The organism is Bacillus sp. AK031, from assembly GCF_053903065.1.
Map to the genome: position 1 here is coordinate 3498752 of NZ_CP096424.1, position 230686 is coordinate 3729437.

225 protein-coding genes and 2 riboswitches (1 of these 227 only partly in view) are annotated in these 230686 nt (G+C 43.6%); of the genes, 74 read left to right on the forward strand and 151 right to left on the reverse strand.

The genetic code is table 11. The annotated features are described in order from the left end of the window. Window positions 1–606, forward strand: partial view of an MDR family MFS transporter gene (locus tag M1E09_RS17915; RefSeq protein ID WP_456272177.1) — the 3' end only. Its footprint begins 624 nt before the window's first position; 606 of the gene's 1230 nt are visible here — the last part of the coding sequence; its start codon lies beyond the left edge, outside the window; it ends in the stop codon at window positions 604–606. Window positions 607–627: 21 nt separating this feature from the next. After that, window positions 628–1068, forward strand: a complete 441-nt coding sequence (locus tag M1E09_RS17920; RefSeq protein ID WP_456272178.1) for a GNAT family N-acetyltransferase — start codon at window positions 628–630, stop codon at window positions 1066–1068. Window positions 1069–1096: 28 nt separating this feature from the next. Here the strand turns inward: M1E09_RS17920 and M1E09_RS17925 are convergent, their stop codons facing one another. After that, window positions 1097–1288, reverse strand: coding sequence for a hypothetical protein (locus M1E09_RS17925; protein ID WP_456272179.1), 192 nt, complete (start codon window positions 1286–1288; stop codon window positions 1097–1099). Window positions 1289–1452: 164 nt separating this feature from the next. Between M1E09_RS17925 and M1E09_RS17930 the strand changes: the two genes are divergently transcribed. Further along, window positions 1453–2490: a hypothetical protein gene (locus M1E09_RS17930; protein ID WP_456272180.1), complete on the forward strand. Its 1038-nt coding sequence runs from the start codon at window positions 1453–1455 to the stop codon at window positions 2488–2490. Between the two features lie 317 nt (window positions 2491–2807). Here M1E09_RS17930 and M1E09_RS17935 read toward each other — a convergent pair whose 3' ends face one another. Beyond that, window positions 2808–3779, reverse strand: a complete 972-nt coding sequence (locus M1E09_RS17935) for an NERD domain-containing protein (RefSeq protein ID WP_456272181.1) — start codon at window positions 3777–3779, stop codon at window positions 2808–2810. 316 nt (window positions 3780–4095) lie between these two features. Next, complete coding sequence (locus M1E09_RS17940; RefSeq protein ID WP_456272182.1) at window positions 4096–6285, reverse strand: DNA topoisomerase III; 2190 nt, start codon at window positions 6283–6285, stop codon at window positions 4096–4098. A 184-nt stretch (window positions 6286–6469) separates the two neighbouring features. On the opposite strand from M1E09_RS17940, the gene M1E09_RS17945 reads away from it, so the two are divergent. Genes M1E09_RS17945 through M1E09_RS17965 form a run of 5 tightly spaced genes read left to right on the forward strand, consistent with a single transcriptional unit; the run spans window position 6470 to window position 10745 of the window. After that, a complete protein-coding gene (locus M1E09_RS17945; RefSeq protein WP_456272183.1) occupies window positions 6470–7258 on the forward strand; it encodes an ABC transporter ATP-binding protein in 789 nt (262 codons plus the stop codon). Next, complete coding sequence (locus M1E09_RS17950) at window positions 7242–7997, forward strand: ABC transporter permease (RefSeq protein ID WP_456272184.1); 756 nt, start codon at window positions 7242–7244, stop codon at window positions 7995–7997. The genes M1E09_RS17945 and M1E09_RS17950 overlap by 17 nt, the downstream gene beginning before the upstream one ends. A gap of 28 nt (window positions 7998–8025) precedes the next feature. Beyond that, window positions 8026–9027 (forward strand): aliphatic sulfonate ABC transporter substrate-binding protein, encoded by a 1002-nt coding sequence (locus M1E09_RS17955; RefSeq protein WP_456272185.1) that lies wholly within the window; start codon window positions 8026–8028, stop codon window positions 9025–9027. Between the two features lie 54 nt (window positions 9028–9081). Continuing rightward, window positions 9082–9669 (forward strand): SCO family protein, encoded by a 588-nt coding sequence (locus tag M1E09_RS17960; RefSeq protein ID WP_456272186.1) that lies wholly within the window; start codon window positions 9082–9084, stop codon window positions 9667–9669. A gap of 59 nt (window positions 9670–9728) precedes the next feature. Continuing rightward, window positions 9729–10745: a YeiH family protein gene (locus M1E09_RS17965; RefSeq protein ID WP_456272187.1), complete on the forward strand. Its 1017-nt coding sequence runs from the start codon at window positions 9729–9731 to the stop codon at window positions 10743–10745. Window positions 10746–11485: 740 nt separating this feature from the next. Here the strand turns inward: M1E09_RS17965 and M1E09_RS17970 are convergent. From M1E09_RS17970 to M1E09_RS17995, 6 genes are all read right to left on the reverse strand, one after another. Then, window positions 11486–11767 (reverse strand): hypothetical protein, encoded by a 282-nt coding sequence (locus M1E09_RS17970; protein WP_456272188.1) that lies wholly within the window; start codon window positions 11765–11767, stop codon window positions 11486–11488. Between the two features lie 155 nt (window positions 11768–11922). Beyond that, a complete protein-coding gene (locus M1E09_RS17975) occupies window positions 11923–13293 on the reverse strand; it encodes a sensor histidine kinase (RefSeq protein ID WP_456272189.1) in 1371 nt (456 codons plus the stop codon). 29 nt (window positions 13294–13322) lie between these two features. Then, window positions 13323–14006: a response regulator transcription factor gene (locus tag M1E09_RS17980; RefSeq protein ID WP_456272190.1), complete on the reverse strand. Its 684-nt coding sequence runs from the start codon at window positions 14004–14006 to the stop codon at window positions 13323–13325. Further along, on the reverse strand, window positions 13999–14973 hold the full coding sequence (locus M1E09_RS17985; protein ID WP_456272191.1) for a hypothetical protein: 975 nt from the start codon (window positions 14971–14973) through the stop codon (window positions 13999–14001). Before M1E09_RS17985 ends, M1E09_RS17980 begins: the two co-directional genes overlap by 8 nt. Window positions 14974–15011: 38 nt before the next feature. Then, entirely contained in the window at window positions 15012–15434 is a 423-nt protein-coding gene (locus M1E09_RS17990) for a FixH family protein (RefSeq protein ID WP_456272192.1), read from the reverse strand. A 721-nt stretch (window positions 15435–16155) separates the two neighbouring features. Beyond that, window positions 16156–16686 (reverse strand): superoxide dismutase family protein, encoded by a 531-nt coding sequence (locus M1E09_RS17995; RefSeq protein ID WP_456272193.1) that lies wholly within the window; start codon window positions 16684–16686, stop codon window positions 16156–16158. A 125-nt stretch (window positions 16687–16811) separates the two neighbouring features. Between M1E09_RS17995 and M1E09_RS18000 the strand changes: the two genes are divergently transcribed. The 5 genes from M1E09_RS18000 to M1E09_RS18020 all read left to right on the forward strand — a co-directional run bounded on the left by M1E09_RS18000 (window position 16812) and on the right by M1E09_RS18020 (window position 19071). Continuing rightward, entirely contained in the window at window positions 16812–16985 is a 174-nt protein-coding gene (locus tag M1E09_RS18000; RefSeq protein WP_456272194.1) for a hypothetical protein, read from the forward strand. A 1-nt stretch (window position 16986) separates the two neighbouring features. Next, window positions 16987–17181 carry a YwbE family protein gene (locus tag M1E09_RS18005; protein WP_456272195.1) on the forward strand — a complete coding sequence of 65 codons (195 nt, stop codon included), beginning with the start codon at window positions 16987–16989 and terminating at the stop codon, window positions 17179–17181. A 134-nt stretch (window positions 17182–17315) separates the two neighbouring features. Next, the gene (locus tag M1E09_RS18010; protein WP_456272196.1) at window positions 17316–17738 is read left to right on the forward strand and encodes a pyridoxamine 5'-phosphate oxidase family protein; all 423 of its coding nucleotides are present in this window, start codon (window positions 17316–17318) and stop codon (window positions 17736–17738) included. Window positions 17739–18023: 285 nt separating this feature from the next. Continuing rightward, a complete protein-coding gene (locus M1E09_RS18015; RefSeq protein ID WP_456272197.1) occupies window positions 18024–18503 on the forward strand; it encodes a DUF6241 domain-containing protein in 480 nt (159 codons plus the stop codon). Window positions 18504–18567: 64 nt separating this feature from the next. Then, on the forward strand, window positions 18568–19071 hold the full coding sequence (locus M1E09_RS18020; RefSeq protein WP_456272198.1) for a GNAT family N-acetyltransferase: 504 nt from the start codon (window positions 18568–18570) through the stop codon (window positions 19069–19071). Window positions 19072–19105: 34 nt separating this feature from the next. Here M1E09_RS18020 and M1E09_RS18025 read toward each other — a convergent pair whose 3' ends face one another. Both M1E09_RS18025 and M1E09_RS18030 read right to left on the reverse strand, forming a co-directional pair. Then, window positions 19106–19822 carry a YebC/PmpR family DNA-binding transcriptional regulator gene (locus M1E09_RS18025; RefSeq protein ID WP_456272199.1) on the reverse strand — a complete coding sequence of 239 codons (717 nt, stop codon included), beginning with the start codon at window positions 19820–19822 and terminating at the stop codon, window positions 19106–19108. 78 nt (window positions 19823–19900) lie between these two features. Next, window positions 19901–20410, reverse strand: a complete 510-nt coding sequence (locus tag M1E09_RS18030) for a 2'-5' RNA ligase family protein (RefSeq protein WP_456272200.1) — start codon at window positions 20408–20410, stop codon at window positions 19901–19903. Window positions 20411–21028: 618 nt separating this feature from the next. Between M1E09_RS18030 and M1E09_RS18035 the strand changes: the two genes are divergently transcribed. Next, window positions 21029–21991, forward strand: coding sequence for a S8 family peptidase (locus M1E09_RS18035; RefSeq protein WP_456272201.1), 963 nt, complete (start codon window positions 21029–21031; stop codon window positions 21989–21991). A gap of 97 nt (window positions 21992–22088) precedes the next feature. On the opposite strand, the gene M1E09_RS18040 is transcribed toward M1E09_RS18035, so the two are convergent. Then, on the reverse strand, window positions 22089–22334 hold the full coding sequence (locus M1E09_RS18040; protein WP_456272202.1) for a YkuS family protein: 246 nt from the start codon (window positions 22332–22334) through the stop codon (window positions 22089–22091). Between the two features lie 58 nt (window positions 22335–22392). Beyond that, window positions 22393–22551: a hypothetical protein gene (locus M1E09_RS18045; RefSeq protein WP_456272203.1), complete on the reverse strand. Its 159-nt coding sequence runs from the start codon at window positions 22549–22551 to the stop codon at window positions 22393–22395. A gap of 171 nt (window positions 22552–22722) precedes the next feature. On the opposite strand from M1E09_RS18045, the gene M1E09_RS18050 reads away from it, so the two are divergent. Further along, entirely contained in the window at window positions 22723–23157 is a 435-nt protein-coding gene (locus M1E09_RS18050) for a ferritin-like domain-containing protein (RefSeq protein ID WP_456272204.1), read from the forward strand. A gap of 277 nt (window positions 23158–23434) precedes the next feature. On the opposite strand, the gene M1E09_RS18055 is transcribed toward M1E09_RS18050, so the two are convergent. Continuing rightward, window positions 23435–25711 (reverse strand): helicase C-terminal domain-containing protein, encoded by a 2277-nt coding sequence (locus tag M1E09_RS18055; RefSeq protein WP_456272205.1) that lies wholly within the window; start codon window positions 25709–25711, stop codon window positions 23435–23437. Window positions 25712–25855: 144 nt separating this feature from the next. Further along, entirely contained in the window at window positions 25856–27052 is a 1197-nt protein-coding gene (locus M1E09_RS18060; protein WP_456275030.1) for a class I SAM-dependent rRNA methyltransferase, read from the reverse strand. A gap of 175 nt (window positions 27053–27227) precedes the next feature. Here M1E09_RS18060 and M1E09_RS18065 point away from each other — a divergent pair, with 175 nt between their 5' ends. Next, a complete protein-coding gene (locus M1E09_RS18065) occupies window positions 27228–27845 on the forward strand; it encodes a YczE/YyaS/YitT family protein (RefSeq protein ID WP_456272206.1) in 618 nt (205 codons plus the stop codon). Between the two features lie 83 nt (window positions 27846–27928). After that, window positions 27929–28792, forward strand: coding sequence for a DMT family transporter (locus tag M1E09_RS18070; protein WP_456272207.1), 864 nt, complete (start codon window positions 27929–27931; stop codon window positions 28790–28792). A 199-nt stretch (window positions 28793–28991) separates the two neighbouring features. Here M1E09_RS18070 and M1E09_RS18075 read toward each other — a convergent pair whose 3' ends face one another. From M1E09_RS18075 to M1E09_RS18090, 4 genes are all read right to left on the reverse strand, one after another. Next, window positions 28992–30335, reverse strand: coding sequence for an ATP-binding protein (locus tag M1E09_RS18075; RefSeq protein ID WP_456272208.1), 1344 nt, complete (start codon window positions 30333–30335; stop codon window positions 28992–28994). Between the two features lie 121 nt (window positions 30336–30456). Next, window positions 30457–31911, reverse strand: a complete 1455-nt coding sequence (locus tag M1E09_RS18080; RefSeq protein ID WP_456272209.1) for an alanine/glycine:cation symporter family protein — start codon at window positions 31909–31911, stop codon at window positions 30457–30459. 98 nt (window positions 31912–32009) lie between these two features. After that, on the reverse strand, window positions 32010–32252 hold the full coding sequence (locus M1E09_RS18085) for a hypothetical protein (protein ID WP_456272210.1): 243 nt from the start codon (window positions 32250–32252) through the stop codon (window positions 32010–32012). 41 nt (window positions 32253–32293) lie between these two features. Next, window positions 32294–33043, reverse strand: a complete 750-nt coding sequence (locus M1E09_RS18090) for a general stress protein (protein WP_456272211.1) — start codon at window positions 33041–33043, stop codon at window positions 32294–32296. A 195-nt stretch (window positions 33044–33238) separates the two neighbouring features. Here M1E09_RS18090 and M1E09_RS18095 point away from each other — a divergent pair, with 195 nt between their 5' ends. Further along, entirely contained in the window at window positions 33239–33967 is a 729-nt protein-coding gene (locus M1E09_RS18095; RefSeq protein WP_456272212.1) for a YqcI/YcgG family protein, read from the forward strand. Window positions 33968–34200: 233 nt separating this feature from the next. Further along, the gene (locus tag M1E09_RS18100) at window positions 34201–34668 is read left to right on the forward strand and encodes a hypothetical protein (protein WP_456272213.1); all 468 of its coding nucleotides are present in this window, start codon (window positions 34201–34203) and stop codon (window positions 34666–34668) included. A 29-nt stretch (window positions 34669–34697) separates the two neighbouring features. Here the strand turns inward: M1E09_RS18100 and M1E09_RS18105 are convergent, their stop codons facing one another. The 3 genes from M1E09_RS18105 to M1E09_RS18115 form a co-directional block, all read right to left on the reverse strand. Next, complete coding sequence (locus M1E09_RS18105; protein WP_456272214.1) at window positions 34698–35276, reverse strand: TetR/AcrR family transcriptional regulator; 579 nt, start codon at window positions 35274–35276, stop codon at window positions 34698–34700. 26 nt (window positions 35277–35302) lie between these two features. Beyond that, window positions 35303–36007 carry an MBL fold metallo-hydrolase gene (locus tag M1E09_RS18110; RefSeq protein WP_456272215.1) on the reverse strand — a complete coding sequence of 235 codons (705 nt, stop codon included), beginning with the start codon at window positions 36005–36007 and terminating at the stop codon, window positions 35303–35305. An 83-nt stretch (window positions 36008–36090) separates the two neighbouring features. Continuing rightward, window positions 36091–36645, reverse strand: coding sequence for a GNAT family N-acetyltransferase (locus tag M1E09_RS18115; protein WP_456272216.1), 555 nt, complete (start codon window positions 36643–36645; stop codon window positions 36091–36093). A 141-nt stretch (window positions 36646–36786) separates the two neighbouring features. Between M1E09_RS18115 and M1E09_RS18120 the strand changes: the two genes are divergently transcribed. Next, on the forward strand, window positions 36787–38121 hold the full coding sequence (locus tag M1E09_RS18120; protein WP_456272217.1) for an MFS transporter: 1335 nt from the start codon (window positions 36787–36789) through the stop codon (window positions 38119–38121). Between the two features lie 38 nt (window positions 38122–38159). Here M1E09_RS18120 and M1E09_RS18125 read toward each other — a convergent pair whose 3' ends face one another. From M1E09_RS18125 to M1E09_RS18140, 4 genes are all read right to left on the reverse strand, one after another. Beyond that, a complete protein-coding gene (locus M1E09_RS18125) occupies window positions 38160–39944 on the reverse strand; it encodes an ABC transporter ATP-binding protein (RefSeq protein ID WP_456272218.1) in 1785 nt (594 codons plus the stop codon). Further along, window positions 39925–41667 (reverse strand): ABC transporter ATP-binding protein, encoded by a 1743-nt coding sequence (locus tag M1E09_RS18130; protein ID WP_456272219.1) that lies wholly within the window; start codon window positions 41665–41667, stop codon window positions 39925–39927. Before M1E09_RS18130 ends, M1E09_RS18125 begins: the two co-directional genes overlap by 20 nt. Window positions 41668–42126: 459 nt before the next feature. Next, window positions 42127–42852, reverse strand: coding sequence for a hypothetical protein (locus M1E09_RS18135; protein WP_456272220.1), 726 nt, complete (start codon window positions 42850–42852; stop codon window positions 42127–42129). 57 nt (window positions 42853–42909) lie between these two features. After that, window positions 42910–43863 (reverse strand): nuclease-related domain-containing protein, encoded by a 954-nt coding sequence (locus M1E09_RS18140; protein ID WP_456272221.1) that lies wholly within the window; start codon window positions 43861–43863, stop codon window positions 42910–42912. A 339-nt stretch (window positions 43864–44202) separates the two neighbouring features. On the opposite strand from M1E09_RS18140, the gene M1E09_RS18145 reads away from it, so the two are divergent. Next, window positions 44203–45465, forward strand: coding sequence for an erythromycin esterase family protein (locus M1E09_RS18145; RefSeq protein WP_456272222.1), 1263 nt, complete (start codon window positions 44203–44205; stop codon window positions 45463–45465). A 72-nt stretch (window positions 45466–45537) separates the two neighbouring features. On the opposite strand, the gene M1E09_RS18150 is transcribed toward M1E09_RS18145, so the two are convergent. From M1E09_RS18150 to M1E09_RS18200, 11 genes are all read right to left on the reverse strand, one after another. Next, entirely contained in the window at window positions 45538–46944 is a 1407-nt protein-coding gene (locus tag M1E09_RS18150) for a sensor histidine kinase (protein WP_456272223.1), read from the reverse strand. Further along, window positions 46934–47635 (reverse strand): winged helix-turn-helix domain-containing protein, encoded by a 702-nt coding sequence (locus tag M1E09_RS18155; protein ID WP_456272224.1) that lies wholly within the window; start codon window positions 47633–47635, stop codon window positions 46934–46936. The genes M1E09_RS18150 and M1E09_RS18155 overlap by 11 nt, the downstream gene beginning before the upstream one ends. A 559-nt stretch (window positions 47636–48194) precedes the next feature. Beyond that, the gene (locus tag M1E09_RS18160; RefSeq protein WP_456272225.1) at window positions 48195–48977 is read right to left on the reverse strand and encodes a hypothetical protein; all 783 of its coding nucleotides are present in this window, start codon (window positions 48975–48977) and stop codon (window positions 48195–48197) included. 141 nt (window positions 48978–49118) lie between these two features. Next, complete coding sequence (locus tag M1E09_RS18165; RefSeq protein WP_456272226.1) at window positions 49119–50003, reverse strand: foldase protein PrsA; 885 nt, start codon at window positions 50001–50003, stop codon at window positions 49119–49121. A gap of 99 nt (window positions 50004–50102) precedes the next feature. Continuing rightward, window positions 50103–51368, reverse strand: coding sequence for a S1C family serine protease (locus M1E09_RS18170; protein WP_456272227.1), 1266 nt, complete (start codon window positions 51366–51368; stop codon window positions 50103–50105). A gap of 516 nt (window positions 51369–51884) precedes the next feature. Beyond that, the gene (locus M1E09_RS18175; protein ID WP_456275059.1) at window positions 51885–52439 is read right to left on the reverse strand and encodes a hypothetical protein; all 555 of its coding nucleotides are present in this window, start codon (window positions 52437–52439) and stop codon (window positions 51885–51887) included. Continuing rightward, window positions 52429–53073, reverse strand: coding sequence for an NUDIX hydrolase (locus tag M1E09_RS18180; protein ID WP_456272228.1), 645 nt, complete (start codon window positions 53071–53073; stop codon window positions 52429–52431). Before M1E09_RS18180 ends, M1E09_RS18175 begins: the two co-directional genes overlap by 11 nt. A gap of 24 nt (window positions 53074–53097) precedes the next feature. After that, a complete protein-coding gene (locus M1E09_RS18185; RefSeq protein ID WP_456272229.1) occupies window positions 53098–53544 on the reverse strand; it encodes a threonine/serine exporter family protein in 447 nt (148 codons plus the stop codon). A 48-nt stretch (window positions 53545–53592) separates the two neighbouring features. Further along, window positions 53593–54354, reverse strand: a complete 762-nt coding sequence (locus tag M1E09_RS18190; protein ID WP_456272230.1) for a threonine/serine exporter family protein — start codon at window positions 54352–54354, stop codon at window positions 53593–53595. Between the two features lie 226 nt (window positions 54355–54580). Next, window positions 54581–54853 (reverse strand): hypothetical protein, encoded by a 273-nt coding sequence (locus M1E09_RS18195; protein ID WP_456272231.1) that lies wholly within the window; start codon window positions 54851–54853, stop codon window positions 54581–54583. Beyond that, entirely contained in the window at window positions 54853–55356 is a 504-nt protein-coding gene (locus M1E09_RS18200) for a carbohydrate ABC transporter permease (RefSeq protein WP_456272232.1), read from the reverse strand. The genes M1E09_RS18195 and M1E09_RS18200 overlap by 1 nt, the downstream gene beginning before the upstream one ends. A 696-nt stretch (window positions 55357–56052) precedes the next feature. Here M1E09_RS18200 and M1E09_RS18205 point away from each other — a divergent pair. Then, window positions 56053–56820: a CAP domain-containing protein gene (locus M1E09_RS18205; protein WP_456272233.1), complete on the forward strand. Its 768-nt coding sequence runs from the start codon at window positions 56053–56055 to the stop codon at window positions 56818–56820. 71 nt (window positions 56821–56891) lie between these two features. On the opposite strand, the gene M1E09_RS18210 is transcribed toward M1E09_RS18205, so the two are convergent. The 6 genes from M1E09_RS18210 to M1E09_RS18235 form a co-directional block, all read right to left on the reverse strand. Continuing rightward, window positions 56892–57470, reverse strand: a complete 579-nt coding sequence (locus tag M1E09_RS18210; protein WP_456272234.1) for a general stress protein — start codon at window positions 57468–57470, stop codon at window positions 56892–56894. A 158-nt stretch (window positions 57471–57628) separates the two neighbouring features. Then, on the reverse strand, window positions 57629–58858 hold the full coding sequence (locus tag M1E09_RS18215; protein WP_456272235.1) for an aminopeptidase: 1230 nt from the start codon (window positions 58856–58858) through the stop codon (window positions 57629–57631). Between the two features lie 176 nt (window positions 58859–59034). Next, on the reverse strand, window positions 59035–60234 hold the full coding sequence (locus M1E09_RS18220; protein WP_456272236.1) for an MFS transporter: 1200 nt from the start codon (window positions 60232–60234) through the stop codon (window positions 59035–59037). Between the two features lie 218 nt (window positions 60235–60452). Continuing rightward, window positions 60453–62093 carry a hypothetical protein gene (locus M1E09_RS18225; RefSeq protein ID WP_456272237.1) on the reverse strand — a complete coding sequence of 547 codons (1641 nt, stop codon included), beginning with the start codon at window positions 62091–62093 and terminating at the stop codon, window positions 60453–60455. A gap of 2 nt (window positions 62094–62095) precedes the next feature. Then, a complete protein-coding gene (locus M1E09_RS18230; protein WP_456272238.1) occupies window positions 62096–62887 on the reverse strand; it encodes an ABC transporter ATP-binding protein in 792 nt (263 codons plus the stop codon). Window positions 62888–63483: 596 nt separating this feature from the next. Beyond that, window positions 63484–63735, reverse strand: a complete 252-nt coding sequence (locus tag M1E09_RS18235; RefSeq protein ID WP_456272239.1) for a sigma-G-dependent sporulation-specific acid-soluble spore protein CsgA — start codon at window positions 63733–63735, stop codon at window positions 63484–63486. Window positions 63736–63949: 214 nt separating this feature from the next. On the opposite strand from M1E09_RS18235, the gene M1E09_RS18240 reads away from it, so the two are divergent. Together M1E09_RS18240 and M1E09_RS18245 are read left to right on the forward strand one after the other, a co-directional pair. Then, the gene (locus M1E09_RS18240) at window positions 63950–64123 is read left to right on the forward strand and encodes a hypothetical protein (RefSeq protein WP_456272240.1); all 174 of its coding nucleotides are present in this window, start codon (window positions 63950–63952) and stop codon (window positions 64121–64123) included. A 91-nt stretch (window positions 64124–64214) separates the two neighbouring features. Continuing rightward, complete coding sequence (locus M1E09_RS18245) at window positions 64215–64940, forward strand: DUF421 domain-containing protein (protein ID WP_456272241.1); 726 nt, start codon at window positions 64215–64217, stop codon at window positions 64938–64940. A gap of 68 nt (window positions 64941–65008) precedes the next feature. On the opposite strand, the gene M1E09_RS18250 is transcribed toward M1E09_RS18245, so the two are convergent. Continuing rightward, complete coding sequence (locus M1E09_RS18250; protein WP_456272242.1) at window positions 65009–65908, reverse strand: mechanosensitive ion channel family protein; 900 nt, start codon at window positions 65906–65908, stop codon at window positions 65009–65011. Between the two features lie 169 nt (window positions 65909–66077). Between M1E09_RS18250 and M1E09_RS18255 the strand changes: the two genes are divergently transcribed. The 4 genes from M1E09_RS18255 (at window position 66078) to M1E09_RS18270 (ending at window position 71486) form a co-directional block, all read left to right on the forward strand. After that, entirely contained in the window at window positions 66078–67817 is a 1740-nt protein-coding gene (locus M1E09_RS18255) for a LytS/YhcK type 5TM receptor domain-containing protein (protein ID WP_456272243.1), read from the forward strand. Beyond that, window positions 67814–68545, forward strand: a complete 732-nt coding sequence (locus tag M1E09_RS18260) for a LytR/AlgR family response regulator transcription factor (protein WP_456272244.1) — start codon at window positions 67814–67816, stop codon at window positions 68543–68545. The genes M1E09_RS18255 and M1E09_RS18260 overlap by 4 nt, the downstream gene beginning before the upstream one ends. Before the next feature lie 271 nt (window positions 68546–68816). Then, entirely contained in the window at window positions 68817–70268 is a 1452-nt protein-coding gene (locus M1E09_RS18265) for a carbon starvation CstA family protein (protein ID WP_456272245.1), read from the forward strand. 300 nt (window positions 70269–70568) lie between these two features. Next, window positions 70569–71486 (forward strand): ketopantoate reductase family protein, encoded by a 918-nt coding sequence (locus tag M1E09_RS18270; protein ID WP_456272246.1) that lies wholly within the window; start codon window positions 70569–70571, stop codon window positions 71484–71486. A 66-nt stretch (window positions 71487–71552) separates the two neighbouring features. On the opposite strand, the gene M1E09_RS18275 is transcribed toward M1E09_RS18270, so the two are convergent. Together M1E09_RS18275 and M1E09_RS18280 are read right to left on the reverse strand one after the other, a co-directional pair. Continuing rightward, on the reverse strand, window positions 71553–72695 hold the full coding sequence (locus M1E09_RS18275) for a glycerate kinase family protein (protein ID WP_456272247.1): 1143 nt from the start codon (window positions 72693–72695) through the stop codon (window positions 71553–71555). Window positions 72696–72715: 20 nt separating this feature from the next. Next, window positions 72716–73174: an NUDIX hydrolase gene (locus M1E09_RS18280; RefSeq protein ID WP_456275031.1), complete on the reverse strand. Its 459-nt coding sequence runs from the start codon at window positions 73172–73174 to the stop codon at window positions 72716–72718. Between the two features lie 190 nt (window positions 73175–73364). Between M1E09_RS18280 and M1E09_RS18285 the strand changes: the two genes are divergently transcribed. Further along, on the forward strand, window positions 73365–73724 hold the full coding sequence (locus tag M1E09_RS18285; RefSeq protein ID WP_456272248.1) for a hydrolase: 360 nt from the start codon (window positions 73365–73367) through the stop codon (window positions 73722–73724). Between the two features lie 208 nt (window positions 73725–73932). Continuing rightward, a complete protein-coding gene (locus tag M1E09_RS18290) occupies window positions 73933–75186 on the forward strand; it encodes an ATP-binding protein (RefSeq protein ID WP_456272249.1) in 1254 nt (417 codons plus the stop codon). Between the two features lie 153 nt (window positions 75187–75339). Here M1E09_RS18290 and M1E09_RS18295 read toward each other — a convergent pair whose 3' ends face one another. From M1E09_RS18295 to M1E09_RS18310, 4 genes are all read right to left on the reverse strand, one after another. Further along, window positions 75340–76272, reverse strand: coding sequence for a manganese-dependent inorganic pyrophosphatase (locus tag M1E09_RS18295; RefSeq protein WP_456272250.1), 933 nt, complete (start codon window positions 76270–76272; stop codon window positions 75340–75342). A gap of 114 nt (window positions 76273–76386) precedes the next feature. Continuing rightward, window positions 76387–76617, reverse strand: coding sequence for an excisionase family DNA-binding protein (locus M1E09_RS18300; RefSeq protein WP_456272251.1), 231 nt, complete (start codon window positions 76615–76617; stop codon window positions 76387–76389). Between the two features lie 143 nt (window positions 76618–76760). Further along, window positions 76761–77108, reverse strand: coding sequence for a CHY zinc finger protein (locus M1E09_RS18305; protein ID WP_456272252.1), 348 nt, complete (start codon window positions 77106–77108; stop codon window positions 76761–76763). Beyond that, window positions 77098–77436: an Mpo1-like protein gene (locus tag M1E09_RS18310; RefSeq protein ID WP_456272253.1), complete on the reverse strand. Its 339-nt coding sequence runs from the start codon at window positions 77434–77436 to the stop codon at window positions 77098–77100. Before M1E09_RS18310 ends, M1E09_RS18305 begins: the two co-directional genes overlap by 11 nt. Window positions 77437–77579: 143 nt before the next feature. On the opposite strand from M1E09_RS18310, the gene M1E09_RS18315 reads away from it, so the two are divergent. Further along, window positions 77580–77792: a hypothetical protein gene (locus M1E09_RS18315; protein WP_456272254.1), complete on the forward strand. Its 213-nt coding sequence runs from the start codon at window positions 77580–77582 to the stop codon at window positions 77790–77792. 60 nt (window positions 77793–77852) lie between these two features. Beyond that, window positions 77853–77987 carry a hypothetical protein gene (locus M1E09_RS18320; protein WP_456272255.1) on the forward strand — a complete coding sequence of 45 codons (135 nt, stop codon included), beginning with the start codon at window positions 77853–77855 and terminating at the stop codon, window positions 77985–77987. A 19-nt stretch (window positions 77988–78006) separates the two neighbouring features. On the opposite strand, the gene M1E09_RS18325 is transcribed toward M1E09_RS18320, so the two are convergent. The 4 genes from M1E09_RS18325 to M1E09_RS18340 all read right to left on the reverse strand — a co-directional run bounded on the left by M1E09_RS18325 (window position 78007) and on the right by M1E09_RS18340 (window position 84076). After that, a complete protein-coding gene (locus M1E09_RS18325) occupies window positions 78007–80703 on the reverse strand; it encodes a tetratricopeptide repeat protein (RefSeq protein WP_456272256.1) in 2697 nt (898 codons plus the stop codon). Window positions 80704–81152: 449 nt separating this feature from the next. Then, window positions 81153–81752 (reverse strand): response regulator, encoded by a 600-nt coding sequence (locus M1E09_RS18330; RefSeq protein ID WP_456272257.1) that lies wholly within the window; start codon window positions 81750–81752, stop codon window positions 81153–81155. Continuing rightward, a complete protein-coding gene (locus M1E09_RS18335; RefSeq protein ID WP_456272258.1) occupies window positions 81749–82885 on the reverse strand; it encodes a histidine kinase in 1137 nt (378 codons plus the stop codon). Before M1E09_RS18335 ends, M1E09_RS18330 begins: the two co-directional genes overlap by 4 nt. Before the next feature lie 168 nt (window positions 82886–83053). Next, window positions 83054–84076 (reverse strand): fatty acid desaturase, encoded by a 1023-nt coding sequence (locus M1E09_RS18340; protein ID WP_456272259.1) that lies wholly within the window; start codon window positions 84074–84076, stop codon window positions 83054–83056. A gap of 404 nt (window positions 84077–84480) precedes the next feature. Here M1E09_RS18340 and M1E09_RS18345 point away from each other — a divergent pair, with 404 nt between their 5' ends. Continuing rightward, window positions 84481–85899 carry an NAD-dependent succinate-semialdehyde dehydrogenase gene (locus M1E09_RS18345; RefSeq protein WP_456272260.1) on the forward strand — a complete coding sequence of 473 codons (1419 nt, stop codon included), beginning with the start codon at window positions 84481–84483 and terminating at the stop codon, window positions 85897–85899. Window positions 85900–86009: 110 nt separating this feature from the next. Here the strand turns inward: M1E09_RS18345 and M1E09_RS18350 are convergent, their stop codons facing one another. The 3 genes from M1E09_RS18350 to M1E09_RS18360 all read right to left on the reverse strand — a co-directional run bounded on the left by M1E09_RS18350 (window position 86010) and on the right by M1E09_RS18360 (window position 88762). Beyond that, window positions 86010–86954: a sensor domain-containing diguanylate cyclase gene (locus tag M1E09_RS18350; protein ID WP_456272261.1), complete on the reverse strand. Its 945-nt coding sequence runs from the start codon at window positions 86952–86954 to the stop codon at window positions 86010–86012. A gap of 15 nt (window positions 86955–86969) precedes the next feature. Then, the gene (locus tag M1E09_RS18355; RefSeq protein ID WP_456272262.1) at window positions 86970–87731 is read right to left on the reverse strand and encodes an EAL domain-containing protein; all 762 of its coding nucleotides are present in this window, start codon (window positions 87729–87731) and stop codon (window positions 86970–86972) included. Between the two features lie 123 nt (window positions 87732–87854). After that, window positions 87855–87939: riboswitch (cyclic di-GMP riboswitch) on the reverse strand. 82 nt (window positions 87940–88021) lie between these two features. Next, complete coding sequence (locus M1E09_RS18360; RefSeq protein WP_456272263.1) at window positions 88022–88762, reverse strand: DUF2161 domain-containing phosphodiesterase; 741 nt, start codon at window positions 88760–88762, stop codon at window positions 88022–88024. 283 nt (window positions 88763–89045) lie between these two features. Here M1E09_RS18360 and M1E09_RS18365 point away from each other — a divergent pair, with 283 nt between their 5' ends. Then, a complete protein-coding gene (locus M1E09_RS18365; protein WP_456272264.1) occupies window positions 89046–89210 on the forward strand; it encodes a hypothetical protein in 165 nt (54 codons plus the stop codon). 54 nt (window positions 89211–89264) lie between these two features. On the opposite strand, the gene M1E09_RS18370 is transcribed toward M1E09_RS18365, so the two are convergent. From M1E09_RS18370 to M1E09_RS18410, 9 genes are all read right to left on the reverse strand, one after another. Then, window positions 89265–89999, reverse strand: coding sequence for a toast rack family protein (locus tag M1E09_RS18370; RefSeq protein WP_456272265.1), 735 nt, complete (start codon window positions 89997–89999; stop codon window positions 89265–89267). Window positions 90000–90735: 736 nt separating this feature from the next. Further along, window positions 90736–91827: a threonine aldolase family protein gene (locus tag M1E09_RS18375; RefSeq protein ID WP_456272266.1), complete on the reverse strand. Its 1092-nt coding sequence runs from the start codon at window positions 91825–91827 to the stop codon at window positions 90736–90738. 86 nt (window positions 91828–91913) lie between these two features. Further along, a complete protein-coding gene (locus M1E09_RS18380) occupies window positions 91914–92855 on the reverse strand; it encodes an alpha/beta hydrolase (RefSeq protein ID WP_456272267.1) in 942 nt (313 codons plus the stop codon). A gap of 174 nt (window positions 92856–93029) precedes the next feature. Beyond that, a complete protein-coding gene (locus M1E09_RS18385; RefSeq protein WP_456272268.1) occupies window positions 93030–93635 on the reverse strand; it encodes an SAM-dependent methyltransferase in 606 nt (201 codons plus the stop codon). 218 nt (window positions 93636–93853) lie between these two features. Then, complete coding sequence (locus M1E09_RS18390) at window positions 93854–94834, reverse strand: sortase domain-containing protein (RefSeq protein ID WP_456272269.1); 981 nt, start codon at window positions 94832–94834, stop codon at window positions 93854–93856. Window positions 94835–94898: 64 nt separating this feature from the next. Next, the gene (locus tag M1E09_RS18395) at window positions 94899–96251 is read right to left on the reverse strand and encodes a copper amine oxidase (RefSeq protein ID WP_456272270.1); all 1353 of its coding nucleotides are present in this window, start codon (window positions 96249–96251) and stop codon (window positions 94899–94901) included. Window positions 96252–96809: 558 nt separating this feature from the next. Next, window positions 96810–97526: an anti-sigma factor gene (locus tag M1E09_RS18400; RefSeq protein WP_456272271.1), complete on the reverse strand. Its 717-nt coding sequence runs from the start codon at window positions 97524–97526 to the stop codon at window positions 96810–96812. After that, entirely contained in the window at window positions 97523–98089 is a 567-nt protein-coding gene (locus tag M1E09_RS18405) for an RNA polymerase sigma factor (RefSeq protein WP_456272272.1), read from the reverse strand. Before M1E09_RS18405 ends, M1E09_RS18400 begins: the two co-directional genes overlap by 4 nt. A 181-nt stretch (window positions 98090–98270) precedes the next feature. Next, window positions 98271–99338: a C45 family autoproteolytic acyltransferase/hydolase gene (locus M1E09_RS18410; RefSeq protein ID WP_456272273.1), complete on the reverse strand. Its 1068-nt coding sequence runs from the start codon at window positions 99336–99338 to the stop codon at window positions 98271–98273. Window positions 99339–99551: 213 nt separating this feature from the next. On the opposite strand from M1E09_RS18410, the gene M1E09_RS18415 reads away from it, so the two are divergent. Continuing rightward, a complete protein-coding gene (locus tag M1E09_RS18415; protein ID WP_456272274.1) occupies window positions 99552–100172 on the forward strand; it encodes a hypothetical protein in 621 nt (206 codons plus the stop codon). Between the two features lie 50 nt (window positions 100173–100222). On the opposite strand, the gene M1E09_RS18420 is transcribed toward M1E09_RS18415, so the two are convergent. The 8 genes from M1E09_RS18420 to M1E09_RS18455 all read right to left on the reverse strand — a co-directional run bounded on the left by M1E09_RS18420 (window position 100223) and on the right by M1E09_RS18455 (window position 106913). After that, the gene (locus M1E09_RS18420) at window positions 100223–101077 is read right to left on the reverse strand and encodes an AraC family transcriptional regulator (RefSeq protein ID WP_456272275.1); all 855 of its coding nucleotides are present in this window, start codon (window positions 101075–101077) and stop codon (window positions 100223–100225) included. Window positions 101078–101166: 89 nt separating this feature from the next. Continuing rightward, window positions 101167–102393: an MFS transporter gene (locus tag M1E09_RS18425; RefSeq protein ID WP_456272276.1), complete on the reverse strand. Its 1227-nt coding sequence runs from the start codon at window positions 102391–102393 to the stop codon at window positions 101167–101169. Window positions 102394–102508: 115 nt separating this feature from the next. Continuing rightward, window positions 102509–102664, reverse strand: a complete 156-nt coding sequence (locus M1E09_RS18430) for a hypothetical protein (RefSeq protein ID WP_456272277.1) — start codon at window positions 102662–102664, stop codon at window positions 102509–102511. A gap of 120 nt (window positions 102665–102784) precedes the next feature. Next, the gene (locus M1E09_RS18435) at window positions 102785–103039 is read right to left on the reverse strand and encodes a hypothetical protein (protein ID WP_456272278.1); all 255 of its coding nucleotides are present in this window, start codon (window positions 103037–103039) and stop codon (window positions 102785–102787) included. Then, a complete protein-coding gene (locus M1E09_RS18440; protein ID WP_456272279.1) occupies window positions 103036–103650 on the reverse strand; it encodes a hypothetical protein in 615 nt (204 codons plus the stop codon). Before M1E09_RS18440 ends, M1E09_RS18435 begins: the two co-directional genes overlap by 4 nt. 96 nt (window positions 103651–103746) lie before the next feature. Beyond that, entirely contained in the window at window positions 103747–103896 is a 150-nt protein-coding gene (locus tag M1E09_RS18445) for a hypothetical protein (RefSeq protein ID WP_456272280.1), read from the reverse strand. A 142-nt stretch (window positions 103897–104038) separates the two neighbouring features. Then, the gene (locus M1E09_RS18450) at window positions 104039–104800 is read right to left on the reverse strand and encodes a nucleotidyltransferase domain-containing protein (protein ID WP_456272281.1); all 762 of its coding nucleotides are present in this window, start codon (window positions 104798–104800) and stop codon (window positions 104039–104041) included. Window positions 104801–105257: 457 nt separating this feature from the next. Further along, window positions 105258–106913 (reverse strand): catalase, encoded by a 1656-nt coding sequence (locus tag M1E09_RS18455; protein ID WP_456272282.1) that lies wholly within the window; start codon window positions 106911–106913, stop codon window positions 105258–105260. Between the two features lie 157 nt (window positions 106914–107070). On the opposite strand from M1E09_RS18455, the gene M1E09_RS18460 reads away from it, so the two are divergent. The 3 genes from M1E09_RS18460 to M1E09_RS18470 are packed head-to-tail and all read left to right on the forward strand — an operon-like array spanning window position 107071 to window position 110700. After that, complete coding sequence (locus M1E09_RS18460) at window positions 107071–108483, forward strand: spore germination protein (RefSeq protein WP_456272283.1); 1413 nt, start codon at window positions 107071–107073, stop codon at window positions 108481–108483. Between the two features lie 31 nt (window positions 108484–108514). Next, window positions 108515–109609, forward strand: coding sequence for a GerAB/ArcD/ProY family transporter (locus M1E09_RS18465; protein ID WP_456272284.1), 1095 nt, complete (start codon window positions 108515–108517; stop codon window positions 109607–109609). After that, window positions 109606–110700, forward strand: a complete 1095-nt coding sequence (locus M1E09_RS18470) for a Ger(x)C family spore germination protein (RefSeq protein WP_456272285.1) — start codon at window positions 109606–109608, stop codon at window positions 110698–110700. The genes M1E09_RS18465 and M1E09_RS18470 overlap by 4 nt, the downstream gene beginning before the upstream one ends. Before the next feature lie 162 nt (window positions 110701–110862). On the opposite strand, the gene M1E09_RS18475 is transcribed toward M1E09_RS18470, so the two are convergent. After that, window positions 110863–112062 carry an MFS transporter gene (locus M1E09_RS18475; RefSeq protein ID WP_456272286.1) on the reverse strand — a complete coding sequence of 400 codons (1200 nt, stop codon included), beginning with the start codon at window positions 112060–112062 and terminating at the stop codon, window positions 110863–110865. Window positions 112063–112078: 16 nt separating this feature from the next. Continuing rightward, a complete protein-coding gene (locus M1E09_RS18480) occupies window positions 112079–112432 on the reverse strand; it encodes a MarR family winged helix-turn-helix transcriptional regulator (RefSeq protein WP_456272287.1) in 354 nt (117 codons plus the stop codon). Window positions 112433–112789: 357 nt separating this feature from the next. On the opposite strand from M1E09_RS18480, the gene M1E09_RS18485 reads away from it, so the two are divergent. Together M1E09_RS18485 and M1E09_RS18490 are read left to right on the forward strand one after the other, a co-directional pair. Beyond that, entirely contained in the window at window positions 112790–113017 is a 228-nt protein-coding gene (locus tag M1E09_RS18485) for a hypothetical protein (RefSeq protein WP_456272288.1), read from the forward strand. 54 nt (window positions 113018–113071) lie between these two features. Continuing rightward, window positions 113072–113212, forward strand: coding sequence for a hypothetical protein (locus M1E09_RS18490; RefSeq protein WP_456272289.1), 141 nt, complete (start codon window positions 113072–113074; stop codon window positions 113210–113212). A gap of 625 nt (window positions 113213–113837) precedes the next feature. On the opposite strand, the gene yfkAB is transcribed toward M1E09_RS18490, so the two are convergent. Further along, window positions 113838–114965 (reverse strand): radical SAM/CxCxxxxC motif protein YfkAB, encoded by a 1128-nt coding sequence (gene yfkAB, locus M1E09_RS18495; RefSeq protein WP_456272290.1) that lies wholly within the window; start codon window positions 114963–114965, stop codon window positions 113838–113840. Window positions 114966–115336: 371 nt separating this feature from the next. Here yfkAB and M1E09_RS18500 point away from each other — a divergent pair, with 371 nt between their 5' ends. Next, window positions 115337–115837, forward strand: a complete 501-nt coding sequence (locus M1E09_RS18500; protein ID WP_456272291.1) for a phosphatase PAP2 family protein — start codon at window positions 115337–115339, stop codon at window positions 115835–115837. A 97-nt stretch (window positions 115838–115934) separates the two neighbouring features. After that, window positions 115935–116441: a CBO0543 family protein gene (locus M1E09_RS18505; protein WP_456272292.1), complete on the forward strand. Its 507-nt coding sequence runs from the start codon at window positions 115935–115937 to the stop codon at window positions 116439–116441. Between the two features lie 610 nt (window positions 116442–117051). Here M1E09_RS18505 and M1E09_RS18510 read toward each other — a convergent pair. Next, on the reverse strand, window positions 117052–118185 hold the full coding sequence (locus M1E09_RS18510; RefSeq protein WP_456272293.1) for a zinc-dependent alcohol dehydrogenase: 1134 nt from the start codon (window positions 118183–118185) through the stop codon (window positions 117052–117054). Window positions 118186–119494: 1309 nt separating this feature from the next. Here M1E09_RS18510 and M1E09_RS18515 point away from each other — a divergent pair. Beyond that, window positions 119495–120016, forward strand: a complete 522-nt coding sequence (locus tag M1E09_RS18515) for a DoxX family protein (RefSeq protein ID WP_456272294.1) — start codon at window positions 119495–119497, stop codon at window positions 120014–120016. Between the two features lie 117 nt (window positions 120017–120133). Here M1E09_RS18515 and rpmG read toward each other — a convergent pair whose 3' ends face one another. The 5 genes from rpmG to M1E09_RS18540 form a co-directional block, all read right to left on the reverse strand. Next, window positions 120134–120283: a 50S ribosomal protein L33 gene (gene rpmG, locus M1E09_RS18520; protein WP_016203575.1), complete on the reverse strand. Its 150-nt coding sequence runs from the start codon at window positions 120281–120283 to the stop codon at window positions 120134–120136. Window positions 120284–120471: 188 nt separating this feature from the next. Next, window positions 120472–120741, reverse strand: a complete 270-nt coding sequence (gene rpsN, locus M1E09_RS18525; RefSeq protein WP_456272295.1) for a 30S ribosomal protein S14 — start codon at window positions 120739–120741, stop codon at window positions 120472–120474. A 53-nt stretch (window positions 120742–120794) separates the two neighbouring features. Then, entirely contained in the window at window positions 120795–121151 is a 357-nt protein-coding gene (locus M1E09_RS18530) for a hypothetical protein (RefSeq protein ID WP_456272296.1), read from the reverse strand. 25 nt (window positions 121152–121176) lie between these two features. Further along, window positions 121177–121431 (reverse strand): type B 50S ribosomal protein L31, encoded by a 255-nt coding sequence (locus tag M1E09_RS18535; protein ID WP_456272297.1) that lies wholly within the window; start codon window positions 121429–121431, stop codon window positions 121177–121179. A 174-nt stretch (window positions 121432–121605) separates the two neighbouring features. Next, entirely contained in the window at window positions 121606–122634 is a 1029-nt protein-coding gene (locus M1E09_RS18540) for a DUF2332 domain-containing protein (RefSeq protein ID WP_456272298.1), read from the reverse strand. A 134-nt stretch (window positions 122635–122768) separates the two neighbouring features. Here M1E09_RS18540 and M1E09_RS18545 point away from each other — a divergent pair, with 134 nt between their 5' ends. Together M1E09_RS18545 and M1E09_RS18550 are read left to right on the forward strand one after the other, a co-directional pair. Further along, window positions 122769–123749 carry a DUF4003 family protein gene (locus M1E09_RS18545; RefSeq protein ID WP_456272299.1) on the forward strand — a complete coding sequence of 327 codons (981 nt, stop codon included), beginning with the start codon at window positions 122769–122771 and terminating at the stop codon, window positions 123747–123749. Window positions 123750–123751: 2 nt separating this feature from the next. Continuing rightward, window positions 123752–123892 (forward strand): hypothetical protein, encoded by a 141-nt coding sequence (locus tag M1E09_RS18550; protein WP_456272300.1) that lies wholly within the window; start codon window positions 123752–123754, stop codon window positions 123890–123892. 777 nt (window positions 123893–124669) lie between these two features. Here the strand turns inward: M1E09_RS18550 and M1E09_RS18555 are convergent. From M1E09_RS18555 to M1E09_RS18570, 4 genes are all read right to left on the reverse strand, one after another. Then, on the reverse strand, window positions 124670–125071 hold the full coding sequence (locus tag M1E09_RS18555; protein ID WP_456272301.1) for a DUF4181 domain-containing protein: 402 nt from the start codon (window positions 125069–125071) through the stop codon (window positions 124670–124672). Further along, the gene (locus M1E09_RS18560) at window positions 125071–126474 is read right to left on the reverse strand and encodes a YcdB/YcdC domain-containing protein (protein WP_456272302.1); all 1404 of its coding nucleotides are present in this window, start codon (window positions 126472–126474) and stop codon (window positions 125071–125073) included. The genes M1E09_RS18555 and M1E09_RS18560 overlap by 1 nt, the downstream gene beginning before the upstream one ends. A 111-nt stretch (window positions 126475–126585) precedes the next feature. Continuing rightward, a complete protein-coding gene (locus tag M1E09_RS18565) occupies window positions 126586–127992 on the reverse strand; it encodes a DHA2 family efflux MFS transporter permease subunit (protein WP_456275032.1) in 1407 nt (468 codons plus the stop codon). A 183-nt stretch (window positions 127993–128175) separates the two neighbouring features. Then, a complete protein-coding gene (locus M1E09_RS18570) occupies window positions 128176–128439 on the reverse strand; it encodes a hypothetical protein (protein ID WP_456272303.1) in 264 nt (87 codons plus the stop codon). A gap of 158 nt (window positions 128440–128597) precedes the next feature. On the opposite strand from M1E09_RS18570, the gene M1E09_RS18575 reads away from it, so the two are divergent. After that, window positions 128598–130046, forward strand: coding sequence for an MDR family MFS transporter (locus tag M1E09_RS18575; protein ID WP_456272304.1), 1449 nt, complete (start codon window positions 128598–128600; stop codon window positions 130044–130046). A gap of 105 nt (window positions 130047–130151) precedes the next feature. On the opposite strand, the gene M1E09_RS18580 is transcribed toward M1E09_RS18575, so the two are convergent. Beyond that, window positions 130152–130835: a hypothetical protein gene (locus M1E09_RS18580; protein WP_456272305.1), complete on the reverse strand. Its 684-nt coding sequence runs from the start codon at window positions 130833–130835 to the stop codon at window positions 130152–130154. A gap of 411 nt (window positions 130836–131246) precedes the next feature. Here M1E09_RS18580 and M1E09_RS18585 point away from each other — a divergent pair, with 411 nt between their 5' ends. Further along, window positions 131247–132296: an NAD(P)/FAD-dependent oxidoreductase gene (locus M1E09_RS18585; RefSeq protein WP_456272306.1), complete on the forward strand. Its 1050-nt coding sequence runs from the start codon at window positions 131247–131249 to the stop codon at window positions 132294–132296. Between the two features lie 109 nt (window positions 132297–132405). Here M1E09_RS18585 and M1E09_RS18590 read toward each other — a convergent pair whose 3' ends face one another. The 4 genes from M1E09_RS18590 to M1E09_RS18605 form a co-directional block, all read right to left on the reverse strand. Beyond that, window positions 132406–133443, reverse strand: coding sequence for a ribonucleotide-diphosphate reductase subunit beta (locus M1E09_RS18590; protein ID WP_456272307.1), 1038 nt, complete (start codon window positions 133441–133443; stop codon window positions 132406–132408). An 18-nt stretch (window positions 133444–133461) separates the two neighbouring features. Then, on the reverse strand, window positions 133462–135693 hold the full coding sequence (locus tag M1E09_RS18595) for a ribonucleoside-diphosphate reductase subunit alpha (RefSeq protein WP_456272308.1): 2232 nt from the start codon (window positions 135691–135693) through the stop codon (window positions 133462–133464). Window positions 135694–135715: 22 nt separating this feature from the next. Next, on the reverse strand, window positions 135716–136183 hold the full coding sequence (locus M1E09_RS18600) for an acyl-CoA thioesterase (RefSeq protein WP_456272309.1): 468 nt from the start codon (window positions 136181–136183) through the stop codon (window positions 135716–135718). Between the two features lie 159 nt (window positions 136184–136342). Further along, window positions 136343–136526: riboswitch (cobalamin riboswitch) on the reverse strand. Window positions 136527–136824: 298 nt separating this feature from the next. After that, the gene (locus tag M1E09_RS18605; protein WP_456272310.1) at window positions 136825–137781 is read right to left on the reverse strand and encodes a calcium/sodium antiporter; all 957 of its coding nucleotides are present in this window, start codon (window positions 137779–137781) and stop codon (window positions 136825–136827) included. Between the two features lie 435 nt (window positions 137782–138216). Here M1E09_RS18605 and M1E09_RS18610 point away from each other — a divergent pair, with 435 nt between their 5' ends. Further along, a complete protein-coding gene (locus tag M1E09_RS18610; protein ID WP_456272311.1) occupies window positions 138217–139161 on the forward strand; it encodes an isopenicillin N synthase family dioxygenase in 945 nt (314 codons plus the stop codon). Between the two features lie 53 nt (window positions 139162–139214). Here the strand turns inward: M1E09_RS18610 and M1E09_RS18615 are convergent, their stop codons facing one another. Continuing rightward, a complete protein-coding gene (locus M1E09_RS18615) occupies window positions 139215–140660 on the reverse strand; it encodes a DEAD/DEAH box helicase (protein WP_456272312.1) in 1446 nt (481 codons plus the stop codon). A gap of 483 nt (window positions 140661–141143) precedes the next feature. On the opposite strand from M1E09_RS18615, the gene M1E09_RS18620 reads away from it, so the two are divergent. Together M1E09_RS18620 and M1E09_RS18625 are read left to right on the forward strand one after the other, a co-directional pair. After that, window positions 141144–141587 carry a S1 domain-containing RNA-binding protein gene (locus M1E09_RS18620; RefSeq protein ID WP_456272313.1) on the forward strand — a complete coding sequence of 148 codons (444 nt, stop codon included), beginning with the start codon at window positions 141144–141146 and terminating at the stop codon, window positions 141585–141587. Window positions 141588–141720: 133 nt separating this feature from the next. Continuing rightward, a complete protein-coding gene (locus tag M1E09_RS18625) occupies window positions 141721–141888 on the forward strand; it encodes a hypothetical protein (RefSeq protein ID WP_456272314.1) in 168 nt (55 codons plus the stop codon). A 54-nt stretch (window positions 141889–141942) separates the two neighbouring features. On the opposite strand, the gene M1E09_RS18630 is transcribed toward M1E09_RS18625, so the two are convergent. Next, window positions 141943–142956, reverse strand: coding sequence for a DoxX family membrane protein (locus M1E09_RS18630; protein WP_456272315.1), 1014 nt, complete (start codon window positions 142954–142956; stop codon window positions 141943–141945). A gap of 212 nt (window positions 142957–143168) precedes the next feature. On the opposite strand from M1E09_RS18630, the gene M1E09_RS18635 reads away from it, so the two are divergent. Continuing rightward, window positions 143169–144275 (forward strand): aminopeptidase, encoded by a 1107-nt coding sequence (locus M1E09_RS18635; RefSeq protein ID WP_456272316.1) that lies wholly within the window; start codon window positions 143169–143171, stop codon window positions 144273–144275. A 131-nt stretch (window positions 144276–144406) separates the two neighbouring features. On the opposite strand, the gene M1E09_RS18640 is transcribed toward M1E09_RS18635, so the two are convergent. From M1E09_RS18640 to M1E09_RS18650, 3 genes are read right to left on the reverse strand one after another with little or no spacing between them, the layout of a single operon-like run. Then, on the reverse strand, window positions 144407–145660 hold the full coding sequence (locus M1E09_RS18640; protein ID WP_456272317.1) for an FtsW/RodA/SpoVE family cell cycle protein: 1254 nt from the start codon (window positions 145658–145660) through the stop codon (window positions 144407–144409). Beyond that, window positions 145660–146070 carry a PadR family transcriptional regulator gene (locus M1E09_RS18645; RefSeq protein ID WP_456272318.1) on the reverse strand — a complete coding sequence of 137 codons (411 nt, stop codon included), beginning with the start codon at window positions 146068–146070 and terminating at the stop codon, window positions 145660–145662. The genes M1E09_RS18640 and M1E09_RS18645 overlap by 1 nt, the downstream gene beginning before the upstream one ends. Then, window positions 146070–146606 (reverse strand): sigma-70 family RNA polymerase sigma factor, encoded by a 537-nt coding sequence (locus M1E09_RS18650; RefSeq protein ID WP_456272319.1) that lies wholly within the window; start codon window positions 146604–146606, stop codon window positions 146070–146072. The genes M1E09_RS18645 and M1E09_RS18650 overlap by 1 nt, the downstream gene beginning before the upstream one ends. A gap of 925 nt (window positions 146607–147531) precedes the next feature. Between M1E09_RS18650 and M1E09_RS18655 the strand changes: the two genes are divergently transcribed. After that, window positions 147532–148083 (forward strand): flavodoxin family protein, encoded by a 552-nt coding sequence (locus M1E09_RS18655; RefSeq protein WP_456272320.1) that lies wholly within the window; start codon window positions 147532–147534, stop codon window positions 148081–148083. 78 nt (window positions 148084–148161) lie between these two features. On the opposite strand, the gene M1E09_RS18660 is transcribed toward M1E09_RS18655, so the two are convergent. After that, window positions 148162–148317, reverse strand: a complete 156-nt coding sequence (locus tag M1E09_RS18660; RefSeq protein WP_456272321.1) for a hypothetical protein — start codon at window positions 148315–148317, stop codon at window positions 148162–148164. 267 nt (window positions 148318–148584) lie between these two features. Here M1E09_RS18660 and M1E09_RS18665 point away from each other — a divergent pair, with 267 nt between their 5' ends. After that, complete coding sequence (locus M1E09_RS18665) at window positions 148585–150048, forward strand: amidase (RefSeq protein WP_456272322.1); 1464 nt, start codon at window positions 148585–148587, stop codon at window positions 150046–150048. 78 nt (window positions 150049–150126) lie between these two features. Here M1E09_RS18665 and M1E09_RS18670 read toward each other — a convergent pair whose 3' ends face one another. The 4 genes from M1E09_RS18670 to M1E09_RS18685 form a co-directional block, all read right to left on the reverse strand. Further along, on the reverse strand, window positions 150127–151839 hold the full coding sequence (locus tag M1E09_RS18670; RefSeq protein WP_456272323.1) for an ABC transporter ATP-binding protein: 1713 nt from the start codon (window positions 151837–151839) through the stop codon (window positions 150127–150129). 246 nt (window positions 151840–152085) lie between these two features. Continuing rightward, window positions 152086–153018 carry a TRM11 family SAM-dependent methyltransferase gene (locus M1E09_RS18675; protein WP_456272324.1) on the reverse strand — a complete coding sequence of 311 codons (933 nt, stop codon included), beginning with the start codon at window positions 153016–153018 and terminating at the stop codon, window positions 152086–152088. 264 nt (window positions 153019–153282) lie between these two features. Next, a complete protein-coding gene (locus tag M1E09_RS18680) occupies window positions 153283–155520 on the reverse strand; it encodes a bifunctional diguanylate cyclase/phosphodiesterase (RefSeq protein ID WP_456272325.1) in 2238 nt (745 codons plus the stop codon). 194 nt (window positions 155521–155714) lie between these two features. Beyond that, on the reverse strand, window positions 155715–156353 hold the full coding sequence (locus M1E09_RS18685; protein ID WP_456272326.1) for a vWA domain-containing protein: 639 nt from the start codon (window positions 156351–156353) through the stop codon (window positions 155715–155717). 43 nt (window positions 156354–156396) lie between these two features. Here M1E09_RS18685 and M1E09_RS18690 point away from each other — a divergent pair, with 43 nt between their 5' ends. Further along, on the forward strand, window positions 156397–156897 hold the full coding sequence (locus tag M1E09_RS18690) for a hypothetical protein (RefSeq protein WP_456272327.1): 501 nt from the start codon (window positions 156397–156399) through the stop codon (window positions 156895–156897). Between the two features lie 130 nt (window positions 156898–157027). Here the strand turns inward: M1E09_RS18690 and M1E09_RS18695 are convergent, their stop codons facing one another. From M1E09_RS18695 to M1E09_RS18705, 3 genes are all read right to left on the reverse strand, one after another. Next, on the reverse strand, window positions 157028–157987 hold the full coding sequence (locus tag M1E09_RS18695) for an ATP-grasp domain-containing protein (RefSeq protein ID WP_456272328.1): 960 nt from the start codon (window positions 157985–157987) through the stop codon (window positions 157028–157030). Beyond that, window positions 157980–159044 (reverse strand): LLM class flavin-dependent oxidoreductase, encoded by a 1065-nt coding sequence (locus tag M1E09_RS18700; protein WP_456272329.1) that lies wholly within the window; start codon window positions 159042–159044, stop codon window positions 157980–157982. The genes M1E09_RS18695 and M1E09_RS18700 overlap by 8 nt, the downstream gene beginning before the upstream one ends. Window positions 159045–159249: 205 nt before the next feature. Continuing rightward, the gene (locus M1E09_RS18705) at window positions 159250–160560 is read right to left on the reverse strand and encodes a lysine N(6)-hydroxylase/L-ornithine N(5)-oxygenase family protein (protein WP_456272330.1); all 1311 of its coding nucleotides are present in this window, start codon (window positions 160558–160560) and stop codon (window positions 159250–159252) included. Between the two features lie 267 nt (window positions 160561–160827). Between M1E09_RS18705 and M1E09_RS18710 the strand changes: the two genes are divergently transcribed. After that, window positions 160828–161298: a GNAT family N-acetyltransferase gene (locus M1E09_RS18710; protein ID WP_456272331.1), complete on the forward strand. Its 471-nt coding sequence runs from the start codon at window positions 160828–160830 to the stop codon at window positions 161296–161298. Window positions 161299–161586: 288 nt separating this feature from the next. On the opposite strand, the gene M1E09_RS18715 is transcribed toward M1E09_RS18710, so the two are convergent. The 26 genes from M1E09_RS18715 to M1E09_RS18840 all read right to left on the reverse strand — a co-directional run bounded on the left by M1E09_RS18715 (window position 161587) and on the right by M1E09_RS18840 (window position 190156). Then, window positions 161587–164817: a BTAD domain-containing putative transcriptional regulator gene (locus M1E09_RS18715; RefSeq protein ID WP_456272332.1), complete on the reverse strand. Its 3231-nt coding sequence runs from the start codon at window positions 164815–164817 to the stop codon at window positions 161587–161589. 816 nt (window positions 164818–165633) lie between these two features. After that, a complete protein-coding gene (locus M1E09_RS18720; protein WP_456272333.1) occupies window positions 165634–167130 on the reverse strand; it encodes a class I adenylate-forming enzyme family protein in 1497 nt (498 codons plus the stop codon). 30 nt (window positions 167131–167160) lie between these two features. After that, window positions 167161–167892, reverse strand: a complete 732-nt coding sequence (fabG, locus tag M1E09_RS18725) for a 3-oxoacyl-ACP reductase FabG (RefSeq protein ID WP_456272334.1) — start codon at window positions 167890–167892, stop codon at window positions 167161–167163. Between the two features lie 6 nt (window positions 167893–167898). Beyond that, window positions 167899–168801 (reverse strand): intracellular short-chain-length polyhydroxyalkanoate depolymerase, encoded by a 903-nt coding sequence (phaZ, locus tag M1E09_RS18730; RefSeq protein ID WP_456272335.1) that lies wholly within the window; start codon window positions 168799–168801, stop codon window positions 167899–167901. Between the two features lie 17 nt (window positions 168802–168818). Continuing rightward, a complete protein-coding gene (locus M1E09_RS18735) occupies window positions 168819–169823 on the reverse strand; it encodes a 3-oxoacyl-ACP synthase (RefSeq protein ID WP_456272336.1) in 1005 nt (334 codons plus the stop codon). After that, window positions 169820–170014 (reverse strand): hypothetical protein, encoded by a 195-nt coding sequence (locus M1E09_RS18740; RefSeq protein ID WP_456272337.1) that lies wholly within the window; start codon window positions 170012–170014, stop codon window positions 169820–169822. The genes M1E09_RS18735 and M1E09_RS18740 overlap by 4 nt, the downstream gene beginning before the upstream one ends. Before the next feature lie 12 nt (window positions 170015–170026). Continuing rightward, on the reverse strand, window positions 170027–171034 hold the full coding sequence (locus M1E09_RS18745; protein ID WP_456272338.1) for a branched-chain amino acid ABC transporter permease: 1008 nt from the start codon (window positions 171032–171034) through the stop codon (window positions 170027–170029). 5 nt (window positions 171035–171039) lie between these two features. Then, the gene (locus M1E09_RS18750) at window positions 171040–171900 is read right to left on the reverse strand and encodes a branched-chain amino acid ABC transporter permease (protein ID WP_456272339.1); all 861 of its coding nucleotides are present in this window, start codon (window positions 171898–171900) and stop codon (window positions 171040–171042) included. Window positions 171901–171911: 11 nt separating this feature from the next. Further along, window positions 171912–172619, reverse strand: a complete 708-nt coding sequence (locus M1E09_RS18755) for an ABC transporter ATP-binding protein (protein WP_456275033.1) — start codon at window positions 172617–172619, stop codon at window positions 171912–171914. Next, on the reverse strand, window positions 172603–173370 hold the full coding sequence (locus tag M1E09_RS18760; protein ID WP_456272340.1) for an ABC transporter ATP-binding protein: 768 nt from the start codon (window positions 173368–173370) through the stop codon (window positions 172603–172605). Before M1E09_RS18760 ends, M1E09_RS18755 begins: the two co-directional genes overlap by 17 nt. Before the next feature lie 413 nt (window positions 173371–173783). Further along, on the reverse strand, window positions 173784–175025 hold the full coding sequence (locus tag M1E09_RS18765) for an ABC transporter substrate-binding protein (protein ID WP_456272341.1): 1242 nt from the start codon (window positions 175023–175025) through the stop codon (window positions 173784–173786). A 271-nt stretch (window positions 175026–175296) separates the two neighbouring features. Next, window positions 175297–176082, reverse strand: a complete 786-nt coding sequence (locus M1E09_RS18770) for an SDR family oxidoreductase (protein ID WP_456275034.1) — start codon at window positions 176080–176082, stop codon at window positions 175297–175299. 180 nt (window positions 176083–176262) lie between these two features. Further along, window positions 176263–176418, reverse strand: coding sequence for a DUF1540 domain-containing protein (locus tag M1E09_RS18775; RefSeq protein ID WP_456272342.1), 156 nt, complete (start codon window positions 176416–176418; stop codon window positions 176263–176265). A gap of 293 nt (window positions 176419–176711) precedes the next feature. Continuing rightward, window positions 176712–177176, reverse strand: a complete 465-nt coding sequence (locus tag M1E09_RS18780; RefSeq protein ID WP_456272343.1) for a DUF305 domain-containing protein — start codon at window positions 177174–177176, stop codon at window positions 176712–176714. Between the two features lie 172 nt (window positions 177177–177348). Further along, a complete protein-coding gene (locus M1E09_RS18785) occupies window positions 177349–178125 on the reverse strand; it encodes a 3-hydroxybutyrate dehydrogenase (protein WP_456272344.1) in 777 nt (258 codons plus the stop codon). An 18-nt stretch (window positions 178126–178143) separates the two neighbouring features. Continuing rightward, window positions 178144–179466, reverse strand: coding sequence for a GntP family permease (locus M1E09_RS18790; RefSeq protein ID WP_456272345.1), 1323 nt, complete (start codon window positions 179464–179466; stop codon window positions 178144–178146). A 30-nt stretch (window positions 179467–179496) separates the two neighbouring features. Further along, window positions 179497–180144, reverse strand: a complete 648-nt coding sequence (locus tag M1E09_RS18795; protein WP_456272346.1) for a 3-oxoacid CoA-transferase subunit B — start codon at window positions 180142–180144, stop codon at window positions 179497–179499. 12 nt (window positions 180145–180156) lie between these two features. After that, entirely contained in the window at window positions 180157–180822 is a 666-nt protein-coding gene (locus M1E09_RS18800; RefSeq protein WP_456275035.1) for a CoA transferase subunit A, read from the reverse strand. A 251-nt stretch (window positions 180823–181073) separates the two neighbouring features. Beyond that, a complete protein-coding gene (locus M1E09_RS18805) occupies window positions 181074–182435 on the reverse strand; it encodes a sigma-54 interaction domain-containing protein (protein WP_456272347.1) in 1362 nt (453 codons plus the stop codon). A 174-nt stretch (window positions 182436–182609) separates the two neighbouring features. Then, entirely contained in the window at window positions 182610–183755 is a 1146-nt protein-coding gene (locus tag M1E09_RS18810; RefSeq protein WP_456272348.1) for an IS4 family transposase, read from the reverse strand. Window positions 183756–183958: 203 nt separating this feature from the next. After that, entirely contained in the window at window positions 183959–185338 is a 1380-nt protein-coding gene (locus M1E09_RS18815; protein ID WP_456272349.1) for a putative bifunctional diguanylate cyclase/phosphodiesterase, read from the reverse strand. Then, the gene (locus M1E09_RS18820; protein WP_456272350.1) at window positions 185320–186006 is read right to left on the reverse strand and encodes an MHYT domain-containing protein; all 687 of its coding nucleotides are present in this window, start codon (window positions 186004–186006) and stop codon (window positions 185320–185322) included. The genes M1E09_RS18815 and M1E09_RS18820 overlap by 19 nt, the downstream gene beginning before the upstream one ends. A 281-nt stretch (window positions 186007–186287) precedes the next feature. Beyond that, window positions 186288–186833, reverse strand: coding sequence for a response regulator (locus M1E09_RS18825; protein ID WP_456272351.1), 546 nt, complete (start codon window positions 186831–186833; stop codon window positions 186288–186290). A gap of 87 nt (window positions 186834–186920) precedes the next feature. Beyond that, a complete protein-coding gene (locus M1E09_RS18830; RefSeq protein ID WP_456272352.1) occupies window positions 186921–187949 on the reverse strand; it encodes a fatty acid desaturase in 1029 nt (342 codons plus the stop codon). 214 nt (window positions 187950–188163) lie between these two features. Next, entirely contained in the window at window positions 188164–189624 is a 1461-nt protein-coding gene (locus M1E09_RS18835; RefSeq protein WP_456272353.1) for a protein adenylyltransferase SelO, read from the reverse strand. A gap of 262 nt (window positions 189625–189886) precedes the next feature. Beyond that, on the reverse strand, window positions 189887–190156 hold the full coding sequence (locus M1E09_RS18840) for a hypothetical protein (RefSeq protein ID WP_456272354.1): 270 nt from the start codon (window positions 190154–190156) through the stop codon (window positions 189887–189889). 153 nt (window positions 190157–190309) lie between these two features. On the opposite strand from M1E09_RS18840, the gene M1E09_RS18845 reads away from it, so the two are divergent. Further along, on the forward strand, window positions 190310–191338 hold the full coding sequence (locus M1E09_RS18845) for a DUF4362 domain-containing protein (protein WP_456272355.1): 1029 nt from the start codon (window positions 190310–190312) through the stop codon (window positions 191336–191338). A 185-nt stretch (window positions 191339–191523) separates the two neighbouring features. Here the strand turns inward: M1E09_RS18845 and M1E09_RS18850 are convergent, their stop codons facing one another. After that, complete coding sequence (locus M1E09_RS18850) at window positions 191524–191784, reverse strand: hypothetical protein (RefSeq protein ID WP_456272356.1); 261 nt, start codon at window positions 191782–191784, stop codon at window positions 191524–191526. Between the two features lie 83 nt (window positions 191785–191867). Then, window positions 191868–193277: a sodium/glutamate symporter gene (locus M1E09_RS18855; RefSeq protein WP_456272357.1), complete on the reverse strand. Its 1410-nt coding sequence runs from the start codon at window positions 193275–193277 to the stop codon at window positions 191868–191870. 206 nt (window positions 193278–193483) lie between these two features. On the opposite strand from M1E09_RS18855, the gene M1E09_RS18860 reads away from it, so the two are divergent. Further along, window positions 193484–193789 (forward strand): hypothetical protein, encoded by a 306-nt coding sequence (locus M1E09_RS18860; protein WP_456272358.1) that lies wholly within the window; start codon window positions 193484–193486, stop codon window positions 193787–193789. Window positions 193790–194042: 253 nt separating this feature from the next. Beyond that, entirely contained in the window at window positions 194043–195398 is a 1356-nt protein-coding gene (locus M1E09_RS18865) for a sensor histidine kinase (protein ID WP_456272359.1), read from the forward strand. A gap of 184 nt (window positions 195399–195582) precedes the next feature. Here M1E09_RS18865 and M1E09_RS18870 read toward each other — a convergent pair whose 3' ends face one another. After that, a complete protein-coding gene (locus M1E09_RS18870) occupies window positions 195583–195798 on the reverse strand; it encodes a hypothetical protein (protein WP_456272360.1) in 216 nt (71 codons plus the stop codon). Between the two features lie 62 nt (window positions 195799–195860). Further along, window positions 195861–196184, reverse strand: a complete 324-nt coding sequence (locus M1E09_RS18875; protein ID WP_456272361.1) for a winged helix-turn-helix transcriptional regulator — start codon at window positions 196182–196184, stop codon at window positions 195861–195863. A 163-nt stretch (window positions 196185–196347) separates the two neighbouring features. Here M1E09_RS18875 and M1E09_RS18880 point away from each other — a divergent pair, with 163 nt between their 5' ends. From M1E09_RS18880 to M1E09_RS18895, 4 genes are all read left to right on the forward strand, one after another. Then, window positions 196348–197187, forward strand: coding sequence for a VOC family protein (locus M1E09_RS18880; RefSeq protein WP_456272362.1), 840 nt, complete (start codon window positions 196348–196350; stop codon window positions 197185–197187). 67 nt (window positions 197188–197254) lie between these two features. Next, window positions 197255–197806: an NADPH-dependent FMN reductase gene (locus M1E09_RS18885; protein WP_456272363.1), complete on the forward strand. Its 552-nt coding sequence runs from the start codon at window positions 197255–197257 to the stop codon at window positions 197804–197806. A gap of 94 nt (window positions 197807–197900) precedes the next feature. Next, window positions 197901–198158: a hypothetical protein gene (locus M1E09_RS18890; RefSeq protein ID WP_456272364.1), complete on the forward strand. Its 258-nt coding sequence runs from the start codon at window positions 197901–197903 to the stop codon at window positions 198156–198158. Between the two features lie 53 nt (window positions 198159–198211). Next, a complete protein-coding gene (locus M1E09_RS18895; protein ID WP_456272365.1) occupies window positions 198212–199105 on the forward strand; it encodes an acyltransferase family protein in 894 nt (297 codons plus the stop codon). 84 nt (window positions 199106–199189) lie between these two features. Here M1E09_RS18895 and M1E09_RS18900 read toward each other — a convergent pair whose 3' ends face one another. Further along, window positions 199190–200059, reverse strand: coding sequence for a proline iminopeptidase-family hydrolase (locus M1E09_RS18900; RefSeq protein WP_456272366.1), 870 nt, complete (start codon window positions 200057–200059; stop codon window positions 199190–199192). A 151-nt stretch (window positions 200060–200210) separates the two neighbouring features. Here M1E09_RS18900 and M1E09_RS18905 point away from each other — a divergent pair, with 151 nt between their 5' ends. Further along, window positions 200211–200555: a nucleotidyltransferase domain-containing protein gene (locus tag M1E09_RS18905; RefSeq protein ID WP_456272367.1), complete on the forward strand. Its 345-nt coding sequence runs from the start codon at window positions 200211–200213 to the stop codon at window positions 200553–200555. 3 nt (window positions 200556–200558) lie between these two features. After that, window positions 200559–200960, forward strand: a complete 402-nt coding sequence (locus tag M1E09_RS18910) for a DUF4111 domain-containing protein (RefSeq protein ID WP_456272368.1) — start codon at window positions 200559–200561, stop codon at window positions 200958–200960. Between the two features lie 83 nt (window positions 200961–201043). Here M1E09_RS18910 and M1E09_RS18915 read toward each other — a convergent pair whose 3' ends face one another. Next, complete coding sequence (locus M1E09_RS18915) at window positions 201044–202465, reverse strand: hypothetical protein (protein WP_456272369.1); 1422 nt, start codon at window positions 202463–202465, stop codon at window positions 201044–201046. Window positions 202466–203330: 865 nt separating this feature from the next. On the opposite strand from M1E09_RS18915, the gene M1E09_RS18920 reads away from it, so the two are divergent. Then, a complete protein-coding gene (locus M1E09_RS18920; RefSeq protein WP_456272370.1) occupies window positions 203331–203999 on the forward strand; it encodes an HAD family hydrolase in 669 nt (222 codons plus the stop codon). 208 nt (window positions 204000–204207) lie between these two features. Here the strand turns inward: M1E09_RS18920 and M1E09_RS18925 are convergent, their stop codons facing one another. Continuing rightward, window positions 204208–204699, reverse strand: coding sequence for a hypothetical protein (locus M1E09_RS18925; protein ID WP_456272371.1), 492 nt, complete (start codon window positions 204697–204699; stop codon window positions 204208–204210). A 94-nt stretch (window positions 204700–204793) separates the two neighbouring features. On the opposite strand from M1E09_RS18925, the gene M1E09_RS18930 reads away from it, so the two are divergent. Together M1E09_RS18930 and M1E09_RS18935 are read left to right on the forward strand one after the other, a co-directional pair. Then, window positions 204794–205249: a hypothetical protein gene (locus M1E09_RS18930; RefSeq protein WP_456272372.1), complete on the forward strand. Its 456-nt coding sequence runs from the start codon at window positions 204794–204796 to the stop codon at window positions 205247–205249. A 168-nt stretch (window positions 205250–205417) separates the two neighbouring features. Next, window positions 205418–206683 carry an ATP-binding protein gene (locus tag M1E09_RS18935; protein ID WP_456272373.1) on the forward strand — a complete coding sequence of 422 codons (1266 nt, stop codon included), beginning with the start codon at window positions 205418–205420 and terminating at the stop codon, window positions 206681–206683. 60 nt (window positions 206684–206743) lie between these two features. Here M1E09_RS18935 and M1E09_RS18940 read toward each other — a convergent pair whose 3' ends face one another. Then, on the reverse strand, window positions 206744–207037 hold the full coding sequence (locus M1E09_RS18940) for an RNA polymerase alpha subunit C-terminal domain-containing protein (RefSeq protein WP_456272374.1): 294 nt from the start codon (window positions 207035–207037) through the stop codon (window positions 206744–206746). 187 nt (window positions 207038–207224) lie between these two features. On the opposite strand from M1E09_RS18940, the gene M1E09_RS18945 reads away from it, so the two are divergent. After that, window positions 207225–208469 carry a DUF418 domain-containing protein gene (locus tag M1E09_RS18945; RefSeq protein ID WP_456272375.1) on the forward strand — a complete coding sequence of 415 codons (1245 nt, stop codon included), beginning with the start codon at window positions 207225–207227 and terminating at the stop codon, window positions 208467–208469. 68 nt (window positions 208470–208537) lie between these two features. On the opposite strand, the gene M1E09_RS18950 is transcribed toward M1E09_RS18945, so the two are convergent. Next, window positions 208538–209491 (reverse strand): PfkB family carbohydrate kinase, encoded by a 954-nt coding sequence (locus M1E09_RS18950; protein WP_456272376.1) that lies wholly within the window; start codon window positions 209489–209491, stop codon window positions 208538–208540. Window positions 209492–210422: 931 nt separating this feature from the next. On the opposite strand from M1E09_RS18950, the gene M1E09_RS18955 reads away from it, so the two are divergent. Together M1E09_RS18955 and M1E09_RS18960 are read left to right on the forward strand one after the other, a co-directional pair. Further along, window positions 210423–212111 carry a hypothetical protein gene (locus M1E09_RS18955; protein ID WP_456272377.1) on the forward strand — a complete coding sequence of 563 codons (1689 nt, stop codon included), beginning with the start codon at window positions 210423–210425 and terminating at the stop codon, window positions 212109–212111. A 157-nt stretch (window positions 212112–212268) separates the two neighbouring features. Continuing rightward, the gene (locus M1E09_RS18960; RefSeq protein ID WP_456272378.1) at window positions 212269–212586 is read left to right on the forward strand and encodes a hypothetical protein; all 318 of its coding nucleotides are present in this window, start codon (window positions 212269–212271) and stop codon (window positions 212584–212586) included. A 35-nt stretch (window positions 212587–212621) separates the two neighbouring features. On the opposite strand, the gene M1E09_RS18965 is transcribed toward M1E09_RS18960, so the two are convergent. The 7 genes from M1E09_RS18965 to M1E09_RS18995 all read right to left on the reverse strand — a co-directional run bounded on the left by M1E09_RS18965 (window position 212622) and on the right by M1E09_RS18995 (window position 222705). Further along, window positions 212622–213947, reverse strand: a complete 1326-nt coding sequence (locus M1E09_RS18965; RefSeq protein WP_456272379.1) for an aspartate aminotransferase family protein — start codon at window positions 213945–213947, stop codon at window positions 212622–212624. 12 nt (window positions 213948–213959) lie between these two features. Further along, entirely contained in the window at window positions 213960–215354 is a 1395-nt protein-coding gene (locus M1E09_RS18970; RefSeq protein WP_456272380.1) for a YjiH family protein, read from the reverse strand. A gap of 99 nt (window positions 215355–215453) precedes the next feature. Next, window positions 215454–216821: a sigma-54 interaction domain-containing protein gene (locus M1E09_RS18975; protein WP_456272381.1), complete on the reverse strand. Its 1368-nt coding sequence runs from the start codon at window positions 216819–216821 to the stop codon at window positions 215454–215456. Window positions 216822–217142: 321 nt separating this feature from the next. Continuing rightward, the gene (locus M1E09_RS18980; RefSeq protein ID WP_456272382.1) at window positions 217143–218570 is read right to left on the reverse strand and encodes a glycoside hydrolase family 1 protein; all 1428 of its coding nucleotides are present in this window, start codon (window positions 218568–218570) and stop codon (window positions 217143–217145) included. A gap of 72 nt (window positions 218571–218642) precedes the next feature. Further along, window positions 218643–220508, reverse strand: a complete 1866-nt coding sequence (locus tag M1E09_RS18985) for a beta-glucoside-specific PTS transporter subunit IIABC (protein WP_456272383.1) — start codon at window positions 220506–220508, stop codon at window positions 218643–218645. A gap of 144 nt (window positions 220509–220652) precedes the next feature. Further along, window positions 220653–221480 carry a BglG family transcription antiterminator LicT gene (gene licT, locus M1E09_RS18990; RefSeq protein ID WP_456272384.1) on the reverse strand — a complete coding sequence of 276 codons (828 nt, stop codon included), beginning with the start codon at window positions 221478–221480 and terminating at the stop codon, window positions 220653–220655. Window positions 221481–221652: 172 nt separating this feature from the next. After that, a complete protein-coding gene (locus M1E09_RS18995; RefSeq protein WP_456272385.1) occupies window positions 221653–222705 on the reverse strand; it encodes an acyl-CoA dehydrogenase family protein in 1053 nt (350 codons plus the stop codon). Window positions 222706–222909: 204 nt separating this feature from the next. Here M1E09_RS18995 and M1E09_RS19000 point away from each other — a divergent pair, with 204 nt between their 5' ends. The 3 genes from M1E09_RS19000 (at window position 222910) to M1E09_RS19010 (ending at window position 225621) form a co-directional block, all read left to right on the forward strand. After that, the gene (locus tag M1E09_RS19000) at window positions 222910–223335 is read left to right on the forward strand and encodes an organic hydroperoxide resistance protein (RefSeq protein ID WP_456272386.1); all 426 of its coding nucleotides are present in this window, start codon (window positions 222910–222912) and stop codon (window positions 223333–223335) included. A 308-nt stretch (window positions 223336–223643) separates the two neighbouring features. Next, window positions 223644–224702: a thermonuclease family protein gene (locus M1E09_RS19005; RefSeq protein ID WP_456272387.1), complete on the forward strand. Its 1059-nt coding sequence runs from the start codon at window positions 223644–223646 to the stop codon at window positions 224700–224702. Between the two features lie 88 nt (window positions 224703–224790). Then, complete coding sequence (locus M1E09_RS19010; protein WP_456272388.1) at window positions 224791–225621, forward strand: class I SAM-dependent methyltransferase; 831 nt, start codon at window positions 224791–224793, stop codon at window positions 225619–225621. 184 nt (window positions 225622–225805) lie between these two features. Here the strand turns inward: M1E09_RS19010 and M1E09_RS19015 are convergent, their stop codons facing one another. The 4 genes from M1E09_RS19015 to M1E09_RS19030 form a co-directional block, all read right to left on the reverse strand. After that, the gene (locus tag M1E09_RS19015) at window positions 225806–226645 is read right to left on the reverse strand and encodes a MetQ/NlpA family ABC transporter substrate-binding protein (protein WP_456272389.1); all 840 of its coding nucleotides are present in this window, start codon (window positions 226643–226645) and stop codon (window positions 225806–225808) included. Between the two features lie 422 nt (window positions 226646–227067). Next, window positions 227068–227730 (reverse strand): methionine ABC transporter permease, encoded by a 663-nt coding sequence (locus M1E09_RS19020; RefSeq protein ID WP_456272390.1) that lies wholly within the window; start codon window positions 227728–227730, stop codon window positions 227068–227070. Between the two features lie 3 nt (window positions 227731–227733). After that, window positions 227734–228471, reverse strand: coding sequence for a methionine ABC transporter ATP-binding protein (locus tag M1E09_RS19025; RefSeq protein WP_456272391.1), 738 nt, complete (start codon window positions 228469–228471; stop codon window positions 227734–227736). Between the two features lie 210 nt (window positions 228472–228681). Further along, the gene (locus M1E09_RS19030; RefSeq protein WP_456272392.1) at window positions 228682–229164 is read right to left on the reverse strand and encodes an STAS domain-containing protein; all 483 of its coding nucleotides are present in this window, start codon (window positions 229162–229164) and stop codon (window positions 228682–228684) included. A 129-nt stretch (window positions 229165–229293) separates the two neighbouring features. Here M1E09_RS19030 and M1E09_RS19035 point away from each other — a divergent pair, with 129 nt between their 5' ends. Beyond that, complete coding sequence (locus M1E09_RS19035; RefSeq protein ID WP_456272393.1) at window positions 229294–230301, forward strand: DUF3231 family protein; 1008 nt, start codon at window positions 229294–229296, stop codon at window positions 230299–230301. Window positions 230302–230686 lie beyond the last annotated feature (385 nt).

A 230686-nucleotide genomic window follows, 5' to 3' on the forward strand; every position in this document is an offset into this window, starting at 1 on the left:
TTTACTACCAGCCACCGGTATGTCCTGGGCCTGATGGCATTCAGTCTGCCGATCAGTTTTTTCTATGCGCAAACAGAAACGAATTACCGGATTTACCTTGAAGACATTTTTCCTGATTTTCTTGCTGTTCTGACAATCCTCGCTTCCGTCAAAGCAGTTATGAGCATCCTGCTTGAGATTCCTCTCGTCAGGTGGAGCAACCGCTACTCGTTTGGAAAAATTATCGTGATATCCTACAGCCTATACTTAATAGCGGCTGTTTCACATGGTTTTTCCGCTTCTCTGACACTGCTCATATTCACTCAACTTATGCTGACCATTGCGGAAAGCCTTGGGTTGAATCGCTTCTTGACTCATATCTCCCAAATCGCGCCCGCGAACAAACGGGGGCTTTACTTTTCCATTTACGGAACCCACTGGGATTTGTCCAGAATGGCAGGACCATTTCTAGGGGGACTTGTACTAGTCGAATGGGGTGGCGCAGCCTTGTTTCTCCTTTCAGCTTCCCTGCTGCTTCTAGGAGGGGTTGCACAATTTATTTTGAATGAAAATGCCGAAAAATCCAAGCTAACTTTTCCAGCGAAACTTGTGCTAAAATCAAAATAAAATTAGTTGGGAGAAGCTGACATGGAATTCATAAGAGCTTCAGAAACAGAACTTGAGGAAATTTATGAGCTTGCCGGCGAAAACCGAAGAGAAGCAACCAATATGGAATCTGAAGACAACAGGCAGAAAATGATCGAAGCATACGAGCATTCCATTAAACACCAAGCCTATTTTCTCTGTCTAAAAGATGCAGATGAACTTCTCGGCTGGATCATGATCGACAAAGCCTTCGATTATCTCACAGGAGAGGAAATCGGCTGGATCAATGATCTATATGTAAAACCCCGCCACCGCGGGAAAGGGCACTCCAAATCGTTAATAAAAGAAGCGTTCAAAGAATTCAAGAAAAATGGTTACAGCGACGTCAGGCTCAACGTGTATAGCCATAACAAAACGGCTATGAAAATCTATGAACAAATGGGTTTTCAGGATGTAAGCAAATTCATGAAAGTAACCATATAAAAAAGCTTGAGGGCAGCCTCAAGCTTTTTTATGCGGAATGGCTTTCTTGTTCCTTTCTTCTTTTAAAAAGGGAAGTAACTTTATCTATTGGAAGCTTCAGCTTTTTAAAACTCCAGTTCCGGGACAGGCCAAGCTGTTTATTCAACACAAAGTAAGTCACTTCTTCAAGAATTCCTAACAATAACAGTGCTCCGACTGCAATCCAAATCATAGTCCACATTGCCAAACTGACCCCTTTCTCTATTTTCCGTTCTCTTACAATCTCTATTCTTGTAAGTACCACAAAATGACAATTGTTCAAACCTGAAATTCTTATTTTCTTTTTGGTCAAAAAATGGTATTTCTTTAATATGGATTTATTTTAGCAGGATGGAGTGAAGCATCATGAATTTAGATGAGTTTTGGGAGCGGTACGAAGAGTTGACTAAAATGGAACACAGCTATGAAAAATACAATCTCGTCATTGACCTGTTAAGCTGGTCTCTTAAAAATGAGCAGCCCTACGAGGAATTTGCCACAAGGTTTGAATTGCTTCACTGCGCTACTATTCTCGGTGAATATGAATTGCTCTTCGATCACTATTTCTGGTGTCTCGACTTCTTCCAGCACAACGAAGAACACTTGGAGGACTGGGCACTGCAGATACTGTGGGCATTCAAGTGGACGCTGGAGCATATCGTCAAGTTTCCCCATGTTGAGGAAGAAACCATCTTGAATTTATTCTCTGATTTTGATGGACTTCTTGAAAAATATCAATATAGCAAACGTCCTTTATATCAATTCCAGCATAAAGCCTCCCTCCTGGCCGGGGACTTTGAAAATGCTGAAAAATACTATGCGCTCTGGATAAGCTCTTCAAGAGATGACCTCTCGGATTGTCCTGCATGTGAACTGCAGTCACAGATGGAGTATTTATTCCTAGTCGATGAAACAGAAGAAGCTCTGCAAATCTCTGAAAGGCTGTTGAACAGGGAAGTAACCTGCGATGAAATACCGCACCTTACCTACTCCAAGCTGTTACTGCCCTACCTCAAACTTGGTAGAAAAGAGGAAGCGCAGACCTTCCAGAGTGAAGGCTATTTCATGATCTATCAAAAGCCGCATATGCTGGTGGAAGCCTCCGAACACCTTTTGTTTTTCGCCTTGACCGCGCCAAAAGCCGGCCGAAAACTATTTGAAAAGCATATCGGAACGGCAGATGCCGATAAAAACCCATACGGGCAGTTTTGCTTCTACCTTGCTTCACTGGCATGGGGAAAAGCACTAAAGAAAGAGGGACAGCGAGTTCCCTTCTCCCTGAATGAAATGGAGGAAATCGTACTTGCAATTGCCGATGACTTCGATGAACGGAACGGCAATGAGAATTTTCTGAATAGAATCAATGATACCCTATCACTTCTTGAAACCGGGATTGCTTTGTGAGTTTGTGGAAAACCGCCTTGTTGGCGGTTTTTTTGGTGTGGGTTGCAGGTGTGGACACGGAGAGCTGCGGATTAGTCTGTACGGGGTTATCGGCGGAAACTTGAGTTTTATCAGCGGTTTCAGGATGTTTATCGGCGCTTTCCAAACATTTATCAGCGCTTTTTCAATTTTATCGGCGGAAATGGGCAACTTATCGGCCAAACGACACACTTCGACGAAAACTGCATTACGACCAGACGAAGGCACACAGTGCAAGTTAATCCCACATCTCCAACAGAACACCCAGGCTAAAGCCTGGGGCAGACAATCAAATGTACTTATTTCTTGCTTCCAATAAAGTAAATTCTGCTCTTTTTATCACCTTCAAACCCGGTACATGCGGCTCTTAAAATCCGTTTCGTCACGGATTGTGATGTTAGATGCAAGAAATGGCGGGCTTGCTCATTAGTGATGTTAGGACTGATCAGTAGCGAATAGTCTGCTAAAGCTTTTATATGAGCAGTTTTCGAGTGTGTATTGCATTTGGGGCAGCGCCATATACCTCTATCTCTGGTTAAGGGAAGATATTTGCACTCAGGACATTGAACACCTGTTAATAGTTCACCTTTTGAAATGCCATAATTTTTGAGAATATCAGGATTTAGAGGAGAGTGGGATTTAAGAAGAAGGTTGGAGACGTATTTTAGCTCTGACAGTTCAAGTATTGGTTGGTGATGATATTTTTCCAATTTATTGATTCTAAAAGGAAGAACATCCTTATGGATCACTTTATCCTGTACTGTTTTATCTCCTGGGGAGGTTTGCAGGACTGCTTTGTTGGAGGTACTTACGACAAGGCATTCTATCGGTAATGCTGTAACTTTTTTATTACGAAGCCACCTTTCCAGTTGAAACGCCTGCCATTCCACCTGAGTTATTGGATCAGAGTAGGGCTCAATGAGATGATCCTCTGTGGTCCTGGTAAATTGGTTGAATTCTGGTTCAAATTTCAATACTCCCGCCATCCTTTTCACTTCCAAAATCAAAATAAAATTCCGGCAAACAAGCAGTGTGTCAATCTGAAAATGATGAGTTCCATCAAACAGGCGTAATCCATGAAAAATATGATAATCCGCTTCAGGTAAAAAACTCAGGTAATAATCCAGGCTTTGTTCTCCTTTATATCCCGTCATCCTGTTTGAAAGTTGCTTGGTTACCAAGCCCTTCTTTTCATGGTTATTCGAGAGGCGTTCATTGAGAGCATCCAGTTTAATAATATGAATCGGTATTTCCCTCTGTTTAATGATCATTGCACCACTCCTTTAGTTTGTCATTTGTAAATTTCGTCCTAATCGTAGAAAATCCTTTAATATTATTGAAGGATCTTGTTATGTAATTTTGTTCGTGTTTTTTATCGGCGGTTCTTTGGTATTTATCGGCGGTTCCGACTACTTTAACGGCGGTTTCCAACCATTTATCGGCACTTTTTCGATTTTATCGGCGAAAATGGACGACTTATCGGCCAAACGACACTTTTCGACAGGGTCCTCAACTAGAAAGAACGCACCAATAGCAGGCCAAACATCAAACCCCCAGGCCAAAGCCTGGGGGCAGACAAACTAAAAATCACTTATCCAGTTTCAACTTAGCCAGCGCATCCGCCAAAGCGGTATTCACTGGTGCGTCGTCTTGTTTTTTCATATATTTGTTCACATCGCGTTTGGAGACTTTGTTGTTCTTTTCCTTTTTCCTTCTTTCATTGAAGGTGGAGAGCTTTTCACGATGGCCGCATACGCACATGAACATTTGGCCTTCTCCTTCTCCGCGGAGATCGAGGCGCTTGTGGCAGTTCGGGCAGCGGGCATTGGTTTTTTTGCTGACGTTCTTGCGGTAGCCGCACTCACGGTCTTTGCAGACGAGCTTTTTACCGTGTTTGTTTTTGACCTCGAGCATGAGGTTTCCGCAGTCCGGGCATTTTGTTCCGGTGATGTTATCATGGGCAAACTTCTTGTTGCTGTTCTTAATTTCATGCACCGATTTTTTCGCATAATCTTTTATTTCACTGATAAATGCATTCTTATTTAGTTTCCCTTTAGAAATGGCCTCCAACTTCTGTTCCCACTCGGCGGTCAGTGCAGGGGACTTCAACTCATCAGGGGCAAGGTCCAGCAATTGTTTTCCTTTGGAAGTGATCATGATCGACTTCCCTTTATTCTCGATCAAACCGGAGTTAAATAATTTTTCAATGATATCCGCCCGGGTTGCGACGGTACCCAATCCACCGGCAGAGCTTATTGTTTTCAGCAGATCCTTATTTTCGCCTTCCATATACTTTTTCGGATTCTCCATTGCTGACAGAAGGGTTCCCTCATTGAACCTGCCCGGCGGTTTTGTTTCATCAAACGTTTGATTAATAGATGAAACCTGCAGTGTGTCGCCTTTTTCTATTTTTGGCAGTGTCTGGTCAGCCAAGCCTTCCCCACTTTCATCATTCGAATTGTGGCGGTCGAAAATCTCTTTCCATCCCTGCTCGATGATTCTTTTTCCTTTCGCGACGAACTTTTCCCCAGCGATTTCTGCTTCTATTGTCGTCTGCTCATATTGGAACGGCGGCAGGAACATCGCAAGGAACCTTTTCACCACCAGGTCGTAGATTTTCCGTTCTTTATCACTTAGAGAATTAAGGAAAGCGGTCTGCTCTGTCGGAATGATCGCATGGTGGTCCGACACTTTGCTGTCATCGACAAATGCTTTTCCAAGCTTCCCTGAACTTTTCATCGCCTTTGCCGCAATAAGGTTATACGGCTTGATGGATACTGCCTGGATCCGGTCTTTCAGCGTGTCGACAAGATCGCTGGAAAGATGGCGGGAGTCCGTCCTCGGATAAGTTAGAAGCTTATGCTGTTCATAAAGTTTTTGCATGATGGACAGCGTTTCTTTTGCAGAGTAGCCGAAAATTTTATGGGCATCCCTTTGCAGTTCCGTTAAATCATAGAGCTGCGGCGAGAAACTCTTTTTCAAACTTTTGTCGACGGAAGTGACATTTGCTTTCTTCTCACCTTTTAACTTCGCATATACTTTTTCAATGAAATCCTTTGAAAAAGTACGGTATTCCTTTGTTTTTCCATCCTGCCAAGTCAGCGTTATATCCTTGCTTTTTGCCTTCAAACCATAAAAAGGCTTTGGTTTGAAGTTTTTGATTTCCTCTTCCCTTTGCGCGATGATTCCGAGTGTAGGAGTCTGGACCCTTCCGCAGGAAAGCTGGGCATTATGTTTTACGGTCAGTGCCCGTGTGGCGTTCATCCCGACATACCAATCCGCTTCAGAACGGGCTTGGGCTGCAGCATAAAGGTTTTCATATTCCTTGCCGTTTTTCAGTTTGCGGAACCCTTCTTTAATTGCTTTATCTGTTACGGATGAGATCCACAGCCGTTTTATCGGCTTGTTGACGCGGGCTTTTTCGATGATCCAGCGGGCGACAAGCTCTCCCTCTCTCCCCGCATCTGTTGCAATGACGATCTCTTTTACATCATTGCGGCTCATCTGGCTTTTCACCGAATTGAACTGCCTGCCCGTTTTCTTGATGACGACCAGCTTCAGTTGATCAGGAAGCATAGGGAGATCCTCTATCCTCCAGGTCTGGTATTTACTGTCGTAAATATCAGGTTCAGCCAGCGTCACAAGATGGCCGAGCGCCCATGTCACAATATATTTATCTCCTTCAATAAATCCGTTACCCTTTTTATGGCAATTCAGCACAGCAGCGATATCGCGGCCGACTGATGGTTTTTCAGCTAACACTAACGTTTTGCTCAATCCTAACAATCCCTTCCTTTGCGTACAGACGCATAGTACCTTCCATTATACAGGATTCCCTCTCTTAGTTTAAGGACTGGCTTCTATAGAAAAATAGGCTGACCTTGACATTTTTATAGAATAGACTATAATTAACCAAGGTATTCCGAGTTGTTTTATATGAATTATACGAATAGGTGATTAAATGTTCATTAATATAGAAAATCTCAATAAGTATTTCAACGATAAAGACGGGAACCCGGTTACTGTTTTAAAAGACATTGACTTAAAGGTCCAACAAGGGGAATTCGTTTCTATTCTAGGGCCTTCAGGCTGTGGTAAATCCACCCTGTTAAACATTGTGGCCGGTCTGACATCCTCGTCTTCCGGCGTGGTCGAAGCAGCTGGCCGTTCCATCAAGAAACCAGGAAAAGACAGAGGGATGGTCTTTCAGCAGGCAGCATTGTTTCCGTGGCTTAACGTATTGGATAACGTTACGTTTCCTTTAAAAAAGGATCTCTCCAAAAAAGAGGCGGCTGCACAGGCCAAAAAGTATTTAAAAATGGTGCAGCTAAGCAATTATCTTCATCATTATCCGCACGAACTTTCCGGCGGTATGCAGCAGCGTGTTGCCATCGCCCGCGCCCTGGCAATGAACCCGGAAATTCTGCTTATGGATGAACCGTTCGGCGCACTCGATGAACAGACGCGTTCCCGCCTGCATGAGCAGCTTGAACAAATCTGGATGGATACAAAGAAAACGGTTATGTTCGTCACTCACAGCATCTCTGAATCTATCAAACTCTCAGACAGGATCATTGTGATGGGGACCCGCCCTGGAACAATCATTGCCGACATCAAAGTCGACCTTCCCCGTCCGAGGAATGAACACAAAGAAGAGATGCTCGCCATTGAAAAGGAAATCATGGTTCATCTCAAAAAAGAAATCGATAAAGTAGTCAGCGAGGAATTAGCCTATGAAGCCAATAGTTAAAAAGTTAATATTCTTTGCTGTCGTTCTGGTGCTTTGGGAAGGCGGCGCGCGACTCGGGCTGTGGCCGAAAATCATTCTTCCCGCCCCGACGGATGTGTATCAGGCGCTGAAAATAGGCTTCTCTGATATGACGCTGGTATATGACTTGATTGCCAGTTTCAGAAGGTTGTTCATCGGTCTCGGGATTGCCTTATTGATCGGAACATCGATCGGAGTCCTTCTTGCCAAGTCAAAAACAGCGGATGAAACTCTTGGTTCTCTGCTTCTGGCATTCCAAAGTGTACCAAGTATCGTTTGGCTCCCGCTCGCCATCATGTGGTTCGGAATGAACGAAACAGCCGTCATTTTTGTTGTTGTACTTGGCGGAACATTCGTCATGGCGCTTAATATCCGAACAGGAATCAAAAACGTTTCTCCTCTTTTTACAAGGGCGGCGCAGACGATGGGCTCAAAAGGAATTGATTTATTTATCAGGGTGACCCTTCCAGCTTCCGTGCCTTATGCGGTGACAGGAGCAAGGCTTGCCTGGGCATTTGCCTGGAGAGCATTGATGGCAGGGGAATTATTAAGCACAGGCCCCGGCCTTGGATATACCCTTCGCTACGCTTCAGATTTCGGTGATATGTCACTTGTGATTGGTGTCATGATCATCATCGGTGTCATCGGTGCAATCGTCGACCAGCTCATCTTCTCACGAATTGAAAAATCCGTGTTGAAACGCTGGGGACTTCAATCATAATCACTTTAAATACACAGGAGGTACAACTATGAAAAGAGCAATAGTATTATTTACAATGTTACTTACTTTTGCAGGGATGTTAGCCGGCTGTGGAACAGCTTCTGATTCGGCTAACGGCTCTGGTGAAAAAGAAACCGTTACAATCGGATACTTCCCTAACATCAACCATGTTCCAGCGATGGTCGCAAAAGACCAAGGCTATTTTGAAGAGCAGCTTGGCGATGGAACGACTGTTGAATACAAGACATTCCCTGATGGCGCTTCATTCATGACCGCACTGAAAACAGGTGATATCGATGCAGGGCTTGTCGGACCAGGCCCTGCCATGAACAACTACTCTACTGGTGCTGACGTGAAAATCATCGCCGGAGGTTCAACTGGCGGTACAGTCGTATTGGCACGTGCAGACAGCGGAATCGAATCTGTTGAAGACTTCTCTGGAAAAACATTCATCACACCACGTGTCGGATGTACTCATGACGTTCAAGTAGAGACATTCCTGAAAGATATGGGCATCACTTCTGAAAGAATCGGCGGTACGATGAAACATATCACCGGTAACCCGGCACAGTACCAGGCTATGTTTGAAACAGGAAAAGTGGATATCGCGGTTGCTCCTGAACCTTGGGCAGCCGTACTTGAACAGGAAACAGGCGCGAAAGTCATCATTAATGCAGATGAAATTTCATTTGGTGAAACACTGCCGGCATCTGTGATGGTTGCTTCCGGTGAAATGATCGAGAACAATCCTGAACGCATTCAAAACATTGTGGATGCCCATAAGAAAGCTGTAGAATTCATCCAGGAAAATCCTGAAGAAGCCAAACAAATTACAATCGACGATGTAAAAGAAGTAACAAACCAAGAACTGAGCAAAGAAGTAGTAGACAATGCTTGGGAAAGAATCGGCTTCACTTATGAAGTGGACTCCGATGCCATCCAGGCGTTTGCAGATTCTTCTTACGAGTTGAAATTCCTAAAAGAAAAACCTGACTTCTCTGACTTGATCGATAAGCAGTTCATCCAATAATCATTCACGGCTGATCCGAAAATTAGGATCAGCCGTTTTTAAGGGGGACAAAATATGAAGCTAATGAAATTGGGTATCTTACTATTGTCTGGAGTCATCTTCGCGGGCTGTTCTAATCAAGCGGAAATAGAAGAGTCCTTCCCAATGAGTATGGAGGTCGAAGAATTCTCTGCCGTAAACCAGAGCGGTGATGAAGTAACGCTGAATGACCTAAAAGGCGATATTTGGATTGCTGACTTCATCTTCACCAATTGCGATACCATCTGCCTGCCGATGACCGCCAACATGGCTCAGCTGCAGCAAAAACTTAAGGAAAGCGGACTGGGCGAAGACGTCAAACTGGTCTCATTCAGCATCGATCCTGAAAACGATACACCACAAGCATTAACAGAATACAGCAGCCGCTATGAGGCTGACTTGGATCAATGGGATTTTCTCACAGGCTATTCACAAGAAGAAATTGAGCTGTTTGCCAACCGCTCCTTTAATACACCTGCCGCCAAAGTGGAAGGTTCAAATCAATTCGTCCACGGTACTTCTTTTTATCTGATCAGTGAAAGTGGAACTGTTTTGAAACAGTACGAAGGTGTCATGGATCCCCCATTTGAAGAAATTATTGCCGATATTAAGAATTTGAACTAATTTTCTCCGGTTTTTGATAAGATACTAAAGGAAGGTTCTTAAAGCACCAAAGAGGAGCAGTGGATAAATTGCAATATGTCTTAAAAAATAAATTAACAGCACGCCTTCCTGATTGGAGCAGCGGCGTGCTGTTATTATTGATTATAGCTGGGATTGCCAAATACTTCGGCACTCTCTTTCCCCTTGTCGGCAGTATTCTGTTTGCCATAATTATAGGAATTGTGATTAACAATACAATTGGTGTCCATGCTGTGTTTCAGCCCGGATTAAAACTGACATTAAAAAAATTATTAAAAGCAGCCGTCGTGATGCTTGGTGTGAGCTTAAGCTTCGCTGACATTCTTCTGATCGGAAGACAGTCTCTTCTGGTCATTCTCGTCTCTGTGGTATTGGGAATTGGAATGACCATATGGTTTGGAAAGCTTTTAAAAATGGACAGAAAGCTCGCATTGCTGATCGGCGTTGGAACAAGTATCTGCGGGGCAACGGCTATTTCCGCCGTTAAAGGCGTCATTGATTCTGATGACAATGAGACCGCCTATGCGATTTCCATCATCGTCTTTTTCAATCTGATTGCGTTCTTTCTTTATCCTGTTTTCGGTCATTTGCTTGGCCTCAGTTCAACGGCCTTTGGAATCTGGGCAGGTACTGCGGTTCATGATACATCGTCGTCAATCGCCGTGGGTTATGTGTATGGAAATGAAGCCGGGCAGGTTGCGACTACCGTTAAACTCGCAAGGACGTTGTTTCTGCTGCCACTGATCATGGTCCTGCCCCTTCTGTTAAAAAGTGATAAACCTACAGGAGCGGCCGCAGCAAAGAAAGCATTTCCATGGTTTGTCATTTGGTTCCTGGTTGTGAGCATCGTCAATTCATTCGGCATCATCCCTGTATTCATTGAGGAGACAGTGACTGACACCGCCAAGTTCATCATTATTATGGTCATGGGCGCTGTAGGGTTGCAGGTCAATCTCAAACAGTTTGCCAAGCTCGGCTTTAAGCCGCTCATCACTGGTCTTGTTGCCTCTTTGACAGTCTCGATGATCAGCCTTGTAATGATTATTTATCTTTTATAATGGAAAGCTGTTTTCTAAGGGGTCCGTTTAAGGAGAGAAAACCTTAAATCACACCCTAATCAGCAGCAGAAATAACAGTGCAAATAACACTGTATTTAAAATCAAAAAAACCGGATTCAAAAGGATCCGGTTCTTGGTTTTTTCTAAACTTCTTACTCTATTACCCCAATCGCTGAATAGGTGAACAGCAGGTTCTCTGCTGATTGAGAATTATAGAGGGAAAAATTCCCCTTAATTAGCAAATAGTACTGAAAACAGCTTAAATAGAGGGAGAAATTCCTCTTATTCGACTAAAAAAACGTAAAAATAGGCAGCTTCACTTTGTATAGAGGGAAAAATTCCTCTTATTTTCCCCAAAAACCACTTCTAGTCTGCATTTAACGGTAAAAACTCCGCTTATTTTCTATCACTGGTTACTCAATCTTCATTTACCCAACTACCGTATCTGTTAATAGCTCCGCAAGAACAGGATGCTAATTGGCAAGTCGTTTAGAAGCCCAATTAGCAATTCATTTTTTATCTGCACAATAATTATTGTACGCTTGTTAAATAATGTGCTATTCGAAGTGCTAATTAACCCAAAATCAAGTAAAAACATTGTTATAACAATAAATAGAGCAGGTCTAATCATGTGTGAGTCAGCCTGCTATTTATAATATTATATGTAATTTTCTCTCCCAATACGGAACCCGTTAGTTTATACTCTAAGCGGTTGTTTTTTTACAACACGATTCTTTTTCCTAATTATTCTCTTCCTTTAAACGCCTTTTCTTCCGCTGTATCGTATAATATGCAGCTATTGCAAGCACGATATCTATAAGCAAGAAACCAGTGCCCAGTAAAGCAGAATCTTCAAATGCGAGGGATAGTGTATAGTAATGCAGTACCATGAAAACCAGAAGCAGAATAAGGCCATTTCGTTTGCTCTTCATATATACTGACATCAATATAGCTAAAGCCAGGCTGACGGGTATGATATGCGTGATAAATGATACGGAATAAAACACAAAGCTGTTATCCAACAGAACACCTCCTGTATTGAAGTCAACTCAAATGGTGACTTATTGCTTGATTTTACAACTCCTTCATTCCTTTAATGTTAACATACTATTCCGATAACTACGTTGATAAAAGGACGGATATAGGCTTCATTGCCTTATATCCGTCCTCTTCACTTCTATTCAAATTCAGGAAACAGCGGCAGTTTGATAACAATACTCGTTCCACTGCCGTATTCCGATTCAATCTCCACTTCCCCATCATGTTTTTTCACAATATGATAAACGATGGATAGTCCCAGCCCGGTTCCGCCTTCCTTGCGGGTCCTGGCCTTATTGACACGGTAGAAGCGTTCCATGACCCTTGGCAGGTCTTCTTCGGGAATGCCCTGTCCGGAATCCTGGATGATTAATTTCGCTGTTTCTTGTTCTGCTGATAAATGTACGTTCACCGTTTTTCCTTCAGGGGTATAGCGGATGGCATTATCAAGAAGATTGCTTACCACCTGCTCCAGCCTGTCAGCATCCCCGTTGACAATGATATCGTCATCGAGGTCCATAGAGATATTCATCTTCTTTTGGGCTGCTGGCAACTTAAAGCGTTCCACCACATCCAATACCAATTGTGCGAAAGGCAAGGGATCGCATTTCATTGGGTAAGAATCATCCTCTAACTGAGCCAAATCCAGCAAGTCGTGGACCAGCCGGCTCATTCTGCCAGCCTCATTGTGGATGATCGACACATATTTATCCGTCTGCTCCTTGGCCGGGTCAGTCCCTTCCAGAATCACCTCAGTATATCCCTGCATATAACTTAACGGCGTCCTTAGTTCATGGGATACGTTTTGCAGGAACTCTCTTCTTTTTTTATCGACTTCTTCCAAAGAGGAAGCCAGAATGTTGAAAGAGGTTGCAAGATTGCCTATTTCATCCTGCTTTTTCACCAGGATCCTTTTTGAAAAATCACCCTGAGACATTTTTTGTGCCACTCTTTCCATCTCTTTTACCGGCCTGATGATTTGGTTTGTCATTTTATGCCCAACAAAAACAACGATACACAAAAGGATTATCAGGGCTCCAATCAGGATGATCCGGATTGATTGGAAAGGCTCATAAACATTCGCCATGGGCATATAAAGGAAGATTGCTCCCTCCAGCTGACTTTCCTCAATCAGCGGAATGGTAACTGCCAGAATATCCTGATTGAAGCGCGGATGCTTCCGTACGAATATAACTTCTTTCCCCTGAAGCAGACGTTGTCTCTCTTCAAATGTAATCAAATTATTGGTGAATTCCTCGTAAGGGATGCCCGCACTCAGCATCATCGGATCATCAGTATAAATGACGGATGCATCGGATGTCCTGTCCGTCCACTCTATTCTTTCGAGGAATTCCCGCCTGGTGCTATCGGATTGATAGAATGTCTTCAGCTCTTGCCCCTGCATGGTCAACAAGCTTTTCTGTTTGTCCACATAGAATGTTTCATACAAATAATAGGTCAGACTGGCTCCGGTTACAATCGTAATCAGTGAAACGATAACGATCGTCAACCAAATCTTCTGCTTAAGACCATATCCCCTCATTTTTTCGAAGTGTCGAATTTGTACCCAACTCCCCACACCGTCTGGATATAGATACCACAAGACTTCAATTTAAGCCTGAGCGTCTTGATATGCGTATCGACCGTCCTTAGCGTCCCTGTGCTTTCCATCCCCCAGATGCTGTCCAATAAATGCTCTCTGGAAAACACCTGTCCTTTATGGCTGACGAGAAAATGCAAAAGGTTGAATTCCTTTCTCGTTAAATTAATCTGATTCCCATTGACAGTCACCGTATGCCCTTCAATGTCAATAATCAGCCCGTCTGTTTCGATTAGATTTTGCTTTTGGCTGAAGTTATGGGACCTTCTTAAAATAGCCTCTACACGGGCGACCAGTTCCTTCGGGCTGAATGGTTTGACGATATAATCATCAGCACCTATTTTCAGTCCGTGTACCCTGTCCAGCTCCTCGCTCTTGGCAGTCAGCATGATGATGGGCACATTCGATTCTTGGCGAATTTTTTTGCATACAGAAAAACCGTCCATCACCGGCATCATAATATCCAGTATCACCAAATCAAAGGAGCCATCCTCCCACTGGACGAGGGCTTCCTTTCCGTCACGGGCAGAAGTGGTCTGATACCCTTCCTTCTCTAGATAGGACTGGAGCAGCGTCAGCATTTGCTCTTCGTCATCCGCTAATAAAATTTTGTATCTATTCATTACGCTCACCTAAAATCATTAAATGGGGTCCATTTTCCAATGGGATGCTCTCTTCTATCTCAAACGTTGACTGGTTGATCACAGTCAGCGAATTGCCATCGATACTGGACACATAGATTCTTTTGCTGTCTCCGATAATATCATAAGGGTTACTGCCCACTTCAATCGGGGAGCTGACCTCTCTTGTTTGTTTATTGATTTGATATACACTGCTTGAACCGTGGCAGACCACATAAAAGTATGGATTTGAAACATCACCATAAAAGTCAACAGGCATCACGCCCGTCTCCACCCTGTCAACTTCCTTCCCGCTTCCGGGATCATACACATAGACTTCTTTATTGAGAGTTCCGTACTCTCCATGTCCGCCTATCCAGACATATTCCCCATCATAGTAAATCCCATTTGGCCGCTCGGCTATCTGAAATTCCTTCTCCATTTTCATAGCTTCCAAATCTATTACGGATAAGGATGGGCCTTTCGCGTTGACAACAAAGACCGTTTCTTGATCAGGGTTGTAAGCCATTGAGATAGGCAGAGTTCCAACCGGCACTTCAGCTATTATTTTTTCTTGCATTAAATCAAACACTCCAACTGTATTCTCTTCGCCATTGGAGAAAATCAGCAGTTGTCTCTCAGGGATGTAGAGCAAATCATTGATTCCCGTCCCTGCATCAACCAGTTCTTTATAGCTGCCATCTTTCAAATCCAGTTCGAATAAATACTTTTCATTTTCTCCTGCTATGATGACCCGGCTTGGACCTGTTTTTTGCATAGCTGTAATGCGGAAATCCAGATTGCCTTCAGTAATCTTATGATCCTGCAAATTGACAAAAGATAAAGCGGGCTCCTTCAAGTGGGATACCATCAACTGGCCGTCCAGTGAGGGAGGAACGGCTATTTCCTTCGTCTTGCATCCTGTCAGCAGCAGACACAGCAACGCCGAGCAGAAAAAGATTCTTTTCACCTTTCATCCCCCCTTCCTTGCCAGGCTTTCAGAACTCCTTATTCTTGTTCTTCGGAAGTATCCCCGACATTGAATTCTTTCTTAGGCATAGTATGCATATCCCTGGCAGTAACATGAGCGATGACATAATAGGTACCCGGTTTTTCAAACGTTTGGGATATAGCGTATACTCCATTTCCTTCATGCTTACCTTCTATTTCTTCATGTACTTCCTGCCCGTCTCTCCATACTTCGAACAGCACTTCATCGGCATCCTCGACTTTTTCATCTCCCTGGGTAACAACAGCTTCAATGGCTGCCTCCCTGCCAGGCTGAAGATTTTCTGAACCAAGATTGATTTGCACTTCGACCATTTCAGGTGCTTCATCGTTTGAGTGACTTTCATTTCCTTTATTACTGCAGGCCGCAAAAATCACGGCTATGGCTATTAACGTTAATATAATCAACAGTTTTGAATTCATGATTCAATTCCTTCTTTCATTTTCTATCATCATTTCTGTTTCATATTAATTTGATACTCTATTGTATATCTTACAGAAGTATCAGTCTATGTCTGCAAGATTATATAATAAGATTGTGAAAAAATTGTGAAGTGCTATTAATATTAAGTGTGCTGGTTGATTTCCGCTCCAGGCGTGCGACTCCGCGGGGCGTGCGGTGAGCCTCCTCGGCTGATTAAAAAGCGGAAGCGGCCGTTCAGCGACGTACAGATTGGAGGGCTCTCGCATGAGATAAAGGAAACACAACGAACGCAGTGAGTTGATGTTGACTTATCGCAAGGAGAGAGACCGAAATCTGCTAGTCGCTGGCCGCTGGAGCTGGATTGGCCTGCGGGGTTACGTTCCAGTGGGTACGTAACCTTGGTCTCACCTGTCACGCTAATCCCGCAGGAGGTCTCACGCCTTCCGCTCCAATCAAAATTAATATCCACTAAACGGATTCCAGCTTACTTAATCAACAATTAACAAAGGTAGGATGAGAACAGATATACTTTGTATTATCAAAGGGTAAAATACTTCTCCTCATAGTCCTGAATAACAACATCACTAACTAATAAACCCAAACCCTTTTAAAGAACTACTTCTAATAAAAATGCTCTGCTAAACAAGGCATTTGATTCCTCTCTATATAACTAAAAAAGAGCACAAACTCAAAATCGTCTGCACTCAATGATTCATTTTTTTATTGATACTTCATAATCAACCCGCAGGCGAGACGCTTTCCGGCATCTCCTGAGGGCTGCGATCTGTAATCGTCGGGGCTTTGGTGGATGATGACCGCTTTGCCGACTACATCTTCTGGTTTAAATCTATTTGTAAAGAAGTTCATTCTTGCGTAACCGTTGTTTGAAAATAATACTGGAAAATCTCCGGCATGGTTTCCGTGGGGCTGGTCATCAGGATTCCAGTGGCCGCCGGCTGCTTTAAACGGTTCTTTTTCATCCCCCACCTCACAGCTTCCGTTTTCATGCAGATGGAACCCATGCGGTCCAATCGGGTTCTGATCCCCTTTTCCCGGTTTGTAATCAGGAAGGCCTTTTACCTCGACATGAACCTCCGTTCCGTTTGGGACCTCTCTAAAGAACACGTATCCCTTAAGATCAGGCGCCAACGGTCCTCCCTCAATTTGGGCAAAGGAAATGGAAGGTACATTTCTGTAAGGTTGATAACCGTAATAATAAGCAGGATGCGCTCCATAATAATAGTAAGACATACTATCACTCCTAAAGAAGTATTTCTGCCAACTATCGTATGTCAGCCCGCCCAGATTCGTGACTGCTTACTTTCGGCAGGCATTTAGACTATAATGAATAGAAACGGATAGAAGGAGACTACATCATGAATACGGATAAAAAGAAAATCAGCCTCGCACAGGCAATGAAAGATAAATTGGCACAGCAAAAACAGAATCAGGCTCAAGGCAAGCAGAAAGCGATGGTAAAATCGACGCAGCCTCTTAAAAGCCAGCTTACCAAAAAGCCGAACAACCAAAAGAAAAGAACGGGGGTTTAATATGAACGGCCAGCAGCGCGCCAATATCTCACCTGGAATCGAAGTTGACATCGTACTAAAAAAAGATCAGCGCACAGGCACTACTACAAGGGGAACGGTGAAAGACATCCTTACCAATTCGCCTACTCATCCCCACGGCATTAAAGTTCGACTGGCGGATGGCCAGGTTGGACGTGTGAAGAATATAGTAGGATAACCTTTAAGGTGCCTGGTACAAGCAGGCGGTTTGTACCAGGCACCTTTCTGTCTTCAGCAGCACACCGAAATGTTTATGGTTTCTCCCTCAAAGGAATAGGTAGAAGTGAATTCAAATTAAAAGGAGATGAGATTTTGTCACAAAATGATGTAAAGCAAGAAGTTCTTAATGTCCTGGAAAACAGCATGGTTGGAACACTGGCAACTGTTGTGAAGAACAAACCTCATTCTCGATACATGACTTTTTTCAATGACGGATTGACATTATTCACCCCGACCAGCCGGGAAACACATAAGGCGGAAGAAATTGATGAGAACCCTTATGTCCATGTACTGCTTGGATATGAAGGAAAAGGATACGGCGATTCATATGTGGAAGTCGAAGGCAAAGCCGTTATCAGCAAGGATGACAGCCTGAAAGAAAAATTCTGGAACGAAGAAATGAAGAAATGGTTCAAGGGGCCGGATGATCCGGATTTAATCATTCTTGAGATCCACCCTGAACAATATCGTTTGATGAATAAGAATGGCGAGGAACCTAAAGTACTCGACCTGTAAATCGTAAAAGGTAAGCAGCCACCTTGGCAGCTTACCTTTTTTCTTTGTCTATTGAATAATAAAACCTCATGTCAATAACTTCAACTAACACTTCATACCAATAATAGGGCCTTTCCTTTTTTTTCACTAGGTTAACAGGTAAAATGGCATTAGATGGATAAATAATAGATAGGAGCCAAAATCTTCGCAGACCTTCGGCTTACAGAACCGTAAAAAATTCTCTAAGTTTCCAAGGCAGCTAAAAAGTTTGATTATCAATAAAACTACCGAACAGGGGCTGATAAAGTGAAATTGAAATGGGTTGCCGGTATTTCTGTTTTTTTGATTGCAGGTATTTTAGGATTTATCTTCTGGCACGAAGCTTCATCATCATCGCAGGAGAATGAAGAAAATTTTTATCAAACAGAAGAGACGGCAGTCAACACTGACAACGAAGTGGCTCTCCCTGTTTCCATGAGCGAACAGGCTGTACAACAGCATATCCACGATATGAGCCATCAAAAGGTCGAAGCAGTCCCTAAATGGGGCAGGCTGCAAATAACACCTGAGAGGATTGAAGGTCTTATTTCCGTAGTCGAGAGCGGCAGCTATGAACATGCCCATGTCTATCTCGATATCTTATATGGATGGAAGGATGGAGACTTTTCAGAAGCAGATAAAGATCACAATACGATTTGGCGCCTGCAGGGCGGTACTATCGGCAAAGCTACTGGCCTGTTGTCTCAAGACGAGGAAAGGGCCTATGTCGAGAAGCATTTTGAATAAAAACAGTTATAGACTGGCAGACTGCTATAAACCAGGTTGAAAGATTCTGATTGGAGGGTATTAGTTGAAAATACGATTGTCTGAACCGCAAGAACTCGAATTTATACAGAAGCAGCGATTACAGGCTTATGAAGAACATGCTGAAAAAGTATCACCTGAACATTGGAAAGGCTTGAAAAAAGCCATTTCTTCCGGTGCTGATGAAGAAGACGGCGTTGAAGTCCTGGTCGCTGAAATAAATGGAGAAATTGTTGGGAGCGTTGTTTTATGTCCCGGAAATACGGACGCCTACAAGGGGTTATTCAACGTTTCAGAACACCCGGAAATCCGGATGCTGGCTGTCGATAAGAATACCAGGAAGCAAGGGGTTGCCAGGCAATTGATTGAAGAATGCATCTACCGGTCCCGGAAAAAAGGGGCTGCATATATAGGTCTGCATACAGGCCAGTTCATGGGCAGTGCCATCCGCCTGTATGAGAAGCTCGGTTTTCAACATCTGCCTGAGTTGGACTTTGAACCGAGCAATGACGGGATTGTCGTAAAGTCCTTCAGGCTTAAAGTTGAATAGAAAAGCCCCTCACATTCGAGGGGCTTCAACCGGATCAGTCTAAGTCTACATTATGGTAGACTTGCTGGACATCTTCCAAATCTTCAATGGCATCAATGAGTTTTTCAAACTCAGCCTGCGTGTCTTCCGGGAGGCTGATATCGTTTTGGGCAAGCATGGTGAGTTCCGCTACTGTAAAGTCTGTTACGCCTGCATTCCTGAACGCTTCCTGTACGGCGTGGAATTGATCAGGCTCGGCATAAATGATCACAGCATCATCTTCTTCAATGATGTCGCGCGCATCCACATCAGCTTCCATCAGGATTTCAAGGGCTTCCTCAGCACTTTTTCCTTCAAGGCCGATAACAGCTGTCGCATCAAACATATAAGCAACCGATCCGCTCACGCCCATGTTTCCGCCGTTTTTACCGAATGCTGCACGAACTTCAGAGGCTGTACGGTTAACGTTGTTGGTCAGAGCGTCTACGATGATCATCGCCCCATTGGGACCGAAACCTTCATAACGAAGCTCGTCAAAATTCTCTTCAGCTCCGCCCTTTGCCTTTTCAATGGCACGGTCAATAATATTTCTCGGTACATTATATGTTTTGGCACGTTCAAGAACGAATTTCAGAGGCTGGTTTAACTCAGGATCAGGCTCTCCCTGCTTTGCGACAACATAGATTTCTTTTGCAAATTTAGAATAGATACGACTCGTATTTGCATCCTTTGAAGCTTTCTTTTCCTTGATATTATTCCACTTACGACCCATATAATTTCCACTCTCTTTCGAATTGTAGCTATACTTCTCTTCTATTATACCGCAAATACACGCCATGTTTCGAGAGTATTATCCCAGATTCCAATCAATCTCGGGATGTGACCTTCCCTCTTCATCTATAATTTCCGAAACAATTTCTGAAACAGTCGTTGTAAAAACTTCGCTAAACCCCTCCGTTTCTTTCAAAGCATGTTCAAACTGGACTTCATCTGAAATCCTACCCACGGTCAAGTGAGGATTATAGGTTACTTTTCGAAATAAGAAATTTGTTAAAAGTCCGCTATACAACTTATCATGCAGCCGGATAATTCCGTCATTTCCTTCTTTTGCATTTAAAAATAAATAGCCGTTCCCTTCTCCTGTAATTCCTGTCAGTTTAATAGAGAACGGCTTCTCTCCTGCCAGAACGCACTTAAAATGCATGGTCAATTCTTCTGTCGTGATATTGCTGATGAACGGAAAAACAAGAGTAATATGAGGCGGGATCAAGTTATGAAGCGGATCATATTTTTTCCTGAGTTCATGGATAGGACCGCTGTTTTCAAATTGAGGAAATATACTTATCGATCGTTTTATCAACTTACTTCACCACCTTTTTTGTTTTAGGCTGTTTTCGGATATCACAAGGTACTAGGGAGGGTTCTCTCAGAACAGCGAAGCAACTCTTACCTTTCTTGTTACCAGAAAATTTCCGGTGAATTATAGCGGTATTTTTCAAATTTCATATTAAATAGCAACAAAGCTTAGGAAAAGAGCTTAATAAAAGACTCTTTGTATGAGAAGGGCCGCCATAGAAGTTTTTCTAAGAAGTTTTATTTTTTAGGTTAATTTATCACTGCTTTCAATTAACGCAGAGGGATTGGAGCGGAAGGTGTGCGACCTCCTGCGGGATTAGCGGGACAGGTGAGACCAAGGTTACGTACCCACTGGAACGTAACCCCGCAGGCAAAGCCGAGGAGGCTCACCGCCCGCCCCGCGGAGTCGTGCACCTGGAGTGGAAATCCATTCTTTTTATTCAGCCACAATCCTTGCGAAAAAAGCCTTTTATTAATATTACACAGTGATCCTATGTACTAATCTTAATGATAACACCAGTTTTATACTTATGGACTAATCCTTTTTACACTTTTATCCTTTACGGTTTTATGTTATATTTTCAGAAAGTTCAGTTTTTAATATGATTTAGGGGGAATACTTATGAATGGTTCAGTAAGATTAATTCCTTATGTTAAAGAAGAAATCATGGAAACTGCATCAGAAATGCCTGCAGGAGTCGATCTTGTACAGGCCCCTCAATTGTGGACAACCGGAATTAAAGGCAGCGGCATGACCATTGCCGTACTGGATACCGGTTGTGATCTAACGCATCCGGATCTTGAAGGCAGAATTACCGGAATTAGGAACTTCACCAGTGATGATGGCGGTGCCGAAGATAATGTCACCGATTACAACGGGCACGGTACACATGTGGCTGGAACCATCGCTGCGATTGAAAATGGACAAGGTGTCGTTGGCGTCGCTCCTGAAGCAAACTTGTTGATTATCAAAGTGCTGGCAGGTGAAGGAGGAAGCGGGAAATATGACTGGATCGTTGATGGCATTCAATATGCCATCGATCAGGGTGTCGATATCATCTCCATGTCACTGGGCGGACCGACGGATTACCCGCCGCTTCATGAAGTGATTCAGCAAGCTGTGGATAAAAACATTCCGGTTGTCTGTGCTGCAGGAAATGAAGGTGATGAGAATGCTGAGACCGATGAATTTTCTTATCCTGCCTGCTACAATGAAGTCATCTCAATCGGAGCCATTGATTTTGACCGAAAGTCATCCTACTTTACAAATTCGAACAATGAAGTGGACCTTGTCGCACCGGGAGAGTACATCCTTTCCACTATACCTGGCGGAAAATACGCCAAATTCAGCGGGACCTCTATGTCAGCTCCACATGTATCCGGCGCTTTGGCGTTGATTAAAATACTGGAACAAAATAATTTTGACCGCAAGCTGTCAGAGTGTGAACTCTATGCCCAGCTCGTCAGAAGAACAATACCACTTAGTTATCCTAAAACCTTAGAAGGAAATGGCTTGCTGTACCTGACTGCTCAGGAACTGCTTAAAGAATACCTTCAGCAGAATCAATTGTCTCTTACGGTATAATGAGGTTGGTTGTGCCTGGCACAGATACGTTGACCCAATAAAGAAAAAAGCGAAATCAAAGGTTATGTAAGTTAACCCTTCGATTTCGCTTTTATCATTAGCGGAGTTTACTTTCTACTTGCTGACATACATCATCAGCGCTCAATCCGTTGGCCTCGATAACCGAACCTTGCGTTACCACATTGGCGATCCCCATAACATTGGAATCCAGTCCAGTTACTACACAGCAGTCACAGCCTTGTGCATCCGACTCCTGCTTCAGTTCAACAACATCATGACCTTTTTCACGAAGTGCTTGTACAACATTTTGAAGGGATTCTTCCACTCCAATTCTTCTTGACATGTCTCCACACCTCCTTAACATACTCATAGGATTTTCATCCGCAAGCATTGGTATTCATTTATTTTTTGTTTTTTTGTCTTCCGCTTTTCTTTTGGCTCTGGCTGGTGCTGTTGCCCACTTGGAAATCGTCAGCACTGAATTCCACATCATTTTTGCCTTGCTGTTTGGCAAGCTGCTTTGAAGTTTGTTCAAGATTTTGTCTGCCTGGTTTGCTCATGTCTAATCCTCCTCCGATATATAGCCATACGGCAAATCAATGTATCAAGGATAGTGTTTGCAGATTCTTCATGAATTATAAGTCTGTTCCAACTCTCTATCAGGTGTTTAACTCACTGAGAAGCGGGTATTTACTATATATGCAAAAAAATAATAAAGGGTGGTTATATTAATGGATCAACAATTACAGGAATTAATTGATGGTTTAAACGAAGATTTAGCAAATGAATATACAGCTCAGATCATGTACACCAACTACGCCGCAGTCGTTTCAGGCTTGCACCGTCAAGTATTGAAGCCATTTTTCGAAAGTGAAATCGGCGATGAACAGGGTCACGCTCTTTACTTGGCGGAAAAAATTAAAACACTCGGCGGTACACCGACAACAACTCCGGCACCTGTCAAGCAGACAGATGATGTAAAAGAAATGCTTCAGGAAGCGCGTAAAGCCGAGAAGGAAACGATTGACCGTTACAAAAAGCGTAAAGAACAGGCCGATGCGCTTGGTTACACAGAACTGGTCGTCACACTTGAGGACCTGATTTCAGATGAGACTCATCATATGGAAGAACTTGACCGTATGTTGATGGACCCTGTATTTCAATAATTAGAACAAAAAGCTTCCTCCATTTTTGGGAGGAAGCTTTTAATGTGTGTTCAGATAGTCCTGCCCCTTGTGGAAAACAAATGCTTGCTGATTGCTGTTCCTTGGTTAGAGGCTTGGCCAGGGGCGATAATTGAGCTGTTTCTAATGCAACTCATAGACTTGTCAATCGAGGTCCGAGTTTTACCATTTTCACTTCTTGCACCCCGCATAGGCGTTAATCAAGGTTCATCTTCTTCCTTTTCGCCAACTTGCACCCCGCATACAGTCTGAACCCAAATCAAATCACGGTAAACCCACCCCATTCCTCCGGAAACATCGATTGATATTTCGGGGTTAAATACCGATCATCAATGAGCACGATTATGCCCTTGTCTTCCTCTGTACGAATCAGTCTTCCCCCTGCCTGAAGTACCTTGTTCATGCCAGGATATACATAGGAATATTCATACCCATTCTTTTGCCTCTCGTTAAAGTGGTCTTTGATAATATCCCTCTCCTGGCCAATCTGCGGCAGTCCGACTCCGGCAACAATCACACCATTCAGCCGGTCTCCTTTTAGGTCGACCCCTTCTGAAAAGATTCCACCTAATACGGCAAAACCGATCAGCGGCTTCTCCCGTCCAGGCTGAAATTCCTTCAGAAAGTCCTCCCGCTCCTCTTCTGTCATCTGGGGAGACTGTAAAAGGACTTCTGCTTGTGGGTCTTTTTCCATAAATGCTACATGAACATCATTCATGTAGCGGTAAGAAGGAAAGAAGTACAAATAGTTTCCCGGCCTCTGTTTCATTAATTCCTGGGGAAGTTTTACCAGAGGGGCTATACTTTCTTCTCGGTCTTTAAATCTTGTTGAAAGCGGTTTGATGTATATTTCCCAATTCTCGCGTGAAAACGGGGATGGAATTTTAAAGCGGTAGTCTTCCTCATCTCCGCCCAGCATATCAAAGTAGTAAGGGAACGGGGAAAGTGTTGCTGAAAAGTATATAGCTGATGAAAAACCTCTTGCGGTCCTGCTCAACAGTTCAGACGGATCCAGGCAATACTGCTTGATGACCACTTCATTTTTCCCGATGTCGATGCAGGTAACATAATCCTCATTGTAAAGGGCGGCAATCTTCACAAAGTTATTCGCCGCAAAATAAGCTTCCAGCAGCAGGCTCTCTCCGCTTTGGCCCACTAGTTCTTTTTCCGCTGAAGCAATAAATTTTTCCAGCTTATCGATCAATTCCACAAAAGGCTCTTTAAAGACGCTGTTCCCGCTTTCCTTAAACTGTTTTCTCAGGTCGATAAAGAAACGGTTAATTTCATTGGCAGTGTCATGTAATTCCTTATTCTTCCCCTTAAAGGTGCGTTTCAATTCCAGAAAAACTGACTTGGCAAGGTCGGCTGAAAACATCTCCCTTCCTCTGTCAACTAAGTTGTGGGCTTCATCCGTAAGCAATACGGTCCTCTTCTTCTGAGAGTCCGATAATCTTTTTAAAGAGACTCGCGGATCAAAAATATAGTTATAATCGCAAATGACGGCATCCACAATGTAAGAGAGATCAATAGAAAATTCGAATGGGCATACCTTATGCTTGCGGCTGTATTCTTCAATGACCGGACGCGTCAGATTGTCTTCATTCTCAATAATGTCCAGCATCGCTCCATTGATTCTGTCATAATAGCCCTCGGCATATTGACAGAAATCACTTTGGCAAATGGTTTCCTCTTTCAGGCAGGCTTTCTCTTTTGCCGTAATCGTCAAGGTTTTAGCTGACAAGCCGTTTTCTCCCAACAGTGCAAATGCCTCTTCAGCAGTTGTTCTCGTAATGGTCTTGGCTGTCAGGTAGTATAGTTTGTCAATGTGGCCGTCTCCAGCTGCTTTCAGGCTTGGGAAGATGGTTGATATCGTTTTCCCGGTACCGGTGGGGGCGTTGGCAAACAGGTTCTTCTGCTCGGTTATTTTTTTATAAACTGCACCTGCAAATTTTCTTTGACCTTTTCGGAAACCCTTGAATGGAAACTGAAGATCGGCTATACTCTCATCGCGTTTACCTTTGCTGTCAGCCAGAAGCCTGGCAAATGGATAGTATTCCCGGATGGTATCTTCCACGAAATCTTCGAGCTCCTTAAGGGTGAAATTCTGGTCAAAGTGATGGGTTTCCTCCGTATCTGCCTGTATGTATGTCAGCCTGACCTGGATTTTCTCCAAGTTATGGTCATTCGCATAAATATAGGCATAAACCTTTCCTTGTGCCCAATGGACAGGGTAGGAATCCTCATCAATATCGGCAAGGCTTTGGCGGGTTGACTTGATTTCATCGATGATGACATCTTCCCCATCAAAAAGGAGGCCGTCACAACGCCCTTCCACTTTAAAAGTCAGATCCTCATGAGAAATTTCTATGCTCAAATACTCCTCAGACTTGTCCCCTTCTTTGTAATTGCGCTGCAGTTTTTTATGGAGCCTTGTACCCTCTGTCATGGACGAGGAGTTCTGAAACCGCTGATCGATACTTCCGCTTTTGTAGACATACTCAACCAGGTTCCGCACTGATAATTTCACATCTCTCATACGGTCTCCTCCCTTCTAAAAAGTACAAGCGCCCCGTCAAGACCCGACAGGCAACTATTCCAGTGGGTACGTAATCAAGGGCGCTGGAGCTGTTCATGTCTGTTCCTGGGTGTTACTAAGTGCACTACAAAAAATCGTGGAAAATCATTTCGTCTTTTTGATAAAAACGACCTTCAAATAATCACCCTGTTTAAATTGGCTGATCGTCTTAAAATCTTCAGGCAATGAAAATTCTTCCATCAGCTTGTACGAACTGCCGGACTCTTTAAATGCTTTATCTATGAATCCTTTGAACCGTTTCATATCGAAGTTGCTTGCGTTCGTGGAAGCGACGATTACGCCGTCTTTCTCTGTGATCTCGATTGTCTGTTTTAACAGATCTGTATAATCCTTTGCAGCGGAAAACGTATGTCTTTTCGAGCGGGCAAAGCTCGGCGGGTCGAGAATGACCATATCGAATTTAAGCTCTTTTTTCACGGCATATTTAAAATAGTTGAAAACATCCATGACAATGATGTCCTGTGCTTCATAATCAACACCGTTAATACTGAACTGTTCAATCGTCTTGGCCTCACTTCGGTTGGCAAGGTCGACGCTGGTCGTTTTCACCGCCCCCCCAAGGGCTGCATAAACCGAGAAAGCGCCAGTATATGAAAAGGTATTGAGGACTGACTTTCCTTCCGCATATTTGTCACGGATCAGCTTACGGACTTCACGCTGGTCAAGGAATACCCCGACCATAGCACCTTCGTTTAAATAAACAGCAAAATTGACGCCATTTTCTTTGACTATGAGAGGAAACTCGGCACGTTCTCCGGTAACAAAGTCATCTTCATCGATATATGTACCGCTTTGTGCAAACCTCTTTTTCTGATATACACCTTTAATATCAACAAGCTGCTGCAAGGAGAGGATAATATCATTCTTGAACTGATAGATGCCTTCGCTGTACCAGTTGATCAAGTAATAGCCATTGAAATAGTCAATGGTGAGCCCCCCAATACCGTCTCCCTCACCATTAAACACGCGGAAAGCTGTGGTATCTTCATTTTGAAAAAAGTGAAGTCGCTGGTTTATCGCATTTTTCAGCTTTCTTTCAAAAAAACCCTGATCGATTCGTTCTTGCTCTTTCCAACTGAGAATCCAGCCAAGGCCTTTATTTTGTTTTCCATAATACCCTCTGGCAATGAAGCGTTTTTGGGCATCGATCAATTTAATAATGCTTCCCTCCTCTTCAAGTCCTGAAGTGGAGGACAACCCTTCCTTGCTGATCAGCGGGTAGCCATTCTTGAATTTATCGGCAAACTTCGGATTAACAGTGAGTATGATGTCTTTCATAATTTCATCCTATCTATTGTATATTTTGAACGTTATTACATATATTTCACAGAGAGGGACAAGTATAATCCTCTCCCCCTTGGATTTTCCATTGATTTTCACAGTTGAGAAATGTAACATATTCATTATCGCATTTTTTAGTGTGCTAAAAAACTATTTGATAAAGGAATGTATATATATGAGGGAAAGATCGGTCTTTTTCAGTGTCGGCTTAATCATCCTGACACTCGGGGTGGCTTTAGTCATCAAAGCCAACCTTGGCGCTTCATCATGGGATGCCCTTGCAGTCGGTGAGTCGACTACCTTTGGCATAACCGTCGGTACTTGCGTTTTCATTAATGGAATCATCCTTATTTTCATTAATGCTTTCTTATTAAAAAAGCGGCCTGAGGTCCTGGCGGCTGTTTCGATTTTTATTATCGGTGCACTGATCGACTTCTGGCTGCTGATTGGCTTGAAAAATTTTGCTCCTGACGGGATCGGGGTTCAATCAGCAACTCTGGCAGTCGGAATCCTGGCACTTGGAGTTGGAGTGGCGGTCTATTTGCAGGCAAAATTCCCTGCGAGTCCGATGGATACAATCATGATTGCGATTTCGACAAGGTTTGGTTTAAGCCTTCGCGCTTCCCGCCTTATCAGTGAAGGGCTCGCCCTTGCGCTTGCAGTTGCTTTTGGAGGCGCTGTGGGAGTTGGGACGGTGATTGTCACATTGACACTCGGATTCATTGTGCAGTATTTCTTCCCGAAATTCGAAAAGCTGCTTGAAGGCTGGAGCGAGAAACTTTCTTTTAAGTGACTCATTTGATATAGTGTTCTTGGAAATTAAGAACTGACTGAAACTGCCGTGGATGGCAGTTTCTTTTACTATGGAGGACAAACATGACAAACAGAAATAAAGGAATCCTGCTCCTGCTCGTGTCTTCATTCGGGTTTGCCATGATGGCAGCATTCGTGAAGCTGTCAGGCGAATTGCCGACTGTTCAGAAAACGTTATTCAGAAACCTGATTTCTGCTATCATATCTTTCGGCTTTGTCCTGTACTACAAGGAAAGGCTATTCGGTAAAAAGGAAAATCAGAAGTTCCTTCTCCTGCGCTCAGCCTTAGGGACATTGGGTATTCTGTTTTTCTTCTACGCCATCGATAATCTCGTGTTATCAGATGCGGATATGCTGAATAAATTGAGTCCGTTTTTGACGATCATCTTTTCAGCCCTATTTCTGAAAGAGAAAGCTCGGCGGTTCCAAATCGCCGCCATCATCATTGCGTTTCTCGGGACTTTACTGATCATTAAGCCGGCTTTCTCAGTGGACACCATTCCATACCTGGCCGGGATTCTGTCAGCTGTATTTGCGGCTGGTGCTTACACAGTGTTAAGGGTGCTTGGACAAAAGGAAAAGTTCTATACCGTCGTTTTCTATTTTTCATTCTTCTCCACTGTCGTCCTGCTGCCGTTTGTCATCATGTTCTATGAGCCGATGGAAACTGACCAGTTCATCTACTTGATTCTTGCCGGTATCTTTGCAACTCTCGGGCAGTTCGGCATAACGATGGCCTATAAATATGCACCGGCACGGGAAATTTCAATTTTCTTTTATTCAACAGTCGTATACTCAGCCCTCATCAGCATTGTTCTGTTCGGACAGATTCCTGACTTGCTGAGCATAGCCGGCTACATCATCATCTTTGGCGCTTCCTTCTATATGTTCATCAAGAACAAAGAAGGCGACAAAGCAAATGCATAAGTTGCTTTAATACTTTAACGCACTAAGAGGGACTGTCCCTCTTAGTGCGTTACTGTGTTAAAGGATTTCAGCATGAGAAAAGCGGAGATTCCTTTGTGGGATCTCCGCTTTTTATTTGAATTATATAGGACAGCACTCGTTCAGGATCTGTCTGCAAGCCGTTCGAGTGTATGGGCCTTCCTGTCCTGTCCCTGCTTTATCAACTGATTTCTTCTGCCTGCATGTTTTCTGATGGCACTGCCCCTTGCCTGTTTAACGGCAGCTGCACCTGTACATGAGTACCTTTTCCTAATTCGCTTTTATAAGTGATCTTGCCTTCCATCGCCTCTATTATTCTAAGAGAAACCATGGTACCGAGCCCGGTCCCTTTATCTTTCGTAGTGTAGAATAGTGTGCCGATGCGGCTCAGCTGTTCTTTCGTCATTCCTTTTCCCGTATCTTTGACTCTGATGTCTGCTTGATGGGAGGAAGCTGTCAGTCTGACATGGACATTCCCTCCATGCTCAGTTGCTTCAATTGCATTTTTAATAATATTCACCAGGGCCTGTTTGAACTGATTCCGGTCTGTATGCAGATACACATCTGATTTCAGGTCGCTTTCCAACTCAACACCTTGCTTAATGGCCAAAGGCTGCAAAAGAGCAACGACATCCGTCATCGTGGATGACAACTCCAGCTTCTCGATTTTTTCGAATTGAGGCTTGGCGAAGTTCAAATAGTCATTGATGATGGCTTCTGCACGCCCCAGCTCGCTCAAAATAAGAGTCAGATATTGATAGTTATCATCCTTCTCCTTACTCTTCATCAACTGGAGAAAACCTTTCACAACAGTAAGAGGGTTTCGGACCTCATGGGCAATGGAGGCAGCAAGCTCCCCTAATGTGTTCAGCTTTTCCGCCCGCTGCATTTCCTTTTTCATCAATCTTCTTTCAATGACTGCTTCATGAAGCATCGCGGCAAAGCCGATCCCGATAATTTGTATGACGCCGAACAAGATGACATACACCAATAACTCATTCGTATTGCTGACCGGATTTTCTGAAAAGAGAAGCCATGAAATCAGGATGAACAGCATAATCAATGATGGCCATACTCCAAGCCCTATTGCTGTGATAATTCTTTTCTTAGCTTGAAACTTCCAAAATCTCTTAACATATAAAAAGGGAACGGAGGCAGCAAGTGTTGCACTTACATATCCAAACAACAATGCATCACCGCTCATGAAAGTCCTCGCGCCAAGGATTGAAAGGAATGTAATCAATCCAGCCACAGGCCCGCCGTATAAAATGGCCAGTACCAGCGGAACATAGCGAAGATCCCAATATAGTCCGTAACTGTAAAAAGAGACTGTGAGACATAATATTGCTGAAATGCCATACATCATTCCGATAAAATATGGTGATTGTCCAATTCGCCGGTTCTCAAAAAAGGAAGTGTACAACAAAATCGGAGCCAGAATGACAAAAACATGTAACAACAGTTTTTCTGCAAGCATTAAATCTTCCTCATCTCTTGTAGGTATACCTTTAAAATACGACAACATTGGGCAATCACCTGCAAAGAATTACAAATTAGCTATTAAAATATGCGGTTTTAGCAGAATTTCACACAAAAGAAAAAAGAACCTCCTACCAGGAAGTTCTTTTAACATATAAAGGTATTCTTTAAGATACCTTCTCGTGATCCGGCTTCGCTTCGGATTCCCAATAATCAGCGTTCTTGATTCCAAGTTTAACCGGATCAAACACAGGATCAAGACCTTGTTTCTTTTGCTGTTCATAGTCTTTGAGTGCTTTCAAGGCCGGCTTGTAAAGGAGGACGATCGCCACCATATTCAGCCACACCATGATTCCGAGGCCGACGTCACCCATCGCCCATGCAAGTTCTGCTGTCTTAACAGCGCCATACAATGTCGCTCCAAGAAGGACCAATTTCAAGGCTAGTATAGCCAGTTTATTATTTTTCCCTCTGAAGATATAAGCTACGTTTGTTTCAGCGATATAATAGTAAGCCATGATTGTTGTGAATGCGAAGAAGAATAGAGCCACTGCAACAAATCCTGCGCCAAAGCCCGGAAGTACACTTTCGATTGCGGCCTGTGTATAAGCCGGGCCTGCTTCCACACCTTCCAGATTATTGACAAGCATTGTGCCATCTTCTTTTTCCACATTATACATGCCTGTAAAAAGAATCATGAAAGCTGTTGCCGAACAAACAAGCAGTGTATCAATGTATACAGATGCCGATTGCACTAACCCCTGTTTAGCAGGGTGGGATACTTCCGCTGCAGCTGCGGCATGAGGACCTGTTCCCTGACCAGCTTCATTGGAGTAGATTCCGCGTTTCACTCCCCATGAAACAGCCATACCGACGATACCGCCAAATGCCGAATCAAGGGCGAATGCACTTTTAAAAATTAATACGAACACTCCAGGCAATTCCGTTATGTTCATAATGATGATGATCAAAGAGAGGAAGATATAGCCTACTGCCATGAATGGAACCGCATACTGAGCAACCTTGGCAATACGCTTGACCCCTCCGAAAATGATGACCCCAAGAAGGACGACAAGCCCGATTCCTGTGACCCAAGTATTGAGGCCGAATGCATTTTCTAAACCAAGGGCAATGGAGTTGGATTGGATTCCCGGCATCAATAAAGCCATAGCCAGGATGGAAGCTACTGCAAAGATGACTCCATACCATCTCCAGCCCATTCCCTTTTCGATATAGTAGGCCGGTCCGCCTCGATATTGCCCATCCTGCTTTACTTTATAAATCTGGGCAAGAGTGGATTCTATAAAAGCCGAGCTTGCCCCGATAAAGGCAATGGTCCACATCCAGAAAACCGCCCCCGGCCCTCCAAAGGCAATTGCTGTCGCTGTACCAGCAATGTTACCGGTACCGACACGCCCGGATAAAGACAAGGCCAATGCCTGGAAAGAGGACACCCCTGCATCCGAACTCTTGCCTTGGAACATCAATTTGTACATTTCCTTAATGTGCCTTACTTGAAGAAAACGAGTCATAATAGAAAATACAAGTCCGAGTGCCAGAATCAAATAAATGACCGGTGAACTCCATAACACCCCATTAAGCCAGCCTACTACCGTCTCCAAACATACTCCCCCTAAACTTTCAGAATTTTGTTTCTTTTTGAATTATATTTCATAAATATACAATTAGACAATCTTTTTTTGGGAGAATTTTGATTTTTTTATAAAACTGATAAATATTTCTTAATAGCGCATAGTTCAATTGTAATATTAATAATATTGGCGGATAAAAGAATCAATAGAGCAGTCTTTAATAGGGAGTTGTTTTTAATAGATTGGGGCTTTATTATGCTCACCTTCTCAAGGAGTGGTTGAAGTGAAGGTGCTGGTGAAGTTTCAGGAAAGCTCGCAGCAGTATCTCCCGTGCCGCCGTCCGCCTTTAGGATGACAGAATGATACTTCATTCAAAAAACCCGCTGTGGAAGTAACAGCGGGTTTGAAGGGACTACATGTCGCCTCTGTAATCATTCACTTTATAGTCTTCTCCATCAAGATTCTTCGTGTTTTTATGGTCACGCTTTTCTTTTTCGGTTTCATCAGAAGAGTGGCTCTCCAGTCCCTCCTGTCCGGTTGGATATCCTTCTGATGTGCCGAGCTTTCCGCCAAGTGTATTGCCGACATTTCCTCCAATCGTGTCTTCGGATGTATCGACGTTTCCTGAACGCACATCCCCTGGTTCAGCCCCATGGTTACCGATACTTTTACCGGCTGTTGGGGAATTGCGATAATTATTTTCAACTGTTGTTTGGTTTCTAATTGTATTCATGTCGAGATCTGTGCTTTCTTCCCCTTCGGCAACAGGCTTGATGTTTGCACCGCTCTCAACGTCTCCGCCGTGGCTCAATTCGGATTGATCTTGGGCAGTGACTGCGACAAGAATTTTACCTTCTTCTAATTTGGATTGATAGGTTCCAACCTGATTGACCGGAATATCGTATTGTGAGATATCCCTGTCTGTTTGTTCATGTTCAGCCACCATGAAGGAATCTTTGATTTTCTCCCACAAACTCCTGGATTCATCACCGGAATCCGGATGCTCAACATGGAGGCCGGAAGTATTGTCCAACGACTGAAAATCGCCTCTTCTCGAAATCACCAGAATATCATCTCTAGAATATCCCTCTTTAGTCAGGCTGTCTACTGTATTCATAACTTCAGTTGTTGAATCATATGCTCCTACTATGGTTTTCTCCATTAGTTTTACCTCCTTGCAAGCAAGTGATGCTGCCTGCGATTTAGTTTCATTATAAAAATACCCTTCCTATCGGAACGTAAACTATTTGCCTTCAGGAAGATTCATCCTTCTGCAAAGAGAGACTGTTCGTTTAGCTTACTGTAAGCTTGGGTAATGAAACCGATATGGAAAACTTTACATAAAAGAGGGGATACTATGAAAACTTCAACACAACACCGTTTGTTTACAAAAGAAGATATGACAAATCCTGATAAAGTGCCTCAATGGCTGATTGAGGAGTATCAAACATTCAGGGACACTGTGACAGACAAGACATTTCCATGCTACTTTGGAATGTCCGGGGAAAAAAAGGGAGAATTGCGATACTCTTATATCACTCATGATGATTGGTCCACCCTGCCTCAGACACTGGAAGAGTTCAACTCACTGTTTGACAGTCCCAAGCTGATTCGCCACGGCCTATTTTTATTCGTCGAACCAGAGAAAGAAGAAAAGGATATCCCATATTACCGGGAGTACTTCTGGAAAATCCTTCAGTTCTTGCATGATCAGGATGAGAAGCCATGGCCGAAAGATTATCCGCAGGATCCGGATCATCATCTATGGGCATTCTCTTTTGCGGAAGAGCCTTACTTTGTTTTCGGGAACACTCCTGCCTATAAACAAAGAAAAACGAGAGACCTTGGCAATTCCCTTGTCCTTGGCTTTCAGCCGCGAAGAATATTTGAAGGGCTGGAAGGAACTTCAAAAGGCGGAGTGATGTCACGTGAAAAAGTAAGAGAAAGAGTTGAGAAATGGGATAACCTGCCTAAGCATCCGAACATCAGCCATTACGGCGATCCGGAACACCGGGAGTGGAAGCAATATTTCATCGGTGATGATGTTGAACCCATAACAGGTAAATGTCCTTTCCATCATAAATAATGATTCTATTTCAAGAGCGGCTTCCAGCCGTTTTTTTTAATGGATGAAGGGAGAGTTCCACTTATCCAGGTGCTGTAAAATTGTGTGGACGACGGGAGGGGAAGGCCATACTTTTAGCTACGGGACACTAATCGTTCTATTTCGACATATCTCGGGTAGTGACAGTCACTCATACGGAAACTTTATATGTATAATTCCTTCCAGTTCAGGCAAATTAAGTGCAAGGAGGATGAATGATGAGGCTTTCACGCGTTTTGATCTTATTGATGCTTATCTTATCCTGGCTTGCTTTCCCACTTGCCGGCTGGAGGTCTGTTAAGAAATTTCTGCCTGCTTCGATCTTCATGTGTGTTTTTCTTTTTATTGAGGACATTATTGCAGAGAAGTTTAGATGGTGGGTGATCTATCCTAATATTTCTAAGAAATTGAGGGGAATGACTCCATTTGCACTTGGACCTTTTTTCACAGGAAGTATTTTAATTTTAAAGTTTACATACGGAAGGTTTTTCTTATTCTTCCTGCTTAACTTGGCAATTGATGCTTTCTTTGTTTATCCTTTTTACACATGGTTCAAAAAACTTGGAGTATGGACTTTGATAAGAATGAATCAAGTTCAATTGCTGCTTCTGTTTTTGACAAAATCAGTGTTAATGTACGGCTTTCACCACTTCTTTATAGACAAACGGACCGCCCATAAATAAAGAACGTTAAGAAAGAGAGGAAATCTTTCTTAACGTTCTTTTTCTTGCTTTAGCCGCACTCCTGTGAGAAAGGAGTCAATCATTATAGCAAAACTTTGATCGACACTCAGTTCCAATCCAAATCCGCCCTTTTGCTCTAAAGATGCAAATCCATGAAATAAGCTGCGCAACCCCCTGACTGCATGCAAAGCGTTCTCTTTCGGCAGGTCCAAATAGGCCATTGAACCCAGCGCAAGCTCGACGATCTGGTTTCCGGCACCCTGAACTGCTGCGCCGTTCGGGTCAGGCGAAAGCAGTGCAGCATCATATAAACCAGGATGTTTTCTGGCAAACTGCAGATACGATTTGCCCAGAGCCTGGACTGCTTCATCTCCTGCCTTCCCTTTAATTGCCGCCTCCATATTTTTATAAAGACTTTCGAGGCCATGGACTGCCAACACAGTCCGAAGTTCGTTCAGCCCTTTTATATGATTATATAAAGAAGGAGGACGGATTTTCAGCGTCTTTGCCAAATTGGCAATCGTGACTTCTTCAATCCCTTTTTGATCGGCAATTTCCCCTGCTGTTTCCATTATTTTATCTCGTGTAAGTCCCATTCTTGGTGACATAGAATCCCTTCCTTCCAGTGGCTTCATTACATTGTAAGTTGTGCTCCTTTGAGCGCCTTTTCTATTTCTTCAGACGGGTTTTCAAGCATTCTACCATGTCCGACAGCCAATAGAGAAGGATTATGGCTTTTAATTTTTTGGGCGCTTTTGATTGCCGTCTCCTTGCACCATGTGGCCATGGCAGGGAAAGGGAATAAGATCACCAACTGCCCGGAAACCGCTGTGCGCCCTCTTGTTTGAAAGGCATCACCGGCAATCAATGACTGGTCCCTTGTATCCAGGTATGACATGGAACCCGGAGAATGTCCCGGTGTTTCGATGGCGATCAGCGAACCGATTCTGTGACCCTCCCTTAACAAAAAGTCTGCCCTTGTTTTGAGATTCTTCGGCACTCCGCCTTTTATCGGTTTTTGTGGCTCTCCCTGTTCAAGGCTTTTGTCTCCCCGCATCAGCCTCTCTTCTCTTTCAGGAACGCCTATCTCTACATCAGCCAACTTCGTTTTTAACTTATCAAGTGCACCGACATGATCATCATGAACATGAGTCAGCAGGATGCGCGCAATGGGCTTTCCAATCCTTTCTGTGGTCTTTAATATTGCATCAGCACAGTAAGGCAGGCCGGTATCAATCAGTGTCAGGCTGCTTTCCTCTTCAATCAAATAACAATTCACCGGGAAAAAGTTCGGCATGAATGCCAATTGGTAAAGGTTATTTCTTTTCGTGACTTTCATAGTCAGTTCTCCCCCTCATATAAAACTAATGAAATTAGTTTTATTATAACTAACATCATTAGTTTTGCGACTTTTTTTCAATTTTACTTCCATTCCTTTTTTAGCAGGGAGTACTGCAAGTGATTTTCCCAGGTACCATTGATCAATAGGTTTTCACGGGCGAAGCCTTCTTTTTGGAAGCCGGCTTTCTCAAGAACCCTGACCGATGGGTAATTTCCCGGCATGACTTCTGCTGCCACACGGTTAAGGTTCAATTGCTGGAAAGCAAAGGCAAGAACTAAGTTCAGGCTCTCCGTACAGATTCCCTTTCCCGTCTGGTTTCTGTCGACTGAATAACCGACGGAAGCCGACTGGAATGGACCGCTTTTCACCTCATATAAATTGATGATGCCAATAAGGGTATGAGTTTCTTTCGCAAAAATCCCCAGCGTATAAAAAGTTCCCTTTTGTAAGCCGCTGTGGAAATATCTTATATTCTGCTTTTGGCCTTCAAACGTATAATACTCCGCATGCCATTCAGGCTCAGTCTTACCCCAGAACGTTTTATTACGCAGGATAAGCTTTGTCAGGTTTTCCGCATCAGCGTCCTCGAAGGACCGCAAATACACTCTCTGCCCTTTTAATATCAATTGGCTCACTCACCTTCTCTAAATTTATCAATTCGACAAATTCCGGGTTGTGACAGTCACAAGGCAAAATTTTATTCCTGAGAAGTATCTTATGATATAGTTTTTCGAGTAACTAAATAAATATTTTCATAGATAGAAAGGGGTTTCTCGATGGAAAAGCCAGCCGAAGCACAAAGCGGAAGCTACTTTAAGACCGTATCCATCCTGAGTTTGGCGATATGGCTCGTTGTTATGAATACAACGATGTTCAATGTAGCCCTGCCGAATATCCTCAATGATTTTTCCATTACAGCTTCAGAGGGTGCCTGGGTTGTTTCAGGCTACTCAATTGTACTGGCGATTTTCACGATTACGTATACGAGACTGTCAGATTACTTGCCGATCCGCCGCTTAATTGCCATCGGCATCCTGCTGTTTGGAGTATCTTCCATTCTCGGTTTCTTTGCTCAAAGCTATTCTATGCTCCTGCTGGCCCGCTTAATGCAGGCAACCGGTGCGGCAGCAATACCCGGCTTATCCATGGTGTTTGCCAGCAGATTCATCCCCATCTCCAAACGCGGCCGGGCCATGGCGATGATTGCCTCGGCTTCCTCTCTAGGATTTGGTTTAGGACCTGTTGCCGGCGGACTTATCACTGAGCATTTAGCATGGAACTATCTGTTCATTGTGACACTTATGGTGATCCTGCTGGTTCCAGTGCTGGTCAGGATTCTCCCCAAAGAAGAGGTACAGAGCGGGCGCTTTGATTTCCTCGGTGCTGTCCTGACAGGATGTTCTGTGACAGCCTTTCTATTGTTTCTGTCGACGTTCACATGGTATTTCTTATTGGGAGGAATCCTGCTGCTAATACTATTGTGGATGCGCATGAATCGTGCAGCCCTGCCGTTCATCCAGCCTGATCTTGTTAAAAATAAAAAATACAGGCTTTTGCTGTATATCAGTTTTCTCGGATTCTTAACGCATTTTGCCATCCTATTGCTCATGCCGCTGATGCTGGGGGACATTTTTTCAAAAGCACCTGCTTCCATCGGATTCATTATTTTCCCGGGAGCTATGTTTTCAGCTGTGGCAGCTATTTACGTAGGCAGGCTCATTGACCGGTATGGGAATTACTCGGTTATGTTTGGAGCCCACCTGTTACTGTTGATTTCGACCGGGATATTTTATTTCCTCTCCCCGATTAGCGAGTATTGGATCATGGCCGGCTATATGTTTACCAGTTTCGGATTCTCCAGTCTTTCATCCAGTTCGACGAATGAAACTTCCAGGATCCTTTCTAATGAATATGTCGGTTCCGGGATCGGCATGAAACAGCTCACTCATTTTGTCGGGAGTGCTTCAGGATCTGTTGTAGGAGCAATTCTGCTGGAGTGGAACGGACACCATTTCGCAGAAGAAGACTTTCAACGGGCTTACCTGGCTTTGATTGCCGCAATGGTCGTTTCATTGGTGCTTTTATTGGTATATAAAAGAAAGGCACAATAAAAAAGGATGTTCAACGATTGTGTTGAACATCCTTTTTGTTAACTTATTTCCCGCAGCTGGCTGTTATAAAGGCCATAGTAGAATCCTTTTTGCTCCAGCAATTGGGCATGCGAGCCTCTTTCCGTAATCCTGCCGCTTTGCAGGACAAGGATCTGGTCTGCCGATTGAATCGTGTTCAGGCGGTGGGCGATGACGATGCTCGTTCTGCCCTTCATCAGGCGCTGCAAGGCTTCCTGGATTTTCACTTCTGTCACCGTATCTATGCTGCTGGTCGCTTCATCGAGAATCAGCATGGATGGATCAGACAAAATCGCCCGTGCAATGGACAGCAGCTGCTTCTGCCCCTGGCTTATGCCCCCCCCATCCTGCGAAAGCACAGTGTCATACTGCTCTGGCAGCTTCATGATAAAGGAGTGGGCGTTTGCTTCCCTGGCTGCTTTTTCCACTTCCAAATCACTCGCATCCAGTCTCCCATAGCGGATATTTTCCCTGATGGTTCCTTGAAAAAGAAAGGAATCCTGCAGGACAAATCCCATATTACTTCTTAAACTTGTACGTTTAATGTTCAAGAGATCCTCGCCATCGATGGTAATTTTGCCTTCATCGGGATCATAAAACCTGGATAAGATGTTCGTAATCGTCGTTTTCCCTGCTCCAGTCGGACCGACAAGTGCGATGGTCTCCCCTGGTTTCGCTTTAAACGAGATGTTTTCGACAGTCTTATTTTTCTTATCGTAAGAAAAAGTGACGCCAGAGAATTCAATTTCTCCCTTTATGTCCTCGACTGAAACAGCATTCCCTTCGTCTTTCTCTTCCTGCTCCTCATCAAGGATCTCAAAGACCCGTTCCGCACCTGCCACTGCGGACAGCAAAGTATTGAACTGGTTAGCCAGATCATTCAGCGGCCTTGTAAACTGGCGGGCATATTCAGTAAAGATGACAATGACCCCAATCGTGATCACACCCTGGACGGCCAGCACCCCTCCGACACCCGCAATAACAGCAAAACTCAAATTATTGAGCATATTCATGAGTTTGGGGATAAATCCTGAATAAGTCGCAGCCCAATATGCAGATGCTTTGAGCTTATCGCTTTTTACCAGGAAATCGTCCATCACTTTCTTTTCCTGTGAAAACGTTTTGACGATGCGCTGGCCGGAAACCGTTTCTTCTATGTAGCCGTTAAGATCTCCGAGATTTTTCTGGGTTTCCTTAAACAGCTTCCCTGTCCGGTTTGTAATCCATTTCAATCCGAAAAACATCGCAGGAATAATCAGCATCGTAATAAGTGTCAGCAGTGGACTGAGCCACAGCATCACCCCCACGGTTCCTATAAGGGTCAGGGCACTTGAAAAGATTTGAATGACAGAACTGTTGAGCGTTGAACTCACATTTTCCATATCATTTGTTACCCGGCTCATCAATTCCCCATGCTGCCGGCGGTCGAAGAATGGGATCGGCAGCTTATGCAGCTGCTGAAAAAGCTCTGTTCTCATTCTGAATACCGTATTTTGGGCAATGCCGATCATCCAATAAGCCTGGAGCCACATCGCTGCAGAATAGACAATATACACCACAATCAGGCCCAAAATAAGCTGAAGCAGTCCGTCCGGGTCTCTGGTGACGATGTATTCATCAATCGCCATACCGACTAAAAATGGTCCCAGCAACCCTAAGAAAGAACTGATGACGACCATGAGGATAACAAGGCTCAGCAATCCTTTTTCTTGTGAAAGGTACCCCCATATCCTCCTGACCGTACTCTTCCAATTTTTAATTTTCGGTTTTGCCTTCGGTGCGTTTCTATTGGATGGCCTTGGCATGCTGCAGATTCTCCTCTCCGAATTGAGATTGAAAGATTTTACAGTAAAGGGGGGATTCCGTAATCAAGTCCTCATGCCTTCCTTCTCCGATCACTTTACCGTCTTCTATCAGGAAGATTTTATCAGATTGGATCGCGGTACTGATCTTCTGGGTCACGATTAGAATTGTGCATGAGTATTTTCCAATAGCTTGTATGAGGTTGGATTCTGTTTTCAAATCCAGTGCACTTGTACTATCGTCTAAGATCAGGATTTTCGGCTTCCTTACCAGGGCCCTTGCGATTGAGAGGCGCTGCTTCTGTCCTCCCGACAGGTTTACACCCTTTTGCCCTAATTCGGTTTCATATTTATCCGGAAGTCCCTCAATCAAATCATGTATCTGGGCACTTTTAGCTGCTTCAAAGATTTCCTCCATAGAGGCATCTTCTTTTCCCCAAGCAATATTGTCTTTAATACTGCCGGAAAACAACAGGGCTTCCTGCGGAACAAACCCGATACTCTTCCTGAGACTTTCAAGCTTATAGTTCTTGATAGGGACATCATCAATCATTATGCTGCCTCCTGTAGCATCGTAAAGCCTGGGAATCAGTTGAAACAAAGAAGTTTTTCCAGAACCTGTCGCTCCAAGGATAGAAACGATTTGCTTCGGCTCCACCTTCATGTTGATTTCGTCGAGTACATCTGTCTTTGTTCCTGGATAGTGAAAGGAAACTTCCTTAAATTGAATCTTGCCTTCCTTTACAGCCAGCGCCGAGTCACTGTCCTCCGAGTCGACGAGATCAATTTCAGTTTCCAGTACTTCCGAGATCCTTCCGGCAGACGCCCTTGCCCTCGAAAAACTCATGATGATAAAGGCAAAGACTGAAAAAGCACCGGTGATTCTCGTTGCGTAATTGACGATGGCAACGACATCCCCGACAGCGGAATTGCCCGCTGATACCTGGATATTTCCCATCCAGAGAATGAACAGGATGCTTCCGTTCATGACGATAAACAGCACAGGCATGATTGTCTCCATCAACCGAAGGGCACTGACCGTTTTTTTCATCAGTGTTTTGTTGGCCTCAATAAAACGGTTGTTCTCATGGTTACCCCTTATTAGCGCTTTGATGATACGCATTCCCCTAAGGTTTTCCTGGATGACATCGTTGACTGAATCCAGTTTCTGCTGCACGAACTTGAACATCGTCCAGCCTGAATTCAATACCCATAGCAGAAAGAATACAATGAACGGAATGACAAGAAGCAGGATGATGCCAAGCTTTACATTGACGATCAGTGCCATGATTGTCCCCCCAATGACAAGCAGAGGAGCCCTCATCATAATCCGCAGCGACGTGAATATCGTGTTTTGAATTTGTGTTACATCGTTCGTCAACCTGGTTATCAAAGATGATGATGGGAATTTACTGAAGTTGGCAAACGAGAAATTTTGGATCTTTTCATAGACACTTTTCCTTATGTCATAGCCGGCACCCTGGCTGACATGGGCAGCGAAAAAAGAGTTCGTCACACCGGCTGCAAACGCCGTCAGCGCCAACCCGCACATAATGCCGCCCCAATACCAGACGGCCGACATATCCTCTTTTAAAATTCCTTCATCGATAACCTTCGCCATAAATAATGGCAGCAGGAGTTCCACTGATAATTCAATTAACATCAACGTCCAGGCAATCCCCATTGCCAGACGGTAATTCTTCAAAAAAGACAGCATGTTCTTCATGATTGTTCCCCCATACTTCTGGATGCTCACAATTATTTCGGAATCCGTATTTTATCCTATTTATTATAATAGTTTTTCCTTATTTTTTAAAATAGTTTGTATTTTTGAATAATGAAGTACTTTCATGCATTAACGCGCTAAGCGGGACTGTCCCTCTTAGCGCGTTAATGCGGTACAGCACGAAAAGGGACTGTCCCCTATAGTGCGTTAAAGTGATGAAGTACACACAAAAAAGGCAGCCGCCAAGGCTGCCCTTCTTTATACAAGGCTCTTTTCTTAAACTTTGTTGCTATTTAACATGAATCCCCAAAAAATATAGCCATTATCCACAGGAAATAACTTAGTAAGCAAGAAAGAAAAGAGCTACTCTCTCTGTTCAGAGAGAAAAAACATTGTACCCAGGGGAAAAATCCGGCACTTGGGATTTTTCCGAAAGCAACAATCTATACGAAAACAGCCTTATACAACGCTTAATAGCAATATGACATAACCGACTCCGCCGAGCGCGAAAGCCCAGAAACTGCTCTGCCTCTCTTGGGGGATCTCTTCTTTCAAGACGTTTAATATTATACTTCCTGATAAAAAAGCGAAGAGCAATGCCAGCAGTGCTTCGGGAATTTCCGTGACTACACCGATTCCCCATCCGACAATGATGGCAAAAGCGAGAGTCCAGCGGCCCATCTTATCATAACGCTCTTTATGATGCTCCCTCAGCCCTTGATCGACCACAATGAAATGAAGCGCCATCGCAATCCCGTATAAAAGCAGATTCAGCACACCTTCCGTCTCCCTATGTACAAGAAGATAGCCAATCAGCCCATTGTAAACAAAGAAAGAACTGATATGCAGCCAAAAGGCTTCCTCCCTTGGCTTGTTACCGGGATCATCATTCTTCTTCTTTGAATCCTGTACTACTTTTTCCAATCCGTAAAAAATAATCAGTCCGAGCATTGCAATCAAATAGGCATGATGTTCCAAAAACTCAACCACCTGAGCCGTTTCGGCAATCGATTGCTGATGCTCATTCAGTTCGGGAAGTATATGAATAAATACATAGGCAACAGACACTCCGCCTGCAATCGAAAGAAACTTGCTTCTTGGAATCGAGTCCAGGAAAATCATCTTTTTAGCAGACAGATGCACCGCAGCCAATACAAGTGCCAACACCAGCGGCATCCAATCCATCTCCATGCCTCCTTTTTTGATTGTTGTTTTCCCTTGTTTTGGGCATGGTAATCATCGTTACCCCCAGTGATAAACTGTCCCTTTCTTTGTACCAGTTTTTTTAAGATTCATCCCCTGGAGCAATTGCTTAGTAGTGTTGCGGGAGGATAGTTGAAGAAAATCACGGGCTGCCTTGTTGGTTATTGAGTAGTCTATCAAGAGGAAATAATCATGGATGGCTCTTACATGGGCATCGATGGAGTTAGACTGACATGCCTCACAATGCCATTTGCCAAAGTTTCTTGTTAAGCGTAGGGAACAATTCTTACACAGCACCCCTCTAATAAGTTCATTCTGATGAATACCGTACCTCTCCAAAATATCAATTTCAGCTTCTTTATGGTGCTTGAGTAACAGTTTCCCTATTCTTTTGATTGTTTTTTCATCTATCGGGTATCTTCCTCTAGTTTTCTCAAATTCATTAATTTTCGTTATAAATTGATTGGAACGACAAACTTTCTTTAGAGACTCTATATTATTGGAATACGATTTGATGATTGTGGAAGGGTTGCTGAAAACAACTAAATAATCGATGGGGATGTTTTGGAGGCGGTGGCGGGCTAACCATCTTTGGAGTTGAAACTTCTGATGCTTGACCTGGTTTACAGGATCCGAATACCCTTTTTCCTTATCATTATTTACTTGAATCAACTGGTCATACGGATTGCCCAGAATGACGGTACCGCTTAGATTCTTCACTTCGACTATTAGAATCCCTCTTGGAGATAAAAGAATAATGTCCATTTGAAAGTAATATTGCTCATCCAGTAAGCGGACAGTGTGAAGAATTTTATACGGCTTTGGGAGAAAACTAAGATAATATTCCATGGATTTCTCTCCCCTGTAACCGGCCAGTTTTTTCCCTAAATCATCTTTGATTTCAGGAATTTTAGGATGATTGCTTCTTAACCTTCCTAATAAAGCTTCATTTTGTTGAATTATTAAAGGGACAGTTAGTTTCTTTATTATCAATCTATCACTCCTTTCGTTTTTTATTGTCATTCTCTTAACATTGCTAGTAATCCTGCTTACTAAAAGATTTTTTTTCGAAAGCAAATAGATTTATGAGCAAGATTTCCGCTTTATGAGCGTAATTTTCATTATATGAGCCAGATTTAAATTTTATGAGCACGATTTAGGTTTTATGAGCCAATTTTTGATTTTATGAGCATTTACCTCAAAAACTCATATACACTCCATTTATTTCCACCAAAATTCCGTTTACCTTCAACAATTTTAGCCTAAACACATACTAGTAGGGCAAAATGAAAATATGATGCCAAATATAATTATTTCCTGGAGGTTTTAGCTATGAATGAATCCATCATTAAAGCGATAAGAGAATATTCTTCTGAATATAACTCCGACCATGATTTGGATAAAATTATTAATGAAATTGGAGACTCCCGGATTGTCCTTCTGGGGGAAGCATCTCACGGAACCTCGGAATATTACAAGATCAGAACAGAGCTTTCGAAAAGGCTGATTGAAGAAAAAGGCTTCAACATCATTGCCGTTGAAGGGGATTGGCCAGCTTCGCAAAGCGTAAACAAATATATCAAGGGCTATAAAGAAACCATTAATCCGCGTGATGTCCTTAAGGCGTACAAGCGCTGGCCGACATGGATGTGGGCGAATGAAGAAGTTGCAGACCTGGTTTCCTGGCTGAAGGAATATAATTCGAACACTGGCCTGAAACAGAAAGTCGGTTTCTATGGGATCGATGTGTACAGCCTCTGGGAGTCGATGGAGGAAGTCATCAACTATCTCGCGAAAACCAACTCACCTGATTTGGAAAAGGCTAAAAAGGCTTTCTCCTGCTTTGAACCTTTTAATAAAGAACCTCAGGAATACGCAGTTTCCGCAGGGCTGTTGAACGATAATTGTACAGACGAGGTAGTCGAACTCCTGTCTTCCATCCGATCTAAAAAGGAACATTATGACACTGGCCATGAACAAGAACTGAACCTCGAAGTAAATGCGATGGTTGCGGCCAATGCTGAACATTATTACCGCGCCATGGTGACGAACGATGAGCAATCTTGGAATGTCAGGGATGAGCATATGGTCGAAGCATTGAATGCTGTCATGAAATCCTACGGTGAGGACGCGAAAGTGATTGTCTGGGAGCATAATACACATGTCGGAGACGCGAGGGCCACTGACATGATGGAAGCTGGAATGACGAATGTCGGCCAGATTGTCCGCGAGCAGAATTCAAGAGAGGATGTATATATTGTCGGTTTTGGCACTCACCGCGGAACGGTGATCGCTGCCGACGAATGGGGCAGTGACCTTGAAAGGATGGCAGTTCCGCCGGCAAGGCTTGGCAGCTGGGAAGATGCGATGCACAAGGCTGGCAGCCATAATCAGATTCTCATCTTCAATGATGAAAATCGCAAGCTGTTTCATACTCCCCTCGGACACAGGGCAATCGGCGTTGTCTACAGGCCTCAGTACGAACAATACGGCAATTATGTGCCATCACTCATGTCTGAGAGATATGATGCTTTTATTTACATCGACGAAACAGAAGCCCTTCACCCATTGTCACTCAGCGGTGTAACCATATAAAAACAAACGCTTAGAGCTCAACGGCTCTAAGCGTTTATTTATGATTTCGCAAGATCATCAGCAATTCTCTTGTTATACCAACGGCAGCCGAATGACAAACCTCGTGCCCTTTCCTTTTTCACTTGTCACATCAATTGATCCATTATGAAGAAGTACCAATTGCTTGACGATGGACAACCCGAGACCGAATTCACCGTACGGATTATTGGTCCGGGAAAGGTCAGCCTTATAAAAGCGGCGCCAGATCGATTTGATTTCATCCGGATCCATGCCTATACCTGTATCTTCAATTTCAATGACGGTTTCTTTGTCCAAAGACTGTCCCCTCAACCAAATGGTTCCTCCGTTGGTGAACTGGATACTGTTTTTTGTGATATTGATCAGGATCTGGGTAAGGCGGTCATAGTCTGCGTAAACTTTTCCAGTTGAGCTTGTCTCGATCCTGATTTCATTTTCCTTTTCTTCTGCTTGAAAATCCAATTGTTCTTTAATCACTTCAAAGATATCCAGCAGCGGAATGCTTACTTTTGTGATGGAAATCTGGTTTGAACGGATTTTTTCATAATCAAGATTTTCATTTACAAGCCTGATCAGCCTCCGTGTTTCCTGGCTGACAAGATCGAAACTTTTGTCCTTCTGTTCTTCCGGGATCATGTCATTTTTAATTCCTTCGATGACACCCCTGATGGTCGTAAGCGGCGTTCTCAATTCATGGGAGACATCCGCCATGAACTGGCGCCTGCGGTTTTCGAGGCTGTCGATCTCCTCTTTCGACTCTTTCAGCTTGTCGACCATATTATTGAAATCACCGGCAAGTTCGCCGATTTCATCGAAATTCGTGCTTGGAACGTGAACATCATAGTTTCCTGAAGAAACGAGTGATGTAGCATCCCTGATCCGCTGAATTCTTTTGACATGAAGCTGTGATAGAAACAAACTGATTAAAAGGGAAATAGCTAATGAGATAAGGACAATATATAAAAGGTATTTATTGATTTCACTCAGCATTTCTCTTGTTCCGCTGATCGGTGAGATAAGAATCAGACCGCCGGTCAGCCCATCATTGACAATCCGCGGCATGATGACAAGGGAAACAGCCTGGTTGAACCGGCCGAGGTCCTTTTTTAGAGCGACGGTTTCGCCTCTCTCAATCTTTTGCCACTCCTCTTGGGATATCTCAATCTTCGGGTAGATTCCTCCCCGGGAAAATGATACAACCCCTTCCCTGTTGAAGGTGATCAAATCAATATTTCGGGCCTGCAGCAGGTTGCTGTATTCTTCTAGATGGAGCGGCCTTCTTGGGCTGGGCCTCTCCAGGTCAGATAAAATCTTTTCTCCATATGCGCTCAATTCATCTACTTTATTTTCATATACGAGATTTTCGACATAATGGGAAAACAGCAGTCCAAGAATTAAAAAGGCGATGATCAGGACGCTTGTATGACTGAGAAGCAGCTGAAACAGGTATCTAATTTTCATCACCGGCCGCCGCCTCATCGAATTTATAGCCTACTCCCCAGACCGTATGAAGGTAGGGCTGCTCCTTGCTGCCAATCTTGTTGCGAAGCCGCTTGATATGCACATCGACTGTCCGTTCATCTCCATAGAAGTCGTATCCCCAAACACGTTCAAGGAGCTGCTCTCTTGAAAAAACCTGGCGGGGATGCTGTGAGAGGTAATACAGTAAATCAAATTCTTTCGGCGTCAAGTTTGTAAGAGGAACGCCTTTTAAGAGTACCTCGCGTGTTTCCTTGCTGATTTGAAAATCAGCAGTTGAAACATCCGGGCTGCCGGACATGCTGCTTTTTTCACTTTGGTAACGGCGAGAGACAGCTTTGATCCTGGCCATCAAAGTAAGCGGAGAGAACGGCTTGGTGACGTAATCGTCAGCCCCCAGCTCCAGCCCCAGTACCTGGTCTGATTCACTGTCCTTTGCCGTCAGCATGATAATCGGAACGGTGCTTTCTTCTCTTATTTTCCTGCAAATGGTGACACCATCCATTCCCGGCAGCATCCAGTCCAATATAATGAGGTCCCAGCCGCCCTCTTTAGAGCGTTCGTATCCTTTGGCTCCATCATGGACAAATTCGCCTTGTATGCCTTCTTTTATAAAAAACATTTCAAGCATGGAAGTGACGCTTTCATTATCTTCTACTACCAGTACTTTCATTACTATCGTTCCTTTCCCGGATAATGCTTCTTTTATTTAGTATAGTATTTTATACAGTTCTCTTCTATTAATTTTCCCTTTAAAACATACTAAAAACTCCGACTGGTAGTCTAACTTCTTCGGATTTGGAAAGGGATCCCTTTGGAGTTTTCCAAGCTATGCAGTAGCAATATTTGCTACTAAAAGGGTGCTATGATTTCCGCTCCAGGCACACGACTCAGCGGGGCGGGCGGTGAGCCTCCTCGGCTTTGCCTGTGGGGTTACGTTCCAGTGGGTACGTAACCTTGGTCTCACCTGTCCCGCTAATCCCGCAGGAGGTCGTGTACCTTCCGCTCCAATCAGTCATAGTTTGCGCTTCTGTTCTATTCCCAGAGAAAAATGAATGCACAGTAACACCCTCTTTAGCACCATTACAATTACAAATTAACCTAACCTTCTTTATTAACAAAAAGGGGACGAAACCTTAAGCGATTTCGTCCTCCCATTGTTATGATGTTTTCACTATTCTCTTTGATAACTGAATCCGTTACTGTCAGGCTGTTTTAAAAACACGGCCAGCTTACAGAGTTTCTCCTGTATTTTCAGCTGACTGTTCAGTATTTTGTTGGGATTCAGGAGCAGACCCTTCACCATGGTGCCCTTTTCCATGTCCATGACCGTGATGGCCTCTTTTGCTACCGTGGAAGAAGAATCCGTCATCTTTATTGAATGGGAAGATGTCCAGGTCTTTTGCTTCTTCAGCATGGTCCGTCATGATTTCTTCCATTAATTCTTTTGTTGTTTTTCCTTTTGTTTCAACACCTAGTTCTTTTGCTGCTTTTAAAATTGAAGCGTCAAAAACTTCACGTTTCAATTCATGGTGATCTTTGCCTTCTGTTTCAATTCCTAAGTCTTTTGCTTTCTGCTTTATCAGCGTTTCTCTGACTTCTTGTGCAAGTTCGTCCTGTTCTTTTCCTGCAGTATCAATTCCAAGTTCTTTCGCTTTTGCTTCCAACTGGACTCTATGGATTTCCTCCATGATCTCACGGTGATCTTTCCCTTCCGTTTCGATGCCTAGCTCTTTCGCCTTTTTTGCTATTTCTGCGTCCATGATTTCTTTAGCAAGTTCATGTGTATCTTTATCTGTCGCATCGATCCCCAGCTCTTCTGCTTTTTCTTTCAGTTTCTCTTCATCAAACTTGAATTTTCCATGATGGCCTCCAAAGGCTGCTTCTGTTTTCACTTCAGTTGAATCGGTTGTGTTCGCCCTCGTATCTTCAGCCGCTAATGCAGGAAGGGCTCCCAGGATTCCGACAGACAGTGCACCAGCCATTACATAAGTAAGTGTTTTTTTCTTGATCATTTTGATTACCTCCATTTTTTATTAGTATTGAAGTATTGAATCTATTTATGTAACTGACTTGAGGAATGGAAGATTCAACACCTGCAATGTCAGTATGTCCAGAAGTTATTGCCAAACTATGAACGATTCATTTCCGGTTCATTAATTTTTCAAAAGATTTTCGATGACGTAGGCCTCTTTTTGTTCCTCAAGCCATACAGGGTATTCCGATTGAAGGGCTTGATCGAACAGAATCTGCTTTACTTCCTCTTTATGCTCTTCCAGCGTTGCTTCTTTTGCTTCTTTTTGATCTTTGACTTTAATGATGTGATAGCCGAATTCTGTTTTTACCGGCTCACTGATATCACCTTTGTTCATGGAGAATGCTTTGTCTTCGAATTCAGCGACCATTTCACCTTTTGCAAAGAACCCAAGCTCTCCGCCTGCTTCTGCATTCGACGTATCAGTGGAATATTCTTTAGCCAGTTCTGCAAAATCCTCTCCGCTGTCAAGTTTCGCCTTCACTTCTTTGGCTGTCTCTTCATCTTCAAGGAGGATATGGCTTGCTTCTACCTGTGCTTGCTGTGAAAAAGAATCTTTATTTGTTTCAAAGTATTCTTTGATTTCTTCATCAGAGATGTCAATTCGGTCTTGCAGGAGCTTCTCAGTCAGTAAATACGATTCTATATTTTCTTTCACACTTTCGAGACTTGATCCGCTTGATGTGAGAGCCTCGTTGAATGCAGCTTCATCACCATAAGAATCTATCAGCGTTTGCAGCTCTTCGTCGATTTCACTATCTTTAATTTCTACTCTATTCTCTTCACTTTCAAGCTCGACAATTTTATCGGCAATCAATGTATTTAGTGCAGCTTCTCCGTATTGATCCACAAGGATGGAATAAAGGTCATCCTTGCTGATGGACTGGCTGCCTACTTTTGCTACAACCTCTTGTTTAGAATAGACAAATCCAGTAATGATCAGGCTGACAACGACTACACTTCCTATTAAACCTAACAACTTGGTATGTTTCTTTTTTTCGCTCACTTCATCGCTCTCCTTTATGGTGTTTGGCTGGTTCGTTTCATTTGTGCCTGGTACAATTCGGCCGAAATGTACCAGGCACCTCCGACCCGATGGCGTCCATTAGTTAATCATTGCATTGCTTGTCAGTGTCACCGTAAGCGCCATTTTTTCTGCACCACGATAGATTGTCAGGTCAATTTCGTCTCCAATTTTCAGGTCAGAATACAAGTAGCTTCTCAATTCACTTGAATCTTCAACTGGTTTTCCGTTAATTTCAGTGATGACATCGCCTGCTTTGACCCCGGCTTCAGCTGCAGCTGAAGTTTCATCGATGTTGGCAACAATGACTCCTGCCTGAACTTCATTAGGAAGATTCTGCAGGTAGTTTCGCGGAACTTCTGACAGATTAGTCATTCCGATACCAATGTAAGGACGCTCTACTTTTCCGCTTTCAATAATTTCATTAACAATTGGCATGAACTCTTTACTTGGGATCGCAAACGCCAGGCCTTCCACTCCGGTGTTTGAAATTTTCAAGCTGTTGATCCCGATGACCTCTCCGTTTGTATTGATCAAGGCACCGCCGCTGTTACCAGGATTGATGGCTGCATCAGTCTGGATGACATTCAGCTCTGACTCCCCTGCGGATGTCGGCACCGAAATCGTACGGTCAACCGCACTTACAATTCCTTGAGTCACGGTTCTTGATAAATCAAGGCCAAGCGGGTTACCGATGGCGATGACCTGTTCACCTGCACGCAAGGCGCTGGAATCTCCCACTTGTAACAGGTTATCTGCGTATTTAGCATCAATCTTCAGTACAGCAAGGTCTGTTAATGGGTCCGCCCCGATTAATTCAGCATCTGTCTTCTCACCATCATGAAGAGAAACTTCGATATTGGAAGCATCTGCAATGACATGGTTATTTGTGATGATATAAGCACTGTCTCCTTCTTTCTTAAAAAGAACCCCGGAACCTGTTCCTGCTTTGGCTTCTTCAGCAACGCCTGTATATCTGTTTGACTGCTGTTGATAGTTTACAATTCCGACAATCGCTTTGGAGGCATCTTCAACCATGCTTGCGATATCGCCGCTGGCTGATACGTTTGTTGCGTTGATTCCTGCGACAGATGAACTGTCTGCCTGCTGGGTAATGCCTGCTGTGCTGTTTTGAGCAAGATCCTGATAATAATCCGTTTGCGGAAGCACTGTCAGAGTCAGGACCGATCCGATAATACCTGCGCCTACTGTTGATAGAAAGCCTCTTCCTTTTGAAGGTTTTTTGACCTTCTCAGTCCGCTGAAATTCTTCTCTCTGGATGATCGGCTCCTGCTGTTCTTTCTCGATGTTCTGAGTTTCTTCATTATGATTGTTATGTTCTAGCATTCTGTTTCCTCCTCTATATTTAAAAAACTGTCAGTTGATTTATCGAATTAGTTTCACTTGTTGTTTGTGTTAACTTGTTGCTTGATACCATCATAAGGGGCAAATATTACGAAATTATTAACAATCTATGTACAGGCTGGGAAGTTTTTATGGAGAATACTTTGCCTGATTTCCACTCCAGGTGCGCGACTCCGCGGGGCGGGCGGTTGAGCCTCCTCGGCTTTGCCTGCGGGGTTACGTTCCGGTGGGTACGTAACCTTGGTCTCACCTGTCCCGCTGTTCCCGCAGGAGGTCGCACACCTTCCGTTCCAATCAACTTTGTATTCAATTGGAGCCAGACTTCATAAAGCAAATAACAGAGGAAAATCAGTATATTCTCTGCTATTTTATATCCAATGGAGATAAGGTTTTTCCTCTTAAACAAATAACAACCTTATGAACCTACAAAGCCTAAATTTTATAAACCAATCCTGCTGTAACAGCAAAAAAAGAACCGCTTTGATGGCGATTCTTTTTCTATCTAATAATCTGGTTGTCTTCATTAAAGAAAGTTAATTCAGCAGGAAAAGGTATTGAGAGATCCTCAGGTAGTTTAATAAATTGAGTGATGATTCGTTCCCCAGACACATCTGCTGTAAAGCTGAAATCTTCATGGATAAGATCTGCTTTAATATGTTGGATCTCCAACTCCCGATTTCCCCCCAAGAGCATTCCATAAAGCCCCTTATTTGTCTCTACACTTTCATACGTGACTGTATTCGTTCCATATCCGGCATGATCGATTTTATATTTATTATTGAATCCCCTGATCAAATGGGCATACCCCATATTCCCATTTTTCAATTGAAACATGGCAATGCGGGAACTGGTATCAGCGATTTGAACCACTTCAATCAATTCAGGATCAATGCCAGATTCTCCTCTTTGTAAAAAAGTTTTCACACCCGTCTGCACAGATCGATCATCCAATTCGACATCATATTGGGTCGTGTAATAATATCCGTATCCCCCGATGGCTGCTGCGATGATTAATAGAAAGCCTGCTATTCGCTTCATCAATCTATCTCTCATCTTTAGCAGACTCTTTCATATATACTTGTATGCTGTATAAAACTTGCTTATAATACGATTTTTCATGTGGAACAAAGTCAGCCATGTTTGCTCTTCTGACCGTAAAGAATTTATCACCTGTTTCCGAGACCGTGAATCCCTCGATATCAATCGAGCTCACTGTACCGTCTATCAATCCCGATATGCTTTCTACATCGGCGCGGTAGATTCCGGAGACCTCTTCATGTTGCAGAGTGAAGTCCTTCATCGTTTGGCTGAATTCATATAGAAAAAGATGCGCTCTTTCCCTGTCTATGAAGTTTTCCATGACCACCTCATATGGAATGATGCCCAAAGGGATCAGGTCTTCAAACTTAACCTCTATTCCTGTTTCTTCTTTTACTTCCCTGACCCCATCCTTACACGATTCATGGGATAACAGATGTCCTGCTGCTGTAATGTCCAGCAGGTTTGGATAATCCTTTTTCCCGCTGCTTCGAAGCTGAAAGTAGAGGTACCATTTTTCAATTTCTTTTTTTATGAACCAGCAGTGAAATGTTTCATGCCAATATCCTTCCTTATGTACGTCCTGCCGTGATGCTGTTCCAGTGCGATTTCCTTCTTCATCAAAAATAGTAAGTATTTCTGTCTCCACCTTCGGCTCTCCCCTTCAATCCTGTTATCCTTTTAATGTACTCAGTTTCCGCTTTCTGATCACCTGGTTAATGACCTCGGAAAAAACAAGCCCGATGGCAATGGACCCCGAAATCATGAACGCCTTTGCCGCAAGATTGATGGCAGCATTATAATCATTCTGCACGAAATTTCTCATGGCGTCATAAGCCATTCCGCCTGGTACAAGAGGAATGATTCCGGCCACACTGAATATGATGATCGGTGTTTTATAGATTTTCGAATAAATTTGACTGAGGACCGCGACTAGAAATGAAGCGGTGACGGTCGCCAGGACTAAGTCCACATCCTTCATTGTCATCACAATATAGATGATCCACCCAAACATCCCTGTGCTGCCGCATTTGACAAGTGACTCTCTCGGGGCATTAAAAATGATGCCAAAGGCCGCACTGGCAATGAAGCTTGTGATAATTTGTTCTATTATATACATGAAAGTCCGCCTCCTTTCTAATAGTGATCCGACGACTGCTCAGTTCCCTTATACAAAAGTAAAAACGATCGCAATTCCGGATCCTATTGCAAAAGCAGTCAAAAAGGCCTCGGCTCCTTTTGACAGCCCTGACACAAGGTGGCCGGCCATCAAATCCCTGACAGCGTTCGTAATGAGCAGTCCCGGAACAAGGGGCATGACCGATCCGATGATGATTTTATCCAACTCAAAACCGATCCCGCTCCAAACAAAAGCAAAAGAAAGAAGTCCAATTGAAAAAGAAGCCAGGAATTCCGCGAAAAACTTAATCGGCACCACTCTGTGAAAATAAATCAAACTGAGAAAACCAAGTCCCCCGGTTATTACTGCTGGAAGAAAATCATGCCAGTTCCCCTGGAACATGATCAGGAAGCAGCCGCTTGCAATGGCAGCAGCCAGAATTTGAATATAAAACGGAAAAGGCATGGTAGCCCCGTCTGCTTCATCTAAAAGCTCATAAGCCTCATCAATGGTAAGCTCACCGCTGCTGATCCTCCTTGAAATACTGTTGACGACCGTAACCTTCTTTAAATCAGTCGTCCTTTCTGAAATCCTGATCAGCTTTGTCTTAGTCGGTTCTGATGTTTCTATCGAAAAGATTATGCCGGTCGGAGTAACATAGCTGTGTGACTCTCTGATTCCGAACGAGGCCGCAATTCTCATCATCGTATCTTCCACTCTATAGGTCTCCGCCCCGCTTTGAAGCATGATCTTCCCTGCAAGAAGGCAAACCTCCATAATGTCATATTTAATTTCCATTTGTTTTTCCATTCGATCTCTCCAATAACAATTAATTCCTTTAAGTTTTATGTAGGTACAATTCTAAAGGAAAAGTGTTTGTATAAGCAATAATAGAACCAAACAAAAGGAGAAAAGGCTGACGCCCTAACACTTTAACACTTTAAAGCGAAATAGGGGACAGTCCCTTATCGTACTTTAAAGTGTTAAAGCGAAACGATAAAAAAAGAAGAAGCACCACGGCTTCTTCTTTTGGCTGTTATTTAATTCCGCCCGATATATTGGATCCTTCGATAAAGTGCTTTTGGAAGAAGAAGAATAGCAATATGACGGGGGCAAGCACCATGACCGACATGGACGCGGATACTGGGCAATTTCCTGAGGAGTCTTTAAAGAGGTCGAAATCATCCAAAATAAAGGAGAAAGAATCACGACACTCCCCGCAATTAATATGAAGAGAATGAACCAGCTGTGCAGTTTTTCCCTGAACCTTTTTGGACTGTCTGAGTTTGATCTTTTCCGTACTTTCCATTATTTCTTGTCCCCTCCTTCATAGTAAACCCATTTCTTCCCGAGTTTTAAATTAATGAAGGTCAATATCAGGACAATAATGAACAGGAACCAGGCCATAGCAGAAGCATAACCCATATCAAAGATTTCAAAGGCATTATTCCACATATGGAGATTGTAGAAAAGCAATGAATTGGCAGGTCCGCCGCTTCCGTTCTCTGTCATGACATAGGCTTCCTGGAAGATTTGGAGTGAACCGATCGTACTCGTCACAATGTCAAAGAAAATGATAGGCGTGATCATCGGCAGTGTTATGTAGAAGAACTTATGAAAAATACTCGCTCCATCAAGTTCTGCCGCCTCATACATTTCCTTTGAAAAACCTTGCAGCACCGCTAAGTAAAGGAGCATCCCCCCTCCAACACTCCATAATTTCATAATAATAAGGGAAGGCTTGGTCCATTCCGGATCAAACAGCCAGGCCGGTCCATCGACCCCAAACCATGAAAGGAACGTATTGATCATTCCGGTACTGGGGCTCAGCAGATGCATCCAGAGAAAATATACGGCTACCCCCGATTAACGCTGGGACCGATGCTTTTTTCTTTGGCGGCCAGTTCTAAACATATTTCTACAAAACAGTGAAATGAATTCCTTAAAGCGACCGAAAAACTTTGTACTATAATTGGTTGTTACAATCCATAACATTTTTTGAAATAATTTGACAATCTCTATCTGTTTCTCGAAAATATAACCATACATATATTTATTTAAGGAGATCTTATGTGGACAAAAACCCATGCTTTACATGAATTCTTGATTGAAAACACTCCTTCATTTACAGAAGACTGGCTAAAATACCAGGAAATAAAAACCGGTTCCCACTACTCCCTTGACGCCCCTCCATATTCCCCAGCGCCTGTTTAACCGCCCGGAAATCATTGAGGTCACATTATCTTCTAATTAAAGAATATTGAAAGAGCCGATCTGCACCCCTATTTCAATAGGAGGTGCATTTTTTTCGCTTTTCAACTTCAAATGAATCCATACTCTCCAGCTCAATCTCCCTTTTAGGTTATTATTTGAATCTTTCCATTATCTATCCGGCGAAATCAAGAGTCGGTCGACATTGATCGTGAATCCCGGATTTTACCTTGATTAATTGCCTTGAGGGCGCGCATATTAAGTAATGGTCACGGACCTAAAAAGGAGGTAATAACATTGAAGATTAAAGTAAAGTCTTTTCTTATATGCGCACTTGCACCCTTGATGATGTTGACTGCTTGTAATGGAAATGGCGACAACGAACTTGCGGATCCACAGGATGTTAATTATGATCCCGTAAGCTTCAGCGGACAGAATCCAAATATGAATGAGAATGGCAATGGCGAGGCTCGAACAGACCGCAATGCTACAGATCCCGGGGTACAGCGCCAGGGACGCAACCTTTTCACACAGCGGTATATGGTTCCTATCGATCCCAGAACAGGAACTCAGGAACAGAGACAAACTGCCAGAAGAGGCAATGAACAAGCTAACCAGGAACCTGAAACACCGCAGACACAGCAGCCGGCAAATGAAAACGCAGGCGATACAGCAACAAACATGGATGAATACGTTCAGCAGGTTATCGACCTGACAAATGGAGAACGTAAAAAGAATGGCCTGCCTGCACTTAAGCCACATGCTGAACTATCGAATGTAGCCAGAATCAAGTCAGAAGATATGGTCAACAAAAATTATTTCTCCCATACTTCACCGACTTATGGATCTCCTTTTGAAATGATGGAGAACTTTGGTATCGAATACAGCACAGCAGCTGAAAATATTGCAGCTGGACAAGAATCACCAAAAGAAGTAGTTCAAGCATGGATGGACAGCCCTGGTCACCGTAAAAATATCATGAACAGCCAAGTGACTCATATTGGTGTGGGTTATGCGGAAGACGGCGGCATGGGGATTTACTGGACACAGATGTTCATTAAATAAAAAGCGGCATTAATGTTCAGCTTTTTGACTCAAAAAAATTCCCCGGCACTCTGCCGGGGAATTCATTATCTTTAAAGATTTGTTTTACTGTTACCATTGTTTACATGAACATGTTCTGGATACGTGTGAGTATTCAAGGAATTATTGTTAGAGAAGTGGCCATATACTTTATCCTGGCGCTCTTCATCTGCATCGACAAGTACGACAATATGGCCTTTATTTAGATGATCTTCATATTCCTTGGCATGTTCTTCCGGAATGCCTGCTCCTGTTAATGCTCCGACAAGTCCACCGCCGCCGGCACCAATTGCTGCACCGCTCAAGGCTGTAGCCAATGGTCCTGCTGCCGCTAATACACCGATTCCAGGGATAGTCAATAATCCAACCTCGGCAATGATACCTGCGATACCGCCGAGAACACCGCCTGTTCCGGCACCGATTCCGAAACCTTTACCTGCGTTCTTCCCGCGTCCGCTGTCCTTTTCAGTCACTTCGCTGTCTGTTTCATGCTGAATGTCTCTTACATCATCGTTATCTTTGGCAAATATTGAAATATCTTCCTTTGTATAACCCATATCATGTAAGGCTTCAATTGCACGAACTGCTTCTTCATGATTTCTGAATACTCCACCGATAATAGTCTTGTTCACATTTATCCCTCCTCAAAGATTTGCTTTCACTACTTTAATTCCCGCACAGCTTCTTACTAAACGTGATTTTTTCTTCAGGATTTTCTTATATATCTAAATTTCAAAAAGAAGGGTGCTCCACAACCCGGAAGCACCCTTCTCCAGTGAAACCTATTTAATTAAAACGCCCAGTTTCCCTTTCTGAAAACAGCTTCTCTGGAACCATCTTCATGGATGCCGTCTATGTCCATGGTTGCAGAGCCTATCATAAAGTCTTCATGGACAATGCTGTCATTCAAACCGGCTGATTTCCTTTCCTCTTCTGAAAGGTTTGCCCCTCCTTCATAGCAAGTTGGATACGAAGAACCGATTGCAAGGTGGTTTGAGGCATTTTCATCAAATAACGTATTGAAAAACAGGATGCCTGTATCAGATATAGGCGACTTATGCGGAACTAAAGCGACCTCGCCCAAATACTTTGCCCCTTCATCCGTTTCAATCATCTTTTCTAAAAGTTCATGCCCAGTCTCAGCTTCTGCTTTTACAATTTTCCCTTCCTGGAATGTCAATTTGAACCCATCAATTACATTCCCCTGATACGCCAGCGGCTTCGTACTCGTTACATATCCATTGACCCCTGTCTTTAGAGGGACTGTATAGACCTCTTCCGTTGGCATATTGGCAATGAATGTGGTGCCTTCTTTATTGGTAGAACTGCCTGTCAGCCAAAGGTGCTGTTCCGGCAGTTCTATCGTTAAATCGGTGCCCGGTGCCGAATAATGCAGCTTCCGAAAGCGCTTATCATTTAATTGTGCTGCTTTTTGTTGCAAAGTCTCAATATGCGAACGCCACTTCTCAACAGGATTCTCCTCATTGATTCTCACTGCCTTGAAGATTGTGTTCCATAACGCAGTGACCCTTTCCTCCTCAGGCAGATCCGGAAAGACCTTTTCAGCCCATTTTTGCGAAGGCATGGCGATGATCGACCAACTGATCCGGTCTGTTTCAATCGCATCGTAAAAGTCTTCAAGCGCTGTTCCCTTTGCTTTTTCAAAAGCTAATAATCGTTCAGGCTGAATTCCTTTCAGCAAATCAGGATCATCGGCTTCCACCTGCAGAAACGCTCCTCCTTTTTCGGCAACTGCATCGAAAGCAGCTGCAAGCCATTCAGGAAACTTTTCAAATGCATGGTCAGGGGCAAGCTCATAATGTGTACGTTTGATTTCTTCATCATACCACTGAACATGAACCTCACCGGCGCCGGCAAGATAAGCCTGCTTGACAATTTTTCTGACAAGGCGCTCCGTCCCCATTGGCGCCGAAATCCATAAGTACTGATCTTTTTGTATGTTCACTCCTGCTTTAACCGCGAGTTCAGCATATTTATCAAGGTTTCTTTCAAAATCCATCTCGATTCCTCCGTCTCATTTATGTATCTTTCAATACTCTATCATATTGAAAACCATACTCCTTTAAAGCCGTAAATATCAAGAAAAATGAATTCGCTTCACCGCTTTAACGCACGAAAAGGGACAGTCCCCATCATCGCTTTAAAGTGATGAAGGACTGCCCCTCTCAAAGTTATTTATGCTGAAGGTGATACTTGAGTTTGTTGTGGTACTTGTTTCTTGTTTTTCGCTTCCTTTATGGTCAGAAACATCGCAATCAGCAGGAAGGCACTTGAGATCTGGAACAGTGTCCCTGTATCAACGAATTGCGCCAGCACGCCAAAGACAAGGCCGCTTAACCCAATTCCAAGGTCAATGGACGAAAAGAACATTCCGTTTGCGACCCCTCTGCGGTTGGCAGGGGTTTTCGAAAGCACCCACGATTGCAGGGTTGGAATCAGTGAGCCGAATCCGACACCGAACAGGACTCCCGCAATGATAATCGGCAGGTTGGAATGGGCAAAGGATAATACCCACATGCCGACAAAAGTTACAGCCGTACAGAACAACACCAGTCCAATCGGGCCTTTCTCATCGAACCACTTTCCAGCCACAGGACGTGAAAGAGATGCCATGATGGCATTAAACAAATAGAATAGGAAGATTTGTTCAATCCCGCGCTCCTCACCGAAAATAACGATGAATGTCACAATCGACCCGTATCCAAAAGTAGCGATTATTGTTATGAGCGCAGGATACAAACTGGATTTTTCTATTAGTGAACCCATGTAAGAGAACTTTAATTGTTCCCTGCTTGTTTCTTTTACCGATTGCGGTGTGTGATAGTGAACCGTCGCCAATAATATGAGCGCAATGACGCCCAATGCACCTGAAATATAAATCAGATTGGTGAATGATGTCACCTGGAACAGATAGATGCCGAGGCTGGGTGCAACAATCATACCGATCGTGATCGATAAACCATAATAACCCATTCCTTCACCCAGCCTTGAGTTGGGTACGACATCTACAGCTGCTGTTCCATTTACCGTCGTGGACCAGCCCCATGCCAGCCCATGGACGAAACGGAACAAAAGAAAAATGACGACAATCTGAGAAAGCGGATAAATTGCGGTAATCAGTAAAAGCGCCAGTGCTCCTATCAAAACGAGCGGCTTCCGTGTCCTATATTCAAGCATATAACCGATAAACGGCCTGCTCAGCACTGCTCCAACAGAAAATAATGTTGTCACAAGCCCTATCTCCAACCCGGACGCACCGAGGGATTTAATATATGGAGGTAAAGTGGGTATCAGCATTTGAAAAGACATGAACACAAATAAATTTCCGACCATCAGCATAATGAATGACTTTGTCCATAGAGTCTCTTTTTTCATTGGTCAGCCCCTCCTTTTACATGGCCTGAATAAGTCCAGGCCTTAATATTTCTAGAAAAATAAAAAACAATCTTCTCCCCACAGAAAAGATTATCTTTCATCATATCAATATTTCGGATTACTAAATAATAGCACAGCCCATTGGAAATTGGAACAACAAAAAGGAGAACCTTCAGCCTGAAAAAACTGGCAAAAGAATTCTCCGAATATAAACTATATTACTCCAATTCATCCCAAGAAGTTTTAAAAGAAAACTTCCATGATACCCCTACTGCAATGAGCAAGATCAGTAAGTAGATTAATGTTCCAAAATTAATGTTTGTAAACAGGAAGTGGACTCCGAGAAACACGCCAATCAGCAGGAAATACGGAATCAATTTCCAGTTTTCATTATCCTGGGCCGCTTCAAAAGAACGGGAAAACGGCAGGGTCCCTTTCAATAAACCAAAGCCGATAATCAGGTAAAGCATGCTGCTGAGGAAAATGATCACAATATCTTCAGCAATTTGGATACCAAAGATGAACAAAAAGATGATGCTCAGCAGTCCGTATACAGGGAGAAAGAGCCTGGAGACAAAAGCTTTGATTGTTCCCGTATAAACATTCCTGAGTTTAGTAACCGGCGTTATTCTATATATCCAGGCACCTTTATATGTTCCTGAGAATTTTAACATCATCAACACGTTCGGCACCATGAATACAGAGAAGTAGAGTGACAGGTACCATTTGCTGTCAGCAATGCTTTCAAAAGAGCTGAATTGAAGCTGGTTGAAGATAAAGATAAACGGAAAGATCAAGGAAAAGCCAAGCGATGGGTACACCTTGAGCTTGAAGTCACGTTCACTCTTCATCATCGCTCTCGCAAATCGGTAGAAAGCTCTTTCTTCTTCAGTTCGGCAAAACAGTTTTGCTTCAAAGTTAAAGTATTTCTGTTTTGTTCTCTTCTCCTTCCCGCTGTGGCTGGACAATTTTTGAAGATTCCTCTCGAAAGACGGCATCATTTTAGAATAGACGGCCAGTGCAATGAGAGGTACCAGGAAGGCCAATACAGTAAAAGCAATGATATAGGTTCTCGTATCCCCCTTCAAAAACAATTGAAAAGGTCCTGCAAACCAGACCGGCGGAATCAGGAACTGCCACCAGGCCGGCGAGAATACGAAATCGACATCAACAAGCTCGAATGACCGCGCGACGAACTGATAACCGATCGCAAGCCCGATTGATAATCCAATTTGGACATAATTGATGATATCCTTTAGTTTTTCACCATCAAAAAATCGCAAAATCGTGAAGTAGAGGATGGCTGTAATCACCACAATCAGAAAATCCATCAGGATGATTTCTGCCAGGAACAGCAGGAAAAAACCGATCCCGTATCTAACAAGGCTGACTATTAGCGGAAGCGCTGCAATGGCTGCTGTCAGAAAGAAGAGATAAATGCAAATATGTAATGCTTTCGCCAAGCTTATGGTTCTTTTATCAACCGGTTTTGTGTGCAGGATATCCCGGTCCCTGACATCCAGCAGAACGGAAGAAAAATCAGATATCATAGAAGTCATGATGATGAACATCAGGACACCGAAAACCAGGCTCATTTGAAAAAGATAATTTTCCCCGATTAACAAAATGGGAATAAGAAAAATTCCGTATAAAGCATAAATCCATAATGATTTAATAAAACGATTATTGTCGTCTTTCTTTTTTTTACTGTTGGATTGATTGAAAACAGTCGGAACCCTTCTGCCGTCCATCGTCAACTTAACTTGCAAAATCTTTCGAAGGACCCTGTAATCAATCCCCTGCCTCTTAAAAATCCAGGCGAAGTAATCAAGGAAACGCAATGTAGCAAAGTTCTTCATTTTCACTCACCGCCTCTGACCACTTCAACAAACCGCTCGGCGATTTCACCATGCTCATTGAAACCGGTTAGATCATTGAAGATTTGTTCCAGTGTGCCTTCCATGTTCTGCCCCTTCAGTTCCTCAAAAGTACCGTCTGCGACAATACGGCCGTCATGCAGCAGAATGATACGGCTGCTGATCTTCTCCACCACATCCATGATATGGGAGGAATAAAAGATTGTTTTCCCTTCTGCAGCCAGCTTCGCAAGTATCTCCTTGAATACCATGACACTATTGGCATCCAGCCCGTTAATCGGTTCATCAAAAAACAACAGTTCCGGATCATGAAGCAGACTTGAGATAATCAATACCTTTTGTTTCATCCCTTTGGAATAAGAAGAAATCTTCGAGTGAAAAACGTCCTTCAAACCAAAAATATTCATTAATTTATACGCTTTGTTCTCTGCTGCTTCCGCCTGCAAGCCATAGAGTTCGCCTATAAAAGTCATGTATTCGCTTGCCGTCAGGTTATCATAAATCTCAGCAACCTCTGGTACATACCCGATCTTTTTCTTGTAATCTATGTTACTATCAGAAATTTTCTCTCCAAAAACCTCGATCTCGCCGCGGTCTGCCTCCTCCAGGCCAAGCAGGATTTTCACCGTCGTACTCTTCCCAGCTCCATTCGGGCCAATATAGCCGATGATCTGCCCTTTCTGAACCTCCAGATCGATCCCTTTCAAAACATGCTTAGAACCGAAACTCTTCTGAAGTTCCCTGATTGCCAATACCGTCTCACCTTGAACTCCCAAACCGTTCACCTTCTTTTTGGGTTAATTGTAACATATTGGTTCTTTGGTGACAGGCACTCCCCGGAATTTGTCGAACAAAAGGTTTTGTCTAAAATAAATCAAAACCACCAGTGTGAACTGATGGTTTACTCTGCCGCTTGAAGCCTCTCTTGCCAGGCTCGGCCTAAAAGACCCACTGAATGATTTACTTCAACAATTTTTTTCCATTAAAATTTTTGAGAAATAAGGGGAAAAATTCCTCTTATTTAAGAAAAAGCACGAAAAATAACTAAAATAATCGGAGAAATTCCCCTTATTCTCTTAAAAAGATGGGAAAATGGTTCATTTTAATGAACTTAAGGGGAAAAATTCCTCTTATATACCCTAAATCGAATGCTATTCCACAGCTTAACGGGAAAATTTCCACTTATTTTAGATAGGATTATCCATGTCTTTCACAGGGCACACCTCCTGCTATAATGACATGAAGTGTTAGAGAAATCTGCTTACCCTATCATGAAGGGAGAATTTTTTATAGCATGCTATAACCCCTCTGGAACCCCCGGCATAGTAAGGGTTTTTAGGACCATGAAAAAAGAGGCTTCGCGCCTCCTCATTCAATACAGCAATTCATATACTTCATTCAGCTGATATCCGCGTTCTAAGTCTCCGGCATCATTCGCATGGTTAATCTCATTATCAAGGATGTTTTCCAGCGACCTGATTTCTTCTTCGCTTAAGTCTCTTACGAATGAACCCTCTGATGCGTAATGTCCATGCTCGATCTTATGATTGATTTCCCGCATCATTTCATTTTCCTCTGTATAGTTCGACAATATTTCTCTTAGGTAAGCAAGTGTCTGATCCATTCGAATTTCCTCCTTCAACATATCTTCCTTTGCTTTATAGAATTAGGATGAGTAAAAATGAAGGGATTATACGATGCCTGGTACAGATTTTCTTCAGGCGATATGACAGGGTGATTGACAACCGTAAGGGTATTTTCATTCAACAAATACCGGGGCATGCCTGTCACCGAGCGGGTTTCTGGTATATAATCCAGGAATAAAAGGGGGAGTCATTATGTGGAACAACCTGTCTAAACCATGGCAAGACTGCTTTGAGCAAGCTTGGAAGCCGTATTGCAGAGGGTCATTTCCAATTGGAGCAGCGATTACTGACGAGAACGGCATTGTTATCTCAACCGGGAGAAACAAGCTGCAGGCGAGGACTGTCCGGAGGAGCCAACCTGGTTAATCTCTCCCCTGCAAGTGAAGTCGAATAATTCCCTCCTTATTGGAAAAATTATCTTTAAATGGAGTCTTCTATAGGACGGGAGGTTGAGAAAATGGTTGAAACGGCGAAAGAAACACTCATTGTCATCGGCAGGATTGTAACGATTTTGCCCCTGCTTTTGTTCGTGGCCATCTATATGGGGAAACGGGCAATCGGCGAACTTCCTATTTTTGATTTTCTAATTGTACTAACGTTGGGTTCTGTCGTTGGTGCAGATATAGCTGATCCAGAGGTTCAGCATTTCCAGACCGGTGCGGCCATAATCGTGATTGCACTCTTACAGAAGATGGTGTCCAAATTAAAGATTGCGAATAGAAAAATCGGCAGGTTTTTAACCTTCGAACCAACCATCATCATCCAGAATGGAAAACTGCTGAAGAACAATTTGAAGGCAATCAATTATTCGATTGATAATGTGCTTCAAATGCTGAGGGAAAAGGATATATTTGATGTTGATGATGTTGAGACGGCTATTATTGAATCGAGCGGAGCAATAAGTGTATATAAAAAGCGCCCGAGGCAAACGGCGACTGCCGGTGACCTCGGCATTATCACTTCTTCCCCGGGCATAGCCGTCCCGGTCATAATGGAAGGCAAGATCTATCAGAATGTGCTTCATGAATATAACGTCAATCACAAATGGCTGGAACAGCAGCTGAAGACCAAAGGCATCCATGACAGCAATACAGTCTTCTTCGCCTCCATCAATAAACAACTGGAGCTTCATGTATCATTAAAGGAAGAAAACCCTTCTTTTATTCCATCTCTTTATCATTAACATGTGAAAGGTGCCTGGTACAATTCGGATGTTTTGTACCAGGCACCTCTCACAAGTCATGAAAATTTTCACTGTTTCATATTCACTTTCAACTCAGGGACATTGACGATGTCAAAGGTAGCGGAAGCAAACTCGATTTTTTTATCACTTTCATCCACCTCCTGCAAAATCTTCATAAAAAGATCATCCTTTGTCGTCCTTCTGGTTCGGTAGTGGGCCACATACCGTAGTGTGAATTCCACCCAGTTGTCATTTGCCGTCAACGGCACCATCGGCTGTGTTGTAGCATCCTCAATCAAATACTTGCGAACCATCTTGTCCCACTCTTTCTGTGCCTGGATTGCATATTCACCCGTTATTTCATACCCTGCTTTCCGGATGATTTCCCTTGCTGCCTTATAATCGCTTCCGTACTTTACAGGTATTTTTATTTCATCCCATAGAAATGGAAAGTCACTTGAATAATTAAATACCGGTTCTTTAAAAACAAAGCTGTTGGCTACCCTGACGATTCTGCCGTTATATAAATCACCATCGACCCATTCATCAACTTCCATGATGGTCGTCCGCAGCACGCCCAGGTCGATGACATCACCCTTGATTCCACCAAACTTCACTCGGTCGCCCGTTTTAAAAATATGGCCCACCAGAATGGAGATCCACCCGGCAATACTGATGATGACCTCCTGCAGGGCAAATGCGATACCGGCACTGGCAACACCTAACACGACGGTAATGCCGCCCAGTTTATCACTGTAAATGATTGAAATAAAAATAATCGCGACCACATAAGCAATGTTGTTAATCATCTTCCTTGTCTTATAACGGTTGTCCTGTTCTTTCACATATCTATTCAAGCTCTTCCTTATCAGCCGGACAATCAGCATCAGCAGGATGACACCCGCAATGACAATGAACAATCTGCTGATAAAAGGATCTGACAGCAATTCCTGAATATTTTCCTCCACCTTTCCCCTTCCCTTCATTATGTAACGTTCCTTTTATATAAGTTCCCTTATAAGAAAGGCGGTCAAACATCTGTAAAGCCAGAAAACATCTTCTTCAGATGAATCGTTACACATTTTGATATAATATTAACTATCTTTCCGGATAAGCCGGCTTTAAGGAGAGTTCACCATGTTCGGATTATTATTCACCATGCTTGAAAGGCTTGGAATCATCGTGACCATCGCCTTCATCCTCACGCGGTTCCGTTTTTTTCAAGGCATGGTTTACCAGGATAAATTACGGGGCAGACAGCAATTTGTCGCTATACTGTTCTTTGGCTTTTTCGGTATTATCGGTACGTATTCCGGATTGACCTTCAATACGGATACACTTGATTTTAACAGATGGTCTATGCACCTCGGATCAGATGATGCGATTGCCAATTCCCGTGTCATCGGAATTGTACTTGCCGGCCTTCTCGGCGGCTACAGAGTCGGTATCGGGGCTGGTCTCATTGCAGGTATACACCGTTTCACCCTTGGAGGATTCACCGATGTGGCCTGCGGAATTGCTGCGATTATCGCCGGGGTCATCTCCGGAGCTTTCCATAAGCGAAATAAACATGTAAAACTGCCAACCGCCTTTTTGATCGGGGCATTGGCAGAGACGATTCAGATGCTTATCATCTTACTGGTTGCCAAGCCTTATGATAAAGCCCTCACTCTTGTCGAAATGATCGGTATCCCAATGATTCTTGCAAATGGCCTTGGGTGTGCGCTGTTTCTGTTAGTCATCAAAAACGTCGTCAATGAAGAAGAAAAAGCGGGTGCCCTTCAAGCGCAGAAGACCCTCAGGATCGCTGACCAGACACTCGCCTACCTGCGGAAAGGGATGAATAGTGAATCCGCGCAGGCAGTCTGTGATATTCTTTTCAAAGAAATCAAGCCTTCTGCTGTCGCCATGACGAACAAAACAAGTATTCTCGCCCATACAGGACTCGGCGATGACCACCACCGTCCCGGGAGCCCGCTGCAAACCCACATTACAAAAGATGTCATTAAGAATGGAGAATTGGTCGTGGCCAACGATGAAACCATTCACTGTGTGAATAAGGATTGTCCACTTGGAGCAGCAGTCATCGCTCCTTTAAAGCAGCGCGGTGAAACAATCGGGACATTAAAATTTTATTTTTCATCTGAAAAGGAGATTTCAAATGTCATCCTGGAACTGATTTCAGGCCTTAGTGTCCTTCTCAGCAACCAGCTGGAAATTGCCGAAGCTGATAACGCCCTGCAGTATGCAAAAGAGGCTGAGATTAAAGCACTGCAGGCTCAAATCAGCCCGCATTTCTTATTTAACTCAATGAATGTAATCGGCTCACTGATACGTATAGACCCTGCCCAAGCGAGGAAACTTCTGATCTCCCTGTCACACTTTCTCAGACAGAATCTGACCGGGACCACAGTCAAAATAACATCGCTGGAACAGGAACTGAAACACGTAAAAGCATACCTGGAGATAGAAGAAGCCCGGTTTGTAGATCGATTGAAGGTTCAATACGACATTGACGAGGGTTCCTTGTCGCAAATGATTCCACCTCTTACCCTGCAGCCAATCGTTGAAAATGCCATTAAACATGGGATCAAAAATAAAGAAGAAAATTGCCTGGTGAGAATCACTATTCATAAACAGGAATCAGGCGTAAAAATCATCGTAGAGGACAATGGTGAGGGCATCCCGCCTGAACGCCTTGAACAACTCGGGCAAAACAGTTTGGAGTCCGAAACAGGCACTGGATTCGCCCTTTATAACATCAACCGCAGACTGACCATGATGTTCGGACAGGAAGCTGCCTTGAAAATAAAAAGCGAATATGGACAAGGAACAGAAGTCTCCTTTTTCATTCCAGAAATGGAGGAAACAAAATGAAAAAAACAATAAAAGCACTGGTAGTAGATGACGAACGGTACAGCCGCGATGAGCTGAAGCATCTATTGGGAGATTACTCCTCCATACAGGTTGCAGGCGAAGCAGACTCAGGAGAAAACGCCATCCTGCAGGCCCTCCAACATAGCCCGGATGTAGTCTTTCTCGATGTTGAAATGCCGAAGATGAATGGCATGGAAGCGGCCAAATCTCTCTTAGAATTAAAAAAGCCGCCGCTCATCGTTTTTGCTACTGCCTATCCACAGTTTGCCGCAGAAGCCTTCAGGTATGAAGCCGTTGACTACCTATTGAAACCCTATGATGAAAAGCAGCTTGCCCAGACCGTGGCAAGAATAAGGAAACTGCTCACTCCTCCCCCTGCCGCAGACACATCCAAACATCTTGGCAAGCTGGCAGTTGAGGGAGAAGGAGAAATATTATATCTCGACCCGAATGATATTCTCTTTATGTACCGCGAAGAAAAAGTCTCAAAAATTATCACAAAGTCTGGTGAATACGAAGTTAAAACACCCTTGAAAGATCTCGAAAGCCGCCTGGGAGCCTATCCTTTCTTTCGCATTCACAAGGGCTACATCGTAAATTTGGATTATGTAACCAAATTGACACCCTGGTTCAACGGAGCCTTCCAGTTAGAAATCGAGGGGAAAAGTGAAAAACTAGCGGTCAGCCGAAACTATGTCAAAGCACTCCGGCAGAAGCTCGAACTATAGGGGGTGTAATACATTTTGTTTGAGGAATCGTTCCAAAGGGAGCGGTTCCTTTTATTTTCGCTATCTTCGCCTTTATTGATGGCCGATTTTCTTTTCAAAGTGATTTCTGCTCAAATGTAAAGGTTTTCAATTTTCATGCATTTTAATCCCCGATTCAAACATCATAGCCCCCCCTTTCTACATCTTGTTCTAATATTTCACCATTTTGACACAATCAAACTTATAATCTATGTAAACGCATTCATTTTTTAATCTTAAGGAGGATGAACTTATGTATACATTTTTAGCCGGTATCGCTTTATTGATTGTTGGGTACTTTACGTACGGTAAGTTTGTTGAAAAAGTATTCGGTGTAAACGAAGGCAGAACGACACCTGCCTACACTAATCAGGACAATGTTGATTATCTCCCTATGAATACGCCTAAAAACTCATTGATCCAGTTATTGAACATCGCTGGTGTCGGCCCGATTTTCGGACCGATCATGGGAGCGCTTTACGGACCAGTTGCTTTCATCTGGATTGTCATTGGCTGTATCTTCGCAGGTGCTGTCCATGACTACCTTACAGGCATGATTTCCATCCGCAACCGAGGAGCTCATCTTCCTGAGCTGGCAGGTAAATTCCTCGGAAAATTCATGAAGCACGTTGTAAATGCATTTGCTGTTTTACTTCTATTATTAGTTGGTACGGTCTTCGTAACAGCTCCTGCCGGATTGCTTCATAACTTGATGAACGGCTGGGCAACTATGGGGTTGATCCTTGGTGCAATATTTGTTTATTACATCCTGGCTACTCTGCTGCCTATCGATAAAATCATTGGACGCTTTTACCCAATCTTCGGTGCACTTCTGTTAATCAGTGCCCTTGGAGTCGGCGGTATGCTTGTATTCACAGGTGCTCCAATTCCAGAATTATCACTATCGAATTTTCACCCTGACAACGCACCGATTTTCCCATTGTTATTCTTGACGATCTCTTGCGGTGCACTATCAGGTTTCCATGCTACACAAACACCGATCATCTCCCGTACAACACAAAATGAGAAGAGCGGCCGCAAAATTTTCTACGGCATGATGATTGCTGAAGGTGTCATTGCGATGATTTGGGCTGCTGCTGCCATGAGCTTGTTCGATGGTTCTGTTGGATTGAACGAACTGCTTGCAAGCGGCGGGCCTGCTGCAGTAGTAAGTGAAGCTTCCACGTTGATGCTTGGCGCTATCGGCGGAACGTTAGCTATTCTGGGTGTTATCATCCTTCCTATCACTTCTGGTGATACAGCTTTCAGAAGTGCGCGTATGATTATCGCTGACTACTTCAATTTCTCTCAAAAGAAAGTGACAAGCCGTCTGTGGATTGCCCTTCCATTATTCGTTCTTTCCTTTGCTCTTACTAAAATTGATTTCACGCTTCTATGGCGTTACTTCTCTTGGGCAAACCAATCAACAGCCGTTATCGCATTGTTTGTCGGTGCTATGTATCTGTACATTGCGAAAAAGAACTTCTGGATTCCATTGCTGCCGGGTATCTTCATGCTGATGGCAACAACAACGTATATCCTGAATGCACCAATCGGATTCGGTATGGCCTTAAGCACTTCTTACATCGGAGCTGCCGTCATCTCCGTTATCCTTATCGGTATCTTCTTCACAACTGCTAAAAAAGCAAGAGCGAACAATATTCCGCTTGAAGAAGATATCTCAAACTGGAACAACGCAGCTTAATGGGCTGCTGCAGTCCCAACTACCGTAAAGCGGTTAATGAACAAGAAGAACAAATCAATGACAAAGGAAGCGATATGCTCCCTTTGTCATTGAAAATACTTTTGATACTTGTAGCTGCAGCTTCCTTCATTGCCATCATACTTATCTAGCAATCTAGCGCTCGGAAGCTTTTTTCCGGGCTTTATGTTTAAAGAAGATGCTTTAGTGCTTTAAAGTACGAAGAGGGACAGTCCCTCTTCATCCTTTAAAGCACTAAAGTGTACACCTGTACACACTATCACCACCAAGGAGGAATCTAAAATGAAAATATTAATAGCAGGTACCGGCGCGGTCGGCGGTTATTTTGGCGGAAGGCTTGCAGAGAAGGGCGAGGATGTGACTTTTCTTGTCCGTGAGGGACGTAAAAAGCAGCTCTCTGAAACCGGCCTTTCCATCCAGAGTGCACATGGGGATGTCCAGTTTAAGCCGAAGACACTTCTGACTGGGGAAAACCCCGATCCATTTGATGTTATCATTCTATCAGTGAAAGCCTATCATTTGGAAAGTGTAATAGAAAGCATTCAGCCATATGTTGGCGAGGAAACGATGATTCTTCCTTTGTTGAATGGCATGTCCCATGTGGATAAGCTTGTTGAAACATTCGGAGAGCATAATGTGATCGGCGGACTGTGTTTTGTGGAGTCAACTTTAGACTCAGAGGGACGCGTATTGCAGTCGAGTCCGATTCAGGATGTGGTTTTTGGTGAACGAACAGGAGAGAAAACAGATCGCATTTTGAGACTTCAGGATGCTTTCAGTGGCACTAAAGCCAACTTCACTTTATCTAAAAATATTGTCCAGGATATGTGGCATAAGTACTTATTCATTACCACTCTTTCCGGGGTGACCTCTCTTTTCCGTTCGCCGATTGGTCCTATAAGAGAAACGGAAGAAGGTGCCGCGGCTATTAAGCAAACTTTAGCTGAAACTGCTTCTATCATGAGAAGTTTAGGAGCACCGGTAGCCGGTGATATTGAAGAGAAACAACTGGAAAAACTGAACGGTATGGGCTATGAAATGAAGTCTTCCCTTCAGCGGGATATGGAAAAGGGGATGGGGATTGAAGCTGATCATTTATATGGATTTTTGTTAGACGCCGCTGATAAACTTAACATTGAGGCTCTGAATCTGAAGATCATTTATTCCAACCTGAAAGTCTATGAAAACAGTAAACATTAGAACCAGACAGCTTGTAGATAAAGTCTAAAAACAGACTTTGTCTACAAGTTTTTTCTTTCAGACTTTTCATTTCCTTATCCATTCATTTGATAACAGCCTGGCTATATTTTCAGCTGTCCTTTCAATATTTTCTTTCGCATTGAGCAATGCCTCTTCAAGTGTTACTGCTCCGGGGACAATGCCGAAGACACTGGTTATTCCTTCTTCATAAACCTTTTCATAGCCTGGTCCAATGCTTCCTGTTATAGCAATCACTGGTTTATTGAAGTGTTTTGCACAGCGGGCCACCGCAATAGGTGCCTTTCCGTGAACCGTTTGGGCATCCATCCTTCCTTCACCTGTTATGACAATGTCTGCATCAATTACGGCTTTTTTAAAATGAACCGCCTCCAACACAATCTCTGCTCCCGGACGAAAGTTTCCTTTTAAGAATCCTTTTGCTCCGGCCCCCATTCCTCCGGCAGCCCCGGAACCTGGAAAGCTTCTGACTTCCAACCCGGACTCCTCACTTAATTTTTGTCCATAATGGTTTAGATTGTTATCCAGCACCTTTATCATTTCCGGGGTAGCACCTTTTTGGGGACCGAATACTTTGGATGCGCCGTCAGGGCCAGTCAGCGGATTATCGACATCACATGCGATTTCGAATTCAATACCTCTCAACAGCTCCTTGATTTTAAGAAGTGATATGGAATCGATGTCACCGAGGGTTCCCCCGACAGGGATGAAGGAGTCTCCATTTCCTTTTAAGAATACAGCTCCAAGGGCAGCCGCCATTCCTGCTCCTCCATCGTTGGTAGAGGAGCCTCCAAGTCCCAGAATGATTTTCCTGGCTCCTTTGGTTACGGCATGCTTGATCAGTTCTCCCGTACCATAAGAAGTGGTGATCATCGGGTTACGGTCGCCAATAGGGACATAATGGAGCCCAGAAGCTGCCGCCATCTCAATAACGGCAGTTTCACCATCTCCCAGCCTTCCATAAGTTCCCTTCACCGATGTACCCAATGGACCTGTTACAGATAACGTGACAAACTCACCATTTGTCCCACTCACCAGTGACCGAACTGTTCCTTCACCACCGTCTGCGATTGGCAGCTTATCGGTGTGGATTTCCGGGAATAGCTTTCGAAACCCCCTTTCTATGTATTCACAAACCTCTTCTGCCGTCATGCTTTCTTTAAAAGAATCAGGTGCAATCAGTAACTTCAACTTCTTAGCTACCTCCTATTTTATCCTGGTTGTTTTTTCAAAAAATCTTCTATCACTTCCCGATGGCTCTTTACTATGTATTCCGGCAGTTCATGTTGTTCAAAGTATTGGAATTGAATGGATTCCACTTGGTCTACCACCAACTCCCCTTTTACATCAGCCGTGCTGTAGGCGGTTGTCACGACATAGAATTGATCACCATTGGCTGCAACAATGAAATATTTTCCCCCTGAATAGACGTCGATTAAGTCCAGCTTTCCGATGGTCAGCCCTGTTTCCTCGAGGACTTCACGGCGCGCAACATCTTCAGTTGACTCCCCGAGTTCCATCAATCCGCCCGGCAGCCCCCACGCTCCTTCCGGATGCCTCCTTTGCTGAAGCAATATCCTTCCTCTATCATCCAATATAACAACGACAGATCCAGGAAATATCAATGGCCGTTTCCCGACCAATTCCCGCAGCTCTTCAATATATCCCATAACATTCATCCTTCCCATTGATGTATTACTTTCCCGGAAAAACACCTTTTTTCCTTCTATGATTTTAAAATTACAAATACTCATCGTTTACCTTCCTCTTAAAAGAGGTAATTACACAATATACACAAGCACAAGCAATTTATGGGTTAGCTCAACTAAATCATAACAATAGATATCAAGGAGGCAATATATGATGGAAGCGAAGAGGACCTATTATGTAGATATGAGAAGCGGAGACATACTGGAAGAACCATCTTTTGAAGAAAGTGCCGGTTTAAAGATCTCTGCAACTCCTGAGGAAAAAACAGAATTACAGAAGTGTTTTGATGATAACTATGATGATGATGTTTCAACTTTCATCCGCTCCCACATCCCTTTTAAACAATACCATGATGACCCACAGGATGCTGCGTATGACCGGTCAATGCAGAAGATCTATGCCATGATCTATAAGCTGGGAGACTGGGAGACCAGGCAGCATATTGAAAAAATCGGTGTACTTGAAGAACATAAACCGCATGTGCGCGACGATATCGAAAACCTCAAATAAGCAGATACAAACGTCTGGATCTTTTTGAATCCAGGCGTTTTTACTATTCATCATGGGAAGTAAAAATCATTGTCCAACTGTTCAATGATTGGTATGCTATTATGCGGGTATTGTATTCAAAAAGAATAGATAGATTCCCACATTCAGGGAAATCTAAAAAGATATCATTAAGTGTTTTTGGATTTTTTATATTGGAGGCTCGTCTTCTTTGATTATCTTAGTTAAGACCTTATTAATCAATATAACCATCTTATTTTCATTTACGTTCAACGCCAATATATTTTTCCCATTTCAGTCAAAGCAGCCGCTTCCCTTAAAGCATAAAATCACCTACGGGCTTATTGGTTCACTCGGGGCGATGTTTTGCATGTTTTATCCAATAGAGACTTTAGGGCAGACCCATTTTGATCTGCGCATGATTGCGATCATGATTATTACCATTTATGGAGGGTGGCAGTCTGGAAGTATCGTCCTATTGGTTGTTTGCGTGTTTCGAGCGCTGATAGGCGGGCCGTTCGTATATGTAGGGTTAGCCGTTTCTGTTATCGCCTTTGCCATCGGCCTTCTGTTTAGAAAGCTGCTTTTAAAATCTCAGCATAAAATTCTTATGAGCTTACTCATACTTACTGTCTATTCGACGATATACATCATCATCATTTATTTTAGCATCAGCCTTCTCAACCTGACCTTTTACTTTGTTTATTTCAGCACTTTCTATCTGACTTTCATTGCACTTGTGATGATTATTGAAAGGCTGATTAAAACAAATAAGCAGATTGAAGAAATGGTATACCTGGATAAATTAAATATGGTCGGTCAAATGGCCGCTTCCATAGCACATGAAATCAGGAATCCGCTGTCAACTGTAAGAGGCTTCATTCAGCATCTTAGTGAAGATACAAAAGATGGCCAGTTGAAAAGGTTCTCTCCTCTCATCCTTGATGAGCTGGACCGTACGAACAAAATCATCACTGATTATCTGAACATTGCAAAGCCGGAACAGTTCCATTTGGCAACAATCAACTTGACCAACATTGTGCAGACTTGTGTTGATTTGCTCAGGCCTTTTGCGGCCTATTCAAACACTACCATCACTTTTGCAGAAGACAAGAATTACTTTATTCATGGGGATGAGCAGCATCTCAAGCAGGCCATTATGAATGTCATTAAAAATGGAATCGAATCAACAAGTGAACGTGGAACGGTCAATATTGACATCGGTCCGGGACAAACTCAGGACACAGTGGAAATCAATATTTCGGATAACGGCAACGGAATGACTCAGGAACAGCTAAGCAAGATCGGCCTTCCTTTCTATACAACAAAATCCAAGGGGACCGGGCTCGGCAGTATGGTCACCAATAAATTAATCAGGGAAATGCATGGAAAAATAGAATATGAAAGCCAGGTTGAAAAAGGGACCGAAGTACGGATCATCCTTCCGGTTCACCTGGAGAAATAAGCGGATTCCGAATAGGATCCGCTTTTTTTGCCTTGTTTTCCTGCTGATCCTGCTTAATTACAAATCCAGCATCCGAAAACAGCCGGAACCTGCTCCCATAATTTACATACACAAAAAAAGAGCTAACAACCAAAGTTGTTAACTCTCCTCAAATTACATATTTTTCAATGTGTCAGTCAATACCGGCACGATTTGTTTCTTGCGGGAAACCACACCTTTTAGGACAGCCGTGTTATTGTCCAGCTTGACGCCGTATGCTCTTTCAACCGCTTCTGTTTTGCCGCCTAATGCCAATCCGATGGAGTCACTGTTCAGGATATCTGTCACGACAAACAGGAACAGATCAAGTTCTTTTTCAGATACAGCTTTGGACATCGCTTCTTCAAGTTCGCTTTGGCGCGCCAGGACTTCATCTGTGTCTACGGCGTTCACTTGCGCTACTTCAACTTTGAAGCTGCCCATCTGGAATTCTTTCGCATCAAGGGAGATGAGATCAGCAGCAGTCTTGTCGCCGAGGCTTGCTCCGGCTTTCAGCATTTCTAATCCGTACTCGTCTGCATCCACTCCTGCAACTTGTGCCAGTTCACCGGCAGCTTCAACATCTTCATCCGTGCAAGTCGGGGATTTAAACAGCAGTGAATCGGAAATGATCGCAGACAGCATAAGGCCAGCCATCTCCTTACTGATGCTCAATCCCTTTTCCTTATAGATTTTATTTAAAATCGTTGCCGTACAGCCAACTGGCTCAGCACGATAGTATAACGGATCGCTTGTTTCGAAGTTTGCGATTCTGTGGTGGTCGATTACTTCAAGAACCTTCACTTCATCTATGTCATCAGCACTTTGCTGGCGCTCGTTATGGTCGACAAGGATGACTTCCTTCGCTTCAGAAGCAACCTTTTCAACCAGTGCAGGCGCCTCGACTTTGAAGTGATCAAGTGCATATTGAGTTTCTCCATTGATTTCACCAAGGCGGACAGGCTTAACGTCCATGCCTAACTGTGTTTTCAGGTCAGCGTAAACAAGAGCTGAACAAATCGAATCTGTATCAGGGTTTTTATGTCCAAAAATCAATACTTTATCCATGATTACTCTCCTTTTTCTTTTAGGTTATGTAGTCTTATTTTCAATAGCCAAATCATAACATACGACAGTATTTTATCATATCTGCAGGCTGATGTCCTTCACGTTAAGCTTAAACTAATCTTCATCCTTTATATCGGGATCCTCCGGCAGTGGTTCATTCTGCCACTGTTCCAGAAGCTTTTTGTAATTCTCCATTTGTTCTCGGTAGTTTTGAAAGTTAGCCTTGTTCACAAGATATTGTTCGCCGTCAAAGACCGCCCTGATCTTTTTGTGTTGAATCAATGACTCGATGTAATGTTCAGGCAGCGATAAATGATCCGCTATCTCCTTAACTGTCAGGTACATGGTCTCACCTCATTGGATTTTGATTTTAGGTTTGCAGGTTTAGTTATTTGCTAATCAGCAGTGTCTGCATTCTTATACCATCTTACTACCTGAAAGTACTTTTCAACAAGAAGCACAAAAAAAAGAGGCCTTGTACAGCAGCCTCATACCTTAAAATATAGATCATAATGCAGTTCACATCCCGGATTGAAAGCAGCAGAGCAATTCGGGCATTGCGAATGACACATCATGTATTCGTTGATACTCAGTTCATTTCCGCAGGCTCCACAAAGAACCGCTTTTTCTGAACGCTGCTCTTTTTCCCATACCTCTGCGGGATGGCCGGCTGTTTCCTGATGACATAAATGGCAGGGATAATAGGTATTACAGCACTTGAACTTAATGGCTATGATATCCCTGTCAGAATGGTAGTGCCTGCATCTCGTTTGCGGATCAACTTCAACGCCTTTGACTACATGGCCTTTTACATTGGCCGCTTTTTTACTTAACATCTGCTTTTATTGAAGGGGATTTAGCAATTTCTTTTTGAAGCTGGCCAAATAAGATTAAACGGTTCATCCGGAAGTCTGCCCTTAATGACCAGACAGGGTGCCCAAAAGTGGCTGGCTTGTTCCCTTCGATGAAAAAGTGGCTGATCCAAGCAAAAGCATAAGCCACAACAGGTGCCAGCAGCAAGAACCAGAAATTGAGTGTCACCACTGCCAGTAGGATGAAGACGAAAACAAAGCTTGTCCCGACAAAGTGCCAGGCCCTAGTGGAAGACTTGCTGTGCTGTGACAGATAAAACGGCCAATACTCTTCATAATTTTTAAAATCCACACTTTTTTCCTCCCTTTGTGAAAGCGTTTACTTAGTAATTCTCTATAAAAAATTCATTTCCTTTTCTTCATTATAACAAATAGAAAAAAGGAGAATATCTGCACCGCTAATACATCATCCTAAATATCAAAGGAGATGAGACCATGCCAAACGAAAACCGTAACCAGCATTCACAAACAACTCCTCATTTTGACGGTAAAAATGAAACGGTTGTAAATGACAGTACAGGCGCCCAAATGGGAGTAGCCATGGATACAAAACAGGACTTTGCCAGGCAGGAGAATCCCTTCCCTGTCAATTTAAAGGAAGATAAAGAAATGAAACAGCTTGACTCCCTAATCGGCCGCAATAAATGAACTTCGGAGAATTTCCGGACACTTGAATATAAAAATTCTTGCGTATAAGGAGGCTTTCTGATGTCTGATTGGAATGAACAGGCAGCACCGAATAATAATATCGGCTCTACCACCTTAAAAAAAGGAATGCCTGATAACAATCCGCATAAAACACGAAACCAAAAACAGCAAAAGAAAAAGCATGGTTCCTTATAAGGAGCCATGCTTTTTCCATTTATACAGATGCCAGGACAGGTTTCTTGTCTTCTTTATAAATCAATTCATATTGACGCTGCCTGATGTTAAAGAGGCTGAGCGGGTCTTTGACAAATTCCGGATTGGACTTCAACCTGCTTAATTCAGCTTCACTGTCTTCAATCAATGTCCTTGTGTCTAATGAGTTCTGTTGGAGTTCCGCCAGCGGCCCTCTGAAGAAAATCGAAACATCTCTTTCAATGGACTGCTGAAACAGCTGAAACTGACCCATGAATTTTTGCATAACAGCCTGCGCAATATCATCATAATTTTCGTTTTCAATGAACTTTGTATACTGGTTATGGAGCAGCTGTTTATTCTGGCCGATCGAGCCAAATATTTTCCCGACACTCTTCAAAAGCACTTGAGAAGGATTGCGGCGCAGCAGGATATTGACATGATCCTTCATGACTTTGCTTGTCATCCTGTCAGCATCTCTTCGCCAATCGTTCAGCACTTTGAAATCACAAAATAGATGAAGCCTTTCTTCCCCATACATAGCATTAAAGCTGTCTCTCATCTCTTCCAAGTAATACTGTCCCTTTTCAAATTCTGCTTTGGAGAAGGAAATCCACTCTTGCAAGTTATCCTTGAGAAGAGGCATCGCTGTATCTGTCAAATACTCTTCCAACCGCCTGTTCATCTCATCATTCAGGGCGAGGTGAAGGGTGCGAAAATCGCTGTCTTCCTTAATAAAATTCGTACAATCCTTCAACAACCCAGGGATATCCTCAACGATCCGTGCTTGAACCTCTGCTGTTTTTTCCAGGAAAGATTCCTTAATAGCTGCCATTTTATCAGATTCCAGTTCCTGAAGCTGTAGGTGAGCACCTTTAAGCTTCTTCTCCATATCACGGTTCCATTGGATGGAATCAATCAAATTATTTTCTCTGTCGACCCTCTGGCGAAGAAGGTCCTTTAAGATATCCTTGATAAAAAACAGCAGCTTTTCCGTTCGCTCATCGGCTTCAGGGGTGGTGAAGTGATAGCGGGCAATTGCTGAAAAATCATCGCTTGAAGCAGCTTGAAAAACATTGGCATCAGGGAAGTACTTCCCAAGCAGTGCTTTCGTCTCTCCTACTGTTTTGTCTTGGGCTTTCCCCTTTGTCATCGAAAGCAGTACATTGACCTTCAAATCCTGATTCTTTTCCTTAAGCTTAACAAGCCCTTGAAAAGCCTGCTCAGTAAGCCGCTGTTCCCCGTCAATGACATACAGTATGCTGTCTGCCATGTTGAGCACACTGTCTCCTGCTGCGTTGGAAGCTAGCAGCAGTTTCAAACTGTGTTCCTGCAGCAGCGGCGCAGGCTGCTCCTGCTGCAGCCATACTGTACCGGGCTGCCTGAGCAGCGCTGTCTCTTCCTGGAATTCCACCGCATTGTCCAGCGTTTCAATTCCTTTTTCAGAAATTTTCCTGAATACGGCCCTGCTATTATTTTTGATCAGTACAGGAGTTGTCGGCAGCTCAGATATCACGTTTTCTCCTGCAGCACGTCCTGTCAAAGTGAATATCTCCTGTTCGGACGAACCAAAGATCAGCATCCTGTGGACTGCCAGATCCTTCAATTCGTTGATGATCCAGTGATATCGGCTGTCCACTTTGACTTCATGGTTCTTCGCCCACTGAACAATCTCATCCAATAAGCCTAACGAAGCGGCAAAGCCATTTCTTTGTTCACCCGTTTTTGCAATCAGTTCTCTCGCATTTTTCACGGCCCAGGCATCAATGCTCTTTGAATACATTTCCGCCCATGCCAGCAAGGCCGATGATGCATAAACCGCATGCTTTGAATCGGTAATCTTGACCCATGCCTTCAGAAGATCGGGGATGGTTGTTCTCAATTCTTTAATGAAACGGTCCCCTTTCACCAGGAGTTCAAACGATTCATGGTAGAGCGGGGAAAGTTTGGACCAATGATCTTCCCGTTGGATCTCGACATCGAGGATCAATAAATTGACCTTTTCGATCCACTCATCAAATAGATCCGTTTCCTTGTAGCTGGCCCATAGGGAGGAAACGATTTCTTCGAATAAGAACTTATCCATTTTCGAAAGTGTAAATAGGGCTTCCACAAAGTAGCCTGGCGTAATATCCCTTGTTACATCTGAATCAATATATCCCTTCAAGGTTTCGAACCAGAAAAGTTCCTCGGTCCTGATTGCTTCATTGACCGCCAGCTCCACTGCACTGTGCCAATCTTTGTTCTCTTCAAAAAAACTTCGGGCAATCGAAGTCATATTTGGATAATCAGGGTTCATTGAGATGGCATTTTTGATTACAGCATCAGCATTCTCCAATCGTTCCTGTTTTAAGTAAAGGGAGAACAGCTGCAAAGCCACTTCTGCTTTTAAAGAAGGACTGTCTGTATTTACAGATTTGTATACTTCTTCTGCAGTCGACAATTCAACAAGTTCAAAAAAAGCATCTGCCGTGTTTTTCTGTGCCCATCCTGCCAACTCATTATTGATATTTTCCCATTTAAAGATTGCCGCTTCATAATCTTTGTGGTGGAAATAAACTTCCCCTTGGGCAAAGCGAATAAAAGACAGGTCCGGCAGGTCTTTTTGCTGTTCCGCAAGATAGGCTTCACCCAAACTGGCAATCGGGTGTTTCTGTTCATTCGTCTTCATCAATGTTTGATAAGATGTCTTATCTATGTAATGTTTCTCTGCATTCATGACAATCCTCCGCCTAAGTATAGTCATATACTTTTTCAGTTACTTTATTTTAACAAACTTCACCCCATGAAAGATTGCAATTTTACAACAATTTCTCTTATGTATGTAATATTCTTTATGAAATTGACCTCACAAGTTTCGGCTCAATCTATTTACCCGTTCTTACTTAAATATATCTGTGCCTTTATGTCTATTTGCATGTTTTGGAGTGATGGTGTTTATAGGCTTATATATAAATGTTGCCTGATTTCCGCTCCAGGTGTACGCTTACGTTCAGGAAACAGCGGTAAATAACCTTAAAGTAACCTCTTTAAGATAAGAGCCTAATAACATGAATGAACCGCATGAAGTCAAGAGTATATAACCCTTGATCTCATGCGGTTTTGTTTTCGATTATTTCTGCTTAAATCAATTAGTTTTCAACTTATGTCCCAGCCACCTATCGAGTATTATTTAAACCAGCCTTTCTCCTTCGACTGGGTAATGGCTTCGATCCGGTTTTTCACTTGCAGCTTGTCGAGTATGGCAGAGATGTAGTTTCTGACGGTCCCGGTTTTGATGCTGAGTTCATCGGCGATTTCTTTTGTGTTTTTGCCATCGGCGACGAGCTCGAGGACTTCGATTTCCCTGACTGTTAGCGGATTTCCTTCCCCATAGGCATCTTCTATAAGTTCAGGGGCATAGATTCTTTTGCCCGAGACGACACTGCGTATCGAATTGGCGAGATCCTCACTGGGGCTGTCTTTGAGGAGGTAACCGTTCACCCCCGCTTTTAGAGCCCGTTGAAAGTATCCTGCACGGGCAAAGGTCGTTAGGATGATCACTTTACAGCCTGATCCTTTCAGTTCTTCTGCTGCATCCAATCCGGTTTTACCGGGCATTTCTATATCCATGATACAGACATCAGGGCGGAATTTCTGAACAAGCCGCAATGCATCCTCTCCATTTGACGCTTTGCCGACTACTTCCATATCATCCTCTAAGTCGAGTAATGAACCGAATGCCCCCAACAGCATTTGCTGGTCTTCAGCAATCACGATTTTAATCATACCAATTCCCCCTGTTCTGTCTGTTTAACATCATTTGGCACCGTGATAATGAGTGTGGTCCCTTCTTGTTTCAGAACCTCCATGTCGCCATTGATAAATTCGAGCCTTTCCCTCATCCCGAGAAGGCCATGGCCTTTCCGTTCATCCTCTGCCGGCTCCCTGAATCGGCCGTTATCCTGAATGACCATGGTGATTTCCTTCCACGTTTGTTCAATCGTTATTTGACAAGCAGTTGCCCCACTATGCTTTACAATATTCGTGACCGCTTCTTTTAAGCACATGCTCAGAATATTTTCTGTCAGCAGGGAAACATTTTTCAGATCCAATTCTTTTACCCCTTCAAACTGGATTTCTGCAGCCTTAAGAATTTTCGCCACTGTAATGAGCTCATCTTCCAGCCGGATGCCCCTCATCGAAGAGACCATTTTCCGGACTTCATTCAATGCCGTTCTTGCTGTCTGCTGAACATCTTTCAGTTCATGCTTAGCCCTTTCAGGATCCTTGTTGATCAGCTTTCTGGCCAGATCGCTTTTCAACCCAATCAATGACAATTTCTGGCCAAGGGTATCGTGCAGGTCACGGGCGATCCTCTGTCTTTCCTCAAGTTTGCCAAGCTCCGAAATCTGCTTATTCGCATCCTCCAGTTTTTCTTCAAGCTGCCCTCGTTCATTGCGGTTATGGATGTTAAACGGAAGCAGAATGACACTGATCCAGATGATGATAACAAACGGGAACTGCTTAATGAACAGAGCCTCATCCTGCACAATCGTAATATTGATCGAAACCGTCGTACTGATCAGATGTGCGAAGTAAAGGATTAGAAATGTCTTTCGCTCTTTGATATTCCCGATGTAATGAGCAAGGAAGAAGGCAAAATACACATAGCTGAACAGTGATGTGGAAGCTGTTGAAATCCCAATCAGGATAAACGTCCATAAATAAACCGGCCACCCTTTTGAGAAGAAAGCGATTTGATAGAAGACAAAGAACAGGATGGTCAAAATCGTTCCGCTTATCATCACGATCATCGAGGAAGACTGGAATATAAAATAAAATGGCAGTATGTATAAAATGATCCATATATATGGGGAAACCCCGCTGTTGCGTTGAAAATCAAGATATCTTTTCAGCATTGCAGAACCTCTTCTTTTGCGACTTTTTGTCTGGCAGCTGGTTGCAGTACATGTAATAAACCAGCTATTGTGATCTTGGAAACTATATTACTTTCATCTTATCTTCTTTTACATCATTTTTCCATAAAGAATACGATCCAACCGGAGAGTTGGATCGCAGAAGTAAGCTTAATCTGTGACGGTTACATTTTCTACTTTTGAAACAGACTTAATATCTTTAAAACGGACAAACCTCTTTTTTTCCTCATCCCAAAGCCTGAACCTGAGCGATCTTAAGCTCGTAGCAAGGGTGATAGTCGGAACATGCTGCAACGGCTCATTACTGCGGTGGGCATCCTCCAACTTATAATTCGGTACTCTCGGTGCCAAATGATGTACATGATGAAAACCGATATTTCCTGTAAACCATTGAAGGATTTTCGGGAGCTTGTAGAATGAACTTCCTTCTACAGCAGCGAGTACAAAATCCCACTCCTTATTTTCTTCAAAATAGGAATCTTCAAATGTATGCTGAACATAAAATAACCATATGCCCATAATGCCGGCAATATAGAAGATGGTTCCATGTACGAGCAGGAATGCCTGCCAGCCGGCACTATAGCAAAGTACCGCAACGATGGCGGCAATGGCAATATTCGTGATATATGTATTGATCCGTTCTTTCTTGCGTGCTCCCTTACGGTTGAAACGATTTGTGATCAAAAATACGTAAATAGGGCCTAACCCGAACATTACAAGCGGATTGCGGTAAAGGCGGTAAGAGACTTTTTTCAAGAATGGTGCGCTCTTGTATTCATCGACCGTCATCATCCAGATATCACCGGTTCCGCGTTTATCCAGGTTTGAACTCGTCGCATGGTGGACGGAATGCTCATGCTGCCATTGATAAAACGGAAACAGTGTAATGACGCCAGTGATGGTGCCTATTAGTTGATTTGCCTTGCGATTTTTGAAAAATGAGTAGTGACAGCAATCATGAAAGATGATGAAAATCCGTGTAAGCAGACCTGCCCCTACTATTCCTGCAGCAAGGGTCAGCAGGTATGAAACAGAAAGGCTTAAATAAGCAAGAATCCATACTGAAATGAACAGAGCTAATGTTGTTACCAGCTGGAAAACACTTTTAGCCGTCTCCGAACCCTCAAACGGAGACACCTGCTTTCTTAATAAATTCGTCTTTTGTTTTGTCATTTACTTTTAGTTCCTTTCCTCTTTTTCTGTTGATGTTGTAAAAAGAAATAATAAAAATAATGGCAGATACATCTGTCATGACAAAATATGACAAGTGCCATGGGTGATGGAAAACACTGGATAAATAAGCCTTTAAAGGAGAATTTAACTTGATTCCCCTTTAGCATGAGCAAAAAATTGAAGCATTATTTCATTTTTTCAAAAGACTTTTTGGTGACTGTCATTACCCGGAATTTGTCGACTGCAGCAGCCAACTCCCACCCCCACAACCAAAGATTCATATACCCCGGTTGCCCCTGCATTAAAACGTTCTGGTTTAAATGCAGGGCTGATTTCTGTTATCAGTGTTTTTTAAATTGATATAATGAACTCAGATAAAGAAAATCTATTTCAGGAGGGCTATTATGGAAAAATACTCTATGAGAATCAACGGAGAAGATGTCGGACATGATCTCCCGGAAATTGAAGTGGCCAACCCGGCTGACTCCAAGATCATTGCTACTATTCCTAACGGTGGGAAAAGACAAGCGGAAATGGCCGTCGGTGCTGCCCATGAAGCCTTTCTTGACTGGTCTCAATATTCTGCCTATGAAAGAAGTGAGCTTCTGTTCAAATGGCACAAACTGATTGACGAAAATAAAGAGGATCTTGCCAGGACCATGACAATGGAACAGGGAAAACCATTAAAAGAAGCAATGGGCGAAATTCAATACGCCAATGGCTTCATCTCCTGGTATGCCGAAGAAGGTAAACGGGTGTACGGCGAGACGATCCCGGCCACTCAGCGGAATAAACGCCTGTTTGTCCAAAAGCAGCCTGTGGGAGTTGTGGCTGTCATTACTCCCTGGAATTTCCCGGCTGCCATGATTACCAGAAAAGTAGCGCCCGCTCTCGCTACCGGATGCACCGTGGTCATCAAACCGGCTGAACAGACACCTCTTACGGCATTAAAGCTGGCATTGCTGGCAGAAAAAGCCGGAATACCAAAAGGGGTCATTAACGTTGTCACAGGAGATGCAAAAGAAATTGGTGAAACATGGCTTGCCGATACACGGGTTCGCAAGCTTACGTTCACAGGTTCGACGCAGGTCGGCAAACTCTTGATGAGAGGTGCAGCAGAAACGGTTAAGAAAGTCTCCCTGGAGCTTGGCGGGCACGCCCCGGTGATTGTGATGGACGATTGTGATATAGAGAAGGCAGTAAGTGGTGTCATCGCAGCTAAATTCAGAAATGCCGGGCAGACATGTGTCTGCTCCAACCGGATTTATGTTCACGAGTCGATTGAAAAAGAATTCACTGAAAAACTCGTTGAGAGAGTTAAAGAACTGAAAGTCGGCAACGGACTGGAAGACGGTGTGGACATCGGCCCTCTTATTGATGAACGTGCTGTAGAAAAAGTGAAAAGCCATGTTGATGATGCGGTGAGCTCAGGGGCATCTATCGAATATGGCGGCAATACTGACAATGGACTTTACTTTGAGCCTACGATTCTCTCCAATATAAAAGACGATATGCTCTGCATGAGGGAAGAAACCTTTGGACCGCTGGCACCCATCACTTCTTTCACTTCACAAGAAGAAGTCGTGCAGCGTGCCAACGATTCCATATATGGCCTGGCAGCCTACGTTTTCACAGAAAACATCACAAAAGGAATTCAAATTTGTGAAGCTCTGCAGTATGGGATCGTCGGTTTGAATGATGGCTTGCCTTCGACCCCGCAGGCCCCATTCGGAGGATTCAAGCAAAGCGGGCTCGGCCGGGAAGGCGGACATCACGGCATTGAAGAATACCTGGAAGTGAAATATATTTCGTTAGGATTATAAGAATACAAAAAGATGGCCGTGAACATTTCCGGCCATCTTTTTTGATCTTCTATTCTTCTGGATGTGAGCGCATGATACTTAATCCGCCTATTATACCAGGCACCTTTCAATCAGGAATGCACTCTCTTTTTCTTCCTTTTTTCCTCGTACATATGCTTATCGGCTGATGTGTACAACTCATTCATTTTGCCGATGGAACTTGAACTGGAGGCAAAACCGATGGAGATCATGATTTTGATCGTCCTGCTGAAGCGGTTATAACTCGCTATTTTTTGCAGGATGATTTTCTTTACTTCTTCAGGAGAGTGCTGGTTTGTATCTTTTATCAGCACAGCAAATTCATCGCCGCCGATTCTGGAAATGATGAGATTGTCATTTTGAAGTGACCTGAAAATTTTGCTCGTTTCTTTGATTAATTCATCGCCGGTTTTATGTCCATGATAATCATTATAGTATTTCAGTTCATCCAGGTCACAAAGTAGAATTGCGGCCGGCATATCTTCTTTTTCATTCAGATGATCGGCTTCTTTTTCAAAAAAGCCACGGTTATATAAGCCAGACAAACTGTCATGGTGAGCCTTATACATCAATTCTTCCTGCAGCCGCATCTTCTCATCGATATTGCGGATAACCCCCTGGATCGCTATCATTTCACCGTTCTTATAAATCGGGGTGGCATACTCTTCGAAATACTTATAACTGCCTTCTGCATCTCTCCACCTTTGGATGATTGGGTCGCTGTAGTCAAGCTGTCCGGACATTTTATTGCTGACAACTTCCATGTCATCGGGATGCAGGAGTTCAAGTGAATGCCGGGCATCCTTCATCAGCCTTTTCAAGACCCCCGTCCCCAAGATGCTGTCAATGGAAGGACTCATATAACTGAACTTCAGGACAGGCTTTGTTTCGCAATAATAAATGATATCCTTTGACCGTTCGACAAGCTGAAAAATTCTTTTTTCGTTTTCCCTTGCACTGGAGTTTTTGATATAATCATAGCTTTTCAGAAGTAAAATACCCGCCGCAACCCCGGCCGTTAATGTCCATGCATCCATAGACAACCTCCTTGCCTACAAGTTATATGAAGTGATAACATTTCTAAATTTCTTTTCGCAGTCTTCTAATTTCTCCGGCTTGCCCAGCAAATATCCCTGTCCCATCTCAATACCAATTTCCCTTGCTGTATGGAGGTCGGGCTCTGTTTCAATCCCCTCAAGGATAAATCGAGTTTCATCTTTTGCAAAATCAAGAATCGCTTTTAGAAGATCCTGCTTTTTAGGATGTACCGATAAGTCTTTTGAGAAATACCGGTCAAATTTAATGATTTGCGGTTGGAGCTCCAGAACCATTTTCAATGACGAGTTCCCTTTTCCCAAGTCATCCATCGCAATCAGGAAGCCCCTTGATTTCAAGTCATGCAGTACCTTCCTGAACTGTACAAAATCATCATTTTGTTCTGCTTCATTTATTTCGAGAACGACCTTTTCAGGGGGAAGATCCACTCTTTCAAGAAGATTCTCTAAAAACTTTATGAAAAAAGGGTGCTTAATGGTCGAAGGAAATAGATTGACAGACAGGTAAGGAAAGCTCTTGTTGTTGAGGGAAAAGAATTCATTAAACACGTTAATCGACCTTTTGATGGCAGCAGTATCAAGTTCATAAAGAATGCCGTATTTCTTGGCATGGCAAAATACCAGTTCCGGATTAGAATCAAAGTCGCATCGAAAGAGACTCTCATAACCGATAATGCTGTTGTTATTCAGATTATAGACAGGCTGAAAGACATTCCAAAATTTTTCTTCAGTGATGATATCAGATAATGTTAATCCCATGGTGTGAAAAAAACTCCTAATCAGATAGTTTGATGTTTGTCCGCCGCTTGAAGGGGTGGTGAAGTTTTTACAGACAAAAAAAGACCATTCCTCTTCCGGAACAGTCTTTTAGACATGTGAAAATCCGGCAGCTGGCTGGCATCGTCTTCAGACTTTAGCCCCTTTAGCTTTGCGTCGCCACCTTTCGATGGGTTTGCCTTTATCAAATTTTTTTGAAATTATTTACAAACTAATTATATAGGTATTTAGTCCTTGGCGCAATATAACTTAGAAGAATATTTAAACTATTTTTACGGACTGATTTCCTGTTGTCTGCTTTCCATTTCCCTTAAGTAATGCTCCTTTAGTTCAGGAAACTCCTTTAAGTCCCGCTTTCCTTTTTCAGAAATCTCATAAATGCCCCGGTCAATACGCTCAAACCACTTATAAAAATTTTTACTTAAGATCGACTGTGTTTTATTGCCGGTTCCAAGTTTGACAAGTTCCCTCGGACGTAAAGGCCCGCACTCGCCAAGATAACTTGCAATCTGGATACAATTTTCTTTATAAGCCGTCATGATTTTCGTTTTATTGCTCCCGCCCACATTGTAATCAGCACTCCTGCCTTCAATCTCTGCCAGCAGAGCTTTTCTCTTCCGGCTTCCTCCCCTTTTGCTTTTCATCATATCAAAGGGTTCTGGATGGTGGATAAATTGAAGTTTTGGCGTTTTCGTCGTAAACGAGACGGTGATCAAACCTAATTCGAGCCGTCTCACAAGATGGCAGGTGTCTTTCCATCGTCGTGATCTCATATTTTTCGGCCGCGGGATTGCTATATAAACCAGGTCTGACAGCCTTTGGCGTTTGGCCGCCTGAATCAGCAGGTCGACAGTCAAATTGAGCTTGAGCTCCACAATAACGAGATCATCCTCTTTGAGAGCCGTCAAATCACAATCATTCACTTCACCATTGACTTTATAGCCTTCCTTCGTGAAATGTTTTTGTATCGGCTTATACAAGTCGACTTCCAATATCTTTTTCTTTTCACTCATGATAAAAACCTTCCCAAATAAAACTAATCAAACGTTTGATTAATACTTTTATCCTTATTATATCATCAAAAGCTGAAGCGCCTTGATTAATCCCGACAGACAAATAACTCGAGTGGCCGGGTACATTCCGGCGGTGTAAGGAGCTTCGGGAGCTGGAGCTGGACGCCAGGCAAAATTCCTTTTGGAAAGCCCCCTTGTAAGCAATAATCTAATTTAAGGAATCGTTGTTTCGTTTTGGAGAGATAATAATTTCAATGAGAATTTGAATGAGGAGGATGTTTGAATGTTTAGCTTTAATAATCATAACGTCATGGACAGGCTTCTAAAAAGTACAATATTATCTACTATACTGAGCATGGTCGGAATTACATTAACCATTTATCATCATTATAAAGTGACGTCGTTATTAATTTCAATTTTACATCAGAAGAACACACCCGGTGAATAGTCTTTGCACTAAAGAGAAAAAGCGTCCTGGAATTCGCTCCCTGGGCGCTTTTCGCTATTCGGTTCTGAAGTTCACTTCACCGACGCCTGTATCAACTTTTACTGTAATAATGATATCTGCAGATTCATAGGCATCATTGACATAGGTATTATTTCCTTTGGAAGTAAATCCCTCAAAATTGGACTTTCCAATGCCTTCTTGAGACTGGATTTTGACTCCGGTCCCTTTTGGTAAAATGACAGTCGTCTCGCCAACACCTGTATTGATATCGACATCAAAACTTTCTTTCCACTCACCGCTAAGATCCACCTCGACATCACCCACTCCTGCATCCACTCTCAGGTCCTTAAGCTGCATGCCGCTTAAATCCAGATTTGTATCTGATGCCCCTGATGTGACGTGCAGGTCAATCGGCAGCTCTTCTGAAAGCTGAAGGTCCCAGCCATTTTTCATATTGCCGAACCCTACGCTTACATTAATATTCTTTTTTTGCTTGATAACGACTTCACCTTTATCGCCGTTGAGATCATAATCCACCTCAGGCTTCAAATCATCATTATTATATTCAATTTCCCCTGTAACCCATTCAACTGCACCGCCGGATACGTTCATCTCCCCTGCACCCAGCTGAAGATCAACTTTCAATTCTTTCGCAGAATCTTTTTCTACCTTTATTTGGTGTTCTTCCACATCACCCTTGCCAAATGTTACAGATTCCAAGGCGTTGCAGCCTGTTGCTATCACTAGTACTGAACTAAGTAAGACACCAGCCAATAATTGTTTTTTCATTTTAGTTCCTCCCAATCACTCTGTTTATACTTTAATCTTATACAAAAGAATGAATTGGTAAAACGCACCACAGAATTAAAGTGAGCTACGTCTTAAGGAGTAGTTCGTGCAGGTATAATAATGAGTCGCCCGTTAGCTTGAAATTTGGGGTGCAGGGGTGTCAGGGGCACATGGATTGAACTCTCACAATCCAGATGTCCCTGGACTGGTTCTAAAGACATTTAGGTTTGAATTTTTATATCTATATGTTCCTTAACCGCTTCTAAAGACATTTAGGTTTGAATTCTTAAATCTATATGTCCCTTAACCGCTTCTAGGGACATCTAGGTTTGAATTTTTATATCTATATGTCCCTTAACTGCTTCTAAAGACATCTAGTTTTGAATTCTTAAATCTATATGTCCCTTAACCGCTTCTAGGGACATCTAGGTTTGAATTTTTATATCTAAATGTCCCTTAACCGCTTCTAGGGACATTTAGGTTTGAATTTTTATATCTATATGTCCCTTAACCGCTTCTAGGGACATTTAGGTTTGAATTTTTATATCTATATGTCCCCTAACTGCTTCTAGGGACATCTAGTTTTGAATTTTTATATCTATATGTCCCTTAACCGCTTCTAAACACATTTAATCTGCCGCTCTAAAATCTATATGTCCCTAGACAGCATGCAAAGATTGAATTCCATCTGTTGAATACAAAAAAGGGAGCAGCATATGCGCCGCTCTCTCATCCATTATATCCCCTTCAAACTCTCATTCAGCATATTGAAAGCTTCTGTCAGCTTTTCTTTTGGGATATTGCCATACAGGTCCCCAAGGCTGACCTCATAATAACATGTATCCTCTCCTGTTTCCCTCAGATAGCCGCTTAAGCCGACACCAGTTTTTTCATATAGATCCACCAGCAGGGGCTCCAGTTTTTCTTTTCCAACTGCATAGTGAACATGAAACATGTTGGAAACAGGTTCTTCGGGCAGGGTCGAGACATTTTCACAGCTATTATAAAAGCTTGCAAGTTCTTTCGCATTTTCATAGTACTGACCCATTTTTTCCGCCCTGCGGTCAAAATAATAATCGGCACTGATGATATATGGATAAAGGCTGATCAAGTCACCGCCATGCCGTCTTTTCCATACTTTTGACTGCTTCATGAAGTCTTCATCGCCTGCAAGGATGGCTCCGGCGACTCCGCCAATTCCTTTGTAAAGGGATATGTACACACTGTCAAACAGCTCGCAAACCTCTGCTGCAGTTTTCTCATAATAAGGCAGGACTTCCAAGAGCCTCGCTCCGTCCAAGTGCAGGCGGATCCCCTGCTCCCTGCAGTGCTCAGAAATCGCCTTCAGTGTTTCGAAATCAGGAAGCTGCCCGCCGATTTCGCGCTGGGGCAATTCCAAAAGGATGGCTGCAACTTCTTCTTTCATGTTTTTTACATCAATAAGCGAGATGACACTATCTTCATCTGCCAGCAGAACCGTTTCAATCCCATGAAGCTCTTTAATTCCATCTTCTTCATGGATTTCCAGGTGGGAAAGTGGATGGTAAGCCACCTTCTTCAAGCCCTTTTCATCACACCAGATTCTTAAAGCAATTTGCTGTGCCATCGTACCGCTCGGAAAAAAGACGGCAGCTTCCTTCCCCAGCAGCTTCGCCATCTTAACCTGAAAGTCTTCAATGACTTTTCCACCACCATAAATATCACTGTCCGTATCAGGAGATACCTGTTCAAACGCCTCTTTCAGCACCCCGATATTTCTGTCACCATGTCCACCGGTTTTGTAGGACGTTTCTTTAAATGCCTCAACCAATGATTTGTTTCCGCTCATCTTTTCCACTCCTTATGGTGACAGGCACTCCCCGGTTTAGGTCGAATCGTTTTCGACAAATTCCGGGGTGTGCCAGTCACGCCAAGTTATTTTAGAAATGCTTTCAGCCGCTTTTGATACTCTTCTTCTGCCACAGTATAGGCTTCTGTATGTCCAGCACCCGGTACAATCCATAGTTGCTTTTCCCCTGAGGCTGCTTCATAAAGCTCATCCGCCATTTCTGCCGGGACTAACTCATCTTGATCTCCGTGGATGATGAACAACGGCAGTTTGTTCTTCTTCACCTGTTCAACAGCAGAGGCTTCTGCAAAAGTGTAGCCTGCACGTGCTTTGGTAACCGCACTGGTGATTTCCATTAGTGGGAACGGCGGAAGGTGATATAAATATTTTAATTGATGAGCCAGTTCTTCTTCCACAGAAGTATAACCGCTGTCTGCAATGATTCCTTTCACTTCTGGCGGAAGGTTTTCCCCGCTCGTCATAAGCACAGTCGCCGCTCCCATCGAGAAACCATGAAGGTAGATGTCTTCTTCTCCATATTCATTGATTAATAGATTCACCCATTTCTGGTAGTCCTTTCTGTCATCCCAGCCATAGCCGATATATTCGCCTTCACTGTCGCCGTGCCCCCTTGCATCCGGCTTCAGGACATCATATCCTTGCTCGTAATAAAACTTGGTTATGCCCGGCATCTGTTCATTATTCCCTTTATATCCGTGAGCCAGAATAACCGCCTTCCCTTGAGGGTCTTCCTGTTTCAACAAAGCGGCACTTAACGTCAATCCGTCATGGGATTCGATCTCGACCGTTTCAAAGGTCTGCTCCTCCGTCCACTTCAGCACTTCTTCCAATTTAGCCTGCTCTTCCTCATCGACCATGGCGCTCGCTTCCTCGGTGCCCCCATATAAGTCGACCGCCTCATGGCTGCGATTAATGGCTACATTATAAAAATAATTGCCTGCTCCGATAAACAAGATTACAGCCACACCGACTGCGATGCTTCCCCACTTCAAACTCTTTTTCATCATCAAACTCCTTATGAATCAATTAATCTACTTGAAAAATATAAGCTCTATAGAAATTAAATTACTCTCTATCCTGAAAATTTTTAATGTTTCACAAAATAATCAGGCTAATCTCCTCAACTCTAAAAACTACAGAGGAACACACTCTACATTATTACTTGGAATAGTAAATAGAATCTACCTTTCAATTTGAGGATGAACTCCTCTCAATGTATAAATAAGAATTTTTTCATAAACATTTCCAGGCAGAATAATTTCCCTTTCCAATAGGAAAGCAGTTTGATCTTCCAAGCAGAAGACATAATCTTCTGGGGCGTAGTACAAGATCAACTGGATTTCACGGTTCTTCTCTTCCAGTGACTGCAGAATATTGTTAATTACTTTGATAAATATACGAACGGAAAACGGATTAAAAAAATAGAAAACATTGTCCCCCGGATCAATAACATATTCTTCGGCAAGACAGTTTTCAAACTTGATTGCGGAACTGCTCCCAGAAAATTTATTAAGATAATTTTTCCGGTTTTCAATAGCCTCCTGATAGTAAAACTCATTCATTTCTACACCTAAAACTGTAGATTGAAACCGATGGTGAATGCAGAAATTAAGTCTGCCTGTCCCACAGCCAAAATCGACTACCCGGTCTGTACTCTCAAATTCTACTATTTCAAACAATCTTTCCAACACGGAGTATGGAGTCGGCTCATATCGGTTGTAATGCTGTGAGCCATAGGACCCTTTTTGTATCGTTCCTGTTTTGATATTGAGTAATTTATCATTCATATAAAGATGCTCCTAACCAGCCTTCTTCTATTATTATAACATCCTGCTCCGCCAGTAGATTGATGGTGCCTCTCTATTGCATAAAAAAATCGCACCGCTCTGCAACGGTACGATCTACAGGATTTTTAACTTTGCTTGTATTAATAACTGCTGCTCTATTATTTACGCAATTCTTGCAGCAGCCAAGCATCTTCGACAATGTCAAGGCTGTGTGCCTTTCAACGTGCCTTGACTATCTCGGATGGCGGCGATTCTTTTTCTGCTATGTTTACTGCTGTTATATAGTATGCGGTACCTTTTTCGGCATTTTCATCATAGTAGTTTTTACGCTCGTGTGCTGAAATGCTTGCAATATGATTAAACTCCTTTTCTCCCGGTCCTTTTTTGTAGACTCTGTAGCCAATGATGTTCTCGTCTTGAACAGCATGCCAGGACACTGAGCCCAGATCATATTCCACATTGGTTGGCGGCTCTGGTGGCGGGAGAGTTTGCTCATTATTATTTTCGTCGATGAGTTCAGTGTAGATGACCAGCCGATCAGGATATAAATGTTCCTCATAATTAAACGTTCCAGTACATGTTATGAGATTAAGATTTCTGCTGTTATCAGGACCAAAGATTTTTTCGATCGGCGCTTCTTCAGCTTGGTAGCTCTCCTTTTGTTTTACGACGAATGTTTGTTCTATCCCTTCCGTGTCGGTTACTGTTACTTTCTCACCGATTTCCATATTTTTTAGATAGAAGAAGATGGCAGGTCCTTCCTTGCTGTCAACATGTCCTGCAACCACCGCGTTTCCTTTCGCCCCGGCTTTAATTCCCCTATTGTACCATCCTGCAACTTCGGTTCCCTTTGGCACTTCCATCTCCCCATTTTCGAGCAATCCTACAGGGATCACCTCTGTATCAATGTCAAGACTCGGTATTTTAATTCTTGCAGGAATAATTCCCTCTTCTTGAATCTCTATTTTCTTTTCTTGTTCTGCCTTCTTCTTTTTTAAAGAGCCAAGAAGAACAAATTCCTCTCCTCCAGGTTCTGCCTTTACTTCTTCTACCTCTTCAACTTCTGTTTCTTGTTCTTCTGTCTGCAGCTCTTTCTGTTGGGGCATTGTTGTTTTCGGCTCGTCTTGAGCCAATACTTGATAGCCGGCGATTCCAGCGGCAAGTAAGAAAATCACTAAGACTAGCAAACGTTTTTTCATAAGAGCTTTCCCCTCCATCTTATATGAAAAAGAGAAGAGCTTTTACACTCTTCTCCATATGGAATTATTGTTGGTCGGCAGCTTTCTTCTTGATCACGTATCCACCCGCAAGCAATAACGCTGCTGCGAAGGCAATCCATGCTTCCATCGGCATCTGCTTTTCTGCTGCACCGCCCATTCCGGTATTCGGCATTTGTTCTGGCATATCTGCAGCCATCTCTGCTGCATACTCATCCGGCATTTGCATCACGATTGCATCGCCTAGAGCTTTCCCCACACCAAACATGAAAGCATATCCTTCACGGAATGTTGCAGTGCTAGTTTCATAGTCTTCTGCCACGTAGCTGTCAAACGTTTTAAGAACTTGATCTTCATGAGTTTTCAGTGAAGAAACGGCTGCATCTTCTGGTAGATTTCCTTTAGTCGCTGTTGCAAGGAAGGCACCGAATTCTTCAGTGAACATCCCAAGGCTTTCTCTTGCTTCTTTAGCTGCCGATTCATCACCAGCTACTGTTGCTGCGACAAGCTCAGCTTGTGCATTGATGTGCTCACTGGTCCATAGTTTCTTGAACTGTTCAGCGCCCTCTGCGCCATAGATAGATTCAATCGCGGCAGTAAACTCTTCTGTGTTCATATCTTCCGCCCAAGTGGCAATATCATAGTCAGGTGCACCATTGACTCCTTTTTGCATGCTCATTGCAGCCAGTGCAAAGTGTTCTGCTGCCAGGTTATTAAGAGTCGAACGCAATTCTGCAGCCGGTGCGTCCACCTTTGTATTATTGAATTTCTCCGGCATCTGCATGACTATTGCACCAGACAGCGCCTTACTGATATCATACATTCTGTCGTAACCTTCGAGAAAATTGGAGTAGTACTCTTTAAAGTCTTCCTCTACGTAACTATCAAACGCCTCAATAACATCTTCTTCATGTGCAGTCAGCACTTTTTTAGCTGCCTCTTCCGGAAGGTTCCCCTCAGTTGCCGTGCTTAAGAATGCTGAGAATTCGTTAACGAACTCTTTGACTTCTGCTTCTGCGGCTTTCCTTGCTTCCTCATCTCCTGATTGAGCTGCCTCTACAAAGTCATCTGAGTAATCAAGATGCCCTGCAAAAATCTCCTGGAACTTTTTCGCTCCCTCTTCACCATAAATGGAGGCAATCGCCGGTGTCATGTCCAAAGCATTTTGATTAAGCGCGTCATATGCCTGTTTTTCATCCGGGGCATCGTTATAATCTTTTATCATCGCATCTACAGCCAATACAAAGTGTTCAGATAAAAGCTGATCCAATGTTGCACGCAAATCAGATGCCGGTGTCACCACTGTCGGCTCAGATTCCGCTTGTGCGGCTGCCGGCACTAATAATGATAATCCTAATACAGGTGCTGCGACTTTCTTAAGTAAGTTTGATTTTTTCATAGTATAACTCTCCTCTTTTCTATTATTTTTGTTTTGCTGTTAAGCTAACGAACTCTTTTCGGGAATGGATCACTCTTTTGTGATTTTTTTATTTTTTGTTAAGGCTGAATGGTAACCCTCCTCGTCATTTAACATTTCATAGAGCTAACGTGAGGGTTTACGGATTGGATCACTCTTTTTAAAAAATCTTTTCGGCCCTCCTTTTTCTCGTTTTTATATTTTCATAGAGCTAACGTTACTGGTTGAGAGTTGGATCACTTTTTTTATAGATTTTTTTCTACAGGTAAATATTACTGCCGCTGGATGAATGATTCTGTTTACGTGAGTTCATAGACCGGCCGGTTTGACGTCCCGATTCTTTAAAAATGAAAAAACACAGCCGCTATGACGGCATCAATTCCCAAAATCAGAAAATCAACAACCCCATACAGCCGCCGGCGTTGATTTCCGAAAATAGACAATCGATGCCTTGGCCAATGTTTAAAAACGCAATTTGCTTTTTTGTGCAAGAAAAAGAAAAAAATCCAGCACAATGGTTTGTGCTGGATTCACGCTTATTTATAGTTCAGATGCTAATACAATATTTCCTTGTGGAAGCTGACTGCTGGCATCTGGTTCCTGTGATACGGCGACCATATCCCAGTTGACGTTCTCATACTCTTCATTAAAGTTGAAGACAACCGATCCTTTTCCATCTTCTATAGTAAAGGTTCCGGCTCTTTCGGGTTTTTCGTCCTTAATCAGCCAAACCTGGTAGACTTCATCATTGTTGAGTTCCTCAAGTTCCGAAGCCTGAACAACTAACCTTGTTTCCCCACCCTGTTTCACGATACTGGCCGTACCTTGTGCACTGCCTTCAACCGCTCCCAGGTCCACATATTTCACAACCTGGTCTACTAGTTCCTGCTGTTCTGCCACCTCCGGCTCCTCTCCAAGCTGGGAAAGGAAGTAAGCATTTCCGATCAATGACAGGGCCAGGAGTGCTGCTACAGACGGGAACATCCAGCGATTCTTCCGCCTTGGGTTATATTGCGGATGCACTTCCTTCGCTTTGTCATCATTCAAGATGTTCGCGAAAACCCTGTCCTCCAACCCAAACGGAGGTTCAACAGGCTCGGAGGCGTATGGGAGATACTCCTCCAGCTCATGAAGCTGCTGCAAATCTTCCTTACATTCGCCGCATTCGGACAGATGTTTTTCGAACCGGGTTCTTTCTATATCTGATAAATGTCCGTTGTAATAGTCCATTAAAAGATCACACTGCTTTTGCGTCACTCGAAATGCCCTCCTTTCCCTTTCAGACATTGATGGAGATGTTTCAAGGCAAGCCTGATTCTTCCCTTGACGGTCCCAAGCGGAGTTGCCGTTGATTCAGAGATGGCTTGCTGGGTATGTCCTTTATAGTAGAAGAGATTTACGATGTGCTGCTGATCTTTTTTCAAAAGCGAAATACAGTCTCGCACAGCACTTCCTTTTTCCTTCCACTCGATGATATCTTCAGGCGTTTCATGAGTGATTCTCAAAGAATCTTTTTCTATATATTCGACCGACTCATGTTTTTTCCGTTTGCGCAAAGCATCAAGGCTTGTGTTCCGGGTCATCGTCAACAGCCATGATGAAAACTTTCCTTTACTGTCATCGTAAGGGGCATGTTTCTTCCAAAGCTTAAGAAAAACCTCTTGAATGACCTCCTCTGCGACCTCGCGATCACCGGTCATTTTGTATGAAAATGAATAGATCAGTTTTTCGTACTTCTGGTAAAGCTTCCGCAACGCCGAGGAATCTTTGTTCTGTAAAACCCTTTGATATAAATCAATATCCTTAAGTTCTTCTGACATAAAATGCTCCCTCTAGTTATATTTGACATAGATGATTTAAGGATACCCGACAAATGACAGCAACTCAATTTATTAGTCAGCCAACGAAAAAAAAGCTCATTTGGATCATAAATTGGTTTAAAAAACTTTGAGAAGGGTAAAGGGATACACTTATGATGACAGGCAAGAGCTTTTTTATACTTTATCGCTTACTCCAATCAGCATTTTCGTCCATATGGATAAATGGGATGTCTGTATCGACTTCACCCGTGATTTTCTCCATCTTCAGGTCTTCACCAGCAAGCCAGTTCCCGAAGTCAAATTCAATCGGATTGCGGTCACCGCCGAGCGCGAACCAGGCTTTTAGCTCTCTCGGGAAATAAACGGATGTATGGATTGTCCCCGCCCAGCTTCCATATAAATCAGAGAAGACCCCTTTGTCACTGTCATTAAACAGTCTGAAAGCTGCAGCAGCATCCGTGGTACTGCCTGTGTTTTGCTGAATGATGTCCAGGCGGCGCTTCGAATCCACCAGATGATTCCGGTTTTCCTCCAGCATCATTTCAAAATGGTTCGTACAGGCATTGGACTGCCTCACCTTTACACCGCGCGGCGAAGTTTCCACCACATAAGTTTCACCACTTGCATCATGCACAATATAGCTGAATGAGTGCCGGTGAGGGATTTCCTTCAACATCGCCACCGCTTCCTCCACATTTGCGCAGGCTTCCAATATCAAACGGCCGATCATACAGCAGATAAAACCGTCTCCAGGATTTTTACGATGCATAAAGTTATATCCTAATGCCAGCCCCTTTTCATTCATTCCGTCCATTCTCCCAGTCACCCGCTGGCTCGGTCCGATAATAGCATATCCTTGGCCATCGGCAGGCTGAAAAAAAGTATATCTTCCTTCATATGTTTTCGGGTGGTAATCATAGTTCCGGATGAGATAATTATCGCCCGTCAAAATCGAACACCCTGACTTCACGTAATCAAGCCGGTATCCCCCGAATTCTTTTAAAACCTTTTCCATCGGCCATTGGAGGGCCTCCTGCAAACCAAGCAATTCTTCCCACACACCGGGAGCAAACTTTGTTACTGCCTGCTTCACTTCATCGATTTCAATAGAAAAACGGGGTTTGCGGACCTTCCACTGGTTTTCCCTGTTGATAACGGTAAGAGAATCTTTTATCCTCTCGCCCTGCATATACCCAAAGTCAAAATGCGTTCCGCGGAACTGTATGATGTCACTGTAGATTTGTTTCATTCTTATAACCTCTTTTACAAAAAAACTTTTTACTTAGAATAAAGGATAACGGGCAAGAAATAAAGAAAGGCGGTTTAACCAATATTAAGTTTTCTCCGATCTTTTTTCCGTCATCAGATAGGACAACCTTCAATGAAAATTTTATATACCCTTTAAATTTCTTCCATTATAATAATCTATGAATATTCTGATTTTCACAAGAGCGGAGGAAAAATGATGCTTTCCAAGAAGCAATACTTTCTCATCATCAGCCTGGCCATCCTGCTGGGAGTTCTGACAGCCATCTGGCAAATTCAATTTTGGTTGACTGCGGTGCTGATTTTTTTAAGCGTGACCCTAATCGTTTACGTCCCGTTTGTCTGGTATATGTATTTTTCAAAAAATACCGAGAGTACAGGCAAGTATTTGCAGCAGCGAACCAAGCAGCCAATCCTGCAGTTTTACTACCATCTGGCAAATTCACATGTGGAGCAGATGGAAGAAACTATTACTATATTAAAAAAGAAATACAAATCCCCACAGATGACAGCGATGTTCACTGTGCCTTATGCTGCCCAGCAAGAGAACCTGGCATCTGCAAAGGAAAGCATTCCGCTTATCAAGGATCTTTCAGCACGGCAATACTACGAAGTCCTGTTAAAAGTAGAGGAAGGTCAGTGGGATGATGCTGATAAAATGATTCCTTCCTTGCAGAAAGAATGGATGAAAGAAGCAGTAAAAGCAGAGTTGCTTCAGAAAAAGGGAGAGGCCGGCGCTGCAAAAGTCCAAGGATCGAAGGCTGTCGACCTGACAAAAGGCATGCAAAGGTATCTCCTGGAAAAACGTTATAGATAGCAAAAAGGCTTTCTCCTGAATATCAACCCTTAGGAGAAAGCCTTTTATTTTTATTTCTTCATTATCGGAATCCAAACTTCACAGCGGTAATCTTCGCTATCCACGTTACCTGGAGGATACAATTCAAATTCCGGACCTCCTCCATGCTCGTAACCTGTAGACGGGAACCACTCGGAATAGATCCGCTGCCATACGTTTTGAATCGAATGCGGCATCGCGCCAATAGATTCAAACACAGCGTATGTTGCAGCCGGAATTTCTTTCACTTCGAACTTCTTCTGTTCCTTTTCCGTTTCTGCACCGATGAAATAAGTGAACTCCTCGTTGGCATGATCAAACTCCATACAGAATCCCAGGATATCCTCAGCTTCTGCTGCCTCATAAATCTCCCTGTCGATGCCTTTTTCATTCACTTCGCCCCAAAACGTTGGAATTTCTTTATGATTTTCACCATTGGAAGTTGATATTCTCTTGCCGATCCCTGCAACTTTAAAGCCTTCTTTTTCAACGATTCTGTAGTTCATTTCTTTCTCTCCTTTTAACTGAATTTGAAAAGAGATGCGAGGGAATGCCTTTAAAGAAACTTCCTGTTCCCTCACCTGGGATGGCGAAACACCATGAGCGCGCCTGAATGCTTTGGAAAAAGACTCCGGTGTTTCGTAGCCATACCGAAGAGCAACCTCAATTACTTTTGCATCGGTGTTGGAGAGTTCCTGTGCTGCCAGTGTCAGTCGGCGTTTCCTAATATACTCCGCCACTGTAAATCCTGTCAGCATGCTGAACATCCGTTGAAAATGAAACTTGCTGCTGAAGGTAAGCTTTGCAAGTTCATCCATTTCAATTTTTTGCTGCAGGTTGTCTTCAATATAGCCGAGACACTCATTCATGCGTAGCAGTATTTCCATCCCAACGCCCCCCCTTGCTCCTTCAGTTTAGCACCGTGCCGGCTGGCAAACCTGTCAGCAATTGCTCATCTGTGACAGATGCTTTTACTTTATTGTTCGGCAGAAATTCCGGTTTCCCTTCCATAATTTCTGACAAACGGAAGCGAAAACGTCAGCAGGGCTGCTCCCATCTCGAGAATTCCGCCATAGATGAAAACGTTCTGCGGCGCAGTCCATTCCATCATCCAGCCCGCTGCCGCCTGTGCAATCGGGACCGACCCGGACATAACGAGAATCATAACACTGATAACCCTGCCGAAAATTCTTGGCGGAATAATCGTATGGTTCACGCTCGGTGCAATGACATTGACAGCCGTTTCGTGCAAACCCATTAGGGCAATCAATGTGATAATCACCCAAATGTTCCCTGTGAATCCAATCAGCATGATGACAATCCCCTGCAAGAAGCATGTCAGCAGCGTCATATAAGGTTTTGGATTTTTTATTGTAAAAACAGAAAATAAAACCGCGCCCGCAACACTTCCGGCACCAATGGCTGTATTCATCAATCCGAAACCTTCGACCCCGTATCCTAACTCATCCGCCAAAAAGGGAATGCTGATGAATGTCGCTCCCACCGCTGCATTGGCAAAGAAAGCGAAAACAGCCATTGTCGTGATTATTGGGGTTGTCAGAAAATAATGGAATCCCGATTTTACACTTTTCCACATCGGTTCATGTTCCGGATTTTCCTCTTCATTCTTCACCTCTTTGACCCCTATCAATAACACCGCGGAGACCAGGAACGTAACCGCATTAACCATAATAGCGAAGTTTGTGCTGCCAAGAGCAACAAGCCCCGCCCCAATCATAGGGCCGATGACGGCAGAAACATTTCCGGCAGTCATTAACAGCCCCATGGATTGAGTGTAGTACTCCCTTTCCACTATCCTTGTCCGGAACGAAATCCCTGCCGGCTCAGCTATTGAGTCGACCATACCGAAAACTGCCCCGATGATATAGAAAATCCAAATCGCTTCTTTGTTCAAGAATAAGACAACCAAAGCAAGAATAATGACCAGGGCCCTTAGCATATTAGAATGAATCAGCAGTTTTTTCGGGTCGACTCTGTCAACGACAGCGCCGCCAATCAAAACGAATATTAATTTTGAAGCCCCAAGAATCAGCAGGTATGTCCCCACCACTGAGGGGGATTGTGTTTCTTCAACAAGAAGCCAGGTTAGTGCTATGACAAATATGGAATCACCGAGAGAGGAAATCCAGGTAGAGATCCAATACAATAGAAAACTTTTATTTTTGTAAATTGATAAATTCATCTTCATCTTCCTCCTATGCCGGCCACCCTGTAACTTGGCGGTATCCCCATTTTTTCTCATAAAAAAGACACCTATCCCACGATAGGTGTCTGCAGTTCCCCAGCCGGTCTTTCAGCTAAAGGAGTGCGTCTATACTAAGTCCACCCTGTGCGCATGCTTTGAAAATAGTTGATTTTGTCTCCTTTTTAAAAAAGGACAGACCTGTCCCTTTGGCAAGAGAAGTATCAAAAATTTTCACAGCGTGCATACTTTCAGGGATACCATTCATCACAGGGTGAACCTCCTTTCAATATAAGAATCTCGTTAATTATATAAAGGAATGGAAAAATATTCAATATTTTCTTAGTGACAGGCACGACCCGGTTTTTGTCGATTGGTGACAAATCCTTTTTTACGCATGCCGGGGAAGATACTTGGTAAAGTAAGCTCCGGCCATTACGAGCAACAAGGTTATGCCCCAGCTGATGATACCGATAAAATCAAGCCAATAGGCAAGCAAATTCGTAATGGCAATAAGATAAAAACAAATAGATGTCAAAGCCGATCTAACCCCGGTAATTCCGGCTGCTTTTCTTTTTTTATAAACATACAATCCAGATGCCGCCAAAGCAGCTGTCAACAATACCGTCAAGATAATTGGATTCATGAAGTTTTGGTCTCCCTTCCTTCCACGCCGTTCTTTTCAAGCAGGCTGGAGATTTTCTGAAGCTGTTCGGCATTCTCCACCACTATGAAATTAGGTTGAAAGAGCTTATTTTTAATCTTAAATGCTACTTTATATCCGTTATCCGCCCGGGAATCAAGACCGTAGAGTTCATGCCAGCGGATGATCCTTTCTGTCTCGTAGCACTTGATTTGCGAAAAAGAATAATATCTGGCATTCAGAATGATGCCTTTAGGCAGGATAAAAAAATTACCTCGATGCCGGATCGCACTGATAAGGATGAAAAAGATGTAGGCTACACTAAAAAAAGAAGTCTCTCCCCAATCCGTAGCAAGCACAGCCCACAAAAGCAGTGACAGCAATACCAGCGCGGCATAAGTCCCCCAATTCACTATCCTGTAAGACTTGGAGTCTTTCGTTAATGGCTCCATCTCCAGCCATTCACCTGGAAGAAGAATCCCTGAAAATTCTTCAGCACTCTCCGGATATATGGCAGTCCGGGCCGTATCCGCAGCCTTTTTCAAATTCAAGCGATATTGAACTAAATAGTAGACACCTGTGATAAAGATCAACACAAATAGTAAGTCAACCATATTCCTTCTCCTTCCGATAAACGATATCCAAACCAAGCGTTACACGATGGGAAAACCCTCTGTAATCAAGCCCCCAACCATAAGGCCGTTCTTCTGTCATTTCATAGGAAACGCTTTGCCTGCTGTTATGAATATACCTATTCCAGCTGCAAGCAGAAAAAAACGGGCCAATTCCGAGGGATACGTCAAATAAGCCAAAATGAACAATACGACAATCAAGATCAGGTTAAAAATCAGCCTCTTCATATTTACGATTCCCACCTCTAATTGGTTTCATAAAATGATTATTTTACAACAAAATATGGAAATCATCCTCTAAAAAGCAAGAGGCATTTCCTTATTTTTGCCCGGTCTTCCGACATAGTCCATGGCTTGGCTGCAGTTATTATTATGAAAGTTCTTCGGCCATCTTTCTGAAAAAAGGGTTCCATTTATCTTCCTCAAGGGTTCCTTCAATCCAGCGCAGTTCTTTGGAATATAAGTCTATTATCAGACCGGCTGCTTTTTTATGGCCTTCCGGGTTCAGATGTTTGTAAATTTCATTGATTTCTTTCAGCTTGTCGCCTGGCAGCAATGAGCCGATTGCTTTCATTCCGAGCTGGGCTCTTTCAGGATAGTACCGGTGCAGCAATACCTTGGCGAATACAAACATCAGGTGCTGCAGCACTTCCACTCCCCATAAATCATTCCCTCTGTTAAATGCCTTTCTGTATTGAAACAGGAACCATGGCACATCAATGGCCAGTTCGCTGAATTCCTCCGGAGATAGTAATAAATTTTGGGTAGCTTCATACTTTTTCATGATATTGTTTGGATCATAGATGACGCGAAAGTAGTCTTTTTCTTTGAAACTCTTTTCTGTCACAGTAAATAAGTCCACGTGAAGAAGGTCATCATAAACGGCAATAATTTGTGGAGCGATTATGAAAATATCATCATAGAATAATAGGTTTCTGTAGGCGTTCAGATGTTCCACCCTGTGCTTCAAAAACTCTTTCTCATCTTCTTCTTTAACCATCACATACATGTCGACATCAGAGTGTTCATCATTTTCTCCTCTTCCCATAGAACCTTTCAGAAATACCGCCTGAACCAGCTCGTCATTCTTTAAGCTTTCTGAGATGCTTTGTACCGCATTTTCCTGTCTCACCTGAACTCCCCCTATTAAAAATAAATATTACGCCATTATATTCCAATTCTCTAAGTCTATCAAGGAAAAAAATGAGGCTGTATTTGTAAATATTGTTGAACATAAAATGATTTCCGCTCCAGGCGTGCGACTCCAATCATACGGGTGGTTAATAAGACTTAAAACCTCAACCTTTTAGGAAACAGTCAAAAATAAAGATGCTGGGACAAAATCTTAAAAAAGGCTCTTTTCGCAAAGAATGTGTCTAAGTAAAAAGAATGGATTTTCGCTCCAATCCGCCTACGTTCGGGATGCAGCGGTAAATAACCTTAAAAGTAACATCTTTAAGATAAGAGCCTAATAACATGAATGAACCGCATGAAGTCAAGGATATAATCTTGATCTCATGCGGTTTTATTTTCGATTATTTCTACTTAAATCAATTTGTTTTCAACTTATGATCCAGCCTCTAAATTTATTAGTAAGGATCAGCTTTGTGGCCTTTGTTTACAGCATCTTCTGCTGCTTGGTTTGCATCCAGTGATCCTTGTCCATATCTAGTCTTTCCTGATTCACGGCCTGGGACTTTATCCAGTTCAACATCTTTCATTTCCTTCATTTCTTTCATTTTCATTTGGATGCCTTCCTTCACACGCCTGCCATAGTCTTCATCAGCTTGTGTGAAGTGTTCAAGCATGGCATCTTGAATTTTTTCATCACATACTGCAAGTGCTTCGGAAAGATTTTTGATTAATTCATCGCGCTCCCAATCTTCAAAGCTCCGGTAGGTATCCCCTGCTTGCCCGTAGTTGTTAGGACGGTCGATCGGCGCCGTCATAGCCGCTGCATTGTAAGTCGGCCGATGCGGTTTGCGGCCAGCCGGGTCGGCTTCCTTAAATCCGCCAAGCATAGATGGTTCATAATTGATATGCGGGTTTTCCCCGGACTCTTCAGGATCACGCACATCCATTTGTCCGCGCTGCTGATTCGTATGAACGGGTGCTTTAGGAGCGTTAACAGGAAGTTTCAGATAGTTTGCCCCTACCCGGTAACGCTGTGTATCTGAGTAAGAGAATGTACGCCCTTGCAGCATTTTATCATCTGAAAAATCCATTCCATCGACAAGGACCCCGGTACCAAAAGAAGCTTGCTCGATCTCCGCATGAAAGTCCTTTGGATTGCGATCGAGGACCATCCGCCCTACAGGCAGCCAAGGGAATTTATCCTCCGGCCAAAGCTTCGTATCATCCAAAGGATCAAAATCGAGTTCCTCATGGTAATCATCCTCCATGATCTGGACAAACAGCTCCCATTCCGGATAATCACCGCGCTCAATGGATTCATATAAATCCTGTGTCGCGTGTGCCACGTTCTTTGCTTGAATGGAGTCAGCCTCATCTTGTGTTAAATTGCGTATTCCCTGCTTGGGCTCCCAGTGGTACTTCACCAGGACAGCCTCACCCTTGTCGTTGACCCATTTATAAGTGTTAACGCCAGAGCCCTGCATATGGCGGTATGTAGCGGGTATGCCCCATGGGGAGAAGAGGAATGTAATCATATGCGTAGCCTCAGGTGTACGGGAAACGAAATCAAACATCCTTTCCGGATTAGGAACATTGGAAGCCGGATCTGCTTTAAAGGCATGAATCATATCCGGGAATTTCATCGCATCGCGGATAAAGAAGATTTTCAGGTTATTACCGACAAGATCCCAGTTTCCTTCTTCCGTATACATTTTCACCGCAAAGCCGCGAGGATCGCGTGCTGTTTCCGGTGAATCCTTCGCTCCTGCAACTGTAGAGAAACGGACCATTAACGGCGTTTTCTTTCCTGCTCCGGAAAATACTTTCGCGCGTGTATACTTTTCTACGGGTTCATCACCGGCTTTCCCATACGTTTCGAAATAGCCGAATGCTCCAGATCCGCGTGCGTGAACCACTCGCTCTGGTACCTCTTCCCGGTCAAAATGGGATATCTTTTCAATGAAATGATAATTCTCAAGTGTTGCCGGACCGCGGTCACCGATAGTCCGCATATTTTGATTATCGTAAACAGGATGGCCCTGCCTCGTAGTCAGAGTCTCATCGCTTGCCTGATGTCCCTTGGACTGATTCTTATCTTTGTTTTCTGCCAAAAAGATTACCTCCCTTATCATTACTTTTAATGGTATACCCTGTTTGAATTGGTATATTCAAGAAATAATGGGGTTTTTTACAGTGTTATCGAACATAAAAATTCCATTTCAGGTAAGAATAAAAGAAACCATATACTTAGCTGCAGGTGAATAATACATGAGTTCTTCCAAAAATATGTCCAAAACCAAAACTATCGACGATAAAGTTGAAGCACTGAAGTCTGCCTTTAGTGAAACCGAAGACATGAAGACGAGGGATCTGCACTTCCTAAATACCTCTTGCAAACTTGTTTATATTGACTCCCTTGTGGATAAAAAGCTGATCGAAAGAAATATTATCGAGCCGCTCTTGGATTGCAAAACCGATACCATCCCTGAAGCTGTCATAAAAAATGCCGAATATAGTAGAACAACAGAATTGGAAGCCGCAGTGAAAAGCCTTCTCGAGGGCAGTTGCGCTTTGCTTACAGAAGGGGAAGATTCAGTTCTGTTGCTTCCTGTAGCTGCCGGTGATGAACGAGCCATTCAGGAGCCTGAAAATGAACATATCATAAAAGGGGCTCATGACGGTTTTTCTGAAAATATCAATAAGAACATCTTTCTCATCAGACGAAGAATTAAGAATCCCAATCTAAGAATAAAAAGTTATACTCTTGGAACAAAAACAAATACAAAAGTATCCGTTCTATATATTGATGAACTGGTGGATCATGGTCCTTTAGTAGTTCTAAAAAGAAGGATAGAGGCAGTAGATGTCAATGAGCTCCAATCAGCGGGGGAACTCGAGGAACTGATTGAAGATAACAGTTATACTCTTTTTCCTCAACTGTTAACAACTGAGAGACCAGACCGGGCGGCTTCCTATTTATTAGAAGGAAAATCTCTCGTGATTGTCGATGGAAATCCGCATGGAATGGTTTCCCCTATTACCTTTTTCAGCTTCTATCAGTCACCTGATGACTATAACAACAGGTGGTTAATCGGTTCCTTCTTCCGGCTTATCCGGTTCTTCAGCTTTTTAATGGCAATCAGCTTGCCCGCGACCTATATTGCTGTTGTTTCATTCCACTCAGAAGTTCTGCCCCTTGGGATTCTTTATGCAATCAGGGTTCAAATTGAATTCGTTCCTTTACCTCCGCTTATCGAAGCCATGGCCATGCAAATCATCCTGGAACTGTTGAAAGAGGCAGCCATCCGCCTGCCCTCTCCCATTGCTCAAACAATCGGGATTGTCGGAGGGCTGGTAATCGGTACTGCTGTTGTGGAAGCCGGCTTTGTTTCAAACACAATGATTGTAATTATAGCTCTGACAGCAATTGCTTCATTTGTGGCTCCTGTCAACCAAATGGGGACGGGCGCCAGGTTAATAGCTTTCCCGATTATGCTGTCGGCTAATTTCTTTGGTTTTTTGGGGATTGTCCTTTCTCTCGCACTATTGCTGATACACCTCTGCAGGTTGGAATCATTTGAAAAACCATACTTGGAACCTCTTGCCCCAATTCACTTCAGGAGATTAAAGGATTCAATTATTAGAACCAAAAAAAGAAATAACTCTATAAAACAATCTTAGGAAACTCAGACAAGAAAGTGTGGAATAATCAATGTCAAAAACAGAATCCCTAACAAACTGGCAAATATTTTTTCTTATCATTCAAACTCAAATCGGATTCGGCATTTTTGTTCTGCCAAACACGTTGCAAAGTACGAGTAAAGGGGATGGTTGGATATCAGTCCTCTTGGCAGGAGTGGGTATCCAGCTCTTCCTGGTGATTCTTTGGCTGTTGCTAAGTAGGTTTCCAGATCTCACTTACACTGAAATCACCCTATTTTTATTTGGCAAATACCTGGGCAGTTTTGTAAACCTTCTGATTTATCTTTACTTAATCATTACAGCATCTTTTGTATTGCTTCAGTTCACTTCTATCATTAAAGATCATTTGCTGATGTTCACTCCATATTGGGTCATCGGCCTGTTGATGATTCTTACGTGTACTTATTTGGCAATTAGTGATATTAGGATTATCGCCAGGTTCTTTGGTATTATCTCTGTTCTTTTCCTTGTCTTATTTGGAATCTCTTTTTTTTCCTTTCTTCTCCCTATGGATATACATCATATTCTGCCGATTGGGACCAATGGCATTAAGCAAATCGGCATTGGCAGCAAAGAATGCCTGCTCGCTATCTTGGGATTTGAAATCATCCTGTTTGTATATCCACTGGCAGCCAAAAAAGGAACTTCTTTTTTAAAATCCATAACATTGGCCAATGTTTTTGTAACAGGGTTGAGCACTTATTTTGTATTTATTTGCATCCTTATTTTCAGCGAACCCGTACTGAAACAAATTAAATATCCAGTTATTTATTTTTTGCGGCCACTGCACTTTCAAATGGTAGACCGCCTCGATATCCTTTTCATCTCAATATGGATTGTTCCACTGGCAGCCTCAATCGTTATTTACTTATATATGTGCAGCAAGAGCCTGACATTTTTTAAGTGGAAACCTTATAAAGTGGTCATCTTTAGCAGTGCATTTGTTTTCAGCCTTTTTGCTATCGCAAAGAAAGACCCCGATTCCGAAAAGCTGTATGCAAGCTATGTAGAATACTTAAGTTATACAGTTGTATTTGCGATCCCCTGTATTTTGCTGCTTTTCTCTTTCCTTTCTAAGAAGACTAAAAAGGAGGCAGCCAATTGAGAAAAATACTATCTCCATTATTTTCCGTAATACTTTTAACAGGATGCTGGGACCAAGAACAATTAAAAGACAATCGTATTGTTAATGGTATCAGTTTCGACACGGCTGAAGAGCCCGATAAAGTTCTTGGTACAGTCAGGGCGATTGATATCCGCAGCTCTGGTGGAGGAAAGTTCGAGATTAAGGATGAATTTTATGTTTCTGAGAAGGAAACAGTTGCCCAGATTGAAATGGACCTTCAAAATAAGGTTTCCGGTAATATGGATGCGGGAAAAGCATTTATTATCATTGTTGGTGATGAATTGGCACAAACGAAAGGCATTACCTCATTATTAGAACCGATTTTTCGATCCGTTAATGGATATATAGCCTCGCGAATTGTCATAAGCGAGGGGAAAGGTAATGAAATTCTTTCATTGAAACAGAAAGAGAGCCCGATTGTTTTTGAAATAGACAACTTGCTTATCGGCGGAACAAAAGAGACTTATATCCCAAAAGAAACAGTCTTTACTGTTTGGAATACTTTATCAGACAACACGACCGATGTTTTTCTCCCTTTCATAAAAAAAGACGAAGCCAGCAATCTTCTGCTGGCAGGATCAGCTTTATTCAACGGGGATAAATTCACTGGTCAAACTCTCACAACCAGCCAAACTTCACTGTTATTAATATTGAGGGACGAGTTGGGGTCGGGGGCAAAATTAACAATAGAAGCAGAGGAATTAAGCCAGCCTTTTACTATCGGCATTGGCAATGCTAAAACAAAGATGGATGTCACCAAAGAAAATGGTAAAATCTCCTGTACAATTAATGCTGAATTGAATGCAAAGTTACTAAGTTATTATGAAAGTGATACTTCTATGGATATTAATAAGCTCAATAAACTGGCCTCAAAAGAGCTCACCACAAAAGCGAAGGAGCTTACCGACCTCTTAATCAAAGCCGATAGTGACGCGTTAAGTATCGCCAAAGAATTTTCTACGAAGTATCCTGATGCTTGGAGTCCTGAAAAGTGGAAACAGGACTACCAACATGTTGAGGTCATACCAAAGATCAACGTTGAAATCAACGGAACACACAATCTTCAATAAAATCATTGATTGCTTTTTAACATGTGTGACAGTCACTCCCCGAAATATCTCGAACAAGAATCGCTTCTTTCACTTCCAGAAACTCATTGAAAGGCTGTTCTCAATTCGACAACACCCGGGGACTGACTGTCACGAAAAAAGCCAGCTGTGAAAGCTGGATTTTTAAGCGGCGTTAACTTCTTTTCGTTTATCTTTCTTATATTTATGTCCTTGCAATAGAAAGTAAAGAAGAATTCCTGCCAGGACATAAACCGTGCAGTAAGTGTACAGTTCGCCTAGACTGATCTTGGCAGCTGCCAGACCGACAAGGAATGAACCGAGCCCGATTCCTATGTCAAAGATTGATAGGAATGTAGCAGTTGCCATGGCTGCTCTTTTGGGAGGAGATGCCTGAATGGCGATTGTCTGGAAGGTTGGAAACAGTGTTCCCCAGCCCAATCCCGCAAAGGCCGCTGCAGTCAGGAATAAAACCGCCGAATTAGCTGTACCCAAGATCATCATTCCTGCTGCAAACAATAGAATCGCTGGATAGACAATGAAATTGGGTCCATGCAAGTCATACCATTTGCCTGTGAACGGCCTGGAAAGCAACAGCACCACTGCATAAACAACAAAAAAGTAACTGGCCACATGGCTGAGACCCAGCTCTCCTGCATAGACGGAAACGAAGGAAAGAATGGATGAATAAACGATAGCGAAAAATGCACCTATCAAGGCAACCGGAATCGCCTTGACTTCAAAGATGGCATCCTTCAATTTCATTGGAGCCAGTTTTCCTTCTGCCCTCTTATCTTCTTTCATGGAGATCAACAATCCTGATAAAAGTCCGACAAACGCTGCCCCGCCGGCAATTTGCAGCATGGCGCTCACTCCCCAGTTTTGCAAAGCTGTCAATCCTAGAAACGGTCCGATAACCATAGCAAAATTTGAGGATAGGATGAAGTAGCCCATCCCTTCCCCCCGCCTGGAGTCCGGGACTGTGAAGGCGGCAATCGAGCCGGCTGCAGTGGTAGCCATCCCAAAACCGATTCCATGCAAAAACCGGACAACTAGCAGTATCCCGACACTGTCCGCAAAAAAGTAAAGCAATGTGGCTCCGAAGAAAAGGGATAAGGAAGATAACAGGATAACCTTGCTCCCGAACCTTTCAATCCATCTTCCAGAGAAGGGACGGATAATAATTGCCGAAATAAGAAAGACCGTGATCATTAAGCCTGCCTGTGATTTTGCACCATTTAAGTGGTCGACTACATAGATAGGAACTGTCACAAGTAAAAAATAAAATGTCATAAACAAAAAGAAATTGCTTATGCCGATGCCGATGAAATTTCGTGTCCATAACGGCGGTTTTCTATTGTTCATGATGTATGACCTCTTTCTAAATCTGTTTAAGCCAGTCTGTTAAAATAGTTTTCAACTCTTCTTGTGAAGACGTGGTCAGTTCTTTTACCAAATCCTCATTTTTCTTCAATACTGCTTTTTCCCAAATAGAGAACTGAGTTTCCACACTCTCCGATAAGGAAATGATCTTTTTTCTCTTATCCTCACTACTGGAATTTTGCTGAATATATCCTTGCTTTAAAAGCCTTTGAGTCGTCCGTGTCATTGGGGGGGCTTCCACCGCAAGATATTCACACAATTCCTTTTGTGTTAATGGACCTTTTTCCCTCAGTATATACAGTACCGACCATTGTGCACCGTAAAGACCATAAGGTTCCAGTGCTTCATTCAAATGCTTCGTCAGCCTCCTCGAAAGCTGATTCACCGCATGAAATAATTCATGAGTATCCTGCAAAACCAACACCTCAATTCAATTACCTGGGTAAGTAAATCCTAAAGAAGTATATCATAAATTAGTTACCCAGGTAAATAATTTATTGGTGGCACACCCCGAAAATTGTCGAAATTCGTATGAAGAACCAGACATCTGGATATAGTGATACTAAACCCAGCCGGTATAGGTGAAGAAAGTTGAATAATTGGCAGCCGTCCATTCATAGATCAATGAGAATCCCGTCCATGCTAAAGTGTGCATTATACCGACTTTTTCTTCCGCTTGAGTCTCTATCCATTAACAGGCTTGATTTTCATGAGCCTGTTTCCGCTTCAGCGTTCACGAATCGCTCAGATCACCTACCTTTTACTATGGTCTTTTCTTTTGACGCTGGTTGAATGGGGGCTCCTTCAAGCTTCGGTCATTAAGTTTGATGGCTGGAAGCTCCCTTACTCCACCATGAAATACCTCTTCATTTTCACCATTGTCTGCATCAGCGGGCTTGTAACAAAGAAACTGTTATCGAGGATTTCAATTGAATAAAAGGCGGCTGGGTTGGAATAATATACCTTATCATATTTCTCCGGAGGTTATGGAATGCGCACTGAAAACCACTTCGTCGTATTGATCTTTTTCTCTTTATTAAGTTTGGTTGCGGCGATTATATTTAATGGAACGATCTTGTCTAAAACGAACGAAATACTGGCTAAGCTTAAAAAGTTTGAGGAGGAGCAGTAAAGGCTCCTTCAAAAAAAGATCCCTCCCCTTTTCTACTTCTGGGGAAGGTATCTTTTTTTCTATTCTTTGGAGTTGGAATTTAGGTGTTCCTAGAGAGACAGTTAGGTTTCGGTATTGGAATCTAGGTGTCCATAGAAGGCCTTTAAAGACAGTTAGTTTTCGGAATTGAAATCTAGGGGTCCATAGAAGGCCTTTAAAGACAGTTAGTTTTCGGAATTGGAATCTAGGTGTCCATAGAAGGCCTTTAAAGACAGTTAGGTTTCGGAATTGAAATCTAGGGGTCCATAGAAGGCCTTTAAAGACAGTTAGGTTTCGGAATTGGAATCTAGGTGTCCATAGAAGGCCTTTAAAGACAGTTAGGTTTCGGAATTGAAATCTAGGGGTCCATAGAAGGCCTTTAAAGACAGTTAGTTTTCGAAATTGAAATCTAGGGGTCCATAGAAGGCCTTTAGAGACAATTAGTTTTCGGAATTGAAATCTAGGGGTCCATAGAAGGCCTTTAAAGACAGTTAGTTTTCGGAATTGGAGTTTAACTGTCCTTAGAGGGCTTGTAAAGACAGTTAGTTTTTGGAATTGAAAAATAACTGTCTCTAGGGTGTATTCGACATATTCCGAGGCGTGCCTGTCACCGCCCGATTTTTGTTTGTCTTCTTTGAAAATCAACATCCTCATAGTATGTGTTCTTCACAAGTACATTAGGGCCTAGGCATTTGACCGCAGGACAATGGCAGCTCAATGACTGCGCTGTTTTGGTCTGGTTCCACTTATCGTAGGCATCAATCAGCGATGTAGTCTGGATATTCCCTAAACCAGGTTCATCTCCGAAATCTGTAACAATGATGTCGCCGCTGAAGATATTGACATTCAAGCGTGAGCGCCCATCGGGATCATTTCTGACTGTCACGTTCTTTTCATTTAAAAGGCGTTGATATAATTCAAGCTCTTCTCCAGAGGAACTGCACGGATAGAACGGCAGCGTTCCAAAAAGCATCCAAATATCCTCGTTACGGTGGTCGAGAAGCCTCTTAATCGCTACCCGAACTTCTTCAAGATCAAGCGTCTCCAGATCTTTAGCAAAATCAACAGGATACATTGGATGGACTTCATGCCTCGTGCAGCCCATCTCGATGATATGGTCATGGATTTTTTCCAAATACGGAAATGTCCTGCCGTTCAGCATCGTTTCCGCGGATACCATGACACCTTCGCTGGAAAGCCGCTTCGAGTTAGCAACCATGCGATGAAAATAATTGGCACGCTGATCCTCCGTAGGCTTCCGCTCCATCCTCGCAAAACCGGTCTCGGCAAACTCTTCCACCGTTCCCCAGTTATGTGAGATATGCAAAACATCCAGATAAGGAACAATCGGTTCATACCTCTCATAAGGAAGAGTCAAATTAGAATTGATCTGTGTTTTTACTCCTCGCGAATGAGCATACTTCAAGAGCGGGAGTACATGATTCTCTACCGATTTCCTGGACATCATCGGCTCTCCGCCTGTGATGCTGATTGTCCTCAAGTGAGGAACTTCATCCAGTCTTGCCAGGATCAAGTCCATCGGCAGTGCTTCCGGATCTTTATTTTGCAAAGTATAGCCAACAGCACAATGATTACAGCGCATGTTGCACAACGTAGTGGTTGTGAATTCAATGCTGGATAATGTCATTTTCCCGTGCTCTTCCATATCCCTGTATGCTTCCCAAGGATCGTTGGCAGGTGAAAGAGGTTCTGATTCCTTTATATGTAAAACCATCTATGTATCTTCCTTTCACTATATAACTGGTTAACTACTATTCATACCTATGAAATACTACGGTATTCTATCACTTTTGACAACTGGCCTTTTTATATAAATGAAAAAGGCCGTTTCCTGTTCAAACGGCCCGTCGTCTAAGTCAATGTTAATTCAGCGGTAATTTGTTTTCTTTTTCCGATAATTTTTCCCTTTTTTAAAAAATACCTTTTTGGACAAGAATGTATCTCTGCTATTTCCCCCCACCGATCATTCGACAAAAACCGGAGCGTGCCAGTCACTTTATAATAATTCCTTAAATGTTTAGCCCTTTTTGGGGCAGAGTAGTTCTATGAATATCAATTTGAGTAAGTACGAAAGGATGAGCATGTATGGATGATAAAATCTTCTGGGCCGTCAACTCGTTTTCCAAGCGCTCTTCATTACTGAACCATTTGATGATTTTTATTTCAAACAAGGCCAGATATGTGTATCTATTTATTCTTTTGCTTCTGTTGTTTAAAAACAGGAGAACTGTTATAGACGCTTTGGTTTCCAGTGGTGCTTCGCTGGTTGTCAGTAGCATCATCAAGCTGTTCTTCTTCAGGCCGCGCCCTTTTGTAAAGAACAGGGTCGGCATATTGATTCCCTCTAAGCGAAATTCCAGTTTTCCAAGCAAGCATACACTTCTAGTTTTTGCAGTTTCAACTGCCGTTCACCTTCGCCATAAGGTTCTAGGAAAGGTGCTTTCCTGGCTTTCACTCCTGACAGGAATATCCCGAATTTGGACAGGACTCCATTATCCTTCTGATATTTTCGGAAGTGCTGCGATTGGTTCCGGAATCAGCTGCCTCACTCATACCTTTTTGAAATACAGCCGGCAGGAAGATTAGAAGCCGGCTGTATTGATTGCGATATGCTTGTTTTTACATATATTTCTTTTTTTGGTGCAAGCTACTTGTATACAAAAAAATGATTACAGGTGAATCTATGCATATCATATTAAGTGTCCTTCTGCTGTTATTTGCTTACATTAAAGGCAACTGGCGTGAGTGGGATAAGTACCATTTGACCATTTTTTATGTGATTATCTGCAACCTTCTATATAATCATCTTTGCCGGAACAAAATGCTCTGGGAATACCAGCCTGATTTTTATCCCAAGTCACATATCATTGTGGATATCTTGTATTCATTTATTAATCTCCCTGCCCTCACACTGCTTTTTCTCACCTTTTATCCGTTTTCCGGGTCTGGTAAGAAAAAACTCAAGTTCATATTAATTTGGGTGGGTGCTTCTATGCTGGTGGAGTATCCTTTTTATAAATACGGCCGGCTTCAACTGCAAAACGGCTATGAATACTGGATGGATGCCTTCTTCTATATCGCCATGTATGGAAGTATCCGCCTGCATTTCACCCGTCCCTTCCTGACCTATTTTGCATCTGTGCTGATTATCATTTTTATGATGTGGGCATTTAAGATTCCGGTTAAGTGACTGGCACGCACTGGTCTAACACAGATTCACTCTTTTTTGAAAAGGCTCTATTCGCAATGATTGTGGCTGTATAAAAGTGATGGCTTTCCGCTCCAGGCGCACGACTCCGCGGGGCGGGCGTTGAGCCTCCTCGGCTTTGCCTGCGGGGTTACGTTCCAGTGGGTACGTAACCTTGGTCTCACCTGTCCCGCTAGTCCCGCAGGAGGTCGCACGCCTTCCGCTCCAATCCTCCTACGTTATAGGGTAGAGGGTAAAATAGCATTAAAAGCAACAATCTTTTAGAAAAGAGCCTTTGAAAAAACGGTAAAAACTCATATATCTAAAATTTGGCTCATAAAAATTGGAATTACACTCATAAATGCAATTTCATGCTCATATATGCTCGATTTCGCTCAAATATTTGATATCACGCTCATAAATGTGTTTACAGCTCATTTGTTATCTCAAAAGTATTAATTTCTGCTGCTTTCTTACAATTTTTTTATCCCTTCTGATTGGTTAGAACCGTTATTTTGTCCATTTAAAATCCCTGATTGCCTCGATTATGTCGAATAAAAACAGCACTCGCCAATAGATTTATAGGGCAAGTGCTTTTTTTTATTGGAAAAGCCTATGGCTTTAAGACAACTTTTACACATTCATCTTCATGGTCATTAAATATTTTATAGGCATCTGCTGCTTTTTCCAGCGGCATGATGTGGGAGATGATTTCAGTCGGGTTCAGTTCGGCTGATGTGATCTTTTCAAACAACTCAGGCATATAATGGACGACCGGGGCCTGTCCCATTTTCAGCGTTACGTTTCGTTCGAAAAAGTTACCAAGCGGGAACATATTGTACATCATGCCGTAAACACCTGTCAGCTGTACTGTACCGAATTTGCGGACAGCATCTTTTGCGATATTAATCGCACTTAATGTACCGCCTTGAAGTTTCAATTTCTGCTCCACTTTTTCAACCGCATTTTTTTCACCATCCATGCCGACACAGTCAATGACGATGTCAGCTCCGCCTTCCGTTATCTCTTTCAAGTGCTGCCCCATTTCCTTGAATTCATCGAAATTAAAGATTTCCACGTTATTGTTTTGCTTCGCTTTATTAAGGCGATATGGAAGGTTATCGACTGCAATGACACGTTTTGCGCCTTTCATCCAGGCAAACTTCTGTGCCATCAATCCGATCGGTCCGCAGCCCAGCACGATGACAGTATCTCCGGGTTTCATGCCTGAGTGTTCAACGCTCCAGTATGCTGTCGGCAAAACATCAGACATGAACAGCAGCGCTTCGTCTGCCAGGTCGCATGTTTCCGGGACCTTGAATGGCATGGTATTTCCGTACGGCACGCGCAAGTATTCCGCCTGGCCGCCGGGGTGATTTCCATACTGTTCGGTATAACCAAAATAGCCGCCAGTATCTTTATGCGGGTTGGAATTATCGCATTGGCTTTCCATATTATTTTCACAATAAAAGCAGTGCCCGCATGAAACATTGAACGGAAGGACGACTCTGTCACCCTTCTTTACCTTTGTGACATCAGGCCCAGTTTCCTCCACAATCCCCATTGGCTCGTGTCCAATTATATACCCGGGGCGCAACGGCAAATTTCCTTGATACAAGTGGAGATCAGAACCGCAAATCGCGGTAGAAGTAATCTTGACGATGATATCATCACGCTGCTGAATTTTCGGATCCTCGACTTCCTTCACCTGAATATCCTTCGAACCCTGATACGTAACAGCTTTCATACTCAGCCTCCTAATAGTGGAATACAAAACATATACCCGGTTTTCGGGATTGTACTCGGGTTCTTGGGTATGGTTGGTGTATGTTCGTGACAGGGACGCCTCGGATTTTGTCGAAAATAACGTCATCGGATCCAAGCAGCCTCTCTTGATCACGCAGGGGTGACTGGCTTTCATGGGAATAAAGAGTTTTTTTGCCATCTATAATGTTATTCATCAAATCAGATGGTATTTAAAGGCGTTTTATTTACCAGCTGACTCTTCTTTTTTTCACTCAGATGGCTCTTAAAGTTGCTTTATTTACCAGCTGACTCTTCTCCCTTCCATTCAGATGGCTCTTAAAGACGCTTTATTCACCAGCTGACTCTTCTCCCTTCCACTCAGATGGCTCTTAAAGTTGCTTTATTTACCAGCTGACTCTTCTCCCTTCCATTCAGATGGCTCTTAAAGACGCTTTATTCACCAGCTGACTCTTCTCCCTTCCACTCAGATGGCTCTTAAAGTTGCTTTATTCACCAGCTGACTCTTCTCCCTTCCACTCAGATGGCTCTTAAAGGCGCTTTATTTACCAGCTGACTCTTCTCCCTTCCACTCAGATGGCTCTTAAAGGCGCTTTATTTACCAGCTGACTCTTCTACCTTCCACTCAGATGGCTCTTAAAGTTGCTTTATTCACCAGCTGACTCTTCTCCCTTCCATTCAGATGCTCTTAAAGGCGTTTTATTTACCAGCTGACTCTTCTCCCTTCCATTCAGATGCTCTTAAAGGCGTTTTATTTACCAGCTGACTCTTCTCCCTTCCACTCAGATGGCTCTTAAAGACGCTTTATTTACCAGCTGACTCTTCTACCTTCCATTCAGATGGCTCTTAAAGACACTTTATTTACCAGCTGACTCTTCTTTTTTCCACTCAGATGGCTCTTAAAGGCGTTTTATTCACCAGCTGACTCTTCTCCCTTCCACTCAGATGGCTCTTAAAGGCGCTTTATTTACCAGCTGACTCTTCCACCTTCCATTCAGATGGCTCTTAAAGGCGTTTTATTCACCAGCTGACTCTTCCACCTTCCATTCAGATGGCTCTTAAGAAATTCATCTGCTATTCACACCGAAAAATACTTTGTGAAAGAATTGTGAAAAGCGTTGCCAAATGGATAGGACGGGAGTATATTATAAGTGTGGAGAGTAAGTGAAACATTTCACAAAGCCAAAACAATAAACCGTACTCTCTTCAGAAATTCAGAAGCTGGCCGGCTTTATCTCAATTTTTTTACAATCATATGTGAAATACCTCACAATACTAAGGAGATGTTTATAATGAGATGGTGGAAAACTCCTCAAGCTGCTACTGTTTGGACAATACTAAGAATTTGGCTCGGTATCCAGTGGCTTGAAGCCGGCTGGCACAAGGTAACTGATGGATTTGATACAACAGGATTCTTACATGGGGCAATCGCTAAAGCAACTGGAGATCATCCGGCGGTTCAAGGATGGTACGCAGGCTTCCTTGAAAATGTCGCTCTCCCAAACGCTGAAATTTTCAATTTCCTGATTCCTTGGGGTGAAGTACTTGTTGGACTTGGACTTATCTTAGGCGCTGCCACAATCCCAGCTTTACTAGCAGGTGCTTTCATGAACTTGAACTTCCTGCTCGCAGGAACTGTAAGCACGAACCCTATTTTATACACAGCAGCAATCATCCTCCTGTTCGCTGGAGGCGGAGCTTACTACTTTGGCCTTGACAGATTTGCGATTCCTTTCATCAAAGATGCAATTGCCAATAGAAAAGCACGCGGAGGAAATGACGAGGTTGAACGTAAACACGCAGTGCTTCACTGATGGTGACAGGGACTACCCGAAATATCCGGAAATATGTCGAATTTATAAAACGAAAACACCTCCTGAAAAATGGAGGTGTTTTCGTTTTATCAATGGGGTGCCGCTGAAACCCCCTTCCTACTTTGTTTCTCTATGCAAAGTACGTTTTTTAAGACGTGGACAGTATTTCATCAATTCTATCCGGTCGGGATTGTTTCGTTTATTCTTTGTTGTAATATAATTTCGATCTCCTGTCTCTGTACATGCCAATGTGATTTTCACTCTCATCTTCTTTTCCTCCTGATCGTCATTTTGAATGTCTTGTTCCCTTAAGAAGCGGGAAGTTTAACTTCTAATAAGCTCCATTCGCCTTTCATTTCCTCTTCTCTCAGCAGGCAATAATCCAGACTCTCCTCAACCGCCTGCCAGTCCATCCCTGTTCATACATACTCATTTAGCTAGCAACGTTACAAAGATCACCAGCTGGATTTTTTCACTCCGGGAACCTGGCCTTTATGTGCCAATTCTCTGAATGCAATCCTCGACATTTTGAATTTGCGCAGATATCCGCGCGGCCTTCCTGTCACATCGCATCGGTTTTTCAACCGGGTCGGAGAAGAATCACGCGGCAGTTTTTTCAGCGCTTCATAATCACCTTTCTCCTTCAGCTCTCTTCTCAGTTCTGCATAGCGTTCAACCATTGCTTGCCGTTTTCTCTCTTTAACTACTTTAGATTTCTTAGCCATTACCCTACCTCCTTTTTTATTCGTAATCATTACGATTTATGATTTAAAAATTTTTAAATCATAAATAGAAATTTCATTACGGATGCGCCATCACTTCTAGATGTTCTCTGTAAATGTTCTGTACAGTCAAACCACTGTGCCCTGGCGCTCTGAATGTTCAGCTTGTCATCGATTTCTTCTTCAATTTCCCGCATCAGCGCCATCAGCTGGGCAAAAGTGAGGTTGAACTTGCTTGCAGCCTGTCTGTGCGGCGAATGCTTGACGAGCAGCGACATGAATTGCTCAGAAGTATGAGATTTGGAAGCAAGCTCTTCCTCAAGTCCAACTACATATTGATACACTTCTTTCTTAAAAGGGGACAAGTTGGCAACAATATCTCTTGCCAGGATCTCCATCAAGTGTTCGTTCATCCCTTACACCCCTGATTGAAAAATTTTATTTCGGACGTTCCATATTGTACTTTTTCAAGAAACGGTCTGCACGTCCTCCACGGTCGGCGAACTTCTGTACTCCAGTGTAAAACGGATGTGTGTCCGAGCTGACTTCCACTTTAATCAGAGGATAGGTTTTCCCATCTTCCCACTCAATCGTTTCGGATGAACCCATTGTTGAACTGGTTAAGAATTTGAATCCGCTGTTTGTATCCATGAATACGACTTTTTCATATTTTGGGTGAATGCCTTGTTTCATAATGAACTACCTCCTGTTTTCACTAAAACGTAATTGTTACGATTTAACCTTATGCAGATATTAAAACAGATATTCCCGGATAATGCAACTATAGTATCCAATTAATACTGCAAAAAAAAAACAGCTTCCCTTATAGAAGCTGCTGGGTATTCGACAAAAACCGGGTCGTGCCTGTCACACAAGATTCCATTCAAACCATTTTCCATGGCCCTCTGTTCGTCCAATTGTATTTTTGGATTCTTCTCCCCCGAAATAATAATCCAGGTGAAGGTCCCTGTCGGTGATGTTGTTATAGATATGGAATACATCCCTTTCCTGTCCGATTCTCTTAATCTCTTCCAACAGTTTCTCCTTTCCTTCACGCGGAATCTGGTTGGCTACATGAGTGTGAAAGACACATAGCACAGAGTCAGCCGGTATATTTTTGGAAAGTTGAGGGAGCATCTCTATACCGTCACCTTCTATAAATTCAATGGAGGCGGCTTTCACATGTTCTGCTGCTTTTTCGAATAATTTTCTTCTATCCTGGTGTTCCGGCCAAATCAATGCGTTCAGCCATAGATAATCCTCCTCATCCGCCAAATCATTTATATGCAAATCCAGCCCAATCCTATGAGAAACAGGCGGTGAATCATCGAGGAAGTCTGGCACATTCCTGCCTTTTATAGAGGCAGATATTTTTACATCTGATGCTTGATTGCCATAGCTTTTGCCTGTTCCATAAGAGTAGGAATACTGATCCCATAGCAGCTGCAGCCCGGCACTCGTCCCGATTTCGATCATTGCCAGCGGCTTATTGGTTTTGTTAAAAATATGGCTGAATACTGGATATAAATAAGCACACCTTCTGACCTCATTCGTCTGCACGAGTTTCGTCTTCAGCAGCTTGATAATTTCTTCCCTGTGGATCCGGCTGAAATTTTTAAAAGCGGAAAATGCTTCTTCAGGACTTTTAGGAGAACCGGCGATGCTTGGATAGTAGTCTTTCAAAGGATGGTCCTTCCCTTTCAGCAGCAAATAGTGGACGGCACCGAATAACAGATTGGGCACCGGCTGGCCCTCTCCTGCATTCGCACTCAACTCCAGGATCTCGTCATCATTGGCAATTTCCAAAGATAATCGTTCATATAAATCACTTGATCCCTTGCATTCATTGTCCGCAAATCGCTTGAATGTTTCCGAAAGCATAGCAGTATTCTTCAATGGGAATCCTCCATTTCAGTCTAAAAATTCTTACTATTATTCTATCATGATTTCTTTTTGCAGATAAAAAGAAACTTTATTCCTATCTGAGCGTAAATACTACTAACAGATAATCAGGAAGGGTGTGCTTTTTAATGAATGAGGTACAGAACAAAGTGGAGCGGTACAAGGAGATTTATTCAGAACTAAAGAACAATCTGCGCTGGAAAGTTTCTGATTCAAGAATCCTGATGATGGCAGCCTCGCTTTATGTGACCAGCAGACGTGAGTTTTCAATGAACCGATTCCAAGACCTCAGTGACTTCATTAAAAGTGAAGTCGGCATGTTTTCAACACTTAAAGGACAGACCCGCTTTACAATTGCTGCAATGCTCGATACCCGATTTGAAAATCCCAAGGACCACTTCACCGGCTTTCTTGATACCTATGAAAAGGTCATCGCAGAAGGCTTCAGCAGAGGCATCTTCAGTTATATTGCAGCCATGGTCCTGCATTCTCATGAAGGAAATAAACAGGAGCTTGCCGCTCTTTCCAAAACAGTATACAAAAAAATGAGGGAAGAACATTTCTTTCTCACCGGCCAGAGCGATTACCCGCTGGCAGTCCTGCTTGCGCAAAGAAATCAAAATATCGACGAGCTCATTGCCTATGTGGAAGGTTTCTATAACAAACTCGACCAGGCAGGCTTGCGGAAAGGAAATGACCTGCAGAGCATGAGCCACATTCTTTCGCTTCAGGAAGTGGCGAATCAGGACGAATTGATTTCCCGGTGCACCGGACTGTACGATACATTAAAAAGTCATGGCATCAGGCCGAAAGCAATGTTTTATCCCCAAATTGCTCTGCTTTCTTTCATGTCAGACAGTAAGGCGCAGCTTCCCGAGGTAAAAGAAATACAGGAAACTCTCAATAAAGAGAAATTATTCAAATGGCACAAGGATATCAATTTCATGATGGCGGTCACTTTTTTCATCAGTGATAAAATTGAACACTCCTCAGTGCTGGAAACAAGCCTGTACACAACCATCGAGGCCCTTATCCAAGCACAGCAGGCAGCCTCCATAGCGGCCATTTCCAGTGCGGCAGTTGCAGCCAATACAGCTGATGGGGGCTGAGTATGGATTCACTTGAAATAGTGGCCGCTTGGCAGAAGAAGCCGACAAAAACAAAAGGTATGACCATCCATAAGGGCGGTTATACCTTTTTTTGCGTTGGCTTAGAGAGTCTCCAACTAAAGGCTGAATTAAAAACATCCTAACGAATGTTAATTCCAAACCAGTTTCTGACTACAATGATTGTAGAAAGGAGAGATTAGATGAAACGCAAAACGAAGAACAAACCGCAAATGAACCATGAATCCGAAGTAAGACGCCTGCAGGACAGTATCACGGACCGCAGGGCAAGCTTGTATAATCTGATTTTCTAAAAGGAGGGATATATCATGTTAGCCATCATCAAGGTGTTCATCGAAAAAAATGACAGCCCGGAAGTGAAAAAGCTTAAGGATGACATCATTGACCGCCGCGCCAGCCTGCACAATAAATATTACTAACAAAATCTTAAAATGAACTTTACATTATCAGCGTTTATTACAACCATCCTGGTGATATATAATGACCCGGAGGCTTAAAACAAAGGAGGAATTGAATATGTTAGCGATTATTAAAATCTTCACTTCAAAGCAGAATGATCCCGAAGTCAAGAAGCTGAAAGATGACATCATCGACCGCCGTGCCAATCTGCATAACAAGTACTTTTAATCAAAAAAACTCATTGGGAGGTATTCAACATGTTAGCGATTCTCAAGATCTTTTCCGGTAAGCATAACGACCCTGAAGTCAAAAAACTGAAAGATGACATCATCGACCGCCGTGCAGGTTTGCATAACTGGTACTTTTAATGGTCAGCACAGAAAATTACTCACCAGTATCAGAGGAGTTACACCTATTTAACGGCACAAAAAAATAAGTGTCCGTAATTCCAGGGAAGTGAAAATTACGGACACTTATAAAAATTCTCTCATCATAAATCCTTCTTAGCTTATCTCCAATATCTTCAAGATCGATACAAATAACAGGAAGAAAATGAATGACATTAAAGAAATGAACGTCAGTATATGTTCTTTAGAGCTCCTTGCATACTTCCATTCCATGAAGAAACGAAACCCGAACACGATAATGAAGAATAACAGAAAGTATGCCCCTGAATCCACAATATCCTTTTTTATAAGCCCAAAAAATATGGCTCCTGTAATCATGATAAGGAGCAGCGATGTTTCCCCAATTCTATGCATCAAATTGACTAGTTTGTACATCCCTTTTGTCTGTTTAATTTTATATTTCTTTCTCATCTTTTTGTCCATGACGATGTTCACAATCAAAACGATCAAACCAAAGATAGTCGTTAACACCCATTCTGTGATATGAATTCCTCCCATTACTTTATTGCATTTTCAATCAATTCACCCGTTACCGCCTCGACAAACGAAAGGGCGCCGTTCAGCCTTGGAAATGCCGGATTATATGTAATAGTATAATATGATTCCTGGTTCTCTTCAGATTGTTTAACCCATTTAACCTCTATCTCCAGTTCCCGAACAATCTTCTTCATTGCCTCCCCTTCGGAAATCTCAGCAATTGAAGGAACCCGATTAAGTTCTTGCAGATCGAGGTCAGGACTTGAAAAGTGTGAAATCAGCCCTGTAGTCCGGTTGACACCAATACCTGCAAAACCGAAGTGAACAGGAAGGTCGTTGAGGAAGAGATGATAGTTGAAATGATATCGTCCACTTTCCCCGTCATGTTCTTCTAAGGCAAGTTTGAAGTAGTGCCGGGCATCAGGAAATAACTTAAACAACAGTTGAGTCGCAATATCCCTGCATTCATCATGGGATAATTGATGCGGTCCCTTTTCTTCAACAAATGAAAAGAAGCCCTTTAGCTTGTTCGTCTCCTTATCCACAGTCATTTTCAACGTTTCATCGTTTCGTTTATGCAGGTAATCATCAAATGTCTTGGATTCCGTCACTTCCCCTTCATATCCTCTTCTTCTCCAGACAATCCCCATTGTATCGCCCATATCTGTTTCACGGATTTTTTCGAACTGATTTTCATCAAACCCAAGCAGTTGATGAAGGGTTTTATCATCAGTATGCGGAGGATTCAGTGACTGGAGCTGTGCCGGTTCCTCCTCTTCTTCCCGCAATTCCAGTTCTCCCGTTTCAGGATTGAAAAAAATAGTCCAATTTGGCTCATAAACTAAATGAGGCAGCCCGTCACCATTGAGATAAAGATCCCTGCTTAAATCGGCAATGATCAGTTGCAATTTCAATCCTTTTAAGAATTCGGCCTTAATTTCCGCTTTATCGATAAACTTCACAGGCTCGTGAACATCTTTTGCTAGACCATAATAACGATAGCCGGTGACTTCCCCGCTAATCAGGATATCAAGATAAAATCCTGTGAAAGGAAGCGGCATCTCGAGGTGATACTGCGTATATTCCATCCGGTACTTACCGTTTCTGAGCGCTCTCCACTCAATTAACCGGAAGGATTCAATTTGGTCGGGCATGTTTTCTTTAGCAAAACTTAAAGCCCTGCTTTTCAATTCTTCGGGTTCCAGAACAGGTTGCTTACTGCTAAGACATCCATCCCTGGCCAAACTTCTTAACATTCCATCTGCGGTGAGTTCCAGCCAGACGCCAATAGTATCCTCATCCCGAAGCTTCCAGGAAAAAACGGCGGTCTGTGTTTCTTCATTATAATCCTCGATTTCAAGTTCGAATTCGCTGGTGATCTCACCGATATGTATTGCCTTTTCTTTCAGTTCGCATAATAGCAAAGCGGACACCCCTTTATTACAGTATACAAAAAAACGAGTGTAAAACCGACATGGTTTTACACTCGCTCTGATTCGACAAATTCCGGGTCGTGCCTGTCACGCAGGGAAGATCTATTCCTCCTCAGGACTCGTCTTTCTCAGGAAAAAGGCAAGGATGATGCCGATTCCGGCAACGACTCCCGCAACTATAAAGGAAACATTGACTCCGTGAATCAACCCTTCCATTCCATATTCAGCAGGGTTCAGTGCACTGTTCGTCATGATGGTGACAAGCAGGGCAGTTCCGACTGAACCAGATATCTGTCTCATCGTATTATTCATCGCTGTTCCGTGGGGAATGAGCCTTGAAGGCAGCTGATTGAGCCCGGCCGTTGTTACAGGCATCATCACCAGCGCCACCCCGAACATTCTCACCGCATTCACGACGGCCATATAGGTAAAGGATGTTTCTGACGTCAGATTGGTAAAGAAGAACGTAGAAATCGTCACGATCGTCAGTCCGACTATCGCCAGCATCTTGGCGCCGAACTTATCAAATATCCTGCCGCTGACAGGATTCATGATTCCCATCAGTAAAGCCCCGGGCAGAAGCATCAGACCCGATTCAAAAGCAGAGAACTTGTGCATGTTCTGCATATAAATCGGCAGGATTGTCGCTCCGCCGATCATTGCAATGAACATGATCATGCCGATGATGGTTGCCAAAGTAAACATCTTATACCTGAATACCTTGAATTCAAGGATCGGTTGCTCAAGGTTGGACTGTCTTTTGATAAAGATAGACAGAGTTATCACTCCCAGCAGCAGCGATAGGATAACCTGAAGACTGCCCCAGCCTGCTGTTCCGGCCGTACTGAATCCATATAGTATCCCGCCAAACCCGAGGGTTGAAAGGATGATTGATAATACATCCAACTTGGGATTCGTAAGTTCTGTAACATTTTTCAAGACGAAATAAGCAATGACAAAATCGATAATCGCTATAGGGAGCACTATGTAAAACAGAACACGCCAAGGATACTGATCAACGAGATACCCCGAAAGTGTAGGGCCAATAGCCGGTGCAAACGAAATCACCAAGCCGAACAGCCCCATGGCAGAACCCCTTTTCTCAACCGGAAAAATGACAAAGAACACGGTCTGCATCAATGGGATCATAATTCCGGCACCCGAAGCCTGTACGATCCTTCCAATCATCAAAAAGAAAAAGTTAGGCGCAACCGCACATATAAGGGTCCCGAATGCAAACAGGCCCATGGCTGTCAAAAACAATCTTCTTGTCGTGTAACGTCCAATCAGGAATGCAGTAATCGGAATCATTACACCATTTACCAGCATGAACACCGTCGTCAGCCACTGCGCTGTATTGGCACTCAAGTCAAGATCTCTCATTATATGTGGCAGTGCTGTTGCCAGCAGAGTCTGATTTAAGATAGCAGCGAAAGCTCCGGAGATTAATATGGCCACAATCGGAGCAATTTTTATATTTTGTTCTTCCTTTGTTTGAGACTTCTCCATTTTCTTACCCTCTTTTCCAAAAGCCTGCTCAATTAGTTTGCTGAAAATAAAATCTTCTATGCGACTCCAAGGGAATTGCGGAATGACAACTTTCACTTCATTGAGCATTTTTCCATTTAGTTCCCGATTCATAAAAATAGAAACAGCCTGAAACTGTTTCGGTTACCGTAATAATTGTAGACCTTAAATAATCTGAGAACAATCAATATGCTTACTATTCACCAAATTTGCTTCGCCTGAAGGCTCGTCAGAATGAACAACAACACTGTTTACACTGCTGTCCCTCCTGCTTGCAGTTATTTTTTCTTCCACATTCAGGGCATACTTCCAAGAGAGACCTTTTTGATGATGGAAGTCATGATGTAATGCTTTTGATCTGAAAAATACGATTGCCGTTATAGCATTCCAGAGTTCATCAATATGGTTAATAGACCGATGCCATTCCATTTAATCGTTCCTCTCTTACTTTTCTTTGATAATTTACTTACGGCCAGTGTTTATTGGGGTTTTAATGTAATTTGAAATTTTTAAACTCAATTGCTTGAGATTTCATTTTAATTGGAGGATTATAGATAGTTGTATTGATAAAAAAACTGGAGGATCTTATGGAAACAAAAATAAATTCAAAAGCTATACTCATCACCTTCATGATTGGAGCGTTCTTCGCGATCTTGAATGAAACCCTGTTAAACATCGCTCTTACCGAGTTAATGCTTGTATTCAATGTCGACGCTCCTACAGTCCAATGGATGGCGACCGGCTTTATGCTTGTAATGGGCGTGTTGATGCCTATTTCTGCACTGCTGATTCAGTGGTTTACAACCAGGCAGATGTTCATCGGTGTCATGTCGATATTCTTGCTGGGCACGATTATTGCTGCGTCCGCTCTGAATTTCCCAATGCTGTTGACCGGCCGGATGATTCAGGCTGTGGGAACAGGCTTGCTGATACCTGTTATTTTCAATGCCCTGCTTCTGTTGTACCGGCCCGAAGTCCGCGGAAAAATCATGGGAACCTTCGGCCTTGTCATTATGTTCGCACCGGCGATCGGCCCTACATTGTCTGGTGTCATCGTTGACCTTCTGGGCTGGAGATGGCTCTTCATCACCGTCATTCCATTTGCTGTATTCTCGATTTTGTTTGCGGTAAAATACCTGCAAAATGTCGGGGAAGTCACACGCCCCGGCGTCGATGTGTTTTCCATCCTTCTTTCGTCGGTCGGGATCGGCGGAATTGTGTACGGCTTCAGCAGCGCCGGTGAAGAGGGAGCCGGTTTCACTTCTGCAAGGATCATCATTATCCTTGCCATCAGTGTGATCAGCCTTGTTGTATTCGTATTGCGTCAGCTGAAGCTTGATGAACCACTGCTCGATGTCCGTGTATTCAAGTATAAAAGCTATGCAAGAGGAATCATCTTGTTTGTAATCGTGATCATGGCCATGTTTGCATCGGAAATCGTCATGCCGATGTACTTGCAAGGACCGCTCGGCTACTCCGCAAAAGTTGCAGGATTGCTGTTATTGCCAGGTGCTTTGCTGAACGGGCTGATGTCGCCGACAATGGGGGCCCTATTCGATAAATACGGACCGCGTAAGCTCATTATCCCCGGGACTTTTACTCTCGTCGGAGTCATGATCTTTTTCAGTAATATCAATCCTTCTTACCCAATTTGGTCATTCATTCTTGTCTATATGGTACTGATGCTGTCGATCTCGGCTATCATGATGCCGGCTCAGACAAATGCTCTCAATGAATTGCCCAAGAAACTTTATCCTCATGGAACGGCAATCGCCAACACGCTTCAGCCGATTGCCGGAGCGCTGGGTGTATCTATATTTGTCAGCATCATGACGCAGGGCCAGGAAAGCTATCTGGAAGGGCAGGCATCAGTGACAGAGGAAATTGCCAATAAAGCAATGACTTATGGTGTTCACCATGCCTATTGGTTTGCCCTGGCACTTGGCGTGATCGCGTTTATTATTGCCCTATTTGTGAGAAAGGCAGTATCTCCTGATTTTGATGAAGAAGAGAATACTGCTGAAACAGGAGCCTGATTCTTTTGAATCGGGCTTTTTTTATGTGGTGGCCTTAAGGACTTTTAGTTTGGCTTTTCTAAATCTAAGTGTCCTTAGGAGACTCTTAAAGACACTTAGTTTGGATTATCCAAATCTATGTGTGGCTTGGAGCCCTCTAATGACAGTTAGTTTCTCTTTTCCATTTTTAACTGTCGCTTGAGTCCTTCTAAAGACAGTTAGATTCTCTTTTCCATTTTTAACTGTCTCTTGAACCCTTCTAAAGACAGTTAGTTTCTCTTTTCCATTTTTAACTGTCGCTTGAGCCCTTCTAAAGACAGTTAGTTTCTCTTTTCCATTTTTAACTGTCGCTTGGACCCTTCTAAAGACAGTTAGATTCTCTTTTCCATTTTTAACTGTCGCTTGAACCCTTCTAAAGACAGTTAGTTTCTCTTTTCTATTTTTAACTGTCTCTTGAGCCCTTCTAAAGACAGTTAGTTTCTCTTTTCCATTTTTAACTGTCTCTTGAGCCCTTCTAAAGACAGTTAGTTTCTCTTTTCCATTTTTAACTGTCTCTTGAGCCCTTCTAAAGACAGTTAGTTTCTCTTTTTCATTTTTCACTGTCTCTTGAGCCCTTCTAAAGACAGTTAGATTCTCTTTTCCATTTTTAACTGTCTCTTGAACCCTTCTAAAGACAGTTAGTTTCTCTTTTCTATTTTTAACTGTCTCTTGAGCCCTTCTAAAGACAGTTAGTTTCTCTTTTCCACTTTTAACTGTCGCTTGAGCCCTTCTAAAGACAGTTAGATTCTCTTTTCCAAATCTATCTGTCACTAGGACACCTTTAAAGACAGTTAGTTTCTTTTCTTCAAATCGATGTGTAGCTTGCACCTCTTTAAAGACAGTTAGTTTCTCTATTCCAAATTTTTCTGTCGCTAGTCCATGTTATTGCGTCAGAATCGGCATGGTTGCGGCGAATATGAGCAGCCCTCCGTCAATTGGGATTGATTTTTCACCTGGAATCTCAATCGACATACCTTGACAATCAGTTTCTCACCCCAGTCAATATATAAGTGACCCTTATGAAGGCGGGATATTGTAAATACAGTTTTTAAAATTTTCATTGATAACGATTATCAATTTCGGTTACAATGATACTAACAATTCTATTTAATAACACTGTCAACGTATTTTCGAGAAAGATTCTTAGATAAATATACTTAGGGGAACAAGGAGTGGTCAGCTATGAAGGAAATCGAATGCTTTGATGTAACCATCATCGGGGGAGGGCCGGCAGGATTGTACTCAGCTTTTTACAGCGGCCTAAGGGAAATGAAGACAAAAATCATTGAGTTTCAGGCCGAGCTTGGCGGAAAAGTTCATGTGTATCCTGAGAAAATGATCTGGGATGTCGGCGGTTTGACTCCAACACCGGGTGCAAAGCTTATCGAGCAGCTTGTTGAGCAGGGATTGACGTTCAATCCGGAAGTAGTTCTTAATGAGAAAATCATTTCAGTATCACGGAATGAAGACGGACACTTTCTTTTAAAAGCTGCTTCAGGTAATGTCCACCTTTCAAAAACGGTCATCATGGCTGTAGGCAGCGGAATCCTCAAACCTCATAAGCTGGATATTGAAGGGGCAGACAGATATGAAATTTCCAACCTTCATTATACTGTTAAGTCTCTTAAGTATTTCAAGGACCGCACTGTCATCATTTCCGGAGGCGGCAACTCGGCAATCGACTGGGCGAATGAACTGGTGCCAATTGCCAAGCAGGTGTACCTGACCTATCGAAAAGGCCAGCTTAACGGACATGAAGCCCAGGTTACCCAGCTAATGAATAGTTCGGCTGTCTGCCTGATGAATACGTCCATCTCCAAATTGATCGCCAAAACTGGAGAAGATTCTATCGACAGAGTGCATTTGACTAACCATGAAACAAAAGAAGTCACTACGCTAGCCATCGACGATGTTGTCATCAACCATGGCTTTGACCGGGATGCCTCACTGCTTGAAGACAGTGAGCTCGATATCCGGATGATGGATGAATACTATATTGAAGGTACGACGATGTGCGAATCCTCCATTCCAGGGTTGTTTGCCGCAGGGGACATTGTGAAACACGAAGGAAAATTGAACCTGATTGCCGGAGCGTTCCAGGATGCGGCCAATGCCGTCAATAAAGCGAAACAATACATCCAGCCTGAGGCCGGAGCGTTTGCAATGGTTTCATCTCATAACGAAGTGTTTAATAAGCGGAACAAAGAGCTTGTGAAGCAGCTGGTGAAATAATTAAAGAAGGGCGTATTCTCTCTTGAATGAGGACTACGCCTTTCTTTAATTAGCAGCTTTTGGTGCCAGGTTCCATTGTGCCTGGCACATTTTTTATCTCATCCTCCCTCTACAACTCATCAAACCCATTGGCATCCGAGGTCTTCGTATATTGCCTCGATTTCTGTTCAAAGAAATCCGTCTTGCCGAGATCGACCTCCTGATAAGCAACAATCCATCGTAACGGATTTGACTTGAATCCTTCAAAGGGCGCCTGGAATCCAAGCTGCTCCGCCCTTCTGTTCGCCATGAATTTTATATACGCTTCTAAATCGGACATTAATAGCCCTTCCATGTCATTTCCAATGATCTGCTCAGCCCATTCGACCTCCAGCTCTGCCGCCTGCCTGAATGCTTCTTTTCCAAACACACTCAGTCCATCTGTATCATATGCAGGGTTTTCCCGCAGAATTTCTTTGAATATTTTCTCAAACAGCCCGACATGAAGCTGCTCATCCCTGTTGATATAATTGATCATCGTGGACGTGGCAACCATTTTTTGATTACGGGCCAGGTTATAAAAGAAGGCAAAACCGGAGTAGAAGAACAGGCCTTCGAGAATGACATCGAACACAATGGAGTGAAGCAGGTTAGAGACATTCGGGTTTTCCACGAACCCGCTATAGCCGTTTGTGATGAAATCATTTCTTTTTCTCAATATAGGTTCTGTCCGCCAGTATTCGAAAACCTCATCCTGCTTTTTTTTCGGAACGATGCTGGACAGGACGTAACTGTAAGAATGGTTATGGACAACCTCTTGCTGAGCCAGGATGATCATCAGTGCATTCATGCTTGAATCGGTCAGATAATCTGCAACCTTTCCGGCATAATCTGTCTGGATACTGTCCAGCAATGCAAGGAGGCCTATCACTTTCAGGAAGGTATCCTGTTCTTGTGGATTTAACCCTGGAAACTGTTTGATATCCTTAGACATATTGATTTCGAACGGTGTCCAGAAATTCCCCAGCATCCTCTTATACTTCGGATAGGCCCATGGGAAGCGGACATCATCCCAATTTAATATATTTGAACTCTTTCCGTTCACTATACCTGTAGAAGCATTCGGGGCCTCCGGATCTATAAGGTTTCTCTTCTTCAAAATGGTCATTGTGGTTCCTTCCTTTCCTTAGCTGTGGCAGCTTTCGCAATCTTCGGCTTCGGCGTTCGAAGTAGAGCGGACATAATAAGTCGTTTTTAATCCGGCCTTCCAGGCGTCCAGATGAATATCCAGAAGCGCTTTCGCTTTGATATCATTTCGCACATAAAGATTGAACGAAATCGATTGATCGATATGCCGCTGCCGTTTGGCATTCTGCTTTATACTCCAGTGCTGGTCGACATTATAAGCTGTTTTGTAAAACCAGGTTGTATGCGGAGAGAGGCCTGGAGCTGTGACAGGAATCTTGTAATCTTTTTTTTCCTCAGAATATTCAAGCCTGAATAGGGGATCGATGCTCGCTGTCGATCCGGCAATAAGGGCCGTCGATGAGTTGGGTGCGACAGCCATCAGCCAGCCATTGCGCATACCTTTGCGCTGAACATCCTTCTTTAACTCAACCCACCTGCCAGACTTATACTCTCTCTTTAAAAAATAACGGCCTGTCGACCATTCGGACCCTTCAAAATAAGGGTACGCCCCTTTTTCCTCTGCCAAATCGCAGCTCGCTTTTATCGTATAGTAGGCGATATCTTCATAGAGTGCATCACAGTAGTTCACAGCCTCATCACTTTCCCACTTGATTCCTTCCAAGGCCAGCAGATGATGCCACCCATAAGTACCGAGGCCGATTCCGCGGTATTTTTCATTAGTAAGCTGTGCCTGCAAAACCGGGATGTCATTGATATCGATGACATTGTCAAGCATCCTTACGGCAATGGTCGTGACCCGTTCCAGTACTCCTTCTTTCACGGCCTTGGCTAACGAAATGGATGATAGATTGCAAACCACATAATCACCGGGCTTTTTATAGGTGATGATCCTGCCGTCAACGACCGTTTCTTCTTCCAGCACCGTCGGACTCATGTTCTGGGTGATTTCGGTACACAAGTTACTGCAGTAAATCATTCCTTTGTGCTGGTTGGGGTTGAGCCTGTTAACGGTATCACGGTAAAACATGTATGGTGTTCCCGTTTCAAGCTGGGAAATCATAATGGATTTGAATAGTTCAATGGCCGGTATGGTTTCATGTGACAATTCAGGATGGAACACACAGGCCCAATATTTTTCCCTGAACGAGCCTTCCCCTTCTTGTTCGTCATAGTAATCTTCAAGCGAGAAGCCCATCACCCTCCTTACTTCATGCGGATCAAATAAATACCATTCCCCCCTGTTCTCAACCTGCTCCATGAATAAATCAGGGAGGCAGACTCCGGTAAATAAGTCGTGGGTACGCTGGCGCTCATCCCCATTGTTTAATTTCGAGTCAAGGAATGCCAAGATATCCCGATGCCAAATATCAAGATACACGGCAATCGCACCCTGTCTCTGTCCGAGCTGATCAACCGAAACTGCCGTATTGTTCAGCTGTTTCATCCAGGGAATGACGCCCGAACTGACTCCTTTAAACCCTTTGATATCACTGCCCCTGCTTCGGATTTTCCCTAAGTAGACACCTATTCCCCCGCCATTTTTACTCAGGGTGGAGACATCAGTGTTAGAGTCATAGATATTGCGTAAGTCATCTTCCACTGTATCTATGAAACAACTTGAGAGCTGGCCGTAACTTTTCCCGGCGTTCGCCAATGTCGGGGTCGCGACTGTCATGTATAAGTTGGAAAGCGCCCAGTAAGACTCCTGGATCAGTTTCAGCCGCTTCTCTTTCGGTTCATTTGCCAACAGGGTCATCGCGATGATCATGAACCGTTCCTGCGGAAGTTCGATAAATTCCCCGCGGTGCGACTTGGCCAAATACCTCTCAGCGAGCGTCACAATCCCTATGTAAGTAAACAGCTTGTCCCTTTCAGGATCGATGATGGTTTCGAGATAATCAATTTCTTCTTTGGAGTAACTCTTCAGGAGCCGTTCATCATAAATTCCCATTCTCTCCAGTATGTTGATTAAGTGATAAAGCGATCCGTACGAACGATCTCCTCTTTGGAAAGAACTTAAGCGATACAATTTTTGCAAATAGATTTCCGATGCTGCAAACGTCCAGTCAGGTTCACTGCTGCTGATCCTTTCAACTGCTGACAGGATCAGCGTGTTCTCAAGCTGGTCGATAGACAAATCCTGTTTTACTGCGAGCGTTTGAGAAACTTTTTCCTCATATTCGCAGAATGAAATGATTTGATGGTTACGTTTTAAACTTTCCAGTAGCCGTACTGTCCTCTGATGAAGCGTTTCTGTTATTACTGACATGGTTGTTCCTCCTTATTATCGATTAATGGGATCTCATTTCCAGCCTGCGCTGCTTTCTCACCTTGGCCGTTTTCAACAATCTCTCCTCTTCCTCTGATTGAGGACTGACTCCCGGAACCGGGGATGGCATTCCACTTTCATCCTTTGCCACCATCGTTAATATGGAAGTGGTGGTAAGGGTCCTGGTCCCTTTTTCCAAATCTTCACTCTCCACTTTCACAAACACTTCCATCGAGGTCCTGCCTGTGGAAATGACACATGCCTCCAGGGTCAAAATATCACCCACTGTCGCTGATGATAAAAAATTCACGGTATCAATCGAAGCTGTGACGACAACTTTCCTGCTGTGTTTCATTGCGGAAATCGCTGCGATCTCGTCAATATAGGACAAAACCGTGCCGCCAAATATGGTACCCATATGATTCGTGTTGGGCGGCAGTACCAGCCGGGTTACAATTGTTCTTGATACATCTGATGATAATGTTTGCATGTAAATGCTCCTTTTCCGTTTGTATGGCTGCTTACAAGCGAGAAATGGGAAATAAAAAAACCCATCACAAAGGATGGGTTTTAAACGTTGATATACTAATAGACAAATAGCAGGCCTACCAATTTACCCTCGTTATACCTTCCCAATTCCCGAAGAAGATAACACGCTATAAATATGGCAGGTCTCCTGACTTGTGCTTCATTCTACTTTAAGTCCTTCCCGTCTCTTTTGAAGACAGTGGCCGTCACTTATTTCGTCAGCACTTACAGTTGCGGGGACAGTTCCGGATTCTCACCGGATTCCCTATTAAGTCTATATAGACACCTTATTTATCGGCATACACAATATGTAGTTATAATAATATTAAACGAACACATAATATTGTGTTCTCTTTTTAGATGATAAATGAAATGCAGGCGGAATACAATAGATTTGATTCATAAATTTTATAATGATGAAGATATACTAGTGTCTTATGAATGAATAATCGAGGCAAGACTGTTGAAGCATAATCCCTTATTGATCTGAAATAGGCTAACATTTCAGGCGCAAAGTGGGACGATTAAGAAAAGGCGTAACCCAACATAAGGGTTGCGCCTTTTGACTTTCATTCGACATATTCCGAGGCGTGCCTGTCACACTCAGTTACGCACGATAATAAATACCGCATACGCAATATAAGCAATGACCAGGAAAATCCCTTCAAATTTCCCCACTTTGAAATTTGTCCTTGAGAAGATGAGCAGAAGCCCGGTGAGAATGATCATAAGCAGAACATCGATGAGAATTTTACTGTCAATCTGCAAAGGAGATATGACCGAGGCTGTTCCCAGGACAAATAAGATATTGAAGATATTGCTTCCTACAATATTTCCAATTGCAATATCACTTTGTTTTTTGATTGCTGCTGTAATCGAAGTAATGAGTTCTGGAAGCGATGTCCCTACCGCTACAATTGTAAGGCCGGCCAATGTTTCACTCATGCCAAATGACAGAGCAATTTCGGTGGCATTGTTAACGACGATGTCGCCGCCGAAAATAATGGCAGCAAGCCCGCCAATGGTCAGTAGTATGTTTTTCCACCAGGAAACCGGTTCCGAAGGAGAATGCACCTCTTTCACCTTGTCCCTGCTGTGTCTGGCAACTTCGAATATATAATAGAGAAAGACAGCAAAGAACAGCAATAGGATCAAGCCGTCGCTTCTGGTGATGATGTTTTCGCTCAGCGACTGCAGCCCGATATCACTGACTAATATCAATAAAGCGATACTCGCCAATAAAGTAAACGGTATTTCTTTCCGTATTGTTTCATTTTCAACTTTTAATGGATTCAAAAGAGCTGTCAATCCAACAACAAGCGTTATGTTGAAAATATTGCTTCCCACAACATTTCCCACCGCTACTCCGGCACTGCCCTCTAATGCAGCCACAATACTTACTGTTGCCTCAGGTGAACTTGTTCCGAAAGCGACAATGGTTAAACCGATTAATAAAGGGGAGACATGAAGCGCCTGGGCAATTTTTGAGGATCCTTCCACAAAGAAGTCAGCACCTTTTATCAAAAGAGCAAAGCCCAGTATTAACAAAATATAAGCCATCGCCTTCCTCCTTTCCTCAATAAAACATTCAGCTTCAGTTTACCCTGAATATTGGGTTGTATCACATAAATAACCAAATCGAATTTAATTACTGGCTTAAAGACCATTAAGGTATTGAACACTGTTTTCCGTAACACATCTATACTCCTAAAAAAATCAGCGAGTGTTCATTGGAAAAGGAGCAGTAATTCTTTTAGATTAATCAGATTGCACCTCTATTACTATTTCAGCCTCACATCTTTCTTAATATTTATAACTTTCCAATTCTATTATACTTTAAAATCATCCCCACAAAAATAGTCAGCAGTCGTGTAATCAATAACTAAGTTGACCGACGTCTGATCTTCTTCTTAAAAATGTCTTTACACCTAGTTATATACCTGTATAATAATAATGGGGTTTTGAAAGCCCTTACATAGCAAGGGGGAAGATAATATGGTACATATTCGTACATTGAACTTAAAGGATTACACATACGGTAATTCTGAACAGCGTAAAACATTTGCAGAAGAGTTTGTTGCTGGCTTGAAAGAGACTGGATTCATCATTCTCGAAGGCCACGGAGTTGACCCGAACCTGATCGAAAAAAACTATGACATGTGGCACAAATTTTTCAACCTGGATACAGATACAAAGAAACAATATGAAAGTGTTCTTGGGGGAGCGCGCGGTTACACGGGCTTCGGTAAAGAGCATGCTAAAAACCGTACAGTCGGGGATTTAAAAGAGTTCTTCCATGTTGGACAAGAACTTCCTGTCGGGCATCCGTTGGCTGGGGAGTACCCTGAAAACCTTTGGCCTGTAGAAGTAGAAGATTTACGCAAAAATGCTGTAAACTTCTACCGTGAACTTGAACGAGTGGCACGCAACATGCTGGAAGCACTGGCTCTTGATATGGATCTGCGTTCAGACTTCTTCTCTGACATGATCAAAGACGGAAACAGCATCCTTCGTGCGATTCATTACCCTGCACTGGATGATTCCATGGATCCAAATGCAATCCGTGCCGGTGAACACGAAGACATCAACCTGATCACCCTTTTGGTTGAATCGACTGCGTCAGGGCTTCAGCTTCTGACTCGCGATGGCGAATGGATGGATGTAAAAGCAGAAAAAGGCCAAATCATCGTCGATGCTGGAGACATGCTTTCCAGAATTACAAATGAAGTGATTCCTGCTACAACTCACCGTGTCGTGAATCCAAAAGGCGAAAACACTTCTCGTTTCTCTATGCCTTTCTTTGTTCACCCATACAGCAGCGCGCTTCTGGAGACCATTCCTTCTTGCGTTTCTGAGGACAATCCAGAGAAGTACCCTGCAATCACAGCTGGTGATTTCTTATACGAGCGTTTGGTTGAAATCGGACTTATTAAAAAATAATAACTATACAAAAACCATCAGCCTTTTATAGGTTGATGGTTTTTGTTTTGAGGTTATTTTTTCGCCTCATGCACCTTCAGCAGTTTGCCTTTGACGGTTGTGCTCTTCATTGTTTTCAGGACGAGCGGGCCTTTTCCATTAAGGATATCTACATATGTCAGGTTATCCTGTATGGAAATGATTCCGATATCGTCTGCAGTGACACCATCAATTTTGGCGATGGTACCGACAAAATCCACCGGGCGGAGCTTCTTTTTCTTACCGCCATTAAAGTACAGCTTCATGATATCCTGGTTCAACCTGGCAGCTTTATCCTCTTTAACATCAGGGAGCTCATCCAATTTCCTTTGAAATGCCGCCTGTTCGTTTTCTACTTCCTCTTTCGACGGCGGTTTAACCTTTGTGATGGTAAAACCGATATATTCTTCTATTTCCTGTAAAAATCGATCTTCATAAGGAGTTACAAACGTAATCGCTTTGCCTGTTCTGCCCGCTCGCCCAGTACGCCCGGTCCGATGCACATAACTTTCCTTTTCCATCGGAAGGTCGTAATTGATGACATGGGTGATATTATCAATATCAATTCCTCTAGCGGCAACGTCGGTTGCGACCAAATACCGGAATTCCCCTCTTTTGAATTCGTTCATGACAGCAAACCGGTCTTCCTGTATCATTCCCCCATGCAGCTTATCGATGGGATATTCAAGGTTATCCAGCTGCTCAAACAGGTTGTCTACTTTATCTTTTGTTCGGCAGAAGATGATACAGCTGTCTGGATTTTCCACAGTTGTCACATCTGAGAGGAGTGAGAATTTCTCCTCTTCCCTCACCACCATGACAGAGTGTTCAATTTTTTCGGTGGTAAGACCTTTTGCTTCAATAGTAATATTCATTGGATTGCTCATATATTTATGGCAGAGATTTTCAACATCTTCAGGCAGTGTTGCCGAAAACGTAAATGTCACTCTGTTACCCGGCACTTTCGTTATTATCGCTTCGACTTGTTCAATGAAACCCATGTTAAGCATTTCATCTGCCTCGTCAATCACAAGATATTTTACTTTGTCTAAATGCAGGCTGCCTTTTTCAATGTGATCCAGGACCCTGCCAGGCGTACCCACCACTGCATGAGTCTTTTGCTTGAGTTCAAGTTTCTGTCTTTCAAAAGGCGATTTCCCATAAATGGCTGCTGCTTTAATTCGTTTGAACCTGCCAATATTGGTAATGTCATCTTTGACCTGTACAGCCAGCTCCCTTGTCGGAGTAAGGATCAGGGCCTGCGGCTTGTTCTCTTCCCATTCCGCCAGTTCACAAATCGGTATCCCGAATGAAGCGGTTTTTCCGCTGCCTGTTTGAGATTGAACAACAATATCTCTTTTATCCAAAGCTGAAGGTATTACTTTTCTCTGCACCTCAGTTGGCGCTTCATATCCCATCCCTGCAAGGGCTCTGACGATTTCTTCACTTAATCGGTAATCTGTAAAACTTGTCGTATCCATGAAAGACCTCATTCGTGTTGGTTTTTATTTTGTACCTTGTTAAAAGAGTGATGTTGTTTTTATAGACCTATTTAGATGAAGCTGCATGATTTCCGCTCCAATCAACCGTTGTTTCAATATCCCACTGAAACCTTAGTTTCTAAAAAGAAAAATACATGATTGCTTTTATAACCAGGTTCCAGAATACCTATTTACTAATAACAGAAGCAGCATCAGAATTAAATGCAGTTTGTGAATAGATAAAAATTCAGCACCTAAACCTGAGTAACAACATCATCAGCTAACAAAGCCACTTTTTCAATAGTATATTACATGCGTAAATTTGATTTGACTGCATATTCTATTATGTAACATTATACGCCAGTTCATTATAAGTGCCTAATGGCAGACCGGCTAAAACGGCAGCCATGAAACACCATTAGATATTGTGTGAGATATTTGTTATAATAAGGCGTTGTTACAATTATTAAGGGGGAACTTTTTTTGGCAATCGAAATAGGCAGCAAGGTTAAAGGTAAAGTAACTGGTATCACTAATTTCGGGGCATTCGTGGAATTACCCGAAGGCTCAACCGGTCTCGTGCATATCAGTGAGGTGGCGGACAGCTATGTTAAGGATGTCAACGACCATCTTAAAGTAGGCGATGAAGTTGAGGTTAAGGTAATTAGTGAGAATGCGGGCAAAATTGCCTTGTCAATCAAAAAAGCGGTAGATAAACCAGAAGGATCTTCTTACACTAAGCGTCCTCCTCGCCAAGGAAGAGACGGAAGGCCAAATAAAGACTTCCGCTCAAAAGGAAACTTCAAACCAAAAGAATCTTTCGAAGATAAAATGGCTAAATTCCTTAAATCCAGCGAAGAAAATCTTGCCTCACTAAAACGCAACACAGAAACAAAACGCGGCGGCCGAGGCGGAAGACGCGGATAATTCTTCTTTGATGCACCACACAATAGACTATGGCAAGCACAGACCGCTTGCCTTCTTTATTTCTCATCACTTTATTCAGATCAATATATCAGCCACGGCTCTAATATAATCAATACCCAGAAAGGATGAGGACATGGGAAAATGTCTATATACCATCGGTGAAGAAGTGAACATAAAAACATCGAACGAACCAGTTACAATCCTTAAATCACAATACGTCAAAAACATGAAAAGATATTCTTACATTGTGAAAGAATATCCTAACACCTTCTTTTTCGAAGAAGAATTGACGAAACAATAATAAGAAAGCACCCGTTCACTTGAATGGGTGCTTTCTTTCTGCTTGAATGAAAACCTAAGCAAACCGATAATACAAAAGAACAAAAATCGAAAGCGTAAAGAGAAAGTTCAGGAAGATGAAGACGATCTGATCCAACCTTGTTTTATGGATTTTGATGGGAGGGTCGTAGAAAGATACTCCTTCAATAATGAAAATGATCAGGACAATATGAATCATCAAATGGCCGACAATCTCGGTTACCCCGAAAAGCATGGTTGTGGATATGAAAATGAGTGTCAGGACAAAGGCCAATACCCTGTTCAAAATTCCAACTATGAGAAGATAACCGACCACAAATTCAATGAATGCTGCCAGAACTACAAAGGTTTCCGGAGCGAACCCAAAAGTCGGAACACCATGGCGGTGGATGATATCGACACTCATGGCAGGATACACCCACTTTTCAACCGCAACCCAGCACAAGGACAAACCTGTTCCCAAATACAAAAATGGAAATCCCCAATTCTCAAGCTTGGTTTTCCCAATCAATAACACAGCGATGATGGCAAGGTAGAAACCATAATCAAGCATATGGAACAAACCTGTTTCACTGAGCTGATAGATAAACAATCCCAAAAGAACAAGTGCTCCTGCCTTTGTGGCATAGTGAATCGGGATGCACAAGAGGACGATTGTTGCCCAGACTCCTATGAGCATCGCCTGGTTATGTATCTCAAATTCCGGCGCAAAGATCGAACCCGACAGAACTTGAACGACCAATGCCAAGGCCGTCCCGTATTTAAGAATGTATCGTGAAGAAACCCGATAATGATCAAGAGAATCGTTCACTCTTTGTACAAATGGAATCTTCTCAATCATCGGTTGCAGGATCAGGGTGATAACAGATAATAGAACGGCCACTATCAGTGACAGTGTCATGAACATGGGAGATAATATTTCTTCGATCGCTACCTTTTCAGGCGTCCTTTCTGTAAACCATTTCACGTGGGCTTGCGCCAGAATGGGAGTCAGAAGGAACAATACAGCCAATATGGATAGCGTTGTGACTCTTGATTTCAAGTATTTCATCTTTACCTCCATAAGCCCTTTTTTATCTATCTTCTGTTAAAAGATTTGATTTATACAGCTTATAATCTGCAGGCTATCAGGAAGGCTTTGTGCTAGAATGAAACGGTATGACGTATATTTTAGTGACAGCTGCATTCCGCTTTCGTTCTTGCCTGCGGCTCGGTATTTACCGATATGTACTGTCACCAAACTGAATTTTGGAGGAAAACAGCATGGATTCTCGATTGCAAATGCTCGCTGAAACGGTTGTCCACTATTCTTTGAATGTAAAACAGGGGGACAAGGTATTGATTATTGCTCTGGATGTTGGAGAATATGACTATATCGCTCCTTTCATAGATGAAACCTTCAAAGCTGGCGGCCAGGTATTCGTTGACCGGAGTGATTACAGAGTGAACCGGAAAATGATGCTGTCCGGCACGAAAGAACAGTTCCAGCTGGATGCCAAGTTGAAACTCGATCAAATGAAGGAAATGGATTCGGTCATTCTGATCTTAGGTGAAAACAATATTTCCGAATATGCCGATATCCCTTCTGATAAAAGAAATGCTTACCGCCAGGCTTATAAGCCGGTCAACGACGAACAGCTGAAGAAAAAATGGGTGCTGTTCAACATTCCGACAAAGGGCTATGCCCAGCTTGCCGAAATGAGCACAGACGCTTATTCAGACTTTCTTTATAAAACCTGTACAATGGATTACAGCAAGATGTCCGAGGCGATGGATTCACTTGTGAAATTGATGGATGAAACAGAAAAGGTCCGCATCACAGCTCCTGATACAGACCTCAGTTTCTCAATTAAAAACATGCCGTCCATCAAATGTGACGGCAAAATCAACCTTCCGGATGGAGAGGTATTCACCGCTCCGATTAAGGACTCGGTCAATGGGAAAATCACGTTTAACACGAAATCAATCTATGGCGGGCAAACCTTCAATAATGTGGAACTGACATTTGAAAACGGAAAAATCACCTCCTGCCAAAGTGATAATACTCAAAAACTCACAGAACTTCTTGATTCAGATGAAGGCGCAAGGTATATCGGCGAATTTGCCATAGGAGTGAATCCATATATCGATCACATCATGAATGATATCGGATTTGATGAAAAAATAAACGGCAGCCTCCATCTTGCCATTGGGGAAGCGTACGAAGTAGCTGATAATGGCAACAAATCTTCTATTCATTGGGACATTGTATTGATGCTCAAGCCTGAGTTTGGCGGCGGGGAGATCTATTTCGACGATGTGCTGATCAGTAAGGATGGCAGGTTTGTGGTGGAGTCATTGGCTGGGTTGAATCCTGAAAACTTAAAGTAGTAATTGAAAAGCTCTGAGGCATAATGCCTCAGAGCTTTTTAAGTTATTCTATTTCAGTTGTAAGGTTTCCTCTTTCACCATTCCACAGATATTAGATTCCGTTAAATCTGCTTGGAAATTAAAAACCAGGTTTAATTAACAGTTGCCATAACAAAATCCTTGCGGCGGTATACACTGAGCACAATTCCTACAATTATTGAGTTTAACAATGTCGGCATCAAGCCGTAGCTGATGAAGGGGAGTGAAATACCGAGCATCGGCAGGAAGCCCATCAGCATTCCGATATTATAAATGAATTGAACAGTGAACAATGATACTCCCCCGATAACCAGCAGCTTACCGAAGTGATCCCTTACTTTTATACTTATAAGAACCATACGCATCATTAGGAATAACAGGGTTGCAAAAAGTAAAGCTGCCAGCAGCCAGCCATATTGAAAGGTAAAACTGACAAACACAAAGTCGGTATGTGCGGATGGAATGAACTCCGTTTCCCCAAACCGGCCAAACCATCCTGCCTGGCTGATCAATTCTTTGATCCTCAGGTACATATATCCACTTGTTTTGGCATACTCTTCGGGATTTAAGAACGCGACAAACCGTTCTTTATATTCCAGGCTTCTTGTCATAATCAAAAGTCCCATGATGATAATTCCAGCGAGAAACGCTGAAATGATTCTTCTTTTAACAGAACTCCACCAAATCATTGTGAACACCATGATGATATAAATGAAGGCCGTTGTTAAATACCCAATTGCCAAAAACAACAATAAAGGGACAATAAATAAAGCTCCCGCCTTCACTAATTTCAACTCTTTCTCTGCGAAAATAGCAGACCATGCAATATAAAAGAACGGAAGAGCCATTATACTTTCTATGGACAACCGCCCAACAGCCAGCATGGGAACACCATTGATTTGCTGGTTGGGGATTGTGATAAGCATGAACAAAATCAATATTCCTGCTCCATAGAAGAACCATTTGTATCTGAATAGCTTTCTGTAATCAATCAGCATCAGCCCGATTGCTGCCCCGATCCCAAGAAGGGTAATGATGGCTTTCGATTTCGCGAAGTAAGCGCCCTCCATATTCCACGTAAGCATCGGCAGAATACTGAAAGCAATGGTAATGAGCAACAGCCCTGACAGCCACCAGTCAATTTTCGGCTTATGGATTTTATTGAAGTCCTTCCCGAGTGCAGCAGGGTTGCCCATCTGCTTAACAGCTGTTTCTTCTGCTGCTTCATCGGCGTAACCCTGTTCAATCAATCTCTTTTTCTCAGCATCCATATGATCATTCAGTTCCCGGGAGACGAGGGACTTTGCTTCAGTGGATTTGATGTGGAACAGGACATCATCCAAGAACTGTTTTCTTTTTCCGCCCACTATTGCCTCACCTCCACCAAGGTGCCAAGGACACTTTTAACCTCTACATTGTTTTTCTCCTGCTTTTTCAAAAGCCTCCTGCCTTTATTGCTCAGCTTGTACAGCTTCCCGCTCTCTTCTATCCACGCTGATTCCAGATAGCCTTTACTCTCCATTCTGTGAAGCACCGTATAAAGAAGACCTTCTTTATCCTCAAATTTTTGAATGCCCCTGCTTCTCAACTGCTTCGCCACTTGAAAGCCTGTTTTTTCAGAAGCCAGCAGCTGCATGACCGCAAACAGGATGTCTTCATCTTTTTCTTCGTGGAGGAGTTTACTATGTATTTCATTGCGATGTGCCTCATTGAAATCCAGTCCCCTGAATGTTGTGTTCTTCATTGCTCTTTTCAGATTCTTTAATCGATTTTCCATTATTGCTCCCCTCCCAATTGTTCTTTCAGCAGGCTCTTGGCTCTTCTTAACCGTGTCTTGACTGTATTTGTTTTCTGTTCTGTCACCTTGGCAATTTCTTTGATCTGCATCTCTTCAAAATAATATAAATAGATGACTTCCCTGTATTGGACCGGCAGATTCATTACTGCCCCCGCCAGCTCTTCATCCTCTTCCTGCCTGATGACGGACTCTTCTACACTTTTTCCGCTCTGCCTGTCAGTGGCTTCTGTTTCTGTGAAAACCACCTTGTTGTTATACCAGCTTTTCAGGTAATCTTTACTGTGATTGATGGCGATCCTCCATAACCATGTCTTTAGTTTCGATTTCCGATTATAGGTATGCAGATTTTTATAGCACTTAACAAAGATCTCCTGGGTCAGGTCCTCAGCAATGGTTTGATTATGGACATATGAAAACACAAGCTGCAGAATATCCTGTCCGTAATTTCTCATGATTTCATCGATCATTATCTCTTTATCTTCAAGTTCAAACATTTCAGTCATTAGCTCTTCCACTTTTTCCCCTCCCATACATTTAGACGAGGCCGGATGTTACGAGGTTTTTGTGTATTTTGTTTTTTTATTATACTCCCATTCGCCAGCTTTCTGGGTATCAATACCTTTATTAAGGATATCACTGGTAAAACTACGTAGTTCTGTTTTGGGTGTACTAAAGTTCACTAATTGAGTATGTCACCAATAAGAAGGATATTTAAAATAAGAGAAAATTTTTCCGTTAAACTGCAGAATTCAGCTGGGGAGAGGAAAATAAGGGAAGGATTTTCCGTTAACCATGCTTAGTAACCCAATTTTGATGATTTTCAAGTAAATAACGGAAAATTTTTCCCTTAATTGACCTGTTTTCCTCGACATATCTTCCATAAGGGAAATTTCTTCCCTTATGGTGTTAGCTCATGGTACTGGTTCTTCATTGGTTCTCGCTTTTATGTTGGAGGGGGGACATGAATTGAGAATCGCTTATTTAACAAAGGGAGCGACTTAATTTGAAGAAAGGGGCAATTTTGAATCAGTGAACTTGTTAAGTTATTTTAATCTCATGCGTGAACCCAATAATGTGTACGCCGCTGAACGGCCGCTTCCGCTTTTTAGTTCAATGCCCGCCCCGCGAGTCGCACACCTGGAGCGAAAATCAGGCAACATAAACTCAATAGGCTTCTAAAAACAACTGAACCCCTTAACAAAACCTTTTCTAAAAAAATGTCTTTCAAAAACAGCTTAAATTTGGTTGTTATTTATATGGACATTCTAAACAATAGGAGTGTTCCGAATGACAATCCTGCTTTTGAGGAAAATGAAGTCAGGCATAAGTCAGGCCAATATAGGGATTTTGTGTTATTTTTAATTAGAATCCGGAACAATTGGAAACAGAATAGGCTTTTTGAAATATACTACATATGAATAGAAAGAGGAGTGTATGCTGATGAAGATTTTAGCTTTGCTGGGAAGCACAAGGAAGAATGGGAACTCTGAGTACCTTTCACAGAAAATACTCGAAGGCACAGAGCATACGGTCGTGAAGTTAGCGGATAAACATATAGAGCCGATTATTGACATGAGGCATACCGAAGAAGGTTTTTCCCCTGTAAATGATGAGTACGAAGAACTTGTTCACCTGATGCTTGAACATGACGTTTTATTATTTGCCACTCCCCTATATTGGTATGGGATGAGCGGTCCAATGAAGAACTTCTTCGATCGCTGGTCACAGTACCTGCGCGACGATCGTTTTAACCTAAAGGAAGAGCTGACAAAGAAAAAAGCTTATGTTGTCATCACGGGAGGCAGCAGTGCAAACATCAAGGGGCTGCCGCTTGTACAGCAGTTCAACTATATTTTTGAATTTGTGAACATGGAATTCAAGGACTATTTGATCGGTGCGGGAGTACGGCCGGGAGATATTTTGAATGACCTTCCTTCGTTAAAGAAAGCGGAACGGTGGAATAAACAATTTAGAGACGCAGCCCATCTATAGGGATTGCGCCTCTTTTTTTTCAATATTTTTCGCATAAAAAAACACAAGCTCTTTAGTAAGCTTGCGTTCTCAGGATATTCAGCCTCCGAACCAGCTGTTGGCCCTTGCTCTGCCTTCTTCTTGAATAATTCTCTCATTTTCCTGTTCTTCAAACGAACTTCTCCTCGGCCTTAGGAAGGCGATAACAATGGAAAAGAACAGGGTGCATCCTAATACCCACATAAGCATTGACATCTGTTTCCCTCCTTCTTGTCTTGTGCTAAATAAGTGTTACCTTTCATTTTATCACAAATTGTTTGATTTTTCAGTATTTTATAAATCATTTCCGAATTTTCTTAATTGTATTTCTCTCCCTCTTTTAATATCCTCTTCTTTAATTCCCGATTTACAGAGGGGTAAACCTCTATATTCAATATTTAAGCAGAATGCAGGGATTTATCTTTCATAAAGCGTATACTTACCTTAAAGTTGACTATTTTACAGCAGAAAGGACAGAAAACCATGAAAAATCCACAACTCGAATCCTTAAAAAATGAATGGTTGCCGGAAGCTGTGATTGAGGATATCCAGCAAAAATTACATAACAATGAAATCACTTCTGAAGACCTGGTTCTGATGTATTTGGACAGAATTGCAGAATTTGACCTGTCCGGACCGGGAATCAATTCTGTGATCGAAATGAATCCGGATGCCCTCCATATTGCAGCTTCTTTGGATTACGAAAGAAAGACAAAAGGAAGCCGCGGACCTCTGCACGGAATTCCGGTTCTTCTGAAAGACAATATTGACACTGGCGATAATATGCATACAAGTGCAGGTTCGCTTGCTTTGGCCGAATCGTATGCAAAAGAGGACGCATTTCTGGTCAAGAAACTTCGTGAAGCAGGAGCGGTGATTCTCGGAAAAACAAACCTGACCGAGTGGGCCAATTTCATGGCAGAAAAGATGCCGACCGGTTACAGCTCCAGAGGTGGACAAGTATTGAATCCATATGGCGCCGGCTTTATGGTCGGAGGTTCGAGCGCGGGGTCTGCTGCCGCCATAGCTTCTAATTTCGCTGCTGTTTCGGTTGGAACGGAAACGTCAGGCTCGATTTTAAGTCCGGCAAGCCAAAACTCCCTTGTCGGAATCAAGCCTACTGTCGGATTGATCAGCCGGACCGGAGTCATCCCAATTTCTCATACGCAGGATACAGCCGGACCTATAGCCCGGACTGTTACCGATGCGGCGATCCTGCTTCAGGCTCTCCAGGGTGTTGATGGCAAAGATGCCATTACAGCTGCCAATGAGCTATTGGATACAAATTTCGTTGAACACCTTTTACAAGATGGCCTGCGAGGCAAAAGAATCGGAATTGCCCGCAGTACTTATTTTGATTATTTGAACGAGTCACAGCTTGAAATCATGAATGAGGCAGTTGCGAAGCTAGCCGACCTTGGCGCCGACGTCATTGATTCCGTTGAAATTCCATCTACAGAAGCAGACTGGGATATTAACGTCCTGCTCTATGAGTTTAAGTCTGGAATCAACTCTTACCTGAAAAATGTTGATCCTTCTGTCGGTATCCGCTCATTGAGCGATGTTATTCGTTTTAACAATGAAACCGGTGAGGCGGCATTAAAGTACGGACAAAAGGTGATGGAGGAATCAGAGGCAACGAAAGGCCTGCTTGATCCTGCCTATCTGAACAGCCTGGAGAAAGACCATTATCTCTCAAGAGAAAGCGGCATTGATGCTGTAATGAAGGAACAAAGACTTGATGCCATAGTGTTTCCTAATAACTTCGGTGCCATGATCCCTGCAAAAGCAGGCTACCCTTCCATCACAGTTCCTGCAGGATACACAACAGAAGGAGAGCCGGTAGGCATCACTTTCACCGGCAAAGCCTACAGCGAACCTTCCCTGATTGAAATCGCTTATAGTTATGAACAGGGAACGAAGCACCGCAAGCCTCCAGTATTATAGGCATGACAGGCACGCCCCGGAATTTGTCGAATGAATTCAAAAAAGAAAGCCTGCTATCGGACGATAGCAGGCCTATTTTTAATGCTGATGCGCATGGAGCTTAGCAAAAATGCCATTCTCCTGTGCCAGCAGATCAGAATGCGATCCATCTTCAGCAATTCCATTTTCCGTGATAACCATGATCCGGTCCGCTTTTTTGATTGTCGCCAGGCGGTGGGCAATAATCAGCGTCGTCCGGTCCTTGGAGAGATCATTCAGGGCATCCTGGATAATCGCTTCCGTTTCGGTATCCAGCGCAGATGTCGCTTCATCGAGGATGAGAATCGCCGGGTCTTTAAGGAACATCCGGGCAATCGCCAGCCTCTGCTTCTGCCCTCCGGAAAGCTTCAGACCCCTCTCTCCGATTTGTGTATCATAGCCATCAGGCAGAGATGCAACAAGCTCTGTAAGATGCGCTTTGCGAACTGCCTCTTCGATATCCTGCTGGAATGCATCCAGCCTTCCATAGGCAATGTTTTCTCTCAGCGTCCCAGTAAACAGGAAAACATCCTGCTGGACGATGCCGATATTGGAGCGCAGCGATTCTTTTGTCATATCCCGTATATCAATTCCATCAACCGTTATCGCCCCTGCCTCTACATCATAGAAGCGCGGAATCAGCGAACAGATCGTCGTTTTCCCAGCACCGGACGGGCCGACAAAAGCTACCGTCGTTCCGGCTTGAATCGAAAAGGACAAGTCATTCAAAATGGTACGGTTATTTTCGTAGCCAAAGCTGACATTCCTGAAACGGATGTCCCCTCTTAAAGCAGGCGCTTCAATCGCATCCGGCTTATTTTCAATATCCGGTTCTTCATCCATCAGTTCAGCAAAACGCTTGAAGCCTGCCATTCCCTTTGGATACAGTTCGAGAAGTGCGCTGATTTTATCGATTGGCTTGAAGAGAGCATTAAGATAAAGGATGAACGCAACCAGTTCACCATAGGACAATTCCCCAGAAAAGCTGAGCCACGCTCCGTAAACAAGGATAACAAGCGTCATCAGCCTGGTGACAATATAAATCCCCGACAGGTTCCAGCTCATGACATTGTAAGCCTGCAACTTTGATTTTCGGTAAAAAAGATTGTTTTTATTAAAACGTTCTTTTTCAAATTCTTCGTTTGTAAAAGACTGAACGACACGCGCACCGGAGACACTGTCTTCCACACGTGCATTGACGTCGGCAATGTTGCCGTACATTTTCGTCCACGCTGCATTCATCTTAATATTCGAGTAGGAAATCAGCCAGACGAGAAACGGCACAATGATAATCGCCACAAGTGCGAGCTTCACATTGATCGTCAGCATGATCCAAAACGCTCCGATAAAGGTCATGATGGCAATGAAGAAATCCTCTGGGCCGTGATGGGCAAGTTCACCGATATCCATCAGGTCATTGGTGATCCGGCTCATAATATGGCCTGTTTTCGTATTGTCAAAAAAACGGAACGACTGGCGCTGGACATGGTTGAAAAGCTCGCGGCGCATATCCGTTTCTATATTGATTCCGAGCTTGTGTCCCCAATAGTTCACAACAAACTGCATCCCGGAACTCATGACGTACAACGTCAACAGCCCTGCACTGATCGCTGTGATATGTCCCCAGTTTCCTGCTGGCAGAAGTTCGTCAATGAACCAAGAAACTGCCAGCGGAAACCCGAGCTCCAGTAAGCCGACCAGCATCGCACAGAAAAAGTCTATGTAAAACAGCTTTTTATGAGGACGGTAATAGCTGAAAAATCGCTTGATCATAGTTGTCACACCTCATTTTTAATAGTTTGGAAGTTTAAGTACATTCTGATTATACTTAATTTCGTGTGTCTAAGGAATTATTTTATTTTGATAGTGGGGCGGCTGCGAGTTACCGGCAGATTTGAGTCATTTATCCGCCAACCCTTGCCTTAATCTTCCATATCCAATTTTTTCGGCAAAACGGTATTTCACGGCAATTTTTTCATAAAAAAACACCCGCAACAGCACAGGTGCCTCCCTATCAATCTACTCGCATAGTATTACTTCGCGCCTGAAATTCCCTTTCATTACAACGCAGCGATCCACTATTTCAAACCCGGCCTCTTTTATTACCGCATCAACAGGTTCAATCGTGACAAGCACCAGCCTTCCGGCAATCCGGCGGGCGCTCTCCAGCATCTCCAACTGTTCTGACCCGGTGATCACGGAACACAGGTTGTATGGCAAGTCGATTACTGCGGCGTCGTAGGTTTCCGTAACGTTACGAATATCGCGTAAGGCGACTTCGCCCCGGAGCCCAAAATATTCCATATTCTCCCTCACACCAGGCAGGACGAGGGGATTGATGTCGCTGCCATCGATATCCATGCCCATTGACAGGGCTTCTATCAATACCGTTCCGATTCCGCAGCAAGGATCGATTGCTTTTTTGCCTGACGGTTCTGGTAAAGCAATATTGGCGACAGCCCTTGCTACGCGTGTACCGAGTGCTGTGGAGTAACTGTTGGGCTTCCATTGGTGCTTCAGCCAGACGGCTTCATTTTTACAATAAGGCCCGAACATCCAGCGGCCATTTGCTTGGATAATACCAAGAATTATTTCAGGTTCAGATAGTTCCGCCTCCCCGCGGATATTCATGCCCACCTTGCGCTCAATGCTCCTCCGCTCTTCAAATCTCACTTTTTCTTCATTCAAAAAAGCAGTTTCCTGTACATACATCACTTTAAAGGTCGTTTCCATCTCAGGAAGCTCTCTTATTTTTTCAATCAATTCCTCCAGGCTGCCTCCTTCACAGAGGACCTCGATTCTTTCCCGGATAAAGGGGCTGCGGCTTGGATCGACCTTCAGGCGGCTTTCCAAAATGCCGGAATTAAGATCCGTACCAAAAAGCGCCCGCGTTTCCATTGCGCACAATTCATCCTCATTTTCATCCCAAGAATAGATATAAATATAGTTCATCGGGTAATCACGTCCAATCGTATAAAAAAGAACTCAGCCAGAGCCCTTCTACTCACTCGCTGCTTGAGCATACCCTACCAAACTGGTAAAAGCAACTGAAGATCGCTGCCATCCTTTACTACGTTAAAGCACTAAGAGGGACTGTCCCTCTTAGTGCTTTAAAGCGTTGCTGCGTTAGTGCGTGAAGAGGGACTGTCCCTTATGCTTGGGTGACGCATTAACGCGGCAAAGGACCGCCCCTCCGGGAGGCGGTCCTTTGCTGCGTTAGTCTTTTGGTCCTTTGTTTTTCACCAGATACTCTTCCAGCTCGTCCGCCGGCAATGGCTTGCTGTAGTAGTAGCCCTGGCCGACCCCGCAGGAGTTTTCGATCAGGAAGTTCACCTGCTCTTTTTCTTCTACGCCTTCTGCGATAATGGTAAATTGCATGTTCTGTCCCATATCGATGATCGTTTTGACGATGGAACCATTTTTTGAATGCTTCGAGTGATCGATGATATCATCCACAAACGATTTATCGATCTTCAGATGGTCAATCGGTAAATATCTCAGTGTGTTAAGGGAGGAATATCCCGTCCCGAAGTCATCAACACTGATGGTCACACCCAGCTTCTTAAGTTTTTTCAGCACTTCGGATGATCTTTCGAAGTCCTGCATGATACTTTCAGTAATTTCCAGTTCAAGAAAACCTGGATCCAAACCGGTTTCATTCAGTGCCTCTTCCACTGAAGCAACAAAATGATCATCCTGCATCTGCCTTACAGAAATGTTCACCGCTACCGGAATTTCGCCGATCCCGCTCTTTTCCCATTCCTTGCTCTGACGGCATGCTTCCTGGAGCACCCACTTTCCAATCGGGACGATCAAACCGGTTTCTTCAGCAAGGGGAATGAATTCAGCAGGAGATATCATCCCGAGAACCGGGTGCTTCCAGCGAAGCAAGGATTCGACTCCTAGTACACTGCCATTATCCAATTCCACTTTCGGTTGGTAAAACAGGACAAACTGCTCCAGTTCCAACGCTTTGCGCAGCTCATTTTCAAGCTCCATTTTTCTCGATGTGTTCCGGTTTAAATCCTGATTATAGAACTGGAAGTTGTTTTTCCCCCGCTCTTTTGCCAAATACATCGCGGTATCTGCATGCTTGATCAGCGTCTCTTGATCAGACCCGTCTCCCGGATACATGCTGATTCCAATACTTGGGGTGACAAAGAACTCCTGGCCGGATATTTCGACCGGTTTTACAAAGCTTTGCAGAATCCGCCGGGATATATCGGAGACCTCTTCCCTGCTGCTGTTCTCAAGAAGAATGATGAACTCGTCACCGCCCTGCCTGAATACCTCGCCCCTTTTTTCGATTACACTTCTCAACCTTTTGGCGACAACCACCAGCAATGAATCTCCTGTCGAATGCCCCTTTGTATCATTAATGACCTTAAAACGATCCAAATCCAGGAACAATATCGCAAAGGATTGAAAGGCAGAATTTTTAATGGTTTCGCTGACTCTCTGCTTAAATAGATTCCGGTTCGGAAGCCCTGTCAATGAATCATAAAAAGCCATCTCACGAATCATCTGTTCCGACTTCTTCCTCTCCGTAATATCCCGGCCAATCAATTGGATGGCAGGTTTTCCATCATAGAGAATCGGCATAGCCGAAACCTCGACATCAAAGAGAGAGCCATCGGCGCGGTTTGCCTTAATCTCAAAGATCAGATTTTCAGTTTTTCCCGCAACTTTTATATTTTCTACAGCTTTTCGGACCATAGCAATATCTTCATGGCTTACAAATATTGAAATATCCTGCCCGATTAACTCATCTGGATTTTTGTAACCCAAGACCTTGCTTCCGGACTCATTCACATATAAAAATCGGCCTTGATGGCTTACCGCAATGAGGTCAGGCGACATTTCAACCAGGCTGCGATATTGATCCTCACTTTCTCTTCGGTCGGTAATATCGAATAAGACACTGGAAAAATAAATAAGATTTCCTTTGTCGTCCAATGTCGGAATTCCCCTGTCCTGAATCCAGCGCACATTCCCATCAGGCTTGATGATCCGGTAAATGCTCGTACATGGTTCCCCCGTTTGGAGGCATTTGCTGCGCTCCTCCATAACAGGAATATCCTCCGGATGAATGACCTTTTTCCATAAAAGAAAATCATTATAGAATTCTTCCAGCTTCCTTCCATATAACTTTTCAATTCCAGGGGTTATCAGTAATTCATCCGTCTTAATATCATGAGACCAGATCGCTACATCCAGGGAATCGAAAATATGATTCAGTTTCTCGTTCGTGACTTTCAATTCCTTTGTCGTTTTGAATATCCCTTTTAGCATGAAATACACCAGCCCTAACGTAATGACCGTCAAAGCCACTTGCATAATCAAGTTGGAAAAATTCTCGACAGGAAAATACAGCCCCAGGATAAGCTGCAGTATTTGTATGAAAATGACTATGAAAACGATGTTCATAAAAGAATTATTCGTGTTATGTCCCACTATGTATATGCTCCCGCAATTAAAGTTTGAAATAAGACCTGTTTTATATAGTATCGACCAAAATACAAAATTAACAAGAGTCTTCCCGATATTATCTAGTCTAACTTGATTGAGATTCGCTAACAAGGGGGCTTTAACACATTAACGCGCTAAGAGGGACAGTCCCTCTTAGCGCGTTAATATGCTAAAGCCATTCACTTTGTTCTCATCTCAGATACTGCTTCACTCATTTTCGTATACATTTTCTCTACACCTTCATCTGTCGCTTCAAAGTCATAGGCATTTTCAGCATGGATTCCGAGGTGGTCCGCTTCTTGGGCTACATCGATGTTGGCACCCATGAAAATGAACTCCCAATTGTACTTTTCCTGCTGATGGCTGATCATGTGTTTGATTTTTTCGTAACTGAATTCCCTGCTTGCATTCTCCAACCCATCTGTGGTGATCACAAAAATTACGTTGCCGGGCTTTCGTTCCTCAGGTGTCTGATCGAGTCTCCGGCCGACTTCTGAAATTGTCTTCCCGACTGCATCCAGCAGGGCTGTGCAGCCTCTCACGTAATACTCCCTGTCTGTCAGCTTTATCTTGTGTGCCTCTGCACCCTGCCACAAGATCTCATACTGATCATCGAACAAGACAGTCGTTAAAACCGTTTCCCCTTCCATTTCACACTGCCTTTTAACAAACCCATTGAACCCGCCGATCGTATCGCTTTCCAACCCAGCCATTGAACCGCTGCGATCAATCAAAAATACCACTTCCGTCAGGTTTTTATCCATTCCATCCATCTCCTTCAACTTGTTGATGATATAATGATAGCTAATTACATCCATCTTTTGGTCGCCTGCTGAGCGACATTTAAGGGAGGTATCGATTATGCTTGACCAAAAGATTTTAAAAGAGTTGAAGGATTATGTACGGGAGCATCTTGAGAACGTTCCACTGATGGATATTTGCGAATCACACTACCAGGTTGATAGTGAAATCATGGAGAGTGTGAAACACAGTGAATTGGATGACTTTATTAAAATGAATGAAAAACCTTCTTTTCGTGAAGAGTTGTTCCATTTTATTGATGAAAAAGGACTTACCGACCCTGAAGTGTATAAACGCGCCGGGATCGACCGTAAACTTTTTTCGAAAATAAGATCCAATCCCGCTTATAAGGTGGGGAAAAATACAGCGATCGCACTCGCGCTTGCCCTCAAGCTCGATACATATGATACCGAAGGCCTGCTGAACTCAGCCGGTTTTTCGTTGTCGGGCAGCGATACCTATGACCTTGTGATCCGTTTCTGCCTCGAAAAAGAAATCTATGACCTGGATGGTGTGAACCAGGCGCTGGATTCGCTCAGTTTGAACCCTTTGACAGGGTGACGGCAATCCTCCTGTGCCCAAACACTTTAATGCGTTAACGCACGAAGAGGGACTGTCCCTCTTCGTGCGGTGAAGCACTAAAGCATTAACGACAGATAAGCCCGGCCGCAATTGGCAGCCGGGCTTTGTTTTATATTGTGATTTCTTTATTTTCATCTACTTTCTGCAGTTCATGTGCCAGGAACATTGCCAATTCGAGCATGCCATACTTCTCGGCTTTGGCTTCGGCATCGGAATTGTAGTTCGTGTTGGTATTAATGTCATAGGTGAAAATCTTGCCGTCCTTGTCATAGATGAATTCAATACCGGCTATCTGGATGTCATTCGCCGCCAGCACGTTTTCATATTTTGCAAGAATCGGATCATGGAATCCGTCAAGAATCTGGAATTTCGGTGTCTTGGAAGGCTCTTCACCTGCAGGGCAGAATAAGTCCCCAATTTCACAGGAGTCTGCCGGGCACAATTCGAACCCTTCGGAAGTATCAACCCTGACGGCGTAGATAAATTTTCCGCCGATAAATTCACAGCGTGTAATAAAGCTCTCAGGGGCAGAAATGTATTCCTGAATCAACGTGACACCGTCTACCGGTTCTTCAAACCCCGGCCCCTCGACATAGTTTCGCAGACTTTCAATGGTTTGAAACAATTGGACGCCCAATCCCTTGCCGGCACGGTTATGCTTAGTGATGAACGGCTTGCCTGCAAACGGCTCAGCTGCCTTCAAGATCTGCTCTTTCCCCACGGCGGCCACTGTTTTTGGAGTCGGCACACCATGTTTATTCAATTCAAGATACTGTTTCACTTTGCTGACTTCAAGCTCCAGTGCACGAGTGCCATTGAAAACCTTCCTGCCATGAGCCTCAAGCCATGACAGCACTTGCGCTGTGTACTCAGGCGCATAACGATTGCCCCTTGTATGAGATGATGCACTCATTCTGCTGTAAAAAACACCTTGAGGCGGTTCTTGGGACAGGTCTAGCGTCCCTTCACTCAGATGCCACTCTTCATAAGGCAAGCCAAGTTCTTCAAGTCGTTTTGTTAAATGAACTGTCCATTCACTGTTCTCATGGATGACATATATTTTACTCAAAAGAAAGCACTCCTTCTGCTGATTCGCGTTTTTCTTCGACCAACGGCATGACCTGTTTTGCAAAACGTTCCATTTCCTCTAACTGCGGTGAAAATTGCAGCAGCAGCAAGTCCAGTCCGGCATTTTCGTACTCAACAATTCTCTCGGCAATTTGTTCTGGAGTGCCGACCAAATTCGGACGCAATCCTCTGTTGGAAACGGAATAATCCTGAAGCTGAATCTGCTGTTCAAGCTGTGATTTGCTTGTAAAATCGTTGAATCCTGCGTAGGCGCTGGAATCTTTTACAGCCGTGATTCTCGTTAGTTCTTCCATTGCTTCCTCCTCGGAATCGCGGCAAATGACATAGGCTGCCATTCCGAATGAGCTCAATGCGGGATTTCCGGTCTGTTCCCTGCGTGACTTCATATCCTCTATTTTTCTCTGAATCTCTTCAACTGTTCCCCCGTGCATCACGTACGCATCACATTTTTCAACAATGGCCGCTTTGCCTTTTTCACTTTCACCGCCTGCATAAAGGGTCGGGTTCGGGTTCTGGACCGGTTTCGGAAAAAGCTTTGTATCCTGGAATTGATAGTACTTTCCGTTATAAGAAAAAGAATCTTCTGTCCACAGGCCTTTCAGGACATCAATGAATTCTCTCGTCCGGTCATAGCGCTCATCATGTTCGGTAAAAATCCCGCCATACTGACGGGCTTCTTCTGCCCACCACGCAGACACGACGTTCAAGGTGAAGCGGCCTTTGCTCATCTGATCGATGTTCGCAGCCATCTTGGCTGCAGTCGCCGGATTGTGGAACCCGGGGCGGACCGCCGTCATGATTTCCAATTTATCGGTTGCGGCTGCCAAAGCTGCAGCAGTTGTCCATGCTTCTAAAGAGTCGTACTCAGGACCTTTTATATCATTCAAATAAAGTTCTGCAATCAGCGTAGTGGAATATCCCCATTTTTCAGCTGACAAGGCAACCTTCTCTGCATATTCATAAGTGGCAGGCATATTTTCACCCTCTACATTTCGCAGCCAGCCTCCAAAAATCGGCAGCCAAAACCCATACTTCATCTCAATCTCTCCTCCGCTTTTCTATTCTCAACTATTCCAACCTGTTAAGTTGGTTTTACGTTGATAATATTTCAAATTGGAAAAATTGTCAATCAAATAGAGAGGAATTGGGTTTCGACAAAAACCGGGGCGTGACAGGCACGCCCCGGTTTTTCTCCATGTAAAAAGCAGAAGGTAACGGATACCTTCTGCCAATGTCGCCGACTTATAATTTCTTGAATTTCTCCGCATCGAAGTTCTGAAAGACATTCTTCTCTTTCATCGGGAATATTTCCTTGCCAGTAAGATTGTTGATAATTACTTTGTTCCGGTGAACAGCAAGTCCCAGGTTGGTAGATCCGACACCGTGGGAGTGCGAAATTCCGCTGTGTACATAGATCTCGTTAGGAATGCTCAGACGCAAGCGATAATCCGCTTCCACTTCATATCTGCCCTTGTCATCAAAAGCCATATATGTTCCCAGGTTCTCTGTGATAAACTCCGGTACATTTGGACGGTAGCCTGTCCCAACGATCACGACTTCACTATCATGGGTGAAATCATAATCCTGCTGCCACTGATGGCACTGGATTTCACACCCATCACCTTTTTCCTCGATTCCTTTTACCTCAGTCAACACCTGCAGACCCAAGTTAAGCTCCTCGCCGGAAACGGAATGCTCATAAAGAAGGTTATAAATATCATTGATGGTATGGGAGCTGATGCCTTTATACAAGAGATCCTGACTCTTAAAAATTTCGTCCTTTTTCTCCTGAGGGAACTTGTAGAAGTAATCCACATAGTCAGGAGAGAATTGCTCTACGGTCAGCTTCGATTCTTCCATCGACAGGAAGCTCTTTGAACGGGTGATCCATGTCAGTTTATATTGACAATCCATTCTTTCTTTTAACAATTCACGGAACACTTCCGCAGCACTCTGCCCGGAACCGATGACCGTGATCGACTTCGCTTTTCGGCAGCGATCCTGATTCTGAAGGAATTGCGATGTATGGAATACTTTATCTTCAGGCAGCCCCCGGAATGTTTTTGGAAGGGCAGGAGTACTTCCTGTACCCAATACAAGATTCTTGCTGTAGTGAGTTTCCTGTTCGTTCGTTGCGATATCTTCAACCGTTACGGTATAGACTTCTTCCCCTTGATCGTAATTCAGTTCAACGACTTTTTTTCCAAAGCGGCAGTTTTGCAGTTCGTTTGCCACCCATTGGCAGTAATCATTGTATTCACGTCTAGGTATATCAAGCCTTTGTAAAAAATAGAATGGATATAAACGGTTTTTCTCAGATAAATAATTTAAAAAACTGTAGCGATTTGTCGGATCCGCCAAGGTAACCAGGTCCGCCATAAAAGGCACCTGCAGTCTTGTCCCAACAATCAGCATGCCTTTATGCCAGTCAAACTGTGGCTTCTGATCAAAAAAGACAGCATCCACCTCCGGCTGGTCCTCAAGCAAAGCGGCAAGACTCAAATTAAACGGTCCCACCCCAACTCCAATCAAATCATAAACCTTACTATCCATGACTACTTCAACCCCTTATCCAATTTATCTATCTAATAAAAATCCCCATAATAAAAGGTTAACTTAAGATGCCGTGACTGTCACCACCCGATTTTTCTTGTTTCACAAAATGTTTCACAAAACGGGTTATCGATTCGACATATCTCGGGTTGTGCCTGTCACCGCCCGGTTTTTCTTTATCTGAGGAGAACCCTTAAGTATTGGAAGGAAATTCACTAGTTTAGGAGAAATAAGTAATAACAATAATGTGGAAAAGGAGTTAACAAAATGGATGTGCTTTTAAAGGATTTATCGAAAGAGAATTTTTGGGATATCTTAAATTTAAAGTCGAGCAAAGATCAGGAAGAAAAGATCCAGATATTTGAACGCTGGGTCGGTTCCAATGTGTTTTTTGTCGCAATGGCATCAGTTTATGGTTTTAAAACTAAAGCCATTTATGATGGTGATACGCTGATCGGCTTCGCCAGCCACGGGTGGGATGAGGAACACAGCCGTTATGAGATGATCAGCGTGATGCTAGGCCATGCTTTCCAAGGAAAAGGCTATGGCAAAAGAGCGATGCAGCTGGTTGTCAATGACATGGTTGAGGAATACGGCTGCGATGAAATCTATTTGACCGTCATCCATGACAACGAAGCCGCCATCAGAGTCTATGAAGCGCTTGGCTTCCAGGCTACCGGTGAAGTTTTCAAAGCCTTTCATGATGAACCGGTTTATAAACTGGTCGTGAACAAATAAGTTAAGCTTGGAGAGATCAGGAAATGTTTGTAAAAAGGAGAAAAGAACGTAGACAACGAAAAAAAGCTGAAGGCTCTTATACCTTTTGGGATGCAGTCGGAGATGTGCTCATTTGGGTCCCCGAACTGATTATTTGGCCATTCCGCCTATTGTGGTACTTATTAAGAGGGATCTTCAGCATCTTTGATGGGATATGATATGGTGTCACTTTATCACTTTAAAGCACTAAGAGGGCCCGGCCCTCTTAGCGCGTTAGTGTGTTAAAGTCCTTATTCTTAATCGACAAATTCAGACAAAATCCGGGTGGTGCCTGTCACCGATGATCATTTGGTACATTTCCTTCGTTGGTTCCATCGGTTCAACACCCAGCTCGGCATTCAATATTTTTTTGCATTTGTTGTACCACTTGATGGCCTGTGGCCGGTTGTTTTTCTGATAATAACAATACATCAGCAAACGGTACGCTTCTTCCCAGGTATCCTCTTCCATCAGGATTCGTTCACACCAATGGATGCAGAGTTCGAAGTCCGATAAGCGGACGGCGACCTGCGCGAGCATCTCGGCAGCGCGCAGGAAAATGACCTGCAGTCTTTCCCTTTCAGTGAGGCACCAGTCTGCGAACCGGTGATCCGGCAAGTAATCCCCTTCATACAACTTCAAACCTCTTTCCAAGAGTTCTTTTGCCTGGCAGGGATCCTTCTCCGTCAATCCTTCCGACACCCACTCCTCGAACAGGACCGTATCCAGCTGGTATACAGCCTCCTGGTTGATTCCATAAAATGCGCCGCTCCGTTTGATAAAGTAGGACTCCTCCCTCGCTTTGCGCTGCGGTTCAATGGTCTTCAAAAGCGAATTCAATGAAACTTTGAAACTGCGGTTTGCCGCCTCTTCATCCTGGTCCGGCCAGATTTCCTGAAAGATCTCATCCCTGTCGACCAGTTTGTTTTTATTGGTAATGAAGAATTCAAAAAGCTCTTTCGCTTTCCCTCTCTGCCAGTCACTTTCGCCAATCACCCGGTTCCCCAGCTGCAGCTTGAATGTTCCCAGCGTCTGAACCTTCAGCGTATAGCCGGGATGATTGTCCATGCTGCTGATGCCCATCTCCGTTATTGACGGACTATGAATATTGTTTTTCTGTGCTTTTACCAATAGGGGGACAAAATTTTGGATATCGGCCGGGCCAAATGTCGTCCTTTTTGTCAGAAAGTACTGGTATTCCCCAATGACCATCTCGTTTAGAAACTGCCTCATTTCCCGGTTAAAAGCTTCCTCCTGCCCTGTTTCATAAGCAATATAGGCTTTCCAAAAAGACGTCAGCATCATGCCGTACCGGTCTCCGCACTCTTCAAAATGATTCCTTGCCTCCACCAGGACACCGTAAGCTGATTCGTATTTTTCACAATAAATGGCGGCTATGCCCATACATAACTGAATCAAGGTCGAGAGCCAGACATCTTTCACCCTCTCAGTCTCGTACAAGCCTTTCTGGCCCGCTTCAATCGCTCTTTCATAGAAACCCTGTTTTCCCAGCAGAATGCATAATCCCATGTAAGGCTCAGCCTTGCCGCGGGGAACATCGATGTGATCCATGATATCCAGGGACGTATCATAGCATTTCTCCGCCAAATGTGGTTCGTACCGGTCAAGCAGCTGGACAGCATGGCCCATCCGCATCCAGCCGCACGCTTCCACAAAGGGGGACTGGATATCCATGCCGAGCTTCATCCCCTGCTCTGCATATTTTTTGCTTTCCTCCGGATTCCCCCTGAATGCTTCTATAATTGATAGCAATATATCCGTTTCCCTGTGTGATTGAGAGAGATGAAGGGTACTTTGTTCAAGATTGATATTCTTTCTTTTTAAAAGAAGCTCCCGTGCCTTATTGAGCCTGCCTGTGCGCAAATAAATCCGCGCTTTTAGATTTCCTTCCTCCAACGGCAGATTCAGTGATTCCGCCCGTTCATACCATTTTTCCGCCTTGGCGGCCTGGCCTGAATTCAAGAGGTTTTCCGACAACAGATGATACAGTTTTGCCATCTCTTCTTTGCTTTCTTGGGACTCTTCCCTCAACCCGATTGCCCGCTGAAGCACCCGCTCTGCCTTGTCCGGCTGAATCGTATCCAGGTAAATCCGGGCAATTCCCTCAAGCGCGATGCTGGTCAGATAATGGTCCTTTGCCCCTTCCCCGATCTCTATCGCTTTCTTATAACAGGATTCCGCCCATTCATAGGAAGATCGGAGGCGGCTGATTTCCCCCTGATAAAACCATAGAATCGGAAACTGATTTTTCAGCTCCTCCGGAATCGGCTTTAAATAGTCGAGCAGTGTCTGCAACTTGCCTTTCTGAAGCAATTCGCGCCCATGGATGGTTATCACCTTTGCCCCGTGGCTGTATTCTTCAATCTGCAAGTAATGATGGAGAGCGTTCTCGATATCCTCTTTTTCAAAAAAACGAGCCGCTTTCTGATGTAATACCTTGTGCTCAAACTCTTGCTTCATCATCAGCTGATCTTGTAAAAACTCTTTAAACAAAGCATGATACCGGTATCTCTCTCCATCTATCTGCTGTATAAAAACATTCTGTTGAGACAGCTTCGATAACATAAATCCCGATCCCTGCATGTCTAAGACGGCATCACAAACCTGCGGGGAAAGCTCATCCAAAATACTGGTTTTCAGCAGGAAATCCTGAATTTCCCGAGGCTGCTTTGACAACACTTCCATTGCAAGGAAGTCGAATAAATCCTGAAGTGTTTCCGCCCGGTTATCAAGAATGCTCCCGGAATAATCACCGCCGTGCAAATTCCCGACAAGCATGTGTACAGCGATCGCCCAGCCTTCTGTCAACTGATGGATCCTGTCCAGCTCCTCTTTGTTGATGGTAATCTCGTAAATATCCTGAAGCAGATGCTCTACTTCATCCAGACTCAATATCAAATCCTTTTGGGCGATTTCAAGAAGTTCCGCTTTTACCTTCAGAGAGGTTAGAATCCCCCACACCGGCCTGTTCCTGGTCGAAATCACGAGATGGAGATTGGACGGAATGTATTCCAGGAATGATTTCATCCATTTCTCAATCACGGATGATCTTTGAATATGATGATAATCATCCAATATCAGCACGATCTGTTTCTGGATGCTCACTGTTTCATTGACAAACATGGAAATCAGTGACCAAACCTGTTCATCACTAATATGATTGTTCAACAGCTTGAGTTCTTTCAGGACGTTCGATCCGAAAGCAGGATACTTTGCCTTGATGGCATGGACAAGCTTTGTTAAAAAAGGAATGATATCATCGTCGTTTGGAGAAATGGAGTACCAGCAGGAATCAGCCTCAATATCATGGGCGAAAAGGGTAAGAGCCGTGCTTTTTCCATAACCGGCCCTTGCATGCAGAATGGTCAGGGGATAGCGGGGAATGGAGGCCAGTTTCTTATGTAGGCTTGCTCGCCTTAGGAAACTTTCCTTCACGGGCGGCGGCATTAATTGACTTTGAATGACGGGTATGACGGCCATATGTTTCCCTCCTTTCTAAAATGTATATGCAGCATCGACTGTAATCATTAAGGCTTGTACGAAAATATACTTTCTTTTGATATTCGATAAAAACAGGTGGAATCCTTTTTGGGGTAAAGGGTAATTGGCATTATTGCGAATTTCAGCTTCCACTTCCTGTCGCGTGACTCTGCAGAACAGGTGGCGGCCCTTCGCTGCCGGTAAATTGATCTGCCTGGTTCTTGATTCTGACTCCTGTCTCTGCTCCGTTCAAGTAGGGTATTGGCGGAACTGGATGGGGTATTGGCTTGTTTTTGTTCTCATGGAAATAAAAGTGAAATGCTCATATATTTTGATTCTGGCTCATAAAATGGAAATTACGCTCATAAATTTCATATTTATGCTCATAAATGTCCGATTTCGCTCATATATCTGAAATTTGGCTCATAAATATCGTTGGCTGCCTATCAGTTGACTCGCAAGTCAGCTGCTTCTGCTTCCATATTTGTTTCCTCACTGTTTTTTTCCTATGCAGACCTTAAAACGAGTAACTTTTCAGTTGAATTGGTTGGTACAGCCAATATTCATTGAAAAAATGCTCAGAAAGCAGTCGCAGAAATGCTATGGCGTTAATTTCCCCTTGGGCCGCTTCGCTTTTTCACATCCTCATAGGCAGAACCCACTCGGTGTTCTCTCCCTCCCGTCCCCGGCCTTTTTTACTGCAACCACTTTACCGACAAAACGAAAAATTTCCAGCACAAACTCCCCCAACCACCTCATCACACACCTTCCATCCAAATAAAAAGCCCCCGCCCTCTTGAGGCAGGATGCTTATCACTATGTCACTCTATTCAAACTGCTCCTCAGCTCATTCTTATTGATCTTGCCGACATGTGTTTTCGGCAGTCCATCAACAATATAGAAGCTTTTCGGTATCTTATACTTCGTCAGCTTTCTTTTGCAGTAACCCTCAAGCTCATCATCGGTAAGGCCGGCCCCATCGGCAGCGGCAACAAACGCGACCACTTTTTCGCCCCATTTTTCATCGGGAATGCCGATGACCGCCACTTCTTCGACAGCCTCATGGGATTCGATCCAGTTTTCAATTTCCAGCGGATAGACATTCTCCCCGCCGGTAATGATCATGTCTTTTTTCCTGCCGACAATAAAGCAGAAACCGTCACCATCCATCTTTGCCAGATCACCGGTATGGAACCAGCCGTCACTCCAGACATCCTCTGTTTCTTTTTCTTTGTTCCAGTAATATTCAAACAAGTGGCTTCCCCGCAGATAGAGCTCGCCGACCTCACCCGGCCCTGCCTCATCTCCATTTTTTTTAACGATTTTCACCGCATTGAACAGCATTGGTTTTCCTACTGAACCCGGCCGCTTCACGGCTTCTTGAGGGTCGATGTAAAAATTATTGGGACCCGCTTCGGTCAATCCATATCCCTCTTTAAAAGCAAGGCCTTTACTGGTAAATACATCATAAATGCCCAACGGACAGGGCGCCCCTCCTGACAGAAATACCTTCATGTCCGGAAACTTGGCTTTTTTAAACTCCTTCGTTCTTGTGAGCATATGGTACATGGTTGGTACAAACAACACAATTGAGCATTTGTAATCAATGAGATCCTTCACAGCCTGCTCCGGAACGAATCCCGGCGACAGCACAACCGTTCCGCCAGCAACGAGGACCGGGACCGATAAAGCATTCAACCCGCCGGTATGGAACATCGGAATACAAGTCAGGGTAGTATCCCTATCCGTGAGGTTCCAGCTGACGATGGTGTTGATGGCGTTCCACATAATCGAACGATGTGACAGAACCGCGCCCTTCGGATGGCCTGTCGTCCCGCCTGTATAAATCATCGCTAGCGGATCTGCCTCTGCTGACTGAGGAGCCGGCAAAGTACCTTCCTCCGGAAAATCATCAATATAATTGTTGCCTTCAATTTCTATTAAGTAAAAATCCTCCTGAAGCTGACTCGCCTCTTTGATGAAGTCCGCTTGAACTCCCATCACGGCCGGAGCGGCATCTTTCACGACAAACTCCAGTTCATCCGCAGACAGCCGCCAATTCAACGGGACGAATATCGCACCGATTTTCATGCAGGCAAACAGGAAATCAAAGTAACTGACATGATTCGCAGAAAATAAAGCGATCCTGTCGCCCTTGCCGACCCCCTGCTCCAAGAATAAAGCGGCAAGCCTCGAGGCCCGTTTATCCAGCTGGCTGTATGTCCAGGAATCATCGGTTACGGAATCAATGACCGCACATTTATCGGGAAACAAGTCGGATCTGCTTTTAATCCAGTCGATTTCATAGCTCACTCCAATCTCTCCTCTTCTAAACATGTGGTCTTACATCATGATTCCTCCATCGACATGAAGAACGTGGCCATTAACGTAATCTGATTCATCACTCGCCAGGAACAGATAGGCATTTGCAATGTCTTCCGGCTTTCCTAACCGGCCCATCGGAACCTGCGCTTTCATTTTTTCGATGACCTTCTCAGGCACTTCCGCGACCATCGCCGTTTCCGTGAATCCCGGAGCTACGGCATTGACATTGATTCCTTTTCGGGCAAGCTCCTTTGCCCATGTCTTGGTCATCCCGATGACGCCCGCTTTGGCCGCTGCATAATTCGTCTGCCCCACGTTTCCGTAGGTTCCCGTTACAGAAGAAGTATTGATGATTTTCCCCTTCCCCTGTACCGCCATATGCGGCAGGACAGCCTGTGTACAATGAAATACTCCGGTCAGATTTACATTGATGACCTGTTGAAATTGCTCTGCCGTCATCTTTGACAGCATCGAATCCCTTGTAATTCCTGCATTATTAATAAGGATATCGATTTTTCCATGCAGGCTGATGACGCTTTCGACCAGCCTGTCGACACTTTCTCTATCCGATACATCCACCTGAATGAACCTCACGCCTGGATTGGATTCTTCCGCTTCCTTCCCGGCTGCTTCATTGTAGTCGGCGATCACCACCTTGGCTCCTTCTCTCGCGAACACTCTTGCGGCTTCAAGCCCAATCCCATTTGCCGCACCGGTAATGATCGCCACCTTATCCTGCAATCTGCTCATCCTGTTTTACCCCTCTCCGTCTAAAAATCGTTCCATATGCTGAAGCAGTCCATCCAAATCATCTACAAGCGGAGAATGGCCGCAATTCTTCATCTCAATAAATCCTGCTTTGCCCTCATAATCTTCCAGCAACTCATTGGTCATCTGCCCGGTCACCACAAGATCCCTGTCGCCCCTGATGGCTAAAACCGGAATCGTGATTGTGCTGACTTCTCCGTTCCCTTTCGTTAACCCGTTATCATGACTGCTGATATTGAAGAGATTCAAAGCTTGATAGACTTCGGCAAGATTGCGCTGTGTGCACATATCATCCAGGTATTTTTCATAGCGGTCCGCTTCCGGTTTTTTATCCGTGTAAATCAAAGAACCCCAAATCGCCCGCAGCAAATCATGGTTTTGATGATTATAAGCCGCTTGAACGGGAATCGTTTTTCCATGGTCCTGCTTTACCTGTTCGAGGGTACGCAGCCTGTTTGATGGATCGGGAAGCCCCTGTTCATTGCTTCCGTAAAATGGATAGCCCCTTGTAGAAGCCGATGCCAGAAGCAGGAGCCTGTTGCAATATCCGGGATGGTCTATGCAAAACTGCTGGCAGACCGCTCCGCCAAGAGACCAGCCGACAAGGGAAAAATCAGATAAACCCAGTTCATCGGCAAATCCCCTTAAATCATCCGAAAAATCGTTTATCGACTGAATCGGCTTGTTATAGGATGACTCGCCGAAGCCCCGCAAGTCGATGGCATAGAGCTTGAATTTCTCATCCATTTTTTCAAGGACAAGGTCCCAATGAACAGAGGACGTCATATTGCCGTGAACCAGCACCACTACCTCACTGCCGCCTTCCCGTTCCCGGTACCCAAGTGTTTCTCCATTCGCTAATGTCACTTCTTTCAACTTGATTTCTGCCATTTTTACCATCCTTCCTTTCATCCCCAGCGAATCACATTGGCGCCCCATGCATACCCGATCCCCGCGCTGACCAGAACGACAATATCACCCGGTTTCAGCAGGCCCCGTTCCTCAGCAAGCTGAAGCGAGATGATCTGGTCCATCTGGCCGATATGCCCGTAGTCTTCAAGATAGATAGACTTTTCCTGCGGCACGCCCAGCTGCTCCAGCACGTAGTTATGGGCCGACCTTTTCATATGGAGCATCGCAACATAGCCGATGTCCTCCTGGGTACAGCCGCTTTTCTTCAATGCTTCACGGATGCACTTCAGGAAATTATCCATCGATTTCTGCTCTAGCCGCTCCTTCATACCTTCAGGATCAAGGACATCGAGCTGATAAAGCCCAGCCTGCAGACTTTCTGCGGTCAGTGGACTCTTTGTGCCTCCGACAGGGACGACAACATCCTCTGAAAATGATCCATCCGTGATCATGTGGGTGCCGAGGACTGTATTGTGATTACTATCTTTTTCGAGAATCATTGCCGCTCCACCTGCTCCGAGATTATACATAAATCTCGTTCTCGGATTCCCGTAGTCTATGAAATCAACATTGCGGTAGCCGCCGGCGAGCAGGACAGTGTTGATATCGGGATCAGCCGCCATCATATCTTTGGCCATTTTGACCGCCATGATCGCCGTACCGCAACGGAGTGCGACATCAAAGGCAAATGCATTCACTGCGCCGACTTCCTGCTGCAGCTTGATAGCCGCCGTCCAAAGCGGGTACTCTTTATATTCTTCGCCTATATAGATGACCATATCGATTTCGGCAGGATCCACACACCCTTTTTCAATCGCTTCCCTGGCTGCTTTTATGCCCATTTCACATGTATGGTCGTCCGGACCTGGCAGCGGTTTTTCTTTTATTCCCAGCTTTTCGATGATGATGCTTTCCGGTAATCCGGTTTTATCTGCCAGTTCTGCTGCTGTCATCTTTTTTTCTGGAATGTACACTCCCATGCTTTTTATCCCGGCATTCATTTCCGCTCCCCCTCGGGCTGGAGCTCCAAGCTGTTCACGGTCCTTTTCATATAATCCATCGCCTCTTCAAACGAATCAAAGGATAATTCACTCTCACCCTGTACATGGGTCAGTTTGATTCGATAATCCTTTTTTTCCTGCGACTCCATTACATGGCACCGGACGATAAATGAAGTGATGAGCTGATTCAAATGGATTCCCCCTTACCCGGCAATATTCTTTTCTGCATCTGCTTCCTTTTTGTTCTTCTTCACTTTTCTGTTTTTAAAAACACCCTGGATTGTCCCGGCGATTCCTTTTGGAAAAAAGATGACAGCCAGTATATAAACGGTTCCGAATAAAATGATCCATCTTTCGAAGATCCAGTGGACATCCGACAGATCCGACAACCAGTGGTGAGCGAACTCTACAAGAGCTGCTCCGATAATCGGGCCGACCAGCGTGCCGACTCCGCCGATAATGGTCATTAACAAAGCATCCAATGTCACATCCGTCGCAAACACACTCGTATCGACAAACCGGAGTGACAGCATGTATAAAATCCCGGCTAAACTGGCGACAACGCCGGAAACGACACTGACGATGACCTTGTAATGAAGAACATTATAACCAAGCGATTCTGTACGCCCTTCGTTCTCCCTTATTGCCAGCAGCACCCTTCCAAGCGGTGATTCCGTGAATCTCTTCAAACCGAAGAACACAAGTACCATGACGACCAGGCACGTAAGATACAACGTCGTCCGGTCTTTGAATATATCCGGTACCGAGAAAGTAAATCCGTCTGCTCCTCCCGTCACGCTTCTCCACTTTTCCGCAGCGACCAGGAACAAGCCGGCGAGCGCCAGGGTCAGCATTGCGTAAAAATGACTTTTCAACCGAAGCGTCAGCACCCCGACTATGAAACTGACAACACCTGCAACGGCCACCGCGATTAATACGCCGGCGAACAGTGTCAGCATCGTAGGCTCCTGCCTGTCGAACATGACAGCCGCCGAATAAGCCCCGATTCCGAAGAACATCGTATGTCCGAACGACACAATCCCGGTGTAGCCGAGCAGCAGATCATAGCTCATCGCGAAAATCCCCAGGATAAAAATCTGCATCATCAGGAACAAAAGGCTTCTCCCAGTCACCATAAAGGGAAGGACTGCAAGCAAGGAAGCGATGACAAGATAGACCCAAGTGCTTTGATTCAAGCGTAATTGCTGCATGTATCTCACCCCTTCACCTTAAATAGTCCCTGCGGCCTGAAAATCAAGACAACCGTCATCAAGAGCATGTTGACAGCCAGTGATAACGCCGGGACATAATAGGCCATATAGGCCTGCGCCAGCCCGACAAGGATCGCAGCCAGCAATGAGCCAAGAAAGCTTCCCATACCACCGATGACGACTACTATGAAGGCGAGGATCCCGAACTCCAGTCCCATTTCTGCGTAGATGACACCTGAATACGGAGCCATCAGCATCCCGCCCAATGCCGCCATTGCCGCTCCGACCATGAAGACAAGCATGAACACGATCCGGATGTTGATCCCGAGCGTCTGGATCATCTCCTTATTCATGACACCCGCGCGGACGATCAGGCCGATCCTTGTTCTTTTTAAAATAAACGAAGTAATCGCAAACACGATGAGTCCGACGAGGATGATGAACAGACGGTACTTGATCAAGATGACATCGCCGACCATGAAACTTCCCTCCAGGAAAGCCGGCGGGTTTGCTGCTTTCTGGTCCGGCCCGAACACGACTTTGATCAGCTCGGAAAGCACCAGCATCAACCCTAATGTAATTAAAATCTGCTGTGTATGATTGCCGTAAACAGGGCGGATAATCAGATATTCGGTTACCGCTCCCAGCACAAGCCCAGTGATAATCGCAACGATAATGCCGACCCAGAAGGATTCTGTCATGTTGTAAGCCCAGACGCCGCTGAAGGCACCCCACACGAACAATCCTCCATGAGCAAAATTAAGGACGTCCATCAGGCCGAAAATCAGCGTCAGTCCAGCCGCCAATAAAAAGATGAGCATGCCGGTAGCCAGCCCATTAATGGTTAAACTGAATAGTAAATCCACATTCCCGCCCCCTATGCAATCCCAAGGTATTTTTTCATCAGAACTTTATCTTGTTTCAATTCATTCATCATGCCGGTATGCACCGTCTGGCCGTCATCGATGATATGGAAGCTGTCCCCGATCTTGCTGGCCATGATGAAGTTCTGTTCAACGAGCACAATCGTCGTTTTTTCCTTCATCTGCTGGATCGTTTCCATTACTTTCTCAACGATGATCGGCGCCAGGCCCTTGCTCGGTTCATCGATTAACAGCAGTTCATTATCGTTCACATAAGCCCGGGCAATCGCGAGCATCTGCTTCTGCCCTCCGCTCAATTGTCCCCCCGGCTTTTTCCAAAATTTCTTGAGGTCCGGAAACAGCTCAAGCACCCATTCCAGCAGCTTCGTCGTTGTCTCGTCTTCCTTTTGCATCGCCACCCGCAGGTTTTCCCCTACCGTCAAGTCGGAAAAAATCCCCTGGTCCTCCGGCACATAGCCGATGCCGCTTTTCGCAACCATATATGGCTTCCATTTCTTGATTTCCTCGCCCTTGAACTTGATGCTGCCAGAAGTCGCCGGGTTCAGTCCCATAATCGTCCTCAGGGTCGTCGTCTTCCCGGCACCGTTCCGGCCAAGGAGGACCGTCACCTCGCCCTTCGGCACCTCAAAAGAGATGTCATGTAATATATGAAACTGCTCAATATGTGTCTGCACGTTATTCAGTTCAAGCAAGGTGCTCATCATACAACCCTCCCAGGTACGCGGACTGAACCGTTTCATTTTCCATGATTTCAGCAGGACTGCCTTTTGCCAGCAATTCCCCGTGAAACAGGACCATGACTTCATCCGACAAGTCCAGTATCATATCCATCTTGTGTTCGATTAAAACAATCGTCTGGTCTCCCTGCGCCTTGATCTTCCGGATGACCTCGAGGATTGCGGGAACTTCTTCTATCGACATGCCTGCCGTCGGCTCATCCAGCAGGAGGACATCGGTTTCAAGCGCCAGCAGCATCGCTATTTCCAGCTTTCTTTTTTCCCCATGCGCAAGGCTGCTCGCAATCGTTTCTGCTTTTTCTTTGAGAAGGACCATTTCCAGCAATTGAAGAGCCTTTTCTTTCATCGACTTATAGTGCCGGTAATGGGCAAAAATCTGATACCTGACCTTCTGCTGGGACTGGACCGCCAGCCGGACATTTTCCAGGACGGTCAGATTAGGAAAAACATTCGTGATCTGGAAGGAGCGCCCGATTCCGAGCCTTGCCCTGTTTGTAGGGGATAAGGACGTAATATCTTCTCCTTTGTAAAAAATCTTCCCTTCGGTCGGGGACAACTGCCCGCTCAGAAGGTTGAACAGGGTCGTCTTTCCGGCTCCATTGGGCCCGATGACCGATGTGAATTTCTTTTCTTGGATTGACATGGAGACCTGGTTTACCGCACGGTGGCCGCCGAAGTCAATGGATAGATTCTCTGATCTGAGTATGTCTTTCATGGAGAGTCACCTCGTTTCTTATTTGTTGGAGGTTTTCATTGGTTAGTGTTGGTTCCAGGTGCTTCATTTTGTGGTTTTTTGGTTTTGATGTCCTTCGCTTCTCTGGCGCGGTACATCATTTTGTGGTTTTTTTGGTTTTGATGTCCTTCGCTTCTCGAGCGCGGGGCATCATTCTGTGTTTTTCTGGTTTTGATGTCCTTCGCTTCTCGAGCGCGGTACATCATTCTAAGTTTTTCTGGTTTTGATGTCCCTCGCTTCTCTGTCACGGGACATCAGTTTGTGTCTTTCTGATTTTGATGTCCTTCGCTGCAAGGGAGAGGAACATCATTCTACTTTTATCATGCATTTTCACTTCTTGGTCACCGGTTAGAATACATACCCTCGCCAATAGCTGGCAAGGGTACGCTTTTTTCCTATTGATTTAGTATCGGCGGTTCTGTTTCTTCCGGTGTCAGCACACGCTTGAGGACCGGTACCGGATAATCCATGCCGTCTTTCTTTACTAACGTGATCGCATACAGCGACTGCATAGCCTGGTGATCTTCAGGGCGGAATGTCATCGTTCCTTTCGGCGTTTCGAAGCTCATTCCTTCCATCGTGTCAATCAGTTTCGCTGAATCTGTGTCACCTTCTGTATTTTTCAGTGCTTCAACAATTGAAATCGCTGCGCTCATTCCACCAGGAGTGAAGAGATCAGGCACTTCGCCGTCAAAGCGTTTCTTATGCTCTTCGACTAACCAATCATTGACTTCATTGTCAGGCAGGTCATGATAGTAAACCGTGAACCCTTCCATTCCGACAAGCGGCATCATTGTGGAAAGTGCTGCGATATCTGGAGCACCGGTTGAAATTTTGATTCCCTGCTCTTGAACCTTCATATCAGAAATCTGGTTCCACGGGGAGTTCGCACCCGCCCAAATGACGAACAAGTAATCGGGGTCAGAGTTGACGATCTTTTGGATATTCGCTGTAAAATCTGTTGCAGTCGGATCGGCATATTCTTCATGGACAATATCTGCTCCTAAATCTTTTGCTGCCGTTGTAAAAGCTGCCACCCCGTCACGTCCGAATGAGTTATCAGGAGCAAGTGTTACAATTTTGACTCCTTCTTTCGCAATCGCTGCTGCCCCTGCAACTGCATCCTGTGAAGAGTTGCGTCCTGTACGGAAGATGTATTCATTGAACTCAGAACCTGTGATGCTGTCCGCAACAGCCGGTTCAACGACCATGATTTTTTCATACTCTTCCGCAAGCGGTGTCACCGCCAGTGTATCCCCGGAACTTGAAGACCCGACAAGGAAATCAACCTTATCTTCTTCAAGAAGCTTGAGCGCTTTCTGTCTTGCAACCTTTGGATCCGTTTCAGTATCTTCATAGATGATTTCAATTTTCTTCCCTGCAATTTCGCTTGTTCCGTCTGTTGCAAAGTCAATTCCAAGCTCAAATCCTTTTTTCGTCTGATTTCCGTAAGCTTCCAATGCACCCGTCAAAGAAGCCAAAACCCCGATTTTAACTGTTTCCTGGGCTTCGTCTCCTCCATCGCTTCCCCCGTTATTCTCAGTTCCGGAAGTCTCTTCATTATTCGAACAAGCAACCATCAACACCGCGACCAACAGAGACATAAGAAAAGCAACACCATACCGCTTCCAAGCCATACATGTTTCCCCCTCATCTAAAATAAGATCAACTGCTGTCCTCATCATAAGAAACAGCAGTTACAACCGAGTTACAAATGGGGGAGGCCGGTCGCTTTATCACATTAAAGCACTAAGAGGGACAGTCCCCTGTTACTTTAAAGTAACAAAGGACTGTCCCCCGCTGCGTTAATGCAGTAAAGCGTCTTTTTTGAGCACTAAAAAAGACTTCCCATATATATAGGAAGTCCTTCTATTAATCAAACGTTTGATTAATAGTGTGAGATCGTTCTTATATGTCCATTTCCCAGCGTTCTTTCTGGGTTTTCTTTAATTGTTCCTCTGTTTCTTTTGGATAGACGGTACGGAATTTATGATGCTCGGCCGGGATGATTTCGATCATCTTTTCAATCATATCTTCCGGATCGAACTGATCTTTCAACCCTTCTGCCATCTTCTCCATGTCTTCTTTTCGCGTGAAATTCTTTTCGTCATCGAACCATTTGTAGATTTCCTCGTGGCTCCGCTTGTTGAAGCCTGTCTCGAATGCGCCCGGGTTGATGGTTGCAACCTGAACGCCGAACTCCTCAAGCTCCGCTTTCATCGTCTGCGCAATCCCTTCAACAGCATGCTTCGTTGCCGTATAGGGACCGACATAAGGAGTCGCTGAAATCCCCGCCATGGAACTCATGAACACAATCTTTCCGCTGCCTTTTTTTACGAATAGGCGGGCTGCTGCCTGAGCTGTTTCCAGTGTGGCAAAAACATTCACCTCAAACAGGGCACGGAACCTGTCCATCGGTACTTCAGCCAACGGACCGCCTTCATTAATTGCAGCATTTGCCACGAACACATCGAAATCATATTTTTCTATTTGCTCCCGGTCGCGGGGATTGGTGATATCGAGCTTGAATACTTCCATATCAAGACCCAGGTCTCTTGCTTCTCTTAAAAGATCTGTCTTCTGAGAGGTTATTTCCGTTGTCGCAATGATCTTGTGGCCTTTTTTCGCCAGTCCGAGCGCTGCACCCCTTGCAAGGCCGCTGCCGGCACCGGTGATAAAAATCGTTTTGCTCATCATAATACCTCCTATTCCAGTGTCCTATTTCATCTTCCCATTCACTGAGAAAATGAAACTCTCATAATGCACTTTACCACTTTAAAGCGCGATAAGGGACTGTCCCTCTTCGTGCTTTAAAGCAGTAAAGCAAACAACCCATAAATAGAGGCAGCCTTTGGTGCGGCTGCCTCTCCCGTATTACACTTCAGGTTCAAATGTTTTGCAATCTGTTTCTTCACTGTCTTTTGGTTGTCTTTTAGTGTGGCTGCTGACGAAAATCTGGTCAGCCATGCATTTTCGTCCGTCTCGATTGTGTACACAGTTACTTACTTCACATAGTACATCTTGTGCCATAACTGTACACCTCCTTATCTTTTTTTAGCAGAACGTGTTCTCTAAACAATAGATGTGGAAGATTGTACTTATCTTTTAAATACCCTGAGTGTTCATGATTAAACAATAGACTGATAATTAATGTGGATAACTATTTTTTTACAAAAAAAGGCGATGTGAATAACTCAAAATCCAGTGAATATGTGGATAACGGCGGTGTATAACTCTTCACTGACGGATAGTGTGTTTCTTATTCATCCATAAAAAATAGCCCCCGGCATACACCGGGAGCTGTATATTTCTCAACAACCATTCTAATCTTCACTTCCACCTTCATCTTCCAGGTCTTCTATCAAATTTTTCATCTCAGCAATTTCTTTACGCTGTGCTTCAATTATTTCTTTTGATAATTCTTTTACGCGCGGATCGGATATCTCTGCGCGCTCACTCGTTAAGATTGCAATAGAATGATGGGGAATCATCGCTTCCATGTAATCCTGGTCATCGACCAATGTCTGGCTTCTCATTAGGAATAATGAGACACCAAAGATTAAAACACTGCCTATAACAATGCCGATATTAGCTTTCTTGTTTTTCAGCATATGAGTCATAAATGCGAGCATGATGACGGCCATCGTTGCGCCCATCAGCAAGGCCATATAAGCCCTCGTCTCACTAAAAAATACATGGTCAACCTTATATGTGCTCAAATATTTAAACATGAACATTATGATGGTCGATGTGACAACCATCGCCCCGAACCTTAAATATGGCTTCATAGCAGCCCTCACTCCTTTAAAATTCTGGTTATTAAGTACTAATACCCGAATTTCATAGGAGTATTCATATAATAGCCGGGGGTACTTTAACACTTTAAAGCACTAAGAGGGACAGTCCCTCTTAGTGCTTTAAAGCGGTGAAGGGGACTGTCCCCTTCACCGCGCTAAAGTATTATTGGACCGTATAGCCGCCGTCAAGGACGACCGCCTGGCCTGTGATTCCCCTTGCACCCTCTCCGCAAAGGAAGATGGTGTATCCGGAAATTTCTTGTACGGATAATAACCGTTTTTGCGGCACGAGCGGGTAAATGACATCTTCGAGTACTTTCTCTAATTCCACTCCCCGAGTTCTCGCTATATCCCCCAGCTGATTGCGTACCAGCGGGGTATCCACATAGCCCGGACACACGGCGTTCACCGTCACTCCATGTTCAGCAGCCTCCAAGGCAGCCACTTTTGTTAACCCTATAACTCCATGCTTTGCCGAGTTATAAGCAGCCTTGCCGGCAAAGCCGATCAGGCCATTAATCGAGGCCATATTGATGATCCGGCCGAATCCCTGCTTTTTCATAACCGGAAGCGCATGCTTAATGGCAACAAACGGCGCAGTCAACATGACTTTAATCAGGAACTCGAATTTCTCGGTAGGAAAATCCTCAATATTGGAAACATACTGCAGCCCCGCATTGTTAATCAGAACATCCAGGCTTCCATACTGGTTCACTGTTTCAGTGATCGCCTGCTCGATTTCTTCCTCAGACGTCACGTCACATTTAATGCCGATCGATTCATACCCTAAGTCTGTCAAAGCCTTCGCAGCCTCTTTTACTTTATCTTCCTGCAAATCTGTCAGCACCACTTTAGCACCCTGCTCCGCGAAATCTTTTGCAATCTCATAGCCGATTCCTTGCGCAGCACCTGTTATGAAAACTACTTTATCTTTTACCATTAAACCTTCAACTCCTTATTAAATCCCAACACCAAGGGAGAATAATAGAATCGCGATGGCCAGGCCGATCAATGGAACGATCACGGTCAACGCCCCTACTGCACCATATGCAGCCGCATGGGTTTCATTACAGATTGAACGGATCGTCGTCACGACATATCCATTATGCGGCAATGAATCGAGAGCACCTGATGAAATCGCTACCGTACGATGCAGAGCCTCCGGATTGACCCCCATATCCATATAATGCGGTGCCAGAATCGGCAAGGCAATCGCCTGTCCTCCAGACGCTGAACCTGTCATACCGGCAATCACGCTGACCGCAATCGCTCCGCCAATCAGAGGCGAACCAGGAATACTTGTCATAGCAGCAACCGCTGTATCAAAAGCAGGGACCGCTTTTGCAACTCCGCCAAATCCCACTACTGCCGCGGTGTTACCGATGGCGATCAATGCACCCAGCGTGCCCTCCGAAACAGCACTCCAAAAACCTTTGAAATACTTGCGGTTTAATAGATAAGCAGAAAGAACCCCGCCGAGCAATGCAATGATTAATGCTGATTGTTTCATAGAATCATGGAAAATAAATGCAAGAATAAGAACGACTAATAGAGGTACCAGCCCCATTAGCGGATTCGGCAGCGGCCTGTTACCGTCAATCACCGGGTCTTCCTTCCGCACTTCAAACCTTTCACCCTTCGCAACCGCTTTTGATATCATGCGTTTCAGCCACCAGTAGCCGAATACAGCCATGAATACAGCAACAATCAAGCTGACTTCCAATCCTGCATAAGGACTTGTTCCTAAGTACTCAATCGGTATCCAGTTCTGGATTTCCGGAGAACCTGCAGATGTCATCGTAAATGTCACCGAACCGAAAGCAAGTGCCGCAGGAATAAAGCGCCGTGGCAGGTCGGCCTGCTTGAACAAACTGACGGCCATCGGATAAACCGAGAATGCTACAACGAACAAACTTACACCGCCGTATGTCAAAACGGCACATGCCGCAACAATTGCAAGTACAGCAAATCTCATTCCCATTTTTTCAACAACGAAACGCGATACACTGTCAGCAGCACCGCTGTCTTCCATCACTTTCCCGAATACTGCTCCGAGCAGGAACATCAGGTACCAAGCAGCAACAAAGCTTGTAAAACCTGACATATAGTTTCCGACAAAGTTTGCCTCTCCTTCTTCTACCAGCTGCGGAAATAATGGCATTCCGCTTAAAACAGCAACAAATAATGCCGCAATCGGTCCTACAACAAGAATATTCATCCCCCTCATTGCTAAGACAATCAATAAAATGAGTCCCCCGATTAAGCCAATCATGCTTAACATGAAAGCTCCCCCTTTGTTTTTAAAAAATAATTATTGTACATCACTTACATCTAAATCCGGTTCAGTGGAGTTAATAACGTCCTCTACGGTGAACCCTTCAAATACTTCGACCAGCTTCAAGCCGATTTCTGTTACATCAATGACCGCTCTCTCTGTGATAATGCGGTTAACTACGCCTTTGCCTGTCAGTGGCAGGCTGCAACCGTTTACAATTTTAGGTGTACCATTCTTTGATACATGATCCATGATCACGATGATTTTCCTGGCGCCGTGGACGAGGTCCATCGCTCCGCCCATCCCTTTGATCATCTTGCCTGGAATCATCCAGTTTGCCAAATCACCAGATTCAGAGACTTCCATTCCGCCGAGGATTGCAACATCCACATGTCCGCCGCGGATCATCGCAAAAGATTCAGCAGAGTCAAAATAAGAAGATCCCGGAATGGCCGTGACCGTTTCTTTTCCCGCATTAATCAAATCCGGATCGACTGCCTCCTCGGAAGGGTATGGCCCGATGCCAAGCAGCCCGTTTTCTGACTGAAGCACGACATGTTTGTTTTCTGCAATATAATTCGCCACCAGGGTCGGCATCCCGATCCCTAAGTTGACGTAATCACCATCATTGATTTCTTGTTCTGCCCGCCTGGCGATTCGTTCTCTTACTGCATGCTTATCCACAGGAATTCCTCCTTACTTTGCTGTCGTTCGTTTTTCGATTCTTTTTTCCTGTTTTGCTTCTATCATTCTCTGAACATAGATTCCCGGTGTCTGAACTTCATTTGGATCGATGGAGCCGATTTCAACTAGTTCTTCGGTTTCAGCGATGGTTACCTTTCCCGCCGCCGCGATCATCGGGTTGAAATTTCGTGCGGTCTTATTGTAGACAAGGTTTCCTGCACGATCTCCTTTTGCCGCCCTTACAAGGCTGAAGTCAGCAGTCAAGGCTTCCTCAAGGACATATTCTTTTCCATTGAATATCCTTGTTTCTTTCCCCTCGGCAACGGCCGTCCCGACACCGGCCGGGGTGAAAAATGCCGGAATGCCTGCTCCGCCAGCACGTATCCTTTCCGCCAGTGTTCCTTGAGGTACGAGCTCGACTTCCAATTCACCTGATAAAACTTGTCTCTCAAACTCTTTATTTTCGCCGACATAGGAGCCGATCATTTTCTTGATCTGCCTTTTTTCCAGCAGCAGTCCGAGCCCCCAGTCATCCACTCCGCAGTTATTTGAAATGACCGTTAAATCTTTGACCCCTTTTTCAACAAGAGCAAGAATCAGATTTTCCGGTATTCCGACCAGACCGAAACCGCCAGCCATTATGGTCATGCCATCCTGAATGCCTTCTATAGCTTCCATACAATCACTGTAAACCCGCTTCACAGAGTCCCACTCCTTTCACAGCTGTTATAAAAATCAGTTCATTTATTTAATAAGCAAGAATTGTGCCAACTTTTCAAAAGTTAATATATCAACCTTGTCTAAAATATGAACTTTCACCCATTCCAGATTTCCGGACAAAAATGTAAGCGTTTTAAATAAATTCTGATATTTCCGCCAATAAAATAGCGTCCGGAAACCTGGACTGAATTCCAGATTTCCGGACACTTCTATTCGATCCCAAACTTATTGATTTTTTCATACATACTGGATTTGCTGATTCCCAATGCTTTGGCAGCTGACCGTTTATCGCCGCCATATTTTTTCAGTGTCTGGAGAATCACTTTTTTCTCTGTTTCCTCCATTATATCTCTTAGATTCTTTTCTCCCAGTTCATATGGACTTTGACTTTTCATATAAGGAGGCAGCGATTCCTTCGTGATGATTCCGTCGCTGGTAAAATAGGTCGATGCCTCAATGACATTTTCCAGTTCACGGATATTTCCCGGCCAGCTGTAATTATTCAGTATCTGCAGAACTTCCGGATCAATTCCCTTTATCCGTTTCCCTGACTTTTCAGAGGCCTTGCCTATAAATTTTTTTGAAAGAAGAGGGATATCTTCTATCCTTTCTTTTAAAGGCGGAACAACGAACGGGACAACGTTGATTCTGTAGTAAAGATCTTGCCTGAACAGCTTTTCTTCAATCATCTTTTCAAGCGGGCGGTTCGTGGCTGCAATTATTCTCACATCCACTTGATTCGTTTTAGACGATCCTACCGGTTCAACTTCCCCTTCTTGGAGGACCCTTAGAAGCTTTGCCTGCATATTCAACGGCATATCGCCAATCTCATCAAGAAACAGAGTGCCTTTGTCTGCCAGCTGGAATTTCCCTTTTTTCCCGCCTTTTCTGGCACCGGTAAAAGCTCCTTCCTCATACCCGAACAGTTCCGATTCGAGCAGCTGTTCCGGGATAGCTGCACAATTCACTTTGATAAAAGGCTGCTGGCTTCTTTCGCTCAGCTGGTGAATGCTGTGGGCAAACAGCTCTTTTCCCGTTCCGCTTTCACCTCTGATCAATATGGAGATGTCACTCGGGGCAATCGTCTGGACTTTTTGCTTCAGCTCATCCATCGCGGGCGTGCTTCCCCAAATGTCCGTTAATGTATATTTCGCACCGTTGTTGATGTCCTGTATGTAGCTTTGCATTGTAGAGAGCAGGTTTTTCACATGTGAACTCATCTGTTTCCATTCACTCGTGTCACGGAAAAACACCGATCCGAAAGCGCCAATGCATTCACCGTCGACAATGATTGGAATCCGGTTGGCGATCATATAATTTCCCTTTATGTATTGAAGGTCGGCAATCTCTGCTTTACCTGATTCGGCAACAAGATGCATCCTCGTATTTTCAATCACTTCCGTCACATGGCTGCCGACAGCCTGATCTCGATCCACCTTCAGAAACTCACAATAATTCTGGTTGATGAAAAGTATCCTGCCTTCACGGTCAACCACCACCAGCCATTCAAACGCATTCTCCAAAATCGTCTCAATCATATCCACCGATACATTCCCCAATAAACTCTTCATAAACGGCTCCCCTATGTATGAAAATTTCGTCATTTTTACTGTTTATTCTATCACAGGACGCATGAGTGAGAAACGGCCGCTTTCCCCCTTTAAAGCACTAAGAGGGACAGTCCCTCTTAGTGCTTTAAAGTATTAACGCGCTGAAAGGGACTGTCCCCCACGGGTGTTGATTAGCTATATTTTTCCAAGAGATTGGCACAGACTTCCCCTTTGTTCAAAAAGGGACTTGTTTGCACACCTTACCTCCACAGGTAAGGTGTGTGCTATGTAACGACGAGTGAATTCTATAAAGGTGAAAGAGTGCAGGATATCCCACTCTTCTTTTGTTTGATTGTAAATCCAGCGTAAAAGAAAGTAACTGATAAGAGTGCCATAAACCTGGCTATATACAGAGTTCGGCGAATTTCCAAAGAGATTGGAAAGATCCAGATTGCCTTTTACCCAACGGAAAAACAACTCGATTTGCCAGCGGAGCTTATAGATATAAGCAATGTCTTCAGGGGACATCATCATTAAGTTCGACGCAACTCTTATTCTGTTTCCTTCGTTGTCGGTAAACGTAACCACTCTGAATCGACTCTTTGTCTTACGGGAACGTTTTCCGATAAAGGCTGTCAGGTCTTCTTTCACATTGCCCCCTTCATCAATAGGTACACTGTGTTCCTTCTCTTCCGAGAGAGAGAAGGAGTTAGCGACTCTAATCACAAAGAATTGGTCGTGTTCGTGTAAATCCTCAAAGTCTCTCGTCCTTGCATATCCTCTATCTGCGGTGATGATGGACAGAGGCTCCGAGTCTTCATATAGCTTGGGTGCTACCATGACATCGTGGTGGCGTCCGGTTGTATGGATGACCTGGGTAGGTTGTCCTTCTTCTACATCGAATTTTGTATGGAGACGAATAGCGTGGCGAGTACGGGTGTAACCCGCCCAGCTCCTATCTGGATGTTGAAAAGTAATGGTTGTGGAGTCGACCGCGAATAGTTTATAGGGTTTTAACAGCGCTCGGCGCATTCCACGCCCTAAGCGATTGACTAAGCGAGAGAATAATTCTTGAAGGATCTGATAAGGGACCTTTTGAGCCTTTTTGGCAAGGGTTGAGTGGTCAACTGAAGGCAAACTGTCTTCTTGGGGCATCTTGGTTTCGGCCTCTCGAAAGCTCTTCCAATCTTTCGCAGAGGAAATGACAAAAAAGCGTACCAAATCGCTGGCGGAAAATTTTCTTGCCGTGTCACGATAACCCCACTTCTCACAGAGTCTTTCCACCTCTTCGTCAGTAATGAACGTTTGAAGAACCTCGGATAATTTGTTAAAGTTAGTCAATGAAGCCACTCTCCTTTTTAGTGTTGTTAGAGGTAACAAACATTCTAAAAGAGAGTGGCTTTTCTTGTCTAATGATACCGCTTATTTTACATTTAATGGATAATCAACACCCGTGGACAGTCCCTCTTCGTGCTTTAACGCAAAGACGCGCCGGGGGACTGTCCCCGGCGCGTCTACTTTACTAAAATCTGATCTTGATCTTTTCACCCAACAACCGCAACTTCCCTTTCACTCATCCAGGTAATAATCTCTTCAGCCCTTCTTGGTTGTGAATAGTAATACCCCTGAATATGAGGATTTTCGGCCATGGATGTAATGAAATCAACCTGTTCCTTGGTTTCGATTCCTTCAATGACGACTTTCAAGTTCAATGAATAACACAATGTGATGATGGCCCGCAGGACGGATGAATCTTTTTCACACGATGGCACACGGTCGACAAAGGATTTATCTATCTTGATGGTTGATATCGGAATCTGCCTAAGATAGGACAAAGATGAAAGACCTGTCCCGAAGTCATCCAGTGCTACGGAGAGGCCCAGCTCCCTAAATTTTTCTACGGCAGTAATGGCATTATCGATATCGTGAATGACACTCGTTTCGGTCACTTCCAATTCTATGAACCGGCTTTCAACCCTATATTTTGCGACACTCTGATCCAGGACAGCCAGGAGCCTTGAGGAGGTCACATATGCTCCAGGAATATTAATGGAAACTTGCTGGCGGGAAACACCTTCATTGTCCCATCTGGATATTTGCCTGCACACTTCATCAATCACCCAGTCGGTTACATCGAAAATCTTCCCATTTGCTTCTAATATAGGAATGAATACTCCCGGAGAAATCATTCCGAATTCTGGATGATCCCAACGCAATAACGCCTCAAGACCCGAAATCTCCCAGTTTTTCGAACTGACTTTAGGCTGGTAAACAATAAATAGCTCTTCCTCTTTTATAGCCCGGTCAATATCAAGGACAAGCTGATTTTCAAAACTGTACCGGTGGATATTTTGATCATACTCTACTAATTCATGCTTGTACTTAATGGACGGATGTTGAAGGACAGCCATATTATTGGAGAAAAGCTCCTTAACATTCTCATTTTTTTCCGTATGAGAAAAGGCACACACCATCTCAACCATAACCTGATGATCCCCTGCCATGAGGGGGTGTTGTAATACCGATAACAGCTTTTCCAATCGCTTTTTGAATTTTTGATAGCTGTGTCCCTCTGGAGAAAGCACGGCAAACCTGTTTCCCTCAATTCGATAAACCTTCGAACCGTCTGGGAAATACAGGAGGATATTATTTTTCACAGCCTCTATGATTCGATCTCCGAAGTCATAGCCCTGAGCGTTCGTCCACCTCTCCAGGTTATGAATGTGGAGGATGGCTAAGCCGTCCCCCCTTCCGATTGCCTGAAGGTCTTTTTCAAATTGTCTTTGATTAGGCAGCAATGTCAATGAATCAAAATAGTTTAATCGGTAATCAACATAACGGTCGAGTAAACTGGTTAAGCTGGACAGGACCAACAAGATGGCAATACCGATGGTGACAGAAGTGATTAGCAAGGGCATGTCCATATGCATGTGCTGCAAGTTTGCGCCTGGAGGTTCCTCAGTATAGAACACCACTGCAGCCATTCCGGTATAGTGCATATTGTTATGGCCAAGCCCATTATGACTGATGTACCGACCTTGATCAGTAGATTTCCCATATACTTCTGGAGTGTCGAAAATATAAATAGGGCTACATAGGAAACTACCACGGCAATGGCGATGGACGACAGGAAAATCCAAGGTCTGTATACATATTCCGCTTCCATTTTCATTGCTGCCATGCCGACATAATGCATGGCCGAGATCCCAAGACCCATAATGACACCTGCAAAAAGATAAGACCAGTGAGTCGTGTTTCTTCTGTTTGCAACAGAGAAAGCCAGATAAGAAGCTAACACTGCAGGCAGCACAGACAAGATGGTCAAAGTAAAATCATAATTCATGGGTACAGGCAGCATAAATGCACTCATCCCGATAAAATGCATGGACCAGATGCCGAGCCCCATCGCAACCGAGGCCAAAGCAAGCCAGAATTTCCTTGAAAAAAAGCTCGTTTGCTGCATTCTTTGGTTCATGGACAGTGCTGTAAAAGAGGCACCGCAGGCAATAATAATGGAGAGGATAACAATCAATAGAGAATATTTTCCATCAAGCAAATATATCGAATCTGTATCAGGTACGGAGAACATCATTTCTCAACCTACTTTTCTAAAAAATGGACTTATCACATCTATATATCGGCCGCATTCCCCAATTCTTTATTATTGCAGCACATTGGACTGTACATTCCTTTACTATAGTAAAGCACTAAGAGGGACTGTCCCTCTTAGTGCTTTAAAACGTTAACGCAGTGAAAGGGACAGTCCCTTTCACTGCGTTAACGCGTTAATCATTCATAATATCGCGCTGGAACCAACAAAAAAGGAGATGGATTCGTCGTCCATCTCCTTTTTATATGCCCGTTTGGCTTAAGCTAACCAGCGGGTATTTTGATTTTATCTTTGAATGTAGTCAAATAACTTTTGACTGTATCCAGTGTTTTATTAGGCTGAACGCCTGGCGCTGATACGATTTGCTCGTTTGCAGACAATGAATTTGCACTATCCGCTTCAGGTGTTTCCTCATTCTCATTCGAAGTTTCCACGAGCTGTGGAGAGTATATCCGGTCTCCCTCCATGATATTGCGAATCGATAATGCTAACTCTTCACTTGGAATGTCTTTTGGCAAATACCCTCTGACATCGGCATCGACTACTCGCTGGAAGTTACCGGTTTCCGCAAAAGTCGTTAACACCATTAGCTTGCTCCCGAATGGTTTGAGCATTTCCATAGGGCTAACTTTTTCAAAAAACTCCATATCCATCAAAAATATATCCGGGCGAAGTTTTTCCACAAGAGCCAGCACTTCGTCCCCTTTGCCAGACTGCCCGACCACTTCCATATCATCTTCCAGGTTGAGCAGGGATCCGATGATACCCAACAACAATTCTTGATCCTCTGCGATTACTATGCGAATCATGTATGTTCTCTCCTTTTCGGGCAGTTGCTATGCAAAGGCCCTCCTTCTATCAAACGGTAAAAGGAGAGCCGGCAAGGAATGATGAAATTAAAGTTCCGGTTTCGCTTCAGCCGAGATGCGTTTCTCAGCAACAGACTTGATGCCTTCTCTAAAGCTTACAAAGTTCTTCTTGTCCTCATCCCAAAGGCGGAAACGCAGCGATTGCAAGCTTGTAGCAAGAGTGATTGTCGGTACGTGCTGCAATGCCTCTGTGTTATAATGCGCCTCTTCAAGCCTATAGTTCGGAACCCGTGGGCTTAAATGATGGATATGGTGAAAGCCGATATTCCCTGTAAGGAACTGCATAACTTTTGGAAGCTTATAGAATGAGCTTCCTTCGACTGCTGCCAGCACATATTCCCATTCACTGTTCTCTTCAAAATAGGAATCCTCGAACGTGTGCTGTACATAAAACAACCAAATACCTATAGAACCTGAAATCATGAAGATTGAACCTTGTACAAGCAGAAACGACTGCCAGCCAAGTGTCATGCCAAGAAGCGCAATGACCGCCACAATGATTACATTCACTAGATACGTGTTGTTGCGTTCTTTTTTTCTTGCACCTTTACGGTTGAATCTATTTTTTAAAAGAAAAACATAAATCGGACCCAATCCGAACATCACGAGTGGATTTCGATAAAAACGGTACGCCAGCTTCAGCTTCAGAGGCGCTTCCTTATATTCTTTCACAGTCAGTGTCCAGATATCGCCGGTACCCCGTTTGTCGAGGTTTCCGCTTGTCGCATGGTGGACGGCATGATCATGTCCCCATTGGTCGAACGGGAACAGAGTCAAGACACCCATGACTGTTCCGACGATACGATTGACACGTCGGCTTTTAAAGAAAGAATAATGGGTGCAATCATGAAATATAATGAAAATTCTTGTCAGAAATCCGGCAGCCAGCACCATTGGCACTAAAGCCAGCCAATAAGACACAGATAAGCTTTGGTATGCAAGAATCCAAAGAATAACAAATGGACCCACAGTGTTGATGATCTGCCATACACTTTCCTTTGTCGTTGACTTTTCGTAGGGAGCAATTTCTTTTTTCAAAGTTTTAAGGTTTGTCATTTGGTTGAATTCCCTTCGTTTGTTGATAACTATAGTATAGGTCTGAAGGGAATTCTTGATAAGTAGTAGGTGTCATATGCAGGGTATGACAAGTGTCATGTATGGCCTGTCCAGCCTTGCTGTTAAAGGGTTTTCTTTGATAAAAAAAATAGAAAAAACCAGAAATTTTTCCTCTTTTCAGAGAAAATTCCTGGTCTTTCATTATGATTCTCTATCAGGTACCGCAGAATGTGCGGTATGGGCCATCTGAGTCAGGCGGCAGCTTGGCGTACTCTGCCTGTTCCGGAGAATGGGCATATGGATCAGCTAATGCCGCAAGCAGCCGCTCCATCACACTATAATCGCCGCTTTCCACCGCTGCTTCCAGTGCTTCTTCGACTCGATGGTTCCGCGGGATGATGGCAGGGTTCGTTTTCCTCATTAGTTCATGAGCTTCTTCTTGTGTTTCTTCCTGCCTTCCCTGTCGTTCCTTCCAGATGTTATACCATTGCTCAAATTCAGGTTTCCCGTACAGCACTGTGTCCTCCGGTTTGTCAAAGGTCAGCGCTGCGAAGGTGTTCGTAAAGTCTGCTTCATATTCATGCATCTTGCTAAGCAGAATATCGATGAGTTCCTTATCTTGTTTCTCTTCATTGAAAAGACCAAGCTTTTTCCTCATTCCTGCGAGCCATTTGCTATGGATCAGTTCAGGGAATCCGGAAATCGCCTCCTGAGCAAGTTTCAGCGCCTGTTCCTGGTCATCATGCAGAAGCGGCAGAAGCGACTCCGCAAAACGGGCAAGGTTCCACCCGGCAACTGGAGGCTGGTTGGCATAAGCATAGCGCCCTTGCCTGTCGATTGAGCTGAAGACCGTTTTCGGATCGAACGTATCCATGAAAGCACAAGGGCCATAGTCGATCGTTTCCCCGCTGATCGTCACGTTATCCGTGTTCATTACGCCATGGATGAACCCGACCATCTGCCATTGCGTCACAAGCGACGCCTGGCGGTTGATGACTTCCTTCAGCAGCGACAGATAGGGATTGTCATCCTCTTTGATTTCCGGATAATGGCGCTCTAATGTGTAATCAGCGAGTGCCTTAAGTTCTTCCGGTTCGCCAAAATTGGCGGCAAACTGAAAGGTGCCGACCCGGATATGGCTGGCCGCCACCCGGGTTAGGATCGCTCCAGGCAGTTTCGTTTCACGGATTATATCCTTGCCTGTTGTCACCACAGCAAGGCTTCGTGTCGTCGGGATGCTTAGTGCATGCATCGCTTCACTGATGATGTATTCACGCAGCATCGGCCCAAGTGCAGCACGGCCGTCCCCGCCGCGGGAGTAAGGTGTTTTCCCTGACCCTTTGAGCTGTATATCATAACGTTTCCCTTCAGGCGTGATTTGTTCGCCAAGCAGCACCGCACGGCCATCCCCGAGCATGTTGAAATGCCCGAATTGGTGTCCCGCATAGGCTTGGGCAAGCGGTTCAGACCCTTCAGGGAGCTTATTTCCCGCAAAAATCTCCGTGCCTTCTTCGCTATTCAGTGCCTCGGTATCCAAACCAAGCTCTTCCGCCACAGCTTTATTAAAAATGACCCTCTCCGGTGCAGCTGCCGGTTCCGGCTTCCTGAGAGTGAAAAACTCGTCTGGAAGGCTCGCATAACTATTCTCTAAATTCCATCCTGGATTTTTCGTCATCGTATCTCCCTTTGTTCATGTGTCATATTTAAACAAGGATACTCCTCATCATCTGTTTTCCATCTTAGCATAGTCACACTTATTCTCTGCCCCAAAAGGCTTATTATACGCTTTACGCCTTTAAAGCACTAAGAGGGACAGTCCCTCTTAGCGCTTTAACGCGTCAACGTATCAGCTGTCCCCAGCTGCGGCAATTCAAAAGAAAAAACCATCCGAAAAAGCGGATGGTTTTTTGTGAAGATAAGCCTTTTCTCAAGGTATTCTATTGTAAGTGCCCGTTATATTCCTTCACAATCTCCTTCGCCTGTGAATAGTGAGCATCATCGACCTTAAACTCCACTACATGAGGGTTATGATCTTCTTCACCATAACTGCCGCTTCTGCTGAACACATCTCTCACCATATCCCACAGGTTTTTATCATTCTCGGGCACTTTCTCCACCTTTACATCAGTCGCCCTCACGGATTGAAGCCTGACTTTAACATCCTCTGCTTCATTTTCGTTTCTGAAATAAGCTTGTATATGTTCCATCCTTCTACCACTCCTGTTGTAAAAATAGTCTTATTATAGTTAATACCTTTATCGCTTGCCTTTAAAACTGCTGGTTAAATTCTTTTAAAAGGAAAACCCTCTATTCTTACCGAATTATTAAAAGATAGAATAATAAAAGGAGGCGGAACCCCAATGAAATTTTCGAGTTTGGCCGCGATGCTGGGCCTTGCCATTCTCATCCTAACCGGGTGCAATACCCCCGAAGAAGACCCCGGTGACAACAGTCCAGGCAGCTTAAAATATGAACTGAATGCAGATGTCGTCAACACTCATGGCGGGGTCGAAGGGCTGGATGCCATGGAGAATTTTTATCAGCAGGTCCAAAAAAGCAAAGAAGGAAATTTGCGGGTGCTTGAATATACAATCGAAGGGGATCCCATCATTACTGATCTGGATTATGACGGAAAACAAATCAATGTGACATTCGATACCACCAGGGATGAGTACGGAAACGGCAAGATCACAACCAGCACTTGTGAACAATTAGCCCGGGAAGAAAATCCGACCAACCTTTCTTACTACATGACAGACTGCAATGGTGCCTCTTCCAATATGATTCAAGCTTTACAGGTTTTTTATAATGTCAAACAGCAGGATTTATTCGAAGTTGAATTAACGTATGGCGATGACTTGGAAAACAAAGTAGATGTCACTGAAACTGCCAAACAAGAGGTTTATAAAAAATTGGTATTAGCCAATTACCTGGATGTCGATCCGCTTGATAACAAATGCGACGACCAGGAAGACGCCGAAAGTTATTACATGCATATAAAAATAAATGGCGGCGAGCGTACTTACAGATGGGCTTCATGCGACAACAGCGAAGATGGCCAGAACCTTACAGAAATCGCAAAGGATATTATAGAACTATCCAACAATCCCCCTCAAAGAAGCGAAAATATTATTAATGGATATGTGATATCTGTTGAAGACAATCAGCTTTTCGTCGGGGAAGATTTAACAGCCTTGGATTATCAATGGGTAAAAGACGTACCGAAAGAAGGGTTGCTGGATGGCTACAGCATTAATTTTATCTATATTGAAACAGAAAACGCAGAGGAGTTTTCAAACGGAGACAAGATTGCCGTAGAACTGGACGGCGGCATTCAGGAAACCCATCCTCCGAGAGCAAAGGCGAAGACGATAGAAAAAATAAAGTAACAGACAAAAACCATCCTGCACACGGATGGTTTTTCTTAATGGCAATATGCAGCGTAAGGGGCCCTTAATCGCAGGAACGGGCACTGTCCCCCAGTACCATATAGCCCGGGAAGTTCAAAGGCCAAAAACACTCCTTTCTTCTGTTCGGGCTTTTACTTGCCAGGACGCTCGGATCCCTTTTACTTTTACCGAATATAGCCATAATGGTCCTGCACGATGGTTCTTGCTTTATCATGATCCTCTTCAGAAACCGTGAATTTATAAACATAGGGATTATCTCCCCGGCGATGTTCCTCCCCGCCGAACAGGTCACTCACAATATCTGTAAGGTTTCTGCCGTTCGGCACTTTCTCGATCATTCCGTCTTCAACATTCAGCGTTCGCAGCTTTGTTCTTACACCCTCTGCGTCATTTTCATTTTTGAAATAAGCTTCCACTTTTTTCATCGATTTTCCCTCCCTTAATGACCGATTTATTCTCTTTTTACCTTTTCTCATGAAAATTGAAACGGTTGTGGTTAGGATTAATCCTATTCCTCCCCTTTTTTCCGTCCAAAATAAAACAGTCCGACACCCAGCCAGATGACCAGGAGTGATGCTGTGATAATCAGAACAGGAATCGCTCCGAAACTGTGAATCAACGGCATGGAAGCGGCAGTGAACAACCCTCCGCCGATGATTGGTTCAAACAATATCTGCTTATATCCAAATGCCTCAAAGGCGGGAGTTTCTTTATCCGGATCTACGATTTGCAGAAGCAGAAGCCCTGTGGTCGTCATTCCCATCGACTGGCCGTAATCGATAATGCCGCGTTCAAACCAGTAGTTGGGCATGATTCTTTTTGCAAGAAAGAGAAAGGCCAGGATATTCCATGTGATGCCTGCTGCCGCAAGGATCAAGAATGGCCAGATGTGCTGCCCGATTGCCGACAGCGACAGAGTGGTAATCGCTGAAACAATCAATACATCAAGAGCGAAACCTTGAATCCGCAGAATAAACTTCCTGTCTATCAGCTTATAGGGAATGAACCGGCTGTAAATTAACTGTGTCAACACCCCGCCAAGAAGCGCCATCGGGAAAAGGGGGACATGCCGGATTATTTCAAAGGACGAGCCCCAGGTTGCATTCTCCAGCATGACCAGAGCTCTAAGCAGAAGCATCCCGACGCCAGTGGCAATGAAGATGAACATGAAGTTGGACGTCAGGGAATCGATTGACTCAGTCCTGGTTGTCAAAAGCCCCCCTTCCGCGTCTTCCTCTTTAGGGTAAAGTCCTTTTTTGTGCAACTCCGATAAACTGGAAGGACTGTCAGCCTGTTTCGTATATCCTTTGCGGATTCCCCAATTCACGAGGATGATACCGGAAATGACTCCGGTCAGAATCCCAATCATGGCGAGGCCGAGCGCCAGACTGGAACCCTCGGAAAAACCAAGATCTTCAAAAGTGCTCCTCAATCCTGCCGCCGTTCCCGGTCCCCCTTGGAACCCTATTTCAATCAAGGCTCCAGCCATGGGGCTCATATTGAAAAACGGCTGAAGAACCGTCAGGGCGAGCACGATTCCGATGACATACTGCCCCCAGGCGATCGACTGTCCATAGGCTACCTGAGGACCAGCTATGGACCAGATTTTCTTGATGCCGGGGATCTTCTTCCCAAGGAAAAGCGATGCGAATATAATCGTGATGGCGATTTCCGGCAAAGAAGTCATCGCCTCATAAGAACCTTCTGTAAAAATCCCATTCGACAGGAAAGAATCCCCCGGGACAAATGGGAGCTTACCGAGAACCTCTTTACTCAACAACAAGCCGATAATCCCGGCAATTAAGGATGTTGGGATAAAATAATTCTGAAAAAACGGGACCGCGACCCGCAGCCACTTCCCTATCGCCAGTAAAATTCCAATGAACACAAATGCAACCAATACTGAATTAAATTCCAACAACGACCCTCCTATCATCACCAATATGTATCTGTATATATCCCATACCCGCCAATCACCCCAGCAAACAGCGCTTTACCACATTAACGCATGAAGAGGGACAGTCCCTCTTCACGCGTTAATGCGCTAAAGGGGAAATTTTCAAGACACCAGCCCAGCCGTTTTGCATATGATATTCAAACTGAATTTAGAAAGGTGAGATATCTATGAACTATTCATCCTTCAATCATCCATTCCGTCCGCATGGCGGCGGTGGACACGCAAGCTGGGGACATGGCGCCGGACATGCAAGCTGGCATCATGGCGGAACAGGGGGATATCATCCAGGCTGGGGATATAAACCCGGATTTGGCGCAGGGGCCCTGACCGGCCTTGCTGTTGGAGCAGCCGCTTCACCTGGCCCTTACCCATATCCAGTACCAGCTCCGTATCCTTATCCGTATCCATACCAATCCCCTTACCAAACGTACCCGTACCCGTACCCCTACTACCCTCAAGGCCAAGGCTATTAAAAAAAGGGAAGGTTCCTCGTTTCTTTCAAACCAGAAACAAAAGAACCTTCCCTTCTTAATTAACACTTTATCCTATTAACGCACTAAGAGGGACTGTCCCCTATTACGCTTTAACGTGATAAAGCACCGCACCTTAAATTTATTTTCTGCCCTACCCTCACCTCTCCCATATACTTTCTCACCCCGCCTCTTGTCAGGGTTTGCTTTATTTTGTAGAATTTTGTAGAGTGATATATTTATATGAAAATTCAAATTGATTCCAAGGGATCTGCTGATAGGAGGCTGCTGCACCATAAAGACAAACCGGAAGATTAAATTCATTATTACTCTATCAGTAACAATCCTTTTATGTTTAATGACTGCCAATATACTAGTTTCCTATTTTACAACGAAAAAAGCAGTCGATGTTTCGGTCGCGAACAATGCACTTGAAATGGCAAAATCGATTGCCGAGACCGTAGATGTGGAAGCCTATGAGCGTTTCCTGGAGAACCCCGAGCGCAACCAAGATTATTGGGAGATAAGGCAGTCCTTATATGAAGCCAAACAGCACACAGCCGCACTCTATGTTTACACATTGGCCTTCGAGGACCGTGAAACTCCACCGAAAGTCATGATTACAGGCTTTCCCCGCGATGGCAAACATTATTATGATATCGGCATGGACTGTGTGGTACCGGTGGCCCAAATTCAAATGGCCTATGAAGGCAGACCTTACTTCACAGGGAAAATCAAGGACCCCCACTACGGGGAATATGTATCTGCCGGAGCACCGATTCGAAACAAACAGGGACAGGTCATCGGTTTCCTGAGCATCGACATCGAAACCACCCTCCTGGACCGGATCAGCGACACTGCCATTAGGGACAGTATTTTCAGCCTGATTTACAGCGGTCTCTTCGTCATCGTATTATTGACTGCTTTTGTCCTGATGCAAGGCTGGTATCAACGTGAATTGAAGAAGCAAATCGGGGAAACAGAAGAAACCTACCATTCTGAAATCCAATCATTGATTCAGTCCGTGCGTTCCCTGCGTCACGACTTCGCCAACCATATCCAGATTCTGAACGGCCTGCTGAAACTGGGTAAACACAAAGAGGCCCTTGACTATTCGGATTCCATGCGTGAAGAGGCCCAGCTGCTGTACAAGATCCCGACCACGTCCAGCAATCCGGCATTATCTGTGTTATTCCAAACGAAAACACTCTCTGCCCAAAGCCACAACATCACCATCGAGTTTCACAACTCAGAAGATGACTACAGTAAAATCCAAACCACGGACCTGATCAAGCTGCTATCCAATCTTATCGACAATGCCATTGAAGCAGCCAGTGAACAGGTGAAAGAGGATCGAAAAATAGAGGTCAGATGTGAAAGCAACACTCAGGAATATGTATTCTCCATTACCAACACCGGTCCCACAATTACAATGGAACAAAAAGAAAAAATCTTCACCCCAGGTTACTCGACCAAGAAGAGAAGCATGGAAAAGGAAATCCGGGGACAAGGCTTGTTCATCGTAAAGCAAATCATCGAAAAATATAACGGCAGAATCACCATAGATTCTGAAGAAGGATTAACCACCTTCACCATCAAGATCCCTCAATAAAAAGACGCTTTCGGTTCAGCAAGATATCCGAAAGCGTCTTTTGGGCTTGAAGGCAAAGAATCTTATCCAAATCACTTTAACACATTAACGCACTAAGAGGGACAGTCCCTCTTAGTGCGTTAATGTGTTAAAGCCCCTTATCTAAAAAAACTGGCCCCCAAACGGAAACCAGCCACACCCCTGCTCACTGCTCAGCGTCCACCACCGGCGCAACCAAGATACTCAATCCAATTTCCTCATAGTCCCACATCTTCCCCCAGGGATAGGTGCCTTCAGGCAAATGGAATACCCTTTCTTCCAGCGGCTTAATAGGCTCCCCACTTCCCTCGCAGCCATGCCGGAATGTTCCCGGATGGATATTGACTGTCCGGCCTGTATCATTATAGTAGATAAACTTCATGGAAAGACCTCCCCAAAATAATAAAAGGACACAAAGAGACGCTATGCCCTGTTGTATCCTTCTTACTGTTCTTGATCCTCTGGCTCTAACCAGGTATGCGACCATTTTTCTATATCTCGAATGAGCGGCTCTAAAGCCATGCCTTTATCTGTCAGTGAATATTCGATCCGTACGGGAGTTTCCGGGTACACTTCCCGCTTCACGATGCCTTCATTCTCCAACTCTTTTAACCTCTCTGAAAGCACACGGTTGCTGACGCCGATGTCTGAACTGATGGCGCTGAAACGCTGCGGCCCCGACAGCAGCTGGTACACAATGATACCCGTCCACCTTTGGCTCAATATTCCCATCGCTTTTTCAAATCGCGGACAAATCGATGTATCCAACGAAATCAACTCCTTATCTACTATTATAACCAATTTAATGGATAAACTAAATTACTTTTTACAAAAAAGATACTTGACGTAATCAAGTAATAAAAATATAATAGGTTACATTAAGTAACTAAATAACAAACAGTACTAAACTGAATCAAGGGAGGTGTTTAGAGTGAACTTCCATCAAAAACCTGTAACCTACGTTGGCCAAGTAACCCTCAAGGTACAGAACCTGGAACGCTCACTGCTCTTTTACAAAGAAGTGATCGGCTTCAACATTTTAGAACAAACCGAAAGAACCGCCAGTCTCACAGCTGATGGTCAAACAGCCTTAGTAACTCTCGAACAGCCGGAAGATATAGCCCCAAAAACGGGAAGGACGACAGGGTTGTACCACTTTGCGATTCTTCTCCCTGAACGTGCCGATTTGGCTAATATCGTCCAACATTTCGCCGATATCAGATTGCCTCTCGGTTCGTCGGATCACCTTGTTAGCGAAGCCCTTTATTTTTCTGACCCAGACGGAAACGGAATTGAGATTTATGCCGACCGGGATCCTTCTGGGTGGAGCTGGAATGACGGAGCTGTAAAAATGGCAGTCGACCCTCTCAATTTTGAGGATCTTCTTTCAATAAAAAGAGAAAACCCATGGAACGGTCTGCCAGCCGGCACGGTCATGGGGCATATCCATTTACACGTCTCCGAATTGAAGAAGACGGAAGAATTTTATACAAAAGGGTTAGGATTCGATGTCGTCAGCCGCTTTGGTGACCAGGCCCTCTTCATTTCAGACGGCAAATACCACCACCATATCGGACTGAATACATGGAACGGTGTCGGCGCCCCTCCCCCTGCAGCAAACAGCGTCGGACTGAAATCATATTCGCTGGTACTGCCGAGCGAGGAAAAACGAAATCAAGTGGTGGACCAGTTAAGAAAGATTGGTGTTCACGTCACAGACGACTTTGTGACAGAAGACCCTTCAGGCAACCGAATCTGCTTAAACGTTTAAAGCATGTGGTGAGCCCTATAGGGATGATAAAAAATTATTTGGAAAGCAAAATAAGGAGGAAACAACAATGACAAACTCAAAATTAAACATCGGTATCATCTTAGGAAGCACACGCCAAGGCCGCGTAAGTCCACAGGTAGGAGAATGGGTAAAAGGAATCGCTGATAACCGTGCAGATGCCAATTACGAAATCGTCGATATCTCTGATTACAACCTGCCGTTCCTAGGGACTACTGACGGAACAGAACCTGGAATTGCAGCATGGAATGAAAAACTGGCAAGTCTTGACGGCTTCGTCTTCATCGTTCAGGAGTACAATCACAGCATCACCGGAGCATTGAAAAACGCTATCGATTTTGCCCGTGAAGCATGGTACAACAAAGCAGCCGGCATCGTCAGCTACGGTTCAACAGGCGGAGCGCGTGCAGCCGAGCACCTTCGCGGTATCCTGGGTGAAGTAAAAGTGGCAGATGTGCGCACGCACCCAACACTGTCTTTATTTACAGATTTCGAAAATGGAACGGAATTCAAGCCTCAAGAGTTACACTTTACGAACATCAATGCCATGCTTGATGAAGTGGAAGCCTGGAGCGGGGCTTTGAAAACATTGAGAAAATAAACCTTTCTAAACCGAGAGCACAGCGAATCCGCTCTCGGTTTTTTCAATTGCTCCATAGGTTGGGATACCCCTTATTCCCTCCCAGAAGGAATTTTTGAAGGGCACGCCGAATAATCTACAGGTAATTCAAGTGAATTTTCAAGGAGACCTGATCACGGAGAAACAAGGAATCATTAGGCGCTATGATTTAGATTGGATAAAAGTGATTGCAACATTGTTTGTATTTTTGTACCATCGCTCGATGTTTTTTAACCCCTTTGATTGGCATGTGAAAAATAATGAATTGGACAGCACCGTAATCCTTACCTTTTCCCTTCTGATCGGCACTTGGATCATGCCAATCTTTTTTTGATTTCAGGGATAAGCTCCAACTATTCTTTACAAAAGAGAAGCCTTGGCCATTATATGAAGGGAAGGTTCATCCGCTTGGGAATCCCCCTGTTATTCGGGATTTTCATCCTGGCTCCCCCGCAAGTCTATATTGAAAGAGTGCACAATGGCCAGTTTACTGGTTCGTTCTTTGCGTTTCTCCCGCAAGCATTTAATGGACTGTACTTAGAAATCGGCGGTACGGGGAACTTTGCTTTTGTCGGCCTGCATTTATGGTACCTTCTTGCTCTGATTTTGTTTTCTCTTGTAACAATGTATTTATTTAATAAAACAGCCTCTTTGAAAAAGGTCACACCTGTTCACTTAATGATCCTTCAGATTGTCGTATTCCTTGGCGCAGCATTCATAGAAATGGTCAACCTTGGAGGGTGGGACCTGCTGGTGTACCTTTTGTTTTTCCTTGCCGGATACTATGTTTTCAGCAGCAGCCAATTGCTGTTTGTATTAAGAAAGACCTTCCCTATCCATATCACGCTGGCCATCCTGGCTGCCACAGCCTATACGGTTTGGTTCCTTAACGGCATGCCGGCCCATGATTCAGGGGGATTTCTGTTGTTTACCAGTTTACTAGCCATCAGCAGCTTGAATTTCATACTGGCTTTCTATTACCTGGCCAACAAGTATTTTTCATTCACCAACAAGACACTCCGATACTGCAGCGAAGCGTCCCTCCCTTTTTATATCCTGCACCAGCCGGTCATTGTGTTAATTGGTTTCTTCATCAAAGATCTCAGCTGGTCCATTCCGGTTAAATCCGTTTTGCTGGCCGTCCTTTCATTTTTGATTATTTCGTTCATCTATCATTTTATGATTAAAAACATTTCCACTTTAAGGGTTCTATTCGGCCTTAAAAGAAATAAACAGATCATTACGGTGTCCACTGATGCCAAGCCAAAGATCAGTGTATAAATGGCGCTTAGAGGCAGATTTCTTCTGCCTGAAAAAGTAAAAGAGGGAGACGGTATTAACTCACCGTCTCCCCTTCTTATTTCCTCAATCCACACTCTTCAAAAACTCACCGATCACCTGCACGTATTCCTCCGTCTCTTCCACATAAGGCATATGCGCACTCCTCTCAAACACATGGAATTTCCCGTTTGGTGTTAAAGAGCTGAAGTACTCTGTTGATTTAGGAGTTGCTTCATCATATCGGCCGCATGTATACAAAGTGGGCACTTGGAAATCCTGCAATTGTCCGGTGCAGTCGAAACTTTTCAGATTGCCGGTCACATGGAATTCAGAAGGTCCCCACATGTGATTGTAAACCTCTGGCCCTCTGAACTCTCTTCCTTTTTTCAAGAACTCCGGATAAGGATCAAGCCTGCAGACGAAATGCTTATTGAACACCGCCGTAGCTTCCTTATATTCTTCAGAATCCGTTGTTCCGTTTTCCTCATTTTTCCTTAACGTTTCCTGCACATCGGCTGGCAGCAATTTGCGGTTTTCCTCCTGGTCTTCTGCCCACAGAGGAGCGCTTAAGCAAGGACTTGAAAAGATAATGCTTTTGACTCCTTCCGGCTTAGCCAGGTAATATGCTGCAGCTAATGTTGTTCCCCAGGAATGGCCGAGAATATGGAATCCATCCAGTTCCAAGCCATCTTTTACCTGCCCCAGTTCTTCAATGAACCGGTCAATATGCCATAAAGAAGTATCCGCCGGGCGGTCGGACTTTCCACAGCCTAACTGGTCATAAAATATGACAGGGCGGTCTTCTGCCAGTATTCTTAACCCCTGCATGGAATAATGGGACGAACCCGGACCCCCATGCAAAATGATCACGGGTGTATTTTTCGATTCTCTATTATGTATTTGGTACCAGACCTTTCCACCGGTTACCTCGATAAAACCTTCTTGTGCTGACATGCTGTTTTCCTCCTTTGTTAAATAAATTGCCTCTATCTTGAATTTTATCATACCTGCAGAGATTTCTTTTACAGTGACAAATCAATGGATCGTTCATTACAATACATATAGGCCCGTTCAGCCTAATCTTTGTAAAAAAAGCTGGTGGAATATGGAGATAACAACCTATTTAGATGACATCGTAACGATTTTCAAAGAGGAAATGAAAGATAACCTGACAGGTGTTTACTTACATGGCTCCCTGGCTATGGGATGCTTCAATCCAGATAGAAGTGATATCGATCTGCTGGTTATTTGCGAGAGAGAAATGAATACAGGGACTAAGAAGCAGATCATAAAAAGGTTGCTGGCATTAACACATGGGAAGCGTAATCAGCTGGAAATGAGCATCGTCCTGAAGCGGTATTTAGATGACTTTGTTTACCCTACACCGTTCGAATTGCATTTCTTTCACCCCGACTATTTAACGGATGACGATTATGTATGCGGCGGCTAGGGATTGTCCGACCCGGACTTAGCAGGGCATTTTACCGTTGCCTATTACCGGGGTATCAAGCTGGCGGGCCAGGAGCTGACAGAAGTATTCAAACCAATTGACAGACGCTATTATATTGAGTCCATCTTCAATGACATCAAGGATGCGCCTGATGAAATTACTAATAACCCTGTTTATTTCACCCTTAACTTATGCAGGGTTATGTACTTTTTAAAAGATGATGCAGTAGCTTCCAAAAAGGAAGGTGGAGAATGGGGGATTGGCAACTTGCCAGGTAAATATAAGGGGATTGTCGAACAATGTCTGGATGTTTACAACGGGAAAGCGGAAGAAATCAATATCCCAAATGATGAACTCCATGAATTTTCAAACTGGATGCTAAATGAATGTGAACGGCTGAAATAACCTACCAAGTAAAAAACGCTTGGAGTCAACTCATCGGACTCCAAGCGTTCTTCTCTTATTTCCAGCCAGTAAACGGTCGTGTGTTACACTGTCCACTGTCCGCTGACGAGGGCAACTGCCTTCCATTCTCCTTCACCATCTTGTTGGAATACCACATACAAACTGGACCAGTCCATGTTGGAGTTTTCTTCTGTTCCATTTTTGTAAAACTCAACTACATGGGATTCCGGGAAGTATTCCTTAATGTTCAATTCCACATTGCCGCGCTGTTTGAGATTGTCGACAATTACTTTATCTACTTCTGAAAACTCCTGATAGCGTTGGAAGTATTCTTGTGGAGTCGACTTCATCGGTTTCCCGCTGCCATCTTGATATCCCCATGTATACGCCTCATTCATTTCAAACAATTTCGCGACTTCCTGTTTTTCAAAAACAACATCTTCGTCTGAAATATTGACGTATGGAGAGATCAGCAGCCCCTTTTCAGGGTGTACGTAACTGGCTAATGCGTCCATGTCCTTATTCAAGATTGTATCCAGAACTTGATTGGCCTTCTCCTTTATCTGCTGGGAACTTCCTTGGTCATCATCAAAAAGACTCGTGATTTCTTCAGAAACGGGATCCACCTTATACCAGCCAATAGTCGCTGTATGAGAGCCTTCTCCATCTTCAACTTGGTCATATACATGAATCACATATTGTTCTTGTTCCATATGATCATATTCGACAATTGTGCTATCTTCAATTTCGTTTCCGAGATATTCTCTTACCAAATCCTCAGCCTCTGCCTTCGACAGCTGACCTGATTTCACACTGGACACATCGTCCACAATCCATCCTTCATCCGCATAAGCAAGCTCGAATGTATACTCCCTCTCACCTCTAAGCTCGCTGCTTTTACTCTGTACGACATGATAAGTGGAGTCATTTTCTTTGTTGTACTGATATTCATTTTCTGAGTTCAACCAAACAGGCGGCTCTGTTGCGACCATCATCAACTCTCCATCCTGCATTCTGAAAAAGTCGTCAAGATAGCTCTGTGCCAGCTGTTCAGACATGATTGTTTTAAAATGGGATAATAGCTCTTCTTTGGTATTATAGTTTTCTACCGTTCCTTCATTTGTTTTTACCATGAATGTATCTTCATATTCGGATAAAACCTCTGCCGCTTCATCCTTTGTAAGACTCATGTTCTCATCAGAATCATTCTGCTGAGATTCGTCTCCTGTTTGTTCCTGGTCATCTTGATTTGATTGGTCCTCATCGGATGGCTGATCATCTTCTGCCGATTGATCATCCTGATTTGACTGATCTCCATCTGATGCCTGATCAGACTGTTCATCCGAAGTATCCTCTTCTGGCTGCTGTTCAGCCGGTTCTTCCTGCTCCGTTTGACTCTGCTCCTGTTGATTATCCGATGCTGCATCTTCGCTGGAGCATCCAGTTATAAGAATTGCAGCAAGGAAGGAAAATAAAAGAGTCCTTCTCGTGTGAGTAAGATTCATTTAACATTCTCCTTTCTGCTTTGTTACTATTTGTTTTCACGTATAGCAGCCCTGTTAAACGCGGGCGCAACGAAGTGGCCGGGGTGCACTTCGCCTTTTCACTTCATTCTATTCTTGTTTGTTATGCGCGGAAGCGGGCAGCAGCGAAAACATAAAAAAGAATGCACACAATAAATTTCATTAATTAAGTAGGTCACCAAAGGAAGGGTACTTAAAATAAGGGAAAATTTTTCCGTTAAACTGCAGATTTTAGCTGGGAAGAGGTAAATAAGGGAAGGATTTTCCGTTAAGTATGCTCAGTAACCCAATTTTCAATGTTATTTAAGTAAATAGCGGAAATTTTTACCGTTATTTGACCTGTTTTTTCCGACATTTCTTCCATAAGGGAAATTTCTTCCTTTATCGTATAAGCTCATGCTACTGGTTCTTTATTGTGGTCCGCTTTTATGGTGGAGGTGGCCATGAATAGAGGCCTGCGAATATGTAGTTCAGTGTAGAGGTATAAAATGTTAAAAATCCAGCATCTTCCAGTATGCGCATTCGCACTTGGCTGGATCACTGGCTCTTAAGGAAGCGAAGGCAACCGCCTTTACGTAAACAGGGGACTTGGTCTCAGCTTATTCCCAATGCGAGTGAATTGCCCGCCTGAAATCACGATTTTAGAGTTCACCTCCCAATCATAGGAACAAAGGGAAACTCACCTTTTTAACTAAACACTTTAACGCATTAACGCACGAAGAGGGCCAGGCCCTCTTCGCACATTAAAGCGTTAAACAATAAGAAATCCCATCCCTCTAGTCCTTCCCGTTCATTTACAATTGATACCAACTATCCTATACTTACTTAAAAAGTGAGGTGTTCTGGTTTGGCAATTGTCACTGTAGATTTCGATGGAACGCTTTATCAGGGAAACTCTTTTAAAGCGATGTTCCAAATGGGAAAAAGAACATTTACTTCGAAGGAATGGGCCATTGTAGGAGCCGGTTTGGTGAAGGCTTCAGCCGGTGGCCTGCTTAAAGGGAAAACTAAGTTCAGGCATGACTTCTTCAGGGCGTTCGCGAAGACATTCAAAGGGAAAACCACTGAAGAATTAGATTTCTTCTTCCAAGAGCTTGTTGCCTTTGGAAAAGAGGAGGTTCACCATGACCTTGTCCTCAAGGTTCGGGAGCACCAAAACAATGGAGATACAGTCATTGTTTTGTCCGGCGCGCTTCACCCGTTCCTGAAAGCTTTTATTAAAGACCTTCAATTGGACGTGCATGTGCTCAGTACAAATCTCTTATTTGATCAAAAAGGCCGTTGCACCGGGCAAATTGGTGAAATCATCAATGGGGATGCAAAAGTAAAGATATTGCAGGACTGGATGGACAAGCAGCAGCATCTGGCAGAGAACCACGCAAAAGAGATTTGGGCGTATGCGGACAGTGAAAGCGATATTCCTTTATTGCACTATGTGACCCACCCTATCCTGGTCAACCCGAAACAAGAGATGGTGAAAGTTGCAGAACAAAACAGTTGGTCTATTTTTGCTTAAGTAAGCAGGACAAGGTGCGCCTGTCCCCTTGTCATTCCGGGGAGCAGCAACTGCTTTAATACTTTAAAGCGCGAAAAGGGACAGTCCCTCTTCGCGAATTAAAGCGTTAAACCACTAAAAGGGACTGTCCCTTTTAGCGGTTTAACGCGGGAAAGTGATTTCATCCAAAAATGGACAAGGGGCTCTGTGGCCCCTTGTCCATTTTGGGTTATGTTTCAAAAGGATGGATGACTGGTTTGAAGCCTCCCAGTTCGACCAGCTCTTTGTTTCCATCAACCGTTACCAAGAAGTAGTCTTCTTTTTCTGTTAACACTATTTTCTCCACGGTCCGTCCTTTGGCAGTGTAAAAGTCTTCTATTTGGAATTTTACACTTTCCGGGATTTCCTGTTGTTTAGCTTCCTTTTCGACAACCGGCAAAGAGGATTCAGGCGGAACAGCCCCGGCTGCCATGGGCAATTCTGGTTCCCTTTGATTGAAAATGCCCTGAAGGAGTTTGATTATTTCTGCAAAGCCGATGAATACAATCCCCCATACCGCACCATTAATGACCATTCCCCAGGCGATCCTTGTTTGGCTTTCACCAAATTCAGCAAATTCATCCTGCGATCCATGATACAAGCCTGAGATAACCCCAACTGTTATCGACAAGACGCCTACTACAATAAGCACCGTTGCCACTTTATTTTCCTTGCTCGTCATACTGCTCCCCCTTAGATATCAGCTTTATCTTTTAGAATATTATTCTAGCTGTGGACATGTTAACCCTTTTATTCTCAAGAAAAAACAGGACACATTGCTTGTACCTCAAATAGACTTCTTTCTGACTTTACACAACGTTTATGGATTGGTAGCATGGCATGTCGATGAAAACGTCATTGAACTTTATCAATCTGCCGGTTTCCGTCCAAACAATGTTGAGAACTGGATGAACAAACGCTTCCAGCACAACCAATCTCAAACGGCCAATGATGGAACTGAAGTCACGCATTATGGCCTGTCTGTTCTTCAAGCAGATGGAAATTATGATCTTGAAAAGAACGTTAACCGTGGAGATGCAGGTGACTTCTTTAAAACAGGAGACAAGTTAACACCTAACTCCAAGAATGTCCACACAGGTTCATACTATTTCTGGAAAGGCAATGGAACCACTCCTCCTGATTCAGGTATCCATGTTACGGATATCGCAGAAAATGAAGATGGATCCATCAGTGCTAAGTTCTACTACAGCACAAACGAAAAGAAACAATAACAAACAAAGGGAAGCTGCCTCTAATTCGGGGCTGCTTCCCTTTTTGACTTTCATTTTATCATCAGGTTTCATGCTTCCAGATTGTGTTAATACTAACCATTATGAAGAAAAATCATCTTGCTCTGGAGAAGAGGCATTCTTCATAAACCGATGGCAAAGGGTGGAACAATGATTACTTTTCAATACTATGATCCCCTCATTAATTTCCTGTTGATCATTATCAGCTGCTTAAGCATTGTCTTTTTGGCTGAATTAAAAGATTTTCATAGAAAAAACTATAAACTGTTAATCTTCCTGACCTTTTCTATCGTCATTATTTTATGTATCCAATTTTCCACCACACTTATCGATGGACTTATTTTTGACCTTAGGGACATCCCGCTGGTATTCGGGACCATTTATGGCGGCCCTCTAGTTGGAGCTGCCTTATATGCCGTTACTGTCCTCTATCGCCTTATCCTCGGTGGACTGGGCATTTATACGACGATTTTCGGAAACGGTGCAGAAGTATTGGCGGCCATCCTGCTATTTAAATCTTATCATTCCCTTACCTTTGTAAAAAAGTTCCTCACAGGGACAGGACTGACTTTAATCTCTCCCATCATTACAGGGATTTCCGGACTTCTCCTCTTCACTGTTAACACTGAATTAGTCTATTTATGGATGATCGATTTCTCTTTGACTTTCGTCAGTTCCTCGATCGTTATGCTTTTGATTTTACTGCTGACACGAAGTCTTCAATATAAAGAGCAAACATTGATTGCCGAAAAAAATGAAATAGTTGCCCACCTGTCCGCCAGCATCAACCATGAATTAAAAAATCCGCTGACGACAGTCTTCGGATTTCTGCAGCTCCTTCAACAAGTCGAACAGGACAAAGAAAAAAAGAAATACATAGACATTTCCATAAGCGAGCTGGAAAGGGCAAAAAGCCTGACCTCCAACTATTTAGCTTTTGCGAAGCCATCTCCTGAAAAACTCGAGAAAATGAACTTAAAAGAACAAATTGAGCATTCTCTCGAAGTTGTCACACCTTTAGCCAATCAATATAGCATCAAGCTTTCTGCCCAATTAGCAGATGCAGAAATTATCGCTGATAAACAAAAAGTACAGCAGGCTTTGATCAATCTGCTGTTAAATGGCATAGACGCAACGTCCCATTTAGCGATTGGCGGGAAAGTAACCGTTACAACTACCACCTTGAAACAATATGCTGTAATATCAATCGAAGATAATGGAGTCGGAATGGATAAAGAGCAGATCAAACGGCTCGGACAGCCCTACTTCACAACCAAAGGCCAAAGCGGAACCGGGTTGGGCCTCATGGTCTCATACAGCATCATCAAAACCCTGGATGGTACGATCTCTGTAGAAAGTGAAATCAATAAAGGCACCACATTCACCATTAAGATCCCGAGCACTTTAACGCACTAACGCGCTAAGAGGGCCAGGCCCTCTTAGCGCGTTAATGCAGTAAAGCATGAATGGTATTGTTTAAGTTCTGAATGACAACCCACTATTAGCCAAGGATGCCCTGAGTTTAGGCAGTGAAGCTGGTCCCATCCCGTGAAATTGCAGAATCTCTTTTTCACTATATTTAGCAAGCTCCTGTAAAGAAGTGATTCCATTGTTTTCTAAAGCTCGCCTTGCTGGCGCTGAAAGCTGTGAAAGAAATCCACTTTCAGGCTTTCTGTCTTCTTCACACGCCGGACAGGTTGGACAATCGCTGCTTTTATAATACTTGTGCCCTTTTTGGCAAGTCCTCAATTCCCTTTTTGAAGCCGTCATATTTAGCTTTCCTCCTTTACTCAAAACATTCTCCATTATAACAACATTCGACTGGTCCGCCAGATTGAACACCTGCACCCCTTCATTACAGCACGCTTCTCCAAAATAAAAAAATACACATTTTTACATTATTTCCAACTTTCATCAGCTATAATAAATAAGACTTTATATAAAAGGAGAAGAGGCTATGAATTCATCGCCGGTTTTGGGGAAGGATCGTATTGTCACGATCGATATTATTCGGGGGTTTGCTTTATTTGGTATTTTTCTAGTGAACATGCCAGCTTTTCATTCAGCTGAGTTTATGCGGTCATTTTATGGTGTAGAAGCTGAATTGGCAGGTGCGGATTATTGGGTTGATGTGTTTTTCACCTTGTTCATTGACATGAAATTTTTCACCATTTTCTCATTTCTATTTGGTTTGGGCTTTTATATTTTTATGAGTCGTGCCGAGCAAAAAGGCTTGAAATTCAAACAGCTCTACCTGAGAAGAATCCTTGGGCTGCTATTGTTCGGAGCTGCACACCTTGTCCTGCTGTGGTTCGGCGACATCTTGCATACGTATGCTCTGACAGGACTGTTTCTATTATTCTTTTATAAAAGAAAAATCAAAACGATGATTATATGGGCATTCAGTCTGCTTGCCCTCATCAATGTGCTCTTCAGCCTTACACTGCTCATGCCTGATAGCATGCTGCAGGAACTAGAAGGAACCCAGGTCGCTGCTTTCGATGACCAATTTAACGGATATGTGGATACTTATATTAACGCAGGGTATGGAGAGTGGGTTTCCTATCGCCTTGGCGCCGAGGTTCTCCCGATACTAATCAATTCAATTCCTGCGATGATTCCAGTACTGGCGATGTTCTTATTCGGGCTTGCAGCCGGAAAAGCCGGTGTTTTCAAACCTGATACACAACATCTTGGATTAGTACGCAAGATTCGCAACATAACATTCCTGATCAGCATCCCGCTCGTCACTCTTTTGGCTCTCTATAAACTTGAAATCCTAGATGCCGGCATCAAAAACGCAACGGTTGTTCAAGTCTTTACAAGCTTAACTGGCACAACCCTATGTTTCTTTTATATTGCCGCACTCACCCTGCTGCTTCGAAAAGACAATTGGCAAAAGTGGTTGCGCCCGCTCGGATATGCTGGACAGATGGCCCTGACCAACTACCTATCACAATCGGTCATCTGTGTTGCGATTTTCGTAGGATTCAATTTATATGAAGAAGTCAGCCTGCTGGCAGGCACCTTGCTTTGCTTTGTAATCTTTGCTGCGCAGATCATCTTCAGTTATTTCTGGTTAAAGAAATTCCAGTTCGGTCCTTTAGAATGGGTATGGAGATCATTTACGTATGGAAAGATCCAATCGCTGAAAAAGAAAGGCGGCAGCCCTGAGCCTGCTGATAACAAAGTGGCGCTTTAATTCAACCCTTAAATACTTTAACGCACTAACGCACTAAGAGGGCCAGGCCCTCTTAGCGCTTTAAAGTGCTAAAGCTTATGTTTCTCCATAAAGTCAATTACTTCTTCAAGCTTTGGCAAGGCGGTAATTGCACCTTCTTTTGTTGTGGTCAGTGCGCCGACTGCATTGGCAAAGGTTAATACTTCAGCCGCATCCACCGGTTCACTTTTGGCCAATGAATAGAGCACAGCACCGATAAAGGAATCACCCGCCCCGGTTGTATCCACAGGAGTCACTAAATAGCCCGGAACATGAAGGAGTTCTCCCTTCACAAATGCCTCTACTCCTTCACTCCCTTTTGTAATAAGAAGCCACTTAAGACCAGGATTCAGTTCGTTGATTTTGCCTACAGCTGACTTTTCATCCGATTCCTCTGTTATAAACGCCAATTCCTCATCAGACAGCTTGAGGATATCGGCGAAAGGAATGAATTCCCTAATCGTTCTTCTGCAATCATCCGGATTTTCCCACAAAGGCAGCCTCACATTAGGGTCAAAGCTGATCAAAGCACCATTCTGTTTCGCGTATTCGATTGCTTTTACATGTGCATATTTTACAGGAGCTTCAATAAGGTCTACACTGCAAAAGTGCAAAATATCCCCTTTTTCAAAGATATCTGCCCGAATCTCATCTTCCCTCAATAACATATCGGCGCTCGGGTTGCGATAGAATGAAAAATCCCTTTCACCTAAACTGTCCAAAGAAACAAAAGCGAGGGCGGTGTTAGCCTCTTTTGTAAAAAACACATCGTCTGTATTGATGTTCTCCTCTTTCAGCACATCCACCAGATATTCCCCAAATGCATCCTGGCCTACCTTACCGATGAATTTCGCCATGCCACCCAGCCTTGAAACACAGGCCGCTACATTTGCAGGGGCCCCGCCAGGCTTTTTTACAAAGCCATCAACCTCTTTTAATTTGCAGCCTTTAGCTGTTGGAATAAAGTCAATCAATACCTCTCCTATCGTGATTACCTTGCCCATCGTTGCCCTCCTAAACAATTTCTCATTTCACAGTTTTCGTTCCATCGGTTTCTGTATCTAATATATCACGTTCACCCTGAATCAGCGGACAGTTTCCTGTCTGGCAGGTCTGCCTGCACGTTGGATACTGCCATCAAATGAGAAACTACAGTCGCATAGAGACGCTATGGTGACCTCAATCTTCATTTTTCAAGAATTCACCACCGCATAGAGGCGCTATGGTGACGCCAATTTTCATTTTTGGAGAATTCACAACCGCATAGAGCCGCTATAGGCACTCCAATTTCCCTTTTTTCAGATTTCACACCCGCATAGAGACGCTATGGGCACTCCAATTTCCCTTTTTCCAAAATTCACACCCGCATAGAGACGCTATAGGCACTCCAATTTCCCTTTTTCCAGAATTCACCACCGCATAGAGCCGCTATAGGCACTCCAATTTCCCTTTTTTCAGATTTCACACCCGCATAGAGACGCTATAGGCACTCCAATTTCCCTTTTTCCAAAATTCACCACCGCATAGAGCCGCTATAGGCACTCCAATTTCCCTTTTTTCAGATTTCACACCCGCATAGAGACGCTATGGTGACGCCAATTTTCATATTTTGAGAATTCACAACCGCATAGAGACTCTATGGTGACGCCAATTTTCATATTTTGAGAATTCACAACCGCATAGAGACGCTATGGGCACTCCAATTTCCATTTTTCGAGAATTCACAACCGCATAGACACGCTATGGAGGGGCCGATTTTCATATTTCGAGAATTCACACCCGCATAGAGCCGCTATGGTGCCACCGATTTTCAAAGCAGGGATACACGAAAGCATCCCCCTCCTCTAAAATAAATCTATTAATCCATCTACATTTTTTTACAATTATCCCACTCCATATCCTATATATTAATCTAAAAAAACAGGGGAAGATTTCATGAAAAAGGTCCAATTGATTGGTCTAGTCATTTGTTTGTCCTTAATACTATCCGGATGCAGATTAGAATGGCATTATAAACCTCGCCTCACAGGCAAGGCACTGGATATAGCACGAAATGTCGATAGTACCCATATCAATATCTTTGGTGAGCTGTCAGGATCAAAAACGATTACCGTAACAGGGCAATCCAATCTCCAAAAAGGGGCAAAATTATCAGTTGCCATACAGGAATATGTTAAACGTTCAGGTCTTTCTACCAAACATGTTATTGGAGGGGAACAGCCGACTGGCCCTGTCGTCGCTGAAAAAGAGATCACCGTCGATAGTAATGGCAATTTTTCAGCTGAGATTAATAGAAACGGAAGTACAGTCATGAGCAAATTGACGATTACGTTCAAGCCTGAACAACAACCTGAAGCCGTCCAGAAATTTTATGGAAAATATGGAGAGAAAATTTCAAACTCGGAAGCCAGTATCACCAATATTCACTACTCCCATAATGGAAAAGAATATAAAGGACATCAGGTGTTTGGTCCCGTTGGTTCTGTCGGAACTAAAACTCCCTTGTGGTCCATTTACTCGGGAGCTGCCAAGGATGAAATAGTGGAGATTACAGCAGCAGAAGGCACTCCCGACTGGTCATTCCAGCACTTGGAGAAAGCTGTTCAAGACTCTGACTACGAGACATTTATGAAATTCCAAAACCCGGAAAATTCGATTTTCCATAAAGAGCAAGCAAGGTGGATGGAAGAAGTGATGTTTCAAAAGGCACAGGGAATGGATGTGAAATTGGCGGTCCTTGGTTTCAAACAAAGGACGGATACAACCGGAACCGTCAATTTCCACGTCAGTATGAAACCTTTCGACCAAGAAGGTTCCTACACCAGCAACTCTGTCACCTACGAATGTATCAAGGTCGGAAATACCTGGCTGGTCAATGATACCCCCTTTGAACAACTGGTATCTGAATCAGGAAGCATAACCGTTTATTACAAACCGGGAGAAGAGACGAAGGGCAGAAGTACGTTAGATGGTGCTGAAAAGCTGGTGGACTTTTATTCAGCCCAGTTCAACTGGACGCCATCTCCTTTCACCATCAAGCTTTATACCACCGGGGAGGAAATATCAGCAACCGTCCCCTACCCTTCCTCTGCCGGCTGGAATGAGATGGGGGAATCCTTAAAGATTAATAGTACAGATAAAATGAAGGATGTCTTCTCTCTTCTTTCACACGAACTGACACATAAGATGGTCAGCGATCTGACAAATGATAATGCTGCCCATTACTTGCAAGAAGGATTTGCGACTTACTTACAAAACCGGGTTCAAAAAGATGGAACGGGAGCTGTTTATTTTGACGATCAAGTGGTGGAAAGCCAAACGAAGAAGGCCATTGAGGCTTCCCGAAGTGTATTGAGCATTGAGGAACTTAGTGAAATCTCCTATTCCGGGGACATTCTTCCTTTATATCGAGACGGGTTCCTCATGTCTCATTATTTGATTAAAACCTACGGCATTGAAAAATATTTAGAAGTTCTAAAAGACCTGGCAAACTATGAATATATCGATAAACGCCTGGAACATAAGATGGATACCGTAAAACCGCTGACACTCGAGGCCATTGAAAAAGTCTACGGTCCGGTAGACAAGGTCTCGGCTGAGTATATTGATCACTACTTAAAATGAACAAAGAGAACCACCACTTTACCACACTAACGCACGAAAAGGGACAGTCCCTCTTCGTGCGTTAATGCGTTAAAGGAACACTGTCCCTGTGTCGATTCTTCTGCTATACTTCTAGAATACTTTCCATAACCAAAAAGATTATTTGAGGTGTTTTTTCATGATTAACGCAACGGGCTGGGTGACGTTTTCCTACACACCCAAAGCCGTCAAAAACTATAAACAAAAGGCGATCAAGACGATTAACGCCTACAGTAAAAATGGCAATAAATTCGATGTGCAGACTGTCACTGATCCCTTCGACCGGGAAGGAAATATCGCCCTGCAGGTAAAGTGCAATTTCGATATATACATAAAAGAACGATATGGATTCCGGGAAGGCAGCGACTATATCCCTGTCATTGGGGAGGAACTGCAACAATTACTTCCGATGGCCGGGGTGCCGATTACTCAGATAACGAATGTACAGAGAGTTTGAGGGCCAAGGGATCAGTCCCTTGCCCCTCTGTTTTTTTAAGAAGCTTCCCTCTTGTTCTTTTCTTCTTCAAACTCTATTAAAGCTTCCTCAAAAACCGCCAATCCCTCATCGATTTGTTCCTTATTCACAACTAAAGGCGGGATCATTCGAATCACTTCCTGATGCTTCCCGCATAAGTAGAACAAAACACCTTTCTCGAGAGATAGATCCAGAATCCGCATCATCCCTTTCCCATCAGGTTCACCGGTTTCCGAGTCAATGATTTCTATCCCGATCATAAGTCCCACACCTCGGACATCCCCAATCACCTTATGCCTCGCCTTTATTTCTTGCAAGCGATTGATCGCATATTTTCCAAGAATTTTTGAATTATGGATAAGCCCTTCTTCCTCAATTACATCCAGTGTCGCAAGGGCGGCTGAACATGAAATTGGATTGCCGCCGAATGTCGTACCATGGGTACCCATCGGCCATTTGCTCATCAATTCTTTTGAGGCAACCGTTGCGCTCAATGGCATTCCGGAGGCAATTCCTTTCGCAATGGCCATTATATCCGGCGTCACACCAAAGGTTTGTGCGGCAAACCATTCTCCGGTCCTTCCAAATCCCGTTTGAACTTCATCAAAAATCAAAAGAATGTCATGACGATCACAAATTTCCCTGACCTTTTGCAGCCAGGCCTTTGGCGGAATAATATAACCTCCTTCACCTAGAACCGGCTCGACGATCATACAAGCTACTTCTTCCGGGCTCACCTGATGGTCAAATAGCATTTCCACATCTTTTTCCAACTTCTCCACACAATGTTCTGAAGGATCTTTCCCTTCAGGACAAGACGTCACATCAGCATATGGCAGCTGGTAGGTCAAGCCATTCGGCTGGAGGAACTTCCGATACTTGCTTTTAGATGTACTGACCCCCAAGGCTCCTAATGAACGGCCGTGGAAACAACCGGTAAACGAGATCACATAAGGCCGCTGTGTCACGTATTTCGCCAGCTTCAACGCTCCCTCAATCGCTTCCGTTCCACTGTTGGCAAAGAAGAAACAATCCAATCCGGCGGGCATAATTCCCTGAAGACGGTCTGCGACTCGTAAGATGGAATCATACATAATCACACCAGAAGGCCCGTGCATCAGCTGATCGGCACTGTCCTTGATCGCCTGAACGACTTTCGGGTGCCTGTGTCCGGTATTGGCAACCGCAATTCCTGAAGTGAAATCCAGGTATTTTTTATTATCCGCTCCATAATAGTAACACCCTTCTTCCTTGATGACAGGAAGATTGGGGTGGTCCTTGGCCATACTTGGGGCAAGCAAATCTGGCATTCTCTTATATAGCGTTTCAAAAGATGTATTCATAGTTTACTCCTCCTAAAATATGAGATGCGCAATAACCACTATAATCGGCAGTGTGATTATTGTTCTTTGCAAGAAAATAACTGCCAGTTCCCAGACAGAAATCGGGATTTTCGATTTCACAAGCAATATGCCGATTTCAGACATATAAATCAACTGTGTCAGTGAAATGGCTGCGATGACAAAGCGTGTAAGTTCACTTTCAATCCCTGCCCCAATAACAGCCGGCAAGAACATATCCGCAAATCCGACCAGCATCGCAGGTGCCGCTTGAGCAGCTTCCGGTATCTGCATCAGTTCTAGAACCGGAACAATCGGCATGGATAAATAATTGAAGAACGGTGTAAATTCAGCGACAATCAGTGCCAGCGTTCCAAGGGCCATTACTAATGGAATCAAGGCAAAATAGATATCCAGTACAGTATGGACTCCCTGCTGGGCAATATTCTTGAATCCTTTTACTTCTGAAGCCTTAACCAGCGCCTTTTCCAGTCCCCATTTGATATTGGACATTCCTTCTGGCGTCTCTTCTGAAATTTTCATCCCCGCTTCTTCATAATAGGTATCTTCTTTCCTTGATAACGGCGGAATCCTCGGGCATATGAATGCTGCCGTAAGACCGGCCGCTACTACCGTTAGATAGAATGGAACAAAGTACTCTTCCAGTCCGATAAAACTTACAACAACCAAACTGAAAGCTATTGAATTGATGGAGAAATTAGTGGCAATGATCGATGCTTCCCGTTTTGTATAGTATCCTTCTTCATATTGCTTTGTGGTGATCAGCACCCCAACTGTCCCGGCACCCATCCAAGAAGCAAGTGCATCAATGGAAGATCTTCCCGGCAACTTGAAGAGAGGCCTCATTATCTTCCTGAGCATCGTTCCGAAAAAGTCCATCAAACCGAATTCCATAAGCAGCGGCATCAATAATCCAGCGAATAAAAACCAGGCAGCGAGTACAGGAACGAGAGCGAAGAGCATGGTCCCGCCTGTTACATCGGAGGTAATAATAGTGGGGCCGATACTAAACAGGGTCATAAGTGCAAATACAGCACCAGCAATTCTAGTAATCATCCAAAACGTATCAACATAGAATAACTGCTTGATAAATGGTGACCCCATAAGAAACTTGGGTTTAAAAGCCTTTGCTATGATTGGAAGGACAGCTGAAACCACAAGGATCGCTGTCATTAATCCTGGAAGCACCGGTTCAAGAACGGCCTGAATATATTCCGCCATCACCCCGACTCCAATGGTAATCTTGCCTCCATAACTGATAGGGAATAAAAACAGCAGCACACCTAACAGCGAAGGAACAATGAACCAAAGATAACTGCGAGCTGACTTGGCTTGTGGCTGTTCCCGCCACTGTTTTCCATCCAGTCTTACCTCTTGTTTAACCTCCATCTTTCACACTCCTCAACATGTTTTAGAGATACGAATCAAAAAAATAGGCAAAAGAAAATTATCTCTTACCTACACACATGCAAGCTTCATGCCAAGATTTCAATTTATTTTATATTTTTTGAGTTTTCTGACTACGCTAGGTTGACTAATCCCTAATATAGCAGCCATCTTCGTGGTTGTACGATATTTTTCCCTGGCATGCATTAATCTCTCTTTTTCAACCATTTCCAACGTTTCCTTGAGAGTCTCCTCAAAATTATTCATTTTTGAATAAGAAACCGTTTCAATCCTATAGGGCTCCGGCAGGTCAGTCGGAACGATAACAGAGGTTTGGGAAGTCACCACAAGCCGCTCAATCAAATTAAGAAGCTCACGTACATTTCCTTTCCACTCTAAACCGTGCAATATATTAAGGACTTCTTTATTCAAATCTCGTTTCCGGTTATATAGACCTTTAAAATGTTCCAAAAATGTATGTATAAGCGGTATGATATCCTCCCTTCTTTCCCTTAAAGGAGGGATCGTAAGAGGCACAACATTCAACCTAAAGTAGAGGTCATTCCGAAACTCTTTGTTTTCAACCGACTTGCTCAACTGCCGATTGGTTGCACTGACGAGCCGGAAATCAGAATGAATTTCTTTTCGGCCGCCGACCCTGTAAAAGGATTTATTTTGAATTAGCTTCAATACCTTCACTTGATTCTGCAGGGAAAGCTCTCCAACTTCATCCAAAAACAGCGTTCCCCCGCTCGCCATCTCCGCAAACCCTTTCTTCCCTCCTTTGGTCGCCCCTGTAAACGAACCACCTTCATAGCCAAACAGTTCCGCCTCAAATAAACCGTCAGGAATGGCTCCGCAGTTGACCTCAATAAAAGGACCGGCAGCCCTCTCGCTTTTATCGTGAATCATGTTGGCCAGTTCCGTCTTTCCGACACCTGATTCTCCAAGAAGCAGCACGCTCACATCCACACCAGCCACCTGGTTCGCCGTCGCCAGCACCTTGCGCATAGAGCCGCTCTTCGCGATGATCTTCTCTTCGGCTTCATTTTTTTGTTTCAATCTGCTCAATTCTTCCCGGACACGCTCAACCTCCGCCGTCATCTCTTCCATACCCGCTTTGATTTCCATTAGTTCCGTCACATCATGAGAGTAACTCACTACCCGGACAAGTTCCCCCTCATCATCAAAGACCGGCAGACCAGTCACGAGCAGCTTCTTGCCACCTGCAATGGTTTGAACGAATGTCACTCTCTCCCTCGATTTCACCACCATGGGAGTTGCCAGCGGCGTGAACAGACCTTCCTTTTCAAGATCATACACAGACTTGCCCATCAAATCAGAAGCATTCACATCATAAACGGCGCCTGTCGCTTCACTTACCTTCACAATCGTCCCATCCGTCTTGGTCACTAAAATATCTTCCTGAAGAGAATGCAATATTGTTTTATATTCATCCCACTCTGTCACAAAAGACCACCCCGTTATTCATAATTGAATAAAATTTATCAATAACTTTAAAAACCCCTTGAATACCGGGTTAAATTATTTATTTCTGAATAATCACATAATTATAATACCATAAATTCTGTAAAGCGGGACAGTTTCTAATGGCACGCTAAAAGGGACAAGAAATCCTCTTGTCCCTTTTTTAAAGCTGTTTAATTTGATACGGACCCATAAAGTGCATGCTGCAAAGCCCCAGCCCTTAATAGGCACGGTGCCCTTCTTTCTCACAAAGAGAGAGAACAGGTCTGTCCTGCTCTCTCTTTGTTCTCCAGGGTAAGGTGATTATAAGTTCTCCCCATTACTGCTAATAACATCTTTATACCAGAAGAAAGATTTCTTCCTGCTTCTTTCCATCGTTCCGCTACCATCATCATGCTTGTCGACATAGATGAAGCCGTATCTTTTGGAATATTCTCCTGATGAAGCACTCACCAAGTCGATGCAGCCCCAAGATGTATAGCCAATAAGGTCAACGCCATCTTCAACCGCTTCACCCATTGCTTTAATATGATCACGCAAATATTCAATACGGTAGTCGTCGTTGATGCTGCCATCTTCTTCAACCTTATCGTAGGCACCCAGTCCATTTTCAACAACCATCAGCGGTTTTTGATAACGGTCGTACAGCTCATTAAGCGCTACACGAAGGCCGGTCGGATCAATTTCCCAGCCCCAGTCACTTGCCTTGAGGAATGGATTTTTCACTCCGCCGATCAGGTTTCCTTCACCAATCTCTTCAGGTGTTTTTTCCTTTTTTTCAGTTCTGGACATGTAGTAACTGAAGGAAATGAAGTCAACCGTTCCCTCTTTGATTGTTTCCAAGTCACCCTCTTGCATATCGATCTTAATATCGTTTTCTTTGAAATAACGATTAATGAATGTCGGATATTCTCCGCGGACCTGCACATCTCCACAGAAGAAGTTAAAGATTCTTCCATCTTCTAAAGCATGCATAACGTTTTCCGGGTTTGAATCGTAGGAGTACGTTGGTGCGTAAATCAGCATATTGCCAATCTGTGATCCCGGAATGATCTGGTGTCCAAGTTTTACGGCGATCGCACTTGCGACAAATTGATGGTGCAGTCCTTGGAAGCTTTCCTGCAAGCGTGTTTCATCACTTGTTGCTGAGAACCCAAGCCCGAATAACGGGAAGTGAGTAGCACCATTGATTTCATTAAATGTTAACCAATACTTAACCTTATCTTTGTAGCGGTTGAAAAGAACAGTTACATAACGCTCGAAAAATTCAACCAGCTTGCGATTTTTCCATCCACCGTATTCTTTTATCAAGTGTAACGGAGTTTCATAGTGAGCAATCGTCACCAATGGCTCAATTCCGTGCTTTTCAAGCTCATCAAAGACACGATCATAGAACGCTAACCCTTCTTCATTCGGCTCTAGTTCATCACCCTTCGGAAAAATACGGCTCCAGGCAATACTCATGCGGAATACTTTGAAGCCCATTTCCGCGAACAATGCGATGTCCTCCTTGTAGCGGTGGTAAAAGTCTATCGCCTCATGGTTCGGATACGTGAATTTTTCTGTATCCATTTCAAAGTCAAACCCAGATTGTGATAAAAGGTTCATTCGAATTTTGCCACCCGGTAATATGTCAGCAAGGTTCGGCCCTTTTGCAGTGCCATGGAATCCGCCTTCAATTTGATTGGCTGCTGTTGCGCCGCCCCATAAAAAGTTTTCAGGAAATTTCATTATGATTACCTCCATTATTTTAAGTAAAGAGTGCCAATCCACTTAGTAAATTCACACTCATTTTTCAAACCCTTAAGCTTCTAGTTTTAATAGCACATCATCATGTGTAACGGCCGCTTTATTCGTTTTATTCACTTTTGTAAATGAAGTCGTGTTTGTGATGATGACAGGTGTCACCGTATCAAAGCCTTCTTTCTTGATGCCTTCAATATCCACTTCCAATAACGGCTGTCCTGCCACCACTCTGTCTCCTTGCTCAATCAGAGCTTCAAAGTACTTACCATCCAGCTGAACGGTATCAATTCCAACATGGATCAAGATTTCCACACCCTCCTCAGATGTAATCCCAATCGCATGTTTTGTTCTGAAAAGTGTTGTTACGACGCCATTTACCGGCGATACAACCTTCCCATCTACCGGTCTTACCGCGATTCCCTCTCCCATTACTTCAGATGAGAACGTTGGATCACTTACTTCAGAAAGCTTTACAACTTCGCCTGCAAGCGGACTTACTAAAACGGAGTCAGTGTCTGTCTTAGTTGCTGCCACAGATTCTTCCACAGGAACTTCAGGTTTTGTTTCTTCCTGGTTTTCAACTGGAACATCTTCAAAACCTAATAGGTATGAGATGATGGTTGCTGCTGCGAACGCAACTGCGAGTCCGATCAATGCGTGTACAAATGTCGGCCCAATGAATGATGTAACCCCCGGCAGACCTGCGCTTCCTCCTAAAATATAAGCAGCAACTCCTGTGATGGCGAAGTACAAGCCTCCAACAGCAGCACCTAATAATGCACCAATGAACGGCCTTTTAAGTCTAACGTTGACCCCATACATGGCAGGCTCCGTAATACCCATCAATGCAGTTATAGAGACAGTCAATGAAAGAGATTTAAATTTTTTATTACGAGATTTTAAGAATACGGCAAACGCAGCTCCCGCTTGCCCCATATTCGCCAAGAACATTGCAGGCATTAAATAATCAATACCTTTTACAGTAAGATTGTTGATCATGATAGGTACTAAAGCATAGTGCATACCCGTCATAATGATTAATGAAAAAGTACCCGCCAGCAAAACCATTGCAATAAATCCATAATCTTCAAATAAGAACCCTATTCCATCTGATAAATAATCACCTAAAATAACTCCCAGCGGCCCAACGGTCATTAATGTAACCGGTACTACAAACAAAATAGTTAACGTCGGCACAACAATCAGCTTCAAAGAATTATGTGTGAATTTATCAACGAACTTTTCAACATAGGATGCAATCCATATAGACAAGATAATCGGAATAACGGTTGAAGAATAAACAGCCGCTATGACAGGCAGCCCGACAAAACTAATCGGTTCACCCGCATTAAACAATTCTGTCAAGGTTGGATGCAAGATCGCTGCGGCTATCGTGGCCGCAATATAAGGGTTGCTCCCGAACTTACGAGCTGCACTGACAGCTAACAGTATTGGAAGGAAATAAAAGGCACCATCACCAATCGCATTTAGTATGATATAGGTTTGTGAAGCTGGATCCAGCCAGCCGAATGTCGACAGGATAGCCAAAATCCCTTTGATCATACCAGCCCCGGCGATGGCCGGAAGAATTGGAGTGAACACACCAGAGATCACATCAAAGATGGCACTTATAACGTTTCTATTGCCCGATGTTTCCCCATTGCTGCTGTCTTCACTTAATTTACTGTTATTAATGATTTCTTTATAAACTCTTGGTACATCATTTCCAATGATAATCTGAAACTGTGAACCACTTATATTCGTGCCCATGACACCATCCAAATTTTCCAGTTCACTGCGTTTGACTTTCTTGTTATCCCGTAAGTTAAAGCGGAGCCTTGTCATACAATGAATAACACTTTGAACGTTATCCTCACCGCCGACCAGTTCCAGAATCTTTGTACCTAACTCTTTATGGTTCATCACCATGCACCCCCAATTATTTTCAAAGCATTTTTGATAAAAGAAAAAAACCTAAACTACGCAATGACCAGACATAAAATGCCCGTCATCCCCGTAATTTAGGTTTTGCCTCACAGAGTAACAATCCTAATATGGAATCGTTATTTACTTTTTGACTACCCGTTCAATATGAATCGTCAGATAAAGAATCTCTTCTTCCGTTAACTCATATCGGTATTGCTTTTCCACAAACTTTTTAATCTTCAATGAACATTGATAGGCTTCTGGATACTTCTTGATAATGACATTTAAGAGATCATCTTTCCCACCCGTATAATGCTCGCCCTTGACCAATCGGTGAGCAAAAAACTTCAGATGGGTAATAAACCGGTGGTAATTCAAAGAGTTCTCATCAAACTCAACTTTGAAGCTGTACTTCACAATGGTTAGAATATCTTGAATCACCTTGGTCATGTCGACCGTGTTCGTCATGTCCTCATTCAACTGGGCATTCACCAGATGCAGTGCGATGAACCCGGCCTCATCTTCCGGCAGAAGAACTCCAAAACGATCACATATCTTATCCAACGCTTCCAGCCCAATTTCGAACTCTTCTTTATAAAGGTTCTTCGTTTCCCAAAGCAGTCCATTCTTGATTGGAAGGTTATTATTATACCGCTCAATCGCAAAATGGATATGGTCTGTCAAAGAGATGTAAATACTGTCATTCAACTTCTTTCCAAGTTTCAGCTTGGCAAAATGAATGATTTCCTCAGACAACTCCATATACTCCATTGGGATATCGGCAATCAGGGTCTTAAACTTTTTTGTAATATCCTGGTCTTCCAAAGTGAAGATTTTCTCTACCTTATCTTCATCGATGTTTTCTCCAACACGCTTATTAAAGGCGATTCCCCGCCCCATGACAATCACTTCTTGATCGTCTTTATTGGAGACAATCACATTGTTGTTCAGGATTTTATTAATCTTCACTTTGTCCACCTCCGATAACAAAAAAGGCAAAACCTTCCCCTTTTTATGTGGGATCGGTTTTGCCTGATTTAACAGTAACAATCCGTTCTGTATGCGCTTACTGATTATATTACAGCATACCCACTTTGTATGCAACCAATTTTTCAGAAAAAAGTGTCAGGTACTTTTTCCCTCACTGGTACGGAGATATCAACTCATGCTGTGAAGCCGTCAGCAAGTCCCTCCACCCCCGGTTGAATGGTGTATCCTGATCAGAAGCATACATTCCTAAATAAGGATACAAAGTAAAAGCGATTTCCCGTACTCCCTGCGCGGTCTGTACACAGACTTCACTTACTTCTTCATACTGTTCTTCGGATAGCTCCTGATTCATGTGCAAATCCCAGTTTCCATCAATTGAGTTAGTAAAAACACTCTTCAACCCTTCCATCCTGGCTTCCAGATCATCCAGCACACCCTTCAACACAGGCTTTTTCAGAGATTTTTCTCCCAAAAGATTGTAATAATGTTTAGCTTCCTCCAATAACCGGCCCCCTATACCAAGAACCACGGCGGTAAAAGAGGCTTGAGCGAAAGGCATAAAAGGGTAGGTGAAAACCTGCGAATCCGTAATTCCATTGGATTCAAAGATAGAAAAAGTCCGGCCTTCCGGAACAAACACATCCTCCACTTTGATTGTGTGGCTTCCCGTCGACTTCATTCCAAAGGCATTCCAATCCTCCACAATCTGCACCTGTTCGGGAGTAAAAGCAAATGCTCGCATTTCCTGCTCATCACCTGTCTCACTCTCAATCAACGCATTGGCCGTAAAGGTCGTCGCAAACTCAGCACCTGAACAATACTTCCATTCCCCCGTGACTCGATACCCGCCATCACACTTCTCAGCTGTCCCCGTCGGAGCCCCGCTGCCGGCAATCACCGCATTGGAGGGCCGAAAAATTTCATCCAGAACCTCTTCCTTCATATTCCCCGAGAAAAATCCTCCGCCAGATCCTATCGTTACAAGCCAGCCGAAACTGCCATTGATTGACGACGCTTCCTCAAAGATTCGTACACTCTCAGGCAGGGATACCATCCTTCCACCTAAACTCTCGGGTACAAACAGCTTGAACAGCTTTTTTTCATAGATGATATCTAATAGTTCCTTTGGGATAGAACTGCTTTTATCCATTAGTTGTTCATATGATCGGATTTTTTGGATATCCTGATCTCTGAATTCTTTCATTTCTTTCACCTCTTCATATCGCTTTATAAATAATGGTACGCTTTTTTGTCTGATTTCAAAAGCAGATTGTTTTCCAGCTTCTTTTAAGACACACAATACCAAAGCCATGAATGTGCCGGAACAGGTTTATTTCTCAGCGGAAAGTTAAATATAAGTACAAGTCACGTAAGACGACAAAATCACCTCAAAAGGAGAGAAATGTATATGTCTAACGAATTATTTACTACATCCGTTAAAGCAGTCGGAGGAAGAGAAGGTCGAGTTGAATCTTCAGAAGGCAATATCAACTTACAACTGGCGATGCCTGGAACTCCAAGGAAAAAAGAACTTCCCGAAGCCACAAATCCTGAACAGCTTTTCGCCGCCGGTTATGCTGCCTGTTTTGATGGCGCCCTTCAGCTGATCGCGAAAAAAGCGAAGGTTTCTTTCGATTCTGAAGTGACGGCTAATGTCAGCCTATTAAAAGATGAAGAAGATCAAGGCTTTAAGCTGGCGGTAAAATTACAAGTGAAGGGAACCGGGGTCGACAAGGATACCTTGGAAGACCTCGTCCACAAAGCTCATGACTTCTGCCCATACTCCAAAGCAACAAGAGGCAATATTGACGTAGAGCTGGAAGTAACAGAGTAAGAAAGAAACACAAAAAGTTCACGATCCAACACCAAGGATCGTGAACTTTTTTATTAATCAAACGTTTGATTAATAAAAAAGCAACAACCTTACCAAAACAATCCTTTCACACATTAAAGCGCTAAGAGGGACTGTCCCTCTTAGCGCTTTAATGTGTGAAAGAAAATTTACTAGTTAAGCAGCTCTCTCAGCAAATCCCATTTATCTACCATTCTCTGAATGTTAAGATGATAGATGATATATCCATTTATTCAAAATGACTGGCAATTATCAATATCATCTATCTACTGAATGAAAAGGAGGCCCTCATGAAGAAAATCATTTCAATTATTACTCTTTTAACCTTGGTATTATTCGTATCAGCCTGTTCGATTGCCTTTCCGGAGTTCCTATTTGGCTGGCTGGTTCTCGGCCTTGGCATCTATCTATTTACTCCATTGAAACGGAGAAAGTCTTCGTTTAAACGTTCAATAGTTCTTCTTACTGCAGGAGTACTCATTACGTCCGCTGGATGTGCGGCTGAACCAACCGAAAACCAGGAGCAGGAAGCAGCTTCTGATGAAGTAGAAAAAGAGAAGGAAGAGAAATCCCCCAAAGACGCTGCAGCTACAGAAAATGAAGACAAAGAAGAACAAAAAGAGCCAGAGAAAGACAAAACTGAAAAGCCGAACAACACCCAACCTGACCTCCCTACCGGTACCGTAACCAGAGTCATAGACGGCGACACATTGGAAGTCCAATTCAACGGCAAACAGGAAGATGTGCGGTTGCTTCTGATCGACACCCCGGAAACCGTTCATCCAAACAAGCCGGTGGAGAAATTCGGTCCTGAGGCATCTCAGTTCGTGAAACAGACTCTCACTGGAAAAGAAGTAGGAATCAAGGTTGGTTCCGAAGAAAGAGATCAATACGGAAGACTGCTTGCTTATGTCTTCATCGACGGCGAAACCATTCAAGAGAAGCTGCTGCGAAAAGGACTGGCTAAAACCGCTTACCTTTATAACGATTTAACGATGCTGGACCAGTTCCATAAAGCCCAAGATGAAGCAATCTCTCAAAAATTAGGAGTGTGGTCGATTGAGGGCTATGCTCATGTGGATGATGACGACGGCTTTCATTACAAAGAGGAACAAAACACGGTGACCGCAGCTGCTGAAAAAGAAGAACCCAAACAACAAGAAGCGGCAGCATCCCAACCGGATAGCAATTTAAAGTATGACGTAAACGGACCTGACCGCGATTGTGGTGATTTCAGCACTCAACAAGAAGCTCAACAATTTATGGAGGCTTCAGGTTCTGGCGATCCGCACAGGCTCGATGGCAATGATAACGACGGCCTGGCGTGTGAAAGCTTGCCGGCTGCTTAATTAGACACCCTCTCAACACCCAAATGAGTACAAAAAACCATGATTAACTGATGTTCTACAACCACACCCATTTGAAGGAGTAATGAATATGATTTTTGATCTAATGAAGCAGTTACAAAAGCCACCAAAATTCCAACAGTCAGAAAAGATGTTTTGGCAAGATCCGCATATCGCAAAGTATTTGTTAGAAGCCCATCTTGACCCAACTAACGAGGGAGCAAGCAGAAATCCTGTTTTTATTGATCAGTCTGTTGATTTCATTAACAAGGAAGCCGCCCAAAAGGATGCTCAGAAAATCATTGATTATGGTTGCGGACCAGGGCTTTATTGTGAACGATTAGCCAAGAGAGGGTATGACGTAACAGGAATGGACTTTTCCAAAAACTCTATTCAATATGCCAGAGACAGCGCGAAAGAGAAGAAGTTAACCATTCATTATCGCCACGAAAACTATTTGAATTCAACGGATGAGAATCAATATGATTTTGCAACGCTGATCTACTGTGATTATGGAGCTTTAGCACCTAATGACCGCAGGCAATTGTTACAAAATATCAGGAAGAGCCTGAAAAAAGGCGGAAGATTCCTTTTGGATGTTTTTACAGAACAAAAATACAATGATTTCTCAGAGGGAAATAGTTGGTATGTAAAAGATAACGGGGGATTCTGGTCTCCCGAAGAGCATATAGCACTAACGCAAAATGCAAAGTACGAGGATGATAGTTCGCTTGAACAAACGACTATCATCACCAAGCAAAAGACGGAAACCTATAATATCTGGCATCAATATTTTACAAAAGAAATGATTGTTGGCGAATTAGAAGAAGCTGGCTTTACTTTGCTATCGATTTACAATGACGTTACTGGCAAGGAATATCATGAAGGCAATGATACAATGGCCTTGTTGGTAGAGAAATAATATTTCCCTTTAAAATTGTGACAGAAAGCCTTGCACTGAGAGGGAATGTCCCTCTTAGTGCATTAATGAAAACTCAGCCATATAACACTCCCCACCCCAAAGCAGAAAGAAACGCCAGGCTGCTAGCGGCTGGTCCAAAAAAAGGAACCTTCCTCAAGAGTGAGAAAAGGTTCCTTTAGATTATTTATTCAAACGCCGGAATCGCCGTTTCATCATAATTTTCTTCTAAAAACTTACGTACCTCATCACTCGTCATGGCTTCAGCCAATTTTTGAATAGGCTCTGAATCGACATTGTCTTCACGAGCTACCAATGTAATCGCAAAATCATTTTCAATGCCTTCTGTCAGAAGACCGTCAGACTTTGGAGTCAATCCAAGCGGAGCAGCATATGCCGGTGTCATCACGACTGCATCGGCATCATCATACATTCTCGCAAGCATTAACAAATCAACTTCTTCAAATTTGTAGTTCCTTGGATTCTCAATGATATCCGCTTGTGTATAGTAAACATCCTCTTTTTCTTTTAACGTAATCACACCATGCTGCGCAAGCAAGGACAGTGAACGATCGATATTGGAAACGTCATTCGCAATCGCAATCACGGAACCTTCAGGCAGCTCATCCATTGACGCAAACTCTTTGGAATACACACCATAGTTGGCGAAATAGATTGGTGTCACAGGAACAAGATTGGCATCATTATTTCGATTGAATTCTTCCATGTACGGTACGTGCTGGAAGAAGTTCGCATCCACTTCTTCAGATGCAAGAGCAGTGTTCGGCTGAACATTATCCCCTAGTACAACCATTTCCAGGTTAATATTTTCTTCTGCAAGCTTTGGCTTCACAAGCTCAAGGATTTCCGTCATTGGCGGAATTAACGAAGCGACCTTCAATGTTACTTCTTCCTGCTCCTTATCTTTTGGCTCTGCAGCATTTTCTTGGTTGTTTCCTTCATTGTTTTGTCCGCAGCCAGCTAAAACGAATAGTAAGGCCGCTGCCAGTAAAAGTAATTTTTTCATGTATTTTTCCTCCTGGTGTTTATTTAAAATATTTGATCTCCGCTGCAGGTGCACGATTCTGCGGGTCTGGACGCCCGCTGGTCCCACAGGTGGCTGTACGTGTTCAGCGAAGATCCCTAAATAACGTCCTTGATTGAGTAACCAGCGGTAAAAAATAAGGGGAATTTTTCCCTTTATTAGTAGGTTAGAGCTCATTTTGCTGGTGAATAAGGGGAGTTTTTCCCCTTATATGAAGAGATAACCTCTAATTCCCAGTGTTTTGAGTCAAATAAGGGGAATTTTTCCCTTTATTTAAGCTTTTTTTGGTGCTATTCCCAAAATAAGGGGAATTCTTCCCTCTATTATTTGCCAAAGTGCCTAATAAAAAGCGATGCGGGAATCAGCATTTTTTTATCGTCCAGTTGAGAATGATCGTGCTCCAGCTACCTCTTATCGATCAACCGTGCCACAGTCGTCCCAGCAAACTGGATTAACTGAACAAAGATAATCATGATGATGATCATATAGACCATTAAATCTGTTTTAAACTGCTGATAACCGTAGCGGATGGCAAAATCACCGATACCCCCGCCGCCAACGACCCCCATGATCGTTGAATAGGATATAAAGCTGATGATCGATGTCGTCAGTCCAAGGACAAGTCCGGAACGCGCCTCGACATAAACGAACTTGAAAATAACTTCTTTCACAGAAGCTCCCATTGAAATAGCTGCTTCCATTACACCTCTTGGCACGTCCAATAAAGACTGCTCGACCAGACGCGAATAATGGGCAATCGCGATAATAGATAATGGAACCGTTGCAGCCGCTGTCCCGATGGCTGTCCCGATGATCAATCTTGTAAAAGGGATCAAAAAGACCACCAATAATAAGAATGGAAAAGAACGAGTGATATTCACCAAGAGATTCAAAGCTGAGAATACAAATTGGTTCTCGAGCATATTGCCCTTCCTGCACAGAAACAGCAATGTCCCCACCGGCAGTCCCAGCAGAACGGCAGCTATGATCGATACACCTACCATCACAAAGGTTTCCCCAATAGACTGCCAAATTTCAGTTTCATATTGAACTAAAACCTCAAGCATCGCCTATCTCACATCCTTTGCCAGCTGCTCTATAAAGTAATCCGGGCTGTCGTCCCTTGCCTGAATCCCTTTTGGTTCGGAGTCCACCGTATCATAAATCTCTCCATTTGCCATCACCGTCACGCGATTGCATATGCTCTTAATGACACCCATTTCATGACTGACAATAATGATCGTCACCCCGAGACTCTTATTGATATCTTCCAAAACACCCAATATATCAGCGGTTGTATTCGGGTCAAGCGAAGATGTCGGCTCATCACATAACAATACCTGCGGCTTATTCGCCAATGCCCTGGCAATCGCCACACGCTGCTTCTGCCCGCCGCTCAGTTGTGCAGGATACTTGTCCACGAAACTCTCCAACCCTACAAATCGAAGGCACTCCATCACACTGTTCCGGCGTTCCTTCTTTGGAAAATTCGCCAACTCCAAGGATACAACCACATTCTCATAAACCGTTTTATTGGCCACCAGGTTAAAATGCTGAAAAATCATCCCGATCGATTTCCGGGCTTCCCGAAGCTTACGGCTGTTCATCTTCGTCAAGAATTGCCCATTGACCTCGACGTCACCTTCATCAGGAACCTCCAGCAAATTCATCAGACGCAGTAACGTTGACTTCCCGGCGCCACTGGCACCGATGATTCCATGGATCTCCCCCTTGGCAATCGTCAAGGACACCATCTTAATGGCTTGAAACTGTGAAAAACTCTTCGTCACCTCATGTAACGTAAGCACACAAAAAAACCCCTTTCTGATGTGAAGGGTGAATTATGACGCCTACTATTATAGCCTAATAAACCGGGAGTGTCAGTTTAACAGCCCTTTTCTATTTATTAAGAAAAAAGAGAATATTGTTCAGCAAAAAAACAAAAAAATTAGTGGCCGAGAAGGGAATCCTGTCTTCGACCACCAAAGTATAAAGCCATTTTCAAAATGATCCTTTTTTTACTCTGCCACTTCTTTAAACTCCAAGCCTTTTTTGCCCATCAAATAGTGGAGTCCATCTCTAAACGTAGCATATGTAATAAACTTGCTTGTATCGACTCCCGAAATCACGATCTCGTGAGCAAAATTGGGTGAAAATCCTACAAATATGGTTTCTACGCCCATCAACTTTAATCCGGACTGCAATTCAGTAATTTGATAGATTAAGTTTTGCAAACCCAGTTCTTCCACCTCTAACTGGCTGATTCCAGTAAAATCAACTAGGACCGTATCCGCTTTTTGTTTTTGAATACCAAACAACACTCTCGTCTTGATGTTATCCAAACGCTTCTCATTTAATGTTCCCATCAAAGGAACCAGAATAGTATCAGGAATGACTGAAGGGATTATCGGTACAGAAAGTTCATCGATCACCTTTTCACATTCCATAATTCTCTCTTTAAGGTGAGCAATTTCCTCTTGTTGTGTTTTTAACTCACTCATACATATCCTCCTCTTAATAAATATTATTAAGACTATTATACCATTTCTGCTGAGTGACATTTTTATGGAAATTTTTTGGAATAAAACCCATCTCCAGAGAAATAATACCAGCGAAGGGGTGTGAGAGGAATGAATGAAGAGTCCAAGACGATATCTTCAGCAGATTTAACTGCTAATGAGGTTTCTCATGTATGGTCCGCCTATTTAAAAAACAGTCTGGAAATCAGTTTATATCAATACTTCTATACAGCTGTAGAGAGTCCTGATTTTAAAGAAATCATCAAAGAGATGCTCGACCTTTCCACTAAAAATATCGATGAACTGAAAAATATCATCGTCAACGCTGGTCTTACTGTTCCACTGGCATTCAACCAGTCAGATACCGACCTGAATGCACCTAAGTTTATTTCTGATACCTTTATGATTCATTTCTGCTATGACCTTACCCAGCTGTCCTTGCATACATATCCAAGCGCATTGCCTGACTGTACAAGGCAGGATGTCAGGAGTTTTTTTCAGCGAAATGTGGAGGCCGCTATGAATATACAAAATGAAATCGTAACGATGATGCTCTCTATGGGGATTTTTGTAAAACCCCCGCTCCTGGCACTTAAAAAGGAAAGGGAATTCGTTGAAAGCAAGGCTTACCTCAGTGATTTATTCAGCGGACACCGCTCGTTGAATGTAGCTGAAATCGCCAATTTAAGCAGAATCATCCTGCGTGCTCAATTCTCCAAAATGGTTTTTGTCGCTTTTGCAAAGAATGCTCAGTCTAAAAAAGCAAGAAAGTTTTTCAGCAAAGGCAGAGATACCCTGGACGATGTGTTGAATTCCCTTCAAGGGATTCTCGAGAAAGATAACATCCCTGTTCCATCCTCAGGGGACTTTACCATTTATGAAGCAGACACGCCACCCTTTTCGGACAAGCTGATGATGTTCTTCGTCAGTACCTGCCTCGGCATGTTATGTTTCCTTATGCTCACTCAGGCGATGAATTCCTGCCTGAGAACCGATATCCTTTCAACCCTCATGGTGATATCAACCAAGTTCAGAAAGTTTTATGCAGAAGGGTTATTTATATCTATCGAAGAAAATTGGCTGGAGGAACCGCCTCAGGCTGTAAACAGGAAGATTTAACGGGGAACAGGCGGAATTCAATTAAAAGGGACCAAGGTCTCCCTATCCAGTATCTTTTAGCATACAAATTTGCACCAGTATTCGCAGGCCACTATTCATGGCTCCCTCCACCATAATAGTGAGGACCAATAAAAAATCAGTATCATGAGCTTATACCATAAGGGAAGAAATTTCCCTTATCGAAGAAATGTCGGAAAAAACGGGTCAAATAAGGGTAAAATTTTCCGCTATTCACTTAAAAAACATGAAAATTGGATTACTGGGCATGCTTAACGGAAAATCCTTCCCTTATTTACCTCTCCCCAGCTAAAATCAGCAGTTTAACGGAAAAATTTTCCCTTATTTTAATGCCCTTCCTTCGGTGCCTTACTCAATTAATGAAATA

Bases quoted from the DNA above. Each gene is read 5' to 3' on its own strand.
- M1E09_RS17920 (WP_456272178.1), top strand. From the start codon at position 628: ATGGAATTCATAAGAGCTTCAGAAACAGAACTTGAGGAAATTTATGAG.
- M1E09_RS17925 (WP_456272179.1), bottom strand. From the start codon at position 1,288: ATGTGGACTATGATTTGGATTGCAGTCGGAGCACTGTTATTGTTAGGA.
- M1E09_RS17930 (WP_456272180.1), top strand. From the start codon at position 1,453: ATGAATTTAGATGAGTTTTGGGAGCGGTACGAAGAGTTGACTAAAATG.
- M1E09_RS17935 (WP_456272181.1), bottom strand. From the start codon at position 3,779: ATGATCATTAAACAGAGGGAAATACCGATTCATATTATTAAACTGGAT.
- M1E09_RS17945 (WP_456272183.1), top strand. From the start codon at position 6,470: ATGTTCATTAATATAGAAAATCTCAATAAGTATTTCAACGATAAAGAC.
- M1E09_RS17950 (WP_456272184.1), top strand. From the start codon at position 7,242: ATGAAGCCAATAGTTAAAAAGTTAATATTCTTTGCTGTCGTTCTGGTG.
- M1E09_RS17955 (WP_456272185.1), top strand. From the start codon at position 8,026: ATGAAAAGAGCAATAGTATTATTTACAATGTTACTTACTTTTGCAGGG.
- M1E09_RS17960 (WP_456272186.1), top strand. From the start codon at position 9,082: ATGAAGCTAATGAAATTGGGTATCTTACTATTGTCTGGAGTCATCTTC.
- M1E09_RS17980 (WP_456272190.1), bottom strand. From the start codon at position 14,006: ATGAATAGATACAAAATTTTATTAGCGGATGACGAAGAGCAAATGCTG.
- M1E09_RS17990 (WP_456272192.1), bottom strand. From the start codon at position 15,434: ATGAATTCAAAACTGTTGATTATATTAACGTTAATAGCCATAGCCGTG.
- M1E09_RS17995 (WP_456272193.1), bottom strand. From the start codon at position 16,686: ATGTCTTACTATTATTATGGAGCGCATCCTGCTTATTATTACGGTTAT.
- M1E09_RS18000 (WP_456272194.1), top strand. From the start codon at position 16,812: ATGAATACGGATAAAAAGAAAATCAGCCTCGCACAGGCAATGAAAGAT.
- M1E09_RS18005 (WP_456272195.1), top strand. From the start codon at position 16,987: ATGAACGGCCAGCAGCGCGCCAATATCTCACCTGGAATCGAAGTTGAC.
- M1E09_RS18025 (WP_456272199.1), bottom strand. From the start codon at position 19,822: ATGGGTCGTAAGTGGAATAATATCAAGGAAAAGAAAGCTTCAAAGGAT.
- M1E09_RS18035 (WP_456272201.1), top strand. From the start codon at position 21,029: ATGAATGGTTCAGTAAGATTAATTCCTTATGTTAAAGAAGAAATCATG.
- M1E09_RS18040 (WP_456272202.1), bottom strand. From the start codon at position 22,334: ATGTCAAGAAGAATTGGAGTGGAAGAATCCCTTCAAAATGTTGTACAA.
- M1E09_RS18045 (WP_456272203.1), bottom strand. From the start codon at position 22,551: ATGAGCAAACCAGGCAGACAAAATCTTGAACAAACTTCAAAGCAGCTT.
- M1E09_RS18050 (WP_456272204.1), top strand. From the start codon at position 22,723: ATGGATCAACAATTACAGGAATTAATTGATGGTTTAAACGAAGATTTA.
- M1E09_RS18055 (WP_456272205.1), bottom strand. From the start codon at position 25,711: ATGAGAGATGTGAAATTATCAGTGCGGAACCTGGTTGAGTATGTCTAC.
- M1E09_RS18065 (WP_456272206.1), top strand. From the start codon at position 27,228: ATGAGGGAAAGATCGGTCTTTTTCAGTGTCGGCTTAATCATCCTGACA.
- M1E09_RS18070 (WP_456272207.1), top strand. From the start codon at position 27,929: ATGACAAACAGAAATAAAGGAATCCTGCTCCTGCTCGTGTCTTCATTC.
- M1E09_RS18075 (WP_456272208.1), bottom strand. From the start codon at position 30,335: ATGTTGTCGTATTTTAAAGGTATACCTACAAGAGATGAGGAAGATTTA.
- M1E09_RS18085 (WP_456272210.1), bottom strand. From the start codon at position 32,252: ATGAAGTATCATTCTGTCATCCTAAAGGCGGACGGCGGCACGGGAGAT.
- M1E09_RS18090 (WP_456272211.1), bottom strand. From the start codon at position 33,043: ATGGAGAAAACCATAGTAGGAGCATATGATTCAACAACTGAAGTTATG.
- M1E09_RS18095 (WP_456272212.1), top strand. From the start codon at position 33,239: ATGAAAACTTCAACACAACACCGTTTGTTTACAAAAGAAGATATGACA.
- M1E09_RS18100 (WP_456272213.1), top strand. From the start codon at position 34,201: ATGATGAGGCTTTCACGCGTTTTGATCTTATTGATGCTTATCTTATCC.
- M1E09_RS18105 (WP_456272214.1), bottom strand. From the start codon at position 35,276: ATGTCACCAAGAATGGGACTTACACGAGATAAAATAATGGAAACAGCA.
- M1E09_RS18110 (WP_456272215.1), bottom strand. From the start codon at position 36,007: ATGAAAGTCACGAAAAGAAATAACCTTTACCAATTGGCATTCATGCCG.
- M1E09_RS18120 (WP_456272217.1), top strand. From the start codon at position 36,787: ATGGAAAAGCCAGCCGAAGCACAAAGCGGAAGCTACTTTAAGACCGTA.
- M1E09_RS18125 (WP_456272218.1), bottom strand. From the start codon at position 39,944: ATGCCAAGGCCATCCAATAGAAACGCACCGAAGGCAAAACCGAAAATT.
- M1E09_RS18130 (WP_456272219.1), bottom strand. From the start codon at position 41,667: ATGAAGAACATGCTGTCTTTTTTGAAGAATTACCGTCTGGCAATGGGG.
- M1E09_RS18135 (WP_456272220.1), bottom strand. From the start codon at position 42,852: ATGGATTGGATGCCGCTGGTGTTGGCACTTGTATTGGCTGCGGTGCAT.
- M1E09_RS18145 (WP_456272222.1), top strand. From the start codon at position 44,203: ATGAATGAATCCATCATTAAAGCGATAAGAGAATATTCTTCTGAATAT.
- M1E09_RS18150 (WP_456272223.1), bottom strand. From the start codon at position 46,944: ATGAAAATTAGATACCTGTTTCAGCTGCTTCTCAGTCATACAAGCGTC.
- M1E09_RS18155 (WP_456272224.1), bottom strand. From the start codon at position 47,635: ATGAAAGTACTGGTAGTAGAAGATAATGAAAGCGTCACTTCCATGCTT.
- M1E09_RS18160 (WP_456272225.1), bottom strand. From the start codon at position 48,977: ATGATCAAGAAAAAAACACTTACTTATGTAATGGCTGGTGCACTGTCT.
- M1E09_RS18170 (WP_456272227.1), bottom strand. From the start codon at position 51,368: ATGCTAGAACATAACAATCATAATGAAGAAACTCAGAACATCGAGAAA.
- M1E09_RS18175 (WP_456275059.1), bottom strand. From the start codon at position 52,439: ATGAGAGATAGATTGATGAAGCGAATAGCAGGCTTTCTATTAATCATC.
- M1E09_RS18185 (WP_456272229.1), bottom strand. From the start codon at position 53,544: ATGTATATAATAGAACAAATTATCACAAGCTTCATTGCCAGTGCGGCC.
- M1E09_RS18190 (WP_456272230.1), bottom strand. From the start codon at position 54,354: ATGGAAAAACAAATGGAAATTAAATATGACATTATGGAGGTTTGCCTT.
- M1E09_RS18195 (WP_456272231.1), bottom strand. From the start codon at position 54,853: ATGGAAAGTACGGAAAAGATCAAACTCAGACAGTCCAAAAAGGTTCAG.
- M1E09_RS18200 (WP_456272232.1), bottom strand. From the start codon at position 55,356: ATGATCAATACGTTCCTTTCATGGTTTGGGGTCGATGGACCGGCCTGG.
- M1E09_RS18215 (WP_456272235.1), bottom strand. From the start codon at position 58,858: ATGGATTTTGAAAGAAACCTTGATAAATATGCTGAACTCGCGGTTAAA.
- M1E09_RS18220 (WP_456272236.1), bottom strand. From the start codon at position 60,234: ATGAAAAAAGAGACTCTATGGACAAAGTCATTCATTATGCTGATGGTC.
- M1E09_RS18225 (WP_456272237.1), bottom strand. From the start codon at position 62,093: ATGAAGAACTTTGCTACATTGCGTTTCCTTGATTACTTCGCCTGGATT.
- M1E09_RS18235 (WP_456272239.1), bottom strand. From the start codon at position 63,735: ATGGATCAGACACTTGCTTACCTAAGAGAAATATTGTCGAACTATACA.
- M1E09_RS18240 (WP_456272240.1), top strand. From the start codon at position 63,950: ATGTGGAACAACCTGTCTAAACCATGGCAAGACTGCTTTGAGCAAGCT.
- M1E09_RS18245 (WP_456272241.1), top strand. From the start codon at position 64,215: ATGGTTGAAACGGCGAAAGAAACACTCATTGTCATCGGCAGGATTGTA.
- M1E09_RS18255 (WP_456272243.1), top strand. From the start codon at position 66,078: ATGTTCGGATTATTATTCACCATGCTTGAAAGGCTTGGAATCATCGTG.
- M1E09_RS18260 (WP_456272244.1), top strand. From the start codon at position 67,814: ATGAAAAAAACAATAAAAGCACTGGTAGTAGATGACGAACGGTACAGC.
- M1E09_RS18265 (WP_456272245.1), top strand. From the start codon at position 68,817: ATGTATACATTTTTAGCCGGTATCGCTTTATTGATTGTTGGGTACTTT.
- M1E09_RS18270 (WP_456272246.1), top strand. From the start codon at position 70,569: ATGAAAATATTAATAGCAGGTACCGGCGCGGTCGGCGGTTATTTTGGC.
- M1E09_RS18280 (WP_456275031.1), bottom strand. From the start codon at position 73,174: ATGGGATATATTGAAGAGCTGCGGGAATTGGTCGGGAAACGGCCATTG.
- M1E09_RS18285 (WP_456272248.1), top strand. From the start codon at position 73,365: ATGATGGAAGCGAAGAGGACCTATTATGTAGATATGAGAAGCGGAGAC.
- M1E09_RS18295 (WP_456272250.1), bottom strand. From the start codon at position 76,272: ATGGATAAAGTATTGATTTTTGGACATAAAAACCCTGATACAGATTCG.
- M1E09_RS18300 (WP_456272251.1), bottom strand. From the start codon at position 76,617: ATGTACCTGACAGTTAAGGAGATAGCGGATCATTTATCGCTGCCTGAA.
- M1E09_RS18305 (WP_456272252.1), bottom strand. From the start codon at position 77,108: ATGTTAAGTAAAAAAGCGGCCAATGTAAAAGGCCATGTAGTCAAAGGC.
- M1E09_RS18315 (WP_456272254.1), top strand. From the start codon at position 77,580: ATGCCAAACGAAAACCGTAACCAGCATTCACAAACAACTCCTCATTTT.
- M1E09_RS18320 (WP_456272255.1), top strand. From the start codon at position 77,853: ATGTCTGATTGGAATGAACAGGCAGCACCGAATAATAATATCGGCTCT.
- M1E09_RS18325 (WP_456272256.1), bottom strand. From the start codon at position 80,703: ATGAATGCAGAGAAACATTACATAGATAAGACATCTTATCAAACATTG.
- M1E09_RS18330 (WP_456272257.1), bottom strand. From the start codon at position 81,752: ATGATTAAAATCGTGATTGCTGAAGACCAGCAAATGCTGTTGGGGGCA.
- M1E09_RS18335 (WP_456272258.1), bottom strand. From the start codon at position 82,885: ATGCTGAAAAGATATCTTGATTTTCAACGCAACAGCGGGGTTTCCCCA.
- M1E09_RS18340 (WP_456272259.1), bottom strand. From the start codon at position 84,076: ATGACAAAACAAAAGACGAATTTATTAAGAAAGCAGGTGTCTCCGTTT.
- M1E09_RS18345 (WP_456272260.1), top strand. From the start codon at position 84,481: ATGGAAAAATACTCTATGAGAATCAACGGAGAAGATGTCGGACATGAT.
- M1E09_RS18350 (WP_456272261.1), bottom strand. From the start codon at position 86,954: ATGGATGCATGGACATTAACGGCCGGGGTTGCGGCGGGTATTTTACTT.
- M1E09_RS18355 (WP_456272262.1), bottom strand. From the start codon at position 87,731: ATGGGATTAACATTATCTGATATCATCACTGAAGAAAAATTTTGGAAT.
- M1E09_RS18360 (WP_456272263.1), bottom strand. From the start codon at position 88,762: ATGAGTGAAAAGAAAAAGATATTGGAAGTCGACTTGTATAAGCCGATA.
- M1E09_RS18365 (WP_456272264.1), top strand. From the start codon at position 89,046: ATGTTTAGCTTTAATAATCATAACGTCATGGACAGGCTTCTAAAAAGT.
- M1E09_RS18370 (WP_456272265.1), bottom strand. From the start codon at position 89,999: ATGAAAAAACAATTATTGGCTGGTGTCTTACTTAGTTCAGTACTAGTG.
- M1E09_RS18375 (WP_456272266.1), bottom strand. From the start codon at position 91,827: ATGAGCGGAAACAAATCATTGGTTGAGGCATTTAAAGAAACGTCCTAC.
- M1E09_RS18380 (WP_456272267.1), bottom strand. From the start codon at position 92,855: ATGATGAAAAAGAGTTTGAAGTGGGGAAGCATCGCAGTCGGTGTGGCT.
- M1E09_RS18385 (WP_456272268.1), bottom strand. From the start codon at position 93,635: ATGAATGATAAATTACTCAATATCAAAACAGGAACGATACAAAAAGGG.
- M1E09_RS18390 (WP_456272269.1), bottom strand. From the start codon at position 94,834: ATGAAAAAACGTTTGCTAGTCTTAGTGATTTTCTTACTTGCCGCTGGA.
- M1E09_RS18395 (WP_456272270.1), bottom strand. From the start codon at position 96,251: ATGAAAAAATCAAACTTACTTAAGAAAGTCGCAGCACCTGTATTAGGA.
- M1E09_RS18405 (WP_456272272.1), bottom strand. From the start codon at position 98,089: ATGTCAGAAGAACTTAAGGATATTGATTTATATCAAAGGGTTTTACAG.
- M1E09_RS18410 (WP_456272273.1), bottom strand. From the start codon at position 99,338: ATGAAACAAATCTACAGTGACATCATACAGTTCCGCGGAACGCATTTT.
- M1E09_RS18415 (WP_456272274.1), top strand. From the start codon at position 99,552: ATGATGCTTTCCAAGAAGCAATACTTTCTCATCATCAGCCTGGCCATC.
- M1E09_RS18420 (WP_456272275.1), bottom strand. From the start codon at position 101,077: ATGGAAATACTGCTACGCATGAATGAGTGTCTCGGCTATATTGAAGAC.
- M1E09_RS18425 (WP_456272276.1), bottom strand. From the start codon at position 102,393: ATGAATTTATCAATTTACAAAAATAAAAGTTTTCTATTGTATTGGATC.
- M1E09_RS18435 (WP_456272278.1), bottom strand. From the start codon at position 103,039: ATGAATCCAATTATCTTGACGGTATTGTTGACAGCTGCTTTGGCGGCA.
- M1E09_RS18440 (WP_456272279.1), bottom strand. From the start codon at position 103,650: ATGGTTGACTTACTATTTGTGTTGATCTTTATCACAGGTGTCTACTAT.
- M1E09_RS18445 (WP_456272280.1), bottom strand. From the start codon at position 103,896: ATGAAGAGGCTGATTTTTAACCTGATCTTGATTGTCGTATTGTTCATT.
- M1E09_RS18460 (WP_456272283.1), top strand. From the start codon at position 107,071: ATGAGTTCTTCCAAAAATATGTCCAAAACCAAAACTATCGACGATAAA.
- M1E09_RS18465 (WP_456272284.1), top strand. From the start codon at position 108,515: ATGTCAAAAACAGAATCCCTAACAAACTGGCAAATATTTTTTCTTATC.
- M1E09_RS18475 (WP_456272286.1), bottom strand. From the start codon at position 112,062: ATGAACAATAGAAAACCGCCGTTATGGACACGAAATTTCATCGGCATC.
- M1E09_RS18485 (WP_456272288.1), top strand. From the start codon at position 112,790: ATGAGCCTGTTTCCGCTTCAGCGTTCACGAATCGCTCAGATCACCTAC.
- M1E09_RS18490 (WP_456272289.1), top strand. From the start codon at position 113,072: ATGCGCACTGAAAACCACTTCGTCGTATTGATCTTTTTCTCTTTATTA.
- yfkAB (WP_456272290.1), bottom strand. From the start codon at position 114,965: ATGGTTTTACATATAAAGGAATCAGAACCTCTTTCACCTGCCAACGAT.
- M1E09_RS18500 (WP_456272291.1), top strand. From the start codon at position 115,337: ATGGATGATAAAATCTTCTGGGCCGTCAACTCGTTTTCCAAGCGCTCT.
- M1E09_RS18505 (WP_456272292.1), top strand. From the start codon at position 115,935: ATGCATATCATATTAAGTGTCCTTCTGCTGTTATTTGCTTACATTAAA.
- M1E09_RS18510 (WP_456272293.1), bottom strand. From the start codon at position 118,185: ATGAAAGCTGTTACGTATCAGGGTTCGAAGGATATTCAGGTGAAGGAA.
- M1E09_RS18515 (WP_456272294.1), top strand. From the start codon at position 119,495: ATGAGATGGTGGAAAACTCCTCAAGCTGCTACTGTTTGGACAATACTA.
- rpmG (WP_016203575.1), bottom strand. From the start codon at position 120,283: ATGAGAGTGAAAATCACATTGGCATGTACAGAGACAGGAGATCGAAAT.
- rpsN (WP_456272295.1), bottom strand. From the start codon at position 120,741: ATGGCTAAGAAATCTAAAGTAGTTAAAGAGAGAAAACGGCAAGCAATG.
- M1E09_RS18530 (WP_456272296.1), bottom strand. From the start codon at position 121,151: ATGAACGAACACTTGATGGAGATCCTGGCAAGAGATATTGTTGCCAAC.
- M1E09_RS18535 (WP_456272297.1), bottom strand. From the start codon at position 121,431: ATGAAACAAGGCATTCACCCAAAATATGAAAAAGTCGTATTCATGGAT.
- M1E09_RS18545 (WP_456272299.1), top strand. From the start codon at position 122,769: ATGAATGAGGTACAGAACAAAGTGGAGCGGTACAAGGAGATTTATTCA.
- M1E09_RS18550 (WP_456272300.1), top strand. From the start codon at position 123,752: ATGGATTCACTTGAAATAGTGGCCGCTTGGCAGAAGAAGCCGACAAAA.
- M1E09_RS18555 (WP_456272301.1), bottom strand. From the start codon at position 125,071: ATGGGAGGAATTCATATCACAGAATGGGTGTTAACGACTATCTTTGGT.
- M1E09_RS18565 (WP_456275032.1), bottom strand. From the start codon at position 127,992: ATGGAGAAGTCTCAAACAAAGGAAGAACAAAATATAAAAATTGCTCCG.
- M1E09_RS18570 (WP_456272303.1), bottom strand. From the start codon at position 128,439: ATGGAATGGCATCGGTCTATTAACCATATTGATGAACTCTGGAATGCT.
- M1E09_RS18575 (WP_456272304.1), top strand. From the start codon at position 128,598: ATGGAAACAAAAATAAATTCAAAAGCTATACTCATCACCTTCATGATT.
- M1E09_RS18585 (WP_456272306.1), top strand. From the start codon at position 131,247: ATGAAGGAAATCGAATGCTTTGATGTAACCATCATCGGGGGAGGGCCG.
- M1E09_RS18590 (WP_456272307.1), bottom strand. From the start codon at position 133,443: ATGACCATTTTGAAGAAGAGAAACCTTATAGATCCGGAGGCCCCGAAT.
- M1E09_RS18595 (WP_456272308.1), bottom strand. From the start codon at position 135,693: ATGTCAGTAATAACAGAAACGCTTCATCAGAGGACAGTACGGCTACTG.
- M1E09_RS18600 (WP_456272309.1), bottom strand. From the start codon at position 136,183: ATGCAAACATTATCATCAGATGTATCAAGAACAATTGTAACCCGGCTG.
- M1E09_RS18605 (WP_456272310.1), bottom strand. From the start codon at position 137,781: ATGGCTTATATTTTGTTAATACTGGGCTTTGCTCTTTTGATAAAAGGT.
- M1E09_RS18610 (WP_456272311.1), top strand. From the start codon at position 138,217: ATGGTACATATTCGTACATTGAACTTAAAGGATTACACATACGGTAAT.
- M1E09_RS18615 (WP_456272312.1), bottom strand. From the start codon at position 140,660: ATGGATACGACAAGTTTTACAGATTACCGATTAAGTGAAGAAATCGTC.
- M1E09_RS18625 (WP_456272314.1), top strand. From the start codon at position 141,721: ATGGGAAAATGTCTATATACCATCGGTGAAGAAGTGAACATAAAAACA.
- M1E09_RS18630 (WP_456272315.1), bottom strand. From the start codon at position 142,956: ATGAAATACTTGAAATCAAGAGTCACAACGCTATCCATATTGGCTGTA.
- M1E09_RS18635 (WP_456272316.1), top strand. From the start codon at position 143,169: ATGGATTCTCGATTGCAAATGCTCGCTGAAACGGTTGTCCACTATTCT.
- M1E09_RS18645 (WP_456272318.1), bottom strand. From the start codon at position 146,070: ATGGAAAATCGATTAAAGAATCTGAAAAGAGCAATGAAGAACACAACA.
- M1E09_RS18655 (WP_456272320.1), top strand. From the start codon at position 147,532: ATGAAGATTTTAGCTTTGCTGGGAAGCACAAGGAAGAATGGGAACTCT.
- M1E09_RS18660 (WP_456272321.1), bottom strand. From the start codon at position 148,317: ATGTCAATGCTTATGTGGGTATTAGGATGCACCCTGTTCTTTTCCATT.
- M1E09_RS18665 (WP_456272322.1), top strand. From the start codon at position 148,585: ATGAAAAATCCACAACTCGAATCCTTAAAAAATGAATGGTTGCCGGAA.
- M1E09_RS18670 (WP_456272323.1), bottom strand. From the start codon at position 151,839: ATGATCAAGCGATTTTTCAGCTATTACCGTCCTCATAAAAAGCTGTTT.
- M1E09_RS18675 (WP_456272324.1), bottom strand. From the start codon at position 153,018: ATGAACTATATTTATATCTATTCTTGGGATGAAAATGAGGATGAATTG.
- M1E09_RS18685 (WP_456272326.1), bottom strand. From the start codon at position 156,353: ATGGATGTAATTAGCTATCATTATATCATCAACAAGTTGAAGGAGATG.
- M1E09_RS18690 (WP_456272327.1), top strand. From the start codon at position 156,397: ATGCTTGACCAAAAGATTTTAAAAGAGTTGAAGGATTATGTACGGGAG.
- M1E09_RS18700 (WP_456272329.1), bottom strand. From the start codon at position 159,044: ATGAAGTATGGGTTTTGGCTGCCGATTTTTGGAGGCTGGCTGCGAAAT.
- M1E09_RS18705 (WP_456272330.1), bottom strand. From the start codon at position 160,560: ATGGATAGTAAGGTTTATGATTTGATTGGAGTTGGGGTGGGACCGTTT.
- M1E09_RS18710 (WP_456272331.1), top strand. From the start codon at position 160,828: ATGGATGTGCTTTTAAAGGATTTATCGAAAGAGAATTTTTGGGATATC.
- M1E09_RS18715 (WP_456272332.1), bottom strand. From the start codon at position 164,817: ATGGCCGTCATACCCGTCATTCAAAGTCAATTAATGCCGCCGCCCGTG.
- fabG (WP_456272334.1), bottom strand. From the start codon at position 167,892: ATGAGCAGATTGCAGGATAAGGTGGCGATCATTACCGGTGCGGCAAAT.
- phaZ (WP_456272335.1), bottom strand. From the start codon at position 168,801: ATGGCAGAAATCAAGTTGAAAGAAGTGACATTAGCGAATGGAGAAACA.
- M1E09_RS18735 (WP_456272336.1), bottom strand. From the start codon at position 169,823: ATGAATGCCGGGATAAAAAGCATGGGAGTGTACATTCCAGAAAAAAAG.
- M1E09_RS18745 (WP_456272338.1), bottom strand. From the start codon at position 171,034: ATGCAGCAATTACGCTTGAATCAAAGCACTTGGGTCTATCTTGTCATC.
- M1E09_RS18755 (WP_456275033.1), bottom strand. From the start codon at position 172,619: ATGAGCACCTTGCTTGAACTGAATAACGTGCAGACACATATTGAGCAG.
- M1E09_RS18760 (WP_456272340.1), bottom strand. From the start codon at position 173,370: ATGAAAGACATACTCAGATCAGAGAATCTATCCATTGACTTCGGCGGC.
- M1E09_RS18765 (WP_456272341.1), bottom strand. From the start codon at position 175,025: ATGGCTTGGAAGCGGTATGGTGTTGCTTTTCTTATGTCTCTGTTGGTC.
- M1E09_RS18770 (WP_456275034.1), bottom strand. From the start codon at position 176,082: ATGAGCAAAACGATTTTTATCACCGGTGCCGGCAGCGGCCTTGCAAGG.
- M1E09_RS18775 (WP_456272342.1), bottom strand. From the start codon at position 176,418: ATGGCACAAGATGTACTATGTGAAGTAAGTAACTGTGTACACAATCGA.
- M1E09_RS18780 (WP_456272343.1), bottom strand. From the start codon at position 177,176: ATGAAGCCATATTTAAGGTTCGGGGCGATGGTTGTCACATCGACCATC.
- M1E09_RS18785 (WP_456272344.1), bottom strand. From the start codon at position 178,125: ATGGTAAAAGATAAAGTAGTTTTCATAACAGGTGCTGCGCAAGGAATC.
- M1E09_RS18790 (WP_456272345.1), bottom strand. From the start codon at position 179,466: ATGTTAAGCATGATTGGCTTAATCGGGGGACTCATTTTATTGATTGTC.
- M1E09_RS18800 (WP_456275035.1), bottom strand. From the start codon at position 180,822: ATGGAAGCTATAGAAGGCATTCAGGATGGCATGACCATAATGGCTGGC.
- M1E09_RS18805 (WP_456272347.1), bottom strand. From the start codon at position 182,435: ATGAAGAGTTTATTGGGGAATGTATCGGTGGATATGATTGAGACGATT.
- M1E09_RS18815 (WP_456272349.1), bottom strand. From the start codon at position 185,338: ATGGACATGCCCTTGCTAATCACTTCTGTCACCATCGGTATTGCCATC.
- M1E09_RS18820 (WP_456272350.1), bottom strand. From the start codon at position 186,006: ATGATGTTCTCCGTACCTGATACAGATTCGATATATTTGCTTGATGGA.
- M1E09_RS18825 (WP_456272351.1), bottom strand. From the start codon at position 186,833: ATGATTCGCATAGTAATCGCAGAGGATCAAGAATTGTTGTTGGGTATC.
- M1E09_RS18830 (WP_456272352.1), bottom strand. From the start codon at position 187,949: ATGACAAACCTTAAAACTTTGAAAAAAGAAATTGCTCCCTACGAAAAG.
- M1E09_RS18835 (WP_456272353.1), bottom strand. From the start codon at position 189,624: ATGACGAAAAATCCAGGATGGAATTTAGAGAATAGTTATGCGAGCCTT.
- M1E09_RS18840 (WP_456272354.1), bottom strand. From the start codon at position 190,156: ATGGAACATATACAAGCTTATTTCAGAAACGAAAATGAAGCAGAGGAT.
- M1E09_RS18845 (WP_456272355.1), top strand. From the start codon at position 190,310: ATGAAATTTTCGAGTTTGGCCGCGATGCTGGGCCTTGCCATTCTCATC.
- M1E09_RS18850 (WP_456272356.1), bottom strand. From the start codon at position 191,784: ATGAAAAAAGTGGAAGCTTATTTCAAAAATGAAAATGACGCAGAGGGT.
- M1E09_RS18860 (WP_456272358.1), top strand. From the start codon at position 193,484: ATGAACTATTCATCCTTCAATCATCCATTCCGTCCGCATGGCGGCGGT.
- M1E09_RS18870 (WP_456272360.1), bottom strand. From the start codon at position 195,798: ATGAAGTTTATCTACTATAATGATACAGGCCGGACAGTCAATATCCAT.
- M1E09_RS18885 (WP_456272363.1), top strand. From the start codon at position 197,255: ATGACAAACTCAAAATTAAACATCGGTATCATCTTAGGAAGCACACGC.
- M1E09_RS18895 (WP_456272365.1), top strand. From the start codon at position 198,212: ATGAAGGGAAGGTTCATCCGCTTGGGAATCCCCCTGTTATTCGGGATT.
- M1E09_RS18900 (WP_456272366.1), bottom strand. From the start codon at position 200,059: ATGTCAGCACAAGAAGGTTTTATCGAGGTAACCGGTGGAAAGGTCTGG.
- M1E09_RS18905 (WP_456272367.1), top strand. From the start codon at position 200,211: ATGGAGATAACAACCTATTTAGATGACATCGTAACGATTTTCAAAGAG.
- M1E09_RS18915 (WP_456272369.1), bottom strand. From the start codon at position 202,465: ATGAATCTTACTCACACGAGAAGGACTCTTTTATTTTCCTTCCTTGCT.
- M1E09_RS18925 (WP_456272371.1), bottom strand. From the start codon at position 204,699: ATGACGAGCAAGGAAAATAAAGTGGCAACGGTGCTTATTGTAGTAGGC.
- M1E09_RS18935 (WP_456272373.1), top strand. From the start codon at position 205,418: ATGATTACTTTTCAATACTATGATCCCCTCATTAATTTCCTGTTGATC.
- M1E09_RS18940 (WP_456272374.1), bottom strand. From the start codon at position 207,037: ATGACGGCTTCAAAAAGGGAATTGAGGACTTGCCAAAAAGGGCACAAG.
- M1E09_RS18945 (WP_456272375.1), top strand. From the start codon at position 207,225: ATGAATTCATCGCCGGTTTTGGGGAAGGATCGTATTGTCACGATCGAT.
- M1E09_RS18950 (WP_456272376.1), bottom strand. From the start codon at position 209,491: ATGGGCAAGGTAATCACGATAGGAGAGGTATTGATTGACTTTATTCCA.
- M1E09_RS18955 (WP_456272377.1), top strand. From the start codon at position 210,423: ATGAAAAAGGTCCAATTGATTGGTCTAGTCATTTGTTTGTCCTTAATA.
- M1E09_RS18960 (WP_456272378.1), top strand. From the start codon at position 212,269: ATGATTAACGCAACGGGCTGGGTGACGTTTTCCTACACACCCAAAGCC.
- M1E09_RS18965 (WP_456272379.1), bottom strand. From the start codon at position 213,947: ATGAATACATCTTTTGAAACGCTATATAAGAGAATGCCAGATTTGCTT.
- M1E09_RS18970 (WP_456272380.1), bottom strand. From the start codon at position 215,354: ATGGAGGTTAAACAAGAGGTAAGACTGGATGGAAAACAGTGGCGGGAA.
- M1E09_RS18980 (WP_456272382.1), bottom strand. From the start codon at position 218,570: ATGAAATTTCCTGAAAACTTTTTATGGGGCGGCGCAACAGCAGCCAAT.
- M1E09_RS18985 (WP_456272383.1), bottom strand. From the start codon at position 220,508: ATGAACCATAAAGAGTTAGGTACAAAGATTCTGGAACTGGTCGGCGGT.
- M1E09_RS18995 (WP_456272385.1), bottom strand. From the start codon at position 222,705: ATGAAAGAATTCAGAGATCAGGATATCCAAAAAATCCGATCATATGAA.
- M1E09_RS19000 (WP_456272386.1), top strand. From the start codon at position 222,910: ATGTCTAACGAATTATTTACTACATCCGTTAAAGCAGTCGGAGGAAGA.
- M1E09_RS19005 (WP_456272387.1), top strand. From the start codon at position 223,644: ATGAAGAAAATCATTTCAATTATTACTCTTTTAACCTTGGTATTATTC.
- M1E09_RS19010 (WP_456272388.1), top strand. From the start codon at position 224,791: ATGATTTTTGATCTAATGAAGCAGTTACAAAAGCCACCAAAATTCCAA.
- M1E09_RS19015 (WP_456272389.1), bottom strand. From the start codon at position 226,645: ATGAAAAAATTACTTTTACTGGCAGCGGCCTTACTATTCGTTTTAGCT.
- M1E09_RS19020 (WP_456272390.1), bottom strand. From the start codon at position 227,730: ATGCTTGAGGTTTTAGTTCAATATGAAACTGAAATTTGGCAGTCTATT.
- M1E09_RS19030 (WP_456272392.1), bottom strand. From the start codon at position 229,164: ATGAGTGAGTTAAAAACACAACAAGAGGAAATTGCTCACCTTAAAGAG.
- M1E09_RS19035 (WP_456272393.1), top strand. From the start codon at position 229,294: ATGAATGAAGAGTCCAAGACGATATCTTCAGCAGATTTAACTGCTAAT.